Annotated in this window: 191 protein-coding genes, 5 tRNA genes and 8 pseudogenes (1 of these 204 only partly in view); 64 read left to right on the top strand and 140 right to left on the bottom strand. The window is 70.2% G+C overall.

Translation table 11 applies throughout. The features are described 5' to 3' along the window. Positions 1-284: 284 nt before the first annotated feature. The 3 genes from OG507_RS29720 to thyX form a co-directional block, all read right to left on the bottom strand. Positions 285-1,970, bottom strand: a complete 1,686-nt coding sequence (locus OG507_RS29720) for a ribonuclease J (protein ID WP_327370200.1) — start codon at positions 1,968-1,970, stop codon at positions 285-287. A gap of 129 nt (positions 1,971-2,099) precedes the next feature. Then, positions 2,100-2,999 carry a 4-hydroxy-tetrahydrodipicolinate synthase gene (gene dapA, locus OG507_RS29715; protein WP_327370199.1) on the bottom strand — a complete coding sequence of 300 codons (900 nt, stop codon included), beginning with the start codon at positions 2,997-2,999 and terminating at the stop codon, positions 2,100-2,102. 152 nt (positions 3,000-3,151) lie between these two features. Next, a complete protein-coding gene (gene thyX / locus OG507_RS29710; RefSeq protein ID WP_327370198.1) occupies positions 3,152-3,889 on the bottom strand; it encodes an FAD-dependent thymidylate synthase in 738 nt (245 codons plus the stop codon). Between the two features lie 186 nt (positions 3,890-4,075). Here thyX and OG507_RS29705 point away from each other — a divergent pair, with 186 nt between their 5' ends. Together OG507_RS29705 and OG507_RS29700 are read left to right on the top strand one after the other, a co-directional pair. Continuing rightward, complete coding sequence (locus OG507_RS29705; RefSeq protein WP_327370197.1) at positions 4,076-4,315, top strand: hypothetical protein; 240 nt, start codon at positions 4,076-4,078, stop codon at positions 4,313-4,315. 94 nt (positions 4,316-4,409) lie between these two features. Next, positions 4,410-4,961, top strand: a complete 552-nt coding sequence (locus OG507_RS29700) for a hypothetical protein (RefSeq protein WP_327370196.1) — start codon at positions 4,410-4,412, stop codon at positions 4,959-4,961. A 60-nt stretch (positions 4,962-5,021) separates the two neighbouring features. Here OG507_RS29700 and OG507_RS29695 read toward each other — a convergent pair whose 3' ends face one another. From OG507_RS29695 to eccD, 6 genes are all read right to left on the bottom strand, one after another. After that, positions 5,022-5,507, bottom strand: coding sequence for a tetratricopeptide repeat protein (locus OG507_RS29695; RefSeq protein WP_327370195.1), 486 nt, complete (start codon positions 5,505-5,507; stop codon positions 5,022-5,024). Positions 5,508-5,519: 12 nt separating this feature from the next. Further along, positions 5,520-6,272, bottom strand: coding sequence for a 4-hydroxy-tetrahydrodipicolinate reductase (gene dapB / locus OG507_RS29690; protein WP_327370194.1), 753 nt, complete (start codon positions 6,270-6,272; stop codon positions 5,520-5,522). Between the two features lie 24 nt (positions 6,273-6,296). Continuing rightward, positions 6,297-7,676, bottom strand: coding sequence for a M16 family metallopeptidase (locus tag OG507_RS29685; protein ID WP_327370193.1), 1,380 nt, complete (start codon positions 7,674-7,676; stop codon positions 6,297-6,299). Beyond that, positions 7,673-9,910: a polyribonucleotide nucleotidyltransferase gene (locus tag OG507_RS29680; RefSeq protein ID WP_327370192.1), complete on the bottom strand. Its 2,238-nt coding sequence runs from the start codon at positions 9,908-9,910 to the stop codon at positions 7,673-7,675. Before OG507_RS29680 ends, OG507_RS29685 begins: the two co-directional genes overlap by 4 nt. 333 nt (positions 9,911-10,243) lie before the next feature. Beyond that, entirely contained in the window at positions 10,244-10,534 is a 291-nt protein-coding gene (gene rpsO / locus OG507_RS29675; RefSeq protein WP_266980871.1) for a 30S ribosomal protein S15, read from the bottom strand. A gap of 211 nt (positions 10,535-10,745) precedes the next feature. Then, on the bottom strand, positions 10,746-12,227 hold the full coding sequence (eccD, locus tag OG507_RS29670; protein ID WP_327370191.1) for a type VII secretion integral membrane protein EccD: 1,482 nt from the start codon (positions 12,225-12,227) through the stop codon (positions 10,746-10,748). 187 nt (positions 12,228-12,414) lie between these two features. On the opposite strand from eccD, the gene eccCa reads away from it, so the two are divergent. Together eccCa and OG507_RS29660 are read left to right on the top strand one after the other, a co-directional pair. Continuing rightward, complete coding sequence (gene eccCa / locus OG507_RS29665) at positions 12,415-16,374, top strand: type VII secretion protein EccCa (protein WP_327370190.1); 3,960 nt, start codon at positions 12,415-12,417, stop codon at positions 16,372-16,374. A 143-nt stretch (positions 16,375-16,517) separates the two neighbouring features. Further along, a complete protein-coding gene (locus OG507_RS29660; RefSeq protein ID WP_093898771.1) occupies positions 16,518-16,751 on the top strand; it encodes a DUF397 domain-containing protein in 234 nt (77 codons plus the stop codon). Between the two features lie 81 nt (positions 16,752-16,832). Here the strand turns inward: OG507_RS29660 and OG507_RS29655 are convergent, their stop codons facing one another. The 4 genes from OG507_RS29655 to eccB form a co-directional block, all read right to left on the bottom strand. Further along, entirely contained in the window at positions 16,833-17,138 is a 306-nt protein-coding gene (locus OG507_RS29655; protein ID WP_327370189.1) for a WXG100 family type VII secretion target, read from the bottom strand. Positions 17,139-17,189: 51 nt separating this feature from the next. Beyond that, entirely contained in the window at positions 17,190-17,540 is a 351-nt protein-coding gene (locus OG507_RS29650; protein WP_327370188.1) for a hypothetical protein, read from the bottom strand. A gap of 266 nt (positions 17,541-17,806) precedes the next feature. Then, positions 17,807-19,036: a type VII secretion-associated serine protease mycosin gene (gene mycP / locus OG507_RS29645; protein WP_327370187.1), complete on the bottom strand. Its 1,230-nt coding sequence runs from the start codon at positions 19,034-19,036 to the stop codon at positions 17,807-17,809. Positions 19,037-19,089: 53 nt separating this feature from the next. Next, complete coding sequence (gene eccB, locus OG507_RS29640) at positions 19,090-20,640, bottom strand: type VII secretion protein EccB (RefSeq protein ID WP_327370186.1); 1,551 nt, start codon at positions 20,638-20,640, stop codon at positions 19,090-19,092. Positions 20,641-20,867: 227 nt separating this feature from the next. On the opposite strand from eccB, the gene eccE reads away from it, so the two are divergent. From eccE to OG507_RS29600, 8 genes are all read left to right on the top strand, one after another. Continuing rightward, on the top strand, positions 20,868-22,211 hold the full coding sequence (gene eccE, locus OG507_RS29635) for a type VII secretion protein EccE (RefSeq protein WP_327370185.1): 1,344 nt from the start codon (positions 20,868-20,870) through the stop codon (positions 22,209-22,211). Then, on the top strand, positions 22,211-22,933 hold the full coding sequence (locus tag OG507_RS29630; protein WP_327370184.1) for a hypothetical protein: 723 nt from the start codon (positions 22,211-22,213) through the stop codon (positions 22,931-22,933). The genes eccE and OG507_RS29630 overlap by 1 nt, the downstream gene beginning before the upstream one ends. Positions 22,934-23,251: 318 nt before the next feature. Continuing rightward, positions 23,252-25,906 carry an SCO5717 family growth-regulating ATPase gene (locus OG507_RS29625; protein ID WP_327370183.1) on the top strand — a complete coding sequence of 885 codons (2,655 nt, stop codon included), beginning with the start codon at positions 23,252-23,254 and terminating at the stop codon, positions 25,904-25,906. 197 nt (positions 25,907-26,103) lie between these two features. Beyond that, positions 26,104-27,975 (top strand): ABC transporter substrate-binding protein, encoded by a 1,872-nt coding sequence (locus tag OG507_RS29620; protein ID WP_327370182.1) that lies wholly within the window; start codon positions 26,104-26,106, stop codon positions 27,973-27,975. Positions 27,976-28,228: 253 nt separating this feature from the next. Beyond that, positions 28,229-29,311: an ABC transporter permease gene (locus OG507_RS29615; protein WP_327370181.1), complete on the top strand. Its 1,083-nt coding sequence runs from the start codon at positions 28,229-28,231 to the stop codon at positions 29,309-29,311. Beyond that, a complete protein-coding gene (locus OG507_RS29610; protein ID WP_327370180.1) occupies positions 29,308-30,246 on the top strand; it encodes an ABC transporter permease in 939 nt (312 codons plus the stop codon). Before OG507_RS29615 ends, OG507_RS29610 begins: the two co-directional genes overlap by 4 nt. After that, entirely contained in the window at positions 30,243-31,271 is a 1,029-nt protein-coding gene (locus tag OG507_RS29605; RefSeq protein WP_327370179.1) for an ABC transporter ATP-binding protein, read from the top strand. Before OG507_RS29610 ends, OG507_RS29605 begins: the two co-directional genes overlap by 4 nt. After that, positions 31,268-32,272, top strand: coding sequence for an ABC transporter ATP-binding protein (locus OG507_RS29600; protein ID WP_327370178.1), 1,005 nt, complete (start codon positions 31,268-31,270; stop codon positions 32,270-32,272). The genes OG507_RS29605 and OG507_RS29600 overlap by 4 nt, the downstream gene beginning before the upstream one ends. Before the next feature lie 81 nt (positions 32,273-32,353). Here the strand turns inward: OG507_RS29600 and OG507_RS29595 are convergent, their stop codons facing one another. Next, positions 32,354-32,977, bottom strand: coding sequence for a putative immunity protein (locus OG507_RS29595; protein WP_327370177.1), 624 nt, complete (start codon positions 32,975-32,977; stop codon positions 32,354-32,356). Between the two features lie 66 nt (positions 32,978-33,043). Further along, positions 33,044-33,643 (bottom strand): MarR family winged helix-turn-helix transcriptional regulator, encoded by a 600-nt coding sequence (locus OG507_RS29590; RefSeq protein WP_327370176.1) that lies wholly within the window; start codon positions 33,641-33,643, stop codon positions 33,044-33,046. A 237-nt stretch (positions 33,644-33,880) separates the two neighbouring features. Here OG507_RS29590 and OG507_RS29585 point away from each other — a divergent pair, with 237 nt between their 5' ends. Then, positions 33,881-35,245, top strand: a complete 1,365-nt coding sequence (locus OG507_RS29585; RefSeq protein ID WP_327370175.1) for an MFS transporter — start codon at positions 33,881-33,883, stop codon at positions 35,243-35,245. Positions 35,246-35,310: 65 nt separating this feature from the next. On the opposite strand, the gene OG507_RS29580 is transcribed toward OG507_RS29585, so the two are convergent. The 9 genes from OG507_RS29580 to rimP form a co-directional block, all read right to left on the bottom strand. Continuing rightward, the gene (locus OG507_RS29580; protein WP_327370174.1) at positions 35,311-36,264 is read right to left on the bottom strand and encodes a bifunctional riboflavin kinase/FAD synthetase; all 954 of its coding nucleotides are present in this window, start codon (positions 36,262-36,264) and stop codon (positions 35,311-35,313) included. Between the two features lie 43 nt (positions 36,265-36,307). Then, positions 36,308-39,970: a serine protease gene (locus OG507_RS29575; protein ID WP_327372148.1), complete on the bottom strand. Its 3,663-nt coding sequence runs from the start codon at positions 39,968-39,970 to the stop codon at positions 36,308-36,310. Between the two features lie 209 nt (positions 39,971-40,179). Beyond that, on the bottom strand, positions 40,180-41,079 hold the full coding sequence (gene truB / locus OG507_RS29570) for a tRNA pseudouridine(55) synthase TruB (RefSeq protein ID WP_327370173.1): 900 nt from the start codon (positions 41,077-41,079) through the stop codon (positions 40,180-40,182). Continuing rightward, positions 41,076-41,528, bottom strand: a complete 453-nt coding sequence (gene rbfA, locus OG507_RS29565) for a 30S ribosome-binding factor RbfA (protein ID WP_327370172.1) — start codon at positions 41,526-41,528, stop codon at positions 41,076-41,078. Before rbfA ends, truB begins: the two co-directional genes overlap by 4 nt. A 25-nt stretch (positions 41,529-41,553) precedes the next feature. Then, positions 41,554-41,850 carry a DUF503 domain-containing protein gene (locus OG507_RS29560; RefSeq protein ID WP_327370171.1) on the bottom strand — a complete coding sequence of 99 codons (297 nt, stop codon included), beginning with the start codon at positions 41,848-41,850 and terminating at the stop codon, positions 41,554-41,556. Between the two features lie 167 nt (positions 41,851-42,017). Then, positions 42,018-45,122 (bottom strand): translation initiation factor IF-2, encoded by a 3,105-nt coding sequence (gene infB, locus OG507_RS29555; protein ID WP_327370170.1) that lies wholly within the window; start codon positions 45,120-45,122, stop codon positions 42,018-42,020. Positions 45,123-45,269: 147 nt separating this feature from the next. Further along, positions 45,270-45,548 (bottom strand): YlxR family protein, encoded by a 279-nt coding sequence (locus OG507_RS29550; protein WP_327370169.1) that lies wholly within the window; start codon positions 45,546-45,548, stop codon positions 45,270-45,272. A 131-nt stretch (positions 45,549-45,679) separates the two neighbouring features. Further along, positions 45,680-46,720 carry a transcription termination factor NusA gene (nusA, locus tag OG507_RS29545; RefSeq protein ID WP_327370168.1) on the bottom strand — a complete coding sequence of 347 codons (1,041 nt, stop codon included), beginning with the start codon at positions 46,718-46,720 and terminating at the stop codon, positions 45,680-45,682. Between the two features lie 2 nt (positions 46,721-46,722). Continuing rightward, entirely contained in the window at positions 46,723-47,220 is a 498-nt protein-coding gene (rimP, locus tag OG507_RS29540; protein ID WP_327370167.1) for a ribosome maturation factor RimP, read from the bottom strand. A 176-nt stretch (positions 47,221-47,396) separates the two neighbouring features. On the opposite strand from rimP, the gene OG507_RS29535 reads away from it, so the two are divergent. The 3 genes from OG507_RS29535 to OG507_RS29525 are packed head-to-tail and all read left to right on the top strand — an operon-like array spanning position 47,397 to position 49,381. Continuing rightward, positions 47,397-47,924, top strand: coding sequence for a hypothetical protein (locus tag OG507_RS29535; RefSeq protein ID WP_327370166.1), 528 nt, complete (start codon positions 47,397-47,399; stop codon positions 47,922-47,924). After that, a complete protein-coding gene (locus OG507_RS29530) occupies positions 47,921-48,421 on the top strand; it encodes a ferritin-like domain-containing protein (RefSeq protein ID WP_327370165.1) in 501 nt (166 codons plus the stop codon). The genes OG507_RS29535 and OG507_RS29530 overlap by 4 nt, the downstream gene beginning before the upstream one ends. 54 nt (positions 48,422-48,475) lie before the next feature. Beyond that, positions 48,476-49,381 carry an aminoglycoside phosphotransferase family protein gene (locus tag OG507_RS29525; RefSeq protein WP_327370164.1) on the top strand — a complete coding sequence of 302 codons (906 nt, stop codon included), beginning with the start codon at positions 48,476-48,478 and terminating at the stop codon, positions 49,379-49,381. A 77-nt stretch (positions 49,382-49,458) separates the two neighbouring features. On the opposite strand, the gene OG507_RS29520 is transcribed toward OG507_RS29525, so the two are convergent. The 10 genes from OG507_RS29520 to OG507_RS29475 all read right to left on the bottom strand — a co-directional run bounded on the left by OG507_RS29520 (position 49,459) and on the right by OG507_RS29475 (position 62,035). Further along, a complete protein-coding gene (locus tag OG507_RS29520) occupies positions 49,459-51,159 on the bottom strand; it encodes a proline--tRNA ligase (protein WP_327370163.1) in 1,701 nt (566 codons plus the stop codon). Between the two features lie 80 nt (positions 51,160-51,239). Further along, on the bottom strand, positions 51,240-51,809 hold the full coding sequence (locus OG507_RS29515; RefSeq protein ID WP_327370162.1) for a GNAT family N-acetyltransferase: 570 nt from the start codon (positions 51,807-51,809) through the stop codon (positions 51,240-51,242). A gap of 64 nt (positions 51,810-51,873) precedes the next feature. Further along, a complete protein-coding gene (locus tag OG507_RS29510; RefSeq protein WP_327370161.1) occupies positions 51,874-52,719 on the bottom strand; it encodes a GNAT family N-acetyltransferase in 846 nt (281 codons plus the stop codon). 166 nt (positions 52,720-52,885) lie between these two features. After that, entirely contained in the window at positions 52,886-54,040 is a 1,155-nt protein-coding gene (gene ispG / locus OG507_RS29505; RefSeq protein WP_327372147.1) for a flavodoxin-dependent (E)-4-hydroxy-3-methylbut-2-enyl-diphosphate synthase, read from the bottom strand. Positions 54,041-54,234: 194 nt separating this feature from the next. Continuing rightward, entirely contained in the window at positions 54,235-55,545 is a 1,311-nt protein-coding gene (locus OG507_RS29500) for a M50 family metallopeptidase (RefSeq protein WP_327370160.1), read from the bottom strand. Then, positions 55,542-56,795, bottom strand: a complete 1,254-nt coding sequence (dxr, locus tag OG507_RS29495) for a 1-deoxy-D-xylulose-5-phosphate reductoisomerase (RefSeq protein WP_327370159.1) — start codon at positions 56,793-56,795, stop codon at positions 55,542-55,544. The genes OG507_RS29500 and dxr overlap by 4 nt, the downstream gene beginning before the upstream one ends. A gap of 56 nt (positions 56,796-56,851) precedes the next feature. Continuing rightward, positions 56,852-57,481, bottom strand: coding sequence for a hypothetical protein (locus tag OG507_RS29490; protein WP_327370158.1), 630 nt, complete (start codon positions 57,479-57,481; stop codon positions 56,852-56,854). A gap of 292 nt (positions 57,482-57,773) precedes the next feature. Beyond that, positions 57,774-59,720 (bottom strand): acyl-CoA dehydrogenase family protein, encoded by a 1,947-nt coding sequence (locus OG507_RS29485; RefSeq protein WP_327370157.1) that lies wholly within the window; start codon positions 59,718-59,720, stop codon positions 57,774-57,776. Positions 59,721-60,109: 389 nt separating this feature from the next. After that, entirely contained in the window at positions 60,110-61,042 is a 933-nt protein-coding gene (gene hemC, locus OG507_RS29480) for a hydroxymethylbilane synthase (RefSeq protein ID WP_327370156.1), read from the bottom strand. Positions 61,043-61,348: 306 nt separating this feature from the next. Further along, positions 61,349-62,035, bottom strand: coding sequence for a TetR/AcrR family transcriptional regulator (locus OG507_RS29475; RefSeq protein WP_327370155.1), 687 nt, complete (start codon positions 62,033-62,035; stop codon positions 61,349-61,351). Positions 62,036-62,142: 107 nt separating this feature from the next. Here OG507_RS29475 and OG507_RS29470 point away from each other — a divergent pair, with 107 nt between their 5' ends. Then, the gene (locus tag OG507_RS29470) at positions 62,143-63,276 is read left to right on the top strand and encodes an FAD-dependent oxidoreductase (RefSeq protein ID WP_327370154.1); all 1,134 of its coding nucleotides are present in this window, start codon (positions 62,143-62,145) and stop codon (positions 63,274-63,276) included. 282 nt (positions 63,277-63,558) lie between these two features. On the opposite strand, the gene OG507_RS29465 is transcribed toward OG507_RS29470, so the two are convergent. From OG507_RS29465 to OG507_RS29455, 3 genes are all read right to left on the bottom strand, one after another. Beyond that, a complete protein-coding gene (locus OG507_RS29465; protein WP_327370153.1) occupies positions 63,559-65,004 on the bottom strand; it encodes an aldehyde dehydrogenase family protein in 1,446 nt (481 codons plus the stop codon). Between the two features lie 156 nt (positions 65,005-65,160). Beyond that, positions 65,161-66,747, bottom strand: a complete 1,587-nt coding sequence (locus OG507_RS29460) for a PucR family transcriptional regulator (protein ID WP_327370152.1) — start codon at positions 66,745-66,747, stop codon at positions 65,161-65,163. A gap of 135 nt (positions 66,748-66,882) precedes the next feature. Next, positions 66,883-69,276 (bottom strand): ATP/GTP-binding protein, encoded by a 2,394-nt coding sequence (locus OG507_RS29455; RefSeq protein WP_327370151.1) that lies wholly within the window; start codon positions 69,274-69,276, stop codon positions 66,883-66,885. A 313-nt stretch (positions 69,277-69,589) separates the two neighbouring features. On the opposite strand from OG507_RS29455, the gene gabT reads away from it, so the two are divergent. Next, positions 69,590-70,930: a 4-aminobutyrate--2-oxoglutarate transaminase gene (gene gabT, locus OG507_RS29450; RefSeq protein WP_327370150.1), complete on the top strand. Its 1,341-nt coding sequence runs from the start codon at positions 69,590-69,592 to the stop codon at positions 70,928-70,930. A gap of 148 nt (positions 70,931-71,078) precedes the next feature. After that, complete coding sequence (locus OG507_RS29445; protein WP_327370149.1) at positions 71,079-71,894, top strand: phosphatase PAP2 family protein; 816 nt, start codon at positions 71,079-71,081, stop codon at positions 71,892-71,894. On the opposite strand, the gene OG507_RS29440 is transcribed toward OG507_RS29445, so the two are convergent. The 8 genes from OG507_RS29440 to OG507_RS29405 all read right to left on the bottom strand — a co-directional run bounded on the left by OG507_RS29440 (position 71,845) and on the right by OG507_RS29405 (position 81,660). Then, positions 71,845-73,674, bottom strand: a complete 1,830-nt coding sequence (locus OG507_RS29440; RefSeq protein WP_327370148.1) for a chitinase — start codon at positions 73,672-73,674, stop codon at positions 71,845-71,847. The genes OG507_RS29445 and OG507_RS29440 overlap by 50 nt on opposite strands. Positions 73,675-73,880: 206 nt before the next feature. After that, a complete protein-coding gene (locus OG507_RS29435; RefSeq protein WP_327370147.1) occupies positions 73,881-74,342 on the bottom strand; it encodes a hypothetical protein in 462 nt (153 codons plus the stop codon). A gap of 136 nt (positions 74,343-74,478) precedes the next feature. Continuing rightward, a complete protein-coding gene (locus OG507_RS29430; RefSeq protein ID WP_327370146.1) occupies positions 74,479-75,894 on the bottom strand; it encodes an NAD(P)/FAD-dependent oxidoreductase in 1,416 nt (471 codons plus the stop codon). 24 nt (positions 75,895-75,918) lie between these two features. After that, positions 75,919-76,719, bottom strand: a complete 801-nt coding sequence (locus OG507_RS29425; RefSeq protein WP_327370145.1) for an ABC transporter permease — start codon at positions 76,717-76,719, stop codon at positions 75,919-75,921. Further along, the gene (locus tag OG507_RS29420) at positions 76,719-77,648 is read right to left on the bottom strand and encodes an ABC transporter permease (RefSeq protein ID WP_327370144.1); all 930 of its coding nucleotides are present in this window, start codon (positions 77,646-77,648) and stop codon (positions 76,719-76,721) included. Before OG507_RS29420 ends, OG507_RS29425 begins: the two co-directional genes overlap by 1 nt. Beyond that, positions 77,645-78,793: an ABC transporter ATP-binding protein gene (locus OG507_RS29415; RefSeq protein ID WP_327370143.1), complete on the bottom strand. Its 1,149-nt coding sequence runs from the start codon at positions 78,791-78,793 to the stop codon at positions 77,645-77,647. Before OG507_RS29415 ends, OG507_RS29420 begins: the two co-directional genes overlap by 4 nt. Positions 78,794-78,851: 58 nt before the next feature. Then, positions 78,852-80,102 carry an ABC transporter substrate-binding protein gene (locus OG507_RS29410; protein WP_327370142.1) on the bottom strand — a complete coding sequence of 417 codons (1,251 nt, stop codon included), beginning with the start codon at positions 80,100-80,102 and terminating at the stop codon, positions 78,852-78,854. A gap of 43 nt (positions 80,103-80,145) precedes the next feature. Further along, positions 80,146-81,660 carry a gamma-aminobutyraldehyde dehydrogenase gene (locus OG507_RS29405; RefSeq protein WP_327370141.1) on the bottom strand — a complete coding sequence of 505 codons (1,515 nt, stop codon included), beginning with the start codon at positions 81,658-81,660 and terminating at the stop codon, positions 80,146-80,148. Between the two features lie 215 nt (positions 81,661-81,875). Here OG507_RS29405 and OG507_RS29400 point away from each other — a divergent pair, with 215 nt between their 5' ends. Beyond that, entirely contained in the window at positions 81,876-82,415 is a 540-nt protein-coding gene (locus OG507_RS29400) for an NADAR family protein (protein ID WP_442811038.1), read from the top strand. Between the two features lie 66 nt (positions 82,416-82,481). On the opposite strand, the gene OG507_RS29395 is transcribed toward OG507_RS29400, so the two are convergent. Next, positions 82,482-83,207, bottom strand: a complete 726-nt coding sequence (locus tag OG507_RS29395; RefSeq protein WP_327370139.1) for a DUF4190 domain-containing protein — start codon at positions 83,205-83,207, stop codon at positions 82,482-82,484. A gap of 135 nt (positions 83,208-83,342) precedes the next feature. Between OG507_RS29395 and OG507_RS29390 the strand changes: the two genes are divergently transcribed. From OG507_RS29390 to OG507_RS40485, 3 genes and pseudogenes are all read left to right on the top strand, one after another. Continuing rightward, positions 83,343-84,377, top strand: a complete 1,035-nt coding sequence (locus OG507_RS29390; RefSeq protein WP_327370138.1) for an adenosine deaminase — start codon at positions 83,343-83,345, stop codon at positions 84,375-84,377. Positions 84,378-84,398: 21 nt separating this feature from the next. Further along, positions 84,399-85,103 (top strand): glycerophosphodiester phosphodiesterase, encoded by a 705-nt coding sequence (locus tag OG507_RS29385; protein WP_327370137.1) that lies wholly within the window; start codon positions 84,399-84,401, stop codon positions 85,101-85,103. 13 nt (positions 85,104-85,116) lie between these two features. Then, positions 85,117-85,287: pseudogene (locus tag OG507_RS40485) on the top strand (SAM-dependent methyltransferase); the annotation flags it as partial. A 129-nt stretch (positions 85,288-85,416) separates the two neighbouring features. Here OG507_RS40485 and OG507_RS29375 read toward each other — a convergent pair. The 3 genes and pseudogenes from OG507_RS29375 to OG507_RS29365 all read right to left on the bottom strand — a co-directional run bounded on the left by OG507_RS29375 (position 85,417) and on the right by OG507_RS29365 (position 88,536). After that, positions 85,417-85,962, bottom strand: coding sequence for a hypothetical protein (locus tag OG507_RS29375; protein WP_327370136.1), 546 nt, complete (start codon positions 85,960-85,962; stop codon positions 85,417-85,419). Positions 85,963-86,015: 53 nt separating this feature from the next. Further along, positions 86,016-86,909 (bottom strand): annotated as a pseudogene (locus tag OG507_RS29370) (polyamine ABC transporter substrate-binding protein); the annotation flags it as partial. A 187-nt stretch (positions 86,910-87,096) separates the two neighbouring features. Further along, positions 87,097-88,536 (bottom strand): gamma-aminobutyraldehyde dehydrogenase, encoded by a 1,440-nt coding sequence (locus OG507_RS29365; protein ID WP_327370135.1) that lies wholly within the window; start codon positions 88,534-88,536, stop codon positions 87,097-87,099. Between the two features lie 164 nt (positions 88,537-88,700). Here OG507_RS29365 and OG507_RS29360 point away from each other — a divergent pair, with 164 nt between their 5' ends. The 5 genes from OG507_RS29360 (at position 88,701) to OG507_RS29340 (ending at position 93,812) form a co-directional block, all read left to right on the top strand. Next, a complete protein-coding gene (locus OG507_RS29360) occupies positions 88,701-89,207 on the top strand; it encodes an Lrp/AsnC family transcriptional regulator (protein WP_327370134.1) in 507 nt (168 codons plus the stop codon). Then, positions 89,192-90,571, top strand: a complete 1,380-nt coding sequence (locus tag OG507_RS29355) for an aspartate aminotransferase family protein (RefSeq protein WP_327370133.1) — start codon at positions 89,192-89,194, stop codon at positions 90,569-90,571. Before OG507_RS29360 ends, OG507_RS29355 begins: the two co-directional genes overlap by 16 nt. A gap of 173 nt (positions 90,572-90,744) precedes the next feature. After that, positions 90,745-91,482, top strand: a complete 738-nt coding sequence (locus OG507_RS29350; protein WP_327370132.1) for an ABC transporter ATP-binding protein — start codon at positions 90,745-90,747, stop codon at positions 91,480-91,482. Then, complete coding sequence (locus OG507_RS29345; protein ID WP_327370131.1) at positions 91,464-92,648, top strand: hypothetical protein; 1,185 nt, start codon at positions 91,464-91,466, stop codon at positions 92,646-92,648. The genes OG507_RS29350 and OG507_RS29345 overlap by 19 nt, the downstream gene beginning before the upstream one ends. A 39-nt stretch (positions 92,649-92,687) precedes the next feature. Next, positions 92,688-93,812 (top strand): LOG family protein, encoded by a 1,125-nt coding sequence (locus OG507_RS29340; RefSeq protein WP_327370130.1) that lies wholly within the window; start codon positions 92,688-92,690, stop codon positions 93,810-93,812. 19 nt (positions 93,813-93,831) lie between these two features. On the opposite strand, the gene OG507_RS29335 is transcribed toward OG507_RS29340, so the two are convergent. The 10 genes from OG507_RS29335 to rpsB all read right to left on the bottom strand — a co-directional run bounded on the left by OG507_RS29335 (position 93,832) and on the right by rpsB (position 104,360). Beyond that, a complete protein-coding gene (locus OG507_RS29335; RefSeq protein ID WP_327370129.1) occupies positions 93,832-94,284 on the bottom strand; it encodes an SRPBCC family protein in 453 nt (150 codons plus the stop codon). An 80-nt stretch (positions 94,285-94,364) separates the two neighbouring features. Further along, a complete protein-coding gene (locus OG507_RS29330; RefSeq protein WP_327370128.1) occupies positions 94,365-95,390 on the bottom strand; it encodes an ABC transporter ATP-binding protein in 1,026 nt (341 codons plus the stop codon). A gap of 2 nt (positions 95,391-95,392) precedes the next feature. After that, positions 95,393-97,006, bottom strand: a complete 1,614-nt coding sequence (locus OG507_RS29325; RefSeq protein ID WP_327372146.1) for an ABC transporter permease — start codon at positions 97,004-97,006, stop codon at positions 95,393-95,395. A 170-nt stretch (positions 97,007-97,176) separates the two neighbouring features. After that, on the bottom strand, positions 97,177-98,298 hold the full coding sequence (locus OG507_RS29320) for a thiamine ABC transporter substrate-binding protein (RefSeq protein WP_327370127.1): 1,122 nt from the start codon (positions 98,296-98,298) through the stop codon (positions 97,177-97,179). 231 nt (positions 98,299-98,529) lie between these two features. Then, a complete protein-coding gene (gene rlmN / locus OG507_RS29315; RefSeq protein WP_327370126.1) occupies positions 98,530-99,636 on the bottom strand; it encodes a 23S rRNA (adenine(2503)-C(2))-methyltransferase RlmN in 1,107 nt (368 codons plus the stop codon). Between the two features lie 104 nt (positions 99,637-99,740). After that, a complete protein-coding gene (locus OG507_RS29310; protein WP_327370125.1) occupies positions 99,741-100,826 on the bottom strand; it encodes a phosphatidate cytidylyltransferase in 1,086 nt (361 codons plus the stop codon). Next, positions 100,826-101,383, bottom strand: a complete 558-nt coding sequence (gene frr, locus OG507_RS29305; RefSeq protein WP_037690170.1) for a ribosome recycling factor — start codon at positions 101,381-101,383, stop codon at positions 100,826-100,828. The genes OG507_RS29310 and frr overlap by 1 nt, the downstream gene beginning before the upstream one ends. A gap of 180 nt (positions 101,384-101,563) precedes the next feature. After that, a complete protein-coding gene (gene pyrH, locus OG507_RS29300) occupies positions 101,564-102,340 on the bottom strand; it encodes a UMP kinase (RefSeq protein WP_327370124.1) in 777 nt (258 codons plus the stop codon). A gap of 160 nt (positions 102,341-102,500) precedes the next feature. After that, positions 102,501-103,337, bottom strand: coding sequence for a translation elongation factor Ts (gene tsf, locus OG507_RS29295; RefSeq protein ID WP_327370123.1), 837 nt, complete (start codon positions 103,335-103,337; stop codon positions 102,501-102,503). A 99-nt stretch (positions 103,338-103,436) separates the two neighbouring features. Beyond that, a complete protein-coding gene (gene rpsB, locus OG507_RS29290) occupies positions 103,437-104,360 on the bottom strand; it encodes a 30S ribosomal protein S2 (RefSeq protein WP_327370122.1) in 924 nt (307 codons plus the stop codon). Between the two features lie 277 nt (positions 104,361-104,637). Between rpsB and OG507_RS40480 the strand changes: the two are divergent. Continuing rightward, positions 104,638-105,108, top strand: a pseudogene (locus tag OG507_RS40480) (M23 family metallopeptidase); the annotation flags it as partial. 221 nt (positions 105,109-105,329) lie between these two features. Here OG507_RS40480 and OG507_RS29280 read toward each other — a convergent pair. The 18 genes from OG507_RS29280 to proS form a co-directional block, all read right to left on the bottom strand. After that, positions 105,330-105,896, bottom strand: coding sequence for a TetR/AcrR family transcriptional regulator (locus OG507_RS29280; protein WP_327372145.1), 567 nt, complete (start codon positions 105,894-105,896; stop codon positions 105,330-105,332). A 118-nt stretch (positions 105,897-106,014) separates the two neighbouring features. Then, entirely contained in the window at positions 106,015-106,851 is an 837-nt protein-coding gene (gene whiG, locus OG507_RS29275) for an RNA polymerase sigma factor WhiG (protein ID WP_093899085.1), read from the bottom strand. 242 nt (positions 106,852-107,093) lie between these two features. After that, positions 107,094-108,254 (bottom strand): DNA-processing protein DprA, encoded by a 1,161-nt coding sequence (dprA, locus tag OG507_RS29270; RefSeq protein ID WP_327370121.1) that lies wholly within the window; start codon positions 108,252-108,254, stop codon positions 107,094-107,096. A gap of 56 nt (positions 108,255-108,310) precedes the next feature. Beyond that, complete coding sequence (locus OG507_RS29265) at positions 108,311-109,936, bottom strand: YifB family Mg chelatase-like AAA ATPase (protein ID WP_327370120.1); 1,626 nt, start codon at positions 109,934-109,936, stop codon at positions 108,311-108,313. After that, positions 109,936-110,295 (bottom strand): YraN family protein, encoded by a 360-nt coding sequence (locus OG507_RS29260; protein WP_327370119.1) that lies wholly within the window; start codon positions 110,293-110,295, stop codon positions 109,936-109,938. The genes OG507_RS29265 and OG507_RS29260 overlap by 1 nt, the downstream gene beginning before the upstream one ends. Before the next feature lie 84 nt (positions 110,296-110,379). Beyond that, complete coding sequence (locus OG507_RS29255; protein ID WP_008745401.1) at positions 110,380-110,688, bottom strand: DUF2469 domain-containing protein; 309 nt, start codon at positions 110,686-110,688, stop codon at positions 110,380-110,382. Between the two features lie 64 nt (positions 110,689-110,752). Next, positions 110,753-111,241, bottom strand: a complete 489-nt coding sequence (locus OG507_RS29250; RefSeq protein ID WP_327370117.1) for an NUDIX hydrolase — start codon at positions 111,239-111,241, stop codon at positions 110,753-110,755. After that, positions 111,231-111,977 (bottom strand): signal peptidase I, encoded by a 747-nt coding sequence (lepB, locus tag OG507_RS29245; protein WP_327370116.1) that lies wholly within the window; start codon positions 111,975-111,977, stop codon positions 111,231-111,233. The genes OG507_RS29250 and lepB (OG507_RS29245) overlap by 11 nt, the downstream gene beginning before the upstream one ends. Positions 111,978-112,028: 51 nt before the next feature. Further along, positions 112,029-112,940: a signal peptidase I gene (gene lepB, locus OG507_RS29240; RefSeq protein ID WP_327372144.1), complete on the bottom strand. Its 912-nt coding sequence runs from the start codon at positions 112,938-112,940 to the stop codon at positions 112,029-112,031. Beyond that, entirely contained in the window at positions 112,840-113,916 is a 1,077-nt protein-coding gene (gene lepB / locus OG507_RS29235) for a signal peptidase I (protein ID WP_327370115.1), read from the bottom strand. Before lepB (OG507_RS29235) ends, lepB (OG507_RS29240) begins: the two co-directional genes overlap by 101 nt. Further along, positions 113,909-114,679, bottom strand: coding sequence for a signal peptidase I (lepB, locus tag OG507_RS29230; RefSeq protein ID WP_327370114.1), 771 nt, complete (start codon positions 114,677-114,679; stop codon positions 113,909-113,911). Before lepB (OG507_RS29230) ends, lepB (OG507_RS29235) begins: the two co-directional genes overlap by 8 nt. Positions 114,680-114,724: 45 nt before the next feature. After that, positions 114,725-115,075, bottom strand: coding sequence for a 50S ribosomal protein L19 (gene rplS, locus OG507_RS29225; RefSeq protein WP_327370113.1), 351 nt, complete (start codon positions 115,073-115,075; stop codon positions 114,725-114,727). 127 nt (positions 115,076-115,202) lie between these two features. After that, positions 115,203-116,024, bottom strand: a complete 822-nt coding sequence (gene trmD / locus OG507_RS29220; protein ID WP_327370112.1) for a tRNA (guanosine(37)-N1)-methyltransferase TrmD — start codon at positions 116,022-116,024, stop codon at positions 115,203-115,205. After that, a complete protein-coding gene (gene rimM / locus OG507_RS29215) occupies positions 116,024-116,608 on the bottom strand; it encodes a ribosome maturation factor RimM (protein WP_327370111.1) in 585 nt (194 codons plus the stop codon). Before rimM ends, trmD begins: the two co-directional genes overlap by 1 nt. A 79-nt stretch (positions 116,609-116,687) precedes the next feature. Beyond that, the gene (locus tag OG507_RS29210; protein ID WP_005311361.1) at positions 116,688-116,927 is read right to left on the bottom strand and encodes an RNA-binding protein; all 240 of its coding nucleotides are present in this window, start codon (positions 116,925-116,927) and stop codon (positions 116,688-116,690) included. Positions 116,928-116,929: 2 nt separating this feature from the next. Next, entirely contained in the window at positions 116,930-117,373 is a 444-nt protein-coding gene (gene rpsP, locus OG507_RS29205; RefSeq protein WP_037689851.1) for a 30S ribosomal protein S16, read from the bottom strand. A gap of 157 nt (positions 117,374-117,530) precedes the next feature. After that, positions 117,531-118,124 carry a hypothetical protein gene (locus tag OG507_RS29200; RefSeq protein ID WP_185298247.1) on the bottom strand — a complete coding sequence of 198 codons (594 nt, stop codon included), beginning with the start codon at positions 118,122-118,124 and terminating at the stop codon, positions 117,531-117,533. Positions 118,125-118,339: 215 nt separating this feature from the next. Then, complete coding sequence (proS, locus tag OG507_RS29195; RefSeq protein ID WP_327370110.1) at positions 118,340-119,755, bottom strand: proline--tRNA ligase; 1,416 nt, start codon at positions 119,753-119,755, stop codon at positions 118,340-118,342. A gap of 238 nt (positions 119,756-119,993) precedes the next feature. Here proS and OG507_RS29190 point away from each other — a divergent pair, with 238 nt between their 5' ends. Continuing rightward, entirely contained in the window at positions 119,994-120,854 is an 861-nt protein-coding gene (locus OG507_RS29190; protein ID WP_327370109.1) for a class I SAM-dependent methyltransferase, read from the top strand. A gap of 33 nt (positions 120,855-120,887) precedes the next feature. Here the strand turns inward: OG507_RS29190 and ftsH are convergent. From ftsH to nsdA, 6 genes and pseudogenes are all read right to left on the bottom strand, one after another. After that, positions 120,888-122,506 (bottom strand): annotated as a pseudogene (gene ftsH, locus OG507_RS29185) (ATP-dependent zinc metalloprotease FtsH). Between the two features lie 161 nt (positions 122,507-122,667). Then, the gene (ffh, locus tag OG507_RS29180; RefSeq protein ID WP_327370108.1) at positions 122,668-124,218 is read right to left on the bottom strand and encodes a signal recognition particle protein; all 1,551 of its coding nucleotides are present in this window, start codon (positions 124,216-124,218) and stop codon (positions 122,668-122,670) included. A 132-nt stretch (positions 124,219-124,350) separates the two neighbouring features. Then, positions 124,351-126,810 carry a [protein-PII] uridylyltransferase gene (locus tag OG507_RS29175; protein ID WP_327370107.1) on the bottom strand — a complete coding sequence of 820 codons (2,460 nt, stop codon included), beginning with the start codon at positions 126,808-126,810 and terminating at the stop codon, positions 124,351-124,353. Positions 126,811-126,839: 29 nt separating this feature from the next. After that, positions 126,840-127,178, bottom strand: coding sequence for a P-II family nitrogen regulator (locus OG507_RS29170; protein WP_327370106.1), 339 nt, complete (start codon positions 127,176-127,178; stop codon positions 126,840-126,842). Then, on the bottom strand, positions 127,175-128,533 hold the full coding sequence (locus OG507_RS29165; protein ID WP_327370105.1) for an ammonium transporter: 1,359 nt from the start codon (positions 128,531-128,533) through the stop codon (positions 127,175-127,177). Before OG507_RS29165 ends, OG507_RS29170 begins: the two co-directional genes overlap by 4 nt. Before the next feature lie 370 nt (positions 128,534-128,903). Then, positions 128,904-130,379, bottom strand: a complete 1,476-nt coding sequence (nsdA, locus tag OG507_RS29160) for a transcriptional repressor NsdA (protein WP_327370104.1) — start codon at positions 130,377-130,379, stop codon at positions 128,904-128,906. Between the two features lie 423 nt (positions 130,380-130,802). Here nsdA and OG507_RS29155 point away from each other — a divergent pair, with 423 nt between their 5' ends. Further along, positions 130,803-131,462 carry a bifunctional DNA primase/polymerase gene (locus OG507_RS29155; RefSeq protein ID WP_327370103.1) on the top strand — a complete coding sequence of 220 codons (660 nt, stop codon included), beginning with the start codon at positions 130,803-130,805 and terminating at the stop codon, positions 131,460-131,462. 110 nt (positions 131,463-131,572) lie between these two features. On the opposite strand, the gene ftsY is transcribed toward OG507_RS29155, so the two are convergent. Then, positions 131,573-132,793 (bottom strand): signal recognition particle-docking protein FtsY, encoded by a 1,221-nt coding sequence (ftsY, locus tag OG507_RS29150; protein ID WP_327370102.1) that lies wholly within the window; start codon positions 132,791-132,793, stop codon positions 131,573-131,575. Between the two features lie 108 nt (positions 132,794-132,901). Here ftsY and OG507_RS29145 point away from each other — a divergent pair, with 108 nt between their 5' ends. Together OG507_RS29145 and OG507_RS29140 are read left to right on the top strand one after the other, a co-directional pair. Then, a complete protein-coding gene (locus OG507_RS29145) occupies positions 132,902-134,302 on the top strand; it encodes a purine-cytosine permease family protein (protein ID WP_327370101.1) in 1,401 nt (466 codons plus the stop codon). Between the two features lie 58 nt (positions 134,303-134,360). Then, the gene (locus tag OG507_RS29140; RefSeq protein WP_327370100.1) at positions 134,361-135,326 is read left to right on the top strand and encodes an LLM class flavin-dependent oxidoreductase; all 966 of its coding nucleotides are present in this window, start codon (positions 134,361-134,363) and stop codon (positions 135,324-135,326) included. Between the two features lie 79 nt (positions 135,327-135,405). On the opposite strand, the gene OG507_RS29135 is transcribed toward OG507_RS29140, so the two are convergent. The 5 genes from OG507_RS29135 to OG507_RS29115 all read right to left on the bottom strand — a co-directional run bounded on the left by OG507_RS29135 (position 135,406) and on the right by OG507_RS29115 (position 141,923). Then, entirely contained in the window at positions 135,406-136,824 is a 1,419-nt protein-coding gene (locus tag OG507_RS29135; RefSeq protein ID WP_327370099.1) for a sugar porter family MFS transporter, read from the bottom strand. Positions 136,825-137,060: 236 nt separating this feature from the next. Next, positions 137,061-140,651, bottom strand: coding sequence for a chromosome segregation protein SMC (gene smc / locus OG507_RS29130; RefSeq protein ID WP_327370098.1), 3,591 nt, complete (start codon positions 140,649-140,651; stop codon positions 137,061-137,063). Positions 140,652-140,992: 341 nt separating this feature from the next. Then, a complete protein-coding gene (locus OG507_RS29125) occupies positions 140,993-141,205 on the bottom strand; it encodes a hypothetical protein (RefSeq protein WP_018551753.1) in 213 nt (70 codons plus the stop codon). Between the two features lie 87 nt (positions 141,206-141,292). Then, positions 141,293-141,433 (bottom strand): hypothetical protein, encoded by a 141-nt coding sequence (locus OG507_RS29120; RefSeq protein ID WP_229846040.1) that lies wholly within the window; start codon positions 141,431-141,433, stop codon positions 141,293-141,295. Between the two features lie 208 nt (positions 141,434-141,641). Next, positions 141,642-141,923: an acylphosphatase gene (locus tag OG507_RS29115; protein ID WP_327370097.1), complete on the bottom strand. Its 282-nt coding sequence runs from the start codon at positions 141,921-141,923 to the stop codon at positions 141,642-141,644. A 145-nt stretch (positions 141,924-142,068) separates the two neighbouring features. On the opposite strand from OG507_RS29115, the gene OG507_RS29110 reads away from it, so the two are divergent. Together OG507_RS29110 and OG507_RS29105 are read left to right on the top strand one after the other, a co-directional pair. Beyond that, a complete protein-coding gene (locus tag OG507_RS29110; protein ID WP_327370096.1) occupies positions 142,069-143,010 on the top strand; it encodes a CAP domain-containing protein in 942 nt (313 codons plus the stop codon). A 77-nt stretch (positions 143,011-143,087) separates the two neighbouring features. After that, the gene (locus OG507_RS29105; protein ID WP_327370095.1) at positions 143,088-143,516 is read left to right on the top strand and encodes a winged helix-turn-helix transcriptional regulator; all 429 of its coding nucleotides are present in this window, start codon (positions 143,088-143,090) and stop codon (positions 143,514-143,516) included. On the opposite strand, the gene mutM is transcribed toward OG507_RS29105, so the two are convergent. The 8 genes from mutM to recG all read right to left on the bottom strand — a co-directional run bounded on the left by mutM (position 143,489) and on the right by recG (position 150,890). Then, the gene (gene mutM, locus OG507_RS29100) at positions 143,489-144,349 is read right to left on the bottom strand and encodes a bifunctional DNA-formamidopyrimidine glycosylase/DNA-(apurinic or apyrimidinic site) lyase (RefSeq protein WP_327370094.1); all 861 of its coding nucleotides are present in this window, start codon (positions 144,347-144,349) and stop codon (positions 143,489-143,491) included. The two genes, OG507_RS29105 and mutM, sit on opposite strands and share 28 nt — an antisense overlap. A 94-nt stretch (positions 144,350-144,443) precedes the next feature. Next, positions 144,444-145,268, bottom strand: coding sequence for a ribonuclease III (gene rnc, locus OG507_RS29095; protein ID WP_114246886.1), 825 nt, complete (start codon positions 145,266-145,268; stop codon positions 144,444-144,446). A 19-nt stretch (positions 145,269-145,287) separates the two neighbouring features. Continuing rightward, positions 145,288-145,461 (bottom strand): 50S ribosomal protein L32, encoded by a 174-nt coding sequence (gene rpmF / locus OG507_RS29090; protein ID WP_003965982.1) that lies wholly within the window; start codon positions 145,459-145,461, stop codon positions 145,288-145,290. A gap of 2 nt (positions 145,462-145,463) precedes the next feature. Then, positions 145,464-146,132: a YceD family protein gene (locus OG507_RS29085; protein WP_327370093.1), complete on the bottom strand. Its 669-nt coding sequence runs from the start codon at positions 146,130-146,132 to the stop codon at positions 145,464-145,466. Between the two features lie 160 nt (positions 146,133-146,292). Next, positions 146,293-147,384 (bottom strand): cell division initiation protein, encoded by a 1,092-nt coding sequence (locus OG507_RS29080; RefSeq protein WP_327370092.1) that lies wholly within the window; start codon positions 147,382-147,384, stop codon positions 146,293-146,295. 98 nt (positions 147,385-147,482) lie between these two features. Next, positions 147,483-147,962: a pantetheine-phosphate adenylyltransferase gene (gene coaD / locus OG507_RS29075; RefSeq protein ID WP_327372143.1), complete on the bottom strand. Its 480-nt coding sequence runs from the start codon at positions 147,960-147,962 to the stop codon at positions 147,483-147,485. A gap of 26 nt (positions 147,963-147,988) precedes the next feature. Further along, positions 147,989-148,573 carry a 16S rRNA (guanine(966)-N(2))-methyltransferase RsmD gene (gene rsmD / locus OG507_RS29070; RefSeq protein WP_327370091.1) on the bottom strand — a complete coding sequence of 195 codons (585 nt, stop codon included), beginning with the start codon at positions 148,571-148,573 and terminating at the stop codon, positions 147,989-147,991. Positions 148,574-148,679: 106 nt separating this feature from the next. Beyond that, positions 148,680-150,890 carry an ATP-dependent DNA helicase RecG gene (gene recG / locus OG507_RS29065; RefSeq protein WP_327370090.1) on the bottom strand — a complete coding sequence of 737 codons (2,211 nt, stop codon included), beginning with the start codon at positions 150,888-150,890 and terminating at the stop codon, positions 148,680-148,682. Between the two features lie 174 nt (positions 150,891-151,064). Here recG and OG507_RS29060 point away from each other — a divergent pair, with 174 nt between their 5' ends. Then, entirely contained in the window at positions 151,065-152,972 is a 1,908-nt protein-coding gene (locus OG507_RS29060; protein WP_327370089.1) for an HSP90 family protein, read from the top strand. Further along, complete coding sequence (locus OG507_RS29055; protein WP_327370088.1) at positions 152,969-155,926, top strand: tetratricopeptide repeat protein; 2,958 nt, start codon at positions 152,969-152,971, stop codon at positions 155,924-155,926. The genes OG507_RS29060 and OG507_RS29055 overlap by 4 nt, the downstream gene beginning before the upstream one ends. A gap of 91 nt (positions 155,927-156,017) precedes the next feature. Here OG507_RS29055 and OG507_RS29050 read toward each other — a convergent pair whose 3' ends face one another. Next, on the bottom strand, positions 156,018-157,631 hold the full coding sequence (locus tag OG507_RS29050; protein ID WP_327370087.1) for a DAK2 domain-containing protein: 1,614 nt from the start codon (positions 157,629-157,631) through the stop codon (positions 156,018-156,020). A gap of 259 nt (positions 157,632-157,890) precedes the next feature. Here OG507_RS29050 and rpmB point away from each other — a divergent pair, with 259 nt between their 5' ends. Continuing rightward, positions 157,891-158,076: a 50S ribosomal protein L28 gene (rpmB, locus tag OG507_RS29045; protein ID WP_030928661.1), complete on the top strand. Its 186-nt coding sequence runs from the start codon at positions 157,891-157,893 to the stop codon at positions 158,074-158,076. Between the two features lie 101 nt (positions 158,077-158,177). On the opposite strand, the gene thiD is transcribed toward rpmB, so the two are convergent. After that, positions 158,178-158,975 (bottom strand): bifunctional hydroxymethylpyrimidine kinase/phosphomethylpyrimidine kinase, encoded by a 798-nt coding sequence (gene thiD, locus OG507_RS29040; RefSeq protein ID WP_327370086.1) that lies wholly within the window; start codon positions 158,973-158,975, stop codon positions 158,178-158,180. A gap of 10 nt (positions 158,976-158,985) precedes the next feature. Further along, a complete protein-coding gene (locus OG507_RS29035) occupies positions 158,986-159,957 on the bottom strand; it encodes a thiamine-phosphate kinase (RefSeq protein WP_327370085.1) in 972 nt (323 codons plus the stop codon). Positions 159,958-160,293: 336 nt separating this feature from the next. Here OG507_RS29035 and OG507_RS29030 point away from each other — a divergent pair, with 336 nt between their 5' ends. Together OG507_RS29030 and OG507_RS29025 are read left to right on the top strand one after the other, a co-directional pair. Then, on the top strand, positions 160,294-160,527 hold the full coding sequence (locus tag OG507_RS29030) for an Lrp/AsnC family transcriptional regulator (RefSeq protein ID WP_327370084.1): 234 nt from the start codon (positions 160,294-160,296) through the stop codon (positions 160,525-160,527). A gap of 20 nt (positions 160,528-160,547) precedes the next feature. Further along, a complete protein-coding gene (locus tag OG507_RS29025) occupies positions 160,548-161,036 on the top strand; it encodes a DUF3515 domain-containing protein (protein ID WP_327370083.1) in 489 nt (162 codons plus the stop codon). A gap of 68 nt (positions 161,037-161,104) precedes the next feature. Here the strand turns inward: OG507_RS29025 and OG507_RS29020 are convergent, their stop codons facing one another. The 3 genes from OG507_RS29020 to OG507_RS29010 form a co-directional block, all read right to left on the bottom strand. Further along, positions 161,105-162,262, bottom strand: a complete 1,158-nt coding sequence (locus tag OG507_RS29020) for a D-alanine--D-alanine ligase family protein (protein WP_327370082.1) — start codon at positions 162,260-162,262, stop codon at positions 161,105-161,107. A gap of 104 nt (positions 162,263-162,366) precedes the next feature. Then, positions 162,367-163,377, bottom strand: a complete 1,011-nt coding sequence (locus OG507_RS29015; RefSeq protein ID WP_327370081.1) for an NAD(P)H-dependent glycerol-3-phosphate dehydrogenase — start codon at positions 163,375-163,377, stop codon at positions 162,367-162,369. Continuing rightward, entirely contained in the window at positions 163,374-164,126 is a 753-nt protein-coding gene (locus OG507_RS29010; RefSeq protein ID WP_327370080.1) for a lysophospholipid acyltransferase family protein, read from the bottom strand. Before OG507_RS29010 ends, OG507_RS29015 begins: the two co-directional genes overlap by 4 nt. Before the next feature lie 149 nt (positions 164,127-164,275). On the opposite strand from OG507_RS29010, the gene cofC reads away from it, so the two are divergent. Together cofC and OG507_RS29000 are read left to right on the top strand one after the other, a co-directional pair. Then, positions 164,276-164,959: a 2-phospho-L-lactate guanylyltransferase gene (gene cofC / locus OG507_RS29005; protein ID WP_327370079.1), complete on the top strand. Its 684-nt coding sequence runs from the start codon at positions 164,276-164,278 to the stop codon at positions 164,957-164,959. 10 nt (positions 164,960-164,969) lie between these two features. After that, the gene (locus tag OG507_RS29000) at positions 164,970-165,173 is read left to right on the top strand and encodes a hypothetical protein (RefSeq protein WP_327370078.1); all 204 of its coding nucleotides are present in this window, start codon (positions 164,970-164,972) and stop codon (positions 165,171-165,173) included. Positions 165,174-165,275: 102 nt separating this feature from the next. Here OG507_RS29000 and OG507_RS28995 read toward each other — a convergent pair whose 3' ends face one another. From OG507_RS28995 to leuC, 4 genes are all read right to left on the bottom strand, one after another. After that, on the bottom strand, positions 165,276-165,944 hold the full coding sequence (locus tag OG507_RS28995) for an HU family DNA-binding protein (RefSeq protein ID WP_327370077.1): 669 nt from the start codon (positions 165,942-165,944) through the stop codon (positions 165,276-165,278). A gap of 143 nt (positions 165,945-166,087) precedes the next feature. Next, a complete protein-coding gene (locus OG507_RS28990) occupies positions 166,088-166,315 on the bottom strand; it encodes a hypothetical protein (protein WP_072487271.1) in 228 nt (75 codons plus the stop codon). 104 nt (positions 166,316-166,419) lie between these two features. Next, positions 166,420-167,013, bottom strand: a complete 594-nt coding sequence (gene leuD, locus OG507_RS28985) for a 3-isopropylmalate dehydratase small subunit (RefSeq protein ID WP_327370076.1) — start codon at positions 167,011-167,013, stop codon at positions 166,420-166,422. 5 nt (positions 167,014-167,018) lie between these two features. Continuing rightward, on the bottom strand, positions 167,019-168,443 hold the full coding sequence (leuC, locus tag OG507_RS28980) for a 3-isopropylmalate dehydratase large subunit (protein ID WP_327370075.1): 1,425 nt from the start codon (positions 168,441-168,443) through the stop codon (positions 167,019-167,021). Between the two features lie 174 nt (positions 168,444-168,617). On the opposite strand from leuC, the gene ndgR reads away from it, so the two are divergent. After that, positions 168,618-169,334, top strand: a complete 717-nt coding sequence (ndgR, locus tag OG507_RS28975) for an IclR family transcriptional regulator NdgR (RefSeq protein ID WP_327370074.1) — start codon at positions 168,618-168,620, stop codon at positions 169,332-169,334. 224 nt (positions 169,335-169,558) lie between these two features. Here ndgR and OG507_RS28970 read toward each other — a convergent pair. From OG507_RS28970 to OG507_RS28930, 9 genes are all read right to left on the bottom strand, one after another. Continuing rightward, positions 169,559-169,631: transfer RNA gene (locus tag OG507_RS28970), tRNA-Glu, on the bottom strand. A gap of 25 nt (positions 169,632-169,656) precedes the next feature. Next, positions 169,657-169,728: transfer RNA gene (locus OG507_RS28965), tRNA-Gln, on the bottom strand. A gap of 12 nt (positions 169,729-169,740) precedes the next feature. Next, a tRNA-Glu gene (locus OG507_RS28960) sits at positions 169,741-169,813 on the bottom strand. A gap of 60 nt (positions 169,814-169,873) precedes the next feature. Further along, positions 169,874-169,946: transfer RNA gene (locus OG507_RS28955), tRNA-Glu, on the bottom strand. A 25-nt stretch (positions 169,947-169,971) separates the two neighbouring features. Further along, positions 169,972-170,043 (bottom strand) — tRNA-Gln (locus OG507_RS28950). 87 nt (positions 170,044-170,130) lie between these two features. Further along, positions 170,131-170,850: an HAD family hydrolase gene (locus OG507_RS28945; RefSeq protein WP_327370073.1), complete on the bottom strand. Its 720-nt coding sequence runs from the start codon at positions 170,848-170,850 to the stop codon at positions 170,131-170,133. A 98-nt stretch (positions 170,851-170,948) separates the two neighbouring features. Next, the gene (gene gltX, locus OG507_RS28940; protein WP_327370072.1) at positions 170,949-172,424 is read right to left on the bottom strand and encodes a glutamate--tRNA ligase; all 1,476 of its coding nucleotides are present in this window, start codon (positions 172,422-172,424) and stop codon (positions 170,949-170,951) included. Beyond that, positions 172,417-173,193 carry a fumarylacetoacetate hydrolase family protein gene (locus OG507_RS28935; RefSeq protein ID WP_327370071.1) on the bottom strand — a complete coding sequence of 259 codons (777 nt, stop codon included), beginning with the start codon at positions 173,191-173,193 and terminating at the stop codon, positions 172,417-172,419. The genes gltX and OG507_RS28935 overlap by 8 nt, the downstream gene beginning before the upstream one ends. 81 nt (positions 173,194-173,274) lie before the next feature. After that, positions 173,275-173,466, bottom strand: coding sequence for a hypothetical protein (locus OG507_RS28930; protein ID WP_327370070.1), 192 nt, complete (start codon positions 173,464-173,466; stop codon positions 173,275-173,277). 580 nt (positions 173,467-174,046) lie between these two features. Between OG507_RS28930 and OG507_RS28925 the strand changes: the two genes are divergently transcribed. From OG507_RS28925 to OG507_RS28910, 4 genes are all read left to right on the top strand, one after another. Continuing rightward, a complete protein-coding gene (locus OG507_RS28925; protein WP_327370069.1) occupies positions 174,047-177,817 on the top strand; it encodes a sensor histidine kinase in 3,771 nt (1,256 codons plus the stop codon). Beyond that, positions 177,818-178,240: a roadblock/LC7 domain-containing protein gene (locus OG507_RS28920; protein ID WP_003966009.1), complete on the top strand. Its 423-nt coding sequence runs from the start codon at positions 177,818-177,820 to the stop codon at positions 178,238-178,240. A gap of 133 nt (positions 178,241-178,373) precedes the next feature. Next, positions 178,374-178,781 (top strand): DUF742 domain-containing protein, encoded by a 408-nt coding sequence (locus OG507_RS28915; protein ID WP_003966010.1) that lies wholly within the window; start codon positions 178,374-178,376, stop codon positions 178,779-178,781. Continuing rightward, entirely contained in the window at positions 178,762-179,343 is a 582-nt protein-coding gene (locus tag OG507_RS28910; protein ID WP_072487286.1) for a GTP-binding protein, read from the top strand. Before OG507_RS28915 ends, OG507_RS28910 begins: the two co-directional genes overlap by 20 nt. 40 nt (positions 179,344-179,383) lie before the next feature. Here the strand turns inward: OG507_RS28910 and OG507_RS28905 are convergent, their stop codons facing one another. Then, complete coding sequence (locus OG507_RS28905; RefSeq protein ID WP_327370068.1) at positions 179,384-180,235, bottom strand: IS5 family transposase; 852 nt, start codon at positions 180,233-180,235, stop codon at positions 179,384-179,386. A gap of 440 nt (positions 180,236-180,675) precedes the next feature. Here OG507_RS28905 and OG507_RS28900 point away from each other — a divergent pair, with 440 nt between their 5' ends. From OG507_RS28900 to OG507_RS28885, 4 genes are all read left to right on the top strand, one after another. Beyond that, positions 180,676-183,945: a sensor histidine kinase gene (locus OG507_RS28900; RefSeq protein WP_327370067.1), complete on the top strand. Its 3,270-nt coding sequence runs from the start codon at positions 180,676-180,678 to the stop codon at positions 183,943-183,945. A 10-nt stretch (positions 183,946-183,955) separates the two neighbouring features. After that, positions 183,956-184,369, top strand: a complete 414-nt coding sequence (locus OG507_RS28895; RefSeq protein WP_030125847.1) for a roadblock/LC7 domain-containing protein — start codon at positions 183,956-183,958, stop codon at positions 184,367-184,369. A gap of 89 nt (positions 184,370-184,458) precedes the next feature. Next, positions 184,459-185,079, top strand: coding sequence for a DUF742 domain-containing protein (locus OG507_RS28890; RefSeq protein ID WP_327370066.1), 621 nt, complete (start codon positions 184,459-184,461; stop codon positions 185,077-185,079). Beyond that, positions 185,060-185,641 (top strand): GTP-binding protein, encoded by a 582-nt coding sequence (locus tag OG507_RS28885; protein WP_014048542.1) that lies wholly within the window; start codon positions 185,060-185,062, stop codon positions 185,639-185,641. Before OG507_RS28890 ends, OG507_RS28885 begins: the two co-directional genes overlap by 20 nt. A gap of 86 nt (positions 185,642-185,727) precedes the next feature. On the opposite strand, the gene OG507_RS28880 is transcribed toward OG507_RS28885, so the two are convergent. The 8 genes and pseudogenes from OG507_RS28880 to OG507_RS28860 form a co-directional block, all read right to left on the bottom strand. Then, a complete protein-coding gene (locus tag OG507_RS28880) occupies positions 185,728-185,931 on the bottom strand; it encodes an acyl-CoA carboxylase subunit epsilon (protein WP_327370065.1) in 204 nt (67 codons plus the stop codon). 64 nt (positions 185,932-185,995) lie between these two features. After that, positions 185,996-187,579, bottom strand: coding sequence for an acyl-CoA carboxylase subunit beta (locus OG507_RS28875; RefSeq protein ID WP_327370064.1), 1,584 nt, complete (start codon positions 187,577-187,579; stop codon positions 185,996-185,998). A 282-nt stretch (positions 187,580-187,861) separates the two neighbouring features. Then, positions 187,862-188,248 (bottom strand): polysaccharide lyase beta-sandwich domain-containing protein, encoded by a 387-nt coding sequence (locus tag OG507_RS40475; RefSeq protein ID WP_442811118.1) that lies wholly within the window; start codon positions 188,246-188,248, stop codon positions 187,862-187,864. A gap of 45 nt (positions 188,249-188,293) precedes the next feature. Continuing rightward, a pseudogene (locus OG507_RS40470) lies at positions 188,294-189,558 on the bottom strand (polysaccharide lyase 8 family protein); the annotation flags it as partial. A 122-nt stretch (positions 189,559-189,680) separates the two neighbouring features. Next, positions 189,681-189,917: pseudogene (locus OG507_RS40465) on the bottom strand (lyase); the annotation flags it as partial. Continuing rightward, positions 189,914-190,243 (bottom strand): hypothetical protein, encoded by a 330-nt coding sequence (locus OG507_RS40460; RefSeq protein WP_442811037.1) that lies wholly within the window; start codon positions 190,241-190,243, stop codon positions 189,914-189,916. The pseudogene OG507_RS40465 and the gene OG507_RS40460, both read right to left, overlap by 4 nt. A gap of 92 nt (positions 190,244-190,335) precedes the next feature. Beyond that, positions 190,336-194,208 carry an endo-alpha-N-acetylgalactosaminidase family protein gene (locus tag OG507_RS28865; protein ID WP_327370063.1) on the bottom strand — a complete coding sequence of 1,291 codons (3,873 nt, stop codon included), beginning with the start codon at positions 194,206-194,208 and terminating at the stop codon, positions 190,336-190,338. Positions 194,209-194,240: 32 nt separating this feature from the next. Continuing rightward, positions 194,241-194,764, bottom strand: a pseudogene (locus tag OG507_RS28860) (ATP-binding protein). A 111-nt stretch (positions 194,765-194,875) separates the two neighbouring features. On the opposite strand from OG507_RS28860, the gene OG507_RS28855 reads away from it, so the two are divergent. From OG507_RS28855 to OG507_RS28835, 5 genes are all read left to right on the top strand, one after another. Beyond that, the gene (locus OG507_RS28855; RefSeq protein WP_327370062.1) at positions 194,876-195,706 is read left to right on the top strand and encodes a helix-turn-helix domain-containing protein; all 831 of its coding nucleotides are present in this window, start codon (positions 194,876-194,878) and stop codon (positions 195,704-195,706) included. Then, positions 195,703-195,966, top strand: a complete 264-nt coding sequence (locus OG507_RS28850) for a DUF397 domain-containing protein (RefSeq protein ID WP_327370061.1) — start codon at positions 195,703-195,705, stop codon at positions 195,964-195,966. Before OG507_RS28855 ends, OG507_RS28850 begins: the two co-directional genes overlap by 4 nt. 208 nt (positions 195,967-196,174) lie before the next feature. Continuing rightward, a complete protein-coding gene (locus OG507_RS28845; RefSeq protein WP_327370060.1) occupies positions 196,175-197,632 on the top strand; it encodes a hydrolase in 1,458 nt (485 codons plus the stop codon). Positions 197,633-197,958: 326 nt separating this feature from the next. Continuing rightward, on the top strand, positions 197,959-198,411 hold the full coding sequence (locus OG507_RS28840) for a hypothetical protein (RefSeq protein WP_327370059.1): 453 nt from the start codon (positions 197,959-197,961) through the stop codon (positions 198,409-198,411). A 349-nt stretch (positions 198,412-198,760) separates the two neighbouring features. Next, entirely contained in the window at positions 198,761-199,990 is a 1,230-nt protein-coding gene (locus OG507_RS28835; protein ID WP_327370058.1) for a glycoside hydrolase family 64 protein, read from the top strand. A 97-nt stretch (positions 199,991-200,087) separates the two neighbouring features. On the opposite strand, the gene OG507_RS28830 is transcribed toward OG507_RS28835, so the two are convergent. Then, the gene (locus tag OG507_RS28830; protein WP_327370057.1) at positions 200,088-200,420 is read right to left on the bottom strand and encodes a hypothetical protein; all 333 of its coding nucleotides are present in this window, start codon (positions 200,418-200,420) and stop codon (positions 200,088-200,090) included. 379 nt (positions 200,421-200,799) lie between these two features. On the opposite strand from OG507_RS28830, the gene OG507_RS28825 reads away from it, so the two are divergent. From OG507_RS28825 to OG507_RS28800, 6 genes and pseudogenes are all read left to right on the top strand, one after another. After that, positions 200,800-201,324, top strand: coding sequence for an ISAs1 family transposase (locus OG507_RS28825; RefSeq protein ID WP_327372142.1), 525 nt, complete (start codon positions 200,800-200,802; stop codon positions 201,322-201,324). 230 nt (positions 201,325-201,554) lie between these two features. Further along, the gene (locus tag OG507_RS28820) at positions 201,555-201,731 is read left to right on the top strand and encodes a hypothetical protein (RefSeq protein WP_327370056.1); all 177 of its coding nucleotides are present in this window, start codon (positions 201,555-201,557) and stop codon (positions 201,729-201,731) included. A 334-nt stretch (positions 201,732-202,065) separates the two neighbouring features. Continuing rightward, positions 202,066-203,019 (top strand): ABC transporter ATP-binding protein, encoded by a 954-nt coding sequence (locus OG507_RS28815; protein ID WP_327372141.1) that lies wholly within the window; start codon positions 202,066-202,068, stop codon positions 203,017-203,019. Beyond that, complete coding sequence (locus tag OG507_RS28810) at positions 203,016-204,032, top strand: ABC transporter (protein WP_327370055.1); 1,017 nt, start codon at positions 203,016-203,018, stop codon at positions 204,030-204,032. The genes OG507_RS28815 and OG507_RS28810 overlap by 4 nt, the downstream gene beginning before the upstream one ends. Before the next feature lie 186 nt (positions 204,033-204,218). After that, positions 204,219-207,599: a S8 family serine peptidase gene (locus OG507_RS28805; protein WP_327370054.1), complete on the top strand. Its 3,381-nt coding sequence runs from the start codon at positions 204,219-204,221 to the stop codon at positions 207,597-207,599. A 168-nt stretch (positions 207,600-207,767) separates the two neighbouring features. Then, positions 207,768-207,899 (top strand): annotated as a pseudogene (locus tag OG507_RS28800) (ABC transporter permease); the annotation flags it as partial. An 86-nt stretch (positions 207,900-207,985) separates the two neighbouring features. On the opposite strand, the gene OG507_RS28795 reads toward OG507_RS28800, so the two are convergent. Beyond that, positions 207,986-208,510, bottom strand: coding sequence for a hypothetical protein (locus OG507_RS28795; RefSeq protein WP_327370053.1), 525 nt, complete (start codon positions 208,508-208,510; stop codon positions 207,986-207,988). A 228-nt stretch (positions 208,511-208,738) separates the two neighbouring features. Here OG507_RS28795 and OG507_RS28790 point away from each other — a divergent pair, with 228 nt between their 5' ends. After that, positions 208,739-209,356, top strand: a complete 618-nt coding sequence (locus tag OG507_RS28790; RefSeq protein ID WP_327370052.1) for a YceI family protein — start codon at positions 208,739-208,741, stop codon at positions 209,354-209,356. Between the two features lie 95 nt (positions 209,357-209,451). On the opposite strand, the gene OG507_RS28785 is transcribed toward OG507_RS28790, so the two are convergent. From OG507_RS28785 to OG507_RS28735, 11 genes are all read right to left on the bottom strand, one after another. Beyond that, positions 209,452-209,889 carry a DUF7144 family membrane protein gene (locus tag OG507_RS28785; protein ID WP_327370051.1) on the bottom strand — a complete coding sequence of 146 codons (438 nt, stop codon included), beginning with the start codon at positions 209,887-209,889 and terminating at the stop codon, positions 209,452-209,454. 86 nt (positions 209,890-209,975) lie between these two features. Then, on the bottom strand, positions 209,976-212,606 hold the full coding sequence (locus OG507_RS28780) for a SpoIIE family protein phosphatase (RefSeq protein ID WP_327372140.1): 2,631 nt from the start codon (positions 212,604-212,606) through the stop codon (positions 209,976-209,978). A 238-nt stretch (positions 212,607-212,844) separates the two neighbouring features. Continuing rightward, positions 212,845-214,281, bottom strand: a complete 1,437-nt coding sequence (locus tag OG507_RS28775; RefSeq protein ID WP_327370050.1) for a hypothetical protein — start codon at positions 214,279-214,281, stop codon at positions 212,845-212,847. 80 nt (positions 214,282-214,361) lie between these two features. Continuing rightward, complete coding sequence (locus OG507_RS28770; protein WP_327370049.1) at positions 214,362-217,475, bottom strand: glycoside hydrolase family 3 protein; 3,114 nt, start codon at positions 217,473-217,475, stop codon at positions 214,362-214,364. A 153-nt stretch (positions 217,476-217,628) separates the two neighbouring features. Beyond that, entirely contained in the window at positions 217,629-219,047 is a 1,419-nt protein-coding gene (locus OG507_RS28765) for a GH1 family beta-glucosidase (RefSeq protein WP_327370048.1), read from the bottom strand. Between the two features lie 28 nt (positions 219,048-219,075). Continuing rightward, positions 219,076-220,092 (bottom strand): ABC transporter ATP-binding protein, encoded by a 1,017-nt coding sequence (locus OG507_RS28760; protein ID WP_327370047.1) that lies wholly within the window; start codon positions 220,090-220,092, stop codon positions 219,076-219,078. After that, complete coding sequence (locus OG507_RS28755; RefSeq protein ID WP_327370046.1) at positions 220,089-221,066, bottom strand: ABC transporter permease; 978 nt, start codon at positions 221,064-221,066, stop codon at positions 220,089-220,091. The genes OG507_RS28760 and OG507_RS28755 overlap by 4 nt, the downstream gene beginning before the upstream one ends. A gap of 4 nt (positions 221,067-221,070) precedes the next feature. Beyond that, entirely contained in the window at positions 221,071-222,051 is a 981-nt protein-coding gene (locus OG507_RS28750; RefSeq protein WP_327370045.1) for an ABC transporter permease, read from the bottom strand. Then, positions 222,048-223,121 carry an ABC transporter ATP-binding protein gene (locus tag OG507_RS28745; protein ID WP_327370044.1) on the bottom strand — a complete coding sequence of 358 codons (1,074 nt, stop codon included), beginning with the start codon at positions 223,119-223,121 and terminating at the stop codon, positions 222,048-222,050. Before OG507_RS28745 ends, OG507_RS28750 begins: the two co-directional genes overlap by 4 nt. A 21-nt stretch (positions 223,122-223,142) precedes the next feature. Next, the gene (locus OG507_RS28740; protein WP_327370043.1) at positions 223,143-224,816 is read right to left on the bottom strand and encodes an ABC transporter substrate-binding protein; all 1,674 of its coding nucleotides are present in this window, start codon (positions 224,814-224,816) and stop codon (positions 223,143-223,145) included. Between the two features lie 168 nt (positions 224,817-224,984). Beyond that, positions 224,985-225,959, bottom strand: coding sequence for a LacI family DNA-binding transcriptional regulator (locus tag OG507_RS28735; protein ID WP_327370042.1), 975 nt, complete (start codon positions 225,957-225,959; stop codon positions 224,985-224,987). 290 nt (positions 225,960-226,249) lie between these two features. Between OG507_RS28735 and OG507_RS28730 the strand changes: the two genes are divergently transcribed. Then, positions 226,250-228,118, top strand: a complete 1,869-nt coding sequence (locus tag OG507_RS28730) for a ricin-type beta-trefoil lectin domain protein (protein ID WP_327370041.1) — start codon at positions 226,250-226,252, stop codon at positions 228,116-228,118. 70 nt (positions 228,119-228,188) lie between these two features. Here the strand turns inward: OG507_RS28730 and cimA are convergent, their stop codons facing one another. Then, positions 228,189-229,802, bottom strand: a complete 1,614-nt coding sequence (gene cimA / locus OG507_RS28725) for a citramalate synthase (protein WP_327370040.1) — start codon at positions 229,800-229,802, stop codon at positions 228,189-228,191. A gap of 281 nt (positions 229,803-230,083) precedes the next feature. Continuing rightward, a protein-coding gene (locus tag OG507_RS28720; protein ID WP_327370039.1) for an MFS transporter crosses the window boundary here: on the bottom strand, positions 230,084-230,251 show its final stretch. The gene runs 1,167 nt beyond the window's last position; only the last 168 of its 1,335 coding nucleotides appear in the window; its start codon lies beyond the right edge, outside the window; its stop codon occupies positions 230,084-230,086.

Genomic DNA, 230,251 nt, shown 5'->3' with positions numbered 1-230,251 from the left:
TCTTCGCTTTCGCGTTTCCCTTTCCGGCGGTTCCAACCTTACCAGAACCTTTTCGTTCCGTTTCCGGTCCGAATTTGAATTCCGGTGGCCGTTGGAGTGGCCTTTGCCTTTCGGCGGATCCGACTTTATCAGAAGTTCTGAGTCGGAATTCCCGCCCCGCTCGGGAGCTCCACGGCACACGAGTGTGCGCGGTGCTTCCCTGTCAGGCGGAGCCGTAAACGTACTGGAGCGGGGCGCCCCGATGCAAATCGGGGGCCCCGCTCCGGAGTTCGCGCCTGTCGGGGTCAGACCTCGACGACGACGGGAAGGATCATCGGGCGCCGGCGGTAGGTGTCGGAAACCCACTTGCCCACCGAGCGGCGGACGAGCTGCTGGAGCTGGTGGGGCTCCATCACGCCGTCCTGGGCCGACTTGTTGAGGGCGTCCTCGATCTTCGGCACGACGGCGTTGAACGCCGAGTCGTCGATGCCGGAGCCCCGGGCCTGGATGTAGGGACCACCCGTGATCTTGCCGGACGTGCTGTCGACAACGATGAAGACCGAGATGATGCCCTCGTCGCCGAGGATGCGGCGGTCCTTGAGGGAGGTCTCGGTGACATCGCCGACCGAGAGGCCGTCGACGTATACGTAACCCGCCTGGACCTTGCCGACGATCTTGGCCTTGCCGTCGACGAGGTCGACGACGACGCCGTCCTCGGCGATGACGATGTGGTCCTTGGGTACGCCGGTGAGGGCGCCCAGTTCGGCGTTGGCCCGGAGGTGGCGCCATTCGCCGTGGACCGGCATCAGGTTCTTCGGCTTGCAGATGTTGTAGAAGTACAGCAGCTCGCCGGCCGAGGCGTGGCCCGAGACATGGACCTTCGCGTTGCCCTTGTGGACGACGTGGGCGCCCCAGCGGGTCAGGCCGTTGATCACGCGGTAGACCGCGTTCTCGTTGCCCGGGATCAGGGACGACGCCAGGATCACCGTGTCGCCCTGGACGATGCGGATCTGGTGGTCGCGGTTGGCCATGCGGGACAGTGCGGCCATCGGCTCGCCCTGGGATCCCGTGCAGACCAGCACGACCTCGTCGTCCGGCAGGTCGTCGAGGGTCTTGACGTCGACGACCAGGCCCGCGGGGACCTTCAGATAGCCGAGGTCACGGGCGATGCCCATGTTGCGGACCATCGAGCGGCCGACGAAGGCGACCCGGCGGCCGTACTCGTGTGCCGCGTCGAGGATCTGCTGGATGCGGTGCACATGGCTGGCGAAGCTCGCCACGATGATGCGCTTCTGGGCGTTGGCGAAGACCGTGCGCAGGACGTTGGAGATGTCCCGCTCGGGCGGTACGAAGCCGGGGACCTCCGCGTTGGTCGAGTCCGAGAGAAGAAGGTCGATGCCTTCCTCGCTCAGCCGGGCGAACGCGTGCAGGTCGGTGAGCCGGCCGTCCAGCGGAAGCTGGTCCATCTTGAAGTCGCCGGTCGCCACCGCCATGCCCGCGGGGGTGCGGATGGCGACCGCGAGAGCGTCCGGGATGGAGTGGTTGACCGCGATGAACTCGCAGTCGAAGACGCCGATGCGCTCGCGCTGGCCCTCCGCGACTTCGAGGGTGTACGGACGGATGCGGTGCTCCTGGAGCTTCGCCTCGATGAGGGCGAGGGTCAGCTTGGAGCCGATGAGGGGGATGTCCGGCTTCAGTCGCAGCAGATACGGGACACCACCGATGTGGTCCTCGTGGCCGTGCGTGAGGACGATGCCCTCGATGTCGTCGAGACGGTCCCGGATCGTGGTGAAGTCCGGCAGGATCAGGTCGATTCCGGGCTGCTCTTCCTCGGGGAAGAGAACTCCGCAGTCGACGATGAGCAGGCGGCCGCCGTACTCGAAGACCGTCATGTTGCGGCCGATTTCACCGAGGCCGCCGAGCGGGGTGACACGGAGGCCGCCCTTCGGGAGCTTCGGCGGGGTACCGAGTTCGGGATGCGGATGACTCAAAAGACTCTCCTTACCACGCACGCCACGTACCGCTTGGGCACGTGGCGCGCGTGTCATTCGTGCACTTGCTGTTGTCTGTGTTTTCGCTTCTGCGAGTGTTCTTCGCTTATTCAGTTGTGAAGTCTGTGGTTACAGCTCTACCCCGCCGGCGGCGAGATCGATCTTGAGCTGCGCCGTTTCCTGTGCGGTGAGTTCCACCAGGGGGAGGCGGAGCGGGCCCGCGGGGAGGCCCTGGAGGGCCAGCGCGGCCTTGGTGGTGATCACACCCTGGGTGCGGAACATGCCGGTGAAGACCGGCAGGAGCTTCTGGTGGATCTCGGTGGCCTTCTGGACGTCGCCGCCGAGGTACGCCTCAAGGAGGGCACGCAGGTCGGGGGTGACGACATGGCCGACGACGGAGACGAATCCGACGGCGCCCACCGACAGGAGCGGCAGGTTCAGCATGTCGTCGCCGGAGTACCAGGCGAGGCCGGACCGCGCGATGGCCCAGCCGGCGCGGCCGAGGTCGCCCTTGGCGTCCTTGTTGGCGACGATGCGCGGGTGCTCGGCGAGCCGTACCAGCGTCTCTGTGTCGATCGGCACACCGCTGCGGCCGGGAATGTCGTACAGCATCACCGGCAGGGCGGTGGCGTCGGCGATGGCCGTGAAGTGGCGGAAGATTCCTTCCTGCGGCGGCTTGTTGTAGTACGGCGTCACCGCGAGGAGGCCATGGGCGCCGGAGCGTTCGGCCGTGCGGGCGAGCTCGACGCTGTGTCGGGTGTCATTGGTGCCGATGCCTGCGACGACATGGGCCCTGTCGCCCACCGCTTCCAGTACGGCCCTTACGAGCTGGTCTTTCTCCACGTCGCTGGTGGTCGGGGACTCGCCGGTGGTGCCGTTGATGATCAGGCCGTCATTGCCTGCGTCCACCAGATGGGCGGCGAGCCGCTGGGCGCCGTCGAGGTCGAGTGCGCCGTCCGCCGTGAAGGGCGTGACCATAGCGGTGAGGACCCGCCCGAAGGGGGTCTGCGGAGTGGAGATCGGAGCCATGGGTAACACGCTACTCGTTGCTCAGCGCCCAATGCCCCCTCGGGGGGACACACAGTAGGAGCCCGGCACTGCCTGCTCGGGGGTTCAAGCAGTGCCGGGTCCGTTTGATCAGCCTAGATGAACTTCACGAAACGCCGCAATACGGACACCGCTTACGGAGCTACACGTCCGTTCTTGTTGAAGGCTGCATGGGTGAGCGGCATGAGCCGGGCCCAGTGCTCCTCCATCTGCTGGCCGACCATTTCGATCTCCCGCTGCGGGAAGGACGGAACCTTCGCCAGCTCGTGCTGGGTGCGCAGGCCGAGGAAGTGCATCAGCGAGCGGGCATTGCACGTGGCGTACATCGAGGAGAAGAGGCCGACGGGGAGCACCGCGCGGGCGACCTCGCGGGCCACTCCAGCGGCGAGCATCTCCTGGTACGCCTCGTACGCCTGGCGGTAGGTGTCCTCCATGACGCGGCCGGTGAGCTCCCGCTGGGCCTGGGTGCCCTCGACGAATTCGTACTTGCCGGGGCGCCCCTGCTGGACGAGCTTGCGGGACTCCCCCGGAACGTAGAAGACCGGCTCCAGCTCCCTGTAGCGGCCCGATTCCTCGTTGTACGACCAGCCGACGCGGTGCCGCATGAACTCGCGGAACACGAAGATCGGGGCGCTGATGAAGAAGGTCATCGAGTTGTGCTCGAACGGGCTGCCGTGCCGGTCGCGCATCAGGAAGTTGATGAGCCCCTTGGAGCGCTCGGGGTCCTTGGTGACCTCCTCCAGGGACTGCTCACCGGCCGTGGAGACACGGGCCGCGAACAGGACGTCGGAGTCGCCGGCATCGTGTTTCACCAGGTCAACGGTGACATCGCTGCGGAAGCTGGGCTTTGCGGGCTCGGGGGTCTCGGTCACCGGCGGGGTCCTTCCAATTGCGTCGCTCGGGCGGCGCCCACTCTACGGGCCGCCACTGACAACGAGGGCCGGAAGGGTCGTCCGGGGATTTCTGCCACCAATTCGGCAATTCGGGGCACCGAACGGCTCCGCCGAACGTCTGAACCAGTAGCAGCATCCGTAACAGAGTTCAAGGAGAGCTTCCTCATGTTCCGCCGGCGTGAATCCGTCCCGTTCTCGTTCGTGGCCGAGGCCGACCGATTCCGCAGTAACGTCACCCCGCCTCCGCGGGAGCGCACCACCGTCTCCCAGCTGGCCGGCCGCTCCCTCATGGGCCTGACGGCCGTCGCAGGGCTCGCCGGGTCGCTGATCCTCGGCCTGCCCGCTCTGAGCCCCGCCCAGGGGCCTTCGCACACCCAGCAGACCGAGGCCGCCCACGGGCGCTGACTCGTACAGGCCCCCTGGGGTGGTCGGGTCGGTGGCCTCCTCGGTAGCCTCACCGGGCACAGCAATCGAGCGTGCTTGTGAGTGAGGATCAGTCGTGCCCCTGCCCTTCCTGACGGCCGACCGCGCGTTTGACGCGAGCGCTGAGGATGTAGCGCTGCCGTTCGACGACCACGACAGCTGGCGGCGTCCGTACCGCCCCGGGCCCTGGCGGGTCGCCGCCGCGGCCTCCCTGTTGCTGCTCGCGTCGTTCGTCCTGATCGCCGGGATGATCATCGTGTTCGCCGGGGCCGTGCCGGGGGCCACCGTATGTCTGACGCTCGCCCTCGTGGTCATCGTCTGTGCCCTGCGGCTGCTGCGGGTCGGCGCGTGGGTGAGCCGGCACGGCGTGCGCCGGGTGGGCTTCCTCTCGACGACGACCGTGCCGTGGAACCGGGTCGCGGCGGTCCGCACGGTGCAGCAGCCGGTGAGGTGGCTCGGGTTTCCGCGCACGGTGCAGGGGCAGGCGCTGATCGTCGTACGCCAGGGGGGCGAGGCGATGGAGCCCCTGCTCACCGACAGCAACGCGGATTTCCTGGCGCGGGGAGAGGCGTTCGACCGTGCGGCCGACACGGTTGAGGCGTGGGGGGATGAGTACCGGCGGGGGTGAGGGGTTGGTTGCCGGGCCGTCCGGTGACTGGTCTGTCCTCAATCGCCGGACGGGCTTGACTCAGTCGCCGGACGGGCTTGATTTCGGCTGGACGGGCCGGTTCGGGGCGGGCCTCGTGTGCAGGGCGATGGCTCGTTGCATGGCCTTGCGGGCGCGGGGGGTGTCCCTGGCGTCCTGGTAGGCGACGGCCAGGCGGAACCAGCAGCGCCAGTCGTCCGGGGTGTCCTCGGTCTCCTCGCGACGGCGTGTGAACACGGCATCGGCCGAGACGCGGTCGATGCGGCCGGACGGAGTGCGGACCAGTTCGTCGACCGGCAGGCCGCCCTCCGCGTCCAGTTCCGCGGCCAGCGCATTGGCCCGGGCCACGAACTGGGTGTTCTTCCAGAGGAACCAGACACCGATCACGGGCAGGATCAGCACCGCGACCCCGAAGGTGACCGTCAGCAGTGTTCCGTGCTCGATGAGCAGGACGCCGCGGCTGCCGGCCAGGACGAAGTAGAAGACCAGGACGGCAGCGGTGACGAAGTAAGTGATCTTTGCGCGCATGGCGGGGCTCAGTCAGTTCAGGTCGAGGAAGTGTTCCAGGCCGAACGTGAGGCCGGGAGTGGTCACCACGCGGCGTACGCCGAGCAGGATGCCCGGCATGAAGCTGCTGTGGTGCAGGGAGTCGTGCCGGATGGTGAGCGTCTCGCCCTCGCCGCCGAGCAGCACTTCCTGGTGGGCGAGGAGTCCACGGAGCCGGATCGCGTGCACCGGGACCCCGTCCACGTCCGCGCCGCGGGCGCCGTCCAGGGCCGTGGTGGTGGCGTCCGGCTGCGCGGCGCAGCCGGCCTTCCTGCGGGCCTCGGCGATCAGCTGGGCGGTGCGGGTGGCGGTACCCGAGGGGGCGTCGACCTTGTTGGGGTGGTGCAGTTCGACGACCTCGACGGACTCGAAGTAGCGGGCGGCCTGCTCCGCGAACTTCATCGTGAGGACGGCGCCGATGGAGAAGTTAGGTGCGATGAGCACCCCGGTCTCCGGGGAGCCGGAGAGCCAGGTGTTGAGCTGCGCGAGCCGTTCGTCGGACCAGCCCGTCGTGCCGACGACGGCGTGGATGCCGTGCCGGATGCAGAAGTCGAGGTTGCCCATCACCGATGCGGGGGTGGTGAGCTCGACGACGACCTGGGCGCCGGATTCCGCGAGGGTCTCCAGCTTGTCGCCGCGGCCCAGGGCGGCCACCAGCTCCATGTCGGCGGCGGCCTCGACGGCTCGTACCGCCTCGGCCCCGATACGGCCCTTGGCACCGAGAACGGCCACGCGCAGCTTGCTCATTGCTCTGCTTCCTTACGGGTGGGGTTAGGCGACCGCTTCGTCGAGGCGGTCGGCCTGCTTGTCCTTGAGCGGGCCGATGACGGAGAGCGAGGGGCGGTGCCCGAGGACCTCGCCCGCCACCGCGCGCACGTCATCGGGGGTGACCTGTCCTATCCGGGCCAGCATGTCGTCGACCGACATCTGGTCGCCCCAGCACAGTTCGCTCTTGCCGATACGGTTCATCAGCGCGCCGGTGTCCTCCAGGCCGAGGACCGTGGAGCCGGAGAGCTGTCCGATGGCGCGGCCGATCTCCTCGTCGCTGAGTCCTTCGGACGCTACCCGGTCGAGTTCGTCCCGGCAGATCTTGAGGACGTCGTGGACCTGGCTGGGCCGGCAGCCCGCGTACACGCCGAAGAGTCCGCAGTCCGCGAAGCCCGAGGTGTACGAGTAGACGCTGTAGGCGAGGCCGCGCTTCTCCCGTACCTCCTGGAAGAGGCGTGAGCTCATGCCGCCGCCGAGGGCGGTGTTGAGTACGCCGAGCGCCCAGCGGCGGTCGTCGGTGCGGGACAGGCCGGGCATGCCGAGGACGACATGGGCCTGCTCGGTCCTGCGGTTCAGCAGCTCGACACGGCCCGCGGTGCGCAGGGTGCGGGAGCCGGCGCGCGGGGCGACCGGGACGGCGTCGGTGTGCGACAGGGCGCCCGCGCGTTCGAAGGCCTTGCGGACCTGGCGTACGACCGTGGCGTGGTCGATGTTGCCCGCGGCGGCGACGACCAGGTGCGTGGGGTCGTAGTGCTTCTTGTAGAAGCGGGCGATCCGGCCGCGGTCTAGTGCGTTGATGGTGTCGACGGTGCCGAGGACCGGGCGGCCGAGGGGGGTGTCGCCGAGCAGTGTGTGCGCGAACAGGTCGTGCACGCAGTCGCCCGGGTCGTCCTCGGTCATGGCGATCTCTTCGAGGATGACGCCGCGCTCCGCGTCGACGTCCTCGGCGGTGATCAGCGAGCCGGTCAGCATGTCGCAGACCACGTCGATGGCCAGCGGCAGGTCGGTGTCGAGGACCCGCGCGTAGTAGCAGGTGTACTCCTTCGCCGTGAAGGCGTTCATCTCGCCGCCGACCGCGTCGAGGGCGGCGGAGATGTCGAGGGCGCTGCGCTTGGCGGTGCCCTTGAAGAGGAGGTGTTCGAGGTAGTGCGTCGCGCCGTTCAGGGCGGGGGTCTCGTCGCGTGATCCGACGTTGGCCCAGATCCCGAAGGTGGCGGAGCGGACGGAGGGCAGCGTCTCGGTGACGACCCGGAGGCCGCCGGGGAGGACGGTGCGGCGGACCGTACCGATGCCGTTGCTGCCCTTGAGAAGCGTTTGGGTACGGGCGACGGCCCGCGCCTTCGAGGAGGCGCGGGCCGTCGTCACGGAACTACGGGACGTCACTTGGCGGCGTCGTCCTTCTTCTCGCCCGCGGCAGAGCCGCTGTCGGACTCGGCTTCGCCCTCGATCACGGGGATCAGGGAGAGCTTGCCTCGGGAGTCGATCTCGGCGATCTCGACCTGGACCTTGGCGCCGACGCCCAGCACGTCCTCGACGTTCTCCACGCGCTTGCCACCGGCGAGCTTGCGGATCTGCGAGATGTGCAGCAGGCCGTCCTTGCCCGGCATGAGGGACACGAACGCACCGAAGGTGGTGGTCTTGACGACCGTACCCAGGTAGCGCTCGCCGACCTCCGGCATGGTCGGGTTGGCGATCGAGTTGATCGTGGCGCGGGCGGCCTCGGCGGCCGGTCCGTCGGCGGCACCGATGTAGATGGTGCCGTCGTCCTCGATCGTGATGTCGGCGCCGGTGTCCTCCTGGATCTGGTTGATCATCTTGCCCTTGGGGCCGATGACCTCACCGATCTTGTCCACCGGGATCTTGACGGTGATGATCCGCGGGGCGTTCGGGGACATCTCGTCCGGGACGTCGATGGCCTCGTTCATCACATCGAGGATGTGGAGGCGGGCGTCGCGGGCCTGCTTCAGCGCGGCGGCCAGGACCGAGGCGGGGATGCCGTCGAGCTTGGTGTCGAGCTGGAGAGCGGTGACGAACTGCTTCGTACCGGCGACCTTGAAGTCCATGTCACCGAAGGCGTCCTCCGCACCGAGGATGTCGGTGAGGGCGACGTAGTGGGTCTTGCCGTCGATCTCCTGGGAGATCAGGCCCATCGCGATACCGGCGACGGCGGCCTTGAGCGGCACACCGGCGTTCAGCAGCGACATGGTGGAGGCGCAGACCGAACCCATGGACGTCGAGCCGTTGGAGCCCAGCGCCTCGGAGACCTGGCGGATCGCGTAGGGGAACTCCTCGCGCGAGGGCAGCACCGGCACGATGGCGCGCTCGGCGAGCGCTCCGTGGCCGATCTCGCGGCGCTTGGGCGAGCCCACGCGGCCGGTCTCACCGACGGAGTACGGCGGGAAGTTGTAGTTGTGCATGTAGCGCTTGCGGGTCACCGGAGAAAGGGTGTCCAGCTGCTGCTCCATACGGAGCATGTTGAGGGTGGTGACGCCCAGGATCTGGGTCTCGCCACGCTCGAACAGCGCCGAGCCGTGCACGCGCGGGATGGCCTCGACCTCGGCGGCGAGCGTACGGATGTCCGTGACGCCACGGCCGTCGATGCGGACCTTGTCCTTGATGACGCGCTCGCGGACCAGCTTCTTGGTCAGCGCGCGGTACGCGGCGGAGATCTCCTTCTCGCGGCCCTCGAAGGCCGGGAGGAGCTTCTCGGCGGCGATCTCCTTGACGCGGTCCAGCTCGGCCTCGCGGTCCTGCTTGCCGGCGATGGTGAGCGCCTGGGCCAGCTCGGACGTCACGGCGGCGGCGAGCGCCTCGAAGACGTCGTCCTGGTAGTCCAGGAAGACCGGGAACTCGCCGGTGGGCTTGGCGGCCTTGGCGGCGAGGTCCGACTGGGCCTTGCAGAGGGCCTTGATGAAGGGCTTCGCGGCTTCGAGACCGGCGGCGACGACCTCTTCGGTCGGGGCCTCGGCACCGTCCTTGACGAGCTGGATGGTCTTGTCGGTGGCCTCGGCCTCGACCATCATGATCGCGACGTCGCCGTCCTCCAGGACGCGACCGGCGACGACCATGTCGAAGACGGCGTCCTCGAGCTCGGTGTGCGTCGGGAAGGCGACCCACTGGCCCTTGATCAGGGCGACACGGGTGCCGCCGACCGGGCCGGAGAAGGGCAGGCCGGCCAGCTGCGTGGAGCAGGAGGCGGCATTGATCGCGACCACGTCGTACAGGTGGTCGGGGTTGAGCGCCATGATCGTCTCGACGATCTGGATCTCGTTGCGCAGGCCCTTCCTGAAGGAGGGGCGCAGCGGGCGGTCGATCAGGCGGCAGGTGAGGATCGCGTCCTCGGAGGGCCGGCCCTCACGACGGAAGAAGGAGCCGGGGATCTTGCCTGCGGCGTACTGCCGCTCCTCGACGTCCACCGTGAGGGGGAAGAAGTCGAGCTGGTCCTTGGGCTTCTTGGAAGCCGTGGTGGCCGACAGCACCATGGTGTCGTCGTCCAGGTACGCGACGGCGGAGCCGGCGGCCTGCTTGGCCAGGCGGCCCGTCTCGAAGCGGATGGTGCGGGTGCCGAAGGTTCCGTTGTCGATAACGGCCTCGGCGTAGTGGGTCTCGTTCTCCACTAGCGTTTTCTCCGATACATATCGTCTTCTCGCCCCCACGCCCGTGTGGCGGGAGGCGGTTGCGGAGAAGCCCTCCATCGGCGGGCCGGTCTTCGATCGAAGCACCCGGGTTGCTGTGTCCGGGGGCCACTACCGAGGACCGGCGGCGGGGAGTCTTCTTCTCGCTCGTCTGTGGGACGTTCTGCGACCAGGTTACTGAGATTCGGCTCAGCTTGGCATTCCGGTCGTGCGGGCGGACCCGTCACATCCCGTACATGCATACGTACGCACAACCGTACGTACAACAAAGGGAGCGGCTCCCTCAGTCGTGGGAACCGCTCCCTTCACGGCGTATTACTTGGCGCCGCCGGCCGCACCGCGGCGGATGCCGAGGCGGTCGACCAGCGCGCGGAAGCGCTGGATGTCCTTCTTGGCCAGGTACTGCAGCAGGCGGCGACGCTGGCCGACCAGGATCAGCAGACCACGACGGGAGTGGTGGTCGTGCTTGTGGACCTTGAGGTGCTCCGTCAGGTCCGAGATGCGACGGGAGAGCATCGCGACCTGAACCTCGGGGGAACCGGTGTCACCCTCCTTGGTGGCGAACTCAGACATGATCTGCTTCTTCGTAGCGGCGTCGAGCGACACGCGGTACTCCTCTTTGGTGTTCGATGCGTCCACGAGTGCCCCTGGTCTTGTTCTCAGGGGGTCTTCCGTAACTCGGGGGCGAAGGTCCGATGAGCGCAGCTCCCAGGATGATCCGGGAGCGCGTACACAAACGGCCGTCACACAGCGTACCAGTCCCTGCGGGGCGGGCTGTGTGGGGGCGGGGCGGTCCGCCCGGGCGGACCGGGCCCTGTCAGCTCGTGAGGGCTCTGGCCCTTGTGAAGACGTCCAGTACTGCCAGGCAGAGCGGGACCAGGGAGAGGAGGACGGCGCTCTCGGTCAGGTCGAGGAGGCGGCCCCAGAACGGGGAGAGGCCCTTGCGTGGGATGATCAGGCCGATCGCGGTGAGCAGGGCGGCCCCGGCGGCGACGGCCGCGGAGAGCCAGATCGTACGGATGTCCAGGGAGCCGCGGTCGCCGTACCGGACCAGATCGAACAGCAGATCGGTCGGTGGGTTCAGGGAGAGGCCGAGGATCAGCAGGGCGATCGCACCGATGCCCGCCACCAGTACGCAGGCGACCTGCGAGGTGTAGCGAAAGAGGCGGGCGCGCAGCAGCATCGCCAGTCCGGCGGCCAGTGCCAGGAGCTGGCCCCAGATGTTGTCCGAGAAGCCCAGGACGGCCGCGCAGCCGACGACCACCGCCGCGCATCCCCCGACCAGGCCGAGCAGCATCTCGTGGCCGCGTCGGGCCTGGGCCGCGATGCGGTCGGCGTCGACGGGGGCGGGCCGGGCGTGGGGCTCCGCGTTCGGGTCGGTGAAGCTGTCGTCGTAGCCGCCGGGGGTGGTGTGCGGCGAGGCGTAGCCGATGGGCAGCCGGGCGAAGCGGGCGGAGAGGCCGGGCAGGAAGGCCACGAGGCCGAGGGCGACCGGGGCGCAGACCGCGGCGGTCTCGGTGGCGGATGCCTCGGTGAGGATCGCGACGAAGGTCGCCAGGGTGCCGACGGTGGCGAGGAAGGTCGCCGCGACGAAGGGGGCGTCCCCGCTCGGGGTGAGGGCGACCAGCGCGACCGAGGCGACCAGGACGGCGACGCAGCCGAGCAGGAACTGCAGCCGGCCGGGGCCCTGGCCGGCGTCCGGGCCGATGATGCCGGAGCCTGCGATGAGTACGAGGGGCAGCGCGCCGAGGCCGAGGGCGACGGCGGTGGCCCGGTCCCCGTAGACCCGGGCACGCACCCCCGCGTACGCGGTCAGCAGCAGTCCGGCGGAGCCCGCGATGATGCCGGGCAGGCTTTGCATGTCGTGCCGTACGGGGTCGGCGAACCACAGCACGAAGCCCATCAGGACGAGCAGCAGTACGCCGCCGGCCAGGCCCGCGCCGCGCAGCAGTTCGTCGCTCCACAGATGGCGGTCGCGGGTGACGGCCGAGGCGACGGCGTCCGAGACGTCGTCGAAGACGGCGGGCGGCAACGACTGGGCGAAGGGGCGCAGGCTGAGGAGTTCGCCATCGAGGACCTGCTGGGCGGCGAGGGTACGCGCTCCGTCCAGGACCGTGCCGTCGCGGCGAACGAGGTGGTATCCGGTGGGAGTTCCGGCCGCCTGGGTCTGGCCGGTGAGGCGGAGGATCTCCGGGTAGACGTCGGCGACGGCGATGTCCTCCGGCAGGGCCACATCGATCCGGCTGTCGGGCGCCACGACGGTCACGCGGCAGAAGCCCGTCGCTGCAGTCGAACTCACGTGTCTGGTCCCCCTGATTCGCGGTTGCGCACGGTGCGCGCGCCACCCTACCGGGAGGGGGACAGGTCATCTGCAAGTAGGATCACGGTCGCGCGGAGGGATGTCCGGCCCTCCGCGGCAGCCACGGGGGCTTCGGTGCACGTTCGGCCGGTCTTCCGCCCGTCCGTACCGAGGGATTGATGTTTCGGTGAGCCAGATCGTCGTGAAACGACCTCCGCGGTCCCTGCCGCCGGAAGTACCCATGGACGACTTGACGTTGGAGGCCCCTCCCGAACTGCCCCGCGGGCAGCAGGAGGGCATGCTGATGCAGATCCTGCCGGTGCTCGGCATGGGTTCGTCGGTGGTCTTCTTCTTCTCACCGCAGGCCCCTCCGTTCATGCGGATCATGGGTGTTCTGATGCTGGTCTCGACCGTCGGCATGGTGGTCGCCCAGCTGGTGCGCCACCGCCGCGGTACGCAGGGGCAAATGGCGGATGTCCGGCGCGACTACCTCAAGTACCTGGCTCAGACGCGGCGTACGGTGCGCCGCACGGCGCGCGCCCAGCGCGATGTACAGCTCTATCTGCAGCCCGCTCCCGAGCAGTTGTGGTCGGTGGTCGCCGAGGGCAGCCGGGTGTGGGAACGGCGCGTCGGCGACAAGGACTTCGGGCAGGTACGGGTCGGGCTGGGGGCGCAGCAGCTGGCCACGCCGCTGGTCGCGCCCGAGACCGCGCCGGTGGATGAGCTGGAGCCGATGTGCGCGGGGGCGATGCAGCGGTTCCTCGCCGTGCACGGGTCGTTGGACGGGTTGCCGATGGCCGTGTCGATGCGGGCGTTCTACCACGTGACGGTCTCCGGGCGGGCGGAGGCGGCGCAGTCGGCGGCGCGGGCGCTGGTCGCGCAGTTGGTGACGCTGCACTCCCCCGAGGATCTGCTGGTCGCCGTCGTGGCGGCGCGGGGTGCGGTGTCGCGCTGGGAGTGGACGAAGTGGCTTCCGCATCTGCAGGTGCCGGGGCAGGTCGACGGGGCCGGTACGAAGCGGCTGTTCGGGGATGACCTGGGCGAGCTGGAGCAGTTGCTGGCGAGCCGCCTGGAGGGGCGGCCGCGGTTCGGGCGGGAGGGGCAGCCGCTGCTGGACCAGCCGCACATCGTGGTGGTGCTGGACGGCGGGATGGTGCCGCCGGACTCGTTGTTCGCGGCGGCCGAGGGCCTGCAGGGCGTGACGATCGTCGAGGTGGTGCCGGGCGAGCTGGACGAGCCGCGCGGCGGTCTGTCTGTGGTGGTGCGACCGGGGCTGCTGCGGCTGGAGTCGGGTGCGGGGCTGGCGTACGAGGGTGTGCCGGACGGGATGTCGCTGCCCGCGGCCGAGGCGCTGGCCCGTCAGCTGGCTCCGCTCAGGATGGGCGGGGGCGACGACGACGAACCGCTGCTGGCCAACCTGGACTTCACGGATCTGCTGAATCTGGGCGACGCGGACTCGGTCGATGTGGCGCGGACCTGGCGGCCGCGGTCGGTCTCCGAGCGGCTGCGGGTGCCGATCGGGGTCGGCGAGGACGGTCAGCCGGTGATGCTGGACCTGAAGGAGGCCGCGCAGGACGGCATGGGTCCGCACGGGCTGTGTGTCGGTGCGACGGGTTCCGGCAAGTCGGAGCTGCTGCGGACGCTGGTGCTGGGGCTCGCGGTCACGCATTCCTCGGAGACGCTGAACTTCGTGCTCGCGGACTTCAAGGGGGGTGCGACGTTCGCCGGGATGTCTCACATGCCGCATGTGGCGGCGGTCATCACCAACCTCGCGGACGACCTGACGCTGGTCGACCGCATGGGGGACGCGATCCGCGGTGAGCTGCAGCGGCGGCAGGAGCTGCTGCGCTCGGCCGGCAACTACGCAAACATCCACGACTACGAGAAGGCGCGGGCGGCGGGTGCGGCGTTGGAGCCGCTGGCCTCGCTCGTCCTGGTCATCGACGAGTTCTCCGAACTCCTCACCGCCAAGCCCGACTTCATCGACATGTTCATCCAGATCGGCCGGATCGGGCGTTCGCTGGGTGTGCACCTGCTGCTCGCCTCCCAGCGTCTGGAGGAGGGCAAGCTGCGCGGGCTCGACACGTATCTCTCGTACCGGATCGGGCTGCGGACCTTCTCGGCCGCCGAGTCGCGTACGGCGCTGGGTGTGCCCGATGCGTATCACCTGCCTTCGGTGCCCGGTTCCGGGTATCTGAAGTTCGGTACGGACGAGATGACGCGGTTCAAGGCGGCGTATGTGTCGGGGACGTACCGCACGGGTGGTCCCGATCTGTCGGTGGGGGCGCTGCCGATCGAGCGGCGGCCCGCGCTGTTCAGCGCGCTTCCGGTGCCGGTGGTGTACGCGGCGCCCGATCCGACGCATCTGGTGGCGGCCCGCAGGAGCGCGGAGGACGACGCTCTCGCCGACACGGTGCTCGATGTGATCGTGCGCCGTCTGGAGGGGCAGGGGGTGCCCGCCCACCAGGTGTGGCTGCCGCCGCTGGACCGGGCGCCGACGCTGGACCAGTTGCTGCCGGGGCTCGCGCCGACGGCCGAGCGCGGGTTCACGGCGACGGAGTACACCCGCCCGGGCGGCCTGACGGTGCCGCTCGGGCTGATCGACAAGCCCTTCGAGCAGCGGCGCGAGGTGCTGTACCGGGACTTCTCGGGTGCGGCGGGCCACATGATGGTCATCGGCGGTCCGCAGTCCGGCAAGTCGACGCTGGTACGGACGCTCATCTCCTCGTTCGCACTCACCCACACCCCGCAGGAAGTGCAGTTCTACGGGCTGGACTTCGGTGGTGGCGGTCTGGACTCGCTGGCTGAGCTGCCGCATGTCGGCGGGATGGCCTCCCGGCTGGATCCCGAGCGGGTGCGGCGTACGGTCGCCGAGGTCGCAGGCGTACTGAACCGGCGTGAGGAGTTCTTCCGCGCCCACTCCATCGACTCCATCGCCACCTACCGGCGCAAGCGCGCACTGGGTGAACTGCCCGGCGAGGCGTGGGGCGATGTGTTCCTGGTCGTCGACGGCTGGGGCGGCTTCCGGTCCGAGTACGAGATGCTGGAGCAGGTCGTCACCGACATCGCCGCGCGCGGGCTCGGCTACGGCATCCACGTCGTCGTCACGGCCGCCCGTTACATGGAGGTGCGGGCGGCGCTGAAGGACCAGATCCTCGGCCGGCTGGAGCTGCGGCTCGGCGATGTCATGGACTCCGAGTTCGACCGCAAGGTCGCGGCCAATGTGCCCGCGGGTGTCCCGGGGCGGGGCCAGGTGCCGCAGAAGCTGCACTTCATGGGGGCGCTGCCGCGTGTCGACTCCTCCAGCAGCGCCGCGGATCTCTCCGAGGGCACGGCCGCGCTCGTCGGGACGGTGAAGGCGAACTGGGCGGGTCCGGCGGCGCCTGCCGTACGGCTGCTGCCGCGCAAGCTGCCGGCCGATCATCTGCCGAAGGGCTTCGAGTTTCCGCAGCGGGGCATCGCGATCGGCATCGACGAGAGCGATCTGGAGCCGGTGTTCGTCGACTTCGAGACCGATCCCTTCTTCCTGGTCTTCGGCGAGAGCGAAGCGGGGAAGACGAACCTGCTGCGTCTGATCGCGAAGCAGATCGCGGAGCGCTACTCCCCCGACGAGGCGAAGCTCGTCGTCGGCGACTACCGGCGGGGGCTGCTGGGCGTGCTGCCGGAGAGCCATCTGCTGGAGTACGCGCCGATGGCGAGCTCGATGCAGATGCACATGGAGGCGCTGGCGGGGGTGTTCGCGCGTCGGCAGCCGCCGACGGACGTCACACCGCAGCAGCTGCGCGACCGCAGTTGGTGGACCGGTCCGCAGATCTTCATCATCGTCGACGACTACGACCTGGTGGCGACGAACGCGGGCAATCCGCTGGCCCCGCTGGCGGAGTACCTGCCGTTCGCCCGGGACACCGGCGTCCGTTTCGTCATCGCGCGCAACTCCGCGGGGGCCTCGCGGTCGATGTACGAGGCGTTCATGCAGCGCATCAAGGAGCTGGGGGCCCAGGGCGTGGTGCTGTCCGGTGACCCGTCCGAGGGCGATCTGATCGGCTCGGTGCGCGGGCACGCCATGCCCCCGGGGCGCGGGTACTTCGCCTCGCGGCGCCGGGGGAACCCTCTGGTGCAGATCGGGCGGCTGCCGGAGCAGGGCTGAGCGGACGGCGTGCCGGTGCACGCCGCGGGCGTCTACCACCGTGGTGCGCAGACTGTCCAGCACGGACTGTGGGGCGCGGCGGCGAGGGATAGTCTGCACGCGGGCGACGAACACGTTTTGCCGCACGAGAGGAAAGGCACCCGATGGGCACGCAGGCGGAGAAGGACGAGCTGTACGCACTCGACATCTCGGGGGTGGAGTGGCTGAGTGCGCCCGGTACCGAAGAGGCCGAGGAGCGCGTGGAGATCGCGCATCTGCCGGGTGGCGCGGTGGCGATGCGGTCCTCGTTGGATCCGGAGACGGTGCTGCGGTACACCGAGGCCGAGTGGCGGGCCTTCGTCCTGGGTGCGCGGGACGGCGAGTTCGACCTGAAGTAGTCGTTGCGGCAGAAAGTACGGCAGAAGGAAGGAGGGGCGGGCTCGTCGGAGCCTGCCCCTCCTTCGGCGCGTGTGCGGCGGTCAGTACGCCTCGGTGAACGCGCGCGAGGCCTTGAGGTCCGTGGCGCGGTAGCTGTCCTTGCCGGACTCGATGATCTTCGCGACCTCTGCCAGGCGGTTCTTCATGTGGTCCGCCTTCTGCTTGTACTTGCGCTGGAGGATCACGTACTCCCCGTGCGCCTCACCGTCCCAGGTGTCGGTGACGACCTTGAGCGCGGTGTCCATCTCGGTGAGGTCGTTGACGATGTTCTGCGACACCTTGCGGATGCGGTTCGCCATCTCCTGGACGCTCTCGTACCTGACCTTGGTGTTCGGATCGTGCCCCATGTGTCTTCTCCTGGCTGCTCAGCGTGTACGGAAGGGGTGGTGCGGCGTGGCTCAGAGGTTGTTCAGCCCTGAGGTGTTGGCGGACGACGCCTGCTCCTTGACCGCGTTGAAGGCCGCACGGACCTCCTCGTCGTTGGCGTTGCTGAGATTCTTCGTGCTGCCCACCGCGTTGAGCAGGACGTTGAGAAGCCGGCGGATCTCGTCGTGGTCCTCGTTGATCATGACCTGTGCCGAGGTGAATCCCGAGGCACCGACGCCCGTCCATCCGGCGCCGGCCGTCGCGAGAATGTCGGCCAGTTCCCTGGACTGACGGGACACCGCTTCGGCCGTCTCGATGATTTTGTTCTTCGCCTGGACGATCGGATCGTCGGCAAGTCCGAAACCGCCTGCGGGATTGGTCATCCGGAGGTCCTATCTCTCAGTTCCCGGGCCAGTCCGCACTGCGCGGTCAGGCCTCTTCCTGTCCCCCGTGTGCTCCGGCAAAGGAGTGGGGCAACTGCGGGACCGGGAAGCGCGATGTAGGCATTCCCGCGCTCCGAAACCGGATTCGTCCACTTCTCGTTCCCCCGTCACACACGTGAAGTCTGTTACCACCCTAGCCACTTCGGCGGCTCTCCCCAACTGCGGGCGACAGCCACGGAGAGGGCCCGCCGCACCCGGCGGCCGCGTCACCGCGTGGCACGCCGGCGTCGCACGTCGCGGACGACCGTCGCGGTTCCGGCGATCACACCGACCAGCACCGCCGCCGCCGCGAGCGCGTAGGTGGCGTACCGCTCGCTGCGCTCCTGCGGAGTCTCCGACAGGGAGAGGTGTGCGGGCTCGGGGGCCGGTGCCTTCGGGGGTGCCGGGTCGGGATGCGGGGCGTCCTGCGGGAGGTCGTCGCCGGACAGGGCGCGGACCGGGTCGACGACGCCCCAGCCGACGAAGTCGTCATGGCCGGTGACGGAGCGTTCGGCGGTCTGCTCGATGCGAGCGACGATCTGGGCCGCTGTCCACTTCGGGTACTTGGCGCGCATCAGGGCGGCGACCCCGGCGACGTACGGGGCGGAGAAGCTGGTGCCGTTGTCGGTGCACTGGCCGTAGCCCGGGACGGTGGAGACGATGTCGACGCCCGGTGCTGCGACGCCGACGAAATCACCGGCCTGGGAGAAGGGGGCACGTTCGTTGTTGCGGTCGGAGGAGGCGACCGCGAGGACGCCGTCGAAGGCCGCGGGGTAGGTGCGCTTGAGCCTGCCGTTCATGCCGTCGTTGCCCGCCGAGGCGACCACGACGATGTCCTTGGCGAGCGCCCTGGCCACCGCCCTGCCCAGGTCGGAGGTCTCCGTCAGGGCTTTCGTCGTGTCCTGGGAGATGTTGATGACGTCGGCGCCCTTGGCGATCGCGTGGTCGATCGCGGTGGCCATCGTGGTGTCCTTGCCGCTGTTCTTCTCGTCGTTCTGGCGGATCGGGATGATCGTGGCCTCGGGGGCCAGTCCGACGAATCCGGTGCCCTTGTGCGGGCGGGCGGCGATGATGCCGGCGACCTTGGTGCCGTGGCCGACCTCGTCGACCGTGCCGTCGCTCCTGCCGCCCTTGAGGTAGTCGGCGCCCGCCGAAGCGTCGACGGCCGTCCTGAGCTGCGGGTTGACGTCGTCCACGCCGGTGTCGATGACCGCGACGCGTACGCCCTTGCCCTTGGTGTCCTGCCACAGCTCGTCCAGCAGGACCCGCTGCAGCGACCAGGGTCGGCCCTCGTACTGCTGCTTCATCGGAAAGGTGCATTCGCCGCTGCCGTCTATGCCCACATCACCGGGGCCCTGGACGCCCTCTGCGGCGTACGCGGCTCCTGGTCCCGCAAACGCGGTCAGCGCGGTCAGTACGGCGGCGCTCGCCGCGAAAACCGTCTTTGGGTACAGCATCTGTTCCTCTCCCCCTCCCCCGTGCCCTGCTCCGTCCGCGACGCCCCGGGGCGTCATGAACCCTGGGGCTGGCGGGCGCTGTTGGTGTCGAGCCGGGGGCCCTTGGACAGGAACTCCGACCAGGCGATCGGTACGAGGGCCGGCGTCACCTTCTCGTATCCGAGCCTGCTCTGCGCCTGGCTGGGCTCGGGGCGGCCGTCCAACTGCTGCTGCCCGTCACCGGCCCCGATGTCGGAGCGCCGGGCGTCGCTGTCGCCGTTCGCCTGGACGGCGTACCGCAGTCCGGTGTCGGTCACCAGGAAGAGCGATCCGTCGGGGCTGGACTGCCGGCCCCGGACCTGGGTGTAGAGCAGGCCGCTGCCGGGGGTCACATAGGTGCTGGTGCCACCGGCGCTGATCGTGGCGGGGTACGCGGTGCCCGCCCAGGTGCTCAGGGTCGGACGGCCCGAACCGTCGACCTTGCGCAGCACGCTGCAGATGGTGTCGCGGCTGCCGCTGCCGCCCTCGACGGAGTTCACCTGGCCGGTCTTGTGGGCCGGCCAGTGCGCGGCCTGGCCCGCGAAGGCCGCCGTGTCGGGTACGAAGTCCTGCAGGCCGACGGCGCGTGCCTCGCTGTCCAGGTTCAGGCTCGCTGTCTGCGGGGAGTTGATCAGCAGCCAGGCGGTGAACTCGGAGACGGGCTGGACCTTTCCGTCGAGCACCACGTAGTAACTCGTGCCTTCGCCGGTCTCGGTCCGCAGGACCATGCCGACCTTGTTCTCCTCGGTGGAGAGCTGCCCCTGGACATGTGCCGGTGCGCCGATGGTGCCGGGGATCTGCGGGAAGACGATCGGGCTGCCGTCGCGCAGGGTGGCCAGCCAGTCGTCGGTGACGGGCTGCGGCTGCCTGCTGCCGACCAGGGCGTTGGTCAGATGGCCGTTGTCTGTGGTGGTCTCGGCGATGCGGTACTTGGTGCCGTTCGCGTCGACGAGATAGCGGGCCCGGTCCTGGCCCTGCACGTAGAGCACCTGGGCGCCGCCGAGCCTGTGCTTGCCCTCGGTCAGCTTGTTGTCGCGTTCACCGAAGACGAAGGCGGCCTTCTGCACGGTGTTGCCCTTGCCGCCGGGCTGTACGCAGACGGCCCACCGCTTGGCCGTCCCCGCATCCTTCGCCTCGGGCAGCCGGTCGGGGGCGTACGGAATGCCGAGAATCGGTCCGCGCGGGGGCCTGCCCGCGTCCAGGACCTCGTCGGCGACCTGGATGACGTCGTAGTTCTGCGGATTGAGGAGCAGCCGGGCCGAGGCGAGGTTGAGCACGGGGTGCAGCAGGGTCTTTGTCTTCTTGCCCTTGCCGGTGGTGAGCACGACATAGCGGGTGGTGGACTTCTTGCCGACGATCACCTTGGTGCCGGGCCTGTCCCAGTCCTTGGGCACGGTGGGCTTGAACATCCCGAAGGCGCCGAAGCCCGCGAGGATCAACGCGCCGACGACCACACTCGGCAGGACCGCCCGCAGCGGTCGCGGGGCACCCTCCTCGGTGCCGGTGGGCGAGGGTTGGAGGAATGCCGCCACCGTGCGCTTCTTCGCAAAGGTGTATGCGTTGAGCTCATCCCGCCGTGATGCCATGAGTCGCTTCTTCTCCCGTGTCTCCCCGCGCGGCACCAGGGGCGGTCGCATCACCGGCCCCGTGCCGGGCCCGCGATGCCGGACCTCGGTGCCGGACCGGCCCCCTACTATGCCTGCTGACCGTCGGCGGTGTGGGGGCGGGTAGGGTGATCCAGCCGCCGAAGCCCCCTGCGGGACAGGCGGAATACGGGTGGAGTTGGGGACTGACGAACGGGGGGAACGCCGGAATGACGGCTTCCGCGACACGGACACGTCCGGCCGGGAACGCGACTGTCCCCACGGCTCCCCCGGCTGCCGGCCCACCGGCCTCCCGCGGTCGTTCGCGGGGCTCCGGCGGACCGGCCCCGGCACGGCTCAACGGACGCCCGGGACAGCTGGGTTCGTTCCGATTGCAACAACTCGTACTGCTGGAGATCGCGGCCGCGCTGCTGCTCGCGGCGTGGGTGGTCGAGCCCCTGCTGCTGGTCCCGGCCGTGGTGGTCGCGGCGCTGCTGGTACTGCTGGCCGTCGTGCGCAGGCACCGCCGCTCGCTTCCGGAGTGGCTGGGCACCGTCCTCTCGCTGCGGGCGCGTTCGCGCAGGGCCGGTTCGCTGGAGCTGCCCACGGGTACCGAGCCGGGGATCGCGCCCGCCGTCGAGTGCGATCCGGCGTTGCGCACGTACTCCTTCAGCGACCGTGACCGGCGGCCGGTCGGAATGATCGGTGACGGTACGTTCGTCACGGCCGTCCTCCAGGTGGAGTCGGACGCCTCGGCTCTCAGGCCGGACCGGTCCGCGCAGCCGCTGCCCCTGGCGCTCGTACGGGATGTGCTCGAAGTCGACGGCATCCGGCTGGAGTCGGCGCAGATCGTGCAGCACACCCAGCCCGCACCCGCCCCGCATCTGCCCCAGCAGTCCGTCGCCGCACGCAACTACGCGCCGCTGCAGGCCCAGACCGGTTCGCCCGCCGTCCGGATCACCTGGATCGCGCTCAAGCTGGACCCGGAGCTCTGCCCGGAGGCCGTGCAGGCGCGCGGCGGTGGCATCACGGGCGCGCAGAAGTGCGTGGTGCGCGCGGCCGACCAGTTGTCCAGCAGGCTGACCGGGGCGGGTTTCCGCGCGACGGTGCTGACCGAGCAGGAGCTGACGTCCGCGATCGCGACCTCGGTCTGTGCCAGCGCCCCGGCCATGGCGCAGGCGGGCCGGAGCGGGACGCCGGTGCGCCGCACCGAGGAGACCTCGCGGACCTGGCGCTGCGACGACCGGTGGCACACGACCTACTGGGTGGCGCGCTGGCCGCAGTTCGGCGGCAGCGGTGGTGGCGGCGGTGCGGCGATGCCTCAGCTCGTCGCCCTGCTCACCTCGATGCCGGCGCTCGCCACGACGTTCAGCCTCACGCTGGGGCAGGGTGAGCGGCAGGGCGTCTCGATCACCGGACACATCCGGATCACCGGGCGCAGCGACGAGGAACTGGTGGGCGCCCGCCATGAGTTGGAGCGCACCGCCCGCGGGGTAAAGACCGCGCTGGTACGGCTCGACCGCGAGCAGCTGCCCGGTGTGCTCGCCACGCTTCCGCTCGGGGGTACCCGCTGATGTCCGTACCCACGCGTGCTCGTGCCCGGCTCGGTTTCGGTCTTGTCGGTCCGCGCCGCGAGCGCCAGTCCGTCCCGTTCGACCAGTTGGCGTCGCTGGCCCTGCCGGTCGGTGACGACGGGGTGGTCATCGGCGTGGACGCCCATGGCCGCGCCGCCGTGCTCGGCATCAACCGGCCGACTCCGTACGACATCACGCTGATCGGCGGGCTGTGGACGGCGCAGGTGCTCGCGCTGCGGGCGGCCGCGACCGGTGCGCGGATCGTCGTGGAGACCGGGCGGGCCCAGACATGGACGGCGCTGGCGCACGCGGCGGGCGGCGGTCAGCCGTGCATCACGCTGCACGACGTGGGGCGGGTGCCGCCGCAGGGGCCCTCGGCGGGTTCGCCGGTGGTCGTGGTGCGGGACTGCGGCATGCGGCCACCGCGCGGGCGGGTGGTGTCCGGGCCGTGGCAGTCGGTGCTGACGCTGCTGCCGTATCTGAGTCCGGTGGCGCCGAGGCTGATCGAGAAGTCTTCCCTGGTCGGCATCCAACGGGTGTCTCCCGATGAAGCGGCACAGATCGGTCGCATGCTGCATCTTCCGGACGCCGAGACGCAGGCGCTGTCCACACTGGCGGACGGCGTCACCCTCTGGTGCGCGGAGCGCGACCGGCAGTTCGTCATGACCCAGGCGACGGACGCCGAGACCGGACTGCTGGGCGGCGCGCGCCGGATGGACTGACGGAGGCCTGCTCCCTCGCGGCCCGTACGGAACGTTCGGCATTCCGCACGCAGATGTGCGAGTTTGACCGCTTCGCCCTCCATGTTGTGCCGCACTCGGTTCACTTGGGGGCAGTGCGTGATGTACGGGACAGCTCTTGCGGTGCCGTACGGCCTGCCGGAGCGAGGCCCATGACGATTAGGGTGGGTCCGGGCGCGGCAGAAGAACCTGCGGGCAGGCGATGCGTGTCCCGGGGGGAGAGCCGGGCGGTTAGGAAGACGGAAACGGTCGCCCCCACCCACCAAGGCACAAGGGTGCTCGACCACACCAGGAGGCAAAGTGAACGGCGATCGGGACGAGATCCGCGGGGGCTGGAACAAGCCCGTCGACGAGTCGTCCGACGCGGAGCCCGCCGAGATGACGGGTGAGTTCACCATCGACTACACCCCGCCCGCCTGGTACACGCAGAACGCGCCGGGGGACTCGTCGGGCGGTGCCGGAACGCACCTCGCGCCGCCTCCGCCGCCCAATGGGGCCCCGCTGTCCGTGCCCGCGCCGCCGGCCGCGGGCGGATTCGACCCCGACTGGGCTCCGGCGCCGCCCGCTCCTGCGCCTGCCCCGGCCCAGGCGCCTGCTCCCATTCCCGCTCCGGCTGAGGCTCCGGCTCCGATTCAGGCCGCGGCGGGTGACGCCGGCCCTTCTCCCGCGGAGGCTTTTGACGGAATGGTGGACCCGTTCGGCGGCGGTGATGTCGAGAGCGGCGCGACCATGCGGTTCTCTCCGGCCGCGCTGAAGCGGGAGATCGCGGAGCGCGAGGAGGCGTCGAGGAACGCGGACGGGGGCGGCCCGGGTCCGGGTACGCCCTCCGTGGGCGCCGGTGCGGATGCCGGTGCCGACGGTACGGATGAGGGCGAGGCCTCCGGCGCAGCGCAGGCGGCGGACGCGACCGCCGAGGAGACCGACAGCGCCGCCTCCGCGGATTCCGGCGCCGATGCCCCGGCGCCCACCGAGACTCCGGCCAACGCGGACGCACCCTCAGGCGGCATCCCGGATGCGGCGCCCCAGGACGCACCGCCCGTCGGCGCACCGCAGGACGGCCCGGCGTCCGCCGTGCCGACCCCCTGGACCCCGGCGCCGCCTCAGAGCGCCCTGCCGCCGCTGCCGCCCGCCTTCCAGCCCGCCACGCCGCAGCCCGTCGCGCCCCAGCCGGCGCCGCAGTGGCCCGCGCAGACACCGGCCGATCAGGTGCCCGGCGGCTACGGATTCCCGCAGGCCGGAGCGCCCCAGCCGCCGCATGCACCTCAGCCGCCGCAGGGCGGTTACGGGTTCCCGCAGCAGCCCGCGCCCCCCGCGCAGCCGACTCCCGCGCAGGGCGGTTACGGGTTCCCGCAGCCTCCTCAGGCACCCCAGCCCCCGCAGGCACCCCAGTGGCCCGCGCAGCAAGGCGTTCCCCTGCCGCCGCAGGTCCCCCAGGCACCCCAGCAGCCTCTCCCGCCGGTCCAGCCGCTCCCACCGGCCCAGGGCGGCACGCCCAACCTGCCCGCGCAGTACGCCCCGCAGCCGCCCGCGCAGCAGCAGCCCTACCCCCAGCCACCTCAGCAGCATCAGCCGCCCCAGCAGCAGCCGCAGGGACAGCCCGTCGACCCGCGCACCGGCGCCGCCTGGCCGACCCCGGTCACCCACGACCAGCGCGAGCGCTCCGTGCCCGGCGCCCCGCTCGGGTACACGGCAGCCGTGGAGCTCTCCTCCGACCGGCTCGTCCGGGGCAAGCAGAAGGCGAAGAGCAGCCGTACGCCGTCCAGCGCGGCCCGCTTCAAGCTGGGCGGCAAGAAGGAGGAGGCCGAGCGGCAGCGCAAGCTCGACCTGATCCGTACGCCCGTGCTGTCCTGCTACCGGATCGCGGTCATCAGCCTCAAGGGCGGCGTCGGCAAGACCACGACGACCACCGCCCTCGGCTCGACCCTGGCCACCGAGCGGCAGGACAAGATCCTCGCCATCGACGCCAACCCGGACGCGGGCACGCTCGGCCGCCGGGTGCGCCGGGAGACCGGGGCCACCATCCGTGACCTGGTCCAGGCGATCCCGTACCTCAACTCGTACATGGACATCCGCCGTTTCACCTCGCAGGCGCCCTCCGGTCTGGAGATCATCGCCAACGACGTGGACCCGGCGGTCTCCACGACGTTCAACGACGAGGACTACCGGCGCGCGATCGACGTGCTGGGCAAGCAGTACCCGATCATCCTCACCGACTCGGGCACCGGTCTGCTCTACAGCGCGATGCGCGGAGTGCTGGACCTCGCCGATCAGCTGATCATCATCTCGACGCCGTCGGTCGACGGTGCGTCAAGTGCGTCCACCACGCTGGACTGGCTCTCGGCGCACGGGTACGCGGAGCTCGTACAGCGCTCCATCACCGTCATCTCCGGTGTCCGCGAGACCGGCAAGATGATCAAGGTCGATGACATCGTGCAGCACTTCGAGACGCGCTGCCGCGGCGTGGTCGTCGTTCCCTTCGACGAGCATCTGTCGGCCGGTGCCGAGGTCGACCTCGACATGATGCGCCCCAAGACCCGCGAAGCGTATTTCAACCTCTCCGCGATGGTCGCCGAGGACTTCGCGCGCGCCCAGCAGCAGCAGGGACTGTGGACGTCGAGCGGCTCCAACCCGCCGCCGCAGTACGCCCCGCCGATGCCCGGCCAGCAGCAGTACGCCCCGCAACAGCCGTACCCGCAGCAGCAACAGCCGTACGGCGGGCAGCAACCCTCGCAGCCGTACCCCCCGCAGCCCGGTCCCGGAGTGCAGCAGAACGGCTGGCAGCAGTCGCCGCCCTCGCAGTCCCAGTCCGCGGCGAGCCCGGCCGGGCCGCCGCCGCCCCAGCTGCAACAGCCCGGTCAGCCGGGTCAGTCCGGTCAGCCGGTCCCGCCCGACCTGCAGGGTCCCGTACCTCCTGCCGGATGGCATCAGCAGCCGCCGTCAGCGCCTCAACAGTAAGGCGACAGAGGTCTAAACCAATGAGGGTCCGCACCGTCTCCACGGCGCGGGCCCTCAATGCATTCCCGCAGACCACACGCCGTTTCGGTGACCGTTGACGTGGCTCGACCACCGCTGATAAACCTTCGCTTCACCAGCTGGCGAACCCCAGATCAAACCGCCTTCTCCGTGCGAGTCATGACGCGAGGTCCCTGACCATGGTCGTAAGAGTTCCACCACCCTCCGCCCAGCCACGCTCACGTCTGCGTGTGCTTCTGGCCTCCGGTGCCGCCGCTCTGGCGCTGGCCGCCGGATCCATCGTCCCGGGCGTGCCCCTCGTTGCCGCGCCGCAGCAGGCGCAGGCAGCCGACAGCGGCAAGTCGACGCTGACCGTCGCCGTCGCACAGAGCGTCGACTCCCTGAGCCCGTTCCTCGCTCAGAAGCTGTTCAGTACGAGCGTCAGTCGGCTCATGTACGACTTCCTGACGAACTACGACGCCAAGGACAACCACGCGATCCCCGGCCTCGCCACCAAGTGGGAGCCGTCCGCGGACAAGCTGACCTGGACGTACACCATCCGGTCCGACTCCAAGTGGTCGGACGGCCAGCAGGTCACCGCCGAGGACGCGGCATGGACGTTCAACAAGATCATGAGCGATGAGGGCGCCGCGCAGGCCAACGGCAACTTCGTCGCGAACTTCGAGAAGGTGACGGCTCCGAGCCCGACGCAGCTGGTCATCCAGCTCAAGGAGCCGCAGGCCACCATGGCCGCGCTCGATGTGCCGATAGTGCCGAAGCACGTCTGGGAGAAGGTCGGTGACTTCTCCAAGTTCAACAACGACACGAAGTTCCCGATCGTCGGCAACGGGCCGTTCATCCTGACGGACTACAAGGTCGACCAGTACGTGAAGCTCAAGGCCAACAAGGACTTCTGGCGCGGTGCGCCGAAGTTCGACGAGCTGGTCTTCAAGACGTACAAGGACCAGGACGCCGCGGTCGCCGCCCTGCGCAAGGGCGAGGTCTCCTTCGTCGCGGGTTCCCCCGCGCTGACGCCCGCCCAGGCCGCGTCCCTCAAGGGCGAGAAGAACGTCAAGGTCAACGAGGGCCCCGGCCGCCGCTTCTTCGCGCTGGCCACCAACCCGGGCGCGCAGACCAAGGACGGCAAGAACTTCGGCGACGGCAACAAGGCCCTTCTCGACCAGAAGGTGCGCCAGGCCCTCTTCCTGTCGATCGACCGCAAGACCATCATCGACAAGGTCTTCCAGGGCCACGCCGTCGAGGGCCAGGGCTACATCCCGCCGCGCTTCTCGACGTACTTCTGGCAGCCGTCCGCCGAGCAGAGCCTCGCGTACGACCCGGCCAAGGCGGCCCAGCTCCTCGACGACGCGGGCTACAAGCTCAAGGGCGACCAGCGCGTCGGCAAGGACGGCAAGCCGCTCGACCTGCGCATCCTGTGCCACGCCACGGACCCGAACGACAAGGCGATCGGCAAGTACCTCAAGGAGTGGTGGGGCAAGCTCGGCATCGGCCTCAAGGTCGACTGTCTCGACGACGTCTCCGTGCCCTGGTACGCCGGTGAGTACGACCTCGCCTTCGACGGCTGGTCCGTGAACCCGGACCCGGACTTCGTCCTCGGCATCCACACCTGCGCCGCCCTGCCGGCCAAGGCCAAGGACAGCGCCGCCACGGACAACTTCATCTGCGACAAGACGTACGACGAGCTCTACAAGAAGCAGCTCGCCGAGTACGACCCCGCCAAGCGCGCGGACATCGTCAAGCAGATGGAGTCGTGGATGTACGACTCCGGGTACATGAACATCATCGCGTACCCGAACGCGGTCGAGGCCTACCGCACCGACCAGATCAAGTCGATCACGACCATGCCCTCGGCGGCAGGCAACATCTACGGCCAGGACGGGTACTGGAGCTGGTGGTCGGCCGTTCCGGCGGGCAGCAGCAGTTCGGACGGCTCCGGCGGGTCCAGCTCCACCGGTGTCGTCATCGGCGTCATTGTGGTGGTCGTGGTGCTCGCCGCCGGCGGGCTGTTCATCGCACGGCGCCGCCGCACCACTGTGGACGACCGCGAGTAATCACGCGGACGGGTTGAGAGGGGCCGGCCGGGGCGGCGAAGGAGCCGCCCCGCCGGTTCCTCGAAGAGGGACCGGCAATTGGGGGGTGGAAGAAGGAGCGGGGCTGGGTGCGTGCAGCTGCGAGGCGGAGGATCGAGGCATGGCGGAGCCATGGTGATTGACGACAACGCCGCAGATGCGCGTGCCCAGCCCGGCGACGCCGCCCCCCAATTGCCGGTCCCTCTAAGTGCAGCACGAGTAACGAGAGTTCCCCATGACAGCTGAAAGCACTCCGGCGCTCGTGCAGATCGCGGACGCGGACACCGAGGATCCGGCCCAGGCCGGCTCCTCGGCCGCCCGCGGTCCACGGGCGCGCAACACCAAGGCCTATCTCCAGTACGTGGCGGCCAAGATCGCGGGAGCGACCGTCTCCCTGTTCGCGGTCCTGGTCACCAGCTTCTTCCTGTTCCGGCTCATCCCCAGCGACCCGGTGAAGCAGATGACGGGCGGCCGCCCGGTCTCCGCCGAGCAGCTCCAGTCGCTCCGGCACCAGTTCGGCCTCGACCAGCCGATGTGGCGGCAGTTCACCAGCTACGTCGGGGACGCCCTCACGGGCGACTTCGGCACCTCGTTCCAGTTCCACGCACCCGTCATCGACAAGATCACCGAGGCGCTCCCCGCGACCCTGCTGCTCACCGGCACGTCGTACGTCCTCTACACCGCGCTCGGCATCTGGCTGGGCACCCGTACCGCCTGGCGCAACGGCTCCACGAGCGACCGGTTCAACACCGCGTTCGCGCTCACGCTCTACTCGGTGCCGTCGTTCTGGCTGGGTCTGCTCCTGATCATCGTCTTCTCGGTGGGCGTCGGCCCGATCCCCGGGATGTTCCCGACGGGCGGTCTGGAATCGGGCGGCGAGAGCGGATTCGCCTACATCCTCGATGTGGCGCACCATCTGGTCCTCCCTGTGATCACGCTCGTCGCGGTCGGGTACGCGCAGACCCTGCTGGTGATGCGCTCCTCGCTGCTGGACGAGATGGGCAGCGACTATCTGACGACGGCCCGTGCGAAGGGGCTGCGGGACGATGTCGTGCGCCGCAAGCACGCCGTGCCGAACGCGATGCTGCCGACTTTCACGCTGATGTTCGTGAACCTGGGGCATGTGGTCGCCGGGCAGATCCTGGTCGAGACGGTGTTCTCCTGGCCGGGCCTCGGCGGTCTCTTCTACCAGGGCCTCAGCGTGCCCGACCTTCCCCTCGTACAAGGGCTGTTCTTCGTCTTCGCCACCGCGGTGATCCTGGCGAACACCCTTGCCGATGTGCTCTATCCGCTGCTCGATCCCCGGGTGGGCCGATGACGACCGAATCCATGCCCACGCCCACGAAGGCCGAAGCGGCCGAGAAGAACCCGCGCGCTCTGGCCCGGGCGCGCAAACGCCGGTCCGCGGCCCGTTTCTGGCGGGAGTACCGCGGTCACAGGAGTGGCCTGTGGGGTCTGGGCGCGCTCGTCCTGATCGCGCTGATCGCCCTGTTCGCACCGCAGCTCGTCGGCGCCGATTCGCAGAGCGTCACCGGAGCGCCCGGAGGCGCGCTGGAGTCGCCGAGCGGTGAATTCCCGCTCGGTACGGACCAGTTCGGGCGCAGCGTGCTGGCCCTGCTGGTGTGGGGCGCCCGTGTCTCGCTGACGGTCGGGCTGCTCGCGGCGTTCCTGTGCGTCGCCATCGGTACGGTCGTCGGCATCGTCGCAGGTCATTTCCACGGCTGGTACTCGACGGTCCTGATGCGGATCACCGACTGGTTCCTGGTGATGCCGACCCTGGTCCTCGCGATCGCGCTCGCCACCGTGATGGACCGCTCGATGTGGACGGTCATCATCGCGATCGGCGTCACGACCTGGCCGACGACGGCGCGGCTGGTCCGTGCCCAGACCCTTGCCGTGGAGTCCCGCCCGTACATCGAGCGCGCCCGCGCCCTGGGCGGCGGCCACGGGCACATCATGGTCCGGCACGTGCTGCCGAACGTGATGCCGCTGGTGCTCGCGCAGACCACGCTGGTGATCTCCAGCGCGATCCTCACCGAGGCCACTCTCGCCTTCCTCGGCCTCAGCGACCCGACCACCACCTCCTGGGGCGGCATGCTCCAGGACGCCCGCGAGGCGGGTGCGGTGAGCGCCGGTGACTGGTGGTACCTGGCACCGCCCGGCATCGCCATCGCGGCGGTGGCCCTGGCGTTCACGCTGTGCGGCCGCGCCATCGAGTCCGTCCTCAATCCCAAGCTGGGGGTGGCCCGTTGAGTACCACGAGCATCCACAAGACGCCGCTGCTGGACGTACGGGACCTCACGGTGACGTACGCCGGCGGGGCGCAGGCCGTCCGCGGGGTGAATCTCAGCGTCGACGCGGGGCAGAAGCTCGGCATCGCCGGTGAGTCCGGCTGCGGGAAGTCGACGCTGGCGCTGGCGCTGCTGCGGCTGCTGCCCGCCGGGGCGAAGGTCTCCGGCCAGATCCTGCTGAACGGCGAGGACGTCCTCACCATGAAGTGGGGGCAGGTCAGGGCGGTGCGCTGGGCCGGGGCCTCGATCGTGTTCCAGGGCGCGATGCACTCGCTCAACGCGGTGCACCGCATCGGGGACCAGATCGCCGAGCCGATCCTGCTGCACAAGAAGGCGACGCAGGCCGCGGCGGCGAAGAAGGCCGGTGAACTCCTGGAGCAGGTGGGGCTGCCTGCCGCCCGCGCGAACGCTTATCCGCACGAGCTCTCCGGCGGTCAGCGCCAGCGCGTGATGATCGCGATGGCGCTCGCCTGCGATCCGGGGCTGATCATCGCGGACGAGCCGACCACGGCTCTCGATGTGATGATCCAGGCCCAGATCCTGCGGCTGATCGAGCAGCTGGTGTCCGAGCAGGGCCTCGGTCTGATCATGATCAGCCATGACCTCGCGGTGCTCTCGGACACCTGCGACCGGCTCGCGGTGATGTACGCGGGCCGGGTCGTGGAGGAGGGCCCGGCGTCCGAGGTCTACGAGAACGCGCGCCACCCGTACGGCAGGGCCCTGTCCGGCGCCTTTCCGCGCATCGGCGACCCGGCCTCCCGGTTCGCGCCCCGTGGCCTGCCCGGCGATCCGCCGGACCCTTCGGCGCTGCCCGGCGGCTGTACGTTCCATCCGCGCTGCCCGGTGGCCCTGGACTCCTGCACGACGCAGGACCAGGAGCTGCGGGACGCGGGGGCGGGGCGGCGGGCCGCCTGTGTGCTGGTGGAGCCGGGGGCGGTCGCGGTCGCGGCCCGGCCGGATGCCGAGGAAGCAAGGAGCACACCATGACCACCACCACCACTCCCCTGCTCAGCGCGGAGGGGCTGAAGGTCACCTTCCCCGGTCGGCGGGGGGCAGCCCCGGCGCGTGCCGTGGACAGCGTCGACCTGGACATCCGGCCCGGCGAGATCGTCGCGCTGGTGGGCGAGTCGGGCTGCGGCAAGACGACGCTGGCGCGTTCGCTGCTGGGTCTGGTCCCGCCGACGTCCGGGCGGGTGACCTTCGGCGGGCAGCCGCTCGACTATGCGAGCCGGGCGCTGAAGGCGTACCGCAAACGGGTCCAGCTGGTGCTCCAGGACCCCAGTGGTTCGCTCAACCCCCGGCACACGGTGTACGACGCGGTGGCGGAGGGCCTGCGGATCCACGGGTACGCGGGTGACGAGCGGGCCGCGGTGGCGCAGGCGCTGTCGCGGGCGGGGCTGCGGCCTCCCGAGCGGTTCTTCCTGCGCTATCCGCACGAGCTGTCGGGCGGTCAGCGCCAGCGGGTCGTGATCGCGGGCGCGCTCGTCCTGGAGCCGGAACTCATCGTGGCCGACGAGCCGGTGGCCTCGCTGGACGCGTCGGTGCGCGGCGAGATCCTGGCGCTGCTGCTGCGGCTGCGTGACGAGCTGGGCCTGTCGGCGCTGGTGGTCACGCACGACCTCGGTCTGGCATGGAACATCGCCGACCGGGTCGCGGTGATGTACCTCGGGCGGATCGTGGAGACGGGCGAGGTCGAGCAGATCCTGACGGCTCCGCAGCATCCGTACACCCAGGCGCTGTTGTCGGTGCTGCCGGAGGCCGAGACCGATCCGGTGATTTTGACCGGCGAACCACCGGACCCGTCCAAGGTCCCGTCCGGCTGCCGCTTCCACGCCCGCTGCCAGGTCCTGGCCTCGGGCGAGGCAGAACGGGCAGGCGTGGCGGACGCCTGTCGCACGAAGGACCTGCCGGTGCTCGCGGGCGACGGCCGGACCCAGGTGGCATGTCACTGGGCGACCGCGAACGCGGCCGTGCAGGCGCGGGTTTAGCGGGGCGACCGGGCCCGCCGGGCGGACAGCCGGGCGGGCCCGGGGGCGGGGGCCTTGTGATGGGCGAATTCCGACCGCCTGCTACGGCAGTACCTCCCCGAACGCACGGATCTCCGGGGTCACGTAAGGGGATCCCTCTGCGGGCCTCTGGCATCCGATCGTCCTCGGGCGAAGAGCGGCGTCGAGATCGCGAATGAACTCTCCCACGCGCCCGCCTCCGGGAGGTGCGGCGGGCAGACGGCCGAGCACGACGGTGACCGCTGGCGGTGCGTGGTGACGCGCCCATTCAAGAGTCCCCGCAGTGACACTCCGGTCCTCTCCGGACGCCAGCTCTTGCGCACGCGCCGTATGCGCTGCCGCACCGAGAATGTGCTTCACCTGATGGGCGTTTGCCAGAGGATGAAGGAACGCGGCGGCGGCCGCATGGCTTGCCGCTCGTGCCGCGTCGACCGCAGCGGGTGAATCGGCTTCCTGCGCCGCTCTGAACGCCGCCCAACCGCTCTGTCGCAGAGCGGCCGTGCGCCGGCCGCCCCCGGCGAAAGCACGTGCGGCGTCGATGGCGTCACGAGGGCGCGTGTCGGCGGGAAGACTCTGTTCGAAGATCGACAGCGCCCTGCTCGCACAATCAGCCGCGTAGCCCGCGATCTCACGAAGTTCGTGTTCGCTCAGCTCGATCTTGTCTGACTCGGTTGACTCGGTCGGCATGGCTCAATCCTGCCGCAGGTCGCCGTGCCCCGTATCGCGGCCGGGTTCGAAGTCGGCTGCCATGCTTTAGCGCTCAGATACTGACCACTGGGCGCTTCGGGTGCGATCCCTCCGGGTGGCCGCCGTGAGCGCCTCGGGGTCGGGCGGGGTCTGTTCGGCCGTTTCCAGGGAGCGTTCCAGTTTTCCGAGCAGCCGGCCGAGCTGGCGGCGCTCGCTCGCGGTCAGCTCGGCCAGCATCCGCTCCTCGTTGGCGAAGTGCGCCACGGCGACGACATCGGCGATCTCGATGCCCCGTTCGGTGAGCCGCGCGTGCACGACGCGACGGTCGCCGGGATCGCGCTCGCGTGTCACCAGTCCGGCCTTCTCCAGACGGTCCAGCCGCAGGGTGATGCCGCCGGTGGTGACCAGGGCGATATCGGCGAGTTCCCCGGCCGTCCGCCGGTAGGGTGGCCCTGACCTGCGCAGAGCCGCGAGTACATCGAACGCCGCCATGTTCAGATCGAAGCAGTCGAAGAGATCGGACAGCAGCGACTGGTAGCGCAGGAAGCTGCGGTGGAGCCGGCCGAGCACCTCCATCGGGGAGGCGTCGAGCTCGGGCAGTTCCCGCTTCCACTGCTCCAGGACGAGGTCGACCGCGTCGGGGCGACCGGTGGCTCTACGGGTCATGTTCGCTGGGAGGGCGGCGTCGGCGCCGAGACCTCTCGCCCCCCCTTCCTGGCGTGCCGCGGACGGTGCGGCCGAGGGTGTCCACGATACAACCGGCGCCCGCCGTCGAACCCCTGCGGGAGCCATTCCCCGGGCGCCCGGCCCCACTTCGTTATGAAATCTAAGTGCTTAGTTATTGACCCCTAAGACACTTCTACCTAGGGTCACCGCAACCCCTCTGTTCGCGGAAGGATCCCCATGTCAGTCGTGGCCACCGGCCCCACCGTGAGCTCCGTATCGGCCAGGCTCGAACGCCTGCCGAGCTCCCGTTGGCACATCAAGGTCCGCACGCTCATCGGCACCGTCACGTTCTTCGAGGCGTTCGATCAGCTGCTGACCGCCTCCGCACTGCCCGTCCTGACCGAACAGTGGAAGCTGAGCACCGGTCAGGGCACGATGATCGTCACCAGCGGATCGGTCGGCATGCTGCTCGGTGCGCTGGTCGCAGGCTGGCTGGGCGACCGCATCGGCCGGGTCCGCACCGTCGCGCTCGGCGTCGCCGTGACCGCGCTGGCCAGCCTCGCCGTCGCCGTCTCCCCGGGCTTCGCCCTGTTCACCGCCTTCCGGTTCGTCCAGGGCCTCGGCATCGGCGGAGTGGTGCCCGTCGCCGCCACGTACATCAACGAGATCGCCCGGGCCGACCACCGCGGCCGGTTCGTGCTGCTCTACGAGCTGATCTTCCCGGCCGGACTCGCCTCGGCGACGCTCGTCGCCAGCTGGGTGGTACCCAGCTTCGGCTGGCGGGTGATGTTCCTGATCGGCGCGCTGCCCGTACTGCTGGTCGTCGTCCTGCGCCGTCAGGTCCCCGAGTCCCCCCGCTGGCTGCTCTCGCGCGGCCGGGTCGATGAAGCCGAGGAGGTCATCGCCCGGATCGAGCGGGACGTGACGAAATCCATCGGTTCGCAGCTTCCGGAGCCCGGTCCCGCACAGCCCGTGGAGACAGCACGCGGCGGGCTGCGCGATCTGTTCGCCGGCCGCTATCTGCGGCGCACGCTGGTCGTCTCGGCGCTGTGGTTCGTCGCGTACTACGTCAACCACGGCATCGCGACCTGGCTGCCCTCGCTCTACACCAAGACGTTCGGCCTGGATCTGCGGACGGCCCTGAACTACGCGCTGCTGTCCAATGTGACCGGGCTGATCGGCTGTCTCCTGGTCGCCCTCGTCATCGACAGGGTGGGACGCCGGATCTCGCTCACCGTCGGGCTCGGCGGCGCGGCGGTCGCGCTGCTCGCGCTGGCCGTCTCCGGCGCCACCTCGGGCGGCCAGGTCGCCGTGTGGGCCTCGGTGGCCACGCTCTTCGTGTTCGCCACCAATGTCAGCCTCTACCTGTACACACCCGAGCTGTACCCGACCCGCAGCCGGGCGCGCGGGGCATCGTTCGGCGGGGTGTGGAACCGGCTCGGAGTCATCCTCGGGCCGATCGTGGTGGGCGCGATCATCGGCTCGGGCGGCAGTCTCGCGATGGTCTTCACGCAGCTGGGCTGCGTCGCGGTGGCCGGGGCGGTGGTCGCGTGGTTCGCCGTGGAGACCAAGGGGCGGACGCTGGAGGAACTGAACGGCTGATGAAACCACGACCGGGGCCGGGACCGTCAAAGCGGTCCCGGCCCCGGTCGTGCACGAGGAGAGGATCAGCCGCGTTCGTACGCGGAGACCAGCTCGCTGCACCGCTTCACATCGCCGGCCATCGCCACGAGCAGGTCGTCGATCGAGTCGAACTTCAGCATCCCGCGTACGTACGCGAGGAAGTCGACCGAGACGTGGAGCCCGTAGAGGTCGAGGCCGACGCGGTCGATCGCGTACGCCTCGACCGTCCGCTCCGTGCCGTCGAACTGCGGGTTCGTGCCGACCGAGATCGCGGCGGGCATCGCCTCGCCGTCCACGTTGAGCCAGCCCGCGTAGACGCCGTCGGCAGGGATCGCGGTGTGCGGCAGGGTCTCCACATTGGCCGTGGGGAAGCCGAGATCGCGGCCGCGCTGCGCGCCGCGGACCACGATGCCCTCGACGCGGTGGGGACGGCCCAGGATCTCGGCGGCGCCCGCGACATCGCCCTCGGCGACCAGTCGCCGGGTGAGGGTGGAGGAGAACGGCTCGCCGCCGCCCGCCTCGCCGCTCACATACAGGTCGATGACCTCGACGCCGTAGTCGTAGGTCTCGCCGAACTCGGTGAGCAACTGCACATTTCCGGCCGCCTTGTGGCCGAAGCGGAAGTTGGGGCCCTCGATGACCAGCTGCGCGTGCAGCTTGTCGACGAGCACCTTCACGATGAAGTCGGCGGGCGCCAGCTTCGAGAACTCGGTGGTGAACGGCAGGATCAGCACCGCGTCCACCCCGAGCTCCGCCATCAGCTCGGCGCGCCGGTGGTGCGGGGCGAGCAGCGGCGGGTGGCTGCCGGGCCGTACGACCTCGCTGGGGTGCGGGTCGAAGGTCACCACGACCGACGGCACGCCCAGCTCGCGTGCCCGCTCCACGGCCCGCCCGATGATCAGCTGGTGCCCGCGGTGCACCCCGTCATAGGAGCCGATGGTGACGACGCTGCGTCCCCAGTCCTGGGGGATGTCCTCCAAGCCACGCCAGCGCTGCACTGTGACCGCTCCTCGCCCGAACCTGTGTACGTGAGATTGCCTGTTACGCAGGTCTAAGACTGCCATGCTCACGCCCCGCGGCCTGCATCGGCATCGTCTTCGGGCTTCCCAGGGCCTCCACCGTCCGCCCGGCGCTCGGGCCGACGAGCGCCGCCCACTCCTGCGGGGCCTCGGCCAGCCACCCGGTGACCAGGGCGGCGAATCCCGGCACATCACGGGCGAGCTCGACCAGCCGGCGGTCGAAGCGGACGGCGCCCTCGGGGGTACGGACCAGCAGCATTCCGGTGCGGTGGACCAGGGCGCGGGTGCGGGCCGGTGCGCGGGCGCCGGAGCCGGTCGCGGCGGCCCGCAGCAGCGCGTCGAGCACAGCTGGGTCGCGGTGGGCGTCCTGCTCGAAATCCAGCAGGACCTCCAGCAGCTCGCCCCTCAGCTGCCCGGAGGCGGCGGTGCCGGGCGCGGCGAGCACCCCGGCGAGCGCACCGCGCACCGGCGGTGGAACGGGGCGGTCCCTCAGCAGCCCGGTCACCAGGGGCAGCAGCAGCGCGCGGGCGGCGGGGCCGTGCTCCAGCCTGCGGTCGATGTACGAGGCGGCGTGCACGGCGTCGTCGGGGTGGCTGTCGATGTACGCCCGTACGAGCCCGGCGGCGTGCAGGGCCAGCGCGGGGGCGTCGATCCCGGCGAGCGAGCACAGCACCTCGCCCGCCTCGTCGTCGGGCCGGGTGAGCCGCTCCCGCAGCGCGGCGAGCACCGGCTCCGCATGGGAGGACAGCGCGACCGCGAGGGCCTCGGCGGACAGCCGCGGCTCGCCCGCGACGAAGGCCCGCAGCGCCTGTGGGAGGTAGCGGTCCCTGGTCTGCGGATCCTGTACGAGGAGGGTGAGCGCAGGCCCGTGCAGGGCGGTGTCAAAAGGGCGGGCCAGCAGGGCGAGCGCGGCCCCGCGCAGCAGCTCGTGGTCGGCATCGAGGGTGGTGTGTGCGGCGGTGACCAGCGCGTACGAGGCTGCGGCGGTCCGGCGGGCGCGCCGGTCCTCGTCGCGGGCCCAGCGGTCGACGGCCCGGCACAGCGCGGAGGGCTCGTCCTCGGCCAGCGCGGCGAGCAGTTCCCCGGCCCGGGGGTGGGCGGTCGAGACGAGGGCGTCGGTCAGATCGTCGACGGCCAGATCGCGACGGGCGTAGAGCAGCGCCTGAGCGGCGTCGGCCACGGTCGGACGCATCGCGACGCCTTCCTCGGCGGGCAGCGGGCGCTCGTCGGTGAACCAGTCGCAGAGCAGCGGCTGCATGGTCCCGGGCTGGGCGGCGAGCCGCCGCGCGACGGCATCGAGGAACCGCTCGTCGCCGTCGCCCTCGGGGTACGGAGCACAGACGCGCCCATCGCCCCGGCGCGGGCGGTCGGCGGGGACGAGACGCCGGAACAGATCCATCCGGTCCACGTCCGGCAGCCTCAGCCGCCGCCAGAACCACGGCCCGAACTCGCCGTACACCCCGTGCCCGCCCGCCTGCCGGACGATGCGTCCGGCGAGCCGCCGCAGGACCCCGAGGTACGGACGGGCATCGGGCACCCGGAGCAGCGTCTCCGAGAGCAGGTGAACCGCCCACCAGCGGGCGTCATGACGCGATGAGCCGCTCTCCGTGTCCGCCTCCGCCGGCTCCGCCCCCGCCCCCGGTGGCAGTCGGTCCAGGGCGTCGATGAGGTCGGCCAGGTGGTGGGCCAGGGTGGTGGGGCCCTGGCGGCGGGCCAGGAGCAGGAGGGACTGGATCACCGGGCCGATCCGATGGCGCGGTACGGGCAGGGTGCGCGGCAGCTGCGGCGCACCGGTCTGCGCCGCGGGCACCGGGCTGCGCCCGCCACGCGGACTCCTCGGCTGCGGAACGCGGGGCTCCGCCGCCACCGGCGCCTCCTCCGAGTGCCACCGGTGGACCAGTGCGTACAGCGCCGCGTCCAGGTCCAGATGGGCGCCCTGCACCCGGTCCCCCAGCTCCTCGTGCGCGAAGCGGTAGCCCGCGCCGGCCGGGACGAGCAGCCCCTCCGTGAGGACCGCCGACGCCCAGCCCGTGCGCCAGGGGAAGACCTCCTCGAACGCCGCGCGGTCCAGCTCCCCCTGTCCGGGGCCCAGACAGCGCCGCGCCGCCTCGTGGACCTGCCCCGCCACCCGCGCGGCCAGCCGGCGGACCGCGGTGCCGCCGGGCGCGGGGCCGGACACGGCCGCGATACGGACCGCGATGCGCAGGCACATCAGGTCCAGGTGGGCGCCGAAGACGTCCTCCTCGTCCGGCTGCCCGGCGACGTCCCCCGGCAGGGCCTCGCGCACCTCGGCGAGAAGGCGCAGGGTGAGCGGGTGCCGGTCGTGGCCGGGGGCGAGCGCCCCGGGCGGGATGGCGTAACGCTCCCGGACCTCCTCGGCCTGGCTCGCGGTGAGGTCGCCGATACGGACCGCGGACGGCAGCCGCCCGGCCGGCCTGGCGGGGCGGTGCAGCGCACCGGGCGGACAGAGCGCACCGGCCGTCTCCCAGTGCTCGGGCGTGCAGGCCACCACGAGCCGCGCGCCGTTGCTCCGCAGCCACTCGACGGTGCCCGCGGTCCACCGGGCCAGCCCGTGGGCCAGTGAAGGAGGCATCTCCTCGGGTCCGTCCAGCAGGACGAGCAGCGGGCTCCCGGACTCCCCGGCCAGCCGGGCCACCCGCTCGGGGGTGGCGGTCGCCATGTCGCCCCTCGCACCGGCGGCGGTCACGATCCGGCAGGACCGCCGGAGCGTACGGGCGATCGCGTCGGCGACCGAGGTGTCGTCGGCCAGCAGATCCGCCCCGCGCAGCCAGAGGGTGGGCGCTGGCACGGAACCGCGGGCACGGCGCGCGGCGAGCGCCGCCAGTTCGGTGGTACGGCCGGTGCCCGGCGCTCCGACGACGCCGAGGACCACAGCGGGACCGTGCGGCGCGGACGAGGGGCTGCCGGGGAGCGAGAAGGTGGTGAACTCCGCGATGACGTCCGGGCGTTCGACCGGATCGGGACAGGCCGTCGGCCCGTCCGCCGAGCCGAGCGACGTCGCGGTCAGATGCAGCGCGCCGGCGAGATTCAGGTCGCGTCCGTACCCGGGAACGCTCGTCGCGTTGCGCCGCAGCAGCGCCTCCAGCGGGCCGTCGGCACAGGCGCCCCCGAGCGGCACCGCGAGCGCCGCCGCCGGATGCCCGGCACTCAGCGCGGCGCCCAGTACGGCGATGACCGCGCCGCTCACCGGATCGAGTACGGGCCCGCCCACGACCGCGCCGCCGAGCCTCAGCGCGTCCCTGCCGTCCGTGCCGAGCGCCAGCTCCAGCGCCGCGCCGATCCGGTGGGAGCGGCCGTTCGCGGTGTACGTCACCGGGACGACGCCGAGCACCCGTGCCTCGCGCCAGCCGTGGGCGGCGATCGTCACATATGTACCGGCGTCGATCCGGCCGCGCAGGGAGATCGGCGTCGGCTCCACACCGAGCGCGCACAGGCCTCCCGTGCGAAGCAGGGCGAGGTCCAGTCCGGGCAGGGCGGTGACATCGGCGGCCACGACGGGGCAACTGCGGCCGTCCGTTCCGTGCAGGATGAGCCGGGCGAGCCCGTCGACCGCTTCATGGCTGGTCACCACCGTGCCCCGGTCGTCGGCGACGAATCCGGTCCCCCGCGGCCGGCCGGCCGGATCGCAGATACGTACCAGCGCCGCCCGGTCCCCGCTTCCCACCCCGCTGCCCATGGTCCGACGTTAGGTCGGCGATGATCGGCGTGTACCACTCGGATTAAAAGCGCCCCCGAATGCACCCCCGGTTCACTCCGAGCGCCTGCTCGTTGGGGTGAATTCATGGTGTCCGATGGACAGAAACTCACGGGGCGTGGAGCGGGCGCAGGGGGCAGCCCGCTCCACGACGGGGTCCGAGGGCACCGGATCGCCGGTCAGGCGAAGACGGCGAGGCTCTTGGCCTTGCCCTTCTGCTCCTCGACGAGGACCAGGAACCGCCCGTCGGGCCCGAAGACCCCGACCGGTCCCGGCGGGAAGGCCGGCATGTCGAGCCGCACGCCGTTCAGCAGCAGCTTGGCGCGCTTCTCGTCCACGTCCCAGCGGGGGAACGCCGAGGCGGCGGCCTCCGCCACCGGCATCACGATCAGCTCCTCCTGGTGCTGGTCGAGCGTCCGCGCCGCATCGAGGCCGTACGGCCCGACCCTGGTGCGCCGCAGCGCGGTCAGATGCCCGCCGACGCCGAGCCCGGCGCCGAGGTCGCGGGCGATCGCGCGGATGTACGTACCCGAGGAGCAGACGACGGAGACGACCAGGTCGACGACCGGCGTCCCGTCCTCGGCGACCGCCTCGCGGACGTCGTAGACGGTGAAGGACGAGATCGTCACCGGCCGGGCCGGGATCTCGAACTCCTCGCCGCCGCGCACCCGTGCGTAGGACCGCTTGCCGTCGATCTTGATGGCGCTGACCTTGGAAGGCACCTGCATGATCGGTCCGGTCAGGGCCGCGACCCCGGCGTCGATGCCCTCACGGGTCACACCGGAGGCATCGGTGGACGAGGTGATCTCGCCCTCCGCGTCGTCCGTGATGGTGTTCTGGCCGAGCCGGATCGTGCCGAGGTACTCCTTCTCGGTCAGTGCGAGATGGCCCAGCAGCTTGGTGGCCTTCTCGACACCGAGCACGAGAACGCCGGTCGCCATCGGGTCCAGCGTGCCGGCATGGCCGACACGACGGGTCCGGGCGATGCCGCGCATCTTGGCGACGACGTCATGCGAAGTGAAGCCGGACGGCTTGTCGACAATGACCAAACCGTCCGGCGTCCTGTTCTGCGATGTCATTCGGAGGCGGTGTCCTCGTCGTTCTCGTCGTCCGCCTTGCGGTACGGGTCCGCGCCACCGGCGTACGTGGCGCCCGAGGACGCCTCGCGCACCCGTGCGTCCGAGGCCCGGGCCCGGTCGAGGAGGTCCTCGATCGCCTTCGCGTTCTCCGGGAGGGCGTCGGCCACGAAGGCCAGCGTGGGGGTGAACTTCGTCCCCGCCGCCGCTCCGACCGCCGAGCGCAGGATGCCCTTGGCGCTCTCCAGGCCGGCGGCTGCGCTCGCCCGGTCCTCGTCGTCCCCGTAGACCGTGTAGAAGACCGTGGCCTCCCGCAGGTCACCGGTGACCCGGGTGTCCGTGATCGTCACGTGCGTACCCAGACGCGGGTCCTTGATACCGCGCTGCAGTTTCTCGGCGACCACCTCCTGGATGAGGTCCGCCAGCTTCTTCGCCCGCGCGTTGTCGGCCACTGGTCCGTCTCCTTCTCAGCCTTGCTCAATCGTCTTCGTCGCTGTGCAGCCGCCGTCGTACGGACAGCAGCTCCACCTCCGGCCGGCCGGCGATCAACCGCTCGCACCGGTCCAGAACATCTGTGAGGTGTCCGGTGTCCCCGGACACCACGGCGAGGCCGATCTCGGCCCTGCGATGGAGATCCTGACCGCCCACCTCCGCCGCGCTCACCGCGTATTTGCGCTGGAGCTCGGCGACGATCGGGCGGACGACGGAGCGCTTCTCCTTCAACGACCGTACGTCGCCGAGAAGCAGATCGAAGGACAGTGTCCCCACATACATGTATGTCCGGATGTCCCGCCGGTTCGGGTTCGCGCCCTGCCAATGCTTGGCAGGGACACAAGAACCGTACACGGAACGGCCGGGGCCGATCGACGGAAATACGTCCCGTCGACCGGCCCCGACTGTTGAAGGGGGTCCGGGGGTGTCCCCCCGGAAATCCCTGCGGGTCAGCCTCGCGGCTTCTCGCGCATCTCGTACGTCGCGATGACGTCGTCGATCTTGATGTCGTTGAAGTTTCCGAGGTTGATACCGCCCTCGAAGCCTTCGCGGATCTCGGTGACGTCGTCCTTGAAGCGGCGCAGACCGGAGATGTTGAGGTTCTCCGCGATGACCTTGCCATCGCGCAGCAGGCGCGCCTTGGTGTTGCGCTTGACCTCGCCGGACCGGACCAGCACACCGGCGATGTTGCCCAGCTTGGACGAGCGGAAGATCTCGCGGATCTCCGCCGTACCGAGCTCGACCTCTTCGTACTCCGGCTTGAGCATGCCCTTGAGGGCCGCTTCGATCTCTTCGATCGCCTGGTAGATGACCGAGTAGTACCGGACGTCCACGCCTTCGCGCTCGGCCATCTGCTGCGCACGCCCTGCGGCGCGCACATTGAAGCCGATCACGATGGCGTCGGAGCCGGTCGCCAGGTCGATGTCCGACTCGGTGACCGCACCCACACCGCGGTGCAGGACCCGGATGTCGACCTCGTCGCCGACGTCGAGCTGGAGCAGCGAGGACTCGAGGGCCTCCACCGAACCGGACGCGTCGCCCTTGATGATGAGGTTGAGTTCCTGGACCAGACCGGCCTTGAGCGCCTCGTCCAGGTTCTCCAGGGAGAACCGGACACCCTTGCGGGCGAAGTTGGCGTTGCGCTCACGAGCGGCACGCTTCTCGGCGATCTGACGGGCCGTACGGTCCTCGTCGACCACCAGGAAGTTGTCGCCGGCGCCCGGGACATTGGTGAGACCGAGGACGAGGACGGGGGTCGACGGACCCGCTTCCTCGACGTTCTCGCCCTTGTCGTCGAGCATCGCGCGGACTCGGCCGTACGCGTCGCCGACCACCATCGTGTCGCCGACCCGCAGGGTGCCTCGCTGGACCAGGACGGTCGCAACGGCACCGCGGCCGCGGTCGAGGTGGGACTCGATCGCAATACCCTGCGCGTCCTGCTCCGGGTTGGCCCGCAGGTCGAGCGAGGCGTCGGCGGTGAGGACGACGGCCTCCAGAAGAGCCTCGATGTTGAGGCCCTGCTTGGCGGAGATGTCGACGAACATCGTGTCGCCGCCGTACTCCTCGGCCACCAGACCGAACTCGGTGAGCTGACCGCGCACCTTGGTCGGGTCGGCACCCTCGACGTCGATCTTGTTGACCGCGACCACGATCGGCACGTCGGCCGCCTTGGCGTGGTTCAGCGCCTCGATCGTCTGGGGCATCACACCGTCGTTCGCCGCCACCACGAGGATCGCGATGTCGGTGGACTTCGCACCACGGGCACGCATGGCGGTGAACGCCTCGTGACCCGGGGTGTCGATGAAGGTGATCCGGCGGTCCTCGCCGTTGACCTCGGAGGAGACCTGGTACGCACCGATGTGCTGCGTGATGCCGCCGGCCTCGCCCGCAACGACGTTCGTCTTGCGGATCGCGTCCAGCAGTCGGGTCTTACCGTGGTCGACGTGACCCATGACGGTCACGACCGGCGGACGGGAGACCAGAGCCTCTTCGCCGCCCTCGTCCTCACCGAACTCGATGTCGAAGGACTCGAGCAGCTCGCGGTCCTCCTCCTCCGGGCTGACGATCTCCAGGACGTAGTTCATCTCGTCCGCGAGCAGCCTCAGCGTCTCGTCGGAGACCGACTGCGTGGCCGTGACCATCTCGCCGAGGTTCATCATCACGGCGACGAGCGACGCCGGGTTGGCGTTGATCTTCTCCGCGAAGTCGGTGAGGGAGGCACCGCGCGACAGACGGACGGACTGTCCGTTGCCGCGAGGCAGCATGACGCCGCCGACCGACGGGGCCTGCATGGCCTCGTACTCCTGGCGCCTCTGCCGCTTCGACTTGCGGCCACGACGCGCGGGACCGCCGGGACGGCCGAACGCACCCTGTGTGCCACCACGGCCACCGGGGCCGCCGGGACGTCCACCGAAGCCGGGACGACCGCCGAAGCCGCCGCCACCACCGCCGGGACGGCCTGCGCCGCCACCGCCACCGCCGCCACCGGGACGACCGGCGAAACCGCCGCCACCGCCACCGGGACCGGCCGGACGACCGGCGAAGCCGCCGCCACCGGGACGGCCTGCACCGCCACCGGGACGGCCTGCGCCGCCACCGGGACCACGGCCACCGCCGGGGCCACCACCGGGACGCGGTGCCGCAGCGGGACGCTGCGGCATCATGCCGGGGTTCGGACGGTTACCACCGGGCGCACCGCCCGGACGCGGAGCCTGCGGACGGGGCATGCCGCCCGGAGTGGGACGGGCACCGCCCTGTCCCTGCGGACGCGGGGCGCCACCGGGACCGCCCTGCGGGCGCGGGGCGCCGGGACGCTCCTGACCGCCACCGGGGCGCGGGGCGCCGCCGGGACGGGGTGTCTGCGGACGGGCCATGCCCGTCGAGCCACCGGAGGTGAAGGGGTTGTTGCCCGGACGGGGACCGGCCGGACGGCCGCCGGGGCGCGGGGCGCCCTGGCCTGCGGGACGTGCGGGGCGGTCGCCGCCACGCTCGCCACCACGGCCACCGTCGCGCTCGCCACCACGGCCGCCGGCCGGGGCCGGACGGGCACCGGCAGGACGCGGACCGGGGGTGGCACCCGCGGGACGCGGGGCCTGCGGCTGCTGCGGGGCAGCCGGCTGGGCCGGAGCCGGAGCCGAGAACTCGGCAGCGGGAACCGGAGTCACCGGAGCGGGCTTGGGCGCGGGCTTCGGGCCCGGACGCGGGCCTGCGGACGGCGCGGAAGGCGCTGCGGGGGTGCTGCTCACCGGGGCGGCGGCGGCCGGCTTGGGGGCCGGGGCGCCGGGCTTCGGGGCAGCAGGACGTGCCGCAGCGGCCGGGGAGGGCGCTGCGGGCTTTACGGGCGCCGCCTTGCGGGGCGCACCAGGCTTGGCAGCGGACTTGCCGGCGTTGCCGCCGGGCCCCTGCAGTGCGTCAGTCAACTTGCGTACAACCGGCGCCTCGATCGTCGAGGACGCCGAACGGACGAATTCACCGAGTTCTTGGAGCTTGGCCATGACGACCTTGCTCTCGACGCCGAACTCCTTGGCGAGTTCGTATACCCGGACCTTAGCCACTTCGCTCCTTTTAGGTCCGGGTTACCGCCGGACCGTCGCTACTTCATGGGCGTACTCATCGCGTACTCATCGAGTGCTCATCGCAATCTCGACCTACTTCCAACTCGCGAGGTACCTGACCGCACGGGGTCCCGTGCCGTTCATTTATTACGGTGTCACCCGCTCGACGAACCGCTGCACAGCGGCGGGGTCGAACGGCCCCTTGGCCTTGAAGGCCCGGGGGAATGCCCGGCGGCGAACCGCCAGGTCCAGACAGGCAGGGCCGGGGTGTACATATGCACCCCGGCCGGGCAGCGTACCGCGAGGATCAGGGACGCATGCGTCCTCGTCCGCGACGATGCGCAGCAGCTCGCTCTTGGCCGCCCGCTCCCGGCATCCCACACAGGTTCGCTCAGGGCAAGCGCGGGCGTGCGTCCGGCCAGACACGTTTAAGTCTACCTCCCCGCACCGACCTCACCCCTTTGGGGCAAAAATCGAACGGATGTTGTCGCGATCTCAGCGGCATGCCGCCCGGATGTATTCCCTGCGGCCGCTGTATTCCCGCGGCCGCAGGAAGGTCAGCCGCGCTCCGAACGCTCGCGGGCCCGCTCGGCCCGCTCCCGGTCGGCGACGTCGCGCTCGGCGTCGGTCTCGGTGTCCGGACGGATGTCGATGCGCCAGCCGGTGAGACGGGCGGCGAGGCGGGCATTCTGCCCCTCCTTGCCGATCGCGAGCGACAGCTGGTAGTCCGGCACGGTGACCCGGGCGGACCGTGCGCCGAGGTCCACCACCTCGACCTGGCTCACCCGTGCGGGCGACAGGGCGTTGGCGACCATCTCGGCCGGGTCGTCCGACCAGTCCACGATGTCGATCTTCTCGCCGTGCAGCTCGGCCATGACATTGCGCACCCGGCCGCCCATCGGGCCGATGCAGGCACCCTTGGCGTTCAGCCCGGAGCGGGTCGAACGGACCGCGATCTTGGTGCGGTGACCGGCCTCGCGGGCGATCGCGCAGATCTCGACGGAACCGTCCGCGATCTCCGGGACCTCCAGCGCGAAGAGCTTCTTCACCAGGTTGGGGTGGGTCCGCGACAGCGTCACGGACGGACCGCGCACGCCCTTGGCGACCCGTACGACGTACGTACGCAGACGCAGGCCGTGGGTGTACTCCTCGCCCGGGACCTGCTCCTGCACCGGCAGGATGGCTTCCAGCTTGCCGATGTCGACCAGGACGTTCTTCGGGTCCTTGCCCTGCTGGACGACGCCGGTGACGACATCGCCCTCGTGGCCCGCGTACTCGCCGAACGTCCTGTCGTCCTCGGCATCGCGCAGCCTCTGCAGGATGACCTGCTTGGCGGTGCTCGCGGCGATCCGGCCGAAGCCGGACGGGGTGTCGTCGAACTCCTTGGGCTCCTGGCCCGGTTCGAGGTCGGCCGGGTCCTCCTTCGCCCACACCGTCACGTGGCCGCGCTCGTCGAGCTCGACGCGCGCGCGGCGGTGACTGCCGTCCGTACGGTGGTAGGCGATGAGGAGGGCCGACTCGATCGCCTCGACGAGCACGTCGAAGGGGATCTCCTTGTCCTGTGCCAAGCCCTTCAAGAGCTTCACATCGATGTCCACGGCTACGCCTCCTCTTCCTTCTTGTCCTTGCGGCTGAATTCGATCTCCACGCGCGCCTTGGCGATCTCGTCGAAGGCGACCCGGCGGGACGTGGGCTTGCGGCCCTTGACGCCCGGCACTTCGAGGTCGAGGCCTTCTTCGTCCACGGCGAGGATGCGGGCCACCAGCTCGCCGCCCTCGCGCAGGTGCAGCTTGGCCAGGCGGCCCGTGGCACGTACGTAGTGGCGGTGCTCCGTCAGCGGACGGTCGGCACCGGGGGAACTGACTTCGAGGACGTACTCGCCCTCACCCATCGCGTCGGTCTCGTCGAGCTTCTCGGAGATCGCGCGGCTCAGCTCGGCGCAGGTGTCCAGCTCCACGCCCTCTTCGGAGTCCACGATGATCCGCAGCACCCGGCGGCGGCCTGCCCGGGACACCTCGATCTCTTCGAGATCCAGCTGCTCGGCGCTGACGAGCGGTTCGAGCAGTCCGCGCAGCCTCTCGCTCTGGGTGGTGCTCATCCGGGTGACTCCTCGGCCGCGTGTGCTGTTGTGGGGATCTCGCGTGTCAGGTCAAAGGGTATCCGGTCCCGAGGGGTGTTGCCGTCCGCCTGCCCCGCAGCCGCGGGTACGCTCGCCTGCGGTGATCACTTCAGGACAGATCCAGTCAAGACAGGTGCAAGCCCGAAGGAGAACAAGTGCGGCGCACGGGGACGACGCGCAGAGGTGCGTTCACCGCGACGGGGGCGATCGCCATGGGGGCGGTGCTCGCCGGCTGCGGTGACGGGACCGAGCGCCGGAAGGACTCCGCCGGTACCGACGCGACGACCGCGGCCGAGCAGGCCGCCGCCGCGCGGGTGGAGAAGACACTGCGGGCAGGTGCCGCGCGTACCAGCAGGGAGCTGCTCGCGCAGTACGAACAGGTGGTCAGCGCCCACCCGGCGACCGCCGCCGGGCTCTCCGTGCTGCGGGACGCCGTACGGGCCCATGCCACGGCACTGGCGCCCGATGACGGCAAGGCGCCGGCGGCCCCGCCGTCGCCCCCGGCCGACGCCGGGGCCGCCGTCAAGGAGCTGGCGGCGGCGGAGCGACGCGCATCGGACGCCCACACGGCGACGCTGCTGACGGCCCCGCCGGAGCTGGCCCGGCTGCTGGCGTCCATCGCGGCGGCGGGCGCGGCCCACGTCTATCTGCTGACCGAACTTGCCAAGGAGACCTCGTCATGAGCGCCAGCACCCAGAAGGCGGCGCAGGCGGCCCTGGCCGCCGAACACGCGGCGGTGTACGGCTACGGGGTGGTCGGCGGCCGGGTCGCCGACGGCCGCCGGGCCGAGGCCACGGCGGCGTACCACGCGCACCGGGCCCGGCGTGACGCACTGGTGCGGACCGTGCGTGACCTGGGCGGTGAACCGGTGGCGGCCCAGGCCGCGTACGCTCTGCCGTTCGCGGTGCCCGATCCGGCGGCGGCGGTGCGGCTGGCCGCTCTGCTGGAGGACCGGGTCGCTGACGTGTACTCCGATCTCGTGCGGGCCGCCGGGGGGCCGCTCAGGCGGGAGGCCGCGGACGCACTGCGCGAGGCCGCGGTGCGTGCGGTCCGCTGGCGAGGCAGCGGCGTAGCCTTTCCCGGGCTCGCCGAGCGGACCGCCGACGGGACCGACGCGACGGACGCGACGGCAGGGACCGGTGCAAAGGCCGGATCCGGCGCGACCACGGGACCGATGTGACGAACGGGACCGGTGCGACGCACTGAATAAGCTCTGAAAGGGAACAAAGCACGTATGGGTTTCGAACCGCCGCAGCGTCTGGTGCGAGCGCTCGGCGAGTCGTCCGGGGATGTGGCCGCCGCCGAGTGGCTGGCACGGCTCCCCGCACTGACCGAGGAAGCGCTGTCCTCGACCGGGCAGAAGTTGACCGTGGAACGGGTCGCGGCTCCCGGGGGCCGCAGCAGTCTGGTCCTGCTGGTGACATGCTCCGACGGCACCCCGGCCGCGCTGAAGATCGCCCCGCCCGGGGCCGCACCCGAGCTGGAGCGGGCGGCGCTCGCGCACTGGAACGGCTGGGGCGCGGCACGGCTCCTCACCCCGGGACCCGGCGCCCTGCTGCTGGAGCGGCTGCACCCGGAGGTGTCGCTGCGTTCGCTGCCGGAGGCGAAGGCGCTGCTGGAGGCGGCGGGGACGGTGCGCAGGCTCTGGGTCGAGCCGCCGGCAGGTCATGGATTCGAGACGGTCGCCGAGCGGACCGGGCGCCGTACGGAGCCGATGCTCGCCCACGCTGCTGTCGATCCGGGCCTGGAGCCACTGGTCTCCGCGGCGCTCGCGGCACGCGAGGAGCTGGTCGCACACTCCCCCGAACTCCTGCTGCTGCACGGCAACTTCCGTCAGAGCAAGGTGCTCGCGGGTGAGCGGGTGCCCTGGCTGACGGTCGGTCCCGAGCCGCTGGTCGGTGAGCGGGCCTATGATCTGGCGCGCCTGGTGCGCGACCGCGTCGAGGATCTGATCGCCTCCCCGGGCGGCCCGGTGACGGCCCGTCGGCGGATCAAGAAGCTCGCCGATTCGCTGGATGTGGACCGGGAGCGGCTGCACGGCTGGACGCTGTTCCGCGCAGTGGAGTCGGGCACCCGGGCGCTGGCGGCCGGCCGTCGCCAGGAGGGCGAGCTGACGCTGGAGTTCGCGGGCTGGCTGTAGGCCCGTACGGAAAGGCCGCAGGCCCCCACGCGGTGCGCGGGGGCCTGCGGCTTTCGCGTTGTCAGCCCTGAACGTTGTCAGCCCTGAACGGTCAGGCGGGCGATCGCCTCGTCGACCGTGAGCTCCTCGCGCTCGCCCGTGCGGCGGTCCTTGAGCTCCAGGACACCCTCGGCCGAGCGGCGGCCCGCGACCAGGATCTTCGGGACACCGATCAGCTCGGCGTCGGTGAACTTCACACCGGGCGAGACGCCCGCACGGTCATCGACCATGACCCGCACACCGGCGGCGGCGAGCTTCTCGGCGACATCGAGGGCCAGCTCCGTCTGGAGCGCCTTGCCCGCCGCGACGACGTGCACATCGGCCGGGGCGATCTCGCGGGGCCAGCACAGGCCCTGCTCGTCGGCGGTCTGCTCGGCGAGCGCGGCGACGGCGCGGGAGACGCCGATGCCGTACGAGCCCATGGTGACGCGGACCGGCTTGCCGTTCTGGCCGAGGACATCGAGCTGGAAGGCGTCCGCGAACTTGCGGCCCAGTTGGAAGATGTGGCCGATCTCGATGGCGCGGTCCAGCTTGAGGCCGGTGCCGCACTTGGGGCAGGGGTCGCCCGCCTCGACGACGACGACGTCGAGGTAGTCGTCGACCTGGAAGTCACGGCCCGCGACGACGTTCTTCGCATGGGTGCCGGGCTTGTTCGCGCCGGTGATCCAGGCGGTGCCGGCCGCGATGCGCGGGTCGGCGATGTAGCGGACCTTCTCCAGGCCCTGCGGGCCGACGTAGCCGCGTACCAGGTCGGGACGGCCCTCGAAGTCCTCGGCGGTGACCAGCTCGACGACGGCCGGGGCCAGGTGCTCACCGAGCTTGCCGAGGTCGACCTCGCGGTCGCCGGGCACGCCGACCGCGACGATCTCGCCGTCGACCTTGACGAGCAGGTTCTTCAGGGTCGCGGATGCCGGGACGCCCAGGTGCGCGGCGAGCGTCTCGATGGTCGGGGTGTCGGGGGTGTCCAGCTCCTCGACGGGGCCGTGCGCCGAGCCGTCCACGGGGGTGGCCTTGAAGGTCACGGCCTCGGTGTTGGCGGCGTAGTCGCAGGCGGGGCAGTCGACGAAGGTGTCCTCGCCGGCCGGGGCGGGCGCCAGGAACTCCTCGGAGGCCGAGCCGCCCATCGCGCCGGAGACGGCGGAGACGATGCGGTGGTCGAGGCCGAGCCGCTCGAAGATCCGGATGTAGGCGGCGCGGTGCAGCCGGTAGGCCTCGATGAGGCCCTCGTCGGTGGTGTCGAAGGAGTACGAGTCCTTCATCTGGAACTCGCGGCCGCGCAGCACACCGGCGCGGGGACGGGCCTCGTCGCGGTACTTGGTCTGGATCTGGTAGAGGATCACGGGCAGGTCCTTGTAGGACGTGATCTGATCCTTGACGACCTGGGTGAAGATCTCTTCGTGGGTGGGCCCGAGGAGGTACTCGGCGCCCTTGCGGTCCTTGAGCTTGAAGAGCAGATCGCCGTACTCGTCGTAGCGGCCGCTGGCGTCGTACGACTCCTTGGGGAGCAGCGCGGGCAGCAGCACCTCCTGGCCGCCGATGGCGTCCATCTCCTCGCGCACGACGCGGGTGATGTTCTCCAGGACCTTCTTGCCGAGCGGCAGCCAGGTCCAGATTCCGGCTGCCGTGCGACGTACGTATCCGGCCCGGACGAGCAGCTTGTGGTTGAGCGTCTCGGCGTCCGCCGGGTCGTCGCGCAGTGTCTTGATCATCAATCGGGACATGCGCTGGACCTGGGCCATGATGAACTCCTGCTCGGAAGGGTGATGTGCAGGAGGTTAGCCGGGCGGTACGGGTGGGCGGAAATCGATTGCCCCGTGCCTCAGTCCCTGCGGCGCAGCGGAAGCGGGGCGCCCATCACCGCGTACGGCTTGGGAGCGCTGGGAAAGAGCACCTGCCGGGCCAGGTCCTGGTAGCCGAGACTGCGGTACAGGCCACGTGCCGGGCTCTCCGTGTCGATGGCGGAGAGGATGGAACGGGGCTGGTCGACGGCGTCCGTGATGGTGGTGATCAGCGAGCGCCCGATGCCCTGGTTCTGGAACTCCGGGTGGACGTGCAGTTCGGTGATCACGAAGGAGTCGTCGAGCCAGTGCGCGGAGCCGGTGGCGCGGAGGTAGGGCTCGACGACGGTGGACCACCACTGGCCGCGCTCGTTCGGCATGCCGTAGACGAAGCCGACGAGCCGGCCGCCCGGGGCGGTGGCGCCCAGCGCACGGGCGAAGGGGTGCTCAAGGTGTCTGAGGACGATGTGGCGCCGTACCTCGATCTCTTCCGGGCCCAGGCCGAAGGCGACGGCCTGCACGGCGAGCGCCTCGTCCACGCGTACGGCGAGATCGACCGGTCCGATCCGGACGCTGGGAATGTGGGGGCCGCCCCCGGAAACTGCTGCCATGGGCCGACCCTACTGGCCCGGGTGGGGTGGGTGGTACGGGTAGGTGGCACGGGCCGCCGGGCGGTCAGAACAGCACGCTCATGAACGCGCCGGTCTCGCGGAAGCCGACCCTCGTGTACGCCTTGCGCGCGGGGGTGTTGTAGTCGTTCACGTACAGGCTGACGACGGGGGCGACATCGGCAAGTGCGTAGCGCAGGACCGCCGCCATGCCGGTTTCGGAGAGTCCTCGGCCGCGGTGTTCGGGGGCGACCCAGACGCCCTGGATCTGGCAGGCCTGGGGGGTGGCGGCGCCGATCTCCGCCTTGAAGACGACCCTGCCGTCCTCGATCCGGGCGAAGGAGCGGCCGGCGCCGATGAGCTCGGCGACGCGTGCCTGATAGAGGAGTCCGCCGTCGCCCGCGAGCGGGGAGATGCCGACCTCCTCGGTGAACATCGCCACGCAGGCCGGCATCAGGACGTCCACCTCGTCCTTGCGGATCCGGCGGACCAGGGGGTCGGGGGTGATCTCGTCGGACGGACGGTCGGTGACCATGAGCGGCTGATGGGACCGGACCTCGCGGGCGGGGCCCCAGCCGGGTTCGAGCAGCCGCCACAGCTGGGCGGTGGGCTCCGCGGGGCCGACGATCGAGGAGCAGCGGCGACCGGCCCGGCGGGCGCGGTCGGCGAAGGCCCTGACGGCCTCGGGGGTGGCGCAGATCGGTACGAGGTTGGCGCCCGAGTAGCACAGCGAGCGCAGCCGTCCGTCGGCGTACCAGCCCCACATCTCGCCGCCGAGGCGCCAGGGATCGAGACCTGCGATCTGGACCCGGGCGGTCACGAAGGCGTTGGCGACGGGTTCGCTCTCCAGGACTGCGAGGGCGGCGCCGAGGTCGCTGGGTTCGAGGACCCGGGTGGTGGTCTGCGTCAACACGAGGGGGCCTCACCATGCGGTCTGCTGATTTCCGCACTGTACCCAACGGGGCTCATCGGCGCCGCATGTGGCCGGGATCAGCGCATGCGGAGCACCGTGAGGTCGCTCACGACGGCGCCCCGCCCGACGGAAGCCGTCAAGCGGGGCGCGGTCGTGCGGGCCTTTGTCAGCTGACGGAGACCTCGGGCTCGCCCGAGGCGATGCCGTCCTTCTCCATCTGCTCGGCGATCTTCATGGCTTCTTCGATCAGCGTCTCGACGATCTTCGACTCCGGGACGGTCTTGACGACCTCGCCCTTCACGAAGATCTGCCCCTTGCCATTGCCGGACGCGACACCCAGATCCGCCTCACGCGCCTCACCCGGACCATTGACGACACACCCCATCACGGCCACCCGCAACGGCACCTCCATGCCCTCAAGACCCGCGGACACCTGATCCGCCAGCTTGTACACATCCACCTGCGCACGCCCGCACGACGGACACGACACGATCTCCAGCCGCCGCTGCTTCAGATTCAACGACTCCAGAATCTGAAGCCCGACCTTGACCTCCTCGGCCGGAGGCGCCGACAACGACACCCGGATCGTGTCCCCGATCCCCTCCGACAGCAACGCACCGAACGCCACCGCGGACTTGATCGTCCCCTGGAACGCCGGACCCGCCTCCGTCACACCCAGATGCAACGGATAATCACACGCAGCCGCCAGCTGACGGTACGCATTGACCATCACCACCGGATCGTTGTGCTTCACCGAGATCTTGATGTCCCTGAAACCGTGCTCCTCGAACAGCGACGCCTCCCACAGCGCCGACTCCACCAGAGCCTCCGGCGTCGCCTTCCCGTACTTCCTCAGCAGCCGCGCATCCAGCGAACCCGCGTTCACACCGATCCGGATCGGCGTACCCGCATCCTTCGCCGCCCGCGCGATCTCCCTCACCTTGTCATCGAACTGCTTGATGTTCCCCGGATTCACCCGCACCGCCGCACAGCCCGCATCAATCGCCGCGAACACGTACTTCGGCTGGAAATGAATATCCGCGATCACCGGAATCTGCGACTTCTTCGCAATCGTCGCCAGCGCATCCGCATCATCCTGCGTCGGACACGCCACCCGCACGATCTGACAGCCCGACGCCGTCAACTCCGCGATCTGCTGCAACGTCGCACCGATGTCCGACGTACGCGTCGTCGTCATCGACTGCACCGACACCGGCGCATCCCCGCCCACCGCCACCGACCCGACCTGGATCTTGCGGCTGACCCTCCGGTCGGCGAGCTTGGTCGGAACGGACGGAATTCCGAGAGAAATCGCAGTCATGCGCTGAGCATCCCCAAGGTGTGGATCGAGGTCCCGAGATCGGCGGGCTCCGGGCTTCGAGGTTACGGCACCCGGGGCGCCCCGGAGCACACCGCGTCCGGGAGTACCGCGTATGGGAACGGCCCGGACACACGCTGTGTGCCGGGCCGTCACGCATGGTTCACCGAACCGGTGGGTGGATCAGGTGCTGCGGATCAGGAGATCTTGACCGGATTGACGATGTCGGCCACCAGCACGAGGAGTGTGAAGCAGATGAAGACACCTGCGACGACATAGGCGACCGGCATCAGTTTGGCCACGTCGAAGGGGCCCGGGTCGGGGCGCCTGAAGACCCGTGCCACATTGCGGCGCAGGGCCTCCCAGAGCGCTCCGGCGATGTGCCCGCCGTCGAGCGGCAGCAGGGGCAGCATGTTGAAGAGGAACAGCGAGAGGTTGAAGGTCGCGAGCACGAACAGCATCATCGCGATCTGGTTCGTCGCCGGGACATCGAGGTTCATCACCTCACCGCCGATCCGGGCGGCACCGACCACGCCGACCGGGGAGTCCGCTGCCCGCTCCCCGTCACCGAACGCCGCGTCCCACAGGCCCGGGATCTTGGACGGAAGGGCGATGATCGAGTCGACGCCGTTCTCGATCATGTCTCCCATGCGGACGACCGAGTCGCCGAAGGAGAGCGGAACGATCTCGGTCCGGGCGGCGAATCCGAGGTAGCCGGCGTCCACGAACTTGCCGGGGATCACCTCACCGTTGGAGTCCTTCTTGGCCACCGAGTTCGTCTCCAGCACGGCGTGGAGGGTCTGTTCCCGGCCATCGCGCTGGACGGTGATGGTGGCGGGGCCGATGGTCTCGCGGATCCGGTCGGAGAGGGTGGCCCAGTCCTCCACCTTCTGGCCGTCGAAGGCGACGATCCTGTCGCCCTTCTTGAGTCCCGCCGCCTGTGCGGGCGAGACCGGGTCGGACTTCTTGCAGGCGTCGCGGTCGACGCTCTGGTCGATCACGCACTTCTGGACGCCCGCCACCTCGGTGGTCTGGGTCTGGAACCCGAAGGTCATCGCCACACCGAGGAAGATCGCGACGGCGAGGACCAGGTTCATGAACGGTCCGGCGAACATCACGATCACGCGCTTCCACGGCTTGCGCGTGTAGAAGAGACGCTTCTCGTCACCCGGTTCGAGTTCCTCGAAGGAGGCCTCTCTGGCGTCCTCGATCATGCTGCGCCACGGCGAGGTGGAGCGCGCTTCCACCCGCCCGTCCGGACCGGGTGGGAACATTCCGATCATGCGGATGTAGCCGCCGGCCGGGATCGCCTTGATCCCGTACTCGGTGTCGCCCTTCTTCCGCGACCAGATGGTCGGCCCGAAGCCGACCATGTACTGCGGGACGCGGATGCCGAAGAGCTTCGCGGTCGACAGGTGTCCCAGCTCGTGCCAGGCGATCGAGAACAGCAGCCCGATGGCGAAGACGACGATGCCCAGAATCGTCAACAGGACCGTCGTAATACTCATGCGTGCGCCTCCGCTGTCGCTTTCGCCGAGAGTTCACGGGCCCGGGCGCGTGCCCAGGTCTCCGCTTCGAGGACGTCTGCGACCGTGAGCGAAGTTCCCGTGGCGGGGGTGCCGTGTTCGGCCACCACCGCCGTGACCGTATCCATGATGCCGTTGAACGGCAGCCGTCCCGCCAGAAAAGCGTCGACACATTCCTCGTTCGCGGCGTTGAACACGGCCGGGGCGGTGGCGCCGAGCGTGCCCACGTGTCTGGCGAGTCCCACGGACGGGAAGGCCTCGTCGTCGAGGGGGAAGAACTCCCAGCTGGACGCCTTCGACCAGTCGAAGGCGGGTGCGGCGTCCGGGATGCGCTGGGGCCAGCCGAGGCCGATGGCGATCGGGCCCCTCATGTCCGGGGGTGTGGCCTGGGCGAGGGTGGAGCCGTCGGTGAACTCCACCATGGAGTGAACGTAGGACTGGGGGTGGACGACGACCTCGATCCGGTCGAACGGGATGTCGTAGAGGAGATGTGCCTCGATGACCTCCAGTCCCTTGTTGACGAGGGTGGCGGAGTTGATCGTGATGACCGGACCCATGGCCCAGGTCGGGTGCGCGAGGGCCTGCTCGCGCGTGACGTTCGCCAGCTCGCTCCTCGTCCGTCCCCGGAAGGGGCCGCCGGACGCGGTGACGACGATCTTGCGCACGTCGGCGCGGGTGCCCGCGGCGAGCGCCTGGAAGAGTGCGGCGTGCTCGGAGTCGACCGGGATGATCTGGCCGGGCGCGGCCAGCGCCTTGACCAGCGGGCCGCCGACGATCAGCGACTCCTTGTTGGCCAGCGCGAGCGTGCGGCCCGCTTCGAGCGCGGCGAGCGTGGGGGCGAGTCCGATCGAGCCGGTGATCCCGTTGAGCACAGTGTGGCAGTCGCTCGCGGCGAGCTGTGTGGCGGCATCGGGCCCGGCCAGGACCTCGGGCAGCGCCTCTCCCGTCCCGTACTGCTCGCGCAGCGCCTCACGCAGCGCCGGCACGGCCTCCGGTGCGGCGACGGCCACGGTACGCACCCGCAGCTGCCGCGCCTGCTCGGCGAGGAGGGCGACCCGGCCGCCCGCAGCGGACAGCGCGGTGACGCGGAAGCGGTCGGGGTGGCGCAGCACCAGGTCGATGGCCTGGGTGCCGATGGACCCGGTGGAGCCGAGGATGACGAGATCCCGGCGGCCTTCCGTGGCGTCGAAGACGAGGTGCGGGTCGGCGAGGGGGGCAGGGCTGTCGCTCATGCCCCCCATTGTTGCCGCATCGGCTGTGCACTTGGACAGTGCGTCCCCGCGGGCGGTCATTTCGACATGGGGTGGGCGCACAGGGTCTTGTTCTGTGCGCTGTATTCCAGATGCAGCAGCCAGTCCCTGCCCCAGCACTTTTCCGAGTCGGAGATCCAGTACTCGGCCCCGGGCGAACTGCAGCCGACCTCTTCGAGGTCCTGCTCGGGCCATTTCGCGTGATTGCGGATGCAGTCACCGGCGGTGAACGTGGGCCGGGTGTGCGGGATCAGTTCCGGTACGACGACGGCACCGAGGGCCAGCGCGAGTGCGGTCATGATGACGAGCGCGGGCGGCCGGGCCAGAACCCGGCGGCCCGGGGCGAGTTGGGGCCGCAGATGGCCGACCGGGTGGGGCAGGGCGCGGATCCGGGATCGGGCCTTGATGTTCATCGCCATCGTGACCGGCGCGGCGAACACCGACAGCAGACCCCACCAGCCCTGCCAGAGGGTGTCCGAGGTCATCCTGCGGTATGTGGCGGTTCCGCAGGTGCGGCAGAAGGCGCCCTCCTCGGTGAGGAAGCGCAGGGTGACGACGAGCCCGCGGTGTCCGCGCACCACGGCGTGGACCGCGGGTATCGCACCGCAGATCCGGCACGACGCGACGGTTCCGTAGGAGGGTGGCAGCTGGTGGGGCGGCATGGACATGAGGGCTCCCGGGGACGGCATGGGCCCGGAAACCCTAACGGGCCCGCGAACCCTGACGGTTCGTGAGTCCCGTGAACTCGGCGAAGACCTCGTGCAACCCGGGGAACGTCTTTCGTACGCAGCCGGGGTCGTCGAACGTGATGCCCGTCCGCCGGAGGTCCGCCGCGCAGACCTCCAGCCGTTGGAGCCGGGGAGGTGGATGACGGTCAGGGGCCGTCATCCGGCCGTACCCCGCCGGGCCGGGCGGGGTACGGCCGGTGAGCGGACGTGCGCCCGCCCGGTGGTCCACGGCTCAGCGAATGGGCCGGTGGACGTTGTCCCGGACGGACGGTCCGGGGGTGGCATCGGCGATCCACGGGCCTTCGCCGCTCGGGTCGACGATGCCTTCCTCCAGCCAGGTGTACTCACCGGACAGGACGCCGTCGACCACGCGCCGGTCCAGGTCGTCGGTGTTGGACCAGAGCCGGGTGAAGAGTTCCTCGACGCGGATGCGGGACTGGCGGCAGAAGGTGTCGGCGAGCCGGTAGGCCTCGCGGCCGTGGTCGTCGGAGGAGCGCAGCAGTTCGGCGCGGACGCATGCGGCGCTCATCGCGAAGAGTTCCGCACCGATGTCGACGATCCTGCCGAGGAAACCCTGCTTGGTCTCCATCCGGCCCTGCCAGCGCGACATGGCGTAGAAGGTGGAGCGCGCGAGCTTACGGGCGGAGCGTTCGACGTAGCGCAGGTGGGTGGACAGGTCCGGGTGTCCGGGCGGGTTGAACTCCCCGTACGTACGCGGGAGCTGGCCCGGCCCCGCGACGAGCCCCGGCAGCCAGCGGGCGTAGAAGCCTGCCGCGTTCGCGCCCGCTTTCGCCTTGGCGGAGAGGGGCTTGTCGGGGTCGATGATGTCGCCCGCGACCTTCAGATGGGCGTCGACGGCCTCACGGGCGATCAGCAGATGCATGATCTCGGTGGAGCCCTCGAAGATCCGGTTGATCCGCAGATCGCGCAGGAGCTGTTCGGCGGGGACGGCCCGTTCGCCGCGGGCGGCGAGGGAGGCCGCGGTCTCGAAGCCTCGGCCGCCCCGGATCTGGACCAGTTCGTCGGCCATCAGACAGGCCATCTCGGAGCCGTACAGCTTGGCGAGGGCCGCTTCGATCCGGATGTCGTTGCGGTTCTCGTCGGCCATCTGGGAGGAGAGGTCGACGACCGCTTCGAGCGCGAAGGTGGTCGCGGCGATGAAGGAGATCTTGGCGCCGACGGCCTCGTGCCGGGCGACCGGCCTGCCCCACTGCTCGCGGACCGCCGACCACTCGCGGGCGATCTTCAGACACCACTTCCCGGCACCGACGCACATGGCGGGCAGGGAGAGCCGTCCCGTGTTGAGCGTGGTGAGGGCGATCTTGAGCCCTGCGCCCTCGGGGCCGATGCGGTTGGCCGCCGGGACCCGGACCCGGTGGAAGCGGGTGACGCCGTTCTCCAGGCCGCGCAGGCCCATGAAGGCGTTGCGGTTCTCGACGGTGATGCCCGGGGAGTCCGCCTCTACGACGAAGGCCGTGATGCCGCCCTTGTGACCGTCCGACTTCGGGACACGGGCCATCACGACGAGCAGATCGGCGACGACGCCGTTGGTCGTCCACAGCTTCACACCGTCCAGGACATAGTCCGGTCCGTCCGGAACGGCCGAGGTGGCGAGCCGGGCCGGGTCGGAGCCGACGTCCGGTTCGGTGAGGAGGAACGCCGAGATGTCGGTACTGGCCAGCCGGGGCAGGAAGGCTTCCTTCTGCTCCTGGCTACCGAAGAGCTTCAGCGGCTGCGGTACGCCGATGGACTGGTGGGCGGAGAGCAGCGCACCGATCGCGGGGCTGGCGGAGCCGACCAGGGAGAGGGCCTTGTTGTAGTAGACCTGGGTCAGGCCCAGGCCGCCGTACTTCGGGTCGATCTTCATCCCGAGCGCGCCGAGTTCCTTGAGGCCGTTGATCACCTCGTCGGGAATCCTCGCCTCACGCTCGATCAGGGCGCTGTCGATCCTGGTCTCGCAGAAGTCGCGCAGCCGGGCGAGGAACGCCTCGCCGCGGCGGACGTCGTCCGCGGCCGGCATCGGATGCGGATGGATCAGGTCGAGACGGAAGCGCCCGAGGAAGAGTTCCTTGGCGAAACTGGGCTTGTGCCAGTCCTGTTCACGCGCGGCCTCCGCCACTTGGCGCGCTTCGCGCTCGGTGACCTTGGGCGTGTTCTTGGGAGCGGATGGTGCGGACATGAGGAGCTCACCTCGCCGCTTTGTGGGGTGGGCGGACGCGGCCGGTCCGCCCGGAGCGCGCAGGGGCGCCTGCCGAGCCGTACCAACCGGTGCTACTTGTCCTGATGTACCCGATTACCGGCACTCCCACCATCCCCCGGACGCCGATCGGGTCCGCAGCCACTCCACTGGCCAGCCCCGCGGTGACACGGCGGTCCGGCCGTGGCAGGGAAGCGGGAACGGCCGCGGACTCGGCGCCGGGGCTCCGGATTTGGGATGACCGGATCATGGCGCTCGGCTGGTGTCCGGCCTCATGTCCGAAGCCCCCGCCGGCCCGGACCAGCGGCGGTGAGCCGTACACCGCATGCGACTGTGGGCTGCCGGCCGGGGTGAGCCCTCGCATTGCCGGCTCAGTGGGCGATCCCGTCGATCAGTTCGCGCGCACCCTGGCGCAGGAGGGCGACGGCGACGGAGGTGCCGAGAGTGGCCGGGTCGAGGCGCCCGGCCCATTCGTGCGCGTTCAGCACCGTCTTCCCGTCGGGCGTGAAGACCTTGGCCCGCAGCGAGAGTTCGCTGTCACCTTCCACCTGGGCGTATCCGGCGATCGGTGAGTTGCAGTGGCCTTGCAGGACGTGGAGGAACATGCGCTCGGCCGTCGTCTCGCGGTAGGTGGCGGGGTCGCCGAGTGCGCTCACGAGGTCGATGAGGTCGGTGTCGCCTTCGCGGCACTGGAGGGCCAGCACCCCGGCGCCGATCGGCGGGCACATCACCTCGGGCGAGAGAGCCTCTGTGATCACGTCGGTGCGGCCAATGCGTTCGAGACCGGAGACGGCCAGGAGGAGGGCGTCGGCCTCCCCTGCGGCGAGCTTGTCCAGGCGCCGGTTCGCGTTGCCGCGCATCGGTACGCAGACCAGGTGCGGGTGTGAGGCGGCCAGCTGGGCGATGCGCCGTACGGACGAGGTGCCGATCCGGGTGCCGGGCCGGAGGTCGTCGAGGCGGAGTCCGGCCGGGTGGATGAGGGCGTCGCGGATGTCGTCGCGCTTGAGGAATGCCGCGAACGTCGTGCCGGCGGGCAGGGGCCGGTCGGCGGGGACGTCCTTCACGCAGTGCACCGCGACGTCGGCCTCACCGGCGAGGAGCGCCTGGTCGACTTCCTTGGTGAACGCGCCCTTGCCTTCGACCGCGCTGAGGTCGCCCATCCACTTGTCGCCGGTCGTCTTGACGGGGACGACCTCGGTGCGGATACCGGGGTGGAGCGCGGCCAGTTCGGTGCGGACGCGCTCCACCTGGGCGAGTGCCATGGGCGAGTCGCGGGACACGATACGAATCAGATCAGTGGCCATGCCGCCCACGATAGACCGTCGGATACGGGCACCGACGAGATGCCCTGATGCCCATGTCGCGCCCGTCCCGGGCAAGTTGGTGTGCTCGGGCAGTTGCACGAGGAACCCGTCGACGCGCGGCTGATGGTCACTGGGCCATGCGGGTTGCGGCAGCAGGTCGTCGACGACGTACAGCACTGCCCGTCTCTCTCCGTTCAAGGACCGGCACATCAACTTCCTGTGCCGCTACCTGTTGGCGGCGGGCCGGTTCTGGTTGTGCTTGTTCGGTGGCCGGCGCGCCGCGAGGGCAGCGGTCGCTGTGGTTCTCTAGCGCAGGGCCGAGATACCGGCCAGAAAGATGTCGACTCCGACGAGGAATTGTTCGCGCTCGTCGTGCTCACGCAGCTGCGTCGCCGCCGCGTGTACGAACGGGTACCGGCCGGGGTCGATCTGCGCCCATTGCGCGGCGGCGTTTTCCAGGAAGGCCTCTCGGTCCGTGTCGCTGTCGGCGCGGAGCCGTGCGTTCGCGGCGTTCTGCGCGGCGACGCCGAGGACGTAGTTCACGAGCGTCCCGGCCGCGTCGAAGCGCGCTTTTTCGGGTACGTCGAGGGCGTCCAGCAAGCGGCCGATGCTCTCGTAGAAGTCCAGCAGCGCGGGCCGCCACGGTTGGCGGGAGAGTTCTGCCCCGACCCAGGGATGGGCGTCGATCGCATCGAACAGGCCCAGGGCGAGGCGGCGCAGAGCAGTGCGCGGATCCGCATCGGTGACCGCGCCGGACAGCACGCCAGCGATGACGCCGTCGGTGGCCGTCGCGAGTAGATCGCTCTTGTCCGCGACGTGGTGGTAGATCGCTCCGTAGCCGGTACTCAGGCGCACGGTGAGCGCGCGCAGCGTCAGAGCCTTCTCGCCGCCGCTGTCCAGGAGCTCGATCGCGGTCTCGATGATCAGCTCCCTCGACAGGCTGGTCGTGCGCCGTGGGGCCCGCGCGGATCCCTTCGCTGTTTTCCTCACCATGGTCCCCAGTGTCCCATGGATGGAGCGTCGATCCAACATCGTGTTAGCGTGATTGGAGTGGCGATCCAATGGGGGCGTCACGGCACCCGCAAGCTTGGGAGAAAACCATGGCGACACCGGTCACGATCATCGGAGCCGGTCTGGGCGGTCTGACGCTGGCCCGCGTGCTGCACGTGCACGGCATCCCGGCCACGGTCTACGAGGCGGAGCCCTCGCCGGACGCCCGCCACCAGGGCGGCCTGCTCGACATCCACCCTTACAACGGGCAGGCGGCCCTGGCGGCGGCCGGCCTGATCGAGGAGTTCCGCAAGCTGATCCTGCCCGGCCGCGAGGCGTACCGGGTCCTGGACCGGGCGGGGAACGTGCTGCTCGACCTGCCCGACGACGGCACCGGCGGGCGCCCCGAGGTGCCGCGCGGCGCGCTGCGGCAGCTGCTGCTCGGCTCACTGCCCGCCGGCACTGTCCGCTGGGGGCACAAGGTCACCGGGGTGCGGGCCCTCGGCGGGGGCCGCCATGAGGTGAGCTTCGCTGACGGCGCCACCACCGTCGCGAGCCTGCTCATCGGCGCCGACGGCGCGTGGTCGCGGGTTCGCCCGCTGCTCTCCGAGGCCGCTCCCGAGTACTTCGGTGTCTGCAGTGTGGAGACGTTCCTGTTCGACGGCGGCACCCGCCACCCCGCCTCCGCGGAGGCGGTCGGGGCCGGATCGCTGTTCGCGCTCGCGCCGGGCAGGGGACTGCTGGCCCATCGGGAGGGTGGCGGAACTCTGCACACCTACGCGCAGCTGAGGAAGCCCCAGGACTGGTTCGCCGGCCTCGACACCACCGATGCCGCGGCCCTGACCGCACGGGTCGTGAAGGAGTTCGACGGCTGGACCCCTGAGCTCACCGCTCTGATCACCGACAGCGACACCCCGCCGGTCCTGCGCTCCATCTTCACGCTGCCGGCCGGACACCGCTGGGACCGCGTGCCGGGGGTGACCCTGCTCGGCGATGCCGCCCACCTCAGGGCGCCGAACGGCGAAGGTGCCAACCTGGCCATGCAGGACGGCGCCGAGCTCGGCCAGGTCCTCGCCGAACACCCTGACGATGTGGAGGCCGCGCTCGCCGAGCACGAACGGAGCATGTTCGCCCGCGCAGCCGCCGTAGAAGCTGACGATGACGGCTTCTACACGATCATGATCGACGATGAGGCCCCCCACAGCCTGCTCGCCCTGATGACCGGAGCCGAGCAGGATTCGTGACTCACGCCAAGAACCCGGCCCGAGCTGGAGAAGGCCCTGAAGCTCGCGTACGACATCAAGGAGGCGGCCCCCGACCAGGAGGTCATCCTCACCGTCCACGAACTCAGGCGCCTCGCCCGCAACGCCGCCGCACCACCGGCTGGTCTCCAGGTTGGTGGAAACGCGGCGGCCGCAGCCCCCGCACAGTGGGCTGCGGCCGTCTCTGCCGCCTGCTGTCGTGCTGTCCAGGCGGATTGCAGGCGGCGACTGTCGGATCGGTCGGTTCCGATCCTGTCAGCGGACCTACAGGGCGAGGCCGGTGAGGACCAGCACGCGCTCGTAGGTGTAGTCGTCCATGGCGTAGGTGACGCCCTCGCGGCCGACGCCGGACTGCTTGGCGCCGCCGTAGGGCATCTGGTCCGCGCGGTAGGACGGAACGTCGCCGATGATCACGCCACCGACCTCCAGGGCACGGTGGGCGCGGAAGGCGGTCTGCAGGTCGTGGGTGAACACGCCTGCCTGCAAGCCGTACTTGGAGGAGTTGACGGCCTCGAACGCCTCGGCCTCGCCGTCCACCTTCTGCACGGTCAGCACCGGTCCGAAGACCTCCTCGGTGGCGAGGGTGACGCCGTCGGGGAGCTCCGTGAGCACGGTCGGCGCGTACGTGGCGCCGTCCCGCTTGCCGCCGGTGAGCAGCTGGGCGCCGGCCTGCGTGGCCTCGTCGACCCAGGACTCGACGCGCTTGGCGGCGTTCTCGTCGACCAGCGGGCCGACGTCGGTGGTGGCGTCGGACGGGTCGCCGGTGACCTGGGCCTCGACGGCCGCGACGATCTTCGGGACGAGCCGGTCGTAGACCGAGGCGTCCGCGATGACGCGCTGCACCGAGATGCAGGACTGGCCGCCCTGGTAGTTGGAGAAGGTCGCGATACGGGTCGCGGCCCAGTCGAGGTCCTCGTCGGAGGCGTAGTCGCCGAGGACGACCGCGGCGGCGTTGCCGCCGAGCTCCAGGGTGCAGTGCTTGCGCGGCACCGACTCCATGATCGAGTAGCCGACCGCGGCGGAGCCGGTGAAGGAGATCACGGGCAGGCGCTCGTCCTGGACGAGGGCGGGCATACGGTCGTTGGGGACCGTCAGCACGGACCACGAACCGGCCGGCAGGTCGGTCTCGGCCAGCAGCTCGCCGAGGATCAGCGACGAGATCGGGGTGGCCGGGGCGGGCTTCAGGATGATCGGCGCACCGACGGCGATGGCCGGGGCCACCTTGTGGGCGCTGAGGTTCAGCGGGAAGTTGAAGGGCGCGATGCCGAGGACCGGGCCGCGCGGGAAGCGCCGGGTCAGGCCGAGCCGGCCGGTGCCGCCGGCGTCGGTGTCCAGGCGCTGGGCGTCACCGCTGTTGAAGCGGCGGGCCTCCTCGGAGGCGAACCGGAACACGGAGACGGCGCGGCCGACCTCACCGCGTGCCCACTTGATCGGCTTGCCGTTCTCGGCGGAGATCAGCTGGGCGATCTCCTCGGTGCGCTCCACCAGCCGCCGTACGACGTGGTCGAGCGCGGCGGCGCGGACGTGGGCAGGCGTCGCGGCGAACTCCTCGCGCACGGCGTGCGCGGCGGCGACGGCCTCCTCGATCTGCGCGTCGGTCGGCACGCTGACCGTGCCGACGAGACGGCCGTCCCAGGGGTTGGTGACGTCGAAGCTGTCCTCGCCGGTGGCCTGGCGGCCGGCGAGCCAGAAGGCGTGGGTGGAAGTCATGGAGGTTCCGGCCCTTCGGAGTCGTGGGGTGTGCTGTCCCCCACCGTAGGGCCGCGCGGCCGCCCTGGCGTTTGTCCGGCGTGGAGCAGAACACGGCAGGGATGCGCCGGTTTGTCGGATGCGTGGACGTGAGCGGAGCGCGGGGCCTCGCGGCGGCTACCGCTCCGGCGCCGCCGGGGAGCTCGTCGCCTTCAAGGCCAGCCACAGTTCCATCCGGACGTCCGGATCGTCCAGGGAGCGGCCCAGGATCTCCTCCACCCTGCGCATCCGGTAGCGCAAGGTGTGGCGGTGCACTCCCAGGTCTGCCGCTGCAGCGTCCCACTGGCCGTGGTGGGAGAGCCATGCCTTCAGCGAGGCGACCAGGTCGCCGCGGCCCTTGGCGTCGTGTTCGTGCAGGGCGCGGAGCATTCCGTCGGCGAAGGCGCGTACCGCGTCGTCCGCGAGCAGCGGCAGCACCGAGCCGGTGGCCAGCTCCTCGTGCTCGACCAGGGCTCTGCCCCGGCGGCGGGCCACCGACAGGGCCTGCTCGGCCTGTTTGTACGCCGCGGAGACGGCTATGGGGCCCGCCGGTGCGGACAGGCCCACGACCACCCGGCCCTCCTCCGCCGTCGCCGGTTCGCGCGGGGGGCGCTCCTCCTGGGCCTCCTGCGCCTCGGCGTAGGCAGTGCAGGCGGCGACCGCTGCTCCGCCGTCCGCGGCGAGGACGACGAGCCGTTCGCCCTCGGGCACGGCCAGCAGGGTCTCGCCGGTCCGGAAGGCCGCCGCCTCCATCGCCTCGCCGAGCGCCGCCGGTGTCGAGGGGACGGACGCCTCCGCGATGATCAGCCGGAACGGGGCGTCGAGCAGCTCCCCGTACAGATCCCCGGCGACGGCCCGTGCGTGGTCCGGCTGGCCGGCGAGCAGCATGCGCAGCACCGCCGCGCCCAGCCGCTGTTCGGCGTCCTGGAGTGACCGGGAGCGGGCCGTGGTCAGGGTGAGCAGGGCGACCGCCGAGTGCACGGCGTAGCGCTCGGCGGTGCCCAGTGCCGCGCCGGTGCCGACGGCCAGCGCGCCCCGGACCCGGCGGCCGGTGCCGAGCGACTGGAGTTCGACCCGGTCGTCCGCGTCGCCGACGACCACGCTGGCCGGGGCGGGCCGCTCGCGCAGGCGTTCCACATCGGGGGTGAGCCGGGCGGCCCGGCGGGCGGCCCACTCGGGAGCCGAGGCCACGACCGCGCCGGAGGCGTCGTACAGCGCCGCCCAGCCGTCGACGTGCGCCGCGAGCCGGCCGAGGAGTTCGCCGGGGCCGTCGCCCGCGAGCGCGGCCTTCGTCAGCTCCCGCTGGGCCTCGAACCCCGCCGTCACCGCCCGGTACTGATCGGCGGCGATCTCCGACGACACGGCCTTGGCGATCGCGAGGAACGGGGTGCGGCGCGGCACTTCGAGCAGCGGCAGCCCCGCCTGATCGGCGGCGTCGATCAGGGCCTGCGGTACGTCGTCGTAGTGGACGCCGACGGCGAAGCCGAGCCCGACGACTCCGGCCCCGGTCAGGCGCCGCACGTACCGCCGCATCGCCTCGGGGTTCTCGGCGTCGAGGTTGGTGGCGGTGACGAGGAGGAGCTCACCGCCCTCCATGTACGGGACGGGGTCGGTCAGCTCGCTGGCGTGCGCCCAGCGGACGGGCGCATCCAGCCGGTCCGCCCCCGCACGCACCGTGAGTTTGAGCGCCGAATGCTGGACGAGCGAGGCGAGAGTGGGGGGCATGGGGACCGCGGGACCTCGGGAAGTCGGTTTTCGCCGTCCCGTATGAACGACTGTCACCGATTCTGCCAGAGCGGCAGGGTCCTGCCACAACCGCTTTCGCCCCGCTCCTGCCCCCTCGGGCCACACCCCGTACGCTCAGCCGCTCAGGTCCACCAGCAGCGGCGGCGCGTGCTCGCCCCGTACGGTCGTCAGGGACAGCACCGCGTGTCCGGCCGGCACCCGGTGGGCCAGTTCGGAGGCCGACCAGCGTTCCCGCTCGACCTGGCGGACGGTCACCGCGTCCGTGGTGACCGCCTTGCCGGTGACCAGTTTGCGGAAGGCGTGGATGGCCCGGGTCATCGGCTGGTCGGCGAAGACTGTGCGCTGGGTGACGTCGCGGGTCTCGACCCACTCCGTTCCCCAGGCCTCGGCGAACTTCTTCCCGTCCCACGTGGTGATGCCGGAGAACGCCATCCGGCAGCCGACCGCGCCGAGCAGCGCCGTGTGCAGCTGCTCCGGTACGTCGTCCAGGGTGCGCAGGGTGAGTACGGCCCCGGCGTGCGCGGAGCGCAGCCGCTGGATTCCGCGGACGGTGTCGGGGGTCAGGGTGTGGGTCGCGTCGTCGAGGACCAGGCAGGCGAAGAGGGAACGGTCGGTGCGGGCAGCGGCGCTCGCGGTGAACTGGGCGAGTACCAGGCGTGCCAGCACCCGGGACGCCTCGGCGTGGCCGCGTTCGGGCAGGTCGATACGGACCCGCAGCGGATGCTCCAGGGCCCGCAGCGAGAAGGGGCGGGCCTTGCCCGTGGTGTCGAAGAACTCGCTGAACGCGGGCCGGTCGAGCAGCGCCACCCGGTCGGCGAGAGCCGGGCCCGGGTCGCCCGGGGCACCGGCCTGGCGGGCGCGGGCGTCGAGTTCGCGCCGCATGCCGGGGTTCCCGGTCGCGTCGAGCGCCTCGCGCAGGGCGGTCAGGGCATCGGGCACGCCGTCCAGGAGTTCGCGCAGCTCGGGTACGGAGGGGAAGCGGCCGTGTGCGGCCCGGAAGGGGCCGAGGAGCTGGGCGAGGGCCGTGGCGGCACGGCGGCTGTCGACCTCGGGGAGGTCACCGACCAGGCCGTCGGCGAGGACGGTGGCGGCCTCGTCGGGGTCGGTGGCGCCGCCGTACAGGTCGAGATCGTGCACGGAGGACGGGTCGCCGACCTTGATGACGACGTCGAACCCCTGGTCGCCGCCGAGCTGGGTACCGGCGGCGCACACGGCGACGACGGCGGCCTGTCCGGCGAGCGCCTGCAGTGCGAGGGATTCGACGACGGGCCGGGTCAGTGCCCGGCTCTTGCCCGCGCCGGGCGGGCCGACGGCGAGCAGGGACGTGCCCAGCAGCCCGGGGTCGAGGGCGATGCCGCTGCCGCGCCGGGCGTACGGGTTGCGCTCGCCGTCCTCGACGGTGCCGAGCCTGACCTGCTGGACCAGCAGATCGTGCCGGGCGGCGCGGACCGGGAGGTCACGTGCGCCGGAGGGGTGAGTGCAGGCGGCGGAGCCGTTGCGCAGCACGGTGTCGGTGAAGGCGGGGAGCCGGGTGTGGTCGGCGCGTACGGATGTCCAGGCGCGGCGGATCCGGGCGTAGTCGACGTCGTTCATCCGCCCGGACCGGGTCTCCTCGGCGAGCTTGGCGGCGGCCCGGTGCTGTCCGGCGGCGCGCAGATCGGGCCATTCGGCCGGGTCGTCCTCGCCGCCCACCACGACGGTGTCCGCACCGCCGTGCACGGGCGGCTGCGCCGGGTCTCGGCCGTCGCGGCCCGGTGCGGGCTGCGGGGACCGGCCGCGCCGCCACACCTCGGTCCACCGCCCCAGCCGGGCGAACGGCCACACGACCACCAGGGTGAGCAGGACGTACAGCCCATAGCTGATCACCACGGACATCGGCTGGTCGGGGCCCAGCCAGGAGCCGGGGACCAGACCGAAGGCCAGCCCCATTCCCGGCACGGTCCCGTTCCACACCAGAATCCAGACCAGCAGCGCGCCGATCGCCGCACCGCCCGCCCGTGCGGCGGCTCCCCGGGCGGCGACGCACCGTTCGAAGGCGGCAGGCCAGTTGCCCAGGCGGCCGAATCCGTAGACGAGGCCGCCGATGATCAGCAGCCGGTAGAGGTCGAGCGCACGGACCGCGCCCCGGGTCTGCGGCTCGTCGCCGAAGGGCCCCCACCAGTCGCCGGGGGTGAAGAGCTTCAGCGGCACCCGCCAGTACGGGATGTAGTTGTTGCGCCAGAGGGACCAGACGAGGACGCAGGCCAGCAGCGAGATCACCGCGCCGCTGATCAGTGTGCGGTCCGGGGTGCGCTCCTTCTCCTCGGCGGGCCGGGGCACGTGACCGAGCCGCCAGACACCGGGTTCGGCTGCGGGTCTCGGGATGCGGAGCCAGTCCGCCAGGGAGGGGCCCGAGGCGGGCGCGTATCCGGGCCTGGGCGGCAGTTCGGGCGGTGGCGGGCCGGCCGGGCGCGGCACCGGATGACCGGAGCGGGTGCCGCGTGAGTCGAACGTGCCCTCGGTGTCCATGTGCTGTCCCTCGTCCCCTGACCAGCGCCGACCGGTAACTCCGGGCACGGGCGCCCGAAGTCATCAATCTAGTGCCCCGTACCACTCCGTCAGACGCGGTCCGGCGGGAAGTCTCCGGCCGCTGCCCGGGGTCTTCCCCGCACACGGACACACACCCGCGCGACGCCGCGGCCCGGCGTCCGTGACCCCGTCACTATGTCCGTGGCGGACAAGCGCGTGCGGCCACCACTCCCGAACGGAACATGCCGGACCCCGGTCCTCGCCCATAGCCTGCAGGAAGAGAAGCGTCCGAAACACCCCACAGGAGCCCCTCATGACCGCAATTCCGCAGGAGCGCCGCGTCGTCACTGCCATTCCCGGCCCGAAGTCGGTGGAGCTGCAGGCCCGCCGTCTCGCGACGGTGGCCGCAGGTGTGGGCTCCACCCTGCCGGTGTTCACCGCCCGCGCCGGCGGCGGAATCATCGAGGACGTGGACGGCAACCGTCTGATCGACCTCGGTTCCGGTATCGCCGTGACGTCGGTCGGCGCCTCCGCCGAGGCCGTCGTACGCCGCGCCTCCGCGCAGCTCGCCGACTTCACCCACACCTGTTTCATGGTCACGCCGTACGAGGGGTACGTCGAGGTCTGTGAGCAGCTCGCCGAGCTGACGCCGGGCGACCACGCCAAGAAGTCCGCGCTGTTCAACTCGGGCGCCGAGGCCGTCGAGAACGCGGTGAAGATCGCCCGCGCCTACACCAAGCGCACCGCGGTCGTCGTCTTCGACCACGGCTACCACGGCCGTACCAACCTCACGATGGCGCTGACCGCCAAGAACATGCCGTACAAGCAGGGCTTCGGCCCGTTCGCGCCCGAGGTCTACCGGGTGCCGGTGGCGTACGGCTACCGCTGGCCGACCGGGGCCGAGAACGCCGGCGCGGAGGCGTCCGCCCAGGCCATCGACCAGATCACCAAGCAGATCGGCGCGGACAACGTCGCCGCGATCATCATCGAGCCGGTGCTCGGCGAGGGCGGCTTCATCGAGCCGGCCAAGGGCTTCCTCCCGGCGATCGCGCAGTTCGCCAAGGACAACGGGATCGTCTTCGTCGCCGACGAGATCCAGTCCGGCTTCTGCCGTACCGGCCAGTGGTTCGCCTGTGAGGACGAGGGCATCGTCCCCGACCTGATCACCACCGCCAAGGGCATCGCGGGCGGTCTGCCGCTCTCCGCCGTCACGGGCCGCGCCGAGATCATGGACGCCGCGCACGCGGGCGGCCTCGGTGGTACGTACGGCGGAAACCCGGTGGCCTGCGCGGGTGCGCTCGGTGCCATCGAGACGATGCGCGAGCTGGACCTGAACGGGAAGGCGAAGCGCATCGAGGAGGTCATGAAGGGCCGCCTCGCCGAGATGCAGGCGAAGCTGCCGAACGGCGATCTCATCGGTGACATCCGCGGCCGTGGCGCGATGATCGCGATCGAGCTGGTGAAGTCCGGCACGAAGGACCCGAACCCGGAGGCCGCCGCGACGCTCGCCAAGGCCTGCCACGCGGAGGGCGTGCTCGTCCTCACCTGCGGCACGTACGGCAACGTTTTGCGCTTCCTCCCGCCGCTGGTGATCGGCGAGGACCTGCTGACCGAGGCGCTCGACGTCATCGAGCAGGCTTTCGGCCGGATCTGATCTGTGCGAACCCCCGGCGGCGACGGAAGGCGTTTTCGCCGGGGATGCCGGGGGCCGCGTGAGGGCCTGTGAAGAACGTGTGGGGGGCCGATGGCGGGATCCGTTTCCGTCTGTCGGTCCCCCGTCCGCTGACGTACGGTTTCCGCAGATGAGAGAAACACCCCGCCCGCAGGGGACTGTCGGCGACGCCGGGCCGGAGCTTCCCCAGCACCGTTCTGGCCGTGCCTTCGCGCACGCCACTGGGGCCTTCGGCTCCGGAACTCCTCACCGATCGGATGGCCGCTCGCCCCAAACCCCCCGGGGCGCGCGGCAAACCGATCCGACCGGCCGCCCCGGAACCACCCCCCCTGTTCCCGGGCGGCCGGCTCTTCTTGTTTCCCTGGTGTCGTCCCTCCTGGCACTCTTCGCGCTCACCACCTGGCAGGTCGGGGCCGGCGGTCCGCTGAGGTCGCTGGACGAGCGGGCCGGCCGGGCAGTCGTCGGACACGGACCTGCCGGGCCGACCGGATTCCTCGCCGATCTCGGCAACATGCAGGTGGCGCTCCCGGTGCTGGGCTGCGCGATCATCTGGGCGCTGGTGCGCGGGGCGCGCCGTGAGCCGTTGTACGCGGTGCTCACCATGGCGGCAGTGCCACTGCTGGTCGTCCCGCTCAAGGACTGGATCGCCCGCCCCGGACCGCTCACCGAGGCCACCGGTTACTACCCGTCCGGCCATGCGGCGACGGCCGCGGTGGCCTACGGGGCGGCGGCGCTGCTGATCGCGCCGTATGCGAGGCGTTCGTGGATGATGCCCGTCGCCGCTGCCTTGCTGACAACGGCGACGGGCATCGGTCTGGTGCTGCGCGGCTATCACTGGCCGCTGGATGTGCTGGGCAGCTGGTTCCTGTGCGGGCTGCTGCTCCTGCCGCTGGGGCTCAGCCGCCGAAGTAGGCGTCGAAGTTCTTCGAGAACTCCCCGTTGTTGAAGCGGTCCCAGTTGATCGACCACGTCATCAGCCCGCGCAGCCCCGGCCATGTCCCGTGGGTCGCGTACGAACCGCAGTCGGTCTTCTTCGTCAGGCAGTTCAGCGCCTTGTTGACCTCGGCGGGTGCGGTGTAGCCGTTGCCCGCCTGGGTGGAGGCCGGCAGACCGATGGCGATCTGGTCGGGGCGGAGCGCCGGGAAGACCTTGGTGGTGTCGCCGGCCACCGGGAATCCGGTGAGCAGCATGTCGGTCATGGCGATGTGGAAGTCCGCGCCGCCCATCGAGTGGTACTGGTTGTCAAGACCCATGATGGAGCCCGAGTTGTAGTCCTGGACGTGGAGCAGGGTCAGGTCGTCACGCAGGGCGTGGATGACCGGGAGGTAGGCACCGGCGCGCGGGTCCTGGCCGCCCCAGGGGCCCGAACCGTAGTACTGGTAGCCGAGCTGCACGAAGAAGGTCTCGGGGGCCATGGTGAGGACGAAGTCGTCGCCGTACTTGGCCTTGAGGGTCTTCACCGCGGAGATCAGGTTGACGATGACCGGGGTGGTCGGGCTGCGGAAGTCGGTGTCCCCGGTGTTCAGCGAGAGCGAGTGGCCCTCGAAGTCGATGTCGAGGCCGTCCAGACCGTACTCGTCGATGATCTTGCTGACGGAGGAGACGAAGGTGTCGCGGGCGGCGGTGGTGGAGAGCTGCACCTGGCCGTTCGCGCCGCCGATGGAGATCAGCACCTTCTTGCCCGCGGCCTGCTTGGCCTTGATGGCCGCCTTGAACTCGGCGACGGACTCGACGTTCGGGCACTCGCTGACCGGGCAGAGCGAGAAGCGGATGTCGCCCGAGGTGACGGAGGTCGGCTCGCCGAAGGCCAGGTCGATGACGTCCCAGGAGTCGGGTACGTCGGCCATTCGCGTGTAGCCGGAGCCGTTGGCGAAGCTGGAGTGCAGATAGCCGACGAGGGCGTGGGCGGGCAGCGCGCCGCCGCCCCCGCCGCCTGGGCCGCCCGCCGTGGTGGTGGCGGATACGGCGGTGGACCTGGCGGACTCACCGGCGGAGTTGGTCGCGGCGACCTGGAAGCTGTACGTGGTCGACGCGGCGAGGCCCGTCACGGTGGCGGAGGTGCCGGTGACCGAGAGGACCTTCGTGCCGCCCCGGTAGACGTTGTAGCCGGTGGCCCCCGAGGAGCCGGTCCAGGAGAGGTCGACGGAGGAGGCGGTGGCCGTGCCGGCCCTCAGTCCGGTGGGGGTGGCCGGGAGTGCGACCGGGTCGCCGCCGGGGCCGATCAGGGTGAGGTCGTCGGCGTAGTAGGTGGGGGTGCCGTACCAGCCGTGGGTGTAGACGGTCACCGAGGTGGTGGACGGACCGGTCCTGAACGTGGTGGTGAGCTGCTGCCAGCCGGTCGCCGACGGCGTCCAGGTGGACACGTCGGTGGTGCCGGTGCCCTCCGCGCCGAGGTAGGCGTAACTGCCCTGCACCCAGGCACTCAGGGTGTAGGTGGAGTCCGGCTTGACCGTCACGGACTGGGAGCACTTGGCGTTGTCGCTGCCGGCCGGGGTCGCCTTCAGCGCCTTGGTGCCGCCATGGGTGGGCGTGCTGACGACGGCTCCGCTGCCGCCGGTACAGCTCCAGCCGTCCAGGCCGGCCTCGAAGCCGCCGTTGCGTGCCAGATCGGAGTCGGCGGCGGCGGCGGACGGTGCGGCGGCGGCCAGGCCTCCCGCGGCGAGCAGGGCGGCCGCGACGGCGGCCAGAAGTCCGGTAAATCGGGCGGGGGGTCCCGTGCGTTCCACAACGGCCTCCGTGCATGGGGGAATTGAGTGCGGCGGCCACAACATGGTCCAGACCAATCAGGTTGTCAAGACCTCTGGCGGCACCCCGGGAGTGACGGGGTGCCGCCAGAGGTGCTGCCGACCGCGTGCACCGATCCCCCGCCGGCCCATGCCGAGGTGCCGTCGGGCGCGTGCGCCGATCCCCGTGATCCCCGCCGCCGCCCCCGTCAGTCCGCGCCGTTCTCGGCCCTCCCCGCCACCGCCTCATGCATCGCGAGCTCCAGAAGCGTCGCGTCGGTGAGCGTGCCCGAGCCGTCCGGCGGGATCAGCCAGCGCACCCCGCCCGTGGCCTCGCGCCCCGGATAAGGCACGACGATCCAGGTCCCCTGCCCCGCTCCCCGTACGCCGGTGCCGACCCAGCGCGTGGCCGTGCCCGGTGGCACGAAGAAGCCCATGCGGGCCTCGCCGAAATCGGAGAGAACCGGCCCGGGCCGGTCGATGAGACGGGTGAGCACATCGAGCGTGGGATAGCCCAGCTCCCCCGGAAGAATCAGTACGTCCCAGCGCCGGCCGGCGGGAAGGAGCGCGACCCCGTGGGGGTTGCGCTCCCATTCCCACCGGCAGGCGTCCGGATCCGGCGCCACCGATGCGAGCCACTCCACCGCTGCTTTGACCCCCGCGCCGGCCATGACCAGCCTCCAATCCGTGTGCACCGGCCATGCATTGCCGGTGCGTGCACACGGGAGAGAGGGGTGGCGCCGATCCATTACGCGGGTTCGGGTCGTCAGTTGGCAGTGACCTGGGTCACCCCACTCCGTACCGCGCTCAGCTGTCGAAGCCGAGCCCCAGCCGGTCCATCGTCCGCAGCCACAGATTGCGGTGCCCGCCGTTGCTGTCCGCCCTGGCCAGCGACCGCTTGGTGAGCTCGATCCCGGCCCAGGCGAAGGGCTCCGGCGGGAACGGCATCGGCTTGCTGCGGACCATCTCCAGAGCGGTCAGTTCGCTCTCTTCGCCCGCCAGCAGATCGAGCATCACATCGGCCCCGAACCGGGTGGCCCCCACGCCGAGACCGGTGTATCCGGCGGCATAGGCGACCCGGCCCCGATGGGCCGTACCGAAGAATGCGGAAAAGCGGGAACAGGTGTCGATCGCCCCGCCCCAGGCATGACTGAAACGGACCCCGGCCAGCTGCGGGAAACAGTCGAAGAACTGGCCCGCGAGCTTGAGGAAGGTCTCCGGACGCTGATCGAGATCGGCGCTCAGCCGGCCCCCGTACGGATAGATCGCGTCATAGCCGCCCCACAGAATCCGTTTGTCGGCCGACAACCGGAAGTAGTGGAACTGATTGGCGCTGTCGCCCAGTCCCTGCCGGTTCCTCCAGCCGATCGAGGCGAGCTGGCCGGCGGTGAGCGGTTCGGTCATCAGCGCGTAGTCATAGACCGGGACGGTGTACGGACGCACCCGCTTGACCAGCGACGGGAAGATGTTCGTACCGAGTGCGACCCGGCGGGCGAGGACCCTCCCGTACGGCGTGCGGACCGCCATCCCGGTGGCGGTCCTGGCCAGTTCGAGGCCCCGGGTGTGTTCGTACACCCGTACTCCCAGATCGAGACAGGCCCGCTTCAGGCCCCAGGCCAGTTTGGCGGGGTGCAGCATGGCTACGCCGTTCCGGTCCCAGATTCCGCCCAGGAATGTGGGCGAGTCGACCTCGGCGCGCAGCGCGTCCCGGTCCAGGAATTCCATTCCGGTGAATCCGAGCCCTTCGGCCTCCCGGTGCCATTCCTGAAGCTCTTCGAGCTGGTGGGGTTCGGTGGCGACATCGATTTCGCCGGTGCGCTCGAATGCGCAGTCGATGGAATGGCGGGCGACGGCGGCCTCGATGGCGTCGAGGTTTCGTGCCCCCAGCTCCTCCAGTTTCCTGATCTCGTCCGGCCAGCGTTCCAGGCCGTTGGGCAGGCCGTGGGTGAGGGAGGCGGCGCAGAATCCGCCGTTGCGGCCCGAGGCGGCCCAGCCCACCTCGTGCCCCTCGATCAGTACGACGTCCCGCTCCGGGTCGCGCTCCTTGGCGAGCAGCGCGGTCCACAGTCCGCTGTAACCGCCGCCGATGACGAGGAGGTCGCAGTGCTCGTCGCCGGTGAGTGCGGGCAGCGCCTCGGGCCTGCCGGGGTCGTCCAGCCAGAACGAGACCGGCTTGGCTTCGCGGAGTGATTGTGCAGCAGTACGCATGGCAGCTGGGGCCATGGTTTCCAACTCCTTCAGGGCCTTCTAATGTGCGCTGTTCTTACGCCGGTTCGCGATCAGCTGGCCGACGACGACCACCAGCACGGCAATGATGAACATCGCGGTGCCGATGACGTTGATCTGCACGGGCGTGCCGCGCTGCGCCGATCCCCAGACGAACATGGGGAAGGTGACGGTGTTGCCCGAGTTGAAGTTGGTGATGATGAAGTCGTCGAAGGAGAGCGCGAAGGCGAGCAGTGCTCCCGCCGCGATTCCGGGGGCGGCGATCGGCAGCGTCACCCGCAGGAAGGTCTGTACGGGGCCCGCGTACAGATCGCGGGCCGCCTCCTCCAGCCGCGGGTCCATCGACATCACACGCGCCTTGACGGCCGTCACTACGAAGCTCAGGCAGAACATGATGTGTGCGATGAGGATCGTCCAGAAGCCCAGCTGTGCGCCCATGTTGAGGAAGAGCGTGAGCAGTGAGGCCGCCATGACGACCTCGGGCATCGCCATGGGCAGGAAGATCAGCGAGTTGATCGCGCCGCGCGCCCGGAAGCGGTAGCGGACCAGTGCGAACGCGATCATCGTGCCGAGCACGGTCGCGCCGATCGTCGCCCAGGCGGCGATCTGGAGGGAGAGCGAGAGCGAGCCGCACATGTCGGCGACGCCGCAGGGGTCCTTCCAGGCGTCCAGCGAGAACCGCTGCCAGGCGTAGTTGAAGCGCCCGTTCGGCTTGTTGAACGAGAACACCATCACGACGACGTTCGGAAGGATCATGTACGCGAGGGTCAGCAGACCCGCGATGACGATCAGGTTCCGGCGAATCCAGCGCAGTACGGGCATCAGACCAGGTCCTCCGTCCCGGAGCGGCGGATGTAGACGGTGACCATGATCAGGACGACCGCCATGAGCATGAAGGAGAGCGCGGCCGCCGTCGGATAGTCGAGGACGCGCAGGAACTGGGTCTGGATGACGCTGCCGACCATCTTGGTGTCGGTGGAGCCCAGCAGTTCCGCGTTGACGTAGTCACCGCTGGCCGGGATGAAGGTCAGCAGCGTTCCGGAGACGACACCCGGCATGGAGAGCGGGAAGGTCACCTTGCGGAAGGTGGTGGCGGGGGTGGCGTACAGATCTCCGGCCGCCTCGTGCAGCCTGCCGTCGATCCGCTCCAGCGAGGTGTAGAGCGGCAGGATCATGAACGGCAGGAAGTTGTACGTGAGACCGCAGACGACCGCCATCGGCGTGGCCAGCACCCGGTTGGACTCGGTCCAGCCGAGCCAGCTGGTGACGTCCAGGACGTGCAGGGTGTTCAGTACGTCGACGACCGCGCCGCCGTCCGCGAGGATCGTCTTCCAGGCGAGCGTACGGATCAGGAAGCTGGTGAAGAACGGCGCGATGACCAGCACGAGAACGACGTTGCGCCAGCGGCCTGCCTTGAACGCGATGAGGTACGCGAGCGGGTAGCCGAGCAGCAGGCACAGGATCGTGGCGGTGCCCGCGTACAGCAGGGACCGGATGAACTGCGGGTAGTAGTCCTTCAGCGCGTCCCAGTACGTCTGGAAGTGCCAGGTGACCTCGAATCCCTTCTCCAGGGATCCGGTCTGTACGGAGGTCGACGCCTGGTAGACCAGCGGCAGCGCGAAGAAGACGACCAGCCACAGGATGCCGGGGAGCAGCAGCCAGTAGGGGACGAGGCGCTTGCGGGTGGAGGGTTTGCGTACCTTCGGCCGGGTGATGGGCGCGGCTGGCGGCGCCTCCTTGGTGAGGGTCACGCCGCGTCCTCCACCGTCTCCACACCGGCGTCGATGTCCTGTGCGGCGTCGAGGCCGAAGGTGTGCGCCGGGTTCCAGTGCAGGACGACCTCGGCGCCCACCGTGAAGCCGGCGCGCCTCTCGACGTTCTGCTCGTACACATGGAGCGCCTTGCCCGCCGGGCTCTCCACGACGTACTGCGTGGACACACCGATGAAGCTGGAGTCGACGATCCGGCCGGTGACCCGGTTGCGGCCGTCGGCGATCGCGTCCGCGTCGTCGGCGTGCGCCAGCGAGATCTTCTCCGGGCGTACGCCGAGGAGCAGCTTGCCGCCATCCGTGGTCGGGGCCGTACACCGGTCGGTGGGCAGCCGCAGCTTTCCGCCGCCCGCCGCGACGACTATGTCCGTGCCCGTGGAGACGATCTCGCCCTCGATGAGGTTCGAGGTGCCCAGGAAGTTGGCGACGAAGGTCGTGCCCGGGTTCTCGTACAGATCGGCGGGGGCGCCGAGCTGCTCGACGCGGCCCGCGTTCATCACCGCGACGGTGTCGGCCATGGTCATGGCCTCCTCCTGGTCGTGGGTGACGTGGATGAACGTGATGCCGACCTCGGTCTGGATGCGCTTGAGCTCAAGCTGCATCTGGCGGCGCAGCTTGAGGTCGAGGGCGCCGAGCGGCTCGTCGAGCAGGAGCACCTGCGGGTGGTTGATCAGGGCGCGGGCGACGGCGACGCGCTGCTGCTGGCCGCCGGAGAGCTGATGCGGTTTGCGCTTCGCGAAGTCGCCGAGCTGGACGAGCTCCAGCATGTCGTCGACCTGCTTCTTCACCGACTTGATGCCGCGCCGGCGCAGGCCGAAGGCGACGTTCTCGGTGATGTCGAGGTGCGGGAAGAGCGCATAGCTCTGGAAGACGGTGTTGACGGGCCGCTTGTACGGGGGCAGGCCCGTGATGTCCCGGCCGCCGAGCGAGACGGTGCCGGTGGTGGCCTCCTCCAGGCCCGCGATCATCCGCAGGGTGGTGGTCTTGCCGCAGCCCGACGCGCCGAGCAGCGCGAAGAAGGAGCCCTGCGGGACGGTCAGGTCGAGCGGTTCGACGGCGGTGAAGGAGCCGTACGTCTTGCTGATCCCGGTGAGGCGGACATCGCCGCCTGTCTGCTGCTGTGTCATGGGTCGCAGTCCCAGTGGTGTCAGGGGGAGATCGGGCGAGGGGGAAAGGGCACGGCGCTCAGGCGCCGATGAGCTTGGCGAACTTCTCCTCGTACGCCGTCTCTTCCTTGCTCGTCAGTGAGCGGAAGGCGTGCGATCGGGCCGCCATCTCCTTGTCGGGGAGGATGAGTGTGTTGGAGGCCATCGCCTCGTCGATCTTGGCGAGTTCCTCGCGGACACCGTCGACCGGGCAGACGTAGTTGATGTAGGCGGCGAGCTCCGCGGCGACCGGCGGCTCGTAGTAGTAGTCCATGAGCTTCTCGGCGTTGGTCTTGTGCCGTGCCTTGGCCGGGACCAGCATGTTGTCGCTCGACGTGATGTAACCGGCGGCCGGGATGGCGTACTTGATGTCCGGGTTTCCGGCCTGGAGCTGGATGATGTCTCCGGCCCACGCGACACAGGCGGCGATGTCGCCCTTGTCGAGGTCCGCGGTGTAGTCGTTGCCGGTGAAGCGGCGGATCTGCTTCTTGTCGACGCCCTTCTGGATCCGGCCGATCGCGGCGTCGTAGTCGGCGTCGGTGAACGTCCCGGGGTCCTTGCCCATGTCGAGCAGGGTCATGCCGACGGAGTCACGCATTTCGGAGAGGAACCCGACCCGTCCCTTGAGCGCGGGGTCGTCGAGCAGCTGAGTGATGGAGTCGACCTTGCGGCCGCCGGTCGCCTTGGAGTTGTAGGCGATGACGGTGGGGATGCCGGTCCAGGGGTACGAGTAGGCGCGGCCCGGGTCCCAGTCGGGGGTGCGGAACTGGGACGAGAGGTTGGCGAAGGCGTGCGGCAGGTTCGCCGGGTCGAGCTTCTGGGCCCAGCCGAGCCGGATGATGCGGGCGGCGAGCCAGTCGGTCACGATGATGAGGTCGCGGCCGGTGTCCTGTCCCGCGGCGAGCTGCGGTTTTATCTTGCCGAAGAACTCGACGTTGTCGTTGATGTCCTCGGTGTACTTGACCTTGATCCCGGTGCGTTTCGTGAACGCCTCCAGGGTGGGCCGGTGCTTCTCGTCCTCACTGACGTCCATGTACTCGGTCCAGTTGGAGAAGTTGATCTGCTTCTCCTTGGCCGAGTGGTCGTCGGTGGGCGCCGCGGCGTCCCCTTCCCGCTTCGCGGGCGGGATGCCGCATGCGCTCAGCGTCCCCAGTCCGCCGATCGCGAGCGCTCCCATGCCGGAGGCGCGCAGCAGTGATCGGCGGGTCAGGGCGCCCCGGCCGCTGGTCAGACTGCGTCGCATCGCGGCCAGCTGGGCCGCGGAGAGACGCTCGGGCTCGTACTGCTCCATGCGCGTTGCCCTTTCGGGTGTGTGGGGCCGGGGGTCGGCCGGGTTATCGGTCCCCGAAGATCGTGCGGTGCCAGTCCTTCCTGGCAACCGCGGTGTTGTCGTACATGACGTGCTTGACCTGTGTGTACTCCTCGAAGGAGTACGACGACATGTCCTTTCCGAAGCCGCTGGCCTTGTACCCGCCGTGCGGCATCTCGCTGATGATCGGGATGTGGTCGTTGATCCAGACGCAGCCCGCCTTGATCTCGCGGGTGGCGCGGTTCGCCCGGTACAGATCGCGGGTCCAGGCGGAGGCGGCGAGTCCGTACGGGGTGTCGTTGGCGAGGCGGATGCCCTCGTCGTCGGTGTCGAAGGGCAGCACGACCAGGACCGGGCCGAAGATCTCGGACTGGACGATCTCGCTGTCCTGGGCGGCGCCCGCGACCAGGGTGGGCCGGTAGTAGGCACCGGCCGCCAGTTCGCCGCCGGGGGCCTCGCCCCCGGTCACGACGGTGGCGTACGCGCGGGCGCGCTCCACGAATCCGGCGACGCGGTCCCGCTGCGCGTGGCTGATCAGCGGGCCGAGGTCGGTCGAGGGGTCGAAGGGATCGCCGAGCCGCACGGTCTCCATCAGCTCGGCGACGCCCTGCACGAAGGCGTCGTACAGCGGGCGCTGGACGTAGGCGCGGGTGGCGGCGGTGCAGTCCTGCCCGGTGTTGATGAGCGCCCCGGCGACCGCGCCGTGGACGGCGGCTTCGAGGTCGGCGTCGTCGAAGACCAGGAAAGGGGCCTTGCCGCCGAGTTCGAGGTGGAGGCGCTTGACGGTGGAGGTGGCGATCTCGGCGACCCGCTTGCCGACGGCGGTGGAGCCGGTGAAGGAGGTCATGACGACGTCCGGGTGGCCGACGAGATGCTCACCGGCATCCTTGCCCGCCCCCGTGACGATGTTGATCACACCGTCCGGGATGCCCGCCTCCGTGGCCGCCTGAGCGAACATCAGCGAGGTCAGCGGGGTGATCTCGGCGGGCTTCAGCACGATGGTGTTGCCTGCGGCGACGGCCGGGAGGATCTTCCAGGCGGCCATCTGGAGCGGGTAGTTCCAGGGCGCGATGGAGCCGATGACGCCGATCGCCTCACGGCGTACGTAGGAGGTGTGGTCGCCGTCGTACTCGGCGGCCGACCTGCCCTCCAGGTGGCGGGCGGCGCCCGCGAAGAAGGAGGTGTTGTCGACGGTGCCGGGGATGTCGAACTCGGTGGAGAGCTTGATCGGCTTGCCGCACTGGAGGGACTCGACGTACGCGAAGTCGTCGGCCTGCCCGGCGAGTACGGCGGCGAAGCGGTGCATCGCCTCGGCCCGCTCGGCCGGGGTCGCGGCCGACCAGCCGGGGAACGCCTGGCGTGCGGCGGCGACGGCCGCGTCGACATCGGCGGTGCCCGCCAACTCGTACGTGTAGACGCTCTCGCCCGTGGCCGGGTCCACCACCTCGTGGTGACGTCCCGATGTCCCGGACCGCAGCTTTCCGCCGATGTACTGTGCGCCGTCCGCGAAGCGGTCCCGCACCTGGATGCCGTTGCCCATGACGCTCTCCTCGGCCGCGGTCCCCGGAAAACGGGACGGCGTGGCCTCTGCTCGATTTGAGTGCCGATCCTGACAGAGGGGATCCACCCCAACAAGTGATTCCGTTGTTGCCTTTTGGTTACGCGACGGAATCTGTCGACCATGTGTCGCGTCCTTGCGGAATTCCCCGTACGGAGTGTCAGTGGCGGATGCCAGACTCGCGTGTCATGGAACACATGGACGATCTCCTGGTACGGACCGGGCGCGGCGAGAAGGTGAAGTACCTGCGCTTCTGGGGGCACCGCCCGCGGCCGGACGGCCGCATCGGTGCGAGCTGTCTCAGCCAGTGGTGGCCGGCGCCCTTCACGGTCGACGGTGTGACATACGCATCGGCCGAGCACTGGATGATGGCCGCCAAGGCGCGGCTCTTCGGCGACGCGGAGGCGGTGGACCGCGCGGTGGCGGCGAAGAGCCCGGCCCAGGCGAAGAAGGTGGGGCGGCAGGTTCGCGGTTTCGACGGCGCGGTGTGGGAGCGCGAGCGGTACGCCCTGGTGGTGGCCGGCAGCGTCCACAAGTTCGCCCATCACCCCGAGCTGCGGGAATTCCTGCTGAACACCGGGGACCGGGTGCTGGTCGAGGCGAGCCCCATGGACCGGATATGGGGCATCGGGCTGGCGGCGGACGACCCGCGTGCGGAGAACCCGGCGACATGGCGGGGGCTGAATCTGCTGGGGTTCGCGCTGATGGACGCGCGGGCGGAGCTGCGCGCGGCGTGAGGCGGCCGGGATGTCCGATGACCGGGAGAGCCGGGGGTCCGGCCCGCCCGGCCATCGGGAGGGGCACTAGCGCGTGACGTCGACCACCAGGGACGTGGAGTACGGGTCGTCGTTGTACGGGTCGTCGAACTCGTCGCCATGAGCGACGAACAGCCAGATGAAGAAGCTGATGATCGCCACACCGAAGACGATGCCGATGGACCCCATGATGATCCCGGCGAGGGCCTGACCGCTGTTGGTCGCCTCGCCGCGCTGGACCCGCTTGCGGCCCAGGATGCCGAAGATCAGGGCGAGTGCGCCCAGGATCAGGCTGGGTATCCCGTAGATGCAGAACAGGGCGACGGCCAGGATGCCGAGCACCATGGCTGCCGTACCCAGGCCGTTGGCGGGCGAGGGACCGCCCCAGGGTGCCTGGCCGTAGCCGGTGTACCCGGCGGGGTAGCCGCCGTACTGCGGGGCCGGTGCGGCCGGGTAGCCGTACTGCCCCGCGGCCGGCGGGACCTGCTGGCCCGGTCCGTTCGGCGCGATCGGCGGCGGCGGTACCTCCCCGGGGCCGAACCCGGGGCCGGGGCCGGGCACCTGCCCGCTCGGCGCCCCGGCACCGAAGCCCGGTCCCGCGGCAGGTGCGGGCCCCTCCCCCACTCCCGGCATCGAGGTGACGGTCTGCTGATCGTGCACCGCCGGCGGCCGGGGATCACCGGCCGGCTTCTCCAGCGGCACCTTGTTCTCCGGCGGCGCCCACGGATCGCGCGGCGCGGCCCCGCCCGCGGGCTGCTCTGTGTTGTCTGACATGGCCCTCCCCCATCGTGATCCCGTAATGCTACGGCCCACCGCCGCACGGCAGGACCCGGCCTACGATGATCCCCGTCCCCTGCCCGGCCGACCCGCGCCCGGCACCCGAACCGTCCCACGCCCCCGGAGAATCCGATGACCGATCTGCACCCCTTCATCGCGGGGCTGCCCAAGGCGGAACTGCACGTCCACCACGTCGGGTCCGCATCGCCGCGCATCGTCGCCGAGCTGGCCGCGCACCACCCCGACTCCAAGGTCCCCACCGACCCCGAGGCGCTGGCCGACTACTTCACCTTCACGGACTTCAGGCACTTCATCGAGGTGTATCTCTCCGTCGTGGACCTGATCCGCACCCCGGAGGACGTCCGGCTGCTGACCTTCGAGGTCGCCCGTGACATGGCCCGGCAGAACATCCGTTACGCGGAGCTGACCGTCACCCCGTTCAGCTCGACCCGGCGCGGCATCCCGGAGCAGGCGTTCATGGAGGCGATAGAGGACGCCCGCAAGGCGGCCGAGGCCGAGCTCGGGGTCGTCCTGCGCTGGTGCTTCGACATTCCCGGCGAGGCCGGGCTCGAATCGGCCGAGGAGACCGTCCGGCTCGCCGTGGACCTGCGGCCCGAGGGCCTCGTCTCGTTCGGGCTCGGCGGCCCGGAGATCGGCGTACCCCGCCCGCAGTTCAAGCCCTACTTCGACCGGGCGATCGCCGAGGGCCTGCACTCCGTGCCGCACGCCGGGGAGACCACCGGGCCGCAGACCGTCTGGGACGCACTGACCCATCTGCGCGCCGAGCGCATCGGCCACGGCACCACCTCCGTACAGGACCCGAGGCTGCTTGCCCACCTCGCCGAGCACCGCATCCCGCTGGAGGTCTGCCCGACCTCGAACATCGCGACCCGCGCGGTGGCGGACATCGAGCAGCACCCGGTCAGGGAGATGGTGCAGGCGGGCGTCCTGGTCACCATCAACAGCGACGACCCGCCGATGTTCGGCACGGACCTCAACAACGAGTACGGGGTGGCCGCCCGCCTCCTCGGCCTGGACGAGCGCGGTCTCGCGGCGCTGGCGAAGAACGCGGTCGAGGCCTCGTACCTCGACGCGGCCGGAAAGCGGACGCTGGCCGCCGAGATCGACACGTACACGGCGAACTGGCTGGAGCGCACCGGCCGCTGACCCGGTGGTCACAATGGCCCCATGGCCACCACTGTCACCGCCGTGGCCCACCGCGGCGATCCGTACCGTGTCCGCGAGAACACGCTGCCCTCGATCCGCTCCGCCCTCGAACGGGGGGCGGACGCGGTCGAGATCGATGTGCGGGTCACCCGCGACGGCGTACCGGTCCTGCTGCACGACGCCACGCTGGGGCGGCTGTGGGGTCATGACGTACGCCTGGACCGGCTCACCCACCAGGAGCTCACCGAGCTGACCGGGGGCGGTGTGCCCACGCTGCGCGATGCCCTGCTCGCCGCCGGGGCGCACCGCGTCATGGTCGATCTGCCCGGCTCGACCGACGGTTCCGTACGCCGGGCCGTCGGCGTGGTGCGCGAGTGCGGGGCCGGCGAGCGGGCGTACTACTGCGCGGGCCCCGATGCCATGCTGCGGGTGCGCGCCGCCGATCCGAACGCCGAGATCGCCCTGACCTGGACGACCCTCGCACCGCCACGCGCCACGCTGCTCGACGCGGTGCGGCCGCGGTGGCTGAACTACCGGTTCGGCCTGGTGGACCGGGAGCTGACGGACCGTCTCCACCGGGACGGACTGCTGGTCTCCGCCTGGACCGCCGACACCAGGCGCACCATGCGCCGCCTCGTGCGGCAGGGGGTCGACTCGATCACCACCAACCGGGTCGACGCCCTGCACAGCGTCCTGGCCGATTCCCCGCCCACCGGCCCTTCTTGAACCGGTCCGGCACCGCGCGGTCGGCGACCGGGTCACCACCATGTATCCGGGCATCGGCGAAGTGGCGCGCGCGCCGACCGGGCGTTCCTGGGGCGGGCCGTGCGGTATCTCGCCGGTGACGCGGGGATCGGCCAGTTCCTGGACATCGGCCGGCCTGCCGACCGCCGGCAACACGCACGAGGTCACGTTCCTGACGGGGCTGGACCTGGTGGAGCCGGGCATCGTGTCCTGCGCGCACTGGCGCGCGGAGCCCGGTGCGGTGCGGGTCGCCCAGTTCGGCGCGATGGCGCGGAAGCCGTGACCGGGATCCGGCTCAGGCGGCCGTCGCAGGTGCCGTCGCCGGTGCCGGTTCCGGCCCCTGCGGCAGCGCCTCCAGCCGCTTGATCATGCGGCGTACGACGAGCAGCGGGAGCACCCCGAAGACGCCGAACGACATGTCGATGACCGACCACCAGAAGGGGATGCCGCGGATCGGCCCGCAGATCAGGGCGAGCGGAATGATCCCGGCGCAGGCGATCATGCCGAACTCGACGACCCAGATGTTGCGGACCGGGTCGCGGTAGGGGCCGTAGAAGGCGACCGCGATGACGAGGTGCGCGAAGGCCAGCCAGTCGGTGCCGTACAGCACGAAGGGGTACTTCGCGTCGGCCTCGTCGAGGCCGGTGCGGACCCGGGTGATCCACTCCATCAGGGCCGGGAAGTGCTCGGGTACGGGAGAGGCCGAGGACTTCAGCAGGTCCTCGGCCCAGTGGAGTTCATGGACGAGCGGGAAGGCGGTCAGCCCGCTCAGCACCAGACAGACGACAAAGACGGCCACCCACACGCGTATGCGCCTCAGCAAGGCTCTTCGCTCGCTCATGTCCGCAGCGTACGCCCGCGTTTACCTGCTCTTTACGCCGCCCCCGGTACGGCTCACAGGCCGACGATGGAGTTCCACTTCTTCGCGAATCCGGGGCGCTCCTCGGACGTGATGTCGCGTGTGATCGCCAGCCGTTTGCGCATCGCGTCGTCGGGGAAGATCAGCGGGTCCTCGGCGAGCGCGGCCGTCTCCTCGTCCTTGGACGAGGCCAGCACCTCGCGGGCGGCGGGGACAGGGCAGACGTAGTTGACCCAGGTCGCGAGCTCCGCGGCGACCTCCGGCTCGTAGTAGTAGTCGATGAGCTTCTCGGCATTGCTCTTGTGGCGGGCGAGGTTGGGGATCATGAGGGATTCCGCCCAGAGTTCGGCGCCCTCCTCGGGCACGACGAACTCGATGTCCGGGTTGTCGGCCTGGAGCTGGATGACGTCGCCGGAGTAGGCCTGGCAGGCGAGCACATCGCCGGTCGACAGGTCCTTGATGTAGTCGTTGCCGGTGAAGCGGCGGATGTGTTTTCCCCTCACCAGCTTCTCCACCTGGTCGCACACCTCGTAGAAGTCGTCCCGCTCCCAGCGGGTGATGTCGACGGCGTTGCCCTGCATCAGGAGGGCGAAGGACTCGTCGAGTCCGGACAGCAGCGTCACCTTGCCGCGCAGGTCGTCCGCCCACAGATCGCTCAGGTGCCTGATCTCGCGGCCGAGCTTCCCGCGGTTGTAGGCGATGCCGGTGATCCCGGACTGCCAGGGGACGCTGCGCGTCCGGCCCCGGTCGAAAGCGGGGATCCGCAGCTGCGGATCGAGGTACTCGGCGACGTTGGGCTGCTCGGCGCGGTCCATCTCCTGCACCCAGCCGAGCCGTACGAAGCGGGCGGCCATCCAGTCGCTGACGACGATCAGGTCCCGGCCGGTCTCCTGGTGGTTCATCAGCGCCGGGCTGATCTTCCCGGAGAAGGGGACCGGCGGGACATGGGGTTCTTCGGGGTTGCTCGCACCCGCGCAGGATGCCGGTCGGGCGACGGCGCGGGCAATGGACCAACCGTCCAGCGGCACACGCTCCGTCCGCACACCCTGTCGATGCCGGGGTACGGGAACGGCCCCGGGCTCAGGCCCGGGGCCGTACGCGGCAGCTGACGGAGGATCAGTCCTCGATCGACGTCATGACGTGCTTGATGCGGGTGTAGTCCTCGAAGCCGTACGCGGAGAGGTCCTTGCCGTAACCGGACTTCTTGAATCCACCGTGCGGCATCTCGGCGACGAGCGGAATGTGGGTGTTGATCCACACACAGCCGAAGTCGAGGTTCTTGGACATCCGCATGGCCCGTGCGTGGTCCTTGGTCCACACGGAGGAGGCCAGGGCGTACTCGACGCCGTTGGCGTACGCGACGGCCTGGGCCTCGTCCGTGAACTTCTGGACGGTGATGACCGGGCCGAAGACCTCGTTCTGGATGATCTCGTCGTCCTGCTGGAGGCCCGAGACGACGGTCGCGGCGTAGAAGTAGCCCTTCTCGCCGACCCGGTGGCCGCCCGCCTCGACCTTGGCGTGGGCGGGGAGCCGCTCGATGAAGCCGCTGACCTGCTTCAGCTGGTTGGCGTTGTTGAGCGGACCGTACAGCACGTCCTCGTCGTCCGGCTGCCCCGTCTTGGTGTCGGCGGCGGCCTTGGCCAGGGCGGTGACGAACTCGTCGTGGATCGACTCGTGGACCAGGACGCGGGTCGCGGCCGTACAGTCCTGGCCCGCGTTGAAGTAGCCCGCGACGGAGATGCCCTCGACGGCCTTGGCGATGTCGGTGTCCTCGAACACGACGACCGGGGCCTTGCCGCCCAGCTCCAGGTGGACCCGCTTGACGTCCTTGGCCGCGGACTCGGCGACCTGCATGCCGGCCCGCACCGAGCCGGTGATGGAGGCCATCGCCGGAATCGGGTGCTCGACCATCGCGCGGCCGGTGTCGCGGTCGCCGCAGATGACGTTGAAGACGCCCTTGGGCAGGATCTGGCCGATGATCTCGGCGATCAGCACGGTCGACGCCGGGGTGGTGTCGGACGGCTTGATGACGACGGTGTTGCCCGCGGCGAGCGCCGGGGCGAACTTCCAGACGGCCATCATCATCGGGTAGTTCCACGGCGCGACCTGCGCGCAGACACCGACCGGCTCGCGGCGGACGATGGAGGTGAGGCCCTCCATGTACTCACCGGCCGAGCGGCCTTCGAGCATCCGCGCCGCGCCCGCGAAGAAGCGGATCTGGTCCACCATGGGCGGGATCTCTTCGGTGCGGGTCAGCTCGATCGGCTTGCCGGTGTTCTCCGACTCGGCGGCGATGAGATCCTCGGCGCGCTCCTCGAAGGCGTCCGCGATCTTCAGCAGAGCCCTCTGACGCTCGGCGGGCGTGGCATCCCGCCAGGCGGGGAAGGCGGCCGCGGCGGCGTCCATCGCGGCATCGACATCGGCCTGGCCGGAGAGCGGGGAGGTCGCGTAGACCTCTTCCGTCGCCGGGTTGACCACATCGATGGTCCGCCCGTCAGCGGCGTCCCGGAACTCTCCGTTGATGTAGTTGCGCAGACGGCGCACCTCGGTGGTCACAACCACCCCTCCTGTCGACACGTCCAATGGGTGAGATGCACCAGCCTAGTCGCTCAGGTATCGCTTTCGACATGCCCAACCGCCGTGAACTTCGGATTCGGTGAGATCCAGACCTTCAAACAACGAATTTCATCGATCCGGGGTTGCCAGACAGACGAGTCCCGGTGCACAGTGGATCCGTGGCCAGTCGCAGCGCAGACTCCAGGACCGGGAACGGATCGTCCCCAACGGTCGATGCCGTGTCCCTCGCAATCATCGAGCAGCTCCAGGAGGACGGACGTCGTCCGTACGCCGCGATCGGCAAGGCCGTCGGCCTCTCCGAAGCGGCCGTGCGGCAGCGCGTCCAGAAGCTGCTCGACCAGGGCGTGATGCAGATCGTCGCCGTCACGGACCCGCTCACCGTGGGATTCCGGCGGCAGGCGATGGTCGGCATCAATGTCGAAGGCGACCTCGATCCCGTCGCGGAGGCGCTGTCGGCCATGGCCGAGTGCGAGTACGTGGTGATGACCGCGGGCTCCTTCGACCTGATGGTGGAGATCGTCTGCGAGGACGACGACCACCTGCTGGAAACGATCAACAAACGCATCCGGGCCATCCCCGGGGTGCGCTCCACCGAGAGCTTCGTGTACCTGAAGCTCAAGAAGCAGACCTATATGTGGGGAACCCGATAGCCGTGAGCAAGGACCTCAGCCGAACCGCGTACGACCACCTGTGGATGCATTTCACCCGCATGTCGGACTACGAGAACGCGCCCGTTCCCACCATCGTGCGTGGCGAGGGCACCTACATCTACGACGATCAGGGCAAGCGCTACCTCGACGGCCTGTCCGGCCTGTTCGTGGTCAACGCGGGTCACGGCCGTCACGAGCTCGCCGAGGCGGCGTACAAGCAGGGCCAGGAGCTGGGCTTCTTCCCGGTCTGGTCCTACGCCCACCCCAAGGCGGTCGAGCTGGCCGAGCGCCTCGCCGACTACGCGCCGGGTGACCTCAACAAGGTCTTCTTCACCACCGGTGGCGGCGAGGCCGTCGAGACGGCCTGGAAGCTGGCCAAGCAGTACTTCAAGCTCCAGGGCAAGCCGACCAAGTACAAGGTCATCTCGCGTGCGGTCGCCTACCACGGCACCCCGCAGGGCGCCCTGTCGATCACCGGCCTGCCGGCCCTGAAGGCCCCCTTCGAGCCGCTGGTCCCCGGCGCGCACAAGGTGCCGAACACCAACATCTACCGCGCCCCGATCCACGGCGACGACCCGGAGGCCTTCGGCCGCTGGGCCGCCGACCAGATCGAGCAGGAGATCCTGTTCGAGGGCGCGGAGACCGTCGCCGCGGTCTTCCTGGAGCCGGTGCAGAACGCCGGTGGCTGCTTCCCGCCGCCGCCCGGATACTTCCAGCGCGTGCGCGAGATCTGCGACAAGTACGACGTCCTGCTCGTCTCCGACGAGGTCATCTGCGCCTTCGGCCGTCTGGGCACGATGTTCGCCTGCGACAAGTTCGGCTACGTGCCGGACATGATCACCTGCGCCAAGGGCATGACCTCGGGCTACTCCCCGATCGGTGCCTGCATCGTCTCGGACCGGATCGCCGCGCCGTTCTACGAGGGCGGCAACACCTTCCTGCACGGCTACACCTTCGGTGGCCACCCGGTCTCCGCTGCGGTCGGCCTCGCCAACCTCGACATCTTCGAGCGCGAGGGCCTCAACCAGCACGTCCTGGACAACGAGAACGCGTTCTTCACGACGCTGCAGAAGCTGCACGACCTGCCGATCGTCGGCGACGTCCGCGGCAACGGCTTCTTCTACGGCATCGAGCTGGTGAAGGACAAGGTCACCAAGGAGACCTTCACCGACGAGGAGACCGAGCGCGTCCTGTACGGCTTCCTCTCCAAGGCGCTGTACGAGAACGGCCTGTACTGCCGGGCCGACGACCGCGGCGACCCGGTCGTCCAGCTCGCGCCGCCGCTGATCTCCGACCAGTCGACGTTCGACGAGATCGAGGGCACCCTGCGGACCGTCCTCACGGAGGCGTGGACCAAGCTCTGACCGGCACTTCACACGGCCCGGATGCGCCCATTCGAGTGGGATGGAGCGCACCCGGGCCGTGTGCTGTGCCCACACCGCGGTTCGAATCCTTACGGTGCCGAGTGACCCATCGGCCCCCTCTTCGTTCCCCCGTAAGAGGGACAGGACAGACGAACTGAACCGAGGTGTACGCCATGGTGGCCCCGCCGGACAACGACGTGATCTGGGCGCGTTCCCTGCACCACTCCCACAACGGCGCACCGGCGCTCGGCGGTGTCTCCATGGAGGTCCGCGACGGCGAGATCCTCGCCGTGACCGGACCCAGGGGCAGCGGCAAGACGACCCTCCTGCACTGCCTCTCCGGTCAACTGGTGCCCCAGGACGGCGAGGTGTGGTTCAACAGCGTTCCCGTCCACACGATGGGCCCCCGGCTGCGCGAACGGCTGCGCCGCGACAGGTTCGGCTGGATCGCCCCCGAGCCCCAGCTCGTACCGGAGCTGAACACCTGGGAGAACGTGGCCCTTCCGCTGCTGCTGCGCGGATCCTCGCACCGGGAGGCGAGGAAGACCGCCCTGGAGTGGCTGGAGCGGCTCGACATCGACGTCTGCGCCAAGAAGCGGCCGCACACGCTGCCCCAGGGGCAGCGCCAGCGGATCGCCGTGGCCCGCGCGCTGGCCGCCTCGCCCTCGGTGATCTTCGCCGACGAGCCGACCGCGACCCTGCACCGCACCGACCGCACGCATGTGCTGCGCACCCTCACCAGCGCGGCCCGCTCGCACGGCATCACGGTCGTGCTCGCCACCCATGACGCGGAGGTCGCCGCCCTCGCCGACCGTACGGTCCCGCTGCTGGACGGCCGTCGCGTCGCCACCGTCGCCCTGCCCGCCGTATCCGATGCGGAGGGCCGCTCGGCGTGCTCGCTCTCCGTCTAGCCCGGGGTTCCCATCCGCTGGTCCTGATGCGGCGGCTGCTGGTCGCGGCCGCCTCCGCCGGGGTCGGCTTCCTGCTGCTGTGCGCCCTGGGTTACGCGTCGGGGCACCCGGCGCACTCCACCGCGGCCGTGCTGCGACTGCTGTGGTGCTTCGTACCACTGGCCGCCACCGTACAGTTCGCGGTCGCGGTGGCCCGTACGGACCCGAGCACCCGGCCTCGCTCCGGCCTTTCCGCCGTGGGCCTCGGGCCGGTCAGGCTCACCGTGCTCGCCGCGGTCTCCACCGCCGTCTCCTGCGCCCTGGGGTCGATGGTGGCGCTGCTGTTCTACCTGCACCTGCGTGGTGATCTGACCGGACTGCCGTTCGACGGCGCGGCAGCCGGGCTGCTCGACGCGGACGCCCCGCTGCCGCTCGCGGCCGTGCTCGTGCTGCTGACCCTGGTACCGCTGGCCGCGGCCACGGCGAGCGGGCTGGCGCTGCGCGCCCGGCCGGTCACGGCGGCCCCGGACGACGACTACTCCTCGGACGCCCTGCCGGAGAACCCGCAGCCCGCTCCGGCGGCGCCCCCGACCGGGCTGCCGTGGGGGGTGGCGCTGACCGCGGCCGGTCTCGCCGTCGAGGCGTACATGAGCCGCGGCGACGGGCACAGCCTCCTCCCGCTCCCCGGCAGGCTCGACGCCACCCCGGCCGGAGTGCTCGCGGGATGGACGCTGACGGCGATCGGACTGGCCATGGCCGGCCCCGGCCTCGCGTACCACTGCGGGCGGCTGCTCCAGGCGGTGCGCCCCGGCGCCGTACGCCTGCTGGCCGGCCGGGTGCTGATGGACGAGGCACGCCGGATCGGCGGGCCGCTCGGCGTGGTCTGCGCGGTGCTCTCCGCGATCATCGCCGCCTACGCCCTGTACGGGACGGGGCCGAGCGCCTTCGGCCCGCTCACCACGCTGGGAGCGGTGCTCGTCCTCGGCTGTACGTCGGCGACGCTGCTGACCTCGGCGCTGGAGGCGAAGCAGGACCGCACTCCCACCGCGCAGACGCTGCTGCGGCTGGGCGCCCCGGTCTCGGCGCTGCGGGCCGCGACGGCCCTGCGCGCCGTCGCACTGCTGGTCGTCTTCGCCCCGCTGACCTGGCTGGTCGCCGAGCTGGCGGCGCTGCCGCTGACGGCCTGACCGCGCCCGCGCGCCTCGGCCGCTACGGAGCAGGACACCGTGGACAACCCGCAGGACAGCAGTCCCGTACCCGAACCGGAGATCGAGTCGCTCGCCGAGTTCGACGCGGCGGTCGCCTCGGGCGGGCTGGCCGGACACCGGATCCAGTCCGTGGACCTGACGGACCGGGGCGCCGCCCTGCGGTCCACCGACACGGCCGGCGCCGTCTTCCTCGGCTGCCGGATGGCGCCCGAAGCTGCGGCGCAGGCGCGGGCCGACGGCGCGTTCGTCTTCCCGCCGGTGCCCGGGCTGCCCTTCGATCCGTACCGCGGCCTGCTCTACTCCCCCGACGCGCTCTACGAAGGCCTGGCGGACGGCGGTTACGCGGCGACGCCGGACGCCCGCGCCTACCGCTGGTTCCAGGAGACCCGGGCCGGCGGCGACACGTTCGCCTCGATGCTGCGCGCACTCCACGACGACGCGGTCTCCGACGCGCTGGACGAGCAACTCACCGGCGCCCGCGTCGTCGGGGTGATGGGCGGCCACGCCACGGCCCGCGGCAGCGCCCCGTACGCGGCCGCGGCCCGGCTGGGCCGGACCCTGGCCCGGAGCGGCCTGACGGTGGCCACCGGCGGCGGGCCCGGCGCCATGGAGGCCGCGAACCTCGGGGCGTACGCGGCCCCGTACTCCGATCCGATGCTGGACCAGGCCTGCGAACTCCTGGCCGCGGCCCCCTCGTTCACCCCGTCGGTCACCGACTGGGCGCTGACCGCCTTCGCCGTACGGGAGCGCTGGCCCGGCGGCGGCGGCTCGGTCTCGATCCCCACCTGGTTCTACGGGCACGAGCCGCCGAACCCGTTCGCCGACCACATCGCCAAGTACTTCGCCAACGCGCTGCGCGAGGACGGGCTGCTCACCCGGTCCGGGGCGGGCGTGATCTTCCTGCCGGGCGCGGCGGGCACCGTACAGGAGGTCTTCGGCAACGCGACGCCGAACTACTACAGCTCCCGCGGCAGGCCGACCCCGATGGTGCTGGTCGGGCGCGCCCACTGGACGCGGGAGCTGCCCGCGTGGCCGCTGCTGCGCGCGCTGGCCGACGGCCGGCCGATGGAGTCCCGCATCGCGCTCGTCGACACGGTGGACGAGGTCCCGGAAGCGCTCGCCCGCTCGTCGGCGCGGCGGTAGACAGGCCCGGGGGCCGGTTTCAGAGGGTCGCGAGCCGGGCCACGAGCGAGTCGAAGAAGGCCTCCCAGCCGTCCTCGGCCGCCGCGTACTGCTCGGCCGTGAGGTTGCCGCCGCGCTGCTGGAAGACCATTTCGGTGGTGTTGTCGCCGCGGTCGGCGAAGGTGGCGGTGACCGTCTCGCCCTCGATGTCGGCGGGCGCGGTGGCGTCCTTCAGCGTGAACACCAGCCGTTCGGGGGCGACGACCTCGCGGTAGACCCCGTGGAAGGGCATCTCGGTGCCCGGCACCACGATGACCAGGCTCCAGGCGCCGCCCGGTCTGACGTCCATCGCCACCCGGTCGAGCGGCACCTCGGCATCGCCGCCGTACCAGGCGGCGAAGTGCTCGGGCGTCGTCCAGGCCTCGAAGACCCGTTCCCGCGGGGCGTCGAGGACGCGGGTGATGTCGATGCCCTCGCGTGCTGACCGAGTCATGGTTCCCGTCCTTCTCGGAGTCGTTCCGGACCTTCCGCATGTCCTCCTCCAGCTTGCACGCCGCGCCCGCGCGGGGCAGGTCAGAAGACGGCGGGCAGGACGACGGTCTCCGCCGCGTCGAAGCCGACCCCGACGGTCGCACCCTCCTCGGGGGCGTCCCGCAGCGCGCACTCCGCCTCCAGGACCGGACCGCCCGGTGGCATCAGCTGCACGGCGACGTGGTTGCCCCGGAACGTACGCGCCCCGACCGTGCAGCGCAGCCCCTCGTCCGGGGCACCGATCCGCACCCCGGCCGGACGCACCAGCAGATCGCACGCCCCCTGCGGCGAGCCCTCGGGCACCGGCACCCTGCCCCACACCGTGTCGGCGGCCGTGCCCGTCACCGTCGCCTCCACCACGTTGTCGAAGCCGAGGAACCGGGCGACGAACGCGGAGGCGGGCCGCTGCCAGACCTCCAGCGGGGTGCCGGCCTGGGCGATCCGCCCGTCGCGCATCACCACCACCCGGTCGGCCAGCGCGAACGCCTCGCCCTGGTCGTGGGTGACGGCGAGCACCGTCGTACCCAAGCGCCCGAAGAGCGTGCGCAGTTCGACGACGAGCCGCTCACGCAGGCCGCGGTCGAGCTGGCCGAGCGGCTCGTCCAGCATCAGCAGCTTCGGGCGCGGGGCGAGCGCCCGCGCGAGGGCGACACGCTGCTGTTCACCGCCGGACAGCGCGGCGACGGCCCGCCGCTCGGCGCCGGGCAGGCCCACCAGGTCGAGGAGTTCACCGACCCTGCGTTCCTGATCGCGCCGCGACACCCCGCGCATCCGCAGCCCGAAGGCGACATTGGCGCCGACGTCCCGGTGCGGGAAGAGCTGGTGGTCCTGGAACATCAGGCCGAGACCGCGCCGGTGCACCGGCACCCCCGCCTGGTCCGCGCCGTCCAGCAGCACCCGGCCGCCGTCCGGCGGGTGCAGTCCGGCGACCACCCTCAGCAGGGTCGACTTGCCGCTGCCGCTCGGCCCGAGCACGCACACGATCTCGTGCTCGGCGACCTCCAGGTCCACCCGGTCCAGCGCCGCCCGCTCGCCGAAGCGAACGGTGGCCGATTCCAGTGTCAGCATCCCTAGAACTCCCCGGACCGGTCCGTGCGAATACGTTCGAGCAGCAGCAGTGAGAGGGCGCAGACCAGCATCAAAATGGTGCTGAGGGCCATCGCCTGGCCGTAGTTGAGCTCCCCGGCCCGCCCCAGCAGCCGGGCCACGGCGACCGGCAGCGTCGGGCGGTCGGGCCGCGCGATGAACACCGTCGCGCCGAACTCACCGAGCGACACGGCGAACGCGAAGCCGGCCGCGACCAGCAACGCCCGCCGCACCAGCGGCAGATCGACCTCCCGCCAGGCCCGCAGGGGCGAGGCCCCGAGCACTGCGGCCGCCTCCCTCAGCCGGCCGTCCACCGCGCGCAGGACCGGCAGCATGGTCCGTACGACGAAGGGCACACCGACCAGCGCCTGAGCGAGCGGCACCAGGATCCAGGAAGTCCGCAGATCCAGCGGCGGCTTGTCCAGGGTGATCAGAAAACCGAAGCCGACGGTGACCGCGGACACCCCGAGCGGCAGCATCAGCAGGGCGTCGAAGCCGCGGACGAGCCGCCCCGCGCGCCGGGTCAGCGCCGCGGCGGCGAGCCCCCCGATGACCAGCGCGATGACGGTCGCTGCCAGCGCGTACTGAATCGAGTTCCAGACCGCTTCGAGCGGTGCGACCAGGAACGTACCGCCGCCCGCGTCCGCGGACCGCAGGGCGCGGTAGAAGTCGAGGCCATGGCCGCCGGGAGTGTCCAGCGAGCGCTCGACCAGCACCCCGAGCGGCAGCAGTATCAGCACGAGCACGGTCAGCAGCACGCCGCCGAGCAGCGCCCACTGCCCGGCGCCGCGCGGCCTGCGGGCGGTCTGTGCCGGGTCGACCAGTTTCAGCGCGGTCTCCCGGCGCCGTACGGTCCAGGCGTGCACGGCGAGGATCGTGCCGACCGCGGCGAACTGCACCAGCGTCAGCACGGCGGCCGTCGGCAGCGCGAGCAGCCGGGCGGTCTGCCGGTAGATCTCCACCTCCAGAGTGGAGTACCCGGGACCGCCGAGGATCTGTACGACCCCGAAGGAGGTGAAGGTGAAGAGGAAGACCATCAGCGAGGCAGCCGCCACGGCGGGCGCCAGGGCCGGCAGGGTGACCCGCCGCCAGGCGGCGAACCGCCCGGCGCCCAGCACCCGGGCGGCCTCCTCCTGCCGCGGGTCGAGCTGTGACCACAGCCCGCCCACGGTCCGTACGACGACCGCGTAGTTGAAGAACACATGGGCGAGCAGGATCGCCCAGACGGTGGTGTCGAGCCGTACGCCCCAGAGTTCGTCGAGGAATCCGCCGCGCCCCAGCAGTGCCAGGAAGGCCGTCCCGACGACGACGGTCGGCAGCACGAACGGCACGGTGACGACGGCCCGCAGCAGTTGTCTGCCGGGGAAGTCGAAGCGGGCGAAGACATAGGCGCCGGGCAGGGCGATCAGCAGGGTCAGCGCGGTCGAGGCGAGCGCCTGCCAGGTGGTGAACCACAGGACGTCCCGGATGTCCGGCCGGGCCAGCACCTCGCCGATCCGGCCGAACTGCCAGACGCCGTCGGCCTTCAGCCCGCGGCCGACGATCGCGGTGACGGGGTAGGCGAAGAACAGCGCGAAGAACGCGACGGGCACGGCCATCAGGCCGAGCCGCACCGCGCTCCCGCGCCGGGCCTTCGCACGCGCGGAATCGGCGTGTTCGGACCGCGGCCGCTTCCCGCGCGGCCCCGCCCCGTACGCGCCGTTCCCGCCGGCGTCCTCCCTGTCCGTGTACTCCCCGTCCGCGTCCGTCGCGCGTACGGGTGTCTTCGCTACTTCACTACGAGCGAGGACCACGACTGGACCCACTGCTCACGGTTCTTGGCGATCAGATCCGGGGCGACGGTCGTCGGCTCGTCCACCGTCGCGCCGAACTTCGTGAACAGCTCGGGCAGTTCCGCGTCCTTGGTGACCGGGTTCACGAACATGTTGAGCGGCATGTCCTCCTGGAACTTCTTGCCGATCAGGAAGTCCAGCAGGGCCTTGCCGCCCGCCTCGTTCTTCGCGCCGTTCAGCAGACCCGCGAACTCGATCTGCCGGAAGCAGGTCCCGGTGGCGACCCCGGTCGGGGCCTCGGCCGGCTGAGGCTTCGCGTACAGCACCTCGGCGGGCGGGCTGGAGGCGTACGAGACGACGAGCGGCCGGTCGGCCTTGGCCTTCTTGCCGCCCGCGGAGCCGGAGAACTCCTCGTTGTACGCCTGCTCCCAGCCGTCGACGACCTTGACGCCGTTGCTCTTCAGCTTCTTCCAGTAGTCCTGGTAGCCCTTCTCGCCGTAGGCGGCGACGGTGCCGAGGAGGAAGCCGAGGCCGGGCGAGGACGTCTCGGCGTTCTCGGTGACCAGGAGGTTCTTGTACGCGGGCTTCGCCAGGTCGTCGAAGGACTGCGGCGGCGCGAGCTTCTTGTCGGCGAAGTACTTCTTGTCGTAGTTGACGCAGATGTCGCCGGTGTCGATCGGGGTGACCCGGTGCTCGGCGGCGTCCAGCCGGGTCCCGGCCGCCACCCGGTCGATGCCCTTGGCCTCGTACGGCGTGAAGATGCCGCTGTCCAGGGCGCGGGAGAGCAGGGTGTTGTCGACGCCGAAGAACACATCTCCGCGCGGGGAGCCCTTGGTCAGGATCTCCTGGTTGAGCGCGACACCCGCGTCGCCGCTCTTCAGCACCTTGACGGTGTAGCCGGTCTCCGCGGTGAACTCCTTGAGCACATCCTTGGAGGCGTTGAAGGAGTCATGGCTGACGAGAGTCACGGTCTTCGAACCGGAACTCTTCGAGCCCTTCGTGCCACCGGAACCGGAGTCGGACGAGTCGGAACCGCCGCATCCGGCGAGTGCCGTGACGCCGAGCGCGGCGGCGACGGCCGTCGCGGCGAACTGCTTGGTTCTGCGCGTGGTGCTCATTGTGGATTCCTCCTGGGTTTTGGCCAGGAAGAGACGCGGCCCCGCCCGCGGAGAGCGGGCAGGGCGCAACAGCATGAGTTGATGACCGAACTTCCTACCCGGAATGACCCGGGCGAGGTTCAGAGGGTCTGCGGCCGACCTGTTCTCGGTGCCGCACTCTCAGCGCTGTGGCGCTCCCCTGTCGGAATATGAAGTTGATTTCGGGCCCAGATTACACGGGCCGATTCGGCCTCAGCGCTCGGAGGCCGCCAGCTGCCCGCAGGCTCCGTCGATCTCCTGGCCGCGGGTGTCCCGCACGGTCACCGGCACCCCGTGCGCCGCGATCGCCTCGACGAACGCCTTCTCGTCCTCGGGCCGCGAGGCGGTCCACTTGGAGCCGGGCGTCGGGTTCAGCGGGATCAGATTGACGTGCACCCGCTTGCCCTTGAGGAGCCGGCCGAGCAGATCGCCGCGCCACGCCTGGTCGTTGATGTCGCGGATCAGCGCGTACTCGATGGAGATGCGGCGGCCGGACTTCTCCGCGTACTCCCACGCGGCGTCCAGCACCTCGCGCACCTTCCAGCGCGTGTTCACCGGGACAAGCGTGTCACGCAGTTCGTCGTCCGGTGCGTGCAGCGAGACGGCGAGACGGCACTTGAAGCCCTCGTCGGCGAAGCGGAGCATCGCGGGCACCAGGCCCACGGTGGAGACGGTGATCCCGCGCTGCGAGAGCCCCAGCCCGTCCGGCTCCGGGTCGGTCAGCCGACGGATCGCGCCGACCACCCGCTTGTAGTTGGCGAGCGGCTCGCCCATGCCCATGAAGACGATGTTGGAGAGCCGCGCCGGACCCCCGGGCACCTCCCCGTCTCGCAGCGCCCGCATGCCGTCCACGATCTGGTGGACGATCTCGGCGGTCGACAGATTGCGGTCGAGACCGGCCTGTCCCGTGGCGCAGAACGGGCAGTTCATCCCGCATCCGGCCTGTGACGAGATGCACATCGTCACCCGCTCCGGGTAACGCATCAGGACGGACTCGACGAGCGTGCCGTCGTGCAGCTTCCAGAGCGTCTTGCGGGTGGTGTCGTCGTCACAGCTGATGTGACGGACCACGGACATCAGATCGGGGAGCATCGCCTCGGCGAGCCTGTCCCGCGAACCGGCCGGGATGTTGGTCCACTCGGCCGGATCGTGCGCGTACCGCGCGAAGTAGTGCTGCGAGAGCTGCTGGGCGCGGAACGGCTTCTCGCCGATCGCGGCGACGGCCTCCTTGCGCTCGGCGGGCGTGAGGTCGGCGAGGTGCCGCGGCGGCTTCTTGGCTCCGCGGGGCGCGACGAAAGTGAGTTCTCCGGGCTTAGGCATGGTTCATCCAGTGTCGCAGACAGAACGATGAGGGCCCGCCGCCCTGTGGACAACGGACCCTCGCTCGTAAATGCCCAGGTCAGGCCGGTGCGTCGGCCTGGGACTCAGCCGGAACCCACGAACAGCACCAGCAGCAGCCAGACCACCGGAGCGGTCGGCAGCAGGGAGTCCAGCCGGTCCATGATTCCGCCGTGCCCCGGCAGGAGCGTGCCCATGTCCTTGATGCCGAGGTCCCGCTTGATCATCGACTCGCCCAGGTCGCCGAGGGTCGCGCTGGCCGCGACCGCGAGTCCCAGCAGCAGTCCCTGCCACCAGGAACCTCCGTCGATCAGGAACTGCATGCACAGCGCACCGGCGGCCATCGCGAAGGCGACGGCCCCGAACAGGCCCTCGCGGGTCTTCCCGGGGCTGATGCGCGGCGCGAGCTTGTGCTTCCCGAAGCGCCAGCCGACGGCATAGGCACCCGTGTCGCTGACCACGGTCAGCGACAGGAAGGTGAGCACCCGCTGAGGCCCGTCGTCCGCCGTCAGGAGCATGGCGACGAAGGTGGCCAGGAACGGTACGTAGAACACGGCGAACACACCGGCCGTGACGTCCTTGAGGTAACCCTCGGGAGGCTCGGTCATCCGCCAGACGAGCACCGCGAGCGCGGTCAGCGCCGTCGCTACCCAGGCGCCCTCGGCACCCCGCGCGTATCCGGCCACGACCATGGCCGCGCCGCCGACCGCCAGCGGGATGAGGGGCGCCTTGATGCCCTTGCGCTCCTCCAGCCGGGAGGTGAGCTCCCACAGGCCCACAACGACGGCGACGGCGATCACACCGACGAAGACGGCCTTCACGATGAACAGCGAGGCGACGATGACGGCGCCGAGCCCCACACCGACCCCTATGGCGGATCGCAGATCACGGCCCGCACGTTTCTTCTGCGGGGGCGGCGGCGCGGTGGACATGGGCTCCTGCGGCTTCTCGTCACGGAACAGGGGACCGCCGTTCGGGCGTGCGGCCCCCCGATCCCGGTCATCACGGTCGTCAGCGTCTCTACCTGCGTCGGGATCGTCCGGCACGATGGGCATGGGCCGAGTCTGCTGGGCGTCATGCACATCGTATGCAGGACCCGCCGGAGCGGCCTGCATCTCGGGCGCACCCCAGCGGCCGGCTCCCTGCGAGGCGCCCCAGGAAGAGTCGTTCATCAGACTTCGAGCAGCTCGGCTTCCTTGTGCTTGAGCAGCTCGTCGACCTGCGCGACGTACTTCGCGGTGGTGTCGTCGAGCTCCTTCTCGGCGCGACGCACCTCGTCCTCGCCGGACTCCTTGTCCTTGACCAGCTTGTCCAGCGTCTCCTTGGCCTTGCGGCGCACGGCGCGGATGGAGATCTTGGAGTCCTCGGCCTTCGTCTTCGCGACCTTGATGTAGTCGCGGCGACGCTCCTCGGTGAGGTCCGGGAAGGTCACCCGGATGATGTTGCCGTCGTTGCTCGGGTTGACGCCGAGGTCCGAGTCGCGGATGGCCTGCTCGATGTTGCGCAGCGCGGTCTTGTCGAACGGCGTCACGACGGCCATGCGCGGCTCGGGCACCGAGAACGAGGCGAGCTGGTTGATCGGGGTCAGCGCGCCGTAGTAGTCGGCGACGATCTTGTTGAACATCGCGGGGTGCGCACGGCCGGTCCGGATCGCGGCGAAGTCCTCCTTCGCGACGACGACGGCCTTCTCCATCTTCTCCTCGGCCTCGAGGAGGGTTTCTTCGATCACCACGTGCTCCTGCGTGTCTCGAGTGGGCCCGTCGTGCTCGGGCCCGGCGGGTCCTGCGTCGCGTCCTCACCTGCACGGTGTCCGACCGGCAGGCCGTTGTCCATCCTTCGGGACCTGTCCCGGGGTGTTCCCCGCAGGCCCCGGACCTTCCCATGTCCTCCCGGGAAGGTCCCCCGGTTCTCAGGCCCGGGTGCCCTGGTCACTCACGAGCGTGCCGATCTTCTCACCCTTGACCGCGCGGGCGATATTGCCCGCGGCGGTCAGCTCGAAGACCAGGATCGGCAGCTGGTTGTCGCGGCAGAGCGTGATGGCGGTGGCATCGGCGACCTTGAGATCGCGGGCGAGCACCTCGCTGTACTCAAGGGCGTCGAACTTCACCGCGTCGGGGTTGGTCTTCGGGTCGGAGTCGTAGACCCCGTCCACCCCGTTCTTGCCCATCAGCAGACCCTGGGCGTCGATCTCCAGGGCACGCTGGGCGGCAGTGGTGTCGGTGGAGAAGTACGGCATCCCCATGCCGGCGCCGAAGATGACGACGCGGCCCTTTTCCAGGTGGCGCACGGCGCGCAGCGGAATATACGGTTCCGCGACCTGTCCCATGGTGATGGCGGTCTGGACGCGGGAGTCGATGCCCTCCTTCTCCAGGAAGTCCTGGAGCGCCAGGCAGTTCATGACCGTGCCGAGCATGCCCATGTAGTCGGACCGGGCCCGGTCCATGCCGCGCTGCTGGAGCTCGGCACCGCGGAAGAAGTTGCCGCCGCCGATGACGACCGCGATCTCCGCGCCGTCGCGGACGACTGCCGCGATCTCCCGGGCGATGGCGTGTACGACGTCGGGGTCGACACCGAGACCCCCGCCGCCGGCGAACGCCTCTCCGGACAGCTTCAGCATGAAGCGTCCGGGTACCTTGCCGTCGTCGCGCTTGTGGTCACCTTTTGCGGCGTCCGCGCCCTTGTTCATGGAGATTCTCCTCGTGCACATACGAAGAAGGCCATTGCCGGTGGGTCTGGTGTCCCTCAGCGGCAATGGCCTCCTCGTCAGATCTGCGGTCGTACGGCGGGTGTGCGGCCGTACGACTGCACCGGACCCTATCGGGGTCCACCGTTTTTCGCGGACGGACTCAGATGCCGACCTTGATGCGCGAGAAGCGCTTCAGGGTGACACCGGCCTCGTCCAGGACCTTCTGGACGGACTTCTTGTTGTCCTTGGCGAAGGCCTGCTCCAGGACGACGACGTCCTTGAAGAAGCCGTTGACGCGACCCTCGACGATCTTCGGAAGGGCGGCCTCGGGCTTGCCCTCCTCGCGAGAGGTGGCCTCGGCGACACGACGCTCGTTCTCGACCGTCTCGGCCGGGACCTCGTCGCGGTTGAGGTACTTCGGGGCGAAGGCGGCGATGTGCTGCGCGACGTCCTTGGCGACCTCGGCATTCTCCTTGTCCAGCTCGACGAGCACGCCGACCTGCGGGGGAAGGTCCGGCATCGTGCGGTGCATGTACGCAGCCACGTAACCGCCGGTGAACTGCGCGAAGCGGTCCAGGACGATCTTCTCGCCGAGGTTGGCGTTGGCCTCGTCGACGTACGCCTGGACGGTCTTGCCGGCCTCGATCTCGGAGGCGAGCAGCGCGGCCAGGTCGGCCGGGGAGGTCGCGGCGACGTGGGCGGCGAGCGTGTTGGCGACGGTCTGGAACTTCTCGCCCTTGGCGACGAAGTCCGTCTCGCACTTCAGCTCGAGCAGAACGCCGGAGGTCTTGTCCTCGGAGATGAGGGAGACGACGGCGCCGTTCTCGGCAGAACGGCCCTCGCGCTTGGCGACGCCCTTCTGACCCTTGATACGGAGCGCCTCGACGGCCTTGTCGACGTTGCCGTCGGCCTCGTCGAGCGCCTTCTTGCAGTCCATCATGCCGGCGCCGGTCAGCTCGCGGAGCTTCTTGACGTCAGCGGCGGTGTAGTTCGCCATGAGTCTGTGTTTCTCTCTCGAAGTCTGAAAGATCTACGGGTGGACGGCGGGGGCGGTGCTTGTGGCACCGACCCCCGCCGTCATCGTCCGTGACGGGTGTCAGGCCTGCTCGGCGTCCGCGGCCGGAGCCTCGGCGGCGGGGGCCTCGGCAACGGGGGCCTCGGCGGCAGCCTCGGCCGGCGTCTCGGCGGCGTCCGCGACCTTCTCGGTCTCGGCGGAGGTCTGCACCTCGGTGTCGGCCTTCTTGTCGCCCTCGAGCAGGTCGCGCTCCCACTCGGCGAGCGGCTCGCCGGCGGCCTTCTCGCCCGGCTTCGAGTCACCGGTGGCGGCACCGGAACGGGCGATGAGGCCCTCGGCGACGGCGTCGGCGATCACGCGGGTGAGCAGGGTGACGGAGCGGATCGCGTCGTCGTTGCCCGGAATCTTGTAGTCGACCTCGTCGGGGTCGCAGTTGGTGTCGAGGATCGCGACGACCGGGATGTGGAGCTTGCGCGCCTCACCGACGGCGATGTGCTCCTTCTTGGTGTCGACGATCCAGACGGCGCTCGGCACCTTCTGCATCTCGCGGATACCACCGAGGGTCTTCTCCAGCTTGGCCTTCTCGCGGGAGAGGACCAGGAGCTCCTTCTTGGTGAGGCCGGAGGCGGCCACGTCCTCGAAGTCGATGAGCTCAAGCTCCTTCAGACGCTGAAGGCGCTTGTAGACGGTGGAGAAGTTGGTGAGCATGCCACCGAGCCAACGCTGGTTGACGTACGGCATGCCGACGCGCGTCGCCTGCTCGGCGATGGCCTCCTGGGCCTGCTTCTTGGTACCGACGAACATGATGGAGCCGCCGTGGGCGACGGTCTCCTTGACGAACTCGTAGGCGCGGTCGATGTACGACAGCGACTGGAGCAGGTCGATGATGTAGATGCCGTTGCGCTCGGTGAAGATGAAGCGCTTCATCTTCGGGTTCCAGCGACGGGTCTGGTGACCGAAGTGGACGCCGCTTTCCAGCAGCTCCCGCATCGTGACGACGGCCATGGCCGTACTCCTTGAGGTGCTCGGTTGTCGCGACAGCAGGATTGCTGTCGCGCCTGACGCCCCGACGCGCCGTGCCACAAGGGACCGAGGAGCGCGGCCACCGTCCGCTGAGAGGGAGGTGGCGGGGCGTGCGAAGTCGACCCGGTGACCCGGATCGCCATAGGAAGTGTACGGGACAGGTCGGGTGCCGGGTGACGGCGCTGTCCACAACCGGTCGGTAGTCCACAGATCCGGTTCATGATCCCCGCGAATCCGAGCGGTGCGGGACGGTTCTGCCATGCGATGCACACCTGATCCGACCGTTTCCCTCTTCAGGCCCTTGGAGGCCCTGAGGCGCTTATGGCGACTCGGCTTCCGCCGGTGCGAGGCCGCGCTCGTGGCGGCGGTGGCCCTTCTCGTGGTGCTGTGCGGCGCGCCGGCCGCGACGGCCGGGGACGGCGCCCGGCAGTGGCCGCTCGCCGGGCGGCCCGCGGTCGTACGGGGATGGGAGCCACCGGCCAGTGCCTACGGGCGGGGCCATCGCGGGGTGGATCTCGCCGCGGAGACGGGTACGGCGGTGCTCGCCGCGGCCTCGGGCCGGGTCTCGTTCGCGGGGCGGGTGGCGGGGCGCGGGGTGCTGGCGATCGAGGTGGCCGGGTCCGGCGATCCGCCGCTGCGGACCACGTACGAGCCGGTGCGCGCGCTGGTCGCGAAGGACGAGGAGGTGGTGGTGGGGCAGGTCGTGGCAGTCGTGGAGGCGGGGCCCTTCCACTGCGCGTCTGGCTGTCTGCACTGGGGGCTGCGGCGCGGGGAGACATATCTGGATCCGCTGTCGCTGCTGCCGCCCGGGCTGCTGCGAAGGGGGCCGTCCAGGCTGCTGCCGGTGTTCGGCGTGCCGCAACCCTCGGTCGCGCCCTCGGCCGAAGGGGCCGGGGACGGACTCGCCGCCCCCGGCGTTCTGCTCGTCGTGGCCGCGGTGCGGCCCCGGCGTCAGTCCCGTACGCCCTGCACGCCTCGCAGGATCATGGCAACGGCGGTGTCCGCGATCACGCCCGGCTCCTCCGCCACGCCGAGTTCGATACGCCGCACCGCCGCGTCCACCGAGCCCTGCAGCAGCATCGCCGCCAGCCTCGGCTGCTCGTGGCCCAGATCGCCGAGCGCCTCGACAATCATGGCGATCAGCCCGCCGTGCGCGGCCCGGATCTTCTCGCGTGCGCCCTTGTCCAGCTCGCTCGCCGAGATCGCGACGACCGCGCGGTGGCGGCGGTCCCCGACGAGGTCGAGCTGCCGGCGTACGTAGGCCTCGATCTTTCCCTCGGGCGTGGTCGCCTGCTCCATGGCGGTCTCGACCTCGGCCGCCCAGACGGGGAAGTCGACGGTGCAGAGCTCTTCGACGACGGCCGCGCGGGAGCGGAAGTACTCATAGATGGAGGACCTGGCGAGGCCCGTGCGTTCGGCGAGGGCGGGGAAGGTCAACGCCTCCGTACCGCCCTCGGACAGCAGGGAGCGTGCGGCGTCCAGGAGGGCGCCGCGCTGCATGGTCCGGTGCTCGGCCACCGAGGCCGCTCGAATCCTGGGCACGCATCCACTCTACGGCGAGCGGTGTTCGAGAGGGGGCGTGCGGGCCCGATCGATGGCCGAAGCACCCATGGCCCACCGCCTGCCTCCGGTGGTATCAGCGTCCGGCGTCGGCCAGTTTCGCGCGCAGTTGCAGGACCGATTTGGTGTGGATCTGGCTGACCCGGCTCTCGGTGACTCCGAGCACATTGCCGATCTCGGCGAGGGTGAGGCCCTCGTAGTAGTAGAGCGTGACGACGGTCTTCTCGCGCTCGGGAAGCGTATTGATCGCCCGGGCGAGCAGCCGTCTGAGCTCGCGGTCCTCGGCGACCTCCACCGGGTTGTCGGCGGCGGTGTCCTCCAGCGTGTCCATCAGGCTCAGCCGGTCGCCGCCCTCGCCGCCGACATGCAGCAGCTCCTCCAGGGCGACCACGTTCGCCAGCGACAACTGGCTGAAAACCGCGTGCAGTTCCTCCAGTGCGATGCCCATCTCGGCGGCGACCTCCGGCTCGGAGGGGGTGCGCCGCAGCTGCGCCTCCAGCGTGGCGTACGCGCGTTCCACGGCCCGTGCCTTCTGGCGCACGGAGCGGGGGATCCAGTCCAGCGCCCGGAGTTCGTCGATCATCGCGCCGCGGATGCGGGTGATCGCGTATGTCTCGAACTTGATCGCGCGCTCGATGTCGAACTTCTCGATCGCGTCGATGAGTCCGAACACCCCCGAGGAGACGAAGTCCGCCTGCTCGACGTTGGAAGGCAGGCCCACACTCACCCGGCCCGCGACGTACTTCACCAACGGCGAGTAGTGCAGGATCAGCTGCTCCCGCAGCCGCTCGTCGCCCGTGGACTTGTATGAACGCCACAACTCGTCGAGCGAGGAGGGGGCAGGGGGGCGCACAGTGCCACGCGCAGCCGGTGGTACTGCCGCGCGGTCAGACCCGGAGGTGTGCTGGGGCATGTGGTGCCTTGAGCCGTTCTGCTGTGAAGTGCTGGGGGACTTGTGTCTGTGCCGGAATTCTTGTGAGCGTAGCGTGACTGAGGCGTCGCGGTCCGCGTAGGACAGAGGATCGGCGCTGTGCGATTCCGGCCGATCGAACATGACTGAGGTCCGGGGCCGTCGCCACGTGCGCCGGCCCCGGAGGCGTCGCTGAAGGATCCGCCGAGGTCATCGGCATCACCTTTTCACCCGAATGCTCCAGGTCAAGTACCGCCTCGCCGCGCGTCGTCATTGCAAGTCGGTCGCGGCGTCAACCGCCATCCATCGCCATCGCGTTCGACGAACCCCAGTGAGTGCAGTTCGTACAGTCTGCCGAGCGCTTCGTCGGTGCTGGTTCCCGCGGCGCGGGCCACGTCGCGCCCGCTGACGGCGCCCCGGGACGGCAGCGCGTCGAGGACCCTGGCGGCGAACGCGTCCAGCAGGTCCCGGGGGTGTACGGGGCCGCGTCTGACCGGAGCGAGTTCGCCGATGTCGCCCACGAGTTCGGCGACTTCCGAGGCATCCGTCACCAGAATGCCCTCCCCGCGCAGGAGTTCATGGACTCCGGCCGACAACCCGCTGGTGGCGGGGCCCGGCACGCCCATCGTGAAGCGGCCGAGCCGCTGCGCGCTGCGCGCGGTGACCAGTGAACCGCTGCGGTACTCGGCCTCGACCACGACCGTCCCGCGCGTCAACGCGGCGATGACCCGGTTCCGGAGGATGAATCTGCTGCGGGTCGGATGATCGGACGGTGGTAGTTCGCCGATGACGAGCCCCTGTTGCGCCATGCGTCCGATCAGCTCGGCATGTCCCCGGGGATAGGCGACGTCCACCCCGCAGGCCAGGACCGCCATCGTCGCCCCGTCGACGGCGAGCGCGCCGCGGTGCGCCGCCCCGTCCACCCCGAACGCCGCTCCCGACACGACCACCCACCCCAGCTCCGCGAGCCCCGCGCCGAGACTTGCCGCCATATGGGATCCGTACGGTGTGCAGGCCCGGGCGCCGACCACGGCGACCGAGCGCAGCGCCCAGAGCCGCAGATCGCGCGGTCCGCGCACCCAGAGGCCGGTCGGCCTGGCGTCCGCCAGGTCGTCGAGCTGGCTGGGCCACTCCCGGTCGCCGGGGCAGACGAACCGTCCGCCGAGGCCTGCGATCGCCGCCAGGTCCCGCTCGGGGTCGGCGCTCTCGGCCCTTGAGCGGTATCCGGCGAGACGTTTCGGAGTCATTCCGCTCAGCCGCTCCGCGGACCCGTCCCCGGCGGTGATCCGCCGTAGCAGCTCGACGGCACCGCACTCGCGCAGCCAGCGGCCGCCGCGCTCGTCCCCCGGTTCCATTACGCGGGTCAGCGCGGCCCGCGCCAGCCGTTCCCGATCGCTCACCGCCATCCCCGGCCCAGGCCCCGGCACCGGAAGGCGCCCCTGCCCGGGGTCCACCCGCGCAGTCATGACGCTCCGGTCTTCGTCAGGGCGCCCCGCGGAATCCCCGTCCGCAGTTCCAGCGCCACCGCGATGTCGGACGCGTCCGGGCGGTCGGCGCCACGCAGATCGGCGATCGTCCACGCCACCCTGAGCACCCGGTCCAGGCCCCGTGCCGTGAGCATGCCCCGCTCCATGTCCCGTTCGGCCTCCATCAGCGCGCCCGGCGCCACGTTCAGCCGGGTCCGCAGCTCATGGCCGGGCACCTCGCTGTTGGTGGTCCACGCGGTGCCGGCCAGCCGCTCTGCCGCCCGCGCCCTGGCCTCCAGGACCCGGGCCGCGACGGTGGCCGTCGACTCGCCCCTGCCGCCCTGCCCCATCAGGTCCTCGCGCCTGACCGGGTCCACGACCACCCGCAGGTCCACCCGGTCGAGCAGCGGCCCGGAGAGCCTCGCCTGATAGCGCCGGACCGCCGAGGGCGGACATTCGCAGCCCGCACCGCTCAGGGTGTGCCGGCCGCAGGGGCAGGGGTTGGCGGCCAGCACCATCAGGAACCGGGCGGGCAGCCGCACCACTCCGGCGCTGCGTGCCACCACCACATGCCCCGACTCCAGCGGCTGGCGCAGCGCGTCCAGCGCCCGCACGGAGAATTCCGGTGCCTCGTCCAGAAAGAGAATCCCCCGGTGGGCCAACGAGACCGCACCGGGCCGCGGCAGCCCGTTGCCCCCGCCGACCAGCGACTGCATCGTCGCCGAGTGATGCGGCGCGCAGTACGGCGCCCGGGTGACCAGGGGTTCGCCGGGCGGCAGGATACCCGCCACCGAGTGCACCGCGGTGACCTCCAGGGACTCCTTCTTGGTCAGCGCCGGCAGAATCGCCGGAAGCCGCTCGGCCAGCATGGTCTTGCCTGCGCCCGGCGGTCCGGAGAGCAGCAGATGGTGACCGCCCGCCGCGGCGACCTCCAGCGCCTTGCGGGGCCGCTCCTGCCCCGCCACGTCCGCCAGGTCCGGCGGATTGCCCTCACCCTGTCCCCGCACCCGGGCGAGCCCGGTCCCGATGCCCGCGCCGGGCACCATCAGCCCGGCCGGCATGGTGTCGGGGCGCCCCTCGTCATGAGCCGCCCGCTCGTCCGGCACCGGCTCGTCGCAGAGCACCGCGATCAGCTGCCGCAGGCTCCGCACCCCGAGCACCGAGACCCCGGGCACCAGCGCCGCCTCCCCCGCGGTCTGCTCGGGCACGACGACCTGGCGGTACCCTGCCTCCGCCGCGGCGAGCACCGCGGGCAGCACGCCGCGCACCGGCCGCACCCGGCCGTCGAGACCGAGCTCACCGATCATCACCACATCGGCGATGGACTCCGGATCGATCCGCTCGGCCGCACCCAGCACCGCGCATGCGACCGCCAGATCGAAGCCGGAGCCGCCCTTCGGTACGGAGGCCGGTGACAGGCCCACCGTGAGTTTCTTCTGCGGCCACTCCGCCCCGGAGTTCACGACCGCGGCCCTGACCCGGTCCCGGCTCTCCACCAGACTCTTGTCCGGCAGCCCCACCAGGGTGAACGCGGCCACCCCCGCCTCCAGGTCGGCCTGGACCTCCACCACCACGCCCTCGACGCCCACGAGCGCCACCGAGCACGCCCGCGCGAACCCCATCAGGCCACCCCCCGCGCATGCTGGGCGACCGGCGCCCCACGCCTGGGCAGCACCACGCCGACCAGGTCGATCCGGACTCCACCGGGCGGCGGACCGCCGTGCCCGTGGAGCCAGATCCCGGCCAGCCTCCGCAGCCGCTGCGCCTTGACCGGCGTGACGGCTGCCATCGGATGCTCGAACGCGCCCGCCCTGCGGGTCTTCACTTCGCAGACGACGAGCGCGTCGCCGTCCATCGCGACGATGTCGATCTCACCGGCACGACAGCGCCAGTTCCGTTCCAGTACGGACATGCCGGCGTCGGTCAGCAGCCGCGCCGCCAGATCCTCGCCGTACCGCCCGAGTGCCCCCCGTGCGTTCATATCGGCACCACCTCCGGCACCGACTCTGACGCGTCCGGCCGCAGCTGGTGGATCTTGGTGGACAACTCCGGGATTGTGGATAAATCAGCCACCCGGAAGTTCGAGATCGGTCTTGTTGAGCTCCTCGATGTTGACGTCCTTGAACGTCAGTACCCGTACCTGCTTGACGAACCGCGCGGGCCGGTACATGTCCCAGACCCAGGCGTCCGCCATGGATACTTCGAAAAACACCTCACCCTGAACCGAGTGCACCTGCATCTCGTAGTCGTTGGTGAGGTAGAAGCGCCGTTCGGTCTCGATCACATATTTGAACAGACCGACGACATCTCGGTACTCCCGGTAGAGCTTCAGCTCCATCTCGGTCTCGTACTTTTCGAGGTCCTCGGCGCTCATTGGCATGTTCCCCTTCAGCCGTGCGTGCCCCCATTGTGCGCCAGGCTCCGGTGCCCCCGGGCGCTTAGGCGATTTCGGGGGTCAGAACCAGTGGCGTACGCGGAGGACCCTCGTCGAGCAGTGTGCTCAGCAGCTCGGCGAGTCTGGTCGGGTACACCGTCTCACGCGCCGCCGACAGTTCGGCGGAGGTCCACCGCCTCAGCCCCGTGACGCTCCGCTGCTCCAGTCCGGTCTGCCCGCTGGTGTCGGTGACGGTCTGCGTCGTACGCGCCAGGAAGTACCACTCGTCCTGATCCCAGCGGCGCCCGTCGAACGGGAACGAACACATCCGCTGCCAGAGCAGCGGGCCCAGTTCGACATCGGTGATCCCGGTCTCCTCGGCGAGCTCGCGCAGCGCGGCCTGTTCCCGGGTCTCATCGCCCTCCAGACCACCGCCGGGGGTGAACCACCAGGTGCTCCCCGGGTCCTCCGGTTCGAAGCCGTGCATCAGAAGAATGCGGTCGTCGGGGTCCAGGAGCACCACGCGGGCGACCTTCCGCTTCTCAGTGCACACCGGCGGGCACCTTGTCGCGCTTGCCGCGTGCCGAGCGTGCGGACCGGGCCGCGATCGGGCCGTACGCGGCACCGAGGAGGATGAGCACCGCGCCCGCCGCCACGACCCCGAGCTGCAACCGCAGCGGTCCGGGCGACGACACCCCGCCGGGGAGCGGGGCGAAGGCCTGCGGCCTCCCGATCATGCCGCCCAGCGGCCAGGCGACGGCGTCCACCCGGGCCTGCACCGCGCTGCGGGGTACGGAGCCCTGCCCCGGGTCGTCCAGGTGGACCCTGGAGTCCAGCGAGTCTCTGCGCTCGTCCCCGAGCAGGAAGAGCTGCCCCTCGGGAACATCCGCGGTGAAGTCGTTCCCCGAGGCGGGGTCCTTGGTCTGCAGATACGGTTCCTCAATGGGCTTGCCGTTGATGGTGAGCCGACCCTTGTCGCAGCAGGCGATCTTGTCGCCGCCGATCCCGACGACCCGCTTCACCATCGGCATGTTGCCCCACCCCGGATCGGTGAAGACCACCACGTCACCCCGGTGCACCTCGCTGCCGTCGATCCGCTGTGCGAGCACCCGGTCTCCGGCGTGCACCGTCGGCGTCATCGACTCGGTCGGCACGGTGTACGGCTTGTACACCACGGCCCCCCAGGCGAACCCGCCGAGGAAGAGCACACAGCCGACGGCCACGGCCAGCCCCGACAGCGTGCTGCCGAGCCGGCCGCGGCCGCCACCCGTTCGTCCTGTTCCACTCATCCCAGCGTCCCCCACCTCGGAGATCGACAATCGCTGATCCGAGTCGGAACCCTACCCGGCGGTACGCCCGGCGGTCAGCCTCCTGCGACGCCACAACACGAGGGGCAGCGCACCGGCTACACCGAGTGCTCCCGGGGCCAGTCCCATCGCCGAGTTGAGCGCCGACTGGTCGTTGATCCCCGGCTGGTCGAAGGTCTTCGGGATCGGCAGGGTCGCCCAGCGGTTGATCGGCCACGCCACGACGATGGCCCGGCCGACGACCTCGTCGTTGGAGACCGTGCCGTTGCCCGGCAGATTCTGGTGGTAGCGGGAGTCGAGGGAGTTCTGGCGGTGGTCGCCCATCACCCAGATCCGGCCCTCGGGCACCTTGATCGGACCGAACGGCTCGTCATTGCAGGGGGTGTTCCCCGGGAAGATGAACGACTGGTCGTCCAGCGCCTTGCCATTGACCGTGACCGGGCCGTTCTTCTTGCACTCCACCGTGTCGCCACCGACCCCGATGACCCGCTTGATCAGGTCCTTCTCCTCGACGGACGGCATCAGCCCGATGAAGCTGAGGAACTTCTGCACCACATTCGGGTTGGGCGTCTGGGTGTCCTCCAGCCAGCCGCCCGGGTCGTGGAAGACCACGACCTCGCCGCGCTTGGGCTCCGAGCCGAACCAGGGGGTCAGTTTGTCGACCAGCACCCGGTCACCCCGCTGGAGGGTGTCCTGCATCGAATCCGAGGGGATCGAGAACGCCTGCACCAGGAACGTCTTGATCAGCAGCGCCAGAACCAGCGCGATGCCGATGAGCAGGGGCAGCTCCTTCCAGAAGGAGCGCGGCTTCGGGGGCGTACGACCGCCGTTCGCGGAGTCCCCGTCACCCTCCGTGCGGTCTGCCGTCCCGGCGGACTCGGTGTCCTCCGGATTGTCCGGCCGGTCTTCGGGTTCGTCGTGTCCGGATCGTGCGCCGACCGCCAAATCCCCCACATCCACTCCTTACTCCGTGCCACCGCCTGCGCCCTAGCCGGTGCAGGCCCACCACTCCCATAACGAGCGGGAGTTCCGCAGGGGTCGGGAGAGGGATCATTCCATTGGGATCCTGGTACGACACACTATTCGACGAGCCCGACGCAGCAGGCGACCCGGCGCGCGCGTTGGTGACCGATCCGAAAGTCGCCGGTTCCTCCAGTTTTCTCCAGTGGCCGAAGGGCCAGGCGATCCACACGGCCCGTCCCACGACCTCGTCCTCGGAAACCGTGCCGTGATCGGGCTCGTCCAGGTGATAGCGCGAATCGGCTGAATTGGACCGATGGTCACCCATCACGAAGACCCGGCCGGCCGGAACCTTTACCTCGAATTTGATGAGGGAGGGCGGATTGCCGGGATGCAGATAGGGCTCGTCGAGGGGTACGCCGTTGACGGTGATCCGGCCGTCCTTGTCGCAGCACTTCACCGTGTCGCCGCCGACCCCGATGACCCGCTTGATCAGATCCTGCTCGTCGTCGGACGGCAGCAGCCCGATGAAGGTCAGCGCCTCCTTCACCTGTTTGACGACGACGGGCGAGTCCTTCTCGCCGACGTTCTCCTGCTTCAGCCAGTGGCCCGGGTCCTTGAAGACGACGACGTCGCCGCGCTGCGGTCTGGATCCGAACCAGGGCGTCAGCTTGTCCACGAGCACCCGGTCACCGACCCGGATGGTCTGCTCCATCGATCCCGACGGGATCACGAAGGCCTGCACCAGGAAGGTCTTGAGCACCAGCGCGATCAGCAGCGCCACCATGATCAGGAGCGGGATCTCCCGCACGGCCGAACTGCGTCGCCGCCGCTTGACCCTGCGGGCCAGCTTGCGCCGCTCCGCCCTGGTCGGCAACGAGCGCGAGACCGTCGGCCGGCTGCCGGTCGGCAGCGGTATCTCCGCGTCGGCCCCGCCCCGCCGCCGCCCGCGGTTACCCATGGGGCCCGCCCGGCGCGCGTGCGCCGGCGAGGGCGCCGCCGTCCGGCAGCGAGCCGAGCCGTCCGGGCGGCCAGCCGATCCAGTCCACCCTGCCGATCACCATGTCCACCGGGACCATGCCGCCGCCCGGCTCTCCCAGGTGGTCGCGTGAATCGCGCGAGTTGCCGCGGTGGTCGCCCATCATCCACAGCGTGCCCGCGGGGACGATGATGTCGAAGCGCACCTGCGAGGGCGCGTCCCCCGGATACAGATAGCTCTCGTCGACCGCCCGGCCGTTCACCTCGACCCTTCCGCGCTTGTCGCAGCAGAGCACCCGGTCGCCTCCCACGCCCACCACCCGCTTCACGTAGTCGGTCTCGGCGGGCTCCGCCAGCCCTAGGGACGCCGCCACACCGCGCAGCAGCCCGGTGACGGGATTCTCCTGGGGAGCTTCCTGCACGAACGATCCGGTGCCGTCGAAGACCACCACATCGCCGCGCTGCGGTACCGAGCCGAAACGGTACGCCAGTTTGTTGACGAGCACCCGGTCCCCCACCCGCAGCGTGGGTTCCATCGAGCCGCTGGGAATCAGGAAGGGCTGCACCACGAAATGGCTGAGAAGCAGCACGAAGACCGAGCAGACGGCCCCGAGCGCGGCGGTGCGCCGCCACGAGAGCGAGGCGGTCAACCGGTTCGGGATACGCGAGGAGCGCGGCCCCTCCTCCGACCCTGCTGCGGGTGCGAAGGAGCGGTCGCGCTCCGAGTGCTTGGCTTCCGTGTCCATCGGGGCCAGAGCTTATCCGGCCGTCCTGTGGACCTGGGAGTCAGCTCACCTGTCGCGCTTCTCCTTGATCTTCGCGGCCTTGCCGCGCAGCTCACGGAGGAAGTACAGCTTGGCGCGGCGGACGTCACCACGGGTGACGAGCTCGATCTTCTCGAAGATCGGGCTGTGCACCGGGAAGGTGCGCTCGACGCCGACGCTGAAGGAGACCTTGCGGACCGTGAAGGTCTCGCTGACGCCCGAACCCTGGCGACGGATGACAATGCCCTTGAACTGCTGGATACGGGAGCGGTTGCCCTCGATCACTCGGACGTGGACGTTGACGGTGTCACCGGGGCGGAACGCCGGGACGTCGGTGCGCAGCGATGCGGCGTTGACGCCATCGAGCAGGGAAGCCATGTTGTCTGCTTTCTTCGCCGATGCCACAGGTCATCGGCGGGAGATAGTGAGAGATGGGGTGCTGATCGCGTCGGGCGGGCGTCGTTCCCCCTGTGGCAGGGGCGCACGCCGGACGTACAGCAGCGGCCTATTCTTCCACGGTCTCGGGCCTGCGCCAAAATCGGCCGCCGGGCTCCGGCGACCAGCCGAGGATGGAGAGGATCTCACGGTCCTTCTTGTCGAAGGCGCTCGCCTCGCAGCGTTCGATGAGATCGGGCCGGTTGAGCGCGGTGCGGCGGAAGGCCTCGTCCCGCCGCCAGCGTGCGATCTTCCCGTGGTGACCGCTCAGCAGGACGTCAGGGATGCCCCTGCCGCGCCACTCGGGCGGCTTGGTGTAGACGGGCCCCTCCAGCAGATTGGCCATCTCGCCGGGGGCGAAGGAGTCGTCCCGGTGCGATTCGGCGTTGCCGAGCACGCCGGGCAGCAGCCGGGCCACCGCCTCGGTGATCACCAGCACCGCGGCTTCCCCGCCGGCCAGCACGTAGTCCCCGATGGAGACCTCGACGACCGGCATGCGGGTCGTGTACTCGTCCATGACCCGCCGGTCGATGCCCTCGTAGCGGGCCGGTGTGAAGATCAGCCACGGCCGCTCGGAGAGTTCGACGGCGAGCTCCTGGGTGAACGGACGGCCGCTGGGTGTGGGCACCACCAGCACCGGGGAGTGCGCCCCGGCCTCGTACCCGCCCGCCAGCGCGTCGTCCAGCGCCTCGCCCCATGGCTCGGTCTTCATGACCATGCCGGGACCGCCACCGTAGGGGGTGTCGTCGACCGTGTTGTGCCGGTCGTACGTCCAGTCCCGCAGGTCGTGAACATGCACATCGAGGCGGCCGCGCGCGCGGGCCTTGCCGACGAGCGAGACGTTCAGCGGTTCCAGGTACTCCGGGAAGATCGTGACGACGTCGAGGCGCATCAGGCGTCCTTCCCGGACTCGGCCGCCTCGTCCCCGTCGCCCTCTTCGTCGCGCGAGGAGGCGATCACGGCCTGGCTCCCGTCGATCAGGCCGGGCGGCGGGGTGATCACCGCGCGCTGCTCGTCGAGATCGATCTCGGTGACGATCTCCTCGACGAACGGGATCATCACCTCGCTGCCGTCCGGCCGCTCGACGATGAAGAGGTCCTGCGACGGCAGGTGCGTGATCTCGGTGATCCGGCCGATCTCGGTGCCGTCCACGAGGACCACGTCGAGGTCCATGAGCTGATGGTCGTAGAACTCCTCGGGGTCCTCGGGGAGTTCCGCCGGGTCGACCTCGGCGATCAGGAGCGTGTTGCGCAGGGCCTCGGCAGCCGTGCGGTCGCGTACACCCTCGAAGCGGAGCAGCAGCCGCCCGCTGTGCACCCGGCCGGTCTCGATCGTCAGCGGACCGGCGGTGGCCGGTTCGGTGGCGAGTACGGCCCCGGGCGCGAGCCGCAGCTCCGGCTCGTCCGTACGCACCTCGACGGTGACCTCGCCCTTGATGCCATGGGCACGGCCGATCCGCGCGACTACCAACTGCACCTTGTGTCTCTCCTGTCATACGACGACGGGCCGGGGCGGGCGCATGGCCCTCCCCGGCCCGTGCCGGTGTTCAACTCTGTCAGCGAACCTGATCCACATCGACGAGGTCGACGCGGATGCCACGGCCGCCGATGGCGCCCACGACGGTACGCAGTGCGCGTGCGGTGCGGCCGTTGCGGCCGATCACCTTACCGAGGTCGTCGGGGTGGACCCGGACCTCGAGAACGCGACCACGGCGCAGGTTGCGCGAGGCGACCTGCACATCGTCGGGGTTGTCGACGATGCCCTTCACGAGGTGCTCGAGAGCCTCCTCGAGCATGCTCAGGCCTCGGTCGACTCGGCGGGCGCGGCAGCGTCAGCAGCCTCGTCCGCCTTCTTGTCGGACTTCTTCGCCTTCTGCGTGATGGCCTCGCCCTTGGACTCCTCGCCGGTGTCCTTGGCCAGGGCCTCGAACAGGGCGCGCTTGTCGGCCTTGGGCTCCGGCTGCAGCAGCGGCGCGGGGGCCGGGAGACCCTTGTGGGCCTGCCAGTCACCGGTGAGCTTCAGGATCGCGAGAACCGGCTCGGTCGGCTGGGCGCCGACGGACAGCCAGTACTGCGCACGCTCCGAGTTGACCTCGATGCGCGAGGGGTTCTGCACCGGGTGGTACAGGCCGATCTCCTCGATGGCCCGGCCGTCACGGCGGGTACGGGAGTCGGCGACGACGATGCGGTAGTGAGGCGAACGGATCTTGCCCAGACGCTTCAGCTTGATCTTGACTGCCACGGAAGTGGTGTCTCCTGGTCTATGACGTGGTTGGGCACAACGAAGATGCCACGTGGGGTTGTGGTACTCGGGTGCCCGATGGACGCGTCAGCCGGAGGAGAGAGGGGTCCTGTGCGACTGTCGAGTACAGCTAGCCATTGTGCCACACCACATCGGATCACCCCACCGCGACCGCGGCTTCCGGGATACGGAACGGCTTTCCGCAGCCACCGCAGACGATCGGCGCCTGGGCCAGGACCGATGGGACGACGCGCACATTGCGTCCGCAGTCGCAGACGGCCTTGACGCGGACCCCTCCGCCGGAGGAGCCGTGCCGGGCGGCCGGGCCGCGGAAGGAACGCTTGGTGTCGGCGGCGGTGGCGACCGTGTGCGCCTTGAGGGCGCGCTGCAGCCGCTCGATCGTCGGGCGGTAGCGGCGCTTGGCCTCGGGGTTGAGCGTGACCAGGGAGAAGCCACTGCTGGGGTGTGGCTCCTCGGCATGGTCCAGGCCCATCTCCTCGGCGATCGCCAGGAATCGACGGTTGTGGTAGCGGCCGGCCCGCGAGGTGTCGCGGACACCTCGCGCGGCGGCGATGCCATGGACTGCCTCGTGGAGCAGTCGCTCGAAGGAGAGTTCGGCGCCACAGGCGGACGAGGACTCTCCGATCAGGGACTCGGGCGCGGCTAGATCCGGCAGCTCGGGGTGGTACCGCTGAATGTCGGCCCACGCCTGCGCCAGCTCTGCGGCAAGTACAGGTGGTGTCGTGCTCACGTCGTGACAACGAGCGCGAGTGCCCCGGTGTTCCGATTCCGGGCCATCCCAAATATTTTGCACGTACCAGTCAGTTGCCGTTGATGCGTCCTGACGAGGGCGGGTGCGCAGATCTGCGGAGAAGCCTCACAGCTCACACCAAGGTGGTACGTAGCGCCCCGTACGCCCGGACGCGTAGGCGGGGCCCGTATGCCGGAGCGGCGGGCGGCCCCGCGTCAGTAGGCGCGGGCCACCACGGCGACAGTACCCGGGGCGTCGTCCGCGTCGGGCACCGACCCGTCCTCGGCCACCAGGCACCGTACGGACACCCCGTGCTCCGCGAGCCGGGCCTCCCCCGCCGGTCCCAGCGCCGACCAGGCGATACGTGCCCAGCCGCCCGCGGCCGCCGCCTCCACGGCCTCCTCGACGGAGGCGACCTCGCTGGTGGCGGACTCCCGCCGGCTCCGGGACTCGCGCAGCAGCGTCGCCTGGTCCTGTTCCAGGACCGCCGGGAGCATCGCGGGCAGGGCCTCGACCGCCACCGGCTCCTTCCCGCCGGGGATGCGCCGGGCCAGCATCGCGGTGCCGTTCTCCAGATCGCGCGGGCCGACCTCGATCCGTACCGGCACGCCCTTCAGCTCCCAGTCGACCACGCGGCGGCCGAAGGGGGTGTCGGTGCGGTCGTCGACCTCGGCCCTGATCCCCGCGGCGCGCAGCCGCTCCCCGATGGCCCGGACCGCGGTCAGCACCGCTTCGTCCCCCTTGACCGCGAGGACGACCGCCTGGACGGGTGCGAGCCGGGGCGGCACCCGGAGGCCGTTGTCGTCGCCGTGCGCCATGATCAGCCCGCCGACCATGCGGGTCGAGGAGCCCCACGAGGTCTGCCAGACGAGCTCCTGCCTGCCCTCCCTGGAGAGGTAGCTGGTGTGGAAGGCCTTGGCGAAATTGGTGCCGAGCTCATGGCTCGTACCCAGTTGCAGGGCCTTGCCGTCCCGCATCATCCCTTCCAGCGTCAGGGTGTTGACGGCCCCGGCGAACCGCTCGGCCGGGGTCTTGCGGCCGAGGACCACGTCGATGCCCAGCACGTCGGTCATGAAGGCCGCGTAGACGTCCCGGTGGATGTACGCGGCGTACTCCCTGGCCTCCTCGTAGGTGGCGTGGGCGGTGTGGCCCTCCTGCCAGAGGAATTCCGTCGTACGGAGAAAGATCCGCGGGCGCATCTCCCAGCGCACGACGTTCGCCCACTGGTTGATCAGCAGCGGCAGATCCCGGTAGCTCTGCACCCACTTCGAGAAGTACTCATTGATGATCGTTTCGGACGTCGGCCGCACCACCACAGGCTCTTCGAGGTCTTTTCCGCCGCCGTGGGTCACGATCGCGAGCTCCGGTGCGAATCCCTCGACGTGCTCGGCTTCGCGTGTCAGGTAAGACTGGGGGATGAAGAGCGGGAAGTAGGCGTTCCGGGCGCCCGCCTTTTTGATACGGGCATCCATGTCCTGCTGCATCCGCTCCCACAGGCCGTATCCGTACGGCCGGATGACCATGGTGCCGCGCACCGGACCGTTGTCCGCGAGTTCGGCCTTGTTGATCAGATCCTGGTACCAGCGGGGAAAGTCCTCGGCCTGGGGCGTCAGAACGGGTGCCTTTGCCATGGCGCGCATCGTACGGCGACATCGACCGCCACAAGGAGCGACAGGCCCCACTGCCACGGGCCGTCCCCACGGGCACGCCACCGAAGCGCGCAAGCATTGCCATCCGACCCCTGGACGCGGGCGCGGATGCGCAGTTCTCTGACATACGGGGGAGCGGGCGCGAACACACAGGGGGGAGCATCCACTCGGGCACGACCGATCGGACACGACCGACCTCTCGGCGGATTGGGGCGCTTCCATGACACCAACGCTCGTCCGGCACCACAGCCACGCGGACACGGCCACCACGGTGGACTCCGATACCCGTGCCCGGGACTGGGCCGAGATCCAGGAGCGAATGCTCGCACCGCTGTACGAAGCGGTGTACGAGCGGCTCGAAGTGGGAACCGGGACCCGGCTGCTCGCCCTGGGCTGCGGCTCCGGTCTCGCGCTGTTGATCGCGGCCGCGCGCGGGGCGCGCGTCACCGGCGTCGACACCGATTCCGAACGGCTGGCACTCGCCCGGACCCGGCTGCTGCCCGATGCGGGGAGCGGCGCCGGGCCGCGGGCCGGGCATCCGCAGCTCCTGGACGGCGATCCGTCCGCGGCCGCCCCGGCCGACGGGACGCCGTACAACCTGCTCACCGCCTTCACCCCGATCGGCTGCTCGGACGGTGACGGTGAGGTGCTCGCGGACACGCTGCGGTCCGCCGTACCGCTGGCCGCCCGGGGCAGCACGGTCGTACTGACCGGGTGGGGGCCGCCGGAGCGGTGCGCGACGGCGCCGGTGCTGCGGGTGGCGGGGCGCCTCTTTGACGGGGCCCGGGCGCCGCGCACGGGCGGCTGGCGGCCCTCGTGCCGGGACGATCTCGAAGAGGTGGCGTTCCGGGCCGGTCTGAAGCCGGACGGCTCGGGCCGGGTGGCGTGCCCGTTCGGATACGCGGACATGGACAGCGCGGTACGGGGGCTGCTGTCGACGCGGCTCTTCGACACGGCGGTCCGGGCGACGGACCGGGACCAGGTGGAGAAGGAGGTCGCGGAGGCCCTGCATCCGCACCGGCGCCGGGACGGCACGATCTGGATGCCGAACGTCTTCCGCTATCTCGTGTGCACGATCTGAGCTGTCCCGTGTGCACCGTCCGAGCCGCGGCGCTCACCTCGCCAGGCGGGTGATGCCGGCCGCACGGTAGGCGGCGGCCTCCTCCAGCGTCTCGTTCTCCAGCAGCGCCGCGGACAGCGAGTCCGGCTTCTCCCGGTTCTCGCGCAGGAGTCGGCAGGCCACCTCGTAGCACTCGTCGACGATGCGCCGCATCTCGCCGTCCACCGCGTCGAGGGTCGCGGGGGCCGCGGAGAGTCCGTACGCCTGCTGGGCGTCGCCCGGAATCGCCGTCAGCCTGCCCACCTTGTGGCTCATGCCCCAGCGGCCGACCATGCCGCGGGCCAGGCCGGTGACCTGTTCCAGATCGCTCTCGGCGCCGGTGGTGACCATGCCGAACACCACCTGCTCCGCGGCCATGCCGCCGAGCGCGCCGATGATCCGGCCGCGCAGATACTCCTCGGTGTACGCGTACTTGTCGGCGTCCGGCGTCGAGAGGGTGACGCCCAGGGCCCGGCCGCGCGGCACGATGGTGACCTTGCGGACCGGGTCGGCGCCCGGCTGGAGCATGCCGAGCAGGGCGTGGCCGCTCTCGTGGTACGCGGTCCTGCGGCGCTCCTTGTCGGACATGACCAGCGAACGCTCCGCCCCGAGCTGGACCTTCTCCAGGGCGTCCGAGAGATCGGACTGGCTGACCTCGGACTGCTGGCGCTTGACCGCGAGCAGCGCGGCCTCATTGGCGAGGTCGGCGAGATCGGCGCCGGTCATACCGGGGGTGGTACTGGCGACCTGGGCCAGGTTCACGTCCTCGGCGAGCGGGATCTGCCGGGTGTGGATCTCCAGGATCGCCTCCCGGCCGCCCCGGTCCGGCGGGCCGACCTGAACAATCCGGTCGAAGCGGCCGGGCCGGGTGAGGGCGGGGTCGAGGACGTCGGCGCGGTTGGTGGCGGCGAGGACGACGACACCCTCCGCACCCGAGAAGCCGTCCATCTCGGTGAGGATCTGGTTGAGCGTCTGCTCGCGCTCGTCGTGGCCGCCCATGCCGGAGCCGCCGCCGCGGGCCCGGCCGATGGTGTCGATCTCGTCGATGAAGACGATGGCGGGGGCGACCTTGCGCGCCTCCGCGAAGAGTTCCCGCACCCGGCTCGCGCCGACGCCGACGATCATCTCGATGAACTCGGAGGCCGATGCCGAGAAGAACGGCACTCCGGCCTCACCCGCCACGGCTCGTGCAAGCAGGGTCTTGCCGGTGCCCGGCGGGCCCGCGAGGAGCACTCCCCCGGGCATCCGGGCGCCCATCTTCCGGTACGCCTGAGGGTTCTTCAGGAAGTCCACGACGTCATTGAGCTCGCCCTCGACCTCGTCGATCCCGGCCACGTCCTCGAAGGTGGTGCGCTTGGCACCCTCCAGCTCCACGGGTCTGGGCGGAGCCTTGCGCCCGAAGCCGCCCATCGCGCCGCCCATGTCGTCCGCTCCTGCGTCCCGTTGAAGAAGGACAGCACCAGGTTGGTGATCAGGTAGACGGCGAGCGTGGTCAGCAGCAGTCCGCCCCAGCCTCCCGGCATCTTCCGGCCCGGCGGCGGGGGCGGCGGGGCGCCCTCGGAGCGCCACGGCTGATCGGTACGGTCGCGAGGAGGTACGGGGGTGGTAACGCGCGCTCCTCTGCCGACAGCCATTGAAGGCGACATCAGATGAGGAACCACCGCAAAGCCCCCTGTGAGCCCGTCCAGTGGGCCCACAGGGGGAAGCGGCCTCCGGCGCACACCCGCATGGCGACATGTGTGAGGGGCGCCCACCGGTGGTGGACGCCCCTCACACATGTCGTCGGGCAGTCGGCTCAGCCCATGAACTTCTTGAACTCGTCCGGCAGCTCGAAGTTCTTGTCCTCCTGCACCGGCAGGCCGAACGCGCCGCCCTGCGCCGCCGCCTGCTCGCGACGGGCCGCCGCGGCCTGCTCCTCGGCCTTGCGCTTCATCGGGTTGCCGCTCTTGCGCTTGCCCTTGGCCTGCTTGATCTGCTTCTTCTGCCGGCCGGGACCGCCACCCATGCCCGGCATCCCGGGCATTCCCGGCATGCCGCCGCCCTGCGCCATCTTCGACATCATCTTGCGCGCCTCGAAGAACCGCTCGACCAGGTTCTTCACGGCGCTGACCTCGACACCGGAGCCCTTGGCGATACGGGCCCGGCGCGAGCCGTTGATGATCGTCGGCTCGGCGCGCTCCTTCGGGGTCATCGACTTGATGATCGCGGCGGTACGGTCCACGTCGCGCTCGTCGATGTTGTTGATCTGGTCCTTGATCTGCCCCATGCCGGGCAGCATCCCGAGCAGCTTGGAGATGGAGCCCATCTTCCTGACCTGCTCCATCTGGGCCAGGAAGTCGTCGAGCGTGAAGTCCTTGCCCTTGCTGGACGCCAGCTTGGAGGCCATTTTGGCGGCCTCTTCCTGGCTGAAGGTCTTCTCCGCCTGCTCGATCAGGGTGAGCAGGTCACCCATGTCGAGGATGCGGGACGCCATGCGGTCGGGGTGGAAGGCGTCGAAGTCCTCGAGCTTCTCACCGTTCGACGCGAACATGATCTGCTTGCCCGTGACGTGGGAGATCGACAGGGCCGCACCACCGCGGGCGTCACCGTCGAGCTTGGAGAGCACCACGCCGTCGAAGCCGACGCCGTCGCGGAAGGCCTCGGCGGTGTTGACCGCGTCCTGGCCGATCATCGCGTCGACGACGAAGAGGATCTCGTCGGGGCTGACGGCGTCACGGATGTCCGCGGCCTGCTGCATCAGCTCCTGGTCGATGCCGAGGCGGCCGGCGGTGTCGACGATCACGACGTCGTACTGCTTCGTGCGGGCGTGCTCGATCGAGTCCTTGGCGACCTGGACCGGGTCGCCGACGCCGTTGCCCGGCTCGGGCGCGTACACCGCGACACCGGCACGGTCGGCGACGACGCTGAGCTGGTTGACGGCGTTGGGACGCTGGAGGTCGCAGGCGACGAGCAGCGGGGAGTGGCCCTGGGCCTTGAGCCAGAGGCCGAGCTTTCCGGCGAGGGTGGTCTTACCGGCACCCTGGAGACCGGCGAGCATGATCACGCTGGGCGGGTTCTTGGCGAACCGCAGCCGCCGGGTCTCGCCGCCGAGGATGCCCACGAGTTCCTCGTTGACGATCTTGACGACCTGCTGGGCGGGATTCAGCGCCTGGGAGACCTCGACGCCGCGCGCCCGCTCCTTGACGTTGGCGATGAAGGCGCGGACGACGGGCAGCGCGACATCCGCTTCGAGCAGGGCGATACGGATCTCGCGGGCCGTGGCGTCGATGTCCGCCTCGGACAAGCGGCCCTTGCCCCGGAGGTTCTTGAAAGTCGCGCTAAGGCGGTCGGAGAGAGTATCGAACACGGCGCTCGTCGGTCCTCAGGGTCGGGGGCGTGGCAGGTCAGTCGTCCCCAAGGGTATCCGGACCCCGGGAATCGCAAAGCCCTCGCCCGGTTCTCATGGCGGACGAGGGCCTGTGGAGCGGCGCTGCGGCGCTCAGCCCAGCGCCTTCTCGACCTCCCTGGCCACTTCCGCCGCCCGCACCTCGGGCAGCGGCTCCCCGTCCGTATCCGTGACGTAGAACGCATCCACGGCGTTCGCCCCGAGCGTCGAGACATGTGCGCTGCGCACTCGGACCTCGCACTGCTCCAGTGCCCGGCCGATCCGGTGCAGCAGCCCCGGGGCGTCCTGGGCCCGTACCTCGATCACCGTCGCCAGCTGCGAGCCGGCCGCCGCGACCGTCACCCTCGGCGGCGGGGCCTTCACCCCGCGCCGCCTCGGGTAGGCGGCCTCGCGTTCGGCGAGACGGGCGCTGATGTCCAGGGAGCCGTCGAGGGCGCGTACGAGGTCGGCTCGCAGCCGGGCGGCCTGCGGCAGGGAGCCGTACTCGGCCGCGACCCTCCAGCTGAGCAGCAGCAGGTCGGCGGATTCGCCCTCGCCGACTTCGGTCGGGAGCTCCACGGCGCGCAGATCTGCTGCCCGCACGGTGAGGCGGTGCAGGGCGAGGACGCCCGCCGCCGCGGGCAGTACGCCGGGGCGGTCGGGCAGGGCGATGAGCAGTTCGACGCCGACGGGTTCCGGTTCGCCGTCCTCGTCCGGGGTCTCGGCCTGGGCGTGCAGGGCGAGGACGGGTTCGCCGGTGCGCAGGGCCTCGATGGCGAGGCGTTCCTGTTCGGCGCTGGGTGCGGCAGGTTCCGGTTCCTCCGGGGCCTGGCCGGCGAGTACGGCGGAGACACGCTTGACGAGGTCGGCGACGAGGGAGGCGCGCCAGGCGGACCAGGCGGCGGGCCCGGTGGCCAGTGCGTCGGCCTCGGTGAGGGCGTGCAGGAGCTCCAGGGTGGAGGTGGAGGAGACGGCGGCGGCGACGGAACGGACGGTCGCCGGGTCGTCGAGGTCGCGGCGGGTGGCGGTCTCGATGAGCAGCAGATGGTGGCGTACGAGGGTGGCGATGACGCCGACGTCGTGCTGGTCGAAACCGATCCGGGCGGCCATGTCGCGGGCGATGACCTCCCCGGCGACGGAGTGGTCGCCGGGCCAGCCCTTGCCGATGTCGTGCAGGAGGGCGGCGACGAGGAGGAGGTCGGGACGGCCGACGCGGCGGGTGAGGGAGGAGGCACGGACGGCCGCCTCGACGAGGTGGCGGTCGACGGTCCAGGTGTGGACGGGGTTGCGCTGCGGGCGGCAGTGGACGCGTTCCCAGTCGGGGAGCAGCCGGGTGATCAGCCCTTCGGCTTCGAGCGCCTCCCAGACGGGGACGGTGGCCTCGCCCGCGCCGAGGAGGGTGACGAGTTCCTCGCGGGCCTCGGCGGGCCAGGGCACCGGCAGCGGGCGTGCGGCGGTGGCGAGGTGGCGTACGACGTGGCGGGAGAGCGGGAGTTCGGACTGGGCGGCCGCCGCGGCGGCGCGCAGGACGAGCACGGGGTCGCGTTCGGGGCGGGCGGTGCGGGCGAGGACGACCTCTCCGTCGGCCTCGACCACGCCGTCGGCGAGCGGGGTGCGTTCGATGCCTGCGCTCTTGCCGCCGCCGAGAATCGCGCGGAGCCGGGGGCGCGCCGAGCGGGCGCGCAGGACGCGGTTGACCTCGCGCCAGGTGACGTCGGTCGCGTAGGAGACGGTGCGGGCGGCCTCGTACACCTGGCGGAGCAGGGCGTCCGCGTCGAGGAGGCCGAGGGCGGTGGCGACCTGGTCCTGTTCCTGGAGGGCGAGGCGGTCGGTGGCGCGGCCGGTGGTGAGATGGAGGGCGTCGCGGGCGTCGAGGAGGATGCGGCGGGCCTCGGAGAGGCCTTCGCGGGGGGCGTCGGCGACCCAGGACGCGGCGATGGCGCGCAGCGCGGTGGCGTCGCGCAGTCCGCCGCGGGCCTCCTTGAGGTCGGGTTCGAGGAGGAACTGGAGCTCGCCCTGGCGTACGGCGCGTTCGCGGCAGAGCTCGTCGAGGGCGGGCAGGCGTTTGGGGGCCTGGTTGCGCCAGTCGGCGAGGATCGCGGTGCGCATCGCGGCGACGAGGCCGAGGTCTCCGGCGACGGGCCGGGCGTCGAGCAGTCCGAGCTGGACCTTGAGGTCCTCGCCCGCGGTCTTCCTGGCTTCGGCGGGGGTGCGTACGGAGTGGTCGAGGGCGAGGCCGAGGTCCCAGACGGGGTACCAGATGCGGTCTGCCAGTGCGGCGATGGCTCCGGCATCGGCGTTGCCGTCGTGCAGGAGCAGGAGGTCCAGGTCGCTGCGCGGGGAGAGTTCGCCGCGGCCGTAGCCGCCGACGGCGACGAGGGCGGCGCCGCGGACGCCGGTCTGTTCGGCGGCCGCGGTGAACAGCGCGTTCAGCCAGTCGTCGGTGAGGGATGCGAGGGCCGCACGGCGCGGCGGCCCGGACTGCGCCTTCTCCTGGAGGAGGCGCAGCCGGGCCGCCGCGTAGCCGCTGGGTTCCGAGCCTTCGGATTCGGTGGTCACTTCGGTGCTCGTCACCCGGCTGCCTTTCGTTTGGGGACCGTCGGTCAGAGTGCGTCCGGGCCGCGTTCACCCGTACGTACACGAATCGCGGTGTCGACCGGCACGCTCCAGACCTTGCCGTCACCGATCTTGCCGGTCCGGGCGGCCTTCACGACGACGTCGATGAGCTCCTCGGCGTCGCTGTCCTCGACGAGGACCTCGATGCGGATCTTGGGGACGAGGTCGACGGTGTACTCGGCACCACGGTAGACCTCGGTGTGGCCGCGCTGACGCCCGTATCCGCTGGCTTCCGTGACCGTGAGGCCCTGGATGCCGAAGGCCTGGAGGGCCTCCTTGATCTCGTCGAGCCGGTGCGGCTTCACGACTGCGGTGATGAGCTTCATGCGTCCACCTTCTTCGTCTGCGCTGCTGCCGTCGTGCCCGATGCCGTCGCGGAGGCCGTGGTGCGCGGGGCCGCGCCGCCGCCCGCTCCGCTGAAGTCGTACGCCGTCTCGGCGTGCTCGACCTGGTCGATACCGGAGATCTCGTCGTCCTCCTCGACCCGCATCCCGATCGTCTTGTCCAGGAGGAAGGCGAGGATCGCCGAGACGACCAGAGAGTACGCGAGGACCGCGAAGACACCGACGGCCTGCTTGCCGAGCTGGTCGAGGCCGCCGCCGTAGAAGAGGCCCTTGGCGTCGGACTGGACACCGCCGGTGGCGAAGAGGCCGACGAGGAGGGAGCCGACGACACCGCCGACGAGGTGGACGCCGACGACGTCCAGGGAGTCGTCGTAGCCGAGCTTGTACTTCAGGCCGACGGCCATGGCGCACAGGACACCGGCGATGGCACCGACCGCGATGGCGCCGAGCGGGCTGACCGCACCGCCGGACGGGGTGATCGCGACGAGTCCGGCGACCGCGCCGGAGGCCGCGCCGAGGGTGGTGAAGGAGCCGTGGCGGAGCTTCTCGTAACCGAGCCAGGCGAGCATCGCGGCAGCGGTGGCGACCTGGGTGTTGACGAACATGACCGCGCCGACGCCGTCGTCGTTGCCGAGCCACGAGCCGGCGTTGAATCCGAACCAGCCGAACCACAGGAGACCGGCGCCGAGCATGACGAGCGGCAGGCTGTGCGGCCGCATCGGGTCCTTCTTGAATCCGACGCGCTTGCCGATGACGAGGATCACGCCGAGGGCCGCGGCACCCGCGTTGATGTGGACGGCCGTACCACCGGCGAAGTCGATGACGCCGAGCTCGAAGAGCCAGCCGCCCGCGCCCCAGACCCAGTGGGCGACGGGGAAGTAGACGACGGTGACCCAGAGCGTGATGAACAGGGCCCAGGAGGTGAACTTGACCCGGTCGGCGAGAGCGCCGCTTATCAGTGCGGGGGTGATGATGGCGAACATCAACTGGAAGACGGCGAAGACATAGACGGGGATCGTGTAGCCGTCCCAGAGCTGGGTGATTCCGATCCCGCTGAGGCCGACGTAGTCCGAGCTCCAGCCGATGAAGGAGCCGACGTCGGTGCCGAAGGCGAGGCTGAATCCGTAGAGCACCCACAGGATCGTGACGATCCCGAGGCTGATGAAGCTCATCATCAGCATGTTGAGGGTGCTCTTGACGCGGACCATGCCTCCGTAGAAGAAGGCCAGGCCCGGAGTCATGAGCATCACCAGGGCGGAGCAGATGAGCATGAACCCGGTGTTGGCGGCAGACAGCGTCGGGGCGTCTGCGGCTAGCGTCGTGATGCCTGGGGGCATCGGCGTCTCCTCGTCGTCGGTGCGGCCGCGTGCGGGCGTTGAGAGCGGGGCCACGTGCGGAACCACTGGGGAAAAGATGCGGGCCGGTTATGCGCCATGAGATTCGCCCAGCGCGGTTTCCGCCGATGCCGCACGATGTTTCGCGATAGTGACGAAGAGGTCCGGTGTGTTACGTCCCCATGAACCGCGAGTGGCGCACCCGGTGTCGGGCCTACTCTGCGGCCGGAGCCGCATACGGTGCGGTTACGACTCGCCCGTACGGGCACGACAACGCGAACCGGCCACGCCGACCATCCGCTGACCTGGCAATCGGGGGAGCCGAAGTCGGTCTGTGCGGGGTGGTCGCCGTGGCCGGGGCCGGGGGTGCCGTTCAGACCGCTTCCGCGGTCTCCGGCAGTTGCTCGGTGAGCAGATCGGTGAGGCCGGCGACCTCGGGGATGTCCCCGAAGTCCCTGGCAGCGGTGTCGACGGTCTTGCGGAGCCGGGTGTTGACGCGCTCGGAGCGGACCTTCTTGGCGACGCGCAGTGCCTTCTCGGCCAGCACCGTGGACTGCTCGGGCTCGCGCTGGAGGAGATGGACGGTGGCGAGGCCGACCAGGTTGAGTGCGTACGACCGCTGGTGCTCGTCATCCTCGGCGAAGAGCCGGACGGCCTTCTTCATGAGGGGTTCGGCGAGCGTGGCGTACGTGGGGCTGCGGCCCGCGACATAGGCGAGGTCACGGTAGGAGTGGGAGTTCTCGCCGTTGAGCTCGGCCTCCGAGAAGAAGCGGATCCAGTCGGGTTCGGGCTCGCCGTCGATGCCGACGTCGAGGAAGGTGTCCTCGGCCATCCGGACGGCTCGTTTGCACTTGCTCGGCTGGCCCATGTTGGCGTATGCGCGGGCCTCCATCGCATACAGCATGGACTGGGTGCGCGGGGTGGCGCAGTCCCGGCTGCCGTACTGCGCGAGGTGGATCAGTTCGAGGGCGTCGTCGGGGCGGCCTAGGTGGATCATCTGGCGGCTCATACTGGAGAGAACATACGAACCGAGCGGTTTGTCACCGGCCTCTTTCGACGCATGGAGCGCGAGGACGAAATACTTCTGGGCGGTGGGCTGGAGGCCGACGTCGTAGCTCATCCAGCCGGCCAGCTCGGCCAGCTCGGCCGCGCAGCGGAAGAGCCGCCTGGCGGTGGCCTCAGGCTGCGGCTCCTGCAACAGGTCGGTGACCTCGTGGAGCTGTCCGACGACGGCCTTGCGGCGCAGTCCGCCGCCGCACTGCGCGTCCCACTGGCGGAACATCGCGGTGGTGGACTCCAGCAGGTCGAGCTCGGGGCCGGAGAGCCGGGAGGGGCGGCGGGCCACGGCGGCCGACTCCGGCCGTGCAGGGCCGGTGGCGGCGACGGGCACCAGCCAGCGCTGCATGGGCTCGATCAGGGCGGGCCCCGCGGCGAGCGCGAGCGAGGAGCCGAGGAATCCGCGGCGGGCGAGCATCAGGTCGCTGCGGGAGAACTCGCTGAGCAGCGCGACGGTCTGCGGACCCGCCCAGGGCAGGTCGACACCGGCCACCGACGGTGACTGGTGTGCGGAGCGCAGCCCGAGATCCTCGATGGCGACGACGGAGCCGAAGCGCTCGGAGAAGAGCTCGGAGAGGATGCGCGGGATCGGCTCGCGCGGCTGTTCGCCGTCGAGCCAGCGCCGCACCCGGGAGGTGTCGGTGCTGATGTGGTGGGCGCCCATCTGGCGCGCCCGGCGGTTCACCTGCCGCGCCAGCTCGCCCTTCGACCAGCCGCTGCGCACGAACCAAGAACCCAATTGCCCGTTGGGACGCTTGCCGACATTCGAATCGCCTGCGCCGCTGCCACTCACTGGAACGCCCCCATCCCGCTGGATACTGTCGCGCGAACCACTATCAGAATGCCCTGTTCCGACGCCGCCCATACGGCGATTGCGCACGATCGAACAGGAAATCGGGTTGCCTGCGGCATACCCATGGACGCACATACTTCCATGGTTCGTGTACCGACGGTAATCCCGCGATCACCGCCTCCGCGAGGTCGTTTACAGAAACGCCACCATTCGCCACCCCTTCGAATGAACGCCACCTCTGTCGGGCGCGATTCACTTGACACACGGCGATCAGCGGTGGGCGCAGCGATGCACCACGGGGCGCGCGAACCATGTCGCACGACCCCGGGCGCACCGGCGCGCCACGGATCGACATCGACGACGGAGCGTCATGACCGTGCTCCAAGTCGTAACCACCGGCGCTTCGGACCCGTTGGAGGGGGCATGGGCTTCACGATCGGCGGCATCCGTGAGATGCGCACCGGCTCACGGCGTCGCGGCCGTGCGGCCGAGTGCACAGCAGTGGCCGAGTACACAGGGCTGTGGGGCTGGAGCGTCGTGCCCGGGGCGCGGGCAGCGGCCGGCCGCTGCTCGTGCGGGGAGGCGAAGTGCCCCTCCCCCGGCGCCCATCCGCTGGAATTCGCCACCGAGGTCCCCGCCGGCGCCACGCTCGACACGGCGGCGGACGCCTGGGCCCAGGCGCCGGGCGCCTCGATGCTGCTGCCGGTGGGCCGCACCTTCGACATCCTCGACGTCGCCGAGGCGGCCGGGCGCCGGGCCCTGGTGCGCATGGAGCGGATGGGGCTGCCGCTCGGCCCGGTCGCGGTGACGCCGGCCGGAAGGGCGCAGTTCTTCGTGGCCCCCGGGGCCGCCGCCGAGCTTCCGCAGCTGCTGTACCGGATGGGCTGGGACGACGCGGGTCTGGATCTGCGGGCGCTGGGACCCGGCTGTCACATCACGGCCCCGCCGTCCGACGAGGGAGGCCTCGGCCCGGTCCGGTGGCTGCGCCCGCCGGTACTGGACACGGCGGCCGCGCCCCCGCAGGCCCGGCTGCTGCTGGGCACCCTGGCATACAGCTGCCATCGCGCGCCCCTGTGCGGCTGAGCAGCCACGAAGAGCCCGACAAAGACCACAGACCACAGACCACAGGAAACGCCGAAGAGCCCGGCCGCAGCTGCATCCCGCGGTCGGGCTCTTCGTGTACGCGCGAGGTGTCAGTCCCCGATCAGCGCGTCCACGAACGCCTCCGGCTCGAACGGAGCCAGGTCGTCCGGGCCCTCGCCGAGACCGACCAGCTTCACCGGTACGCCCAGTTCGCGCTGGACGGCGATGACGATGCCGCCCTTGGCGGTGCCGTCCAGCTTGGTGAGGACGATGCCGGTGATGTCGACGACCTCGGCGAACACCCGGGCCTGCACCAGACCGTTCTGCCCGGTCGTGGCGTCGAGGACGAGCAGGATCTCGTCGAGCGGTCCGTGCTTCTCGACGACCCGCTTGACCTTGCCGAGCTCGTCCATCAGACCGGTCTTGGTGTGCAGCCGTCCCGCGGTGTCGATGAGGACGACGTCCGCGCCCTCGGCGATGCCTTCCTTCACCGCGTCAAAGGCGATCGACGCCGGGTCGCCGCCCTCGGGTCCGCGCACGGTGCGGGCACCGACGCGCTCGCCCCAGGTCTGCAACTGGTCGGCGGCGGCGGCCCGGAAGGTGTCGGCCGCGCCGAGCACGACGCTGCGGCCGTCGGCGACGAGCACCCGGGCGAGCTTGCCGGTGGTGGTGGTCTTGCCGGTTCCGTTGACGCCGACGACCATCACGACGCCGGGGGTGTCGAGACCGCTCTCCGTCTTGACCACGCGGTCGAAGTCGGTGCCGAGCAGATTGAGGAGCTCCTCGCGCAGCAGCGCGCGCACCCCTTCGGGGGTACGGGTGCCGAGCACACGGACACGTTCGCGCAGCCGCTCCACCAGTTCCTGGGTGGGTGCGACGCCGACGTCGGCGGTGAGGAGGGTGTCCTCGATCTCCTCCCAGGTGTCCTCGTCGAGGTTGTCGCGGGACAGGAGCGTGAGCAGCCCCTTGCCGAGGGAGTTCTGCGAGCGGGCGAGCCGGGCGCGCAGCCGGACCAGCCGGCCCGCGGTGGGCTCGGGGACTTCGAGGGCGGGGGCGGCGGGCGCCTCCGGCTCGGCGATTTCGGGGGCCTCGGGAGCTTCCTCGGCGGGAGCCTCGGCCGACGGGGGAGCGACCTCCTCGATGGCGCGGCGCGGTTCCTCGCGCGGCGCCTCGGCTTCCTCGCCGACATGGGGCTCGGCGGGAGGAGTGATGGTCGGCGTGCTCGACGGCGCCGGGGGCAGCTGCTTCTTCTTGCGGCTGCTGACCACGAGCCCGCTGATCACGCCGACCGCGACCAGGGCGATGACTACAGCAAGGATGACGAATTCCATAACCCACCCAGTATCAGTCACGTCCGCCCGCAGGGACGCCCCGAAGGACCGCCCCCGCATCACCCGGGGCGCTATGCACCTTTTGGCGGTAAAGGTACGATCCTGCCTGTGGAGACCCGTGGCCTGGACCCCGTGCCCGACAGCGAGCGCACCGGCCGGGTCCGGACCCTTTTCCCCACCTGGGTCGGCGCGAACCTGACCGTACTGCTGCTGACCATGGGCGCGGGGCTCGTCGTCTTCAACGGACTGAATTTCTGGCAGGTGCTGGCCGTCGCGACCGCGGCCCCGATTATCAGCTTCGGGCTGGTCGGCCTGGTCTCGATCTCGGGCAAGCAGGGCGGGGCTCCCGGCATGGCGCTCTCCCGGGCCGTCTTCGGCCAGCGCGGCAACCTGCTGCCCGGCTCGCTGATCTGGATCGCCCGCTGGGGCTGGGAGACCGTCAACGCCGTCACCGGCTCCTACGCCCTGCTCGCCGTACTGCATCTGCTCCTCGGCACCTCGGGCGGCAACACCCTGATCATGGCGACCTTGCTCGTCTTCGTGGGGAGCAGCTTCCTGGTGTCGGGGCTGGGCGTGCGCGCGCTGAGGCTGTGCTGCACCTGGTCGGCGTATCTCTTCGGCGGCTTCAGCGTCCTCGTGTCGGTCGATCTGATCGTCCGGACCGAATGGCGGGACGTCCTGGACAAACCCGCCGGGCCGACGGCGATGATGATCGCCGGGGTCGGCACACTGGCGGCCGGCGGGATCAGCTGGGTGCCGACCGGCCCCGACTTCGCCCGCTATCTGCCGCGCGCGGCGTCCGGCCGGGCGATGGTCCTGGCGACCGTGGGCGGCGCGGGGATCGTGTTTCTGCCGCTGGTGCTGATGGGTGCGGTGATGGCGGTCGCCACGCCGGGACTGGCCGCGACCCAGGATCCGGTCGCGTTCATCGGCCCGCTGCTGCCCGGCTGGCTCTCGGTGCCGTATCTGCTGATCGCCGTGGCCGGAATGGTGCTGATCAATGCGATGTCGATGTATTCGGCCGGATTCACCGCACAGACGCTGGGATTCAGGATCCCCCGCGCCCGGGCGGTCGGGGTGAATGCCGCGATCAGTCTGTTTCTGGGCTCTTTGCTGATAATGACCGCGACGGGTTTCCTCGATTCCTTCGTCTCCTTTCTGACGCTGCTCGCGGTGACGTTCTCGGCGTGGATCGGGGTCTTCGGCGTGGATCAGCTGCGGGGGCGTACCTACGATTCTGCGGCGCTCCTGGACACCACACCGGCCGGCGCCTACTGGTACACCGGCGGCTTCGCCGTGCCGGCCGTGGCCGCGTGGACCGCGGGCCTGGTGGTGGGGCTGCTCCTGACCGGCGTGGAGTGGTTCTCCGGTCCGCTCGCCTCCACCTGGATCGGGCGCCACGGGCTGGGCTGGGCGGCCACGATCGCTGTGTCCGCCGCGCTGTACGCGATCCTGCCGCGACCCGCCGAAGGGGGAAGGCCCCAGGGCGGCACACCCCTACACTTCTGACGCTTCGTCAGCTAGTGTCCCGCCTCGCCGAGCCCGCCCGACGGAGGGGACACGCGTCATGGCCTTCACAGTGGTCCGGTTCAATCTGGTCGATCCCAGCGCCGGTCCCGAGTCGCTCTCGGCCCGCTACCGGGCCGCGCTGGAGATGGCCGCGTACGCCGACGAGCACGGCGTGGACACCGTACAGACCGAGGAGCACCACGGCGCCGCCAACTCCTGGCTGCCCTCCCCCTTCGTCTTCGCGGGCTCGGTCTTCGGCGCCACCCGCCGGATCGCGGTCACCGTCTCGGCGATCATCGGGCCGCTGCACGACCCGCTGCGGCTGGCCGAGGACATCGCGGTCCTGGACCTGCTGAGCGCGGGCCGGCTGGTCACTGTCGCGGGGATCGGCTACCGGCCCGAGGAGTACGAACAGGCGGGCGTCGAGTGGGGCAGGCGCGGGCAGCTCCAGGACGAGCTTCTGGAGACCCTGCTGCAGGCGTGGACCGGGGAGCCGTTCCCGTACCGGGGCCGTACGGTCCGGATCACGCCGCGCCCGTACACCCGGCCGCATCCGCTGCTGCTGGTGGGCGGCAGCTCGCGGGCGGCGGCGCGGCGGGCGGCCCGGCTCGGGCTGCCCTTCTTCCCGAGCGCGCATCTGCCGGAACTGGAGGCGTACTACCACCAGCAGCGTGGAGAGTTCGGGACGGACGGCTTCTGCATGATGCCGTCCGCCGAGACGCCGCTGCTGCATCTGTCCGAGGCCCCGGACCGGACGTGGGCAAAGTACGGCGAGCACTTTCTGCACGAGGCGCGTACGTACGCCTCCTGGCAGTCCAAGGACATCCGCTCGGCCGTGCGTTCAGCGGCGACGACGGTGGCGGAGCTGCGGGCCGAGGGGGTCTACCGGGTCCTCACCCCGGACGAGTGCGCCGGGGCGGCCGGTGAGCTGGACAGCCTGGTGCTGCATCCGCTGTGCGGCGGGATGCCGGTCGAGGAGGGGTGGCGGAGTCTGCGGCTGTTCTGCGAGGCGGTCGCTCGCTGACACCGGTCGACGGAACTGCCCCGGACCCGCGGGTGCGGGCCGGGGCAGTTCCGTGGACGAGGAGCGGGGCAGCGGGGGGTTAGCCCATCTCCTCCAACGCCTTGCCCTTGGTCTCCTTGACGTACTTGAGCACGAAGGGGATCGAGAGCGTGGCGAAGCATGCGTAGATGATGTACGTGCCCGACAGGTTCCAGTCGGACAGGCTCGGGAAGCTCGCGGTGATCGCCCAGTTGGCGATCCACTGCGCGGAGGCGGCGACGCCGAGCGCAGCGGCGCGGATCCTGTTCGGGAACATCTCGCCGAGGAAGACCCAGACCACGACACCCCACGACAGGGCGAAGAAGAGCACGAACACATGGGCGGCGACGAGCGCCACGATGCCCTGGGTGTGCGGCAGCTTGCCGTCGACCAGGTGGGCGGAGAAGGCCCAGGCCTCGAAGGCGAGGGCGATGGCCATACCGGTGGAGCCGACCAGCGCGAGCGGCTTGCGGCCTACCTTGTCCACCAGCACCATCGCGATCACGGTACCGACGATGTTGATGATCGACGTGGTGAACGAGTAGAGGAACGAGTCCGCCGGGTCGACGCCGACGGACTGCCACAGCGTCGCCGAGTAGTAGAACGCCACGTTGATGCCGACGAGCTGCTGGAAGACCGAGAGGCCGATACCGACCCAGACGATCGGCAGGAAGCCGAAGCGGCTGCCGAGCAGGTCCTTGAACGTGGACTTGTGCTCGCGGTGCATGGCGGTCTCGATCTCGGCCACCCGGGCGTCGAGGTCGACGTTCTTGCCCTCGACCTCCCCGAGGATCTGCCGGGCCCGGTCCTTCTTGCCCACCGAGATGAGGAATCGCGGCGACTCGGGGATCGCGAACGACAGGAGCCCGTACAGGACGGCGGGGACGACCATCACACCGAGCATCCACTGCCAGGCCTCGATGCCGGCGATCCGGCCGCGCTGGTCGCCGCCGGCGAGCTGCAGGATGCCGTAGTTGACCAGCTGGGAGATGGCGATGCCGATGACGATCGCGGCCTGCTGGAAGGAGCCGAGCCGGCCGCGGTAGGCGGGCGGCGAGACCTCGGCGATGTACGCCGGGCCGATCACCGAGGCCATGCCGATGGCGAAGCCGCCGATGATGCGCCACATCGCCAGGTCCCAGAGCGCGAACGGGAGCGCGGAGCCGACGGCGCTGATGGTGAAGAGCACCGCGGCGATCCGCATGCAGCGGATGCGGCCGATGCGGTCGGCGATGCGCCCGGCCGTGGCCGCGCCGATCGCACAGCCGATCAGGGCGATGGCGATGACCTCGGCGAGGGTTCCCGAGCCGATGTCGTACCGGCTGCGGATCGCCTCGACGGCGCCGTTGATCACGGCACTGTCGTAGCCGAACAGGAAGCCACCCATCGCGGCGGCTGCCGTGATGAAGATGACGTGGCCGAGATGGTCCGGATGGGCCTCCCGGGCTCCGGACGCCGGTCCCTGGGCTGTGCTGGTCACATGTACTCCTGATGCCTGGCCGCGTCGTCAGGTGTGGGGGGCGAGCTCTATACGGGGGGAGCGAGCTCTTCCAAGTGGGGCACAACTTCATGGCTGCCACCACTTGAACGTAAGGACGACGTTTCAGAGACTATTCATTCAAGTTTCGAAGTCAAGATTGCACATTGAGGCACATCTACCCATCAACGCCCAAAAGGTACGTTGAAGTGTTGAAGATTGAGTAAAGGCGTGAAGGGTCAGCGCAGCCGCTGGCTGATGACCTTGGAGACGCCGTCTCCCTGCATCGAGACGCCGTACAGCGCGTCGGCGACCTCCATCGTCCGCTTCTGGTGCGTGATGACGATCAGCTGAGAGCTCTCCTGGAGCTCCTCCATGATCCGGATCAGCCGCTGCAGATTGGTGTCGTCGAGCGCCGCCTCGACCTCGTCCATCACATAGAACGGGCTCGGCCGGGCTTTGAAGATCGAGACCAGCAGCGCCACCGCCGTGAGCGAACGCTCCCCGCCGGACAGCAGCGAGAGCCGCTTGACCTTCTTGCCCGGCGGCCGGGCCTCGACGTCCACACCCGTCGCGAGCATGTTGTCCGGGTCGGTCAGCACGAGCCGCCCCTCGCCGCCCGGGAAGAGCCGCGAGAAGACGCCCTCGAACTCACGGGCCGTGTCCCGGTACGCCTCCGTGAACACCTGCTCCACCCGCTCGTCGACCTCCTTGATGACCTGCATCAGATCGGCCCGGGTCTTCTTAAGGTCTTCGAGCTGCTCGGAGAGGAACTTGTGCCGCTCCTCCAGCGCCGAGAACTCCTCAAGGGCGAGCGGATTCACCTTTCCGAGCTGCTGATACGCCCGTTCGGCCGACTTCAGCCGCTTCTCCTGCTCGGCCCTGACGAACGGCCTCGGCTGGTTGCGCGGATGCTCCGGATCCTCCGGCAGCTCCTCGCCCTCGGCGGCCGGTGACGGCGGTACGAGCTGGTCGGGGCCGTACTCGGCGGCCAGCCCGGCCGGCTCGACACCCAGCTCTTCGAGGGCCTTCGTCTCCAGCTGCTCCATCCGCAGCCGCTTCTCGGCACCGAGCACCTCGCCGCGGTGAACGGAGTCGGTGAGCTTGTCCAGCTCGCTCTTGAGCTCGCGGCCCTGGTTGCGCTCGGCCGCCAGCTCCCGCTCCCGCTCCGCCTTCGCCGCCTCGGCCGCGACCCGCTCCTGCTCCGCCCGTACGACGGACACCTCGACGTGCGCCAGCAGCTGACGGGCGCCGGACGCGACGGCGGAGGCCACCGTCGCCTCGTGCCGCAGCCTGGCGCGGCGCTGCTCGGCGCGGGCGCGGGCCTCGCGTTCGGCACGGGCGCCCCGGTCCAGCGAGTCCGCGCGGCCCACGAGTCCCTTGACCCTCTCCTCATGGGTACGCACCTGGAGGCGGGCCTCCATCTCGGTCTGGCGGGCGTTGGCACCGTCGGCCGCGAGCCGGTCGCGCACGGAGGTGTCCGGCTCCTCCTCGACCGGCATCTCCTCGGCGACGAGCAGCCGCTCGGCCAGCTCCTCGGCCTCTTCCGTGGCCCGCTCCAGGGCCTCCTGGGCACGGGAGGCGGACGCGGTCATCCGCTCGGCCTCACCCGCGGCGCCACGGGCCTGCCCGGCGAGCCGCCCGAGCTGCTGGGCCACCCCGGACTTCTCCCGCTCGGCAGCCCTGCGCCGCTCCCCCAGCTCCTCGACCAGAGCGGCGCACACGCCGCGCCGCTCCCCCGCGAGCCGCTGAACCTCGGTCAACTCCGCGCACCGCACGGCCAGTTCCTCCAGCTGGGCGGCGGCCTCGTCGACCGAGGCCTGCACTTCGAGGAGGCTCGGCGCCCCGGCGGAACCGCCGTGCGCGAAGTGGGCCGAGAGAATGTCCCCCTCGGCGGTCACGGCCGTCAGCTCCGGGCGTACGGCGACGAGATCCTCGGCGTCCTCCAGGGTGCCGACGACCACCATGTCCCGCACCAGCCTCCGTACGGAACCCACGAGTTCGACGGGCCCGCTGACGAGATCTGCAACGGCGGGCGGTCCGGCCACGGCGGGCATGTACCCGGCAGTCACATCGGCCCCACCGGCGCCAGAGGCCCCACCGGCTCCACCGGCTCCACCGAGCAGCAGCGCCGCCCGCCCCGCGTCCTGCTTGCGCAGCAGCCGGATCGCCTCCGCCGCCGTGGCCGGGTCCGTCACCGCGACCGCGTCCGCCGCCGCGCCCAGCGCCGCCGCCACCGCCACCTCGTGGCCCGGCGCCACCGTCAGGAGTTCCGCGGCCGGTCCGAGCAGGCCCGACAGCCGGTCCCGCGCACCGAGCAGCGCGCCCGTGCCGTCCTTGCGGCGCAGGCCGAGGGCCAGCGCCTCGTGGCGGGCCGCGACCGCCGCCCGCTTCCGTTCGGTTGCGGTGGTGGCCTCCCGGGCCGCGGTGAGCGTCGCCTCCGCCTCCGCCAGTTCCCGCCTGGCCGCCTCATGGCGCTCACCCAGCTCCGCGTCGCCCGCGTCCAGGCCCTCGACCTCGGCCTTGAGCTGTTCGTACTCCTCCTGCGCGGCGACCGCCCGCTCCTGCGCCTCGTCGCGCGAGGCGGCCAGCCGGTCGATCTCGGCCTGCGCGGAACCGGCCCGGCTGCGGGCGGCGTTGACCTGCCCGTTCAGCCGGGCGAGCCCTTCGCGGCGATCCGCGATGGCACGGGCGGCGTCCTTCAGTCTGCGCTCCTCGGCGGCCAACTCCCGTTCCAGATCGGCGCGATGGGCCGCCGTGTCCTCCAAGGCGTGCTCCGCCGCCTCCAGCGCGGCCGCCAGCTCCGCCTCCTGCTCACGGATCCGGGCGGCCTCCCGCTCCATGTCCTCGGGGTCGCGCCCGCGCCGCTCCTCCTCGGGCGCGGCGGTGGCACTCTTCACCCGGGCGTCGGCCAGCGAGATCGTGCCGCGCACCCGCTCGGCCAGCTGCGACAGCTCGTACCAGGTCTGCTGGGCCCGCTGGAGCCGCGGCGCCAGCCGCCGTACCTCGTCCTCCAGCTCCGCCTCGCGCGCCAGGGCCGCCTTGAGCTCCGCCTCCGCGGCCTCCCTGCGCTGCTTGAGTGCCGCCTCGTCGGCGATCTCGCTGCGCAGCGCCGTGTGCAGCCGCACCAGGTCGTCGGCGAGCAGCCGCAGCCTGGCGTCGCGCAGGTCGGCCTGGATGACGGCGGCCCGGCGCGCCACGGCCGCCTGCCGGCCCAGAGGTTTCAGCTGCCGTCGCAGTTCGTCGGTCAGATCCTGGACGCGGGCCAGATTGGCCCCCATCGCGTCCAGTTTCCGCAGTGCCTTCTCTTTCCGCTTGCGGTGCTTGAGGACGCCCGCGGCTTCCTCGATGAAGGCGCGCCGCCCCATCGGATCGGCGTGGAGCACGGAGTCCAGCTGGCCCTGGCCGACGATGACGTGCATCTCGCGGCCGATACCGGAGTCCGAGAGGAGTTCCTGGATGTCCAGGAGCCGGCAGGTGTCGCCATTGATCTGGTATTCGCTGCCGCCGTTGCGGAACATGATCCGAGTGATCGTCACTTCGGCGTACTCGATGGGCAGTGCACCATCGGAATTGTCGATGGTCAGCGATACTTCCGCCCGGCCGAGCGGCGGCCGCCCGGTGGTGCCGGCGAAGATCACGTCTTCCATCTTGCCGCCGCGCAGCGATTTGGCCCCCTGCTCCCCCATGACCCAGGAGAGCGCGTCCACCACATTGGACTTGCCGGACCCATTGGGGCCGACGACGCAGGTGATACCGGGCTCGAACCTCAGCGTCGTGGCGGAGGCGAAGGATTTGAAACCACGCAGGGTCAGGGCCTTGAGGTGCACGCCGCCGGACTCTACCTTTCGCTCTCGGTTTCGCTGATGAAGGTGCAGGGCACATCAGACGGTAAGGGAAGGGGTGTACGTCCGGGGCGGGTCGCGCACAGGTCCGAGCGGAAAAGAAAGAAGGGACGCCGAGGCGCCCCTTGTTAATCTTGTGCCGTAAATCCTGCGGTGATGCCTGTGCGGTGATGCCTGTGCGGTGATGCAGCGGCGCATGACGGATCAAGGACATGTCACGTAGGTGACAGATCAAGACCAGTGATCTTCAATGATCCGGCGACGATCCGGGTGATGATCCCGGACGGCTGACGCGGACAGCCCGACCGGCCCTGGGGGGCCATCGGTCAGGTCAGCGCCGGCTCCGCCTGAGGTACGTCGATGTCGATGCTGTCGAGCAGCGACTCTTGGTGCTGGGCGGCGGCGTTGAGTGCGTCGTTCTCGTCCTGAATCCGTACGAGCTCGGATTCGAGATCCTGGACGCGCTGCTGGAGCCGTCGCATCTCGGCGAGGAGTCGCGGGTCGGAACCGCCGACGTAACCGAGAAGCGCCTTTGCCATGATGGATGGTCCTCCACACTGAGTGACCGACCGATGCGGTGTGGGTCGTGAGGGAATCGCACCCGCGGTGCTCGGCAGTGCTCTTATTCACTGCTGTTCTGCTGCCAAACAGCTCTGCCAAACAGCTAAGGTGCGCGGGGATTTCAGCGTCTCACCAAAAAGTTTGACGGTCAACACGATCACGCCCTGTAGAGACGGGCGGCCGGGGGCGCGCGGCTTGACGATCATGCGGCGCGACTCTCCTGCGGGGCCCTCGGGGGCGTGGAGATCATCCTTACTGCCGCAGCCTGGCACGCCAACCGAATCTTGGCAACCATCGGGTCATTCCGCAGGTCATTTCATGTGTACGCAGATGAGCGCCCACCCGGTCACCCCCCGCCGCGCGTCGAACACCGTCCGAACACGGCACCTCGTCAGGGGCCCCGACGGGCCCGGATCAGCGGATCGCGAAGCCTTCGTAACCACCGCGCGGGGTGTCCCAGATCTCAGTCACTCCGTCAACGCGCCCGGGTGTGTCGTCCGAGCGCAGCCACTCCAGCAGACGGTGGCAATTCTCACGTCGGCCCTCCGCGACGACCTGAACCCTGCCGTCGTCGAGATTGAGGGCGAATCCGGTGAGGCCGCCGATCTCCAGAGCGTTTTCCCTGGTGAACCAGCGGAACCCTACTTGCTGGACTCGACCGCGTACCCATGCGGTGAGCCGTACATCTTCGTCCATGCCCGAACGCTAACCGGCCAATTGCTCTGGGAGCACTTCCTGCCCATAGGCCATCGACTACAGTCCCGTCGCAATAGCCTCACCCCAACGGGTGAGTCACATTGGCGCCAGGAGTGGCGTCCGGACCGTCAGAAGGGCTCAGCAGATGGGACGTCACCGACGCTCCGCCGCACCTTTGGCCACTGAGCACCAGGCGGCGGACACGGGCCGGCACCGGGGTGCGCGCCGCAGGAAGCGGTCCGCGATACCTGTCCGTACGGGACTGATCGGCGCGTCCGCGGCCCTGGCCGTGGGAGCGGTGGCGGTCTCCTCCGGTCTGCTGCCCGGCGGCGACGCCTACACGGTCGGCGGTGGCACCGCTGGCGACCAGGTGCGTACGAAGGGGGACGCGGATCTGCTGACCCAGGGCGGCTCCAGCACCGCACCCGCCGACCGCGCCACCCCCTCCGCCGGCCGGGGTTCGGGCCGCGCCGACGGTCCGACGAAGGCGGAGTCGCCCGCCGGATCGCCGTCGTCCCCCTCCGCGTCGAAGACATCCGGACAGGACGGGCCGGGCCGGTCCTCGTCGTCACCGTCGTCGTCCGAGCCCGCGTCGGCCGGGGCCGGCAAGAGCACCGGCCCGGCCGCCGAGCAGTCGTCGTCGGCCGCGCCGACGGCACCGGCCTCCACTCCGGCCGCCCGCAGGTCCGCGACGCCGTCCCCGTCCGGGGCCGCCTCCACGCAGGCCGCCGTGCTCGCCCTGGTCAACCAGGAGCGCTCGAAGGTCGGCTGCAGCCCGGTGACGGCCAGCGCCTCACTGACGGCGCTCGCCCAGGACTTCAGCGACGACATGGCCGCCCGCGGCTTCTTCGACCACACCGATCCAGACGGCCAGAGCCCCTGGGACCGCGCGTCGAAGGCCGGTGTGCAGGGGCTCGGCGGCGAGAACATCGCCCGCGGCCAGGCCACCGCACAGGCCGTGATGGACGCCTGGATGAGCAGTGACGGCCACCGGGCGAACATACTCAACTGCGACTACAAGACGCTCGGCGTCGGCGTGCACCACGGCGCGGGCGGCCCCTGGTGGACCCAGGACTTCGGCTTCTGAGCACGGTCGCCCACACCCGCTTACCAGGGGAAAGCGCACTCCGGCGGTCAGCGCTGTGCGGGCGTACGCTGGTCGGCATGGATGAGAACACCCGTCTGGACGCGCTCGCTTTCGATGTGTTCTCCAGACAGTGCCCCTCACGCGGCACCCTGGAGCATGTCACCGGTCGCTGGGGCGGCCTGACACTGGGAGCGCTGTACGAGAGCGGCTTCCGTTTCAACGAACTGCGTCGCCGGGTCGACGGGGTGAGCGAGAAGATGCTCTCGCAGACGCTCCACGCCCTGGAGCGGGACGGTCTGGTCCATCGCGAGGCCCAGCCGACCAATCCGCCGCGCGTCGACTACGAGCTGACTCCGCTCGGCCGGCAGGTCGCCGAGCGGCTGCTCGGTCTGATCGGGCTCGTCGAGGACCGGATGCCCGAGGTGCTTCGGGCCCGTGACCGTTACGACGAGGCCCATCCGGGCCCGCAGGTCCCCGCTCAGGAAGCCGTACGCGGCGGTCGCTGACAGCGCGGGCAGAAGTAGCTGGAACGGTTCATCCACGGGCGGCGGCGCATCGGCGTACCGCAGCGGTGGCAGGGCTCACCCTCTCGCCCGTACGCGTCCAGCGAACGGTCGAAGTAGCCGGACTCACCGTTCACATTGACGTAGAGGCTGTCGAAGCTGGTGCCGCCCTGGTCGAGCGCCGCGGTCATCACATCGCGGACATGGCCCAGCAGCTCGGCCGACCTGGGGCGGGTGAGGGTCGCGGTCGGCCGGTCGTAGTGCAGCCTGGTGCGCCAGAGCGCCTCGTCCGCGTAGATGTTGCCGACTCCGCTGATCAGCGACTGGTCGAGCAGGGCGCGCTTGACCGTCGTACGGCGCAGGCGCAGCGCAGTGTGGAAGGCCGCGTCGTCGAAGGCCGGGTCCAGGGGGTCGCGGGCGATGTGCGCGATGGTGTCGGGCAGCCCGTCGGAAGTGTTCTCGTGGAGGGAGAGGCCGCCGAAGGTCCGCTGGTCGACGAAGCGCAGCTCGGTGCCGAGCGCGTCGTCGAAGCGGATCCGGATGCGCAGATGCTTCTCGTCGGGGGCGTCCTGCGGCTGTACGAGCAGCTGACCGCTCATGCCGAGGTGGCCCAGCAGCGAGCTGGACGCGTCGTTCAGCGGTATCCAGAGGTATTTGCCGCGGCGCATGGCCGCGCTGAAGCGGGCGCCGCCGAGCCGGGCCGCGAAGTCCACGCCGCCCGCGAGATGGCGGCGGACCGCACGCGGGTGCAGCACCTCGACGTCACCGACCGTACGGCCGGTGACGCAGCGCTCAAGACCGCGTCGTACGACTTCGACCTCGGGCAACTCGGGCACGGTGCGGCTCCTCAGGGACTTTTCCAGGGTATCCGGGCAGGGTGTCAGGGCAGGAAAAACCCCTCGGTGCGCGAGGCACCGAGGGGTTCTCGGGTCAGGCCGGAGCGACATCCGTGGACGGCGACGGGTCGGCAGGGGTGTCGGCGGCCCCTCCGTCGGCAGCGGCCTTCGCCGCTGCCTCCCGCGCTTCCGCGGCGGCGCTGATCTCACGCCAGGCGGACTCGGCCGCCTGCTGCTCCGCTTCCTTCTTGCTACGGCCGGTGCCGGTGCCGTACGAGACACCACCGACGCGAGCGGCAGCAGTAAAGGTCTTCTCGTGGTCCGGGCCGGTCTCCGTGACGAGGTACTCGGGCACGCCGAGGCTCTCGCTCGCGGTGAGTTCCTGAAGACTGGTCTTCCAGTCCAGGCCGGCGCCGAGGTTCGAGGACCTGTCGATCAGCGGGTCGAAGAGCCGGTGGACCAGCTCCGAGGCCGCGCTGAGACCCTGGTCGAGGTAGACCGCGCCGATCACCGCTTCAAGGGTGTCGGCGAGGATGGACGCCTTGTCCCTGCCGCCCGTACCCTCTTCACCGCGGCCGAGCCGGATGAAGGAGCCGAGTTCGAGGCCGCGGCCCACTTCCGCAAGTGCACGCGAGTTGACCACCGCGGCCCGCAACTTGGCCAGCTGGCCTTCGGGCAGGTCGGGGTGGGTGCGGTACAGCGTGTCCGTGACCACCAGGCCGAGCACCGAATCCCCGAGGAATTCGAGCCGCTCGTTGGTGGGCAGACCGCCGTTCTCGTATGCGTACGAACGGTGGGTCAGCGCACGCACCAGAAGGGCGGACTCGAGGTGATACCCGAGCCGCCCTTCCAGAAGCGTGTGGGACGAGGCTGTGTTGACGTTGTCTGCCTGCTTCTTGGCGTTGGACAACTCAGACATCGGGCCTCTCACCAGCCGCTCAGACCTCGAGGACCTGGCGCTTGTTGTACGTGCCGCAGCTGGGGCACGCGATGTGCTGCAGCTTCGGCTCCTGGCAACGCTCGCACGAAACCAGGGTGGGGACCGCAGCCTTCCACTGCGACCGGCGGTGGCGCGTGTTGCTGCGCGACATCTTCCGCTTCGGAACAGCCACGGCTACTTCTCCTGCTTCTCGTCGACGCCCGCTTCGGCGCCGCCCATGTTGTCCTTCTCGCCGTCCGAAACGGTCTCGGCGAGTCCTTGCAATGCCGCCCAACGGATGTCGACGGCATCGTGGTGGTGGCCGGGGTTCTCGTCCAGCCTGATTCCGCATTCGGAACACAGGCCGGCACAGGTCTCCCGGCACACCGGCTGCATCGGCAGTGCGAGCACCACCGCATCACGCAGCACTGGTTCGAGGTCGAACAGGCCGTCCTCGATGAAGAACCTGTCCTCGTCGTCCTCGGCGTCGTCGGCCGGTTCCGCTTTGCTGCGGCCCCGGTCATCGGCGTCAGGGTACGAGAACATCTCCTGGAAATCCGCCGCAACCTCTTGGCGCAGCGGCTCCAGACACCTTACGCACTCCCCCTCGGCCGACGCACGGGCGGTGCCTGTGACAAGCACCCCTTCCATGACCGATTCGAGGCGGAGGTCCAGCTCCACGGGTGAGCCTTCCGGCACACCGATGACCCCGTCGATACCGAGGTCCGGCGAACCGGGTGCGTCCACCGTGCGGGTCAGCCGCTTGAGGGCACCGGGACGCCGACCCAGTTCGTGCGTGTCGAACACGAGGGGGTTTCGGTGGTCGAGGTGGCCGTTCAGGGCTTTTCCTGCTTTCGAAATCATGTGCATCGCGCCTCGTGGGGAGGGCCGCCCGGATTCGGATTCGGGATTCGGATTCGAAACGGGCAGCCGGGATCGCGGACATACGCGCGACCGAAGAGCCAGGATACTGGACACGTCGCCCAGCTCCCAATCCGGTCCGCCGGGCCCTCGTCCCGCCCGGTCAGCGCTCCTGCTCGTACCGGCGGAGCTGGTCCAGGTCGATCATGCTGGTGTCGAACAGGCTGGTCTCGTCGAGGGCGCTCTCACCCTGCGGCTGGAACGTCTGCTGGTGCTGCACGGGCTGCTGCTGCCAACTGTCGTACCCCTGGACGGGGACCTGGGCCTGGAGCTGGCTCTGGTCGTAGCCCTGCTGCTGATAGGCGGCGTACGGGTCGGGCTGCTGCTGGTAGCCGTACACGTCCTGCTGCGGCTGCTCCTGATAGGCGTACGTCTCGGCGTAGCTCGGCTGGGCCTGGGCGGGGAAGTGCGGCTGGACCTGCGGCTGGACCTGCTGGTGCACGGGCTGCGGCTCCGGGGTGGCGAGCTCGGCGAGGCCGGCCCAGTGGTCCTCGTCACTCATGTGCACCTGGTTGCCCGCCGCGTCCTGGGCGGCGACGTGCGCGCCGAGCTCATCGGTGGCGACCCGGCCGTGCAGCTTCTGCCGGCCGCGGCCGACCGCTTCCAGGGTCTTGGCGAGCACGGCCTCGAAGGCGCCGAGCTTGGTGTCCACGTACTCGTCCGCACGGCGCTGGAGCGTGGCCGGGTCGGTGCTGCGCTCGGGGGCCTCGGCGAAGTCCGGGTCCTCGTACCCCTGCTCGTCGTAGGCCTGGCCGCGGCCGAGGAGCTTCTCGCGGCCGCGGTCGACGGAGCCGATGGTCTTGGTGAGGACGACCTCGAAGTTGGCGAGCTTGCTGTCGACGTACTCGTCGGCCTCGGCACGGACCTCCTCGGCCTCCCGGCGGGCCTCGTCGAGGATGCGGTCGGCCTCGCTGCGGGACTGCCTGGCGACCTCGGTCCCGGAGATCAGCGAGGTGCGCTCGGCGTGGGCGCTCCCGATGATCCGCTCGGCCTCCTGGCGGGCCTGCTCGACCATCTGCTCCCGGCCGCCGATGAGCTCCTGGGCGTGGGCGAGCGATCCCGGCAGGGCCTCGCGCACCTCTTCGAGCATCGCGAGCAGCTCGGCGCGGTTGACCACGCACGAAGCCGACATGGGCATGGACCGGGCGCTCCCGACCGCCTCGACGATCTCGTCGAGCTTCTTCTGCACGTCCACCGTGTGCTCGCCACTCTCTACAGCCGATTGGAGACGGACGGAACGACTGTACGGCCAGTCGGCGCCCGTCCGACACCTGGTGACGGACCGTCAGTGCTTCAGCGCCCGGCGAGACGCTCGGTGAGGGCCTCGTGGACCACGGGGGGCAGGAGGTGGGAGACGTCGCCGCCCCAGGTGGCGACCTCCTTGACCAGGGAGGACGACAGGAAGCTGTACGTGGGATTCGTCGGCACGAAGAGCGTTTCGACGCCGGAGAGGCCGTTGTTCATCTGGGCCATCTGCAGCTCGTAGTCGAAGTCGCTGACGGCCCGCAGGCCCTTCACGATCGCCGGGATGTCGCGCTGCTTGCAGAAGTCGACCAGGAGGCCGTGGAAGGATTCGACCTCCACGTTGCCGAAGTCCGCGGTGACCTGGCGGATCAGGTCGATCCGCTCGTCGACCGCGAACAGCCCCTTCTTGGACTGGTTGATCATCACCGCGACATGTACGACGTCGTACAGCTTCGAGGCGCGGCCAATGATGTCGAGGTGTCCATTGGTGATGGGGTCGAATGACCCCGGACAGACGGCGCGGCGCAACTTGAATCCCTCGCTCTCCGGTCCGGTCATCGTGCGTCTTCGCACGTAGAGGCGGCGCGACCGTACCAAAGCGTTCCCTCGCCGTAGCGACGGGCCCGCAGTGGCTCGAATCCCTTGGGCCAGTTGAATTCTCCGCCTCTGGTGCTGCGTTCCACGGTGACGAGGGCATCGGCTGTGAGCCACCCCTGGGCACGGAGTGTGAGCAGTATCTCGCCAAGATCGCCGTCGGTCACGGCGTACGGCGGGTCCAGGAACACCACGTCGTACGGCTCCGCGGGCGCCGGTCCTGTCACGATCTGTTCCGCTTTGCCGGTACGGACCTCGGCGCCGGGCAGACCGAGTGTGCGGACGTTGTCCCGGACGGTGCGGACGGCCTTGGCATCGGCCTCGACGAGCAGGGCGTGGACCGCGCCGCGGGAGAGCGCCTCCAGGCCGACTGCGCCGGAGCCCGCGTACAGATCCGCGATACGGATGCCGTGGAGGCTGCCCAGGAGGGCTTCCCAGGTGGAGAAGAGGCCCTCGCGTGCACGGTCGGAGGTGGGGCGGGTGCCGGTGCCGGGCGGGACGGCCAGGCGGCGTCCGCCGGCCGAGCCGGCGATCACGCGGGTCATGGGTGTCTGGTCCTCGGTTCGTGGGTGGCCCACAGGGTGCTGCGGCGCCGTGCCACCCACGATATGGCGTCGTGGCGGATCGGGCCCGCGCGCCCGTCTCCCCCCGTCAGCCCTTGTCGAGGTACTGCTCGCGCTCCTTGTCGAGCAGCGCGTCCAGCGCGGTCCGCAGCTCGGGCAGGTGTTCCAGCTCCGGGTCTGCGGTGACGACCGCGACGGCCTCCTCGCGGGCGGCGGCGATGACCTCCTCGTCGTCGATGACAGTGAGCATCCGCAGCGAGGAGCGGACCCCGGACTGGGCCTGGCCGAGCACATCGCCCTCGCGACGCTGTTCGAGGTCGATCCGGGACAGCTCGAAGCCGTCGAGCGTGGCGGCGACGGCGGAGAGGCGGGCGCGGGCGGGGCTCGCCTCGTGTGCCTCGCTGACCAGCAGACAGAGCCCGGCGGCGGAGCCACGGCCGACCCGGCCGCGCAGCTGGTGGAGCTGGGAGACCCCGAACCGGTCGGCGTCCATGATCACCATGGCGGTGGCGTTGGGGACGTTGACTCCGACCTCGATGACGGTGGTGGCGACGAGGACGTCGACCTGGCCCGCGGCGAAGCGGCGCATCACGTCGTCCTTGTCGTCGGGATTCATCCTGCCGTGCAGCACCTCGATGCGCAGACCGGCGAGCGGGCCCTTGGTGAGCTGTTCGGCGATCTCCAGAACGGCGAGCGGCGGGCGCTTCTCGCCGTCGTCCTCGGCCGCCTTCTTCTTCCCCGCCCTGGCCGCCTCCTCCTCGTCGTCGCCGATGCGGGGGCAGACCACATAGGCCTGGTGCCCGTTCTCCACCTCTTCGCGGACCCGTTCCCAGGCGCGGGTGAGGAAGTGCGGCTTGTCCTTGGCGGGGACGACATGGCTGGCGATCGGCGAGCGGCCGGCCGGGAGCTGGTCCAGTACGGAGGTCTCCAGGTCACCGAAGACGGTCATGGCGACCGTGCGGGGAATGGGCGTCGCGGTCATGACCAGCAGATGCGGCGGCTGCTTCCCCTTGGAACGCAGGGCGTCGCGCTGCTCCACCCCGAAGCGGTGCTGTTCGTCGACGACGACCAGGCCCAGGTCGTGGAACTGCACCTTGTCCTCGATCAGCGCATGGGTGCCGATCACGATCCCGGCCTCGCCGGTGACGAGGTCGAGCAGTGCCTGCCGGCGGGCCGCCGTCCCCATGGATCCGGTGAGCAGCACCACCTTCGTACCGAGGTCGGAGCCGCCGAGCATTCCGCCCTCTGCCAGCTCGCCCATCATCTCGACGACGGACCGGTGGTGCTGCTGGGCGAGGACCTCGGTGGGCGCGAGCATGACGGCCTGCCCGCCCGCGTCGACGACGCCGAGCATCGCGCGCAGCGCGACCAGGGTCTTCCCGGACCCGACCTCGCCCTGGAGCAGCCGGTGCATCGGGTGCTCGGTCGCCAGGTCGTCGAAGATCTCCTTGGAGACCTTCTGCTGTCCTTCCGTGAGGGTGAAGGGCAGCTTCGCGTCGAAGGCGTCGAGCAGTCCGCCGGGCCGGGGTCTGCGGGCCACTGCCGGGAGCTGGGTGTCGGCGTACCTGCGGCGGGCCAGCGCGACCTGGAGGACGAAGGCCTCGTCCCACTTCAGCCGGTCCCTGGCCTGGGCGATGTCCGCCTTGGTCTGCGGGCGGTGGACCTTCAGCAGCGCTTCGGGGAGCGGGGTGAAGCCGCGGCCCTCGCGCAGCGCGGCCGGCAGCGGGTCGACGGCCTCCTGAGCGCTGGGCAGCACGGTGTCGACGGCCTTGGCGATCCGCCACGAGTCCAACTGCTTGCAGGCCGGGTAGATCGGCAGCAGCCGCCCGGCGAACGCGTCCACCGCTTCCGTGGCCTCGGCCCCGTCGATGGACTCGGCGTCCAGCAGCTGGTACGTGGGGTGGGCGAGCTGCATCTTCCGGTTGAAGACGGAGACCTTGCCCGCGAACATCGCGCGCCGGCCGGGCAGCAGCTCCTTGTGCGGCTTGTGGACGCCGTGGCCGAAGAAGACCAGCTGGAGGCGGCCGCTGCCGTCGGTGAGGGTCACTTCGAGGCGCTTGCCGCGGCCGTTGTTGAACATCATGACGCGGGCGTCGGCGACCTGGGCGACCACGGTCACATGCTCGTCCAGCGGGAGGTCGGTCAGCGCCGTCAGCCGGCCGCGCTCCTCGTACCGCCGCGGGTAGTGGTGCAGCAGATCACCGACCGTGTGCAGGTCGAGGTGGTCGGCCATCACCTTCGCGGTGGCTCCGCCGAGCAGCTTCTTGAGGGGTTCATCGAACGCAGACACGCGATCCATTGCACACCACACCACTGACAGATGTCCGGCGGGCACCACGCGGAACGCCGGAATCCCCTGGTCGGAATCATCGCCACGCCCCTAGGATCGGCTCCCACGCTTCCGGCTCGCGATCACCTTCGACGGGATCGCCCGACCCGCGCCGTCGCCAGTCCCCCCACCGGCGCTGCGACGATGACATCTGAGACCTCAGCGAATTCCGCGTCCCCCGATTCTTCCGAGTACTCCGGGCACTCCGAGCCCCTCTCCGACCGGTCGCCGCACACCTTCCAGGTGGATCTGCGCGGACTGGTCGATCTCCTCTCCCACCATCTCTACTCCTCCCCTCGTGTCTACCTCCGCGAGCTGCTCCAGAACGCCGTGGACGCGATCACGGCCCGTCGCGCCGAGCAGCCCGACGCGCCCGCGCTGGTGCGGCTGTACGCGGACGGCGGGCGGCTGCGGGTCGAGGACAGCGGGATCGGTCTGACCGAGACCGATGTGCACAGCCTGCTCGCGACGATCGGCCGCAGTTCCAAACGCGACGGTGCCGAGGGGCTGGCCTCGGCACGTGCCGAGTTCCTCGGCCAGTTCGGCATCGGGCTGCTGGCGTGCTTCGTCGTCGCGGCCGAGATCCGGGTGGTCAGCCGGTCGGCGCGGACACCCGGTGCGCCGCCCGTGGAGTGGTGCGCCCGCGACGACGGTTCGTACACCGTCCGTACGCTGCCCGACAGCGCACGCCCGGAGCCCGGCACCACCGTGCATCTGACCGCCCGCCCCGGCAGCGCGGACTGGCTCACCGAGGAGCGGGTCCTCTCCCTCGCCCGTGACTTCGGCTCACTGCTGCCGTACGACGTACGGGTCGGCGAAGCGGCCGTCACCGCGCTTCCGGCGCCGTGGGACCGCCCGTATCCGAGCCCGGCGGCGCGGCGGGTGGCGCTCGGGCGCCACTGCCACGAGCAGTTCGGTTTCTCGCCGCTCGACGCGATCGATCTGGATCTGCCGCTCGCGGGTATCCGCGGTGTCGCCTACGTACTGCCGTCCGCCGTCAGTCCGGCGCAGCGTGCGGGCCACCGGGTGCATCTGAAGGGGATGCTGCTGACGGACCGGGCCGATGAACTGCTGCCCGACTGGGCGTTCTTCGTGCGCTGTGTCATCGACACGGACAGCCTGCGGCCCACCGCCTCTCGCGAGGCGCTGTACGCGGACGAGACCCTCGCCGCGGTGCGGGAGGCGCTCGGCGACCGGATCAGGGACTGGCTCACGGGGCTTGCGGCGGGTGATCCGGAGCGGCTCGCGGAGTTCCTGTCCGTGCACCACCTGGGGGTTAAGTCGCTCGCCCGGCACGACGGCGCCATGCTGCGCACGATGCTGCCGTGGCTGCCGTTCGAGACGACGGACGGGCGTCTGTCGCTGGAGGAGTTCGCCCGGCGCCACCCGGTGGTGCACTTCACGCGGACCGTGGAGGAGTTCCGGCAGGTCGCGCCGATCGCCTCGGCGCAGGGCATCGGGGTGGTCAACGGCGGCTACACGTACGACACCGAGCTGGTCGAGCGGCTGCCTTCGGTGCGGCCGGGGACGGCGGTCGCGGAGCTGGACGCCGATACCGTCACCGCGCATCTGGACTCCGTCGATCCGGCGCAGGAGCTGGCGCTCGGCGCCTTCCTGGCCGCGGCCCGTGCCCGGCTGGACCCGCTGGGCTGCGATGTGGCGCTGCGTGCCTTCCATCCGCTGACCGTGCCCGCGCTGCATCTCGACGACCGGGCGGCCCGCCATGAGCAGGCCCGCGCCGAGGCGGAGGGGCAGGCGGACGATCTGTGGGCGGGCATCCTCGGCTCGCTGCGCGGCAGTGCGCCACGCGCCCGGCTCGTGCTGAACCATCTGAATCCGCTGATCCGGCGGATCGGTTCGCTGGACAGCCCGGAACTGGCCGCGACCGCGACGGAGGCGCTGTACGGGCAGGCGCTGCTGATGGCGCAGCGCCCGCTGCGGCCCTCCGATTCGGCACTGCTGAACCGGGCGTTCATCGGCCTGCTGGAGTGGGCCACCCATCCCGCGGCACCGGGACACTCCCCCGCGGACCCCCAGGAGGACGGCCGATGAGCCTCGACAGCACCACGATCCGCCAGGCCCTGCGGGAGAACGACGAGGAGCCGGAGGGCCCCGCGCGCAATGCCCGCGCGGAGCGGCTGCTGGGCGAGGCCGAGCAGACCGGGGACGCCGCCCTGATCATCGAGGCGCTCACCCATCAGCTGCAGGTCTACAACTACAGCTCCGAGAAGGACAAGATGTTCGTGCCCTTCGCGCGGCTGCTGCGCATGTGGGACGAACAGCCCGGTGATTTCAGCGCGTTCATGACCCACCATCTGTTCTGGATGTTCAAGTGGGTCTCCAGCTCCATGGTCGACCAGCCGCACATCCCGCTCGCCGCCATCGAGAAGTGGCAGAGCGAGATGGAGCGCCGCTACCGGCTCGCCGGTCACTCCGAGCGTGCGGTGCGCCAGGGCGAGCTGGAGATCGCCCGGCACCTGGGCGACCTGGAGCGGGCCGAGCGTGCGTATGCCGCCTGGCAGGCGGCCGACCGGGACCGGATGGCCAACTGCCACGCCTGTGAGCTGCACGAACAGGGCGGCTGGCAGGTGCAGCGGGGCCTGGACGCCGAGGCCCTGGAGACCTGGGCTCCGGTGCTGGGCGGGGAGCACACCTGTGCTCATGAGCCGCATGCGGTGCTGGCGGCGTCGCTGCTCCCGCTGCTGCGGACGGGCCGCGCGGATCAGGCCCGCGCCCATCATCTGCGCGGGTACCGGATGGTCCGGTCGATGGAGAGCATGCGGGACTCGGCGGCCCTGCACATCGAATTCTGCGCCCTGACGGGCAACGAGGCCCGGGCCCTCGAAATCATCGCCGAGCGGCCCGCGTACTTCACCGACACCGGGAACCCGGGCAGTCTGATGGACTTCCTGGCCGTGACCGCCGTGCTGATGGACCGGCTGACCTCGCTCGGCCACGGCGCGCAGTCCGTGCCGGGGCCCGCGGGAACCGAGTGGACGGCGTCCTCGCTGGCCGTGCACGCCCGTACGCAGGCGCTGGAGCTGGCCGCTCGTTTCGACGAGCGCAATGGCAATACGCAGGTCAGCGGCCTGGTACGGGAGCGGCTGGACCGCAAGCCGCTGCTGGAGCGGCTGCCGCTCGGCATACGGGCTGCACTGCTCACGGCCCCGTCCGAGGAGCCGGACGCCGCCCCGAGGACGGTTCCGGGGGCGCGGCCGGACGCGGAGCTCGGCCTGGCCGGTCTGCTGGCCGAGGCGCACCGCCTCTCCGACGCCCAGCACCCGGACGCCGGAGCTGCCTGGCAGACCGTCGCCCGCCGGGCCGCGGAGCCGGGCGGGGCCGCGGAGGGGCTGTCGGACCACGACCGCGCATGCGTCGAGGACCACCGTGCGATGTACGGCTCCCTGCCGCCCGCCGAGGCGATGGCGGCGTTCCGGGCCGCCGCCGGGCTGTACGAGGCCGCGGGCGACCCGGGCGAGGCCACCGCCGCGGCGGCCAGGGGCGCGTACGCCCGCTCACTGGAACCGGGCGGCGCGGACGAGGCCCTGACCGAGATCGCCGCGCTCGTGGACCGGGCACTGGCCCTGCACGCCGACGGCGCGGCCACCGCCCGTCAGGCGAGCGGTGTGCTGGCGTGCCGGGCCCGCATCCTCGGCCGGCTGGTGCAGGACGCCCCGGACGAGGAGTCCGCCGAGGCCGCCGTCGCCGCTCTCGAACGGGGTGCGCGGGAGCTGCTCGCCTTCGCCGAGCCGCTGGGCGCGCAGGACAGGGTGGCCACCCGGGTCGCGGAGGCGCTGGATCTCCTCGGTGATGTCACCGGGTACCGGGGCGATGCGCACGGCGCGCTGGAGCTGTACGAGCGGGCCGCGGCCGGGACCCTGGACGCCGGACTGCCTTGGTACGCCGTCGAGTTCGAGGCCAAGACGGCCGGGGTCGCCGCGCAGCTCGGCGAGTACGAACGGGCGGAACGCGCCGCGCGCGCCGCTCTGGGGCACGGGGCGCGGTTCGTCCCGGCGCCCGGACAGGCCCGGTTGCATCTCCGGCTCGCCGAAATCCTCGGCAGCACCGGGCAGTTCGACGAGGCGACCGAGCACGCGCTGGACGCCTCGCACTGGGCGGACGAGTCCGGCGAGAGCGCGACGCTCGGGGTCCATGCCCGCCATCAGCTCGGCGGCTGGCTGCTTCAGCTGGGCCGGGCCGCGGAGGCAGCCGCCGTGCTGGAGGCCGTACTGCCCGACATCACGGCCGAGGATCACGGTGACGGCACGGCCGTCCAGACGCTGTGGTGGCTCGGTGACGCCCTCACCGCGCTCCGCGAGCCCCGGGCGGCGGCCGAGCACTGGCTGAAGGCGGCGGACATCGCCCGTCACTGGCCCGAGCAGCACGACCACGCGATGCTCGCCAATCTCGCCGCGCAGGCGCTCTACCGGGCCGATCTCGACGCCCAGGCGGAGCAGGCGTACGCCAGGGCCGGAGAGCTGTGGCGCGAGCTCGGCGATGTCCCCGCGCTGGTACGGACGCTGCGGGTGCGGGCCTGGATCGCGATCCGGGACGGACAGGCGGGCCCGGACGCGGCACGGGCGTTCATGGCGGCGGCCGAGCGGGAGTGCGAGGCCGCGCTGGCGGCCGGTCCGGCGCAGGAGGCGCCTCAACTGCTGGCGGAACTCGCGGACACCCACCGCCAGACCGGCGAGCTGATCGCCCAGGTCTGCCAGGGCGAGCCGGGTGAGGCACCGGAGTTCGAGGAGGCGCTCGACCACGTGCACCGGGCGATCGTCGGCTACGCGGAGGCCGGCCCCGACTACCTCGGCCTGCGCACGGCCGCGGACCTGATGGCCGCCTGGCTGGAGGCGGACCTGGGCCGCCCGGACGCGGCCCGGGCACGCGCCCGCAGCGTCCTCGCCGTCTACGGGACCGGCGAACCGGACGAGACGGGCGAGTCACGCCGCTCGGAGGCGGAGGCACTGCTGAATTACGTGGAGAACTCAAGCCCGTCCGCTGATTGACGACAGCCCGTCCGGCGTTTGCCGACGGCCCCGGCCACGCACATTCAAGCCCGTCCGGCGATTGAGGACGCCCCCGCCGGACGGGCCCGGCCTACTCCACCCCGATCAGCAGCGGAGCGCACTGGTGGCCGCCCCGGTACACCACCGTGTCGACCGCCAGATAGCCCTCGCGCACATGCTCCTCCAGCGCGTCGGCCAGGCTGTCGGGGATGGCCTCGCCCAGGACCAGGGTGACCAGCTCCCCGCCCGCCGCGAGCATGCGGTCCAGCACGTTCCGGGCCGTTTGCGGTACGTCCTCGCCGATGACCGCGACATCGCCGTCGATCAGGCCCAGGATGTCGCCGGCCTGGCAGATGCCCGCCATGGTCCAGGACTGCCGCTCGGCGACGGCCAGTTCGGCGTAGCGGGTGGCGCCGGCCGCGGCGGTCATCGCGACCACGTCCTCGTCGAAGCTGCGGTCGGGCTCGTGGACGGCGAGGGCCGCGATGCCCTGGACGGCGGCCCGGGTCGGGATCAGGGCGACCCGGACGCCCTCCGTGCGGGCCTGTTCGGCGGCGGCAGCGGCGGTGTGGCGCAGCTCCGCGTCGTTGGGCAGGAGCACCACCTCGCGGGCGTGCGCCCGGCGGATCGCGTCGACCAGTTCGCCGCTGGCGGGCGGCTCCCCCGGGCGTGCCAGGACCGTCGTCGCCCCGGCCTCCTTGCACAGGGCGCGGAGCCCGTCGCCGGGAACCACCACGACGACCGCGCGCTGTACGGGTTCGGCGTGGGGGTGCACCCGGTCCGCGCCGAAGTGGGTGATCCGGATGCGGTACGGCCTGCCCGCCTCGACGCCGGCCTCCACCGCCGCACCCGCGTCGTCGACGTGCACATGGACGTTCCACAGCCCGTCGCCGCCCACGACCACGAGCGAGTCGCCGATTCCGTCGAGCCGGGTCCGCAGCCGGTCCACCGCGTCGTCCGCGGCCTCCAGCAGATAGATCACCTCGAAGGCCGGTCCGCCCTCCGCACAGTCCTGCGGCACGGGGAGGAAGGCCGCGGGCACGGCCGCGTACGTACGCTCGGGCGCCTGCCCGCAGACCGCTTCGACGAGCGCCCCGAGCACCGTCACCAGGCCCCGCCCCCCGGCGTCCACGACGCCTGCCCTGCCGAGGACGGCGAGTTGTCCCGTGGTCGCGTCCAGGGCCGTCCGCGCCCCCTCGTACGCCGCCTGTGCGACCACCGAGGTCCCGGCGTCGTCCGCCGTGCGCCCGGCGGCCTCGGCGGCCGCGGCGGCGACGGTCAGCACGGTGCCCTCGACAGGGTGGGCGACGGCCTGCCGGGCGGCCGCGGCGGCCGTGGTGAGCGCCCGGCGCAGATGGTCCGCGTCGTGTCCGTCGGCCAGCACTCCCGCCATTCCGCGCAGCAGCTGGGCCAGGATCGTGCCGGAGTTCCCGCGGGCGCCGATGAGTGCTCCGTGCGCCATGGCCCGTACCGCGTCGGCGGTGACGGGCACGGTCGTACCGGTCTCGTGGGCGGCGAAGACCGCCTCGACGGCCTGGGCCGCGGACTCCACGGTGAGATAGAGGTTCGTGCCGGTGTCCCCGTCTGCGACGGGGTACACATTGATCGCGTCGATCGCCTCGCGCTCCCGGCCCAGCGCCTGAAGGGCCAGTGAGCACCAGGTACGCACCGCGACGGCGTCCAGATCGTCGGCGGTCTGCGGCACCTGTCGGTCCTCCTCGAAATCGGCCGTGGCCGGCCGGGCTGCACCGCAGGGTAGCCCCGTACGCCCGGTCCGGCGGGGACAGGGGCGGGACGGGAGGCGGCGGAACCCATGGTAGTTTCGTTCTACCGACGCAGCCGTTGTATGCTGCTTCGGTTGCCCGATGAGAGTCGGGCCATTCCTCCGGTGCCGCCACTTCAGTCAAATGAATCCGGCGCGCCGGAATTCACTGTAAGTGCACCTGAAGTCTTTGGAGTGACCCGTGGCTGCCAACTGCGACGTCTGCGGCAAGGGGCCGGGCTTCGGCAACAACATTTCGCACTCGCACCGCCGTACGTCCCGTCGCTGGAATCCCAACATCCAGCGCGTGCGTGCCGTGGTCGGTCGGACGCCGAAGCGGCTCAACGTCTGCACCTCGTGCATCAAGGCCGGCAAGGTCGCGCGCTGACGTTCCCGTCGTAGCGCAGCCTTCCGGTTGCCCAAAAAGCCGGTCCACCTCGGTGGACCGGCTTTTTGCTGTGCACCGGGGTGCGCCGGGGGTGCACCGGGCTACCGCAGCCGCCACCCGTGGTCGACCGGACCGATTCCGGCACCCAGCGGGAAGCCGGCCGCGATCGCCCCCGTGACGTACGCCTTCGCTTCCCGTACCGCCGTGGGTACGTCCCGGCCCAGGGCCAGTGAGCAGGCGATCGCCGAGGCGAGGGTGCAGCCGGTGCCGTGGGTGTGGCGGTTGTCGTGCCTCGGTGCGCGCAGCCAGTGCTCCTCGGTGCCGTCCGTGAGCAGATCGACGGGTTCGCCCGGCAGATGTCCGCCCTTGATGACGACCCAGCGCGGCCCGAATCCGAGCACTCCGATGGCGGCCCGCCGCATTCCGGTCTCGTCCCTGACACTCACGCCGGTGAGCTGCGCCACCTCGTCCAGGTTCGGGGTGGCGACCGTGGCGGCCGGCAGCAGCTTCGTCCGTACGGAATCGAGCGCCTCGGCGGCCAGCAGCGGATCACCGTGCTTGGAGACCCCGACCGGGTCCACGACGACCGGGACGTCGGTGTCCGCGAGGAGTTCGGCCACGGTCTCCACGAGAGCGGCCGACGACAGCATCCCGGTCTTCACCGCCTGCACACCGATGTCGTCCACCACGCTGCGGTACTGGGCGCGCACCGCTTCGACGGGCAACTCCCAGGCGCCCTGCACCCCCAGCGAGTTCTGGGCGGTGACGGCGGTCAGCACGCTCATGCCGTGCACACCGTGCGCCAGCATCGTCTTGAGATCGGCCTGAATGCCCGCACCGCCGCCGGAATCGGATCCGGCGACGGTGAGCACACGGGCGGGTACAGCAGATATGGGCATACGCCGAAATCTACTGGGCGTCCTCGATGTCCCCGAAATGGTCCCAGCCGCCCTTGCTGGTCCAGGGCGCCCCGTCGACCGTGACCTGGGGCAGTGCCGAGGGGTTGAGGACTTCGCCGATCACCTTCCAGCGGGCGGGCAGCTTCACGTCCGGCGGGAAGGTCGCGACGATCGCGTGGTCCTCTCCCCCGGTCAGCACCCACTGCAGCGGGTCCACGCCGACGGCCTGCCCGATGTCGGACATCTGCGAGGGGATGTCGATGAGTCCGGAGTGCAGATCGATCCGGACCTTGCTCGCCTCGGCGATGTGCCCGAGGTCGGCGACGAGTCCGTCGCTCACGTCCGTCATCGCGGTGGCGCCGAGCCCGGCGGCCGCGGGGCCCGCGTGGTACGGCGGTTCGGGGCGGCGATGGGCCTCGACGAAGGCGCGGGGCGAGCGGAAGCCGCGGGAGAGCACGGCGTATCCGGCGGCGGACCAGCCGAGCCAGCCGGTGACGGCGACGACGTCGCCGGGCTGGGCGCCGGAGCGGGTGACCGGTTCGTGGTTGCGCAGATCACCGAGTGCGGTGATCGCGACGGTGATCGTCTCGCCGCGCACCACATCGCCGCCGACCACGGCCGCACCGGCGACCTGGCACTCGTCCCGGATGCCGTCCATCAGCTCGCCGGCCCAGGTGACCGGGAGTTCGGCGGGCACGACCAGGCCGAGCAGCAGCGCGGTGGGCACGGCGCCCATGGCCGCGATGTCGGCGAGGTTCTGGGCGGCGGCCTTGCGGCCGACGTCGTACGCCGTCGACCAGTCGCGGCGGAAGTGCCGTCCCTCCAACAGGATGTCCGTACTGGCCACGACCCTGCGGTCGGGAGCGGACACGACCGCGGCGTCGTCGCCGGGACCGAGCCGTACCGCCGGGGTGGTGGTGAGCCGGGAGGTCAGCTCCCTGATGAGCCCGAACTCCCCCAACTCGCCCACGGTTCCCTTCACCGAGTCTCACCTCTCATCTATCGCGCCGGACGATCGTCCGGGCCGCTTCAGCGGCCGGGGGTCCGGATCGTGGACCGGCCGCCGCCGCAGGGAGCAGTCTGCACCGCTTCTCATCGGCATGTCTGTCCCCCTCCCGCAACGCTCTTGCGCACCGCTGCACATGCGGTCGCGGGCCGTCACTGCTGTCGGTACTGTCAAGAGATACGTCAACTTGTGTCTTGTGCGCGCCACGCTGTGGGCGTCAACCGCCCCGTAGGTCTCCCCGCGGCCCGCGGCAACGCGATACCGTGGCGTCCCTTTCCCCCACATGATCCTCGTGGCCGCCCTGGAGGTTCCGTGGTACAGGCGTACATCCTTATTCAGACAGAGGTGGGCAAGGCGTCGACAGTCGCCGAGACCATCGCGAAAATTCCGGGAGTGATCCAGGCAGAGGACGTCACCGGCCCCTATGACGTGATCGTGCGCGCCCAGGCCGACACGGTCGATGAACTCGGCCGCATGGTGGTCGCCAAGGTCCAGCAAGTGGAAGGCATCACCAGAACCCTGACCTGCCCGGTCGTTCATCTGTAGTCCCCGTCTACGCTGGGCCGGTGACTTCATCCCGCCGCCGGTTCGGCCACCCCGTGTTTCTCGGTCCGTGCGTTGCCGCGCTGCTGCTGGCCGCGACGGGCTGCTCCTCAACGGACGCCGCGGTGTCGATCACGGTTCCCACGCCGTCACCGGAGGCCGCGGTCCACTGCCGTGCACTGCACAAGGAGCTGCCGAAGACCGTTGCCGGGCTCGGCCGCGGTGACACCGGGACGAAGTCCGAACTGACCGCCGAGTGGGGCGACGGTGCGATCGTACTGCGCTGCGGTGTCCCCCGGCCCGCGAAGATGGACGACCCCATGGCGAAGGGCACCGAGGCGGACGGCGTCAACTGGCTGTTGGAGCAGCCGGAGGACGCCGGTCCGCGCTTTACGACGACCTATCGCAAGGCATACGTCGAGGTCAGCCTGTCGACGGCGTACGCGCATGACGCGAGCCCGCTGGCCGCGTTCGGCCCGGCCGTCAGAAAAACGGTTCCCAGCAGCCTGTAGGGCGCGCGCTCCCGGGCGGGAGTGCACGCCCTACGGGGCGGGACTCGTCCCGGCTCGGGCCGGTCGGCTCAGCGCAGGCCCGTCGGCCGGTTCAACGCGGCCTGGATCAGCCGGTCCACCAGCTCCTGGTAGCTCACGCCGCTCTCCTGCCACATCCGCGGGTACATGGAGATCGGGGTGAAGCCGGGCAGGGTGTTGATCTCGTTGATCACGAAGCCGCCGTCCTCGGTGAGGAAGAAGTCGGCGCGCACCAGGCCCTCGCAGGACGCGGCCTCGAAGGCGTCGACCGCGAGCCGCTGGACCTCGGCGGTCTGCTCCTCGGTGAGCGGGGCGGGCACGATCCCGGAGGCCGAGTCGATGTACTTGGCCTCGAAGTCGTAGAAGTCGTGCGAGGTGACCGGCGGGATCTCCGCGGGCACGCTGGCGCGCGGCCCGTCCTCGAACTCCAGCACCCCGCACTCGATCTCGCGGCCGCGCAGCAGCGACTCGACCAGGAACTTGGGGTCGTGGCGGCGGGCCTCCTCGATCGCCTCGTCGAGACCGGCGAGGTCGTCGACCTTGGTGATGCCGATCGACGAGCCGGCCCGGGCCGGCTTGACGAAGAGCGGCCAGCCGTGGTCACCGGCGAAGTCCACGATGCGCTTGCGGGCGGCGGAGGGGTCCGTGTCCCATTCGCGCGGACGCACCACCAGGTACGGGCCGACCGGCAGCCCGAACGAGATGAAGACCCGCTTCATGTACTCCTTGTCCTGGCCGACCGCCGAGGCGAGCACCCCGGCGCCGACGTACGGCACACCGGAGAGTTCGAGGAGTCCCTGGAGGGTGCCGTCCTCGCCGTACGGGCCGTGCAGTACGGGGAAGACGACGTCGACCTCGCCGAGCGCCTTGGGGACCGAGCCGGGCTCGCTGTACACCACTTCGCGGCTGCCGGGGTCGACGGAGAGCACCACGCCGCCCTCGGTGGACTCGGCCAGCTGGGCCACGTCCGGCATCTTCCGGTCCGTGATGGCCATGCGTTCGGGCTCGTCGGCGGTGAGCGCCCAGCGGCCGTCCGTCGTGATGCCGATCGGCAGGACGTCGTACTTGGTCCGGTCGATGGCGTTCAGGACGGCGCCGGCCGTGACGACCGAGATGCCGTGTTCGGAGCTGCGGCCGCCGAACACGACGGCCACGCGCGGCTTGCGGAGCTGCTGCTCCGGGCTCTGGGGGAGGTTCTCGCTGCTCATATCGCGTTGAGCGTACCTGCTGGTACTCCTCGCGTCAGCGTGGCCGGGGCCGCTGGAGCGACGGCCGCGGACCGCACCGGTCCGCCGCTCCCCGGGCGGACCCGTCAGCGGCGCTCGGACTTCGCGCTGCGCGACATCAGCTCGCCCAGAGCGACCATCGGCGGCTTGCCCTCGTGGACGATGCCGACGACCGTCTCGGTGATGGGCATGTCGACGCCGTGCCTGCGCGCCAGATCGAGCACCGATTCACAGGACTTGACGCCCTCGGCGGTCTGCTTGGTGACGGCGATCGTCTCCCGGAGCGTCATTCCGCGGCCGAGGTTGGTGCCGAAGGTGTGGTTGCGCGAGAGCGGCGAGGAGCAGGTCGCCACCAGGTCGCCGAGGCCCGCGAGTCCGGAGAAGGTCAGCGGGTCGGCGCCCATGGCGAGGCCGAGCCGGGTGGTCTCGGCGAGGCCGCGGGTGATGAGCGAGCCCTTGGCGTTGTCGCCGAGGCCCATGCCGTCGGCGATGCCCACGGCGAGACCGATGACGTTCTTGACCGCGCCGCCGAGTTCGCAGCCGACCACGTCGGTGTTGGTGTACGGGCGGAAGTACGAGGTGTGGCAGGCGGTCTGCAGGCGCTGGGCCACTGACTCGTCCCGGCAGGCGACGACGGCCGCGGCGGGGCGGCGCTCGGCGATCTCCTTGGCCAGGTTGGGGCCGGTGACGACGGCGATGCGGTCCGCGGAGACCTTGGTGACGTCCTCGATGACCTCGCTCATCCGCTTCGCGGTGCCGAGTTCGACGCCCTTCATCAGTGAGACGAGGACGGTGTCGGAACCGAGGTGCGGGGCCCAGTCGGCGAGATTGGCGCGCAGTGTCTGCGAGGGCACCACGAGCACCGCGAAGTCGGCGCCGTGCAGCGCCTCGGCGGCGTCGGTAGTGGCCCGGATCGAGGCGGGGAGTTCAATTCCCGGCAGGTAGTCCGGGTTGGTACGGGTCGTGTTGACGGCCTCGGCGACCTCGGCGCGACGGCCCCAGAGCGTGACCTCGCAGCCCGCGTCGGCGAGCACCATGCCGAAGGCCGTACCCCATGAGCCGGTTCCGAAGACGGCCGCCTTTGCGGGGTGCGTCACTTGGGTCCCTTTCCTTCGGCCTTGCGCCGCTGCTCTGCACGGGCCCTGCGGTGGTCGAACGGCTCGGCGGGGGCCTTCTCGCCCCGCACGATCTCCAGCTGCGCTGTCACCGCGGCCATGATGACCTCGGTCGCCTCGCGCAGGACGTCGGGCGTCGGCTCCATGTCGTAGAAACGGGAGAGGTCGACGGGCGGTCCGGCCTGCACCTGGAGGGTCTTGCGGGGGAACAGCCGGAACTTGTTCTCCTTGGCGTACGGCGGCATCGCCAGGTTGGCGCCCCACTGTGCGATGGGGATGACCGGGGCCTTAGTCATCAACGCGACGCGGGCCGCGCCGGTCTTGCCCGCCATCGGCCACATGTCGGGGTCGCGGGTGAGAGTGCCCTCCGGGTAGAAGGCGACGCATTCCCCGCGCTCGATGGCATCGACGGCGGCCCTGAAGGCATCCAGGGCATTGGTCGTCTCGCGGTAGACGGGGATCTGTCCGGTGCCGCGCAGCATCATTCCGACAAAGGGGGTCTTGAAGAGGCCGGCCTTCGCGAGGAGCCGCGGCACCCGTCCGGTGTTGTACTGGAAGTGACCGTACGAAAGCGGGTCCAGATACGAGTTGTGGTTGACCGCAGTGATGAATCCGCCGTCGGCCGGAATGTGTTCCATCCCCCGCCAGTCACGCTTGAACAGGACCACCAGCGGCGGTTTTGCGATCACCGCCGCCAGGCGGTACCAGAAGCCGATTCTGCGGCGGGACACTCGGACACCTTCCTCTAAGGACTTGAACTCTGCCTGGCTACCGACGGTCAAGTCTCGCCCCAGGCCCCTGCTCTGTCGAGAACACCGTACGCCCCGCTTTCCGGACCGACCCTCCGGGTTCTGGCACCGGCAGGCGAGAATAAGCGGCGATGCGCATCGAGAAGAAGATCACCACGAACACCGACCCGGCCGGTCCCTGGTCCCTGGTCGTCCCGTTGAAGCCCTTGGCGCGGGCCAAGAGCAGGCTCGCGCCCGCGACGGGTGCCGAGCTGCGTGCCCGGCTGGCCCTCGCCTTCGCCCGGGACACCGTGGCCGCCGCCCTGTCCTGCCGGGCGGTACGGGATGTGGTGGTCGTCACCAACGACACGGAGGCCGGGGCGGCTCTCGCGGCCCTCGGGGCGCACATCGTGCCCGACGAACCGGACCGCGGACTCAACGCCGCCCTCGCACACGGTGAGCGGGCCGTGCGCAAGGCGCGGCCCGGGGCGGCCCTCGCCGCTCTCAACGCGGATCTGCCGGCACTGCGCCCCGAGGAATTGGCCCGGGTATTCGATTTCTCCGCCGCATTTCCCCGGGCATTTGTCACCGACGCGGCAGGAATCGGCACGACATTTCTGTCGGCCGCACCGGGAACGGAATTGCGCCCGGCTTTCGGTGGTTCTTCCCGGGCCCGGCATCTGGACTCCGGGGCGGTGGAAATCGGCCTGACCGGCATCGATTCGGTCCGCCAGGACGTGGACACCGGCGACGATCTGCGGGCTGCACTGGCCCTGGGCGTCGGCCCGCACACGGCGGTGCGCTGGGCCGCGGGCACCCGCCCGGCGGACCGATAGGCTGCCGTTCATGCAGGCGACCTCGTACACGTACGACCCCGAGACCCGCACCGGCAGCGTGCTGCTCGACGACGGCACCCCGGTGGAATTCGACGCCCGGGCCTTCGACGCCGGCGGTCTGCGGCTGCTGCGGCCGGGGCAGCGGGTGCGGATCGAGGGCACCGGCGAGGGTGCGGACCTGCGGATCACGCTGGTGACGCTGCAGACGTTCTGAAGGGCCGGGGCCTGCATGGGGCCCCATGACAGCCCGCGGGCCGGGCTCCCCAGGGGGAGCCCGGCCCGGCGCGTGTGAATGGCCCTGCGCTGCTCGGCCTCACTACTTCCGTGCGGTGGCCTTCTTGGCCGTGGTCTTGCGCGCCGTGGTCTTCTTCGCGGGCGCCTTCTTCGCCGTGGTCTTCTTGGCGGGCGCGGTCTTGCTGGCGACGGCCTTCTTGGTGGCCGTCGTCTTCTTCGCCGCCGCCGCGGTGGTGGTCTTCTTCGCGGCTGCCGTGGTCTTCTTGGCCGCCGCGGTGGTCTTCTTCGCGGTGGTCTTCTTGGCGGCGGTGGTCTTCGCGGCGGTCACGGCCTTCTTGGCGGTGGCCTTCTTCGCCACGGCCTTCTTCGCGGTGGCCTTCTTGGCGGCCGCCTTGGTCGTCGTACGGGTGGAAGCACCGCCCGAGAGGCTGCCCTTGGGCGCCTTCTTCACGGCCACCTCACCCTTGGGGAGCTTCTTCGAGCCGCTCACCAGGTCCTTGAAGCCCTGTCCCGCGCGGAAACGGGGCACCGAGGTCTTCTTGACCCGCACCCGCTCACCCGTCTGCGGGTTGCGGGCGTAGCGGGCGGGGCGGTCGACCTTCTCGAACGAGCCGAAGCCGGTGACCGATACACGGTCTCCCGCGACAACCGCACGGACGATCGCGTCGAGTACCACGTCGACGGCGTCTGCGGCCTGCTGACGGCCGCCGACCTTGTCGGCAATCGCTTCTACGAGCTGCGCCTTGTTCACGTCTTCCCCTTCGGAGACATTGCCAGAACGAAAGTGTTCAAGCGTTTTCGCACGTTAGGCAGATATATACCGCAAATCAAACACGAAACGGGCTAATCACCCTAGTGCCGCAACGAAGTCGACCGCTGCGCACTTCCGCAGAGTCAGTCACCTTCGGGGAATCGGCCCTCATCGAGGTCCTTCATCAACCGGTCCAGACGCCTTGCCGCATCCGGGAGATCGTGCTTAGCCGCGGCCGTGATGACCAACAGCTTCCGGGACAGCGCCATCCTTACGCCCTCCGGGACTTGCAGTGCGCGCACTCTTGTGTGCGCTTCCTTCAATCGGTCGGCGACTTGGCCGTAAAGCTTGAGTTGGCTGTCGCGTTCCATGCACCGATTGTGCCATCTGGGGCGAGTTGTCGCCCGACGGGGTCTCAACAAGCGACTGCGCCCCCTACCAGATGGCAGGGGGCGCAGTCCTGGAAACGCGCTGCTCAGGCGTTAATTGTACGCGGCTTGTAGGTCGGCCTCGCCGCCTCATAAGTCGCGATGTCCGCTTCGTTCTGAAGGGTGAGGCTGATGTCGTCCAACCCGTTCAGCAGTCGCCAGCGGGCGTTCTCGTCGAGCTCGAAGTCGGCCGTGATGCCCTCGGCGCGGACCTGGCGCGCCTCCAGGTCGACGGTGATCTCGGCCGTCGGATCGGCCTCGGTCAGCTCCCAGAGCGCGTCGACGACCTTCTGGTCCAGGACCACGGTCAACAGCCCGTTCTTCAGCGAGTTGCCGCGGAAGATGTCGGCGAACCGGGAGGAGATGACGGCCTTGAAACCGTAGTTCTGCAGCGCCCACACGGCGTGCTCGCGGGACGATCCGGTGCCGAAGTCGGGACCGGCCACCAGCACCGTGGCGCCGCTGCGCTCGGGGCGGTTGAGGACGAAGTTGCCGTCCTTGCGCCAGGCCTCGAAGAGTCCGTCCTCGAAGCCGTCGCGGGTGACCTTCTTCAGCCAGTGGGCGGGGATGATCTGGTCGGTGTCGACGTTGCTGCGGCGCAGCGGGACGGCCCGGCCGGTGTGTGTGGTGAAGGCTTCCATGATTCTCAGACTCCGGCGGGCGTGAGGGCGTCGGACAGGTCGGCCGGCGAGGCCAGGTGGCCCAGCACGGCGGTGGCGGCGGCGACCTGCGGGGAGACCAGGTGGGTGCGGCCGCCCTTGCCCTGCCGGCCCTCGAAGTTACGGTTCGAGGTGGAGGCGGAGCGCTCGCCGGGGGCCAGCTGGTCGGGGTTCATGCCGAGGCACATCGAGCAGCCCGCGTGCCGCCATTCGGCGCCGGCGGTGGTGAAGACCTTGTCCAGGCCCTCCTCCACGGCCTGCAGGGCGACCCGGACCGAGCCGGGGACGACCAGCATCCGTACGCCGTCCGCGACTTTGCGGCCGTCCAGGATCGCGGCCGCGTTACGCAGGTCCTCGATCCGGCCGTTGGTGCAGGAGCCTACGAAGACGGTGTCCACGTTGATCTCGCGCAGCGGCTGTCCGGCGGTCAACCCCATGTATTCCAGGGCCTTTTCGGCGGCGTTGCGCTCCGAGGCGTCCTCGTACGAAGCCGGGTCGGGGACGCTGGCCGACAGGGGCGCGCCCTGGCCGGGGTTGGTGCCCCAGGTGACGAACGGGGCCAGCCCGTCGGCGTCGATGACGACCTCGGCGTCGAAGACCGCGTCGTCGTCGGTGCGCAGCGTCTTCCAGTACGCGACGGCGGCGTCCCAGTCCTCGCCCTGCGGGGCGTGGTCGCGGCCCTTCAGGTAGTCGAAGGTGGTCTCGTCCGGGGCGATCATGCCCGCCCGGGCGCCGGCCTCGATCGACATGTTGCAGATGGTCATCCGGGCCTCCATCGAGAGCTTCTCGATGGCCGAGCCGCGGTATTCGAGGATGTAGCCCTGGCCGCCGCCGGTGCCGATGCGGGCGATGATCGCGAGGATCAGGTCCTTGGCCGTGACGCCGTCGGGCAGTTCGCCGTCGATGGTGATCGCCATCGTCTTCGGGCGTGCCAGCGGCAGTGTCTGGGTGGCCAGCACATGCTCGACCTGGCTGGTGCCGATGCCGAACGCCAGCGCGCCGAAGGCGCCGTGCGTGGAGGTGTGGGAGTCGCCGCAGACGACCGTGGTGCCGGGCTGGGTCAGACCCAGCTGCGGGCCGACCACGTGCACGACGCCCTGCTCGACATCGCCCAGCGGGTGCAGCCGCACGCCGAACTCCGCGCAGTTCTTGCGCAGGGTCTCCAACTGAGCGCGGGAGACCGGGTCGGCGATCGGCTTGTCGATGTCGAGGGTCGGGGTGTTGTGATCCTCGGTGGCGATGGTGAGGTCGAGGCGCCGCACCCGGCGTCCGGCCTGGCGGAGACCGTCGAAGGCCTGCGGGCTGGTCACCTCGTGCAGCAGGTGCAGATCGATGAAGAGAAGGTCGGGCTCACCATCGGCGCGCCGGACGACATGGTCGTCCCAGACCTTCTCCGCGAGTGTCCTACCCATCGCTTTCCCTCCGGCCGGCGTCTTCGCCGGCCCAACTAGAGATTCGGTGCGCCGCCGTCCGGACCCCCGTGCGGGGCGGTGGCTACGGGCCGTTGTGTGGCCGCCCCTACAGGTTCGCAACTTCTGCCGGAAATTGAACTTGCGTTTCACAGAGTGAGACGGGAGTATCGTCGTATGGACAACTCTAGCGGCGTCGGCGTTCTCGACAAGGCAGCTCTGGTATTGAGCGCCCTGGAGTCCGGTCCGGCCACCCTCGCCGGGCTGGTCGCGGCGACCGGGCTCGCACGACCCACGGCTCACCGACTGGCCGTGGCACTGGAACACCACCGCATAGTGGCGAGGGACATGCAGGGCCGCTTCATTCTCGGCCCCCGGCTCGCGGAGCTCGCCGCGGCGGCGGGCGAGGACCGGCTGCTGGCCACGGCGGGACCGGTGCTCACCCACCTCCGTGACATCACGGGCGAGAGCGCACAGCTCTACCGGCGACAGGGCGACATGCGGATCTGCGTGGCGGCCGCGGAACGGCTGTCCGGACTGCGGGACACCGTGCCGGTCGGCTCCACGCTCACCATGAAGGCCGGCTCCTCGGCCCAGATCCTGATGGCCTGGGAGGAGCCGGAGCGCCTGCACCGCGGACTCCAGGGCGCCCGCTTCACGGCGACGGCGCTCTCGGGCGTACGGCGCAGGGGCTGGGCCCAGTCGATCGGCGAGCGCGAGCCGGGCGTGGCCTCGGTCTCGGCGCCGGTGCGTGGGCCGTCGAACCGGGTGGTGGCCGCCGTCTCGGTCTCCGGACCGATCGAGCGGCTGACCCGGCACCCGGGCCGGATGCACGCCCAGGCGGTCATCGACTCGGCGGCCCGGCTCAGCGAGGCCCTGCGCCGCAACGGCTGACATAAGCAGCACCATTCCGGCCGCCCCAGCGTCGTGGCGGCCTCCACCAAGCACCCGGCGTCACGCCTCCCGCTCCAAATCCCTGTACGGGCACCGGACATGACGAGGCAGGACGCTCACCACCAGGACGCACCGCGCGGCGCGTGAGCACGGGTCAAGTCCCCCTGTACCAAGCAAGAAAGGTCCCTCACCGAAGTGAAGGACCCTTGTCTGTCGCTCTGTTGTACCCCCGACCGGATTCGAACCGGCGCTACTGCCGTGAGAGGGCAGCGTGCTAGGCCGCTACACAACGGGGGCTTGTTACTACTCGTGCATTTCTGCGCTGGGCTACCAGGACTCGAACCTAGAATGACGGTACCAGAAACCGTAGTGTTGCCAATTACACCATAGCCCATGGTGTTGCAAGTACCCCCGACCGGATTCGAACCGGCGCTACTGCCGTGAGAGGGCAGCGTGCTAGGCCGCTACACAACGGGGGCCCTAGCGATCCTGCATCGAGAGCGCGGGTGCGACCCAGATGATCTCGCGGGAAGGATCTGTACCCCCGACCGGATTCGAACCGGCGCTACTGCCGTGAGAGGGCAGCGTGCTAGGCCGCTACACAACGGGGGCTTGTTACTACTCGTGCATTTCTGCGCTGGGCTACCAGGACTCGAACCTAGAATGACGGTACCAGAAACCGTAGTGTTGCCAATTACACCATAGCCCACCAAAACTCAACCCCCTGAGGGGGTTTTGTTTGGTTTGCGCTTCCCGTTCGGATCTTTCGTCCCGCTCGGGCGGCGCAGGAAGAACATTACCCGAAGGTGTCCGGCGCTCCAAAACGGGTATTGCCCGCGAGCAGGCCGGGCAGCTGACCGAGCCCGCTGATCCGGACGAGCTCGGGCCTCCCGCCGCGGCCGCCCCGGTCCAGCCAGATCCCCATCAGCCCCGCGGCGACCGCGCCGCCCGCGTCGATGTCCGGCTCGTCCCCCACGTACGCGACCTCCCGCGGCTCCAGCGCCAGAGCTTCGCAGGCGGCGTGGAAGGCACCGGCCTCGGGCTTGGAGACGCCCAGCTCCACCGCGCACACCACGGCCTCGAACCGGTCCCGCACACCGAGCCTGCGCAGCTTGCGCTCCTGGTTGTGGATGCTGGAGTTCGACAGCACCCCGTGCCGGAACCCGTCCGCGAGCAGATCCAGCACGGGCAGCACATCGGGAAAGAGCGACCAGGCGGCCTCGTAGTGGGCCGCGTGCCGGCCGAACCAGTCGTCGGCCTCGTCGTCCTCCAGTGCCCGCGAGAGGAACTCCCGGACCCGGTCCCTGCGCTGCCCCGTGAAGTCCGTCTCCCCGGCGGCGAACCGCGCCCAGTGCGCATCGGTGATCGTGCGCCATGCGAGAAGGGCCCGCTCGACGGAGTCGTATCCGTCGGGCAGGCCCTCCCGTTCGAGATGCTTGCTCATGCCTGCGCGGTCGGCGCCCGTGTAGTCGAAGATCGTGTCGTCGATGTCCCAGAGGACCGCGCGGATCGTCATACGGCCCAGCGTAGGCGGCCGTGCGCCCGGAATGACGCGTTCGGGGGCGGCCTCCGGAATGAACCCGGCGGCCGCCCCCGATGGCGTGACCTGGATGGTTACGCGGCGGCCAGCCTGGCCAGTGCCGCGTCGATGCGGGCGATCGTCTTCTCGCGGCCCAGGATCTCCAGGGACTCGAAGAGCGGCAGACCGATCGTGCGGCCGGTGACCGCGACGCGGACCGGGGCCTGGGCCTTGCCGAGCTTCAGGCCGTGCTCCTCGCCCGCGGTGAGGATGGCGTTCTTCAGGGCGTCCGCGTTCCACTCGGCAGCGGCCAGCTTGGCGCGGGCCGTGACCAGCAGGGCGTCGGAGCCCTCCTTCATCGCCTTGGCCCAGGACGCCTCGTCCGTCGCCGGCTCGTCGAGGAAGAGGAAGTCGACGTTGGCCGTGATGTCCGAGAGCACCGTGACACGGGTCTGGGCGTGCGGGGCGATCGCCGCGAAGGCCTCGGCGTCGAAGGCCACCGGGGCCCACGTGGCGAACGGCGCCTTCAGCCAGGGGCCGCACGCCTCGGTGAACGTCTTCACGTCGAGCATGCGCAGGTGCTCGGCGTTGATGTGCTCGCACTTCTTCAGGTCGAAGCGCGCCGGGTTGGCGTTGACGTCCTTGATGTCGAACGCGGCCACCATCTCCTCGGTGGAGAAGATGTCGCGGTCCTCGGCGATGGACCAGCCCAGCAGGGAGAGGTAGTTGAGCAGCCCCTCGGGCAGGAAGCCGCGCTCTCGGTAGAGATTGAGCGAGGCCTGCGGGTCGCGCTTGGAGAGCTTCTTGTTGCCCTCGCCCATGACGTACGGGAGGTGGCCGAAGGCGGGGGTCCCCTTGGCGATGCCCAGCTCGATGAGCGCCTTGTAGAGGGCGATCTGACGCGGGGTGGAGGAGAGCAGGTCCTCGCCGCGCAGGACGTGGGTGATCTCCATCAGCGCGTCGTCGACCGGGTTGACCAGCGTGTAGAGCGGGGCTCCGTTGGCGCGGACGATGCCGTAGTCCGGCACGTTCTCCGGCTGGAAGGTCAGCTCGCCGCGGACCAGGTCGGTGAAGGTGATCGCCTCGTCGGGCATCCGGAAGCGGACGATGGAGGTGCGGCCCTCGGCCTCGTACGCGGCGATCTGCTCGGCGGTGAGGTCGCGGCAGTGGCCGTCGTAGCCGGACGGCTTGCCGGCGGCGCGGGCGGCGTCGCGGCGGGTGTCGAGCTCCTCGGTGGTGCAGTAGCAGTGGTACGCGTACCCGCCGGAGAGGAGCCTGTCGGCGACATCCTTGTAGATGTCCATGCGCTGCGACTGCCGGTACGGGGCGTGCGGGCCGCCGACCTCGGGGCCCTCGTCCCAGTCGAAGCCGAGCCAGCGCATCGACTCCAGGAGCTGGTTGTAGGACTCCTCGGAGTCGCGGGCGGCGTCGGTGTCCTCGATGCGGAAGACCAGGGTGCCGCCGTGGTGCCGGGCGAAGGCCCAGTTGAAGAGGGCGGTGCGGACCAGGCCCACGTGGGGGTTGCCGGTCGGGGAGGGACAGAAACGTACGCGGACAGATGCGTTAACCACGCTTGATCACCTTGTTGGTGAGAGTGCCGATGCCTTCGATGGTGACGGCGACCTCGTCGCCGACATGGAGGGGTCCGACCCCTGCGGGGGTGCCGGTGAGGATCACATCGCCCGGGAGCAGCGTCATGGCTTCCGTGATGTGGACGACCAGATCCTCGATCGAGCGGACCATGTCGCTCGTACGGCCCAGCTGGCGTTGCTCGCCGTTGACCGTTGCCTGAATGGTCAGATCGCTGGGGTCGAGGTCGGTCTCCACCCAGGGGCCGAGCGGGCAGGACGTGTCGAAGCCCTTCGCCCGGGCCCACTGCTTCTCGCGCTTCTGGGCATCGCGGGCGGTGACGTCATTGGCGCAGGTGTAGCCGAAGATGACGTCCTTCACACGCTCACGCGGCACTTCGCGGCACATGCGGCCGATGACCACGGCCAGTTCGGCCTCGTGGTGCAGCTCATTGGAGAAGGAGGGGTACTCGATGGCGTCGCCGGAGCCGATCACCGAGGTGGTGGGCTTGAAGAAGGCGACGGGGACGTCCGGCACCTCGTTGCCGAGTTCCGCGGCGTGCTCCGCGTAGTTGCGGCCGATGGCCACGACCTTGTTCGGGAGCACGGGCGGCAGGAGGCGGACCTTGCTCAGCGGGACCTTGGTGCCGGAGAGCTCGAACTCGGCGTACGGAATGCCCTTGATGATGTCGAGGACGAGACCGTCGGGCCCCTCGCCCTCTACGGCGCCGAAGGCGACATTGCCGTCGATGGAGAACCTGGCGATGCGCACGGGATGCTGTCGCCCCTCACTTGCTGGCTGGCTGAAGACTGACGCCCCAGGCTAACGCGGGTGAGGGGGGACACCTGCGTATTACTCGGCTGCGGCTGTAGCCGTTGCCGGGGCCTCCATGAGGATGGTGCGGCGGGGGTTGGCCGTCTGGGTGGGCAGGTCGACGGCGTGCTCCGGCTGCTGCGGCGTCTGCAGTTCGTCGGCGTCCCTGAGGTGCGCCAGCGTGGTGCGCCGGGGGTTGGCAATGTTGCGGAACATCATCGTCGTCTTCATCTGCCGTTGAGACCCTGTCGGTACGGGCGCCACCCGAAGGGGCGCCGGTTGTCGGATTTGCCATCCCTGTAAAGCGCCAGGCTAAACATCCAATTCCCGCCGGAAGCCCGGATGAGACGGCGATCATCGTGTGAGTTTGCTCACGACCGCATCAACAATTACCCCATTCCGGGCGGTCGGTCACTTCGATGGAAACGGACATTGCGTCACTGAATCAGCCATTCCGCTCCCGATCATGTCGACTGGGACACCCTTCACCCTCCATCGATTCACCCACAATGGTCCACTTTGCCCGCGAACACGCTACACAGCTTGTTACCCATTCATCACACCGCGTCACCCAGGTCACAGCCCGGTACGAGGCCCTTGTTGGAGATCCGGCACTGTGCTGGAATTCCACGCACCGCCGCGGGCTTTGAGGCCGGCGCGCAGGGGCGCAAGGGAGCGCCGAGTGGCGGCGGGAAGGGGAAGTACGCCGGTCACTCACGACCACCAGGGGGCGGACACCACGCCCCACGACGCCGACACCGTCCCACCCGCGTTCGCGCGGAGGACGCCTGGTCCAGAGGTTGCGACGCTAGTGCAGGGACGTTTCAAGAGGGATGGCAGCGCTCCGGCGGAACAGGAGCCGCGCGGCGGGACCGACCGCGGTTCCTCGCCCCAGCACGCCCAGAACCCCGGACCGGCCGCGGCCGGCGACAACAGTGACCGTGAGCGCCGCCCCGGCGCCCCGGCGAGCGGCGGTACCGATCCGGTCTCGTCGCTCAAGCCCAGGGGCCCCGTCAGCACGGGCTCACGAGTAGCTCTTCGCAACTGGCGCATCAGTACGCGCCTGGTCTCCCTGCTCGCCCTTCCGGTGGTCGCCGCGACCACGCTGGGCGGTCTGCGGATCAACGACTCCATGAACGACATCCAGCAGCTGGATCACATGCAGCTGCTGACCAAGATGACCAAGCAGGCGACCACGCTCGCCCAGGCGCTCCAGGAGGAGCGCGACCGCTCGGCCGGTCCGCTGTCCAACGGCGTGAAGGCCGACGACTTCAAGGTCACCGAGCCCCGCAAGAAGACCGACCGGGCGAAGACGGCCTTCTTCGACGCGACGGAAGCGATCGGCGACCCGTCGGGCGACGAGGCCCTCGAAGGCATCTATTCGAGCGTCCAGCAGATCGCCAGCCAGCTGACCTCGATCCGTGACATCCGCAAGACGGCCTACGCCGAGGGCAGCCCGAGTCTCCAGACCGTCGACCAGTACAGCCAGCTGATCACCTCGCTGCTGAGCCTCTCGCAGGACATGGCGCAGGCGACCAGCAACTCGGAGATGATCAAGCGGACCCGGGCGCTGGCGGCCTTCTCCTCCGCCAAGGAGTACGCCTCGGTCCAGCGGGCGATCATCGCCGCGGCGCTGCCCGGCGGCAATGACAAGCAGCCGCACCTCGACCAGAACGACCAGCAGTTCGGCCGCGCCGCGCTGCACAAGGAAGACTCCGCGCTCCGCTCCTTCAAGGCGGTCTACTCGGCGACCGGCAACAACGCCGAAGAGCTGATCGCCACGCTGCAGGACGGCAACCCGGAGATCAAGGCCTCCGTGACCTACGCCAAGAAGGTGCTGGACAGCCCCTCGGGCATGGTCGGCACGCCGCGGCGTTCCTACCTGGACTGGTACGACCAGAGCTCCACCAAGATCCAGGCGATGAAGACCATCGAGGAGACCCTCCTCAGCGACATGGAGGGCAAGGCCCGCGAGCTGCGCGACGAGTCGAAGCGCGAAGCGATCATCAGCGGTGCGCTCATCCTGCTGGTGCTCGGTGTCTCGCTGGTCGGCGCCTTCGTCGTCGCCCGGTCGATGATCCGATCGCTGCGACGGCTGCAGGACACGGCTACGCGCGTCGCCCAGGACCGGCTGCCCGAGCTCGTCAAGCAGCTGTCCGAGGCCGACCCGCAGGACGTCGACACCTCGGTCGAGTCGGTCGGTGTCCACTCCCGGGACGAGATCGGCAAGGTGGCCGCGGCCTTCGACGACGTGCACCGCGAGGCCGTCCGTCTCGCCGCCGAGCAGGCCCTTCTCCGGGGCAACGTCAACGCGATGTTCACCAACCTCTCGCGCCGCAGCCAGGGCCTCATCCAGCGTCAGCTCTCGCTCATCTCCGAACTGGAGTCGCGCGAGGCCGACCCGGACCAGCTCTCCTCGCTCTTCAAGCTCGACCACCTCGCGACCCGTATGCGCCGTAACGGCGAAAACCTCCTCGTCCTCGCGGGCGAGGAGCCGGGCCGCCGGTGGACCCGCCCCGTCCCGCTGGTCGACGTGCTCCGTGCCGCCGCCTCCGAGGTGGAGCAGTACGAGCGCATCGAACTGGCCGCGGTGCCCGCCACCGAGGTCGCGGGACGCGTCGTCAACGACCTCGTGCACCTGCTCGCCGAGCTGCTGGAGAACGCGACATCGTTCTCCTCGCCGCAGACGAAGGTCCGGGTCACCGGTCACGCGCTGCCCGACGGGCGGGTGCTGGTCGAGATCCACGACACCGGTATCGGCCTCTCCCCCGAGGACCTCGCGGCGATCAACGAGCGGCTCGCCTCGCCGCCCACCGTGGACGTCTCGGTCTCCCGCCGCATGGGTCTGTTCGTGGTCGGCCGGCTGTCCCTGCGTCACGGCATCCGGATCCAGCTGCGGCCCTCCGACTCCGGTGGTACGACCGCCCTGGTCATGCTGCCCGTCGATGTCGCGCACGGCGGCAAGCAGCCGCCCGCCAAGCAGGCACCGGGCGCGGGCAACGGCTCCCGTCCCGGCGTCGGTGCGCCGTCGGCCCCGGGCGGCCGGCTCGCCGCGGGTCCGGGCGCGGCGCGCGGTCAGGTCGGTGCGGGCTCCGCGCCGCGTGCCGCACTGCCCTCGCGTGACGGCGGCCCCCGCCAGCCGCAGAACCAGCAGGGCCAGCCCGGGCAGGGCCAGCCGGGCCGGCAGAACACCGGTTTCCAGCCCTCCGGTCCGCAGGACGCCTCGCGCCAGGAGCCGCAGCGACAGGGCGGCGGCCTCGCCGGTGCCTTCGGCAACGGCGCCCGGCTCGGTGCCCGCGGCCAGGGCGACGGAACGGGCCGTACGGACACGGGCCAGCCCGACGTCTTCGGCCAGAACCGCCAGGACCAGCAGCGCCAGGACCCGAACCAGCAGGACTGGAACAACCAGCAGGACTGGAACAACCAGCAGGACTGGAACAACCAGCAGGACTGGAACAGCCAGCAGGACTGGAACGACCAGCAGAACCGGCCGAACGGCCAGGCCCCGTGGCAGTCGCAGCAGACTCCGCAGGCCCAGCAGAACCCGGCAGGCCAGGGCGGCTTCCAGCAGTCCGGCGGCCCGGGTCAGCCCGGTCGCCAGCTGCCCCCGGTGGGCGGTCCGCGTGCCGAGCTGCCCGGTGGCAACCCGCAGCGTCCGCAGAACACCAGCTGGGGCACCGAGGAGCCGCCCGCGCCGCGGCGTACTCCGCTGGACACCCCGCGCGGTCACGAGGAGCCCGAGTCCACCGGCCAGTTCCAGCGGCCGATGGGCGCGCGGCCTCCCATGGACGACCGGCAGGGCCCCGGCTCCACCGCCGAGTTCGCCCGCCCGGACTTCTCGGCACCGGCCCCGCAGTACCGGTCCCCGCAGGTTCCGTCCGCGCAGGACCCGGCGAGCACCGCGCAGTTCGCCCGCCCCGACTTCGGCCAGCAGCAGCCCGCCCGGGCGCAGGACCAGGGTCTGCCGGCACCGCGTCAGCACGGCTGGGACAACGGGGACTTCGGTGCCCCGCGCCCGCCCGCCGCGCCCGGCGGTGACGCGCAGTACCGTCCGGTCCTGCCGCCGCAGCCGCAGCCCGGGACCCTGCCTCCGGCAGGCCCCGGGGACGGCCGTACGCCGCTGTACGACACCCTGGAGACGAACTGGTTCCACGGCCCGCAGCAGAGCGGCCAGCAGCCGCCCGCCGAGCCGCAGGCACCGGCCTTCGCCCCGCAGTCCGCCCAGGAGCGTCCCGCTCCCCCCGCGCCGCGCCGCGACGCGGGCGACATGGGCGGCGCCACAAGCTCCTGGCGCCCGTCGCCGAACGACGAACTCGTACGGCAGGCGGAGCGGGCGAAGAAGCCCGCGGCAGGCGGAGTCACCGTCTCCGGACTGCCTCGCCGGGTACCTCGCGCCAACCTGGTGCCAGGCACCGCCCAGCAGCAGAACAACCAGTCCGGTCCTCAGGTGTCGCGTGCGCCCGATGATGTGCGCGGGCGGTTGACCAATCTCCGCCGGGGCATCCAGCAGGGACGGCAGGCCAACAACGGCCAGTCGACCGGCAGTTTTCCCCTCGGCCCCACTCACCAGCAGGAGCGTTAGTTGAGCCCGATGAGTCAGGCCGCGCAGAATCTGAACTGGTTGATCACCAACTTCGTGGACAACACCCCCGGGGTGTCGCACACGGTGGTGGTCTCCGCCGACGGACTCCTGCTGGCCATGTCCGAAGGTTTCCCGCGCGATCGCGCGGACCAGCTGGCGGCCGTCGCCTCCGGTCTGACCTCGCTGACCGCGGGTGCCTCGCGGATCTTCGAGGGCGGCGCCGTCAGTCAGACCGTGGTGGAGATGGAACGCGGGTTCCTCTTCCTGATGTCCATCTCGGACGGCTCCTCGCTGGCCGTCCTCGCCCACCCGGACGCCGACATCGGTCTGGTCGGGTACGAGATGGCCCTCCTGGTCGACCGGGCGGGCACGGTCCTCACCCCGGACCTCCGCGCCGAGCTCCAGGGCAGCCTCCTCCACTAGGCGGCCGTGGACCGATGACAGATTCGTTTGCCCCAGGTAACGCCCTCATCCCTCGCCCGTCCGGCCGCTCACAGCCCCCCACCGGCCCCTTCAGACGGCAAGCCGACCCCCTGCTGTCACGCCCGGAGGATTCATGACCCCGCCACCCGCCTCACCCGATCCGTACGGCGCACTGCACCATGCGTCGTACGACGGTGAAGGCGACCAGCCGCTGGTCCGTCCCTATGCCATGACCGGCGGCCGGACCCGGCCGCGCTACCAGCTCGCGATCGAGGCGCTGGTCTCCACCACCGCCGACCCCGCACATCTGGGAACGCTGCTCCCGGAGCACCAGCGGATCTGCCACCTCTGCCGTGAGGTCAAGTCGGTGGCCGAGGTCTCGGCGCTGCTGTCCATGCCGCTCGGTGTGGCCCGGATTCTCGTCGCGGACCTGGCGGAAGCCGGCATGGTGGCCATCCACCAGCCGGGCAATGGAGAGGCCGGCGGCGCGCCGGATGTGACGCTGCTCGAAAGGGTGCTCAGTGGACTTCGCAAGCTCTAGTGGCGGTGCGGCCCGGGCCACCACCTCGGCGAAGATCGTGGTGGCAGGGGGCTTCGGCGTGGGTAAGACCACGTTCGTCGGTGCCGTTTCGGAGATCAACCCGTTGCGTACGGAAGCCGTGATGACGTCCGCGTCCGCAGGCATCGACGACTTGACACACACCGGTGGCAAGACGACGACCACCGTCGCAATGGACTTCGGCCGTATCACCCTGGACCAGGACCTGATCCTGTACCTCTTCGGTACGCCCGGACAGGACCGCTTCTGGTTCATGTGGGACGACCTCGTCCGCGGCGCCATCGGCGCCGTCGTCCTCGTCGACACCCGCCGCCTCGCCGACTGCTTCCCCGCAGTCGACTACTTCGAGAACAGCGGACTCCCCTTCGTCATCGCCCTCAACGGCTTCGACGGACACCAGCCCTACACCCCCGACGAGGTCCGCGAAGCGCTCCAGATCGGGCCGGACACCCCCATCATCACGACGGACGCGCGACACCGTGCGGATGCGAAGAGCGGCCTCATCACGCTGGTGGAGCATGCGCTGATGGCGCGGCTGAAGTAGACGCAAGTCTGTATTGATATAAGACCGACCGGCAAATGGATCACTTGAGGCGCCGGGTGGTGGGGCGGTCGTCCCAGCGGTAGCGGTTGGTCGCGCGACGGATGAGCATGCGGAGTGTGACGAAGGCAGCGGCGAGGTACAGGTAGAAGTCCACAGCCGCGCCGTCTTTCTCGGTGCAGCGCCGCAGCTTTCCGTAGCCGTTCATCCACGAGTGGGTACGCTCTACCACCCACCGCTTGCCGGCCTGGATCGGCGCGGGCACGCCCTTGCGGGCGATCTCGCCGGTGAAGCCGAATTCCTCCAGCAACTGCCGGGTCCTGCTGCTGTCGTAGCCGCGGTCGAGGTTGATGTTCACCTCCTCAGGCAGAGCTCCGACCTGGTCTTTCGTAGCCTGGAGGGTAGGGCCGAGCAGCGGCGAGTCATGCCGGTTGGCACCAGCGGAGACGATCCCCAGGGGCACTCCGGCCGCGTCGGAGGACACCGACCGTTTCAGGCCCTGCTTGCCTCTGTCGACCGGCGAGCGCCCGGCCCTTTCTCCGCCCGAGGGTGCCTTGGTGATGCAGCCGTCGACCGAGATTTCGGCCAGCCCGAGCCCGATCACACGGTCATACGCCTCCAAGGCCAGGGCATGGACCTGCTCCGATATCCCCAACTGCGACCAGAGTTTGACGCGGCGTCGGATCGTGCGGTCCGAGCAGCCAGGGCTCGATATCCGCTCGTAGCCGGAGCCGTGCACCAGGGCCTGCACGATGTGCTCGAAAACCACCCGGTCCGCCACCCGGCGGCGATGACAGCCCAGCGGATGGTTCGGCGCATACTCGTCCCGCATCGGCAGCAGGGCTGCGAACTGGTCCCACAAGGGTTCGAGCAGGCAAGATGGCACAGCAGGCACGGGCCCTCCAGTGATCACTGAGCGTAGAGAACTCCATGATCACTCAGGCACGTGCCTGCCTTGCGTCCCGACAACGGGCCAACGGCAACTCCCACCATTTGCCGGTTGGCCTAAGGCAGTTAACGTAGCCAAACGGGGGCGGACTGTGTCCTTTGACACGATCCGCCCCTGTGTTCATAACGTTTCGACAGAGAATTGACCGGCGTTCAATACCCGATGCATTCAGTCGGTACCGCTGTGCTCACATGAGTCCCGCCTTTTGGCGGGGCTCGCTCTTTATGCCCCTTTTATCTGCGGTCTGGACCACTCGGAATGGCTGGTTCCGACTGTTTGGAACGCGGCCGGTCCACGTGCTGGAATTCGTCGAACTCCCCAGTAGTACGGCCCTGAACGAAAAAACGGCACAACGTAGGTGCCGACGCCGAGAGGTTGTTGGTCGAGTGAGGCGAAGCAACGAGGGCTCCGCGGCGCAGCTTGAGCGGGGCAACTTCACCCCGCCGCCGCGCGCCGCGGCGTCGCCTGCAGATGTGTCCGAGGCGGCCCCGTCCGGCGGCAGCCCCAGCCGGATGTCCCCGCGCAACTGGCGGGTGCCCACCAAGCTGAACGCGATCCTCCTGGTCCCGGCGCTGGTCGGCCTCGTCATGGGCGGCTTCCAGGTGAAGGGGTCGATCGACACCTGGCGCGAGGCGCAGGACGCCGAGAAGACCGCGCTGGTCGTGCGCGCGGCCTCCGAGTACGGTCAGGCGCTCCTCAACGAGCGCGACCTCTCCGCCCAGCCCCTGCTGTCGAACAAGCGCGATGCCGCCGTCGTCAGCCAGGTGCGGGCCACCACCGACGCGGCCGCCGAGAAGTTCGACACGGCCGTGCAGGGCATGCCCAAGAAGAAGGGCCTGGAGCGGCGTCTTCAGCTGTTCCGGCTGGAGGAGCCGAAGCTCCCCGCGCTGCGCAAGGCCGCCTACGCCGAGGCCATGGACCCGGTGAAGACGGAGGAGGGCTACATCCAGGTGCAGCACTCCCTGATGGAGTTCTGCAACGAGCTGGGCCTGGGCACCGGCAACATCACCAGCTACGGCCGTACGGTCTACGCGATCGAGCTCGCCAAGGCTGCAGAATCGCTTCAGCGCTCCATCGGCATGCACCTGCTGGTGCGTCCGAGCCAGGAGAACCCCAAGTTCAACGCCCAGGTCAAGGCCTTCGGCTCGTACAACTACCTGGAGCAGATCGCGCTCGGCGAGTTCGTCTCCGGTGGTACGGAGGCCGACGCGGCACGGCTGAAAGAGGTCATGGCCGCCAAGTCGGCCGCTGGCGCCGAGAGGCTGAAGAAGGCGAAGGAGCAGGCCGACGCCGCGGGTGTCCCGTTCGTCGCGCCGCCCAGTGTCGACGGCTCGGTCTTCGACGGCATGGCCCAGGAGATCGGCCAGGGCAAGGCGCCCGAGAAGCTGGCCGCGAAGGGCATCACCCCCGAGACCTGGATGGCCGCCGCCACCGCCAAGTTCGACGGCTACACCACGGTCGAGGAAGAGCTCGTCGACAGGGCCGTGACGGAGGCCGCGGACATCTCGTCCAGCGCCAAGACCGACGCCATCGTCAACGGCGCGATCGTGATCGTCGCCCTGCTTGCCGCGTTCATCCTGGCCGGCCTCGTGGCCCGGCAGATGAGCCGCTCGATGCGCCAGCTGCGTACCGCCGCCTTCGGGATCGCCGAGCAGCGACTGCCGATGCTGGTCGACCAGCTCTCCAGGACCGATCCGGGCCGGGTCGACACCCGCGTCCAGCCGATCCCGATCGACAGCCGTGACGAGATCGGCGAGGTCGCCCGCGCATTCGACCAGGTGCACCGCGAGGCGGTCCGGCTGGCGGCCGAGCAGGCCATGCTGCGGGGCAACGTCAACGCGATCTTCACCAACCTGTCGCGCCGCAACCAGTCGCTGATCGAGGGCCAGCTGACCCTCATCACCGACCTGGAGAACAACGAGGCCGACCCGGACCAGCTGGAGAACCTCTTCCGGCTGGACCACCTGGCCACCCGTATGCGCCGCAACGGCGAGAACCTCCTCGTCCTCGCGGGCGAGGAGCCGGGCCGCCGCTGGAACCAGCCGGTCCCGCTGGTCGACGTGTTGCGTGCCGCCTCCTCCGAGGTGGAGTCGTACGAGCGCATCGAGCTCTCCGGGGTGCCGGAGACCGAGATCCACGGCCAGTCCGTCACCGACCTCGTGCACCTGCTGGCCGAGCTGCTGGAGAACGCCACCACGTTCTCCTCGCCGCAGACCAAGGTGCGGGTCACCGCGACCCGGCTGCCCGACAGCCGCGTCATGATCGAGATCCACGACAAGGGCATCGGCCTCACCGCCGAGGACTTCGCCGACATCAACCACAAGCTGGCCAACCCGCCGATCGTGGACGCCGCGGTGTCCCAGCGAATGGGTCTGTTCGTGGTCGGCCGGCTCTCCGACCGGCACGGCATCCGGGTCCAGCTGCGCCCCTCGGGCGAGCAGGCCGGAACCACCTCGCTGGTCATGCTGCCGGACGCCATCACCCACGGTGGCGGTGGCGAACCGGCCGCCGCGCAGGACGACTTCACCGTCTCCTCGATCATTCCGCAGCAGCAGACCTTCGAACAGCTGCCGCAGCAGCCCCAGATGCGCACGGCGGCGGAGCTCGGCTTCGACGACTCGCGCTACGAGCAGCCGTCGGCGGACGCCGCGCAGCTGGACCCGGTGGGCCGCTCGCTGATGCGTGAGGAGCGCCGGGCCGCGCTGGAGGCCCAGACGGCCGGTGAGCGCCCGCAGTTCCAGCAGGAGCAGTACGCCGACGACCAGCAGGCCGGGAGCGAGTACGCCGAGAACGGGTACGCCGACAATCAGCTCGCCGACAACGGATACGCGGACAACGGCTACGCCGACAGCGAGTACCCCGGAAACGAATACGCCGGGAACGGGTACGCCCAGGAGCCTCAGCAGGGTCTGCAGCAGGAGCAGTACGAGCAGGCTCCGTACGAGGGCGGCTACGACCCCTACCGCGGTGACGCGGGCTTCGCCGAGCAGCCCGACCACGCCCACCAGGGCGGCTATGCGGAGGCCGCTTATGCAAGCGGCGAGGTCCCGCAGCCGTCGTACGACGAACAGTTCGCCCCCCAGTCCCACCAGGGCGAGTGGGCGGATCAGGGCACCTACCAGGGCGCGTACGAGCCTTCGGCACAGGTCGAAGCGGAATCTTCTCCGAGCGCTCCCGCCGAGCCGCAGGAGCGCGTAGGCTTCGACCGTCCGGGCCCCACCCCGAACTCCGGCCCCGGGCTGACCGAAGCCGGTCTGCCGCGCCGGGGCGGTCAGCAGCACTGGCAGCCCACCGGCCGCGGCAACAACCCGCCCGTCACTGCCCAGCAGCCGCCGCAGCAGGAATCGCAGCAGCAGCCCGCGCAGCAGGACGGGAACGGCCCCGACGACTGGCGCTCGACGAACGACGAGCGCTGGGCGCGGGCCGAGAAGCTCCGGGACCCGAAGGCGGGCGGGGTCACCCCGTCCGGGCTTCCCCGGCGGGTGCCCAAGGCCAATCTGGTCGAGGGCACGGCGGAGCAGACCCAGCAGGACGGCCCACAGGTCTCCCGCGCCCCCGAGGACGTCCGCGGCAGGTTGAGCAACCTGCGGCGGGGTGTGCTGCGGGGACGTAACGCGGGTTCGGACACAAGTAATACCTACAACCAGGAGCGTTAGTGTGAGCCCGATGAGCCAGGCGGCGCAGAATCTGAACTGGTTGATCACCAACTTCGTGGACAACACCCCCGGGGTGTCGCACACGGTGGTGGTCTCCGCCGACGGACTCCTGCTGGCCATGTCCGAAGGATTTCCGCGCGACCGCGCGGACCAGCTGGCGGCCGTCGCCTCCGGTCTGACCTCCCTGACCGCGGGTGCCTCGCGGATCTTCGAGGGCGGTGCCGTGAATCAGACGGTTGTGGAGATGGAGCGCGGATTCCTCTTCCTGATGTCCATCTCCGATGGATCTTCCTTGGCTGTCCTCGCACATCCGGACGCCGATATCGGTCTGGTCGGGTACGAAATGGCCCTTCTTGTCGACCGCGCGGGCAGCGTCCTCACCCCGGACCTCCGTGCCGAACTTCAGGGAAGTCTTCTTAACTAGTAGACAGACAGTGCGTTTCGCGCCACCGAGTCATAAGGTGCGGTGGCGCGGACCCACTGGGATCGGGACCGGCAGGCGGAGGAGGAATCGTGGCAACACCCCCAGGCGGGCACCAGTACAACGGTGGTCAGAACGTGCCGGGTGAACACGGGGACAATCGTTTCGACTTCCCCTCCACACCCAGCAGACAGGGCACACAGCAGCCCTATCAGCCCTACTCGCAGCCGCAGCAGCCGCGGAGCGCCCAGCAGGATTCGGGGTGGCCCCCGCAGCGGCCGCAGCGGCCGCACCGCTACGACTCCCCCCAGCCGCCACGCATTCAGCCCGTACAGCCGAGGCGGGCTCCCGAGCCGGCAGCCCCGGCCGTGCACAATCCGCTGGTCCGTCCGTACGCCATGACCGGCGGCCGGACCCGACCGCGCTACCAACTCGCCATTGAGGCGTTGGTCAGTACCACGGCCGATCCTTCCCGGCTGCAAGGGCAGTTGCCCGAGCACCAGCGGATCTGCCGGCTGTGCTTCGAGATCAAGTCGGTCGCCGAGATTTCGGCACTGCTCTCGATCCCGCTCGGCGTTGCCCGGATCCTCGTAGCCGACCTGGCAGAGGCCGGACTCGTCGCTATCCATCAGCCCGGCGGCGACGAGTCCGCCGGCGGCCAGCCAGATGTGACACTGCTCGAAAGGGTGCTCAGTGGACTTCGCAAGCTCTAGCGGCGGAGCAGCCCGCTCCACTACCTCCGCGAAGATCGTGGTGGCAGGGGGCTTCGGCGTGGGTAAGACCACGTTCGTCGGTGCCGTTTCGGAGATCAATCCGCTGCGCACCGAAGCCGTGATGACGTCCGCGTCCGCGGGCATCGACGATCTGACGCACACCGGGGACAAGACCACCACGACGGTGGCCATGGACTTCGGCCGTATCACCCTGGACCAGGACCTGATCCTGTACCTCTTCGGTACGCCCGGACAGGACCGCTTCTGGTTCATGTGGGACGACCTCGTCCGCGGCGCCATCGGCGCCGTCGTCCTCGTCGACACCCGCCGCCTCGCCGACTGCTTCCCCGCAGTCGACTACTTCGAGAACAGCGGACTCCCCTTCGTCATCGCCCTCAACGGCTTCGACGGACACCAGCCCTACACCCCCGACGAGGTCCGCGAGGCCCTCCAGATCGGGCCGGACACGCCGATCCTCACGACGGACGCGCGACACCGTGCGGATGCGAAGAGCGCGCTGATCACTCTGGTGGAGCACGCGCTGATGGCTCGACTGCGGTAGGGCCCGTCGCCCCGGCAGACATGCGGAAGGCCCCGCACTCCTTCGGGAGTGCGGGGCCTTTCTGCTCACGTCATGAGGGGTGGAGCTCAGCCCTGCCAGGAGTGCGGGGCGCGGAAGCCCGGGGTGCGCTCCAGGCGGCGCCATCCGGCAGTGCCGCTGCGGCGGTGGGCGGGGGAATCTGCGGGCTGGGCGGCGGCGCGGGCGAGCAGGACCGCGGTTATGGCGGCCAGCTCCTCGGGGTCGGCAAGACCCTTCTCGACACGCAGCACGGACTCGGCGGCAGTGCTCATGGGCGGTTTCTCCGTCTTCTCGGCAGGTCTTCGCGGGCTCGGGCAGGACTACTGCGGCCGCGGACTACTGCGGGGGGTTGCCGTGCTTGCGCGACGGCAGGTCGGCGTGCTTGGACCGGAGCATGGCCAGCGAGGCGATCAGCACCTCGCGGGTCTCGGCAGGGTCGATGACGTCGTCGACCAGGCCGCGCTCGGCGGCGTAGTACGGATGCATCAGTTCGGCCTTGTATTCCTTGACCATGCGGGTCCGCATGGCCTCCGGGTCCTCGGCGTCGGCGATCTGCCGACGGAAGATGACGTTGGCGGCACCTTCGGCGCCCATCACCGCGATCTCGTTGGTCGGCCAGGCGTACGTGAGGTCCGCACCGATGGACTGGCTGTCCATCACGATGTACGCACCGCCGTAGGCCTTGCGCAGGATCAGCGAGATCCTCGGAACGGTGGCGTTGCAGTACGCGTAGAGCAGCTTCGCACCGTGCCGAATGATTCCACCGTGCTCCTGATCCACCCCGGGCAGAAAGCCGGGTACGTCCAGAAGAGTGATGATGGGAATGTTGAATGCATCACACATCTGGACGAAACGGGCCGCCTTCTCCGACGCCTCGATGTCCAGGACACCGGCGAGGGACTGCGGCTGGTTGGCGACGATGCCGACGACCTGACCGTCCAGCCGGGCCAGCGCGCAGATGATGTTGCGGGCCCAGCGCTCGTGGATCTCCAGGTAGTCACCCTCGTCGACGAGCTCCTCGATGACCTTGTGCATGTCGTACGGGCGGTTGCCGTCGGCCGGCACCAGGTCCAGCAGGACGTCGCCGCGCCGGTCGGCCGGGTCTTCGCTCGCCACGGTGGGCGGGTTCTCCCGGTTGTTGGACGGCAGCATCCCGATCAGGTAGCGGACCTCGGCGATGCAGGTCTCCTCGTCGTCGTACGCGAAGTGCGCGACGCCCGAGGTCTCGGCGTGCACATCGGCGCCGCCGAGGCCGTTCTGGCTGATCTCCTCACCGGTGACCGCCTTCACGACGTCCGGTCCTGTGATGAACATCTGGGAGGTCTCGCGGACCATGAACACGAAGTCGGTGAGCGCCGGGGAGTAGGCCGCGCCGCCCGCGCACGGGCCGAGCATCACGCTGATCTGCGGGATGACACCGGAGGCCCGGGTGTTGCGCTGGAAGATCCCGCCGTATCCGGCGAGCGCGCTGACGCCCTCCTGGATACGGGCGCCCGCGCCGTCGTTCAGCGAGACCAGCGGAGCACCGGCCGAGATGGCCATGTCCATGATCTTGTGGATCTTGGTGGCGTGGGCCTCGCCCAGCGCGCCGCCGAAGATCCGGAAGTCGTGTGCGTAGACGAAGACCGTGCGGCCGTCGACCGCGCCCCAGCCGGTGATGACACCGTCGGTGTACGGCTTCTTCTCCTCCAGGCCGAATCCGGTCGCCCGGTGCCGGCGGAGCTGCTCGACCTCGTGGAACGAACCCGGGTCGACCAGCAGCTCGATGCGCTCACGCGCCGTCAGCTTGCCCTTGGCGTGCTGCGCCTCGGTCGCACGGTCACTCGGTCCGCGCCGGGCCTGCTCGCGCAGTGCCAGCAGTTCGGCCACACGGCCACGGGTGTCGCTCGGCTCGCCCGGGGTTTCGTCCACAACGGTCATGTACCGACCCTACGAAGCCGGGCAAGTAAATCCTGCCGTCGACTCCGTACAGTCTCCTGACCTGTTTCCTGGTGGAGCCTGACAGAACCTCGGGGGCATGCAGGCGAAGTACCAGCCGTCACGGGTCGGTCTTTGTGCGGGTTCGACAAAGGGTCACTGTGGTCTGCCCCACATACGTGTCAGCCTCGGAGTGTGGTCCGGTCGGGGGCTTCGGGGCGGGCGCACGGCGGAGGAGCCCGGCGAGAATACCCCGGCCCCTCCCCGCGCCCGCCCGCCCGTCGTTCAGCGGACCTCACATCGCAGGGTGCGTCCCTGCGTTCCCGGTGCGGCCCTCAGCACGAGCCGTCGTCCGGTGGCGCGTACCTCGATCCCCGGGTCCGCCGAGACGACCTCCCGGACCGGCCGCTCCCACACCACGTCCACCGGCGCACCGCTCCGGTCGGGCCCGCTGACGCACCCCGTCGCCGAGCGCCGCCCCTCGCGTACGAGCACGCTCGCCGCGGCCGTGACGGAGAGCGGACCGGCCGCACCCGGCTGCCAGAAGTTGGCCGCGGTCAGCCCCAGCGGGCGGACGGCGACCGCCTGCGCGGCGGAGGTGTTGGCGAGCACGGTCAGCCAGTGCCGGTCGGCGGCGCGGGCGGCGACGGTGCGGCGGGAGGCGCCGGGCATCAGCAGATAGACGTAACCGGCGTCGGCCGGGTCCGTGCCGTGATCCAGCCAGAGGGTCTGGTAGCGGCGGGTCCGGCGCTCGGTGGAGCTGGTGGTGTTGATGTCGGACCAGGCGCCGGTGCGGTCCTCGCGCAGGGTGCGCAGGTCGGCGCCGCCGGGGAGGACCCAGCCGCCGTGACCCGCGAGGTGGGCCCAGCGGGGGGCGGTGCGGTCCTCGACGGTGAGCGGGGCCGTGCCGTCCTCGCCGAGCATGCGGTTGTCGATGACCGTCTCGACGGGGACCTTGTCGGTGCTGGTGATTCCGGCGCCGAGGCAGATGACCGTATCGGCGACGCAGAACCAGGACTTGCGGGCCTCCAGGGTCGAGCCGAGGCCCTTGAGGTGCTGGCCCACCGCGGCGTACTCGCCGTCGTGGCGCCGCCCACCCACTGCACCGCGGGCTTGGGCGCGCCCCATTCGCCGCCCGCCCGGTCGGCGAGCCGCCGGGTGGACACGGTCGTGCCGGGCAGACGGTAGGGGTCGACGGTCGGCCAGAACCAGTCGGTGTACTGGTCGTTCTCCTTCTCGCCCGGCCACCAGTAGAGCATTCCGGCCCCGGTGTGCCAGCCGCGCGGGTTCTCGCCGTTGCCGCATTCGTAGTGCGAGATCCGCTCCGAGGCCATGGAGATGCCGGCGGCCCAGTCCGGCCGCCGGTGCACGGCGCGGGCCATCTCGGCGAAGAGGTGGTGGCCGACCCGCTCGGGCGCGGCCGGTACGGCGGCGTCCCGGGCCGCGTGCAGCCGGGCCAGGTCCGCGATGCCGAACTGGCGGGCGGTCAGGATCGGGCTGGTGCGGTCACGGGCGATCCAGCCCTTGATCATGCCGTGCCACCGGTCGCGCTCGGCCGCCGAGGCGCCCGCGGCGAGGAGGGCGATCCCGGCGATGACGCCCTGCCCGTGGAAGTGGTCGCCGCGCATCACCTGGAGATCGTCGTTCTTCAGGTAACCGCGGCTGATGGCACGGCCGTTGACGCTGTCCATGATCAGGCCGTTGTAGACCAGCGGCGCATACGTGCGCTCGACGCTGTCCAGGATGATCTGCCGGTTCGGGTCGGTGACGGCCCAGGTCGATCCGGCGAGCAGTGCGAAGAGGCGGCCGAGGCCGTCGAGCATGACCTGGCCGTACGTACCGGAGTAGGCGACGGTGGTGTGCTGGATGAACGACCCGTCCGCGTAGAGGCCGTCCCCCTCGGTGACGTACGGGAAGACGGGGGACAGCGCGTCCCTGGCCAGTGCGATCTTCGCGGGCGCCCGGCCGAGGACGCCGCGCATCGCGACGGAGCGGCACAGTTCCCCAAGCTCTCAACTCCGTTCGAGCAGGGGAGACCCCATCCACGGTTGGCGCCGGTGGAGGTGCCGCTGTAGTCGCGGAGCACGGCGTCGGGGATGAAGTGGTCGACGGCGGCGCAGGCGGCCTCGGCATGGGCCGGGCCCAGCTGCTCGTACAGGACGGACGTGATGTCCATGAGGATGCGCGGGCTGCCGATCTGCCACTCCCACCAGTTGCCGTACGGGGTGACGGAGGCGTGGTAGGCCGTCGCGGCGAGGTGGTCGTAGCCGCGGACGATGTCGGCGAGGAGGGCGGCGTCGCCGGTCGATCCGGTGCCCGGCTGGGCGTAGGCCTGGGTCATCGTCCACAGGCGGCTGTAGCTCTGGGTGTGCCGGACGGCGGGTTGTACGGGAAGCCGGGCCACAGTGAGTCGGCGGCCGGGCTCATCGCGGCCCGGAACTCGCGGGCGAGCGCGCCGGTCTGGGCGAGGCGGGAGGCGTAGGGCTCGGCGGCCGCGTCGAATCCGGTGCCGAGCGCGATCTCGACCCAGCGCAGGCGGAGGGTGTCGAACTCGTCGGCCTCGGCGGCGTCCGCGGCTGTCGCGGAAGCGGGGAGGGAGAGCGCCAGGGCGGTGGCGGTCGAGACGGCGAGCAGGGTACGGCGTGACCATACGGGCGGGTTCGGCATGTGCGGCTCCGGATTCGTCGGGGGGGAAGGCCATCTCATGCAAGGTGCGGGACGGGCGCCCACCGGGCGCGCCCGTCCCGCATCGAACACTCTCAACTACCGCAGTGGAAGCGCGCGTCACCCCAGTCCGCGTGGTCGTTGCCATTGCCGTCGCCGCCGTCGCCGACGACCAGTTCGACGTACTTGGCGCCGGTGACGTCCGCCGTGAGCGACCATGCGCTGTCGGCCGCCTTCAGCACCGGGGACTTCACCTTCTCGGTGCCGTCGGCCGTGACACTGAACTGCACGCTGCCGCGCGAGGCCTGTACGTCGTCCACACCCACCTCGGCGGTGAAGGAGGTGCACCTGCCGCCCAGGTAGTAGCGGATCTTCGCCGGGGCATGGCTGCCGAGGCCCTTGGTGTAGGCGGTGCCGCCGATCTTCAGCGGGGTGCCGTCGCCGCTGCCCTGCTCGCCGTTGGAGAGGTCCCGCTCCACCGGTCCCCAGCCGTTCTCGAAGGCCGTCCAGTCGAGGTCACTGGCCCAGCTGTCCGTGGTGGGCGGCGGGGGCAGGGTCCGCACCGAGGTCTGCGCGCCGAGCGTGCGCCGTGCGCCGCCCACCGTGTACGTCGCCTCCGAACTCAGGCTGTACGTCTGGTACTTGGCGTCGACCGGTGGGGTGACCTGCCAGCTGCCGGTGACCTCGGCGCCTGCCGCGACCGAGTCGAAGACGATGGCGCCGACGGGCTCCGCCTGCCAGCCCTCGGGGACGGTCAGGCTCAGCGCGACACCGGTCGCCGCGGTGGCCTCGTAGTTGGTGAACGAAGCCCTGACCATGTTGGCCGTGCCCGGTTCCAGGGTCTCGGCGGCCGGGTCGATGCCGAGCGTGCCGCAGGCGGCCTGCTCGGAGGCGGGGGCCGGGCCGAGGTCGGTCACGGTGAACGCGTCGAGGACGAAGTCGGCGCCGTCGGGTGCGTCGCCGCGCTTGCGCAGCCCGGTCCAGGTGTCGCCGCAGCCCGCGGTGACGGTCTCGGTGAAGTGGCCGGTGGTGCGTTGCTGTCCGACGGGGGTGGTCCGGGTCTCGACCGGGTCGGGCTCGCCCTCGGCGGTGATCCGGTCGTAGCCGTCGACCCACTCGTAGGCTCCGGCGTGGCTGGACTGGTAGTCGTACTCCACCTTGTAGCGGTGGCCGTCGGTCATCGGCACGGTCCAGGGGGCGGTGCGGTAGACGAGTCCGCTGTTCTCCTCGTGGGCCTTGAGGGACTCCCTGCCGCCGACCACGTCGTCGACGAGCTTTCCGTTCCAGCCGGCCTGGGTGTAGGGGGCGTGCAGCTGGGAGATGACGGTCCGGGGGTCGGTGGAGCCGCCCGCGTCGCCCTTGAGGAAGGGGCCCCAGCCCTGGTCGACGTCCTCGAAGTCCTCGTACACGACCGTGTTCTTCTCGGTGGCCGGGGCGTTGGCGACGATCCGTACGTCGTCGGCCCGGACGCTCGCCGTGCTGCCCCTGGCCGCCTCGATACGGAGGGTGGCGCGACCGCTCGCGGGGGCGGTGAAGTTCACCTTGGCGCGCTGGAAGTACGTACCGTGCCAGTCGGAAGCGGCGACGTGGTCCTCGGCGGTGGAGCGGTCCACGGCGACGGACTTCCCGCCGATCGAGAGCGTCGTGCGGCGGGTCTTTCCGGGCTGGACCTCGATGAGCGCGGAGGCGCTGTAGCGCTTGCCGGGCGTGAGGCCGTCGATGTTCTGCGAGAGTGCGGCCGTGCCCGCGCCGGAGAGGCGGGCGCTGTTGCGGCCCTGGCCGTCGGTGTCACGGGCGACGGTGCCGGCCTTCGACCAGGCGTCGAGCCCGTTGTCGTTGAAGCCCGGGTCGTCGACCGGGGTGCCCTCGCCCCAGGCGGGGTCGGCGGCCTGCGGCGCGTGGTCCGGGTAGAGGACGTACGGCTGTCCGGCGGTGGCCGTCAGCGTGATCCTCCCGTCGACGGGCCGGACCGTGCCGGTCTTGACCCGTCCGTTGTCGGTGAGCTTGTAGACGGTGTACGTCCTCGTGGACGGCACCGCCCAGCTGCTCGTGCCGCCGGACTCGCTGTAGTGATACAGCTTCTTGCCGCCGTCCCACGGCAGCAGGTAGTCGGTGCCGCTCAGGACCTTGCGGCCGTGGTCGTAGAAGGTCCGCCTGCCGTCCTCGACCGTGCCCCGGAGACCGCCGGTGAGGGTGATGTCATTGCCGTCCCAGCGGGTGATCTTCTGCTGCTGGAGGTACTTGGCGGGCAGGTCGCGCTGCCAGATGTTGTCGTAGAAGGCGTTCCAGTCGGTCTCGCCGGTCCAGCCCTCGAACTCGTCGATAGCGGTCTGGCCGAGGACCGGATCGTTGTTCCAGACGTCCTTCTCGTCGTTGCGGATGAACCGGATGATCTTCGAGTTGAGGCCCTTGTTGGTGGCGCCGCCGTAGTCGAGGTCATTGGCCCAGTGCGACCAGAGCGAGCCGCGCTCGAACTTGTCGGCCCATTCGGTGGCGACGTTCCAGCCCTGCTTCTGCACGGACCGGAGGGTCTTGTCGGCGATCCAGCCGTGCGTGTAGTACACGTCGATGTACAGCAGGCTGAGGTTGTGGTCCGTCTCGTCGCGCAGCTGCTGGAAGCGCTCGGCGAGGTCGCGGCTGTTGATGTCGCGGCGCTGGTCGATGTAGTAGCTCTGGCCGAGCCAGTTCCAGCCGGGCTTCGTCTTGTCGACGAGCTGCTCGTCGAAGGCCTTGGCCTCCGGGTACGCCTCGGTGGCATTGACGTGGACGCCAAAGGTGGCGCCCCACTTCTTGCCGTCCTTGAGGAGTTCGTTGAGGTCCTTCAGCCCGCCTGCGCGCTTGTTGTAGTCGCCGCCGTAGTCGGGGTGGGCGGAGTCGTGGCCCTCGGAGGCGTATCCCTTGAGGAGCGCCATCTGCCCGAGACCGTCGGTCGACAGCGAGATCCGCTTGACGTCGTCCAGGGTGCGCAGGAAGGGGTGGGTGGCCTGGCTGGCGAAGTTGAACGGGATGTGGGTGATGACCCGGTCCGGGGTGTCCTCGCTGCCGGGCGCGGTGATGCCGATGGTGCGGAAGGCGACGGCGCCGTCCTGCCAGTCGACGGTTTTGTCGCCGTTGGCGTCGGGGGTGACGACGACCTTCGCCCAGGGGAGGTCCGCCCCGCTCTCCGGCTTCGGCGCTCCGTCGCCGCGATAGGTCCACTGCCCGGACCAGACACCGACCCGGACGCTGCCGTCCTCGGCCTTGCGGGCCTGGTGCCAGAACCGGGCGTCGTCGCCGCCGGTGGCGCCGGAGGGCTTGTCGTACGAGGAGTTGGACTCGACGGCCGCGGCGAGAGAGCCGGTGTTCACAATGGCGTACGAGGCACCGACCGGCGCCGTGTCGGCGGCGGTGTCCGGGGTGACCTGGGCGAAGACATCGGCGGTCTTCGTCGAGTCGTTGTCCAGCCGGGTGAAGGCGGTGGCTGCGCCGGTGTCCGCGGAGCCGACGGAGACCAGGTCGTGGCCGGGGATGTCGATGGTGCCGACGCGGAACGCCTCGGTGTCACGGACGGCCGTCACCTTGAAGGTGGTGGCGCGGCCGGACACGGAGAGCGAGGCGTCGATCTCGATGCCGGGCAGATCGGCGAAGGTCAGCGTGTAGCGGGCGGCCGAGGCGGTGACCTCGGGGGCGCCCTTGAGCTGCACGGCGTGCGCGGTGCCGTTCAGGGTGACGGTGGTGACCGGCCGCGTACTGCCGAGCAGCTGATCGCCACTGGCCCTGTCGGTGTACGCCAGAACGCGCGGGAAGTCGTCGGCGACGGCGACCGAGAGCTGCGCGGACCGGATGACGGAGGCGTCCGCGGGTACGGCCGACTCGACCGCAGCGGGTGAGGGGGCGGCGGCTGTGGCGGGGAGCGCGGTCCCCACCAGCGCCAGGACGGCGGCTGAGGCGGCGGCGACAGCGCCCGCCGAAGTGAATCTTCGCGACATGTGCCCTGCGTAGTCCCCCTGTCCGGACACCGTCAACGACGTACGGCTCCTGGGGACGCTCCAGTCCAACAACCGTGTTGCGTAAGTCCAAGTGGGGGCTGTCCGTCCACGCGGGGATCGTCCGGCTCCGAGGACGGGGCCGGCCCGCGCACCGCGAATTCGCACCACACCACCTTGCCGGGGTTCCGCTCCCCCACCCCCACTTGTCGGCGAGCGCCGCCACCAGCAGCAGCCCGCGCCCGCCCTCCGCGTCGGGCGCCGCGCCCGCATCGGCGGCGCGCACCTGCCCGTCGCCACTGTCGTGGACCTCGACCCGCAGGACGCCGTCGGCCGGGTCCAGGTAGAGGTGGATACGGAAGCCGCGACCGGGCGGGACGCCGTGCCGCAGGGCGTTGGTGGCGAGTTCGCTCACGCAGAGCAGCACGTCGTCGGCACGGGCGTCGCACGCCCAGTCGACGAGTGCCTCACGCACGAACTGCCGTACGAGCGGGACGGACCGGCGTTCCCTGCGGTGGAACGCCTCGCGGAAATGGGGGAGTTGAATTGGCTCGTTCACACAGTCAAGGTCACACAACGTCACTACCGTTGATCAGCGCGTCGGGTCGTACAACGCAGTTGTACGGCTTCTGACGGGTCATCCGGGGGTTACGACGGGGAGAGGCATTTCATGCACTCGGCGAAGAGGAACAAGCGGATCACGTCATGGCACCTGATCGGCGCCCAGTTGGCGACGTTCCGCAAGGCGGCCCGGATGACGCAGGCGGCGCTGGCCGATCAGTGCTGCGTGGGCGAGGACACGATCGCGTCGATCGAACAGGGACGCAGGCCGCTGCAGGTGGACTTCGCGGCTCAGCTCGACGAACTGCTCGACACGAAGGGGGTGTTACAGGTCGCAGTGTCGAAGGTGCCGAAGGTGCCGAAGAAGGAGCGGTTCCCTGCGTTCGTGCAGGACTTTGTGGACTACGAGCAGGAGGCTGTGACGCTGCTCTCGTACCAGAGCCAGGTGGTGCCGGGGCTGCTCCAGACCGAGGAATACGCCCGATTCCTCTTCTCCTGCCTCTATCCGCCCCTCGAAGAGGACGAGCAGGAGGAGTGGGTGGCAGGCCGACTCGATCGGCAGAAGCTCCTCGAACGCAAGCCGCGCCCGATGCTCCACTTCGTGCTGGAGGAGAGCATTCTGCGCAGCGGCATCGGGGATGCCGCCATGCTGCGGGAGCAGATCCGATATCTGCGCCGATGCATGGAACTCCCCTTCCTGGGACTCCAGATCATGCCAATGGAACTGCCGAAGCACGCCGGGCTCGCGGGGCCCATGGTGCTGCTGGAGACCCCCGATCACGACCACTTTGCCTATGTAGAGGGGCAGTTGACCAGCTACTTGCATGAAGATCCAGATGACGTCAGCGTGCTCCAACAGAAATATGGGATGCTGCGTTCGCAGGCGCTTTCCGTCGAGAAGAGCGCGCGCCTACTGGACGACCTGCTTGGAGAGACATGACCCGCGCAGCACACCCGGCTCCCCGCTCCGCCTCCCTCGACTGGTTCAAGTCCAGCTACAGCAGCAGCCAGGGCGGCGACTGCCTCGAAGTCGCCTACGACTGGCGCAAGTCCAGCTACAGCAGCGACCAGGGCGGCGACTGCGTCGAGGTGTCCGCACACCCCGCCGCCGTGCACATCCGCGACTCCAAGGCCACCGACGGCCCCGTCCTCACCGTGCCTCCCGCCGCCTGGACCGCCTTCCTCGACGCGACGGTCTGAGGACCGACGCGGTCCGCACGGGGCCTTCCCGCTGTTCCGCTTCTGCCCGCTGCGACCGTACGCAGCACGTTCTTGGATCCTGTTCGGCAACAGGTGTGTCATGTACTGTTCAATCGATCGTTGCGCCGGAGAAAGCTCACCACCGTTCTACGCGCGCAGAATTGGCAGCCGCACCGCCTCTCTCCCCACTCCCCCGGAGGTATGCAGGATGCTCGGACACAGAAATGCGGGCGGGTTCACCGCCGCACTCGCCGCCTTCGGACTGCTGGCCGCGGGAGCCGCCGCCGGGGCAGACGCCGCGCCGGCCACCGTCCCCGCCGCGTCGGCCGCTGTCGCAGCCACTCCGCACCGCGTCCTGTTCGACAACGCTCATGCCGAGACGGCCGGGAACGCGGACTGGATCATCTCCACCAGCCAGCCCGACCCGCTGGGCCAGGATTCCACCCCGTCCGCCGAGACGGACTGGACCGGCGCGCTGTCCGCATGGGGAGTCGCCCTCCAGCGGACCGGCGACTACAGCCTCAAGACACTGCCCTCGGGCTCCGGTCTCGCCTACGGCGGCTCGACGGCGACCGATCTGACGAACTTCGACACCCTGGTCCTCCCCGAGCCCAACACGCTGTTCACCACGGCCGAGAAGACGGCCATCATGAACTTCGTCAAGAACGGCGGCGGCCTGTTCATGGTCTCCGACCACACCGGCGCGGACCGCAACAACGACGGCCAGGACGCGGTCGAGATCTTCAACGACCTGATGTCGAACAACAGCGTCGACTCCACCGATCCGTTCGGCTTCTCGGTCGACACGCTGAGCGTCGGCTCCGACCATCCGACAGCCATCAGCGACAGCACCAACCCTGTCCTGCACGGCTCCTTCGGCACCGTCACCAAGAGCCTCATCGCCAGCGGCACCACCGCGACGCTCAAGCCTGCCGACAACTCCACCGTCAAGGGACTGCTCTACCGCACCGGCTACTCCGGCAACACCGGCGCCTTCTTCGCCACCAGCACCTTCGGCAGCGGCCGCGTCGCCTTCTGGGGCGACAGCTCACCCATCGACGACGGCACCGGCCAGTCGGGCAACAACCTCTACGACGGCTGGAACGACTCCAGCGCCACCAACGCGGCTCTCGCCCTCAACGCCACCGAATGGCTCTCTGGCGCGACCGGCGACGGCGGTGGCGGTGGCACGGACCCCTGCACCGCCGCCCAACTGCTCAGCAACAACGGCTTCGAGTCCGGTGCCACCTCCTGGAGCGCCACCAGCGGAGTCATCACCAACGCCTCCGGCGAGTCCCCCCGCACCGGCTCGTACTACGCGTGGCTCAACGGATACGGCAGCGCCAACACCGACACGCTCGCCCAGTCCGTCACCATCCCGTCCGGCTGCTCCGCGACCCTGAGTTTCTATCTGCACGTCGACACCGCGGAGACCGGCACCACCGCGTACGACACCCTCAAGGTCCAGGTCCTCAACAGCTCCGGGACGGTCCTCGGCACCCTCGCCACCTACTCGAACCTGAACGCGGCCTCCGGATACGCCCTGCGCAGCTTCAACCTCGGCGGATACGCCGGGCAGACGGTCACCGTGAAGTTCACCGGAACCGAGGGATCCAAGCTCCAGACGTCGTTCGTCATCGACGACACGGCGGTCGGTGTGAGCTGATCCGGCGCTCCTTGCGCCGCCACGAACGCGCGGAGGTGCTGGACCGGTCCGCTGCCGGGCCGGACCTCCGCGCGGATCGTGGCGGCGGATGCCGTGTTCAGTCCCTGATGAACACGGCCCGGGCCTCCTCGGGAGTCAGCCGAGATACGGCTGGCAGGCGTGACGCAGCGGATGACGCGGATCTGGGCGAGAGGTCCCCGAACGGTTCCGGGCTCGGCCGCCACAGCCGGTCCTGGAAGGCGGGCTCGGCACGGCCGTCACCTCCGCCGCATCTCGGCTGACCCTCAGTTAGGGTCTGACTTCCGACTACAGGGAGTATGTACGTTATGCGCAAGTTTTGGCTGTCCGTGGCTGCGGTCGCGGCCGCAACAGGGCTACTCACGGGGTGTTCGGGCGCGGGGGACTCCAGCGACTCCGAGAGGGGCGGCGCGACGCCGACGCCGAGGTTCACCTGGAGCGAGGAGGCCTCGGCGCTGGACCCGTCGAGGGACGTCAGAATCGTGAAGTCAGGGTTTGAGGACCATAAGGACTGGGGTCGACACGCGTACGTCGTGCACTACACGATCACGAACGGCGGAAGCGGTGCGGCGAACTATTTCGTGCAGTTCGAGTTTCTGGACAAGGACGACGATGTCCTCGGAAAGACCGGAGTGACGGTCGACAGGCTGGGCCCCGGAAAAACGGAGACGAACGACTCGGCACTGCTGGACTCGGAGATCGAGAACGGCAGCGTCGAAGACATCGCATCCGTGCACGTCACGCAGGTTGAACGCACATGACCCGCCGCCGCCCGTACCGGACTTCACCCCGAATGCACTGATTTCCCTGGCCCCCGGAGCCGCCTCGCGAGCGCCGCAAGGCTTGAGCGGCTCACGGGCGGCGCAGGATGCGTTCGGAGCACGCCCGGCATCGCTTCGGCGACCATGGCATCTCTGCGGCTCGTTGACGACAACCAGCCTTTCCCTACTCCGAGTTGTGAAGACTTCCAGCTTCTGAGAGCGCTCTCAGCCACAAGTCTTGACGCCTGCCGCGACCGTCACGAGAGTGGTGCGCACCGCGGACGCCCACGCCCCACTCCCCCGCACGATCGTCCCGTCCGCGCCCCCCACACACCCCGGGAGTCCTCTCGTGATTTCACGCAGACTGTTCCTGACGGGCAGCGCCGCCGCCTCCGCGACCGCGCTCACCTACCCCCTCTGGGGCAGCGCCCTGAGCCCGAGCGCCGCCGCTGCCCCCGCAACCTGTGAACTCGCCCTGGTGAACCGCTCGTTGCCCGGCAGGGTCAACGCCTATGTCACCGGCCATGAGCAGGGCACCGACCGCTGGGTGCTGCTGCGGGCCGACGGTGGCGTCTACCGCCCCGACTCCCCCGCCGCGCCGCAGACACCGCTGCCGGTCGACTGCGCCATCCCACTGAACGGGGCAGGTGGCGCGCCCGTCGTGCTGACGCTTCCTCAGATGTACGGCGCTCGCGTCTACTTCGTACGCGACGACACCCTGACCTTCTATCTCAACCCCGGCCCCGCCCTGGTCGAGCCGGCGTTCGCGACGTCCACGGACGCCAACTACGGACGCACCTGGTCGTTCTGCGAGTTCACCTTCAACCCTCAGCAGTTGTACGCCAACATCAGCTACGTCGACCTGGTCACCGCGCTGCCGATCGGCCTGACCCTGGAGGGCGACACCACGCACACCGTGGCGCCGCTCCCGGACGGCGCCGTGCAGCGGATCGCCGACGGCCTCACCGCCCAGGCCATCGCCGACGGGCAGCCGTGGGACAAGCTGGTGATCCGCGGCGGGGACGGCAACGTACTGCGGGTGATCTCGCCGCAGAACCTGATGGCGCCGTTCTTCGACCGGCCGGACCAGATGCCGCTGCGCGACGTCTTCACGTCCTACATCGACCAGGTCTGGGAGAAGTACCGCTCCACCGATCTCCGGATCGACCTCCAGGGCGGCCGCGGCATCCGCACCGGCCGGGTCAGCGGGGACATCCTGACCTTCGACGGCGGCCACACCTTCATCAAGCCGACCTCCAAGGACATCTTCACCTGCAACCACGGGCCGTTCACGAACAACCCGGGCGACTCCGACGACAAGAAGGCCCTCCTGGCCCGGCTCGCGGCCGGTTTCAACCGCTCCCTGATGCTCACCCACCCCGACCAGCCGAACGGCACCTCGGCCGCGGACTACTACCGGGGCGCGGTGACCAACCACTGGTCACGTGTGGTCCACGCGAACACCCCGATCGGCTACGCCTTCCCGTACGACGACGTACGCCCCGACGGCCAGCCGGACGTCTCCGGCGCCGCTAACGACGGCAACCCGCGACGCTTCACGGTGAGCGTGGGGGCCTGAGGCCGGACCCGAGCCCGTAACCAGAGGTGCGCTCGCCGCGACGACGCGGCGGGCGCACCTTCGCGTCCGGCCCGCGGTTGCGGAGCCGGGAGCCTTTTCACAGAGCGGCCATGAGCGTGAACGGCGCAAGGGTCAACAGCGCGCTCACGGGCCAGTACAGCAGGGAGCCGAGCGCGACCCTGCGCCGCACGGGGCGGTTGGCGAGCCACCACAGCAGAGCGAACAGCGCCAGCACAGGCGTCGCGAGCACCACCCAGGGCAGCATGCCGTCGTTCTCCGTCGGATCCCGCTGGGTCCAGCCCATGGCCGCGAGCGGCCAGTTCGAGGCGAAGTACCACAGCAGGAAGGCCGGAACGACGCCGGGAACCCCCAGCAGCAGATTCACGATCACTGCCGTCAGCGACCACTTCCACACGCGCCCAGTATTCACACCCCTGATGGGATCACTGGATTCGCGACAGCTGGGTGTCCACACCTCGGGCTGTGATCAACGCCACATGCGCACCACCGGTCACTCTGTGCTCGCCGGTCCGCGAACCACCCTCCGCAACAACGTCGTTGAGCAGTTTGGCCGAAAGCCACCCCAGACGAACCGCTCGCCGAGGACCCCGAAAGGTGTCGGACGCCTAGGGGTGCGGGGGTCGCGTCGGCCAGGCCGAAGGTGCAGACCAGTAATCGAACGGGCGATCGAGGAGGCCAATATTGTCGCCGACATCCACGAAGAAGCGGCAGAGAAGTGCAGGAGGGGCACAATTCCCGTACATAAGCTGCTCATTCCGGTGACCTGTCACTCCTGGTGACATCCGCCGATCGCCCACCGCCAGCTGGCGGCCCTGCCCTGGCGGGACATCGCCGTCCAGCACACCGCCTCCGGGACCGGGCACGGACGGCGGGAGTCCCGGTCGATCAAGACCTGCGCGATCGCCGACGAGGCCGGCGGGATCGCCTTCCCCCACGCCCGCCTGGCCATCCGCGTCCACCGCCGTCGCACGCCCACCGGCCAGCGCGAGAGTCGTGAGAGCGTCTACGCCGTGACCAGCCTGGACGCCAACCAGGCCGGCCCGGCCGATCTGGCCGCCGCGATTCGCGGGCACTGGGGAGTGAAGAACTCCTCGCACCACATCAGGGACGTCACCTTCGCCGAGGACGCCTCCACCGTCCACACCGGGACCGCGCCCCGGGCCATGGCGACCTTCCGCAACCTCGCCATCGGCGTGCTGAAGCTCCTCGGAGCCGACAACATCGCCAAGACCACCCGGGCCATCCGCGACGAACCCCAACGAGCACTCCCGATCCTGGGCATCACCACTGACACGGACACCTACGGAACTTGATCAAGCCCCACCGCCGATACCGGTGGATCGGCGCTCGGCCGAAAGGCGGAGCGGCCGCACCACGGGTCGGACTTCTGCCCGAAGCGTCCGGCCACGGGGCCGTCGTAGCGTGGCGGTCAAGAGCTCCCCCTCGTGGAACAGGCTCGCGGGCGTCCTGATTCGGGCCGCCGCGGCGGTCTGCGGACACGGGGCACGGTGGGCTCACCTTCCACCGTCACAGGAGGCTTGCGATGTCCCCATTGCTGCACCGGCTGCTGCACTCGGCGCGGGTTTACGCGCAGACGGCCCTCGAGGTCGCTGTCCTCGGCTCGGGTGACGATCTGATGAACCCGGATCCGGCGGTCTCCCGGCCTGCTGCCACGACCGGCCGTCCGCCCGGCGCGGACATATCGGCGACGGCGGCCTGATGGCGCGACCGTGAAGCACGGCGCTGGGTAGCCGGGTTCGTGCCGGTGCTTCGCCGCCGCTGCCGAGCGCCCCGGCCTTCCTCGGCCGAAAGTGGTAGAGGGGCACCGGAGATCAGCCTTCTTCCCGAGGCGCGGCGGCGAGCGGGCCTCCTAACCTGCTCGTCACGAAGGGGACACCCTCGGTGGGGATCGGCGCCCGCGCACGTCGGGCCGTCGACCCGCCCCGGAGGGGGCGTGCCGTCAGCGCGACGGCGTACAAGCAACCACAAGGCCCGGCAATCAAGGAGCACCAGTGAGTGACGCCGTCATGGGCGCCGCGTACGGAAGAGACCCCATGGACAGGGGCGGCCCGCAGGAGGAGTCGGCGATCGAGGCCCACGGGGTGGGTCGGAAGTACCGGCGCGGCTGGGCCCTGCGGGACTGCTCGTTCCGCTTGCCGGCCGGCCGGATCTGCGGGCTCGTGGGCCCCAACGGCGCGGGCAAGACGACGCTGATGTCGATCGCCGCCAATCTGCTGGAGCCGACCGAGGGCACCCTCACGGTGTTCGGCGCGGCGCCCCAGACCGCGGAGGCAGGACGCCGCACGGCGTTCCTCGCCCAGGAGAAGCCGCTGTTCCGCCGGTTCACGGTGGCCGAGACGCTGCGGCTGGGCCGCGAGCTCAACCCGGGCTGGGACCAGCGGGCCGCCGAGCAGATCGTCCGGGCGGGCAATGTGCCGATGGACGCGAAGGTCGGCACCCTCTCCGGCGGTCAGCGCACCCGTGTGGCCTTCGCCCTCGCCTTCGGCAAGCGGCCGGACCTGCTGCTGCTCGACGAGCCGATGTCCGACCTCGACCCGCTGGTGCGCCGCGAGCTCATGACCACCCTGATGGCCGAGGCCGCCGAGCACGGCACCACGGTGCTGATGTCCTCCCACATGCTCAGCGAGCTGGAGAGCGTCTGCGACTTCCTGGTGGTCATCGCCGCCGGCGGCCTGCGGGTGGCCGGTGACGTGGACGAGATCCGCAGCGCCCATGTGCTGCTGCAGGGCGTCGCCGACGGTGGCGCCGGCGTTCCGGCCGAGCTGGCTCGCCACACCGTGATCGAGTACCGCACCAGCGGGCGGCAGGCGACCGCCCTGATCCGCCCGGACGGCCCGGTCGGTGACCAGTGGCAGTCCCACAGCCCGCAGTTGGAGGAACTCCTGCTCGCCTATCTGCGCTCGCCCCACGTGCCGCCGCTGATCAGTCCGGTGGCCCAGATACCGGGCGCTTCGTACGGCACGCACGGTCGGGGGGCGGCGGCATGAGCAACCTGACCGCGACCTCTTCCGCACCGTCCGCGCCCCCCGCCGCCGACCGCGGCGCCCGCCGCCCCCGGCTGAGCGGGATGATCTGGCTCGTCTGGCGCCAGCACCGTGCCGGTTTCTGGACGCTGCTGGCCCTGGCGGCCCTCGCCGTGGCCTGGATGCTCTACCAGCGTGCAGGCCTGCTCGACCACCTCGCCGCGAAGGGCTGGCCCGCATCGGGTCCCGACACGTGGATGGAGGGCATCAGCCCGTACAGTACCGAGCTCCTGAAGGCCGGTTACGGGCTCGGCTTCGTCCCCGTCCTCCTCGGGGTCTTCCTCGGCGCCCCGCTGCTCGCCGGCGACCTGGAGAGCGGCACGGCCAAGCTCGTCACCACTCAGGCCGCCCGGCCCGCCCGCTGGCTCGCCGCCAAGATCGGCATCAGTGCCCTGGTGGTCGTGGTCTGCACCGTCACCCTGTCCTTCGCCTTCGGCCGGTGGTGGGCCCCGGTCAGCCGGCAAGGCGCCGTCCTGGACTGGACCTCCGGCCAGGCGTTCGACAACACCGGGCCCGTGCCCGTCGCACTCGCGCTCTTCACCGTCATCGGCGGCGTCGCGATCGGCCTGCTCCTGCGCCGCACGCTGATCGCCATGGTCGTGACCTTCTTCTTCGCGGTCGCAGTCCAGCTGGTCTGGTCCGCTTCCCGGCTCGATCTCGGCCACGTCTCCAGGATCACCACCGACACGGGTGTCGACGTCGGCCCCCCGAACCTGCCTGCCAGCGCTCACCAAGTCGACATGTCGTACGTCACGGGCTCCGGGGACACCCTCGGCTGGAGCACCTGCGTGCACGCCGGGCCGGAGAAGGCCGTCGCGGCCTGCCAGCAGCAGAAGGGCATCGTGGGCTGGGCGTTGGACTACCTCCCCATCTCGCAGATGAGCGGCATGCAGTGGCTGGGCGCCTCGATCCTCTTCGCCCTGACCGCCGCCGTCACGGCCTTCGTCTTCCTGTGGGGCCGCAAGCGCGTCGCCTGACGCCCAGCGCGCCGAATCGCGTGTTCCCGGGGTCCCGCGGTTTTCCGGTCGGGACGCCTGACCAACGGCCGGCACGCGGCGCTCCTCGACGCGCGTTCCGCCCGGCGCGAGCAGTGCGTCACGTGTCCACACAGACTCCTCCCACCAGTACCGGCCGCTGGGCCGGCAACCGAAGAAAGGCACGCCTTGAACCACAAGAGACGAAGGCCGACAGGCGCGTTCGGCCCGATCACCGCGGTCGCGCTCGCCACCGCCCTGTTGGGCGGGGCGGCCGTGAACGTCCAGGCTGCTCCGGCCGAGGGCGCGTCCCGCCCGGGGCTCCGTCCGGGGTCGGTGTTCGGTGCGGGGGCCGGTTCCGGAGGCCCCGCGCGGACGGTCACCCTCGTCACCGGCGACAAGGTGACCGTGGACCGCGCGGGCAAGATCACCGGCGTCTCGGCCGCCGAAGGCCGGGAGGACATGACGTTCCGCATATCCCGCGCGGCCGGCGGGCACGCCTTCACGGTGCCACGCGACGCCGAGCGGCTGCTCGTGGACGGCACCGTCGACCGGCGGCTGTTCGACGTGACGCGGCTGGTGGACCTCGGATACGACGACGCCTCCCGGCCCGACCTGCCCCTCATCGTCACCTACCCCGAGGGCGGTTCCGTCGCGGCGCGCTCGTTGTCGGCCTCCGGAGCCCGGGTCACCCGGGGCCTGCCCAGCGTCAACGGCGACGCCCTGCGGGCCCGCAAGTCCGAGGCCGCGACGCTGTGGCGGACGCTCACCGGTACCGGTGCGGGGGCACGTTCGGCGGCCGGCGACACCTCGGCGAAGGTCCGGAAGATCTGGCTCGACGGCAAGGTCGAGGCGAGTCTGGACCGGAGCACGGCGCAGATCGGCGCCCCCGCGGCCTGGGCGGCGGGTTACGACGGCACGGGCGTCACCGTCGCGGTCCTGGACACCGGGGTGGACGCCACGCACCCCGATCTGAAGGACCGCGTCGACGCCCAGAAGAACTTCTCCGACACGCCGGACACCGTGGACCGCGTGGGCCACGGCACGCACGTGGCCTCGACCGTCGCGGGCTCCGGGGCCAGGTCGGGCGGGAAGTACAAGGGCGTCGCGCCCGGAGCGCGCATCATCAGCGGCAAGGTCCTCGACGACAGCGGCGCCGGCCGCGAGTCCGACATCATCGCCGGTATGCAGTGGGCCGTCGAGCAGGGCGCCAAGGTGGTCAACCTCAGCCTCGGCGGCGAGGACACCCCGGGGACCGACCCGGTCGAGCAAGCCGTGAACCGGCTGTCGGCGGACTCCGGCACCCTGTTCGTCGTCGCCGCGGGCAACAGGGGGCCCGGCGCGGGCACCATCGGCACCCCGGGCAGCGCCGCCGCCGCGCTCACCGTCGGCGCGGTGGACCGGGCCGACGGCATCGCCGACTTCTCCAGCCGAGGCCCCACCGCCGAGGGCTCCCTGAAGCCCGACCTCACCGCCCCGGGCGTGGACATCGTCGCCGCACGGGCCGCCGAGGGCGTGGCGGGCGACCCGGCGGCCGACGGCTATGTGTCGATGAGCGGCACGTCGATGGCCACCCCGCACGTGGCGGGCGCCGCCGCGATCCTCGCCCAGCAGCACCCGGACTGGACCGGCGAGCGCATCAAGGCCGTACTCACCGGCTCCGCCGCGGCCGCTCCGGGCCTGTCCGCGTTCGCCCAGGGCACGGGCCGTACCGACATCGCGCGGGCCATGGGCCAGCGGGTGACGAGCAGTCCCGCGCTGGGCTTCGGCACCGCCCGGTGGCCGCACGCCGACGACGAGCCCGTCACCAAGGAGATCACCTACCGCAACGACGGCGACCGGCCGGTCACCCTGGACCTGGTCACCGAGGCATTCGGTGAGGACGGGAAGCCGGCCACCAAGGGCATGTTCACCGTCTCGCCGCAACGGCTCACCGTCCCGGCGGGCGGCACGGCGACCGCCGCCGTGACCGCCGACACCCGCGCGGGCACGGCCGACGGCACCTTCGGCGGCTCCGTGACCGCGACGGACGCGGACACCACCGTGCGAACCGCCTTCGGCGTGACCCGTGAGGTCGAGTCGTACGACCTCACGGTCAGGCACCTGGACCTGCGGGGCAAGCCCACCGGTGACTCGCAGACCGGCGTTTACAGCCTGGGCGGCGACCTCTGGAAGGACTACTCCAACCCCGAGGACGGGGAGTTCACGGTGCGGCTGCCCAAGGGCCGCTACGCCCTGGAAGGCCGCGTCGCCACCGGAGCCGGCCCCGGCGACGGGGAACTGGCTCTGCTGCTGCACCCGAAGTTCGCGCTGACCCGGGACACCACGCTGGTCATGGACGCCCGCAAGGCCGATCCCGTACGCATCACCGTGCCCGACCGCGCGGCGAAGCACACCGCCGCCACCTTCAACTTCGGCCTCGACATCGACGGATCGAGCTACACGGCCACCTACCTCGTCGGCGACTTCGCCGGCCTGAGGGTCGGCCAGCTCGGCGCCCGGCTCCCGGCGGGAGAGGCGTTCGCGCAGTACAACGGGACGTGGACCCATGGCGCCGTGCGGTACCGGCCGGTGTGGAACCGCACCGGCGACCTCTCCGGATTCACCGCGAGACCGCGACGCCAGGACTTCGCCAAGCTGAACCTCACCGTAGGCGCACCCGCCGCGGGCAAGGCCGGGACCCTCATGGCTGCGCCCCTGGCGCCCAACGGGTCCTGGTTCGACTTCGACGCCGACGAGTTCGCCCTGCCGCACACCGGCACCGAGTACGTCCTGCCCGGCGTGAAGTGGCAGTACGGCGTGAGCCAGTACGGCGCCCCGGACGCGGACGGCGAACAGCGGTGGGAGGGCGGCCAGACCGTCACCGCTTCCCGGTCCTACACCGCCGGCAGGTCGTACACGCAGCGGTTCAACATCGGCGTCTTCGGCCCGCACCTCTACACCGCCGGTGCGGAGGCGTCGGGAGCGATCCGCCTCGGCGACGAGTTCGCCGCGTACGTGCCGCTGTTCTCCGACGGCGCGGGCCACGTGGGCGTCTCCGACTACACCAAGGCCAGGAGCGCGCTGTACGCGGACGGCACACCGGTGTTCACCTCGGGCGCGCCCCTGAACGGCGAGACGCACACCCTCCCCGCCGGGCGGCACACCTACCGGCTCACCACCGACGTCACCCGCGCCACGTCACTCTCCGCGGTCAGCACCCGGGTGACCGCTGAGTGGACCTTCCGCTCCGCTCACGTGGCCGGGGACACCGTGAAGTGGCTGCCGCTGTCGGCGGTGCGCTTCACGCCCAGGCTCGGTGCGGCCAGCACGGCCAAGGCCGGTACGGCCTTCACCGTCCCCTTCACGATCGAGGGCGCGGCCACCACGCGTACCGTCCGCAAGCTGGCGGTCACCGTGTCCTACGACGGCGGCAGGACCTGGAAGCCGGCCAGGGTCGCCGACCGCAAGCGGCTCGAACTGCGCCACCCCGCCCGCCCCGGCACCGTCTCGCTGCGCGTCGTGCTCACGGACGCGGACGGCAACACGCTGAAGCAGACGATCCTCCGGGCCTACCGCACCACTTCGTAGCGCCTCGTCGTATCCGCAGCCCCCCGGCCGAGGGCCGGGGGGCTCGCGCATGTTTCCGGCCTCCGGTGACCGGCATGCGAATCCTTCACCTCCCGCTCGAGCCCGGCGATCCGGGCGGCTTCCGCGCTGGTGGTGCCCTCACACAGGCCGGCGTCGGTCTCGGCCCGCTTCACTCCGGTCATCCACCCCATGACCGTCCTCATGGCCCCTGCCATCGGGCTGGCCACCGGATTGGCCGCCGGCCTCTACCCCGCCTGGCGCGCCAGCCGCATCCAGCCCGTCGAAGCACTGCGGCGATAGCCGATGTGGTCCGGAGTGCGGAAGTCCCTTGACGCCGCGTGCCCCCGTTCCGGTGGGAACGGGGGCACGCGCGCAGGCATATGCGGTCAGCAGCCGCCGCAGTTGTAGTACAGGACGTCCCAGTGGTTGCCCTCGTCCGCGTAGATGTTCCCGGAGCCGGACTGGTACTGGGGAGCGCCGTCACCACGGAGCCCTATGTAGCTGAAGGCGTTGTGGATGTAGTTGGTGAGACAGGTGGACTTGCCGTAGTCGAGCTTGTAGCCGTTCCAGTGCGAGTACGTACCGCTGGCGTGCCCGGTCTCGGTGCCGCCGGTGATGTTGAGCGCGCAGCCGGTGGCGCTCTTGAGGGTCTGGGCGCCCTGGGCGGTGGGCAGGTTGAGCTGCTCGAAGGATGTGCAGGTGGGGTTGTTCCGGTCGGAGCAGCCGCCGGAGGACGACCAGGTGATTCCGGAGGAGCTGAACCGGGCGGTGGCCTGGGAGTGGGTGAGCTTCGTGACGGCGTGGGCCTGGGTGGCACCACTGCCGAGGACACCGACGCCGGGGGCGAAGAGGACGCCGAGGACGAGGGCGAGGGCGGTCAGGACGGGGCGCAGTGTCATGCGTGACACCATGGGGGACTCCTCCTGCTCATGACAAATAGAGGCAGGGAGATAGTGCCCGAGTTCTACGCGCGTCCGCCAGAGGGCGACGAGGGGCGCATGACGGCAGCCGAGTCGATTTCCACAACAATCCACGCCACGGATGTTGAACTTTGAACTAGATGCCGCTAGAGTCTTTCTCGTTGAAGGTTAAACAAACACTTTCGACGGCCACTCGATCACGTCCCCCGAGGAGGAGCCATGGCTCTGTTCAACCGCAAGAACAACAACGCCCCGTCCGCTGCCACCGCCACCGCCGTGGACCCGGCCCTGGTCGCCCTGAGCGGCGAGTACACGATCGACCCGTCGCACAGCAGCATCGGTTTCACCGTGCGCCACGCCATGGTCACCAACGTCCGCGGCTCCTTCGGCGAGCACGAGGGCAGCCTGAAGCTCGACGGGCACGACCCCGCGAACTCCACCGCCTCCATCGATGTCAAGATCGCCAGCATCGACACCGGCATCGCCGACCGCGACGGCCACCTGCGCAGCGGCGACTTCTTCGAGGCCGAGAAGTTCCCCCTCATGACCTTCCGCTCCACCCACGCCGAGCAGCTCGGTGGCGACACCTACCGCATCACCGGCGACCTCACCATCAAGGACGTCACGCGGCCCCTCGCCATCGACCTGGAGTTCAACGGCTCCGCCACCGACCCCTACGGCAACGAGCGCGTCGGCTTCGAGGGCAGCGCGAACATCCTGCGCTCCGACTGGGGCCTGACCTGGAACGCGGCGCTGGAGACCGGCGGTGTGATGGTCAGCGACAAGGTCAAGCTCAACTTCGACATCTCCGCGATCAAGGCCGCCCCGCAGGCCTGACGCCTGCCGCCGCCCCACGCCCGGACCCGAGCGCGCCCGCCTCCTCCCCCACCGGGGGCGGAAGGCGGGCGCTCGGCGTTCGCGGCGTCCTGCCTTCAGGCGGTCCGGCCCTCTTCCGCTTCGCGGTGCATGCCCATGCACAGCGCCCAGACGACGAAGATGTTGATGACGATCAGCACCAGGGCCCACAAGGGGTAGAACGGCAGCCACAGGAAGTTGGCGATCGCGCCCAGGCCGGCCACGAGGACACCGAAGTAGCGTGCCCACAGGGCCCCGGTGAACAGTGCGCAGCCGGCGAGCACGAGGGCGATACCCAGGATGAGGTGGACCCAGCCCCAGCCCGCCAGGCTGAACTCGAAGACGTAGTGGCGCGTCACGACGAACAGGTTGTCCCTCGTGATGGCCGCGATCCCCTCGAAGATCGCCATCACCCCGCCGAGGATCATCAGGGCCGCTGCCAGGAGCGTCGTACCGGATGTGGGCGCGTGCCAGGGGCTCGGGCCCGCCTTGGCTCTGGTGGTGTCACTGGCCATTTCGATCTCCTCGGGTGACATAGCCGTGATCCCCCGTCTCAGCGTGTCACGACGGCTGTCCGTCGGCATTCCGGACGGCACGCGCCTCAGCCGTCCTCCTCCGTCTCCGGTTCGCCGACCGTCTGCTCCGACCAGATCACCTTGCCGGTCTCGGTGTAGCGGGTGCCCCAGCGTTCGGCGAACTGGGCGACGAGGAACAGGCCCCGGCCGCCCTCGTCCGTCGTCGCCGCGTAGCGCAGATGCGGTGAGGTGCTGCTGCTGTCGGAGACCTCGCAGATCAGGCTGCGGTCGTGCAGCAGCCGGACGACGATGGGCGACGAGCCGTAGCGCACCGCGTTGGTGACCAGTTCACTGAGGATGAGCTCGGTGGTGAACGCCTCCTCGTCCAGGCCGCGCTCGGTGAGCCACTGGGCGACGTTCTTGCGGACCCCGGCGACGGCCGCCGGGTCGTTGGCCACGGCCCATTGCGCGACCTGGTGGGGATCGAACGTGCGGGTACGGGCCACGAGGAGGGCCACGTCGTCGGTCGGCGGCCCGGACACCATCGCTTCGAGCACGTCGTCGCAGGTCTCCTCCGGTGTCCGGTCGCGGCCCGCGAGGGTGGCGCGCAGAAGCTCCAGACCGACGTCGATGTCCCGCTCGCGGTGCTCGACGAGGCCGTCCGTGTAGAGGACCAGACGGCTCCCCTCGGGTACGTGGAACTCGGCCGCCTCGAAGGGCATGCCGCCGATGCCCAGCGGCAGGCCGACCGGCACCTCGGGGACCTCGACGGTGCCGTCCGGGAGAACCAGTACGGGACCGGGGTGGCCGGCCCTGGCCACCGAGCAGTTCCCGGAGACCGCGTCGTAGACCGCGTACAGGCAGCCGGCTCCGGCGACCTCGGCGCTCCCGCCCTCCGTCGCCTCCTCCTGGTCGATCCGGCCGACCAGTTCGTCGAGGTGTCCGAGGAGTTCGTCGGGCGCGAAGTCCAGCGCGGAGAAGTTGTGGATGCTGGTGCGCAGCCGCCCCATGGTGGCGGCGGCGTGCAGCCCGTGGCCGACCACGTCACCGACGACCAGGGCGACCCGGGCGCCGGACAGCGGGATCACGTCGTACCAGTCGCCGCCCACCTCGGCCCGCGCGGGCAGATAGCGGTGGGCGAGGTCGAGTGCGTTCAGCTCGGGCAGGTCGCGGGGCAGCAGACTGCGCTGGAGCGTCACGGCCATTTCGTGCTCACGCGTGTACCTGCGGGCGTTGTCCAGGCTGATGGCCGCGCGGCCGACCAGTTCCTCGGCGAAGGACAGATCGTCGTCGTCGAACGGACGGGGGTTGCCCGCGCGCCAGAAGTTGGCCATGCCCAGGATGACGCCACGGGCGTGCAGGGGGACGGAGAGCACCGAGTGGAATCCGTAGGCCAGGATCCGCTCGGCCGTCTCGGGATCACGGTGCGGCCACCCCAGCCGCTCGTGGACATCGGCTCCCAGGCCGGCCTCGGCACTGTTGACGCGCATGGCCCGGGTCCTGGAAGGAACGAATCCGACCGCATGGCCGATCGGGAAGAGGGGCTGGTCCGGGTCCGCGGTGGCGACGGCGGTACGGCGCATGTCCAGCGCGGGGCTGTCGGGGGTGGCCGGCTCCTCCGCCGGGAGCGCGGGATCGACGAGGTCGACGGTCGTGACGTCGGCGAATCCCGGGGTCGCGACGTCCGCCAGTTCCTGGGCCGTCCGCGTCACGTCGAGGGTGGTACCGATGCGGGCACCGGCCTCGTAGAGGAGCAGCAGCCGTTCGTGGACGAGTTCCGCCCGGCCCGTGACCTTGCGGAGCTCGGTGGTGTCCCGCAGGGTCGCCACGGTGCTGGGCGGCCCGTCGCGCAGGCCGGTGGGCCTGAGGTTGACGGCCAGCAGCCGGTTGCCGACGCGCAGCACCTCGTCCGTGACGGTCCGGCAAGAGGCGAGCAGTTCCGCGGTGTCGGCGTCCAGCCCGAGGTCCGCCATGACGCGGCCCTCGGCGTCCGGGGGAAGGAAGAGCAGCCTGCGGGCCTCGTCGTTGACCAGCGTCAGCCGGTGCTCGGCATCGACGATGATGACGCCTTCGCGGACCGTGTGCAGCACCGCGTCGTGGTGCTCGTACATCCGGGTCATCTCCGCGGGGCCGAGCCCGTGTGTCTGGCGGCGCAGCCGTCTGCTGACGAGCGCCGCGCCGCCCGCGGTGATCGCGGCGGCGGCCACCGCGGCGGCGATGGCGAACGGGATGGACCGGTCGGCCACGCTGTTCACCGTCTTGTCGGTGAGCCCGACGGACACCAGACCGGCGACCGAGCCGTCGGGCCGGTCGACGGCCACCACCGAGAGGATCGCGGGCCCCTGGCTGCCGGAGAAGGTGCGGGTGAAGCCCGGGCCGGTCAGCGCTTCCTTGTAGGGGCCGTGCATGCGCTTGCCGATCAGCGCGGGGTCGGGGTGGGTGTAGCGGATGCCCTGCGGGCTGGACACTATGACGTAATCGACCCCGGCCTCCCTGCGGACCTCCTCCGCGCGTGGCTGCAGGACCGCGGTGGGGTTCTTGCTGTCCAGCGCCGACACGAGCCCCGGCGATTCGGCGAAGGTCTCGGCCACGCTCATCGTGCGCGACCGGGCCTCTTCCAGGCTGTCGCTGCGGCCCTGGATCACCAGCGCGAACGCACCGCCCGCGATGAGCAGGAGTACGAGCACGAGCACGCACAGGAAGACCTGGCCGGCCACGGTGCGCACGCTGAACAGGGACAGCAGTTCGCGGCCTGCGAAGCGGTGGGCCGTGTTCCGGCCGGGCGGCGCGGAGGTCACTGGGCCGGAGCCCCCATCGTGCCGATGTGGTCGCCGGACGAAGCGTCGCAGCCTCACCCGGAATCGGCCGATACCAGACATGACTTCAGGTCTAGCATGGATCGCACCTGCCCGAGAGCTCGCCGGTCGGTGGCTCGGAAATACGCCGGTCAGTGGTTCAGAATCCGCCTCCGTCGAAGCCGCCGCCGCCACCGCCACCGAAGTCACCGCCGCCGCCGAAACCTCCGCCGTCGAAGCCCGACGAGTCGAAGTCGGAGCCGGAGAAGTCCCCTCCGCTCCAGTCGCCGCCGGAGCCGAAGTCGCCGCCTCCGTACTCCGCCGCGTACGCCGGGGACGACAGCGCGGAGCCGAGCAGCGTGCCGACCAGCAGGCCCGGGAGCAGGCCGCCACCGAAGTAGCCGCCCGCCCAGGGGCCGTACGCCGGGCCCGCCTCCCAGTACGGGCGGCGGCCGTCGCCCGTGTCGACGGTGCGGCTCAGCGGTTCCTCGCCCTCGCGCAGCCGGATCTCGTCCGCCGCGCAGACCGGGACCTCGCGGGCCGTGCCGGTGGCCGGGGACCAGTGGACGTCGGCGACCGAGGGGCCGTGGCGCGGGTCGAAGAAGCACGGCGGCCGGCGGGCGGGCAGTTCACCGCCCGTCCGCCGGGCCTCCAGGACGGCGAGGGAGAAGCGGCCGTCCTCCAGGGCCTTGGTGACCCCGCGCACGTCGGACGGGTGCCGGGCCCTGGACATGGCGGATTTCGCGCCCTCGTAGGAGTCGAGCGCCCGCTCGTAGTCGGCGCGCATGAGGTCGTCGGCGCCCGGCTCGGCGGGGTGGAAGTCCAGGCGGTCCAGGGTTTCGCCGTACGCGGTGATGTCCTCGTCCACGACGACCCGGAGCTTGTCGAGCGCGGCCCGTTCCTCGGTCTCCTTGCGCCTGCGGTTGCGCCGGAAGATCGTGTAGGCCGTACCGCCGCCCAGCACCAGGATCGCGCCGACCGTGATCAGTCCGACGGCGGACGACGAACCATCGCTCGCGGCGGAGCCGCCCCAGGAGGCGGGGGCGCTGCCCCTGGCCTGTTCGACGGCCCGGTCGACGAAGGCGTTGAGCTGGGTCGCGGCGTCGGTGTCCGTGCCGGGTGCCTTCACGGCGGCGGTGAGGTTCTGGACCGCCCGGGTGGACATCACCTGCGGGTCCGCGCCGGCGCTGAACCCGTCGCCGAGGCGGACCGCGTAGACGCCGGTGATGCCGGTGTCAGTGCGCAAGGTGGTGAGCAGGGTGTCCTGAGGGAACGCCGGGGTCTGCGGCAGCACCGCCACGAACACGGGTTTGTCGGCGTCCTTGATCTTCTTCGTCAGGGCGGCCGCCTGGCCCGTGGAGAGCTGACCGGCGGCGGCCGGATCGACGTACACCGGGCTCTTGCGCAGCGCCTGCGCGACATCATTGATGGTGGATGCACCGACCGATGCACCGACCGATGCGCCGGCTGACGCACCGACTGACGCACCGACTGACGCACCGACTGATGCGGGCGCAGCGGGTGCCATGGCGAGCACGGCTGCCGAGAGAATCAGCAGCAGGGCGGCCAGCAGGGTCGGGAACAGCCTGTTCCGCATACTTCGAAGCTAACCCAGGTGGGCGGCTTTGGCGCCACCGCCCACCTGGGTCGGTTCCGTTTCTACGGGGGTTTACTGAGCTACGCGGCCCGGTACGCCGTCCTCAGCTTCGCCACCGCCCCGGTCAGATCGCCGGTGAGCAGCAGATGGTCCGCCTCGGCGAACGGCTTGGACGCCGCCGCGGTCGGCTTCCCGCCGGTCTTCTGCTCCATCTTCTGCTGCACCAGCAGCCTGGCCTGGTCGACGATCGCCTTGCCGCCCGCCGTCCTGCCGAGGTGGGCCTTCTCCGCGATCTGCGCGGCGATCGCGAGCGCGGCAAGGGTCAGCTCGCCGCCCGCCGGGGGCTTGCGGAGCGTGGTGAGCCCCCAGCCGTAGGGGAACTGCGGGTCGTAGGCCGCGTCGCCGACGTTGATCGGCAGCTGCGACTCGGACTTCGGCCAGGTGACCGGCAGCTGTCCGGTGAAGGCGCGCTTCCCGTAGAGGACATCGGCCACGCCGTCGCCCTCGGTGCCCGGCAGCCACGACGCGACGAGTGCGTCGATGTCGCCGAGCCGGTCGCCGATGAGCTGCGGGCGGCCCGAGACGATGAGGACCGCGCACTTCATCGCGGCGCAGACCTTGTCGATCGCGGCCTTGTCGGCGGCGCTCAGCTCCAGGTCGTTGCCGTTGCCGACGTCACCGATGCCTTCGGCGTACGGGGTCTCGCCGACGACGACCACACCCACGTCGTAGCCGTCGGTGGAGGCCGAGGCGTCCTTGGAGTAGGTGAGCGAGGCCGCGTCCGTGGCGTCCTTCTTCATGGCCTCCAGGATCGTCGTACCCGTGGTGATCTTCCCGGACGAGCCCTGCCAGCTGACGGTCCAGCCGCCGGCCTGGTTGCCGATGTCATCGGCGTTCGACCCGGCGACGTACACCTTCTGGGATGCCTTGAGCGGCAGCACTGCGCCGTCGTTCTTCAGCAGGACCTGCGACTTGGCCGCCGCCTCGCGGGCCACGGCGCGGTGTTCGGCGGAGCCGACCCCGTCGATGTTCGCCGTGTCCGCGTACGGCTTCTCGAAGAGGCCGAGGCGGAACTTCTGGGTGAGGATGCGGGTGACCGCGTCGTCGATCCGGGCCTGGCTGATCCGGCCCGCGGTGACCTCGTCCTGGAGCGTCTTCGTGAAGTCCTGGTACGCGGTCGGCACCATGATCATGTCGAGTCCGGCGTTGACGGACGTACGGACATCGCTCGCGTAGTCGCCGGGGATCTGGTCGATGGCCTGCCAGTCACTGATGACGAAGCCCTCGAAGCCCATCCGGTCCTTGAGCACTCCGTCGATCATCTCGGCGTCGGCGTGCATCTTCACCGGGCCCTGGTCGTCACCGAGGATGTCCAGCGAGGAGTACGACGGCATGACCGTGCCGACACCGCGCTTGACGGCCTCCTCGAACGGGGCGAGGTGCACGGCTTCGAGTTCCTGCCGGGTGACCTTCGTGACGCCCTGGTCGATGGTGTACGAACCGGTGGTGGACGAGCCGAACTCCGTACCGCCGTCGCCGACGTAGTGCTTGGCGGTGGCCAGTACCTTGTCGCCCCGGTGTAGGTCCTTGCCGGACGCGGCGCCCTGCATGCCCTGGATGACGGTCTCCATGGACTCGACGAGCGCCGGGTCCTCACCGTACGCCTCGTAGGAACGGCCCCAGCGTTCGTCGCGGGTCACACAGAGGCAGGGCGCGAAGTCCCACGGAATGCCCGTGGCACGGACCTCGTTCGCGGTGACCGCGCCGGTCCTCTCGGCGAGGTTCGGGTCGCGGCCTGCGCCGATGCCGATGTTGTGCGGCATGATCGTCGAGCCGATGACGTTGTTGTGCCCGTGCACCGCGTCCACGCCGTAGATCAGCGGGATCTGGAAACGGGTTGCCTGCGCCCGGAGTTGGTAGGAGTCGACCATCTTGGCCCACGCCGCGGCCGTGTTGGGCGTGGGGACGGAGCCGCCGCCGGAGAGCAGCGAGCCGAGGTCGTACGTGGCGATGTCCCCCTGCGACTTCAGTGCATTGCGCTCGGCCTGCGTCATCTGGCCGGCCTTCTCGGCCGGTGACATCCGGGAGAGGAGGTCGGCGACGCGCTTCTTCACCGGGAGCTTCGGGTCCAGGTACGGCAGCCCATGGGCGTCGATGACGACCTGCGGGTTCTCCTTCGGCGGCTTGGCGCCGGTCACGGTGAGTTCGAGCGGGATCGTCTCCGCGGACTCGGCGGACCCGTCCTTCTTCGTGGCGACGGTGATCCGGTGCGAGGTGCCGGAGGCGGTGCCCGCCGGGAAGGTGTACGTGCCGCTGACCGACGTGTAGTCCTTGCCGGCCTCGGCGCTGCCGCCCTTGGTCTCGTACGCGACGGTGACGGGTTCCTCGATCGGTACGGAGCCGGTGGTGGCGACGGAGACATCGATGTCCGCCGCGCCGCCCTCCTTGACTGTGTGGACCGCCGCGTCCGTGACGACGCTCGCCTTCAGGGCCGCGTCGGCCTTCCCGTACAGCTCCACACCGTCCATGGCGAACGAGCCGGGGGCGCCCGTCGGCAGCGTGACGGCGTAGCCCCACATCTCGTCGAGGCCGAGGACCTGGTCGATGCCGCCGACGGGCTGGTAGTCGGTGCGGTACGTGAAGTCGGCGAAGGGGATCTCGACCTGGTGCCAGCCCTCCCAGTCGTCGGTGAAGGAGGTCGTCCACAGCTCGGACGCCTCGCCGTGGGCGCCGCCGTCCTTGATCTCGAAGTTGATCCTCCTGCCCGAACCGGGCGGCAGGGGTGCGGTGTTCTGGCCGTACCACCAGAAGCGGATGCCCTTGTGGGCGGACCAGTCGTGGGCGGGCTGGTCGGCGGCGAAGTCATGGCTGAGTCCGCCGTAGCCGCTGATGTCGTACGTGCCTTCGAGGACCTTGGCGCCCTCGGGGGCGTCGGCGCGGTCCTTCAGGGCCAGGGTGGGCGGGTCGTCGGAGTCGCCGCCCCAGGTGAAGATGCCGTCGGCGGGCTGGCCCGCGAACGGGACCTCGCCCTCGAAGCGGTCGACGAGGACGGGTGCCGGGTCGTCGGCGGCAACGGTCGCGGCGGCGCTGGGGACGGCTCCGGCGAGCAGACCGGCGAGGACGGCGGCCGCGGCGAGCGTCGCTGTCGCCGGTCTGGCCCGGTGTCGGCTGTGCCGGCGGGTGCGTGGTGGCATTGCGGCTCCTTGGGACACGGAAAGAATGCTTCTGCTGTTTCTGCTGCTCGGCTCGCAACCGGTCGGTCTCCGACTTCACATCGCCCTGCGCGATGGGCCGACACCGGACTGCGACAGACCCGGCAGGGCTGCGGGACCCGGTCGTTGCCGCGACTACGCGTTGCGGGTGAGGCGGATCGTGTCGCGGTACCACTTGGCGCTGTCCTTGAGCGTCCGCTCCTGGGTGTCGTAGTCGACGCGGACGATGCCGAAGCGCTTGTCGTAGCCGTAGGACCACTCGAAGTTGTCCATCAGCGACCAGGCGAAGTAGCCGCGGACATCGGCTCCTTCGGCGCGGGCCGCGGCCACGGCGGCGATGTGGTCGGCGAGATAGGTGGTGCGGTCGGCGTCATGGATCTCGCCGTCCTCTGAGACGGTGTCGTCGAACGCGGCGCCGTTCTCGGTGATGACCGTCGGCACGCCGTACTCCTTGTCCAGGCGCACCAGCAGGTCGGTGAGGGCGGTGGGGGTGATCTCCCAGTCCATGGCGGTACGCGGCAGATCACGCTCCACCGCGCGGGTGACGGGCAGCCCGTCGGCCCCCACCGGGGAGCCCTCCTCCGTGACGCCGGAGAAGAGCGTGCCGCGGTAGAAGTTGACGCCGAGGATGTCGATCGGCGTGGAGATGACCTCCAGATCGCCTTCCTGGACCGGGAGTTCGACGTTCTGGAGGGCGAGGTCGGCGATGACGTCCTCGGGGTAGGCGCCCTTGACGAGGGGGTCCAGGTAGAGGCGGCGGCCGAGGCCGTCGGCGCGGCGGCAGGCCTCGGCGTCCTCGTGGCTGTCGGTCTCGGGGGTGGCGGTGCCGAGGTTGAGCGTGATGCCGAGTTCGAGCTCGTTGCCGCGGGCGGCTGCCGTCTCGCGGATGTGCTGCGAGGCGAGGCCGTGGCCGAGCAGCAGATGGTGGACGGCCTTGATCGCGTCGCCGAAGTTCTTCCGGCCGGGCGCCTGGTTGCCGTAGGCGTAACCGAGCATGGCCGAGCACCAGGGCTCGTTCAGCGTCGTCCAGTGCTTCACCCGGTCACCGAGCGCGTCGTAGGCGAGCGCGGCGTACTCGGCGAAGCGGTACGCGGTGTCGCGGGCCGGCCAGCCGCCCGCGTCCTCCAGCTCCTGCGGCAGGTCCCAGTGGTAGAGGGTGATCCAGGGCGTGATGCCCCTGGACTCCAGCTCGTCGACCAGCCGCTTGTAGAAGTCCAGGCCCCGTTCGTTGGCCGGTCCACGGCCGCCCGGCTGGATGCGCGGCCAGGCGAGCGAGAAGCGGTACGTGTCGACGCCCAGGTCCGCGATCAGCTGCACGTCCTCGGGCATCCGGTGGTAGTGGTCGCAGGCCACATCGCCGTTCTCGCCGCGGACGACCATGCCCGGCACCCTGCAGTACGTGTCCCAGATGGACGGGGTCCTGCCGTCCTCGGTGGCCGCGCCCTCGATCTGGTAGGCGGCGGTGGCGACGCCCCAGCGGAAGTCGGCGGGCAGTCCGGCAACGGGCTCGGCGGCGATCTCGCGAGCGTATCCCTGGGGGATGACGAGGTTCATGGTTCTCCTGTGGTGTGCTGTGGGGTCGCTACGAGCGGGGGGTGGCGGTGGCCGGGGCCGGCTGATGCAGCCAGCAGGCCACGGTGCGGGAGCCGTCCCCTTCCGGCCGGTCCAGGACCGGCACCCGGGTGGTGCACGGGTCGAGCACCTTGCCGCAGCGGGGGTGGAAGGCGCAGCCGGCGGGCATCGCTGACAGGTGCGGGGGTGAGCCGGGGATGCCGGTGAGTTCGCGGCGCGGGCCGTGCAGTGCGGGAAACGAGTGCAGCAGGCCGTCGCTGTAGGGGTGGCGGGGGTCCTGGTAGATGTCGGAGGCACCGGCCTCCTCGACGATCCGGCCGCCGTACATGATCGCGATCCGGTCCGAGAACTCGATCAGCAGCGAGATGTCATGGGTGATGAAGACGACGGAGAAGCCCAGCTCCTCGCGGAGTCTGACCAGTTGGCGCAGGATCTGGCGCTGCATGACGACGTCCAGGGCCGTCGTCGGCTCGTCCATGATGACGATCTCGGGCTCCAGCGCGAGCGCCATCGCGATCATCACGCGCTGGCGCATCCCGCCGGAGAGCTGGTGCGGGTAGGAGGGGAGCCGGTCGGCGGAGATGCCGACGAGGGCCAGCAACTCCTTGGCGCGGACGGTGCGTTCGGCCCGGTTCATTTCCGGGCGGTGTGCCTGGAGTACGTCGGTGAGCTGGCTGTGGACCGTGTGCACCGGGTTGAGCGAGTTCATCGCGCCCTGGAAGACGATCGACAGCTCCTGCCAGCGGAAGGCACGCAGCTCGGGGGCCGACAGGGTCAGCAGGTCGAGCGCCTCGCCGTCCCGCTGGTGGTAGTGGACCTCGCCGCCGGTGATCACCCCGGGCGGCGAGAGCAGCCGGGTGACGGCGTACGCGAGCGTCGACTTGCCGGACCCGGACTCGCCCGCCAGGCCCAGGACTTCGCCCCGGTGCAGGGTGAGGTCGATGTCGCGCAGCGCGTGCACGGCGTCGTCCCCGGTCCCGTAGTCCACGTTCAGACCGCGGATGGTGAGGACGGGCTCGCTGCTCATGAGCGGGTCTCCTTCGCAGAGGTGCCGGTACGTGCCACGGGGGTGAAGCCGACCCGCATCCGGACCTTCCTGGACGCGCCGGTCTCCGTACGCAGGCGCGGGTTGACGAACTCGTCGATGCCGAAGTTGATCAGGGCGAGCGACATGCCGAGCAGAGCGATGCACAGCCCGGCGGGGACGAACCACCACCACGCGCCCTGGGCCAGGGCCTGGTTGGACTGCGCCCAGAACAGGACGGTCCCCCAGTTCCAGTTGGAGATGTCGGCGACGCCGATGAAGGCGAGGGTGATCTCGGAGAGGATCGCGAAGATGACCGTGCCGACGAAGCCGGAGGCGATGACGGCGGTCAGGTTCGGCAGGACCTCGAAGAAGATGATCCGCCAGGTGGACTCGCCGGTGGCGCGGGCCGCCTCCACGTAGTCCCGGCGGCGCAGCGACAGCGTCTGCGCGCGCAGCACCCGCGCGCCCCATGCCCAGGAGGTGATGGCGATGACGGTGGCGATGAGCAGGTCGCCCGCGTCGGAGACGAAGCTGGCGATGATGATGATCAGCGGCAGGCCCGGGATGACCAGGAAGACGTTGGAGAGCAGCGAGAGCACCTCGTCGGCCGTACCGCCGAGGAAGCCCGCGCTGACCCCGACCAGTACGGAGAGGATCGTCGCGAAGATCCCGGCGACGAAGCCGACGACCAGGACGCCCCGGGTACCGACGAGGATCTGCGAGAGCACGTCCTGACCGGTCTGTGTGGTGCCGAACCAGTGGGCGCCGGACGGTGGCTGGAGCAGTTGGTCGCCCATGGTGTCGGGGTCGTACGGAGCGATCCACGGCCCGATGACCGCGATCACCACGAAGAAGGCGAGGATGCCGAGGCCGATGACGGTCTTGCGGCCGCGGAGGAAGCGCAGCCTGCGTTTGCCGGGCGCCGCGGTCCCGGTCGTGTCGATCACGGCGACCTCGGCAGTGGCGACGGCCATGTTCCTAGGCCTCCCTTCGGGTACGGGGGTCGAGGACCATGTAGATGACGTCGGCGAGGAGGTTCGCCGCGAGGACCGAGAGCGTGATGATGAGGAAGACGCCCTGCATCAGGGGGTAGTCCTTGGCACCCACGCCCTGGAAGAGCTGGTAGCCGATGCCCGGGTAGGAGAAGACCATCTCCACCAGCAGCGTGCCGCCGACGATGAAGCCCAGGGAGAGGGCGAAGCCGGAGATGTTGGGCAGGATCGCGTTGCGTGCCGCGTATCCGAACATCACCCGCCGCTCGGAGAGCCCCTTGGCCTGGGCGACCATGACGTAGTCCTCGCTGGACACCGTCACCATCATGTTCCGCATGCCGAGGATCCAGCCGGCCACGGCGCTGAGCACGATCGTGAGGCCCGGCAGGGCGGCGTGATAGAGCGCGCTGGAGATGAACGGCCAGTCGAACGCGGGCACCAGTGCACTGTCGTAACCGCCCGCGGCCGGGAAGAGCGGCCACTTCACGGCGAACAGCGCGATGGCGATCAGCCCCAGCCAGAAGTACGGGATGGCGGAGATGAACGTGGTGACGGGCAGCAGGCTGTCCATCCAGGAGCCGCGCCGCCAGCCGGTGAAGACACCGATGCCGGTGCCGAGCACGAAGCTGATCAGGGTGGTGACGCCGACGAGCGCGAGTGTCCACGGCAACGACTGGCCGATCACCTCGCTGACCGGGGTCGGGAAGAAGGTGAAGGAGAGCCCGAGGTCGCCGTCGAGCAGATGCGCCCAGTAGTCGGTGTACTGCTGCCAGAGCGACTGCTGCTTGTCGAGTCCGAAGAGCGCCTTGAGCGAGTTGATGGCGCTGGTGTCGAGCTGGCCCTGGAAGCGGGAGAGCAGCGCCTGGACGGGGTCGCCGGGCATCATGCGCGGGATCAGGAAGTTGATGGTGATCGCGGCCCACGCGGTGACCAGGTAGAAGGCGAGCCTCTGCAGCAGGTACTTCACTTCGCGGCCTCCTTCCGGTGCTGGTCGGCGGCTTGCCCGCCCAGGTCCTCGCCACCGTCCGCGTACAGCCAGCAGGCCGCCCACTGGCCGTCTTCGAGGTCGAAGCGCGGGGGCAGTTCGGTGCGGCAGCGCTCCATGGCCCTGGGGCAGCGCGGGTGGAAGCGGCAGCCGGCGGGCGGGGCGATCAGCGAGGGCGGTTCGCCGCTGCCGGTCTCCTCCTGCTCCTCCTCGGCGACCACCCGGTCCGGGTCTGGCGCGGAGGCGATGAGGAGCTGGGTGTAGGGGTGCGCGGGGTGCTGGGTGACCCTCTCGCTGTCACCGCCCTCGACGATCCGGCCGGCGTACATCACGAGCGTCGAGTCCGCGAAGTAGCGGGCGGACGCGATGTCGTGGGTGATGTAGAGGATCGCGAGATGCAGCCGGTCCTTGAGGTCCTTGAGCAGATTGAGCACACCGAGCCGGATCGAGACGTCCAGCATCGAGACGGGCTCGTCGGCGAGCAGGACCCGGGGATCGGCGCCGAGCGCGCGGGCGATGGCCACGCGCTGGCGCTGTCCCCCCGACAGCTCGTGCGGGAACTTGTCCAGGTACTGATGGGGAGGAGTCAGCTGGACCCGGTTCAGCAGAGCGGTCAGGTTCTGTTCCAGCTCCGCCTCGCCGTCGCCCGCCCGGCCGTGGATCCTCAGCGCCCGCGTGAGGTGGTAGCGCACGGTGTGCACCGGGTTCAGCGAGGCGAACGGGTCCTGGAAGATGAGCTGGACCTGGCGTACGTAGGTGCGAAACGACCGGCCACGGCCCGCCTTCACCGCCTTCCCCGCCAGCCGGATCTCGCCCTCGGTGAGCGGATACAGCTGGGCGAGCAGCCGGGCCACGGTGGATTTGCCGGAGCCCGACTCCCCCACCAGGGCCGTGACGGTGCCCCGCCGGAGTTTCAGCGAGACGTCGTCGACGGCGTGGACGGTGCGGCGCCTGCCCGCGAGGAGGTCGCGGCCGGTGCGGCGTACGGGGAAGTGTTTGGTGACTCCGCGTGCTTCGAGCACGACGTCGTCGGTCCGATCGGTGGTGGTCATGGCCGGTCCGTCTCCCCGTGCTTACTTGGAGGGCTTGAGCTTCAGCACGATCTCCAGCACGGTGGGCTGGGTGTGCTGCGGCGGGGCGTACGGGTCGGTCTCGGTGGGCCAGCCCACCCAGTTCTTCGTGGAGTACTCGGCTCCGATGGGGGCGGCGGCCGTCGGGATCATCGGCGCCTGCTCGACCATGATCTTCTGCAGGGTGTTCATGGCCTCGGTGCGGGCGGAGTCCTCGGTGGCGGTGGCGAAGTCCTTGAGCGCCTTGGTCGCGTCGTCGTTCTTGAAGCGGCCGAAGTTGCCCTGCTGGGCCGCCTTGCCGATGGGCTGGAGCAGCGCGCCGTCCATGATGTTCTGGTACATGTCGTACGGGGTGGCGCCGCTGTTGGTCCAGTGCAGGGTGGCGTCGAAGTTGCCGTTGGCGACGTCCGCGCCCCAGGCCTCGGCGGTCTGGGTCTTGACCTTGGCCTCGATGCCGAGCTGCTTGATGTTGTCCTTGATGATCGCGAGCCCGGTGATGTAGTCGTTCCAGCCGGCCGGGTCGGTGAAGGTGAGCTCCACCGGCTTGCCGCTCGGGTCCTTGAGCACCCCGCCGCTGAGCTTGAACCCGGCGTCCGCGAGCACCTTCTTGGCGCCCGCCACGTCGGGTGCGGTGGTGGCGCTCTTGTACTCGGGGGCGAGGAAGGACTCACCGGCGGGCAGCGGGATGCCGGTCGGGTTGGTGATCTCCGGGTAGAGGGTCGCCTCGGCCTGGGTGTAGATCGCCTTGCGGTCGACGACCATCGCCATGGCCTTGCGCAGCGCCGGGTTGTCGAACGGCTTGCGGGCGGTGTTGAACCACAGTCCGTGGATGCCGAGACCGGAGGGGAACCACAGCTTGTGGTTCTTGGGGTCCTTGTCGATGAACAGCTGCTTGTAGTTCGGCATGAAGACGAACGACCACTCGACCTTGCCGCTCGCCAGCGCCGTGGTCGCCGCGCTGTTGTCGTTGTACGCGGTGTAGCGCAGCTCCTTGACCTTGGTCGCGCCCTTCCAGTACGTGGGCGTGGCGGTCAGGGTGGTGGTCTGCGGGGTGAACGTCTTGAGCTTGTACGGGCCGGAGCCGACCGGGTTCCGGTTGGGCCAGGTCTCCGGGTCCTTGACGCCTTCCCAGATGTGCTTGGGCACGATGAAGGTCTGGATGATCTTGTTCTGGTTGACGTACTGGGAGTCCTTGAAGGTCAGGACGACCTGCTTGCCCTCCACCGCGACCCCGTCGAACGGGATGCCGTTCCAGTTGAGCGCCGTGTGCTCCTTCAGCAGGTCGAAGGTGTACGCGACGTCGTCGGCGGTCAGCGGCTTGCCGTCGGCCCACTTGGCCTTGGGGTCGAGGGTGAAGGTGACCTTGGTGAAGTTGTCCTCCCACTTCCAGTCGGTGGCCAGCCACGGGTCGGCCTTCTCCGCCGGCTTGATCTGGTTCGTCATCGCCAGCGGCTCGTAGATCATGTAGCGGTAGCCGAGCGTGGCGCCCGCCGAGGTGTTCAGGAACGGGTTGCTGTTGTTCGTCTGCGGCCCGTCCGGCTTGCCCAGGGTCAGTACGCCGGAGGCGCCGCCCCCTTTGTTGGCACCCGAGTTGGCGGACGAGCAACCGGCGGCGAGCGCGACCACGGCGGTGGCGAGCGAGAGCGCTCTCAACGTGGCGTGACGTCGTGCGGACATGGCGACTCCATGAGGGACTTCGGACCGGGAGATCCGGGAAGTGGGCAGCGCTCGGCGCGCCGGGTACAGGCGGTACGGGGCGGTGCGGGTGGTACGGGTAGTACTGATGGTGCGGCTGGTACGCGGAACGCTGTGCGGGAGCAGGTGGCCGGGGGGCCGGCCGGGCTGCTACGGCGCCGAGTGGCGCACGACCAGTTCGGTGGGCAGCACGACCGGCGCGTCGGGTACGGCCGTGCCGCCGAGGTGGGAGAGCAGCATCCGCGCGGCCGTCTCACCCATCTGCCGGGTGGGCTGGCGCACGGTGGTCAGCGGTGGTTCGGTGTGCTCGGCCATCGGGATGTCGTCGAAGCCGACCACGGCGATGTCGTCCGGCACGGACCGCCCGGCAGCACGCAGCGCCCTCAGCACGCCCGCCGCGCTGATGTCGTTGTGTGCGAAGACCGAGTCGAACTCCGCGCCCGATGACAGGAGTTGCTCCACGGCCAGTCGGCCGCAGCCTTCGGTGAAGTCCCCGTGGACCACGAGATCGGTGGGCAGGACCGTACGGAATCCGTCCAGCCGGTCGCGTACGCAGCCGAAGTTCTGGGGGCCGGTGATGACCAGGGGTCTGGTGCGTCCGGCAGCCCGCAGATGGCGGGCGGCGGACGCGCCTCCTTCGCGATTGGTGGTCACGACGGAGGGGAATTCGGGGTGGTGGCCGCGGTCGTCGATGAGGACGATCGGCAGCCCGCCGCGGTGCAGTGCGGTGAGATGGTCGAGAGTGTTCTCGGGTTCGACGACGACGAGCCCGTCGAAGGCGCGCGCCGACACCTGGCTGGTGAAGCGCTGGACGGACTCGGCACCGCGGTTGCAGGTGAAGAGCAGCAGCCCGTAGTCGGCGGCCTCGACGGTGTCGACGACGCCCTGGAGCACCTCACCCATCCACGGCCAGGTGAGCGAGGGCACCAGCATCCCGACCGTACGGCTGCTGCCGCGGGCCAGACCTACGGCACCCGAGCTCGGCACATAGCCGAGCTGTGCGATCACTTCACGAACACGGGCGGCAGTGGAACCGTCCACTTCTCCCTTGGTGTTGATGACCCGGGACACGGTCGTCTTGCTGACGCCGGCCTCGCGGGCGACATCGGCGATGGTGACACGCATCGGGGCCTCCGGGGACAAGGCAGGACAGGGGGCTGGAACCGGTACCGCAACCGGTTCCGGAACCGGTACCGGCGTTGCGGCGTGAGTTAACCCCGCTGGAACACAGCCGTCAATACTTCACACCGACATTGGTCCGTACCCATCTCCTGTGCAGGCAAGACGCGTTGGACCGGGGGCGTGCGTTCAGGTTGTGAACGCACGCCCTCTTGACGTGAACCCGTAAGGGCAGTTCACTCACGCCTCGATCGACGGCAACTCCCCCACACCTCTGCCGAGGAAGGCAACAGCCCATGATCCGATCAGGAAGAGCGGCCCGGGCGCTGCTCGCCGCCGTGCTCGCCACGGCCGGCCTCACCGGGCTCTCGTCCGGTACCGCCCAGGCCGCGGGCGAGAGCGTGAACATCGCGCTGACCACCACCGACGACTCCGGCGGCCGCCATGTGACCCGCGGCCTCGAAGCCCAGGCCCCGGTCACCTTCGGCGCCGGCAACGGCGGCAGCGGTACGAACATCACGGTCGACGAGAACACCCGCTACCAGACCTTCACGGGCGGCGGCGCCTCGTTCACGGACACGGCCGCGTATCTGATGAAGAGCAGCGGGGCGCTCAGCCAGGCGACCCGCGACGCCACGATGAGGAAGCTGTTCTCCCCCACCGACGGCATCGGGCTCTCTTTCGTACGCAATCCGATGGGCGGCTCGGACCTGGCGCGGTTCGGCTACACCTACGACGACGTACCGGCCGGCCAGAGCGACCCCACGCTCGCCAACTTCTCGATCGCACACGATCTGGTGGACGTGCTCCCGCTCACCAAGCAGGCCAAGCAGCTCAACCCGGCGCTGACGACGGTGGCCTCGCCGTGGACGGCCCCGGCCTGGATGAAGGACAGCGGCCAGCTGAACGGCGGCTGGCTGAAGGCGGAGAACTACGGCGCCTACGCCAATTACTTCGTGAAGTACCTCCAGGCCTACCGCGACCAGGGCATTCCGGTCGACTACGTCACCGCGCAGAACGAGCCGACCTGCTGCTCCGGCTACCCGTCGATGAGCTGGAACGGCTCGGGGCTCGCGTACTTCACCAAGAGCGAGCTGCTGCCGAAGCTCCAGTCCGCGGGGCTCGCGACCAAGGTCCTGGCCCACGACTGGAACTGGGACACCTACGACGCGTACGCCGCGGCCACCGTGGACGACCCGGCCGTGCGCAGCCACCCCAACTTCGGCGGGGTCGCCTGGCACGGCTACGGCGGTGACATCGCCAAGCAGACCACCGTGCACAACCAGTACCCGTCGATGGACGCCTTCCAGACCGAGCACTCCGGCGGCACCTGGATCGCCGACCAGCAGCGCGAGGACATGCTCAACATCATCGACTACACCCGCAACTGGGCGAAGTCGGTGACCAAGTGGTCCCTCGCCGTGGACCAGAACCGCGGCCCGCACAACGGCGGCTGCGGCACCTGCGACGGCCTGATCACCGTGCACAACGGGGACAGCAGGAGCGGCCAGGTCGACTACAACATCGAGTACTACACGATGGGCCATCTGACGAAGTTCGTCCGTCCCGGCGCCGCCCGGATCTCCTCGACGGCCAGCTCCACCGTGCCCAACGTGGCCTGGCGCAACCCGGACGGCTCCAAGGCGCTGATCGCGTACAACGGCGGTACGTCGGCGCAGCAGATCACGGTCAACTGGGGTGGCCAGAAGTTCACTTACTCGCTCCCCGGCCGTACATCGGCGACCTTCACCTGGTCGGGGACGCAGTCCGGTTCCGGTGGCACCTCGGGCGTCTTCTCGGGCCCGGCGGGCAAGTGTCTGGACGTCGCGGGCGGCAGCGGCGCCGACGGGACGGCCGTTCAGCTCTATGACTGCAACGGCTCGGCGGCGCAGCGCTGGACGGTCGGCACGGACGGTTCGATCCAGGCGCTGGGCTCCTGCCTGGATGTGACGGCCGCGTCGACGGCCAATGGTGCGAAGGTCCAGCTGTACACCTGCAACGGTTCGTCGGCGCAGCGCTGGACGTACAACGCCACGACGGGTGATGTCGTCAACACCGCAGCGGACAAGTGTCTGGACATCACCGACCAGTCGACGGCGAACGGGGCCCGCGCCCAGATCTGGACGTGCACGGGAGCGGCCAACCAGAAGTGGCATCTTCAGTAGGCGTCGCCGTGTCATCGGCCGCCGGAGGGGCCCGGTCCCGGGTCCTTCCGGCGGCCGATGACGTACTCCGTTACTCCGTGGGCTCGACCCCGGCCCGCAGCAGTCCGTAGGTGTAGGCGTCCTCCAGCGCCTGCCAGGACGCCGCGATGACGTTCTCCGCGACGCCGACCGTCGCCCAGTCGCCCTCGCCGTCGCCCGTGGTGATGAGGACTCGTGTGGTGGACTCGGTGCCGGTGCGGCCTTCGAGGATGCGGACCTTGTAGTCGACCAGTTCCTGCTTGGCGAGCTGTGGGTAGATCCGCTCCAGCGCGACGCGCAGCGCCCGGTCGAGCGCGTTGACCGGGCCGTTGCCCTCGGCGGTGGCGACGATGCGCTCGCCCTTGGCCCAGAGTTTCACCGTCGCCTCGTTGGCGTGCGTGCCGTCGGGGCGGTCCTCGACGATGGCGCGCCAGGACTCGGTGCGGAAGTAGCGGCGTACCCGGCCCTCGGCCTCGGCGCGCAGCAGCAGTTCGAAGGAGGCGTCGGCGGCCTCGTACGTGTAGCCCCTGAGCTCGCGCTCCTTGACCCGCTCGACGACCCGGCCGACGAGTTCGCGGTCGCCGCCGAGGTCGATGCCGAGCTCCTTGCCCTTGAGCTCGATGGAGGCACGGCCGGCCATGTCGGAGACGAGCATCCGCATGGTGTTGCCGACCAGCGCGGGGTCGATGTGCTGGTACAGGTCGGGGTCGACCTTGATCGCGGAGGCGTGCAGTCCGGCCTTGTGGGCGAAGGCGGAAACACCCACATAGGGCTGATGCGTGGACGGCGTCAGGTTGACGACCTCGGCGATCGCGTGCGAGACGCGGGTCATGTCGGCGAGTGCGCCCTCGGGCAGGACCGTCTTGCCGTACTTGAGCTCCAGGGCGGCGACGACGGGGAAGAGGTTGGCGTTGCCGACCCGCTCGCCGTAGCCGTTGGCGGTGCACTGGACGTGCGTCGCGCCCGCGTCGACGGCCGCCAGGGTGTTGGCGACCGCGCAGCCGGTGTCGTCCTGGGCGTGGATGCCGAGCCGGGCGCCGGTGTCGGCGAGCACGGTGGCGACGACGGCCTGTACCTGGGCGGGGAGCATCCCGCCGTTGGTGTCGCAGAGGATGACGACATCGGCACCGGCCTCGGAGGCGGCGCGGACGACGGCCTTGGCGTACTCGGGGTTGGCGCGGTAGCCGTCGAAGAAGTGCTCGCAGTCCACGAAGACCCGGCGGCCCTGCCCTCGGAGGTAGGAGACGGTGTCGACGACCATCTCCAGGTTCTCTTCGAGGGTGGTGCGCAGGGCGAGTTCCACATGGCGGTCGTGGGACTTGGCGACCAGGGTGATCACCGGGGCGCCGGACTCCAGCAGCGCCCTGACCTGGGGGTCCTCGGCGGCGCTGCCACCGGCCCTGCGGGTCGCACCGAAGGCGACGAGCTCGGCGTTCTTGAACTCGATCTCCTGCTGGGCGCGGGCGAAGAACTCGGTGTCGCGGGGGTTGGCACCGGGCCAGCCGCCCTCGATGAAGCCCACGCCGAAGTTGTCCAGGTGCCGGGCGATGGTCAGCTTGTCCGCGACCGTCAGGTTGATGCCTTCACGCTGTGCACCGTCGCGCAGCGTGGTGTCGAAGACATGGAAGCTGTCGTCGGTGGCCTTGGCCTTGGCCTTGGTGGTCATGCTGAATCTGACTCCTGTCGGATGAGTGGATCCGGACGATCGGGCTCCACTTGCCCCCATCATCCCGCGCACTTCTCGTCCCGGCCGAGGTGAGGGCCGGAAAACGAAAAAACCCCTCGCGGGTGCGAGAGGTCTGCGCGCGGGTCTGGGGCACGGTGGCCGCTCCGCACATGGTGGTACGGGACGGTCACTGCGGACCGGCGCGCCTGTTGCCAATAATCATGACGAACGAGGACACGGAGGCAGTCTTGCACAGCGCCGCCTCCGTGCCGTGCCCCGTCTCAGGATGCGGGCGTGACGCTGGTGGCCCCTGCCCGCTCCCGCGGCTTGCGTCCGGGCTCCCGGGCGCCGACCCGGCCCAGGTCGATGTCACGGGTCTCGCGCATGGTCAGGTACACGACCAGGGAGACCGCGGCACAGCCGGCCACGTACCAGTAGAAGCCGGATTC

Origin of the sequence: Streptomyces sp. NBC_01217 (assembly GCF_035994185.1) — a bacterium.
GTDB lineage: Bacteria > Actinomycetota > Actinomycetes > Streptomycetales > Streptomycetaceae > Streptomyces.
Note: the sequence above shows the minus strand (reverse complement) of the source record. Positions and strands in the feature narration are given on the sequence as shown.

Bases quoted from the DNA above. Each gene is read 5' to 3' on its own strand.
- dapA (WP_327370199.1), bottom strand. From the start codon at position 2,999: ATGGCTCCGATCTCCACTCCGCAGACCCCCTTCGGGCGGGTCCTCACC.
- OG507_RS29705 (WP_327370197.1), top strand. From the start codon at position 4,076: ATGTTCCGCCGGCGTGAATCCGTCCCGTTCTCGTTCGTGGCCGAGGCC.
- OG507_RS29695 (WP_327370195.1), bottom strand. From the start codon at position 5,507: ATGCGCGCAAAGATCACTTACTTCGTCACCGCTGCCGTCCTGGTCTTC.
- dapB (WP_327370194.1), bottom strand. From the start codon at position 6,272: ATGAGCAAGCTGCGCGTGGCCGTTCTCGGTGCCAAGGGCCGTATCGGG.
- OG507_RS29660 (WP_093898771.1), top strand. From the start codon at position 16,518: ATGGGCACGCAGGCGGAGAAGGACGAGCTGTACGCACTCGACATCTCG.
- OG507_RS29655 (WP_327370189.1), bottom strand. From the start codon at position 17,138: ATGGGGCACGATCCGAACACCAAGGTCAGGTACGAGAGCGTCCAGGAG.
- OG507_RS29650 (WP_327370188.1), bottom strand. From the start codon at position 17,540: ATGACCAATCCCGCAGGCGGTTTCGGACTTGCCGACGATCCGATCGTC.
- mycP (WP_327370187.1), bottom strand. From the start codon at position 19,036: ATGCTGTACCCAAAGACGGTTTTCGCGGCGAGCGCCGCCGTACTGACC.
- eccB (WP_327370186.1), bottom strand. From the start codon at position 20,640: ATGGCATCACGGCGGGATGAGCTCAACGCATACACCTTTGCGAAGAAG.
- eccE (WP_327370185.1), top strand. From the start codon at position 20,868: ATGACGGCTTCCGCGACACGGACACGTCCGGCCGGGAACGCGACTGTC.
- OG507_RS29630 (WP_327370184.1), top strand. From the start codon at position 22,211: ATGTCCGTACCCACGCGTGCTCGTGCCCGGCTCGGTTTCGGTCTTGTC.
- OG507_RS29620 (WP_327370182.1), top strand. From the start codon at position 26,104: ATGGTCGTAAGAGTTCCACCACCCTCCGCCCAGCCACGCTCACGTCTG.
- OG507_RS29615 (WP_327370181.1), top strand. From the start codon at position 28,229: ATGACAGCTGAAAGCACTCCGGCGCTCGTGCAGATCGCGGACGCGGAC.
- OG507_RS29610 (WP_327370180.1), top strand. From the start codon at position 29,308: ATGACGACCGAATCCATGCCCACGCCCACGAAGGCCGAAGCGGCCGAG.
- OG507_RS29600 (WP_327370178.1), top strand. From the start codon at position 31,268: ATGACCACCACCACCACTCCCCTGCTCAGCGCGGAGGGGCTGAAGGTC.
- OG507_RS29595 (WP_327370177.1), bottom strand. From the start codon at position 32,977: ATGCCGACCGAGTCAACCGAGTCAGACAAGATCGAGCTGAGCGAACAC.
- OG507_RS29590 (WP_327370176.1), bottom strand. From the start codon at position 33,643: ATGACCCGTAGAGCCACCGGTCGCCCCGACGCGGTCGACCTCGTCCTG.
- OG507_RS29585 (WP_327370175.1), top strand. From the start codon at position 33,881: ATGTCAGTCGTGGCCACCGGCCCCACCGTGAGCTCCGTATCGGCCAGG.
- truB (WP_327370173.1), bottom strand. From the start codon at position 41,079: ATGACATCGCAGAACAGGACGCCGGACGGTTTGGTCATTGTCGACAAG.
- OG507_RS29560 (WP_327370171.1), bottom strand. From the start codon at position 41,850: ATGTATGTGGGGACACTGTCCTTCGATCTGCTTCTCGGCGACGTACGG.
- rimP (WP_327370167.1), bottom strand. From the start codon at position 47,220: ATGAGCACCACCCAGAGCGAGAGGCTGCGCGGACTGCTCGAACCGCTC.
- OG507_RS29530 (WP_327370165.1), top strand. From the start codon at position 47,921: ATGAGCGCCAGCACCCAGAAGGCGGCGCAGGCGGCCCTGGCCGCCGAA.
- OG507_RS29525 (WP_327370164.1), top strand. From the start codon at position 48,476: ATGGGTTTCGAACCGCCGCAGCGTCTGGTGCGAGCGCTCGGCGAGTCG.
- OG507_RS29520 (WP_327370163.1), bottom strand. From the start codon at position 51,159: ATGGCCCAGGTCCAGCGCATGTCCCGATTGATGATCAAGACACTGCGC.
- OG507_RS29515 (WP_327370162.1), bottom strand. From the start codon at position 51,809: ATGGCAGCAGTTTCCGGGGGCGGCCCCCACATTCCCAGCGTCCGGATC.
- ispG (WP_327372147.1), bottom strand. From the start codon at position 54,040: ATGACTGCGATTTCTCTCGGAATTCCGTCCGTTCCGACCAAGCTCGCC.
- OG507_RS29500 (WP_327370160.1), bottom strand. From the start codon at position 55,545: ATGAGTATTACGACGGTCCTGTTGACGATTCTGGGCATCGTCGTCTTC.
- dxr (WP_327370159.1), bottom strand. From the start codon at position 56,795: ATGAGCGACAGCCCTGCCCCCCTCGCCGACCCGCACCTCGTCTTCGAC.
- OG507_RS29490 (WP_327370158.1), bottom strand. From the start codon at position 57,481: ATGTCCATGCCGCCCCACCAGCTGCCACCCTCCTACGGAACCGTCGCG.
- OG507_RS29485 (WP_327370157.1), bottom strand. From the start codon at position 59,720: ATGTCCGCACCATCCGCTCCCAAGAACACGCCCAAGGTCACCGAGCGC.
- hemC (WP_327370156.1), bottom strand. From the start codon at position 61,042: ATGGCCACTGATCTGATTCGTATCGTGTCCCGCGACTCGCCCATGGCA.
- OG507_RS29475 (WP_327370155.1), bottom strand. From the start codon at position 62,035: ATGGTGAGGAAAACAGCGAAGGGATCCGCGCGGGCCCCACGGCGCACG.
- OG507_RS29470 (WP_327370154.1), top strand. From the start codon at position 62,143: ATGGCGACACCGGTCACGATCATCGGAGCCGGTCTGGGCGGTCTGACG.
- OG507_RS29465 (WP_327370153.1), bottom strand. From the start codon at position 65,004: ATGACTTCCACCCACGCCTTCTGGCTCGCCGGCCGCCAGGCCACCGGC.
- OG507_RS29460 (WP_327370152.1), bottom strand. From the start codon at position 66,747: ATGCCCCCCACTCTCGCCTCGCTCGTCCAGCATTCGGCGCTCAAACTC.
- OG507_RS29455 (WP_327370151.1), bottom strand. From the start codon at position 69,276: ATGGACACCGAGGGCACGTTCGACTCACGCGGCACCCGCTCCGGTCAT.
- gabT (WP_327370150.1), top strand. From the start codon at position 69,590: ATGACCGCAATTCCGCAGGAGCGCCGCGTCGTCACTGCCATTCCCGGC.
- OG507_RS29445 (WP_327370149.1), top strand. From the start codon at position 71,079: ATGAGAGAAACACCCCGCCCGCAGGGGACTGTCGGCGACGCCGGGCCG.
- OG507_RS29435 (WP_327370147.1), bottom strand. From the start codon at position 74,342: ATGGCCGGCGCGGGGGTCAAAGCAGCGGTGGAGTGGCTCGCATCGGTG.
- OG507_RS29430 (WP_327370146.1), bottom strand. From the start codon at position 75,894: ATGGCCCCAGCTGCCATGCGTACTGCTGCACAATCACTCCGCGAAGCC.
- OG507_RS29425 (WP_327370145.1), bottom strand. From the start codon at position 76,719: ATGCCCGTACTGCGCTGGATTCGCCGGAACCTGATCGTCATCGCGGGT.
- OG507_RS29415 (WP_327370143.1), bottom strand. From the start codon at position 78,793: ATGACACAGCAGCAGACAGGCGGCGATGTCCGCCTCACCGGGATCAGC.
- OG507_RS29410 (WP_327370142.1), bottom strand. From the start codon at position 80,102: ATGGAGCAGTACGAGCCCGAGCGTCTCTCCGCGGCCCAGCTGGCCGCG.
- OG507_RS29405 (WP_327370141.1), bottom strand. From the start codon at position 81,660: ATGGGCAACGGCATCCAGGTGCGGGACCGCTTCGCGGACGGCGCACAG.
- OG507_RS29400 (WP_442811038.1), top strand. From the start codon at position 81,876: ATGGACGATCTCCTGGTACGGACCGGGCGCGGCGAGAAGGTGAAGTAC.
- OG507_RS29395 (WP_327370139.1), bottom strand. From the start codon at position 83,207: ATGTCAGACAACACAGAGCAGCCCGCGGGCGGGGCCGCGCCGCGCGAT.
- OG507_RS29390 (WP_327370138.1), top strand. From the start codon at position 83,343: ATGACCGATCTGCACCCCTTCATCGCGGGGCTGCCCAAGGCGGAACTG.
- OG507_RS29385 (WP_327370137.1), top strand. From the start codon at position 84,399: ATGGCCACCACTGTCACCGCCGTGGCCCACCGCGGCGATCCGTACCGT.
- OG507_RS29375 (WP_327370136.1), bottom strand. From the start codon at position 85,962: ATGAGCGAGCGAAGAGCCTTGCTGAGGCGCATACGCGTGTGGGTGGCC.
- OG507_RS29350 (WP_327370132.1), top strand. From the start codon at position 90,745: ATGGTGGCCCCGCCGGACAACGACGTGATCTGGGCGCGTTCCCTGCAC.
- OG507_RS29335 (WP_327370129.1), bottom strand. From the start codon at position 94,284: ATGACTCGGTCAGCACGCGAGGGCATCGACATCACCCGCGTCCTCGAC.
- OG507_RS29330 (WP_327370128.1), bottom strand. From the start codon at position 95,390: ATGCTGACACTGGAATCGGCCACCGTTCGCTTCGGCGAGCGGGCGGCG.
- OG507_RS29325 (WP_327372146.1), bottom strand. From the start codon at position 97,006: ATGGCCGTGCCCGTCGCGTTCTTCGCGCTGTTCTTCGCCTACCCCGTC.
- OG507_RS29320 (WP_327370127.1), bottom strand. From the start codon at position 98,298: ATGAGCACCACGCGCAGAACCAAGCAGTTCGCCGCGACGGCCGTCGCC.
- rlmN (WP_327370126.1), bottom strand. From the start codon at position 99,636: ATGCCTAAGCCCGGAGAACTCACTTTCGTCGCGCCCCGCGGAGCCAAG.
- OG507_RS29310 (WP_327370125.1), bottom strand. From the start codon at position 100,826: ATGAACGACTCTTCCTGGGGCGCCTCGCAGGGAGCCGGCCGCTGGGGT.
- pyrH (WP_327370124.1), bottom strand. From the start codon at position 102,340: ATGAACAAGGGCGCGGACGCCGCAAAAGGTGACCACAAGCGCGACGAC.
- tsf (WP_327370123.1), bottom strand. From the start codon at position 103,337: ATGGCGAACTACACCGCCGCTGACGTCAAGAAGCTCCGCGAGCTGACC.
- rpsB (WP_327370122.1), bottom strand. From the start codon at position 104,360: ATGGCCGTCGTCACGATGCGGGAGCTGCTGGAAAGCGGCGTCCACTTC.
- whiG (WP_093899085.1), bottom strand. From the start codon at position 106,851: ATGCCCCAGCACACCTCCGGGTCTGACCGCGCGGCAGTACCACCGGCT.
- dprA (WP_327370121.1), bottom strand. From the start codon at position 108,254: ATGGCGGTGAGCGATCGGGAACGGCTGGCGCGGGCCGCGCTGACCCGC.
- OG507_RS29265 (WP_327370120.1), bottom strand. From the start codon at position 109,936: ATGGGGTTCGCGCGGGCGTGCTCGGTGGCGCTCGTGGGCGTCGAGGGC.
- OG507_RS29260 (WP_327370119.1), bottom strand. From the start codon at position 110,295: ATGAACGCACGGGGGGCACTCGGGCGGTACGGCGAGGATCTGGCGGCG.
- OG507_RS29255 (WP_008745401.1), bottom strand. From the start codon at position 110,688: ATGAGCGCCGAGGACCTCGAAAAGTACGAGACCGAGATGGAGCTGAAG.
- lepB (WP_327370116.1), bottom strand. From the start codon at position 111,977: ATGAGTGGAACAGGACGAACGGGTGGCGGCCGCGGCCGGCTCGGCAGC.
- lepB (WP_327370115.1), bottom strand. From the start codon at position 113,916: ATGGGTAACCGCGGGCGGCGGCGGGGCGGGGCCGACGCGGAGATACCG.
- lepB (WP_327370114.1), bottom strand. From the start codon at position 114,679: ATGGACACGGAAGCCAAGCACTCGGAGCGCGACCGCTCCTTCGCACCC.
- rplS (WP_327370113.1), bottom strand. From the start codon at position 115,075: ATGGCTTCCCTGCTCGATGGCGTCAACGCCGCATCGCTGCGCACCGAC.
- trmD (WP_327370112.1), bottom strand. From the start codon at position 116,024: ATGCGCCTCGACGTCGTCACGATCTTCCCGGAGTACCTGGAACCGCTG.
- OG507_RS29210 (WP_005311361.1), bottom strand. From the start codon at position 116,927: ATGCTCGAGGAGGCTCTCGAGCACCTCGTGAAGGGCATCGTCGACAAC.
- proS (WP_327370110.1), bottom strand. From the start codon at position 119,755: ATGGCAAAGGCACCCGTTCTGACGCCCCAGGCCGAGGACTTTCCCCGC.
- OG507_RS29190 (WP_327370109.1), top strand. From the start codon at position 119,994: ATGACACCAACGCTCGTCCGGCACCACAGCCACGCGGACACGGCCACC.
- OG507_RS29170 (WP_327370106.1), bottom strand. From the start codon at position 127,178: ATGAAGCTCATCACCGCAGTCGTGAAGCCGCACCGGCTCGACGAGATC.
- OG507_RS29165 (WP_327370105.1), bottom strand. From the start codon at position 128,533: ATGCCCCCAGGCATCACGACGCTAGCCGCAGACGCCCCGACGCTGTCT.
- OG507_RS29155 (WP_327370103.1), top strand. From the start codon at position 130,803: ATGGGCTTCACGATCGGCGGCATCCGTGAGATGCGCACCGGCTCACGG.
- ftsY (WP_327370102.1), bottom strand. From the start codon at position 132,793: ATGGAATTCGTCATCCTTGCTGTAGTCATCGCCCTGGTCGCGGTCGGC.
- OG507_RS29140 (WP_327370100.1), top strand. From the start codon at position 134,361: ATGGCCTTCACAGTGGTCCGGTTCAATCTGGTCGATCCCAGCGCCGGT.
- OG507_RS29125 (WP_018551753.1), bottom strand. From the start codon at position 141,205: ATGGCAAAGGCGCTTCTCGGTTACGTCGGCGGTTCCGACCCGCGACTC.
- OG507_RS29120 (WP_229846040.1), bottom strand. From the start codon at position 141,433: ATGATCGTCAAGCCGCGCGCCCCCGGCCGCCCGTCTCTACAGGGCGTG.
- OG507_RS29115 (WP_327370097.1), bottom strand. From the start codon at position 141,923: ATGGACGAAGATGTACGGCTCACCGCATGGGTACGCGGTCGAGTCCAG.
- OG507_RS29110 (WP_327370096.1), top strand. From the start codon at position 142,069: ATGGGACGTCACCGACGCTCCGCCGCACCTTTGGCCACTGAGCACCAG.
- OG507_RS29105 (WP_327370095.1), top strand. From the start codon at position 143,088: ATGGATGAGAACACCCGTCTGGACGCGCTCGCTTTCGATGTGTTCTCC.
- rnc (WP_114246886.1), bottom strand. From the start codon at position 145,268: ATGTCTGAGTTGTCCAACGCCAAGAAGCAGGCAGACAACGTCAACACA.
- OG507_RS29085 (WP_327370093.1), bottom strand. From the start codon at position 146,132: ATGATTTCGAAAGCAGGAAAAGCCCTGAACGGCCACCTCGACCACCGA.
- rsmD (WP_327370091.1), bottom strand. From the start codon at position 148,573: ATGACCCGCGTGATCGCCGGCTCGGCCGGCGGACGCCGCCTGGCCGTC.
- recG (WP_327370090.1), bottom strand. From the start codon at position 150,890: ATGGATCGCGTGTCTGCGTTCGATGAACCCCTCAAGAAGCTGCTCGGC.
- OG507_RS29060 (WP_327370089.1), top strand. From the start codon at position 151,065: ATGACATCTGAGACCTCAGCGAATTCCGCGTCCCCCGATTCTTCCGAG.
- OG507_RS29055 (WP_327370088.1), top strand. From the start codon at position 152,969: ATGAGCCTCGACAGCACCACGATCCGCCAGGCCCTGCGGGAGAACGAC.
- thiD (WP_327370086.1), bottom strand. From the start codon at position 158,975: ATGCCCATATCTGCTGTACCCGCCCGTGTGCTCACCGTCGCCGGATCC.
- OG507_RS29020 (WP_327370082.1), bottom strand. From the start codon at position 162,262: ATGAGCAGCGAGAACCTCCCCCAGAGCCCGGAGCAGCAGCTCCGCAAG.
- cofC (WP_327370079.1), top strand. From the start codon at position 164,276: ATGCGCATCGAGAAGAAGATCACCACGAACACCGACCCGGCCGGTCCC.
- OG507_RS29000 (WP_327370078.1), top strand. From the start codon at position 164,970: ATGCAGGCGACCTCGTACACGTACGACCCCGAGACCCGCACCGGCAGC.
- OG507_RS28990 (WP_072487271.1), bottom strand. From the start codon at position 166,315: ATGGAACGCGACAGCCAACTCAAGCTTTACGGCCAAGTCGCCGACCGA.
- leuD (WP_327370076.1), bottom strand. From the start codon at position 167,013: ATGGAAGCCTTCACCACACACACCGGCCGGGCCGTCCCGCTGCGCCGC.
- leuC (WP_327370075.1), bottom strand. From the start codon at position 168,443: ATGGGTAGGACACTCGCGGAGAAGGTCTGGGACGACCATGTCGTCCGG.
- ndgR (WP_327370074.1), top strand. From the start codon at position 168,618: ATGGACAACTCTAGCGGCGTCGGCGTTCTCGACAAGGCAGCTCTGGTA.
- OG507_RS28945 (WP_327370073.1), bottom strand. From the start codon at position 170,850: ATGACGATCCGCGCGGTCCTCTGGGACATCGACGACACGATCTTCGAC.
- OG507_RS28930 (WP_327370070.1), bottom strand. From the start codon at position 173,466: ATGAAGACGACGATGATGTTCCGCAACATTGCCAACCCCCGGCGCACC.
- OG507_RS28915 (WP_003966010.1), top strand. From the start codon at position 178,374: ATGACCCCGCCACCCGCCTCACCCGATCCGTACGGCGCACTGCACCAT.
- OG507_RS28895 (WP_030125847.1), top strand. From the start codon at position 183,956: ATGAGCCAGGCGGCGCAGAATCTGAACTGGTTGATCACCAACTTCGTG.
- OG507_RS28880 (WP_327370065.1), bottom strand. From the start codon at position 185,931: ATGAGCACTGCCGCCGAGTCCGTGCTGCGTGTCGAGAAGGGTCTTGCC.
- OG507_RS28875 (WP_327370064.1), bottom strand. From the start codon at position 187,579: ATGACCGTTGTGGACGAAACCCCGGGCGAGCCGAGCGACACCCGTGGC.
- OG507_RS40475 (WP_442811118.1), bottom strand. From the start codon at position 188,248: ATGCCCGGCGCCTCCCGCCGCACCGTCGCCGCCCGCGCCGCCGACCGG.
- OG507_RS40460 (WP_442811037.1), bottom strand. From the start codon at position 190,243: ATGCCGAACCCGCCCGTATGGTCACGCCGTACCCTGCTCGCCGTCTCG.
- OG507_RS28865 (WP_327370063.1), bottom strand. From the start codon at position 194,208: ATGTCGCGAAGATTCACTTCGGCGGGCGCTGTCGCCGCCGCCTCAGCC.
- OG507_RS28855 (WP_327370062.1), top strand. From the start codon at position 194,876: ATGCACTCGGCGAAGAGGAACAAGCGGATCACGTCATGGCACCTGATC.
- OG507_RS28850 (WP_327370061.1), top strand. From the start codon at position 195,703: ATGACCCGCGCAGCACACCCGGCTCCCCGCTCCGCCTCCCTCGACTGG.
- OG507_RS28845 (WP_327370060.1), top strand. From the start codon at position 196,175: ATGCTCGGACACAGAAATGCGGGCGGGTTCACCGCCGCACTCGCCGCC.
- OG507_RS28840 (WP_327370059.1), top strand. From the start codon at position 197,959: ATGCGCAAGTTTTGGCTGTCCGTGGCTGCGGTCGCGGCCGCAACAGGG.
- OG507_RS28820 (WP_327370056.1), top strand. From the start codon at position 201,555: ATGTCCCCATTGCTGCACCGGCTGCTGCACTCGGCGCGGGTTTACGCG.
- OG507_RS28815 (WP_327372141.1), top strand. From the start codon at position 202,066: ATGGACAGGGGCGGCCCGCAGGAGGAGTCGGCGATCGAGGCCCACGGG.
- OG507_RS28810 (WP_327370055.1), top strand. From the start codon at position 203,016: ATGAGCAACCTGACCGCGACCTCTTCCGCACCGTCCGCGCCCCCCGCC.
- OG507_RS28795 (WP_327370053.1), bottom strand. From the start codon at position 208,510: ATGGTGTCACGCATGACACTGCGCCCCGTCCTGACCGCCCTCGCCCTC.
- OG507_RS28790 (WP_327370052.1), top strand. From the start codon at position 208,739: ATGGCTCTGTTCAACCGCAAGAACAACAACGCCCCGTCCGCTGCCACC.
- OG507_RS28785 (WP_327370051.1), bottom strand. From the start codon at position 209,889: ATGGCCAGTGACACCACCAGAGCCAAGGCGGGCCCGAGCCCCTGGCAC.
- OG507_RS28775 (WP_327370050.1), bottom strand. From the start codon at position 214,281: ATGCGGAACAGGCTGTTCCCGACCCTGCTGGCCGCCCTGCTGCTGATT.
- OG507_RS28770 (WP_327370049.1), bottom strand. From the start codon at position 217,475: ATGCCACCACGCACCCGCCGGCACAGCCGACACCGGGCCAGACCGGCG.
- OG507_RS28765 (WP_327370048.1), bottom strand. From the start codon at position 219,047: ATGAACCTCGTCATCCCCCAGGGATACGCTCGCGAGATCGCCGCCGAG.
- OG507_RS28760 (WP_327370047.1), bottom strand. From the start codon at position 220,092: ATGAGCAGCGAGCCCGTCCTCACCATCCGCGGTCTGAACGTGGACTAC.
- OG507_RS28755 (WP_327370046.1), bottom strand. From the start codon at position 221,066: ATGGCCGTCGCCACTGCCGAGGTCGCCGTGATCGACACGACCGGGACC.
- OG507_RS28745 (WP_327370044.1), bottom strand. From the start codon at position 223,121: ATGACCACCACCGATCGGACCGACGACGTCGTGCTCGAAGCACGCGGA.
- OG507_RS28740 (WP_327370043.1), bottom strand. From the start codon at position 224,816: ATGTCCGCACGACGTCACGCCACGTTGAGAGCGCTCTCGCTCGCCACC.
- OG507_RS28735 (WP_327370042.1), bottom strand. From the start codon at position 225,959: ATGCGTGTCACCATCGCCGATGTCGCCCGCGAGGCCGGCGTCAGCAAG.
- OG507_RS28730 (WP_327370041.1), top strand. From the start codon at position 226,250: ATGATCCGATCAGGAAGAGCGGCCCGGGCGCTGCTCGCCGCCGTGCTC.
- cimA (WP_327370040.1), bottom strand. From the start codon at position 229,802: ATGACCACCAAGGCCAAGGCCAAGGCCACCGACGACAGCTTCCATGTC.